The sequence below is a fragment of the Actinoallomurus rhizosphaericola genome (genome assembly GCF_024055675.1).
GTDB classification, from domain to species: Bacteria; Actinomycetota; Actinomycetes; order Streptosporangiales; family Streptosporangiaceae; genus Actinoallomurus; species Actinoallomurus soli.
On record NZ_JAMXMW010000003.1, the window covers coordinates 455,663 to 682,964 of the forward strand.

Consider the following 227,302-nt stretch of genomic DNA (forward strand, 5'->3'; position numbering starts at 1 on the left):
CCCCTGCGCGCCGACGACAGCCGGTTCAACACGATACAGACCAGCGTGAGCATGTCCTATCCCGGCTCCGGGGTCTACGACGCCTCGTACGACATCTGGTTCGACCCGACGGCCCGTACGAACGGCCAGAACACCGGCGCGGAGCTGATGGTCTGGCTCAACCACACCGGCTCGGTGCAACCCGTCGGCTCCAGGGTCGGCACCGTCAGCCTCGCCGGCGGGACCTGGGACGTCTGGTACGGCAACAGCGGCTGGAACGTCGTGTCCTACGTCCGGACCTCCCCGACCTCCTCGGCCTCCTTCCCGGTGCACACCTTCTACGACGACATGGTGCGGCGCGGCTACGCGCAGCGCTCCTGGTACATCACCAGCGTCCAGGCGGGCTTCGAACCGTGGGTCGGCGGCGTGGGGCTCGCCGTGAACAACTTCTCGTACAGCATCGGCTGATCGCTCCGCGCGGTCTTCGGAGGGGCGGCGCCGTCGGGGCGCCACCCCTCTCCCAACTGATTGTAATCACTCGGACACTTTCCGCTAATATTCCGGCGCGTGGAGTGCAACGAGACCGGCGAACTGGTGAGGCGAGCGCGGGCGGGTGACCCGGCGGCCTGGCGGGCCCTCGTCGACCGTTACTCGCGGCTGCTGTACGCGATCGCGCGCTCGTACGGACTGAGCGGCGCGGACATCGACGACGTCGTGCAGACGACGTGGCTGCGGCTGGTCGAGCGGCTGCCCCGGCTGCGCGACCCGGCGCGGGCGGGCGCCTGGCTGGCCGTCACCGCCCGCCGGGAGAGCCAGGCCGTGCTCCGGCGACGCGGTCGCGAACGCCCCCTCACCGGTCACACGCCGACGGTCACCGGGCCACACCACGCCGTGTTCGGGCGGGAGCTCGCCGGGTCGGTGGCCGCCGCGCTCGACACCGTGCCGCCCCGCTGCCGGGCCCTGCTCGAGCTGTCCATCGCCTCCCCCCGGCTGAGCTACGCGGAGATCTCGACGGCGCTGGGCGTCCCGCTGGGCAGCGTCGGCCCCACCCGCACCCGCTGTCTGCTCCACCTGCGGCGCCGGCTCGGTGTGGCATGACCGACGAGGAGCTGATCGAGCGCCTGCGCGGGGCGTTCCCGCCGGTTCCGGACCGGCTGCGCGCCGTGGGACTGGCCGCGTTCGACTGGCTGCTCCCGGACGCCACGCTGGCGACGCTCGCCTACGACGCGGCGGACGCCCCGGCCGGGGTGCGCGGCGGCGAGCCGCGGACGCTGACGTTCGCCGGACGGGACGTTCGCGTGGAGATCGAGGTCTGCGGGCGGGAGATCGTGGGGCAGCTCGCTCCCGCGGCGGACGCGGCGGTGATCCTCCGGTCGCCCGGCGGCGAGCGCGGCACCCGCACCGACGAGTCCGGCGGCTTCGTCCTGTCGGAGGTCCCGGCCGGCCTGGTCAGCCTGCTGTTCCGGCCGGCCGACGGCACGTCGATCGTGACGAGCTGGATCCATGTCTGACCTCCTGGCGCCCGCGGCGCACGATTCGCGCGGTGGATACGCGACCGTGTCCGACGTGCCGGCGCCCGCGGCAGAGGACCCGCGCGACGGATACGCCACCCCGTCGGACGTGCCGGCGCTCGCCGCACAGCACCCAGGCAGCGGATACACGACCGCGCCGGGCCTTCTGGCGCTCGCCGCACAGGACCCAGGCGGCGTGTACGCCGCCGCGTCGGCGCTGCGGGACACCGGCGACCCCGGGCAGCGCGTGCTGGCGCTGCGCGCCCTCGGCCTGGCCGGCAAGGAGCTGGGCCGGCTCGGAGAGGGCCTCGCCCACCTGCGCGAGGCCCTGCGCCTCGCCGAGTCGTCGCGGCTCGACTACGCCGCCGCCCAGGTGCGGATGAACCTCGTCGGCCTGCTGGCCGCCGGCGGGGACATCGAGGGCGCGCTCGCCGCGGCCGACGCGGCGGCGCCGGTGCTGACCGGGGCGGACGCCGACCGGCTGCTGGCCAACCGCGCCTACCTCCTCGCCCGGAGCGGACGCATCCGCGAGGTCGCCCGCATCGCACAGACCTGCGCCGATCCGGAGGTCCTCGTGGGCCTGCGCATCAACACCGGCCTCGCGAAGGCGTACGCCGGACGGCTCGGGCGCGGGGAGGCCGACCTGCGGTCGGCGCTCGCGGTCGCCGAGCGGGCGGGCCTGCGACACCAGGCGGCGATGGTCCGGCACAACCTCGCGTTCGTCGCCATGCGGCGCGGCGACCTGGCCCGCGCGCTGGCCCTGTACGACGCGGTCGAACCGGAGCTCGCCGGCGCGGAGGAGCGCCTCTGCCAGCTGCGCATCGACCGGGCCGAGGCGCTCATCGCCGCCCGGTTGCCCGGAGAGGCCCGTGTCCTGCTGGCGGGCACCATCGACCGGCTGGCGGCCGGCGGCTACCGGTGCGACACCGCCGACGCGCTCCTGCTCCTCGCGCACGCCGAACTGGCCGACGGGGATCCGGGGGCCGCCGCGACGACCGCCCGGCGGGCACGGGCGGAGTTCGCGGACCGCAACGGATCCGCGCTGCCCGCGGAGCTGATCGGGCTGCGCGCCCGCTGGGCCTCCGGCGACCGGTCCGTCTCCCTGCGCGCGGCGGCCGAGCGGGCGGCCGGGCGACTGGCGGAGTACGGCTGGGCGTCCGCCTCGGCCGACGCCCGCACGCTGGCGGCCCTCGTCGCCCTCGCGCACGGGGACCCGGACCACGCCGAACACCTCCTCGGCCGGGTCCGGGGTCAGACCGTGGGCACTCGGGTCGCGGCCCTGCACGCGACCGCGCTGCTCCGGCTCGCCCGCGGCGACCGGCCCGGCGCGTCCGCCGCCGTCCGCGCCGGGCTGCGCGCCGCCGACGAGCACGCCGCCGCGCTCGGCGCGGCCGAGCTGCGCGGGCGCGCCGCCGGCTGGGCGGCGGAGCTGGCCGACCTGGGGCTCCGGCTCGCGTCCGGTCCCCGCGCCCTGCTGGTGGCGGCCGAGCGGGCACGGGCGATCGCCGACCGGCCGCCCGCCGTACGGCCGCCCCGCGACCGGCGGCTCGCCGGCCTGCTGGCCGAACTACGCCGCGTCAGCGCCGAGGTCCCCTCCCGCCCGGACCTGCAGACCGCCCAGGGCCGGCTGGAGGACGCCGTCCGCGCCCGGTGCCGCCGCCTGTCGGCCAGCCGTGACGGGGTCACCGGGTGGGGCTGGCTCGTGCCCGCCCTCGCCGAGACGCTGGGCGATCGGATGCTGGCCGAGTACGTACGCGTGGGCGCGTACCTCGTCGCGGTGACCCTGGCGAACGGCCGCTGCCGCCGCCGGTCGCTCGGCCCGTACGACCGGGTCCGTGACGACGTGCGGCTTCTGCGCTTCGCCGTCTCCCGGCTGGCCCGCGATCCCGGCAACGCGCCGGCGCGCGCCTCGCTCGCGGCCACCGCCGGCCGCCTCCACGCCCGGCTGATCGAGCCGTTGTCCGTCGGAGAGCGGTCGTTGGTCCTCGCCCCGGTAGGGGCCCTGCACGGCCTGCCCTGGGCCGCCCTGCCCTCCCTGACGGACCGCCCGTCGACGGTCGTGCCGTCCGCCGCGGGATGGCTGCGCGCGATGCGGACACCGTCGGACGGCGGGCACGTGGCGCTCATCGCCGGTCCGGATCTCCGGCACGCGGACGAGGAGATCGGCGCCGTACGCGCGCGGCATCCGCGGGCGCAGGTCCTCACCGGCGCGGCGGCGACCGCCGAGGAGACCCGGTCCGCCCTCGACGGAGCCTCCGTCGCCCACGTCGCCGCGCACGGGGTCTTCCGGTCCGGCAACGCCCTGTTCTCGGATCTCCGGCTGGCCGACGGCCCGCTGTTCGCCTACGACCTGGAGCACCTGGATCGGCCGCCGCGCCTGCTGGTGCTGTCCGCCTGTGACGCGGGCCGGGCGGAGATCTACGAGGGCGAGGCGGTCATCGGCATGGTCACCGCCGCTCTGGGATTCGGCACCGCCACCGTCATCGCCGCCGTCACCCCGGTCGGCGACGCCGCCGCCCGCGACCTCATGGCCGGCTTCCACGAACGCCTCGCCGCCGGCGCGTCCCCCGCCGAGGCCCTCGCCGCGACGCCCAGGCCGTCGTCCGTCCTCGGCTTCGTCTGCTTCGGCGCCGGCTACGACGGTGACACGTCGTCCGGGTGTGACGATGGTGCCCGTCCAGCCGAATCCGGCCGTCGACCCGAGTCCCGCCTACCCTCAAGTTGATCGATCCGGATACCTGGGAGGAGAACAGGGTGTGACGGCAGTCCGCTTCGTCTGCCTCGGCGCCGGCCAGGCAAGGTCGTGCGGCGCCTCCGGGGAGAGCCGGCGGCGACCTCCCGTCACGGTTTCACCGCTCCAGCCGTCCTCACCGCGTCGGCCGTTCCCATCAGGGCCGAGGCCGTCGGTGTCAAGGCGGCCAAAGGTCTCGGCCCTGAGCGGTCGGCGGGCGGGGCTCGCCCGCCGACGTGGGGGATCCGGGCGACGGGCGCTTTTCGCCGGTAGCGTACGACCCGTGACCGACCGCGTCTTCACGCTCGGGGAGGCTCGAGCGCTGCTTCCCGAGGTGCGCCTGCACATCGATGCGATCATCGCCGCCCGCGCCGACCTCGCCGAGCTGGCCTTCGACCTACGGGCGGGCCGGTCGTCGCCGCTGGGCGGCACGCCGGAGCTGAAGGCCTACGAGGCGCGCATCGACGAGGCGATCGGGTGGTTCACGATCCAGGGCATCGAGGTGAAGGGCGTCGCACCGGTCCTCGTGGACTTCCCCGCCTACCTGCGCGGGGAGTCGATCCGGCTGTGCCTGCTGGAGACCGAGTCCGCGCTCACCTGGTACCACCGCGCCGACCTCGGCTTCGCCGGGCGCCGCCGCCTGCCTTAGCGGGACAGGCCTCACCATCGCCCCGTCGACACGGCGTCACGGCTGTGCCGTGCATGCCTCCAGCACGCTGTTCAGCACTGACGGGAAGCGCGCCAGAGTCTCCTCACGCAGGGACACGAAACAGCGTGTTCCGTCCATGCGGTGGTACGTCAGCCCCGTTTCCCGGAGCGTCTTCATGTGATGGCTGGGGGCGGAGGGGCCGACGTCGACGTGGAAGTCGCCACGGGGATGCTCTCGGCGATCCGCCAGCACCGCCACGATCCGTAGCCGGACCGGGTCGCCAAGAGCCGAGAGGACCTCGGCGAGCGACACCGTTCGCGGATCGGGGTGGGACAGCCGGCGCGTCCGGCCGTCGCGCCAATATCGGCATCTGGTCCGCCACCGACGCGGGCGAGCTGGAGGCGGCGCTGACCAGCCTGCCGGTCTGGCCGTACGCGGACATCGAGGTCACGCCGCTGGCCCGTCACCCGATGACCGCGAAATCATGAAACGCGATGCCCCCGGCCCCAGGCGTGGCGATGGGTGAGCGCGAGTAGCGCGGTCACCCGTACGCGCGGATGATGCGGCCGGTGTCGTCGCCTTCGACGCAGTGCAGGTAGTGACCGACGAGTTCGTCCATCGGCACCGCACGCATACCGGGGAAGTGCTCGGCGAAGGCATCGACGGAGTCGCCGATCATCGTCGGGCTGACCACGTTGATCCGCATCCCCCGCGGTAGCTCGATCGCGGCCGACAAGCCGAAGCTGTGCAGGGCGCCGCTGATGACACCGCCGCCGGTGACGTGCGGCCATGCTCGGTCGGCGAAGACGCCGGACGTCAGGGTGAAGGAGGCGCCGTCGGCGCAGTGGTGCTGGCCGGTGAGGACCAGATCGGCCTGCCCGAAGAACTTGGCTCGCATGTTCTCCTGCAGCGCCTCCGAGGTCAGCGTCGCGAACTCGTCGAGCGCGCCGTGCGCTGCGACGCTCACGACGCCGTCGACCGCCCCGACCTCGCGGTACATGGCCTCGATGGTCGAGTGCGAGGTCAGGTCGACGTGGACGTCGCCCGAGGCGCGTCCGGCCACGACGACGTCGTGACCACGCGATCGCAGCGCGGGCACCAAGCGTCGTCCGATGGTGCCGGCACCGCCGACGACCACGACCTTCATCGTGCTTTCTCCTTCCGGGACAGGGTTCCTGGCGCGAGGCGTCGTTCGAGGCTCTGGGCCAGCAAGGTGAGCCCGTCGGCGTCGGATGTGCCGGGACGCGCATAGAACAGACCGATCTGCTGGTCATCGTCGGGCAGGGTGACCGTCTCGTTCGCCAGAGTCACTCGCCCGACGACGGGATGGTCGAGTTCCCGTAGGTAGTACGAACAGGTTCGGACGGGGCGCCGCGCCCACATTCGCGCGAACTCCGGGCTGTCGACGACGAGTCGGCCAACGAGTCGTTCGAGCTCCGGGTCGGCCGGGTGCCGCACCACCGCCTGATGCAGGGCGGCGGCTGTGACCTGTGCTTTGGCATGCCAGTCGCAGTACAACGCGCGGTGGTGCGGGTCGAGGAACAGCATTCGGGCGATGTTCGGCCGGAGCCGCAGGTCCGGGGCGTCGAAGTCGACATGGCTTGCCAGCAGAGCGTGTCCGAGGCGGTTCCACGCGAGGACGTCGGCGCGGTGATCGATCACGATCGCCGGTGTTCCCGGGATGGCGGCGAGCAGTTCACGTACTGAGGGCCGCAACTTGCTCCTACGGGCACGAGGGCGAGCTGGCCGTCGCGGAGCGGCGAGGATCCGCAGGTGCTCGTGCTCGGCCGGATCGAGCCGCAGCGCTGCGGCCAGCGCGTCGATGACAGCACCAGAGGCGCTGGCGCTGGCTCCCTGCTCCAGTCGCGTGTAGTAGCCGACACTGACCCCGGCGAGCTCGGCCAACTCCTCCCTGCGCAGCCCCGGGACTCGCCGACGAGTGAGGCCGGGCTCGAGACCCGCGGCATCCGGTGTCAGGCGTTCGCGCCGGCTGCGCAGGAATCCGCCGAGATCGTTCGCTTCTTTGGTGACCACCCGCCCATCGTCGCGCCGATCACCGACCTTCCGCCTGCCCCGAACACGGATACGTTCGCGGGCCTGCCGTGTGTTACGTGCTTCGCAACGAGCGGGTGTCGGGTAAGCCCCTTCAGGGCCGGTGGTGGGCCGGGGCTCCGCGACGGCGGAACCCCGGCCGTAACGGCTATGACCCGGCCTGATCGCCGGTCTCGACGGGACGCGTGCCGTCGGCGACCCAGTTGGACCAGGAACCGACGTACAGGGCGGCGGGCACGCCGGCGACCGTCAACGCGAGGATCTCGTGGGCGGCCGTTACACCGGAGCCGCAGTACGCGCCGACCTCGGCGGCGTCGGTGGCGCCCAGCTCGGCAAACCGCTCGCGGAGCAGGTCGGCGGGCAGGAACCGGCCGTCGACCCCGACATTTCCGGTGGTCGGGGCACTCACCGCACCCGGGATGTGCCCGGCGACCGGGTCGACGGGCTCCACCTCACCGCGGTAGCGCTCCGGCGCCCGGGCGTCGAGCAGAACACCGCCCTTGGCCAGGGCGGCGGCGCCATCCGCGTCGAGCGCCGGCAGACCGCCCGGCCGGGCCGTGAAGTCCCCCGGCCGGACCTTCGGCGTCTCGTTGGTGACGGGCCGGCCGGCCTCGACCCAGGCGTGGTAGCCGCCGTCGAGCACGCGGACGCGCCGGTGCCCGAAGTAGCGGAGGGTCCACCACGCGCGGGCCGCGGAGGTGGAGTCCGCGTCGTCGTACACCACGACGAGGGCGTCATCGCGGACGCCCGCCCGCCGCATCGCGTCCTGGAATGCCTGCCGCTCGGGGAGTGGGTGGCGGCCGGCCGGGCCGGGCGGCCCCGCGAGGTCGCGATCGAGGTCGACGAAGACCGCTCCCGGCAGGTGGCCCCGCCGGTACGCCTCGATGCCGGGTGGGCCGCCGAGTCGCCAGCGGACGTCGAGCAGGACGACGTCACCACGGAGCTCCCGGACGAGTGACTGGACGTCGATGAGTGGTTGCACGCCGCCAGTCTGACCGGTAATCCCGCCGTCGGCGAGAGGCCGCTCGGCGTTCATCCGGGATCTTTCCGGGACAGCAGAGGGACGAGTTGCTCGGCGGCGATCAGCGACCCGTGCATGCCGACGAGGGTCGACTCGAGCGGCTCCGCCTCGGTCGCCACCAGGGCCACATCGGCGTACGGAACGGCCAGGACGTCGCCGATCCGGGGAGCCAGGGACGCCTCGACCGGCCCGAAAAGGCCCTCGGCGATCGCCTCCTCCCGGGACAGCACCCACGCCCGGCCCGCGAGGCGCTCGCGCCAGGCGGCGAGCACGTCCGCGCCGGCCCCGGGCTCGGCGTACACGTGCCGGGCCCGCGCCTCGCCGCCCAGCAGGGCCACGCCCTCCCTCAGCCCGGCCTCGGCGTCGATGTCGATCCGGTCGGTGGGATCGGTCATGCCGTGGTCCGCGGTGACGTAGAGGGCGGCGTCCGGCGGCATCACCTCGGCCAGCCGCCGCGCCAGCAGGTCGACGAAGCCCAGCTGGTAGCGCCAGGCCGCCGACCGGGACCCGTGCACGTGCCCGGTGGCGTCGAGGTCACCGTGGTACACGGTGACGAGGGCGCGCTCGCCCTCGCGGATCGCTCGCTCCGCACGGGCGACGAGCTGGCCGAGCGCGTCCGCCGTGAGATAGCGGGCGCCCCGGTAGACCGCGCGGGTCAGCCCGCTGTTCTCGAACGCCCGGGCCGAGACGTGACCCGCCGACACGCCCGCCGCGACGGCCCGGTCGTAGATCGTGGGCGCGGCCTGCCAGGTCAGCGGGTCGATCGTGTCGCTCCAGCGGAGGCAGTTGTGCAGTCGCCGCTCCCCCGGGACCGCGACCTGGTAGCCGAACATGCCGTGCCCTCCCGGCGGCCGACCCGTGCCGAACGACGCGACGCTGGTCGCGGTCGTCGACGGGAACCCGGCGGTCAGCGGCCGCCCCGGCAGCGAGGAGAGGTACGGCGCGGCGTCCGGGTGCGCACGCAGCAGCTCCCAGCCGAGGCCGTCGACCAGAAGGACGCAGGCGCGCGGCAGGCCGGGCAGGCCCAGGACGTTCGCCTCGCCCGCCACGCCCAGCGCGGCGAGCACGGACGGCCCCAGGTCGGCCAGCGACTCCCGGCCGTACGCCGGAACGGGCAGGATCATCGGCCCTGCGCGGACGTGACCTCCGACAGCGCCTGCGCGAACGCGAGGACCTGCTCGACCGCGTCGGCGCCGTCCGCGGCCTCGCTCACCCGCAGTGACAGGTCGTCGGCGGTGAGCGTGCCGGTGTAGCCGTGGTCGGCCTCACAGGACTCGTCGCCGCAGGAGGCCGGCTCCAGATCGATGTGGGCGATGACGCCCCAGCCGATGGTGAGCATCACCTCGGTCGGCGGCACACCGGGGACGTACGAAGCGGGCTCGGGAACGACGCGCGTCACCGCCACCGACTGGACCCGCCCCAGGCGCACCGCCTCCGTCGTCGTCGAGGCGTGCGGGTGCGGCACCGACTCGGTCGGTGGATGCTCGTCGGTGTGGCACACCAGCAGCCGCGTCGGCGACAGGACCAGGACGGTCACGTGCCGCCGGACCTCCATCGCCGGGTCGAACGTCGCCTCATGGTGGACGACGTAGGAGATGACGGTCTCGTCGCCCAGAAGCGACTCGACCGCGTCCGCGACGAGCGCCGGGTAGTAGCCGCTCCGCTCGATCGCGGTGCGCAGCCCCTCAGCCATCGCTCGGGTTTCCCTCATGGCTCCCATCCTGCACTGCCCGGGCGTCACACGCACACCCACGGGTAGAGATGTGGATGACCGAGCGAATCGAGGGAAGCGTGGAGTACACCGCTCTGGTCATTTCCCCCGTGCGAGGAGGAGCCATGACTCGACCACCTGTTCCCCCGCCTCAGCCGGAACCGCCGACGCCGCAGCCGCCGATACCCGCTCCCGAACCGCCGGTGCCGCCGCCGGAGCCGCTGCCGGGCCGACCCACCCCCCGGCCGATCCCCGAACCCGACCCCAGCCCGATCCCGCCGATGCCCGATCCGGTCCCCCCCACCTCGGCCGGCTGATCCCCGCCCGACCGCATCGCGGCCGCCGCGCAAGGACCACCGGCCCCGCGACGGAACGCCGGCGGCGGGTGCGGCGGGCTCCGCCGAACCCGCCGTACCCGACTCCGGCCGGCAGCGAGGAGTGCGGTCGTCGTCATGCGCACTCGGGTAGACCGCCGCAGATCCGATCAGGGGGCCTGGACCTTCGGGAGGGCATGTTCCACGAAGGCTGTTCCGGTCGAGCGGAGAGAACGCAGCGTGGGAGGCCGCGTCGTGTAGACGTGACTCTGGTTGTCGGCGTCTCGCACGATGAACCCCCAGGTGGGGCCGTTGCTATCGGTGTACGTGAAGGTGGTCGGATCAGTCGCGTACGTCGCAGTGTCCTGCTGAGCGATCTTCCATTCACCGAAGGTCTTCGAGCCCTGCGCCGTCTCCTCGGTGAAGTAGATCTGTCCATTCGGATCGCGCGCGAGCACCGTCACCTTGCCGGTCTGCGGGCTCAGCGGCGCCTCCTGAGACCACCAGTACCGGGCCGGCCGGGTCCGAAGACGGACCCGCAGGCGGCGGATGCACGCTATGCGACATCGGGAACGGGGTGGTCGACGGCATCCTCAAGGCCGCGCTCGCGCCGATCGCTGATCTAGCGCACGTCGTAGAGTCCGTGGAAAGACTTCCCGCATACCTCGGCTGTGTGCTTTCCGCCGGCTACTCGAATGCATGCGCGAGTGTCAACGACGGCCCGGACCTCAGCGGACCCCTCGAAAATCCCCACGTGCCGCTAGGCGGAGACGTCCACTCCCCGACCTACAGATGGTCCAAGCGAGTGGGCGAGCTGCTGCCGGCGCTCGTGAACCCAGAACTGGGAAGCGAGGGAGAGGCGGCGGAAGCAGCCCCCCGGATCCCAAGACTCCTCAAGGGCCTCCGGTCAATGCTCCGGCGGCCCACCGAAGGCTGTGTGGGGAACAGCTTCACGCCTGGAACGAAGGGTGCTCCTCGCCAATGGCACGACCAAGCCGATCAGTGAGGTCAAGGTCGGGGACAAGGTCATCGCCACCGATCCGCGCAGCGGACGAACCGCCGCCGAACCCGTCCTTGCGCTGATCGTCGGCAAGGGACCGCACGACCTGGTCGATATCACGATCAAGGAACACCACCGATCGGGGCATCTGTACGCCACCGCCCACCATCCGTTCTGGAACGCCACGCGAGGAAGATGGACCTATGCGACCGACCTTGAGGTCGGCACTCGACTACGCCTGCCCAGCGGCGCGCCGGCGATTGTCTCGTCCGTTGCCCGCTACCATCGGGATCAGCACGTCAACAACCTGTCCGTCGCCGGCCTGCACACCTACTATGTAGTAGCAGGTACCACGCCCGTCCTCGTCAACAACTGCGGGAACGGGGTGGCGCTGGGACAGCGGGTATCCGGTACACGCGAGTTCGCCGAAGACAGAGGACTCAAGCATTTCTTGGATCTCGGACCGGATGATTGGCGGGCGCCAGTCCAGCGAGCCATCGCGGACGGGAACGTTGATCTGGCACGTGAACATGAGGGGCTTCACCGGAGGCTTCAGCGAGATGGCGCTGAGAGGCCTCGGCCGGGTCAGTGGCATGGCCCCCGAGGCAACCGAGGAAGAAATGGGCTGGATCGCAAGGGCGGTGTACAACGGTCGTCGGACCTGGAGTTCGGTGAAGTTCTACGATGACGACGGAAATCTTGTGAACCTTCCCGAACCGGACTGGACCTCCTTCGGCAGACTGAAGGACTTCCCCTTTGACTGAGACGAATCGGAGCCGAGCCTCCCTCACTTCACGCCACTCAGCAGCATCGATGCACATAGCCGTTAACCAGCAAGGTTCATCGTCATGACCAACCAGAACTCCCAACCCGCTCCTGATCTCTCGAGGATCATCGATCCGAACCTATATCCGGATCTCATGTCCCTCGGCGGTCTCGCGCAGGCGATCCGCAGAACTGCAGAGCATCTTCGGATCGAGCTGGGAACGATCACCACTCAGCCCGGAGCGGGCGAGTTCATCACAGCCGAGATCGGATCAGCCCGTGGCACGATATCGGTATTGCTAGGAGTCGAACGGCGGCTCTTTTCCGTTAAGATCTCAGCCGAGACTCACGTGTGGGCGACCGGTGGAATCGATGACCTCGATTCCGTCTTGGGGGTGGCAGACGCCTGGCGTAAAGGCGCCTCTCTTCAAGAGCTGACCGATCATTTTCCATTCATGCATGAAACCGCATTGGCCCGGGCCTATGAGAACGGCGATCCGATCGTGGCGCAATGGGATCTCCTGCTCAGTCACAGCGAGTATGTCGAGCTTCGGCCCCTGTTGCGAGCCGTTCACGCGCTAGACGAGTTCCGCAGCCTGTTTCCTTACATCAGTCATAACGTCCTTCGACTCGCTCACAGCCCGTCTCGAAGTAGGGTCTCCAGCCCTTAGCGAGCCCGAGCAGGAGCTGGCGTCCTTGAATGAAGCTCTTGAGGTTGCGTTGTCCTATCTAAGATAAGCACTCGCGTGTAGATATCTCTTCAGTCCTGCGGCCGCAGGAAAGGCCCGCCTCCCGTGGCTTCGTCGGTGCGTCGTCACCGCGTGCCGTCAGCGTTGCCGGCAGAGGGGATGCGCCACGTCGATCGGTTGCAGAATCTGTACCTCCGGTGGGGAATGTCGCAGACGCCGCACGGGCCGGCGCTCGGACCCTGCTTGGCCGCAGCGTGGGCTCGGTCAGAAGGGCCTGAGGCGGCGGACGCTGTCGGTGCGCGGGCCCGGGGGTCTGGCCACCCACAGGCGCGCGGACCGTACGACGGCGCCGGAGGTCCGGGCGACCACCTCGATCTCCAGCCGCGCGACCTCCGGCAGGTCGTCGGACAGCCGGGAGGCACGGAGCAGGAGGTGTTCCAGAGCGGCCACGTCGACGGGATCGGCGCCCCGATGTCCCAGGAGCAGCGGCGCGGCCCGGATCGCGCGGACCAGCCCGGCGGCCTCGACGTCCGTGAGCGGCGCGAGCCGGTAGGCGCGGTCCTCGAGCAGTTCGGCGGTCGGGTCCGCCAGCCCGAACGACACGATCGCCCCGAACGACGGGTCCTCCGCCGTCCTGATCCGCGTCACGATCCCCGCGCCGTCGCCCGGCTCCCCGCCGTCGGCGGGCTCGATGCCGTAGCAGGCGAGGAGTTCGGCGGTCCGCTCCGGGTCGGCCTCCCGGCGGTCCACCGGCGCGGCACCCTCGGCGAGCGTGCCCGCCGGGACGGCGCCCGGAGCGGCGCCCGGGGCGGCGAGCATCTCCTCGACCAGCGCGCGGGCGCGCTCCCGGTCGACGCCGGACAGCTCGGGCACCCGGCCCGGCGGGCGGCGGCGCCGCTCGGCGTACCGGACGGCGTAGGCCAGGGCGCGGACGGCGTCCTCCGGCGCGGGATAGGACGGCACGCTGCCGTGCAGCAGGCCCCGCTCGCCGAGATAGGTCGCGATGACGGGCTTGGCGGCGCCCTTCGCCTGCCGGACGATCGCGGCGGCCACCTCCGGGTCCAGGCCGCCTCGTACGGGCGGGGCGAACACCGTGACCACCGCGTCGGCCGTCTCGTCGGCGAGGATCCCGGCCAGCGCCGCCTCGAACTCGGCCGGACCTGCGGCCGGGCCGAGATCCACGGGGGGCAGCGGGTCGAGGTCGGCGGCGGTCGCCGCGTCCTGGGCGAGCAGCCCGATGGAGTCGGAGTTGCCGACGATCGCGACGCGGCGGCCGGTCGGCAGGGGCTGGTAGGCCAGGATCTGCGCGACGTCGAACAGGTCGCCGAGCGTGTCGACCCGTACGACGCCGGCCTGCGCGAACAGCGCGCTGACGGCATGATCGGGCAGGCTCAGCGCCCGCGCCGCGTGGCCGAGCGGCACGCCCTGGGTCGTACGCCCGCTCTTGACCGCGACGATCGGCTTGGCCCGGCTGATGCGCCGCGCCAGGCGGGTGAACTTGCGCGGATTCCCGATCGACTCCAGGTAGAGGAGGATCACCTCGGTGGCGGGGTCCTCCTCCCAGTACTGCATCAGGTCGTTGCCGGACACGTCGGCGCGGTTGCCCGCCGAGACGAACGTCGACAGGCCCAGTCCGCGTTCGGCGGCCCAGCGCAGGATCGTGATGCCCAGCGCGCCCGACTGCGAGAAGAACCCGACCGGCCCGCGTCCGGGCAGGGTCGGGGCCAGCGTGGCGTTGAGCCGCACGCCCGGGTCGCTGTTGGCGATGCCCAGGCAGTTCGGGCCGACGACGCGCATGCCGTTCGCCCGCGCGAGGCGTACGAGGTCGTCCTGGCGGGCGCGGCCCTCGGGCCCGGCCTCGCCGAAGCCGGAGGAGACGACGACCAGCCCGTGCACGCCCTTGGCCGCGCACTGCGCCACGACCTCGTTGACGTGCTCGCCGGGCACCGCGACGACGGCCAGGTCGACCGGGTCGGGGATCGCGGCCACCGCCGGGTAGGCGCGGACGCCCGCCACCGCGGGCGCCGTCGGGTTCACCGGGAAGACCGGCCCGGCGAAGTCGCCGCCGAGCAGGTTGCGCAGCACGGTCTGGCCGACGCTGCGCGCCTCGCGGCTGGCGCCGATCACCGCGACCGAGCCGGGGAACAGGAGCCGCTGGATCGACCGGGACTCCGCGCGATGCTCGCGGGCCGCCATGACCTCACGGGACGTCTCGGTCGGCTCCAGGTCGAGGGTCAGCCGGATCACGCCGTCCTCGAAGCGCTGCTGGGCCTCGTACCCGGCCGCGCGGAAGACGGTGGTCATCCGGCGGTTCTCCGGCAGGACGTCGGCGATGAACCTCCGGATGCCACGTTCGCGGGCCGCCGCCGCGATGTGCTCCAGCAGCACGGTGCCCAGACCACGGCCCTGCTGGGCGTCCTCGACGAGGAAGGCGACCTCGGCGGTGTCCGCGGATTCGGCTGCGGCCGTATATCCCGCGACGGCCGCGCGCCAGATGTCCTCACCGGCCGCGGACGTTCCCCCAGGCGCCGACGCTCCCCCGGACGCGGACGGCGCGCCGGCGGCGGACGGTCCGCCGGTGGCGGACGCTTCACCGGACGCGGAGGCACCACTGGACGCGGATGCCTCACCAGGCGCCGGTGCCTCTCCAGGTGCGGACGGCGCACCGGTGACGGACGCTCCACCCGATGCGGATGCCTCACCGGCCGCGGACGGTCTGCCGGCCGCCGTCCGGCCCTCGGGCCCGTCGGCCCCTGTCGGAGCGCCGCCGGGCGCGTCGGCACCGGTCGCAGCCCCGGCCGCGCCGCCGGGCGCGGCCGGCCGGCGGCCGAGGCGGTCGTAGCGCACCACCGCGACCATCGCGTCGCCGATGGTGGCGATCAGGGCGACCCGGTCGACGTAGTCGACGGTCGTGAAGTGCTCGATCTCACGATCGGTGAGCTGCGGCCTCGGCGAGAAGAAACGGTAGTAGATCGACTCGGGCGAGAGCCGGGCGTAGAACTCGCGCAACAGCTCGGCGTCACCCGCCCTGATCGGGCGCAGGTGCGCCGTCCCTCCGTCGGCGAGGACGACGTCGGCCTCCCAGTGATGGGGGTACGGCACATGTCGAGAGTAGGGGAGATCCCGATTTCGCGCCGGTTCGGGACCCACCCGGGTACCGGGAGCTGTTAGGTTTTTCTCCGGGTCACGCAGGCAGGCCGCCGTACGGGGGGTGGCAGCCGCAGGGAACAGGGTGGTGACGTCATGACGCGCGTGGTCGTGGTCGGCGATCTGATGACCGATGCCGTCGCGCGAGCCGCGTTCCCGCTGGCCAAAGGCGGAGACACGCCGGCCAACGTGACGATGCACGGCGGCGGCTCGGGAGCCAACATCGCGGCCTGGCTGGCCGTCGAGGGCGTCGAGTCCGCGTTCATCGGACGGCGCGGGGCCGACATCGCGGGACGCAACCGCGACATGGAGCTGATGGGCTACGGCGTCGACGCCCGGCTCGTCATGGATCCGGAGCGCCCCACCGGCACGTGTGTGGTCATGGTCACCCACAAGGGCGACCGGACCATGCTGTCCGACCCCGGCGCGAACGCCGCGCTGCTGCCCGAGGACATCCCGCAGGACCTCTTCGGCCCCGGCGCGCACCTGCACCTGTCCGGATACTCCCTGCTCAACGAGGGATCCCGGAAGGCCGCGCTGCACGCGATGCAGCTGGCGCAGAAGGCCCAGATGTCCATCACCGTGGACGGCGGCGCCAACTCCCACCTCAAGCGGGCCGGCGCCGAGCCGTTCCTGGAGTGGACCCAGGGCGCCGGACTGCTGTTCGTCAACGCCTCCCAGGCCGAGGTGCTCACCGGCCGCGACAATCCGGAGCAGGCGGCGAAGGTCCTGACGGCCTGGTACGCCCAGGTCGTCGTCAAGATGGAGGCCGAGGGCGCGCTGTGGTTCAGCAACGGACGCGGCGCCGAGCCGGTCCGGGTGCCCGCCGAGCCGGTCGACGAGATCGCCGACGGCACCGGTGCCGGTGACGCCTTCATCGCCGGGTTCCTGCCGGGCTGGCTCGACGGCAAGCCGCCCGCGGAGAACCTCGCGAACGGCTGCCGCCTCGCCGCCCGCGCGATCAGCCACCTCGGCGCCCGCCCCATCCTCTGAGACTCAGGCCGACAGGCCGCTGGAACTCAGACCGGTAGGCCGCCGAGGCTCAGGCGGTGGGCCGCCTCTTCCGTGAGGCCGTGACGGCAGGCCGCGCCGCCTGTCCCGAGCCTCCGGGATCCGGATGATCAGCGACCGCCGCCCGTGGCGTTCTCCAGAGCCGGGGCGACGGCCGGGAGCCAGGGCATGGCCGGAGCCGAGTCGACGGCCTACCTCGGCGATGAAGATGACGAGGTCGCCGCCGACTTCCGTGCCACGAATCCGGGCGGCGGGCGCGAGCGGGGCTCCGGTCCGGCGCCGGGTCTCACCGCCCTGGCACTGTCCGCCGCCCTCAGCTACCACCGCCACACGCTCGGCCGCCGGCACCACACTCTCACGCTCCCGGCCATGGCCGGAGTCGCGGCGGCGAGCGTCGGTCGCTTCGGTGCCGAGACTTTTGGTCGCTGTCACGACCGAAAGTCTCGGCACCGACCACGAATGCCTCAGGTGACGGTGGCCAGGGTCAGCGGGAGGACCGCCGGGGCGCCCGTCTCGCGGAGGAGCCGCGCCACGACCGTCACGGTCCAGCCCGTGTCGACCTGATCATCGACCAGCAGGACGGGACCGGTCAGGGAGCTCACGGCGTCGGGGACGGCGAAGGCGTTCCAGAGCGCGCGGACGCGCTGGGCGCTGTTGTGGCGGCGCGGGCCGGGTCCACCGTCGACGTAGGCGACCTCGCCGAGGTAGGGCAGCCGGCCGATCCCGGCGATACGCCGGGCGAGATCGGTGATCATCTGTGGCCGGGTGTTCGAGGCCATGGCCAGCACGCCCGCGGGCCGGTCCGCCCAGTCCCAGGCCGACAGGACCTTCACCACCGCGCCGAAGACCTCGTCGGGCACCGGGCCGTCGGGCGCGCCCTCGGCCAGCAGGTCGCGCAGGCGGTTGCCCCAGCCGATGTCCGTCAGCCGCCCGAGCGCCCGGCCGGGCTCGGCCTGCAGCTCGGCGGGGATCCGCCCGGAGATGCCCTCGGCCTTCATGCCCGTCGGCCACATCCGGCGCGGCGTCAGCTCCACGCCGGGGCGGCTCAGCCGCTCCCGTGCGCGTACGGTCTCCTCCTCGGGCACCTCGGCGGGCAGGTGACGCCCGGTGCAGTTGTCGCAGCGCCCGCACGGCGCGGCCTGCGGATCGTCCAGCTGCCGCCGGAGGAACTCCATGCGGCAGGACTCCGTGGTCAGGTAGTCGAGCATGGCCCGCTGCTCGCGTGAGCGCTCGGCCGCGACCCGCTCGTAGCGCTCACGGTCGTACGCCCAGGGGGTGCCGGTCGCGGTCCAGCCGCCCTTGACGCGGCGTACGGCACCGTCGACGTCGAGCACCTTGAGCATCATCTCCAGGCGGCTGCGACCCAGGTCGACGCGGGTCTCCAGGGCGGCGGTGGACAGCGTGCCGCCCGCCTCCTCCAGCACGCTCAGCGCCTGGCGTACGACGGGCTCGGGAGGGAAGGCCAGACCGGCGAAGTACGCCCAGATGTCGCGGTCCTCCCTGCCGGGGAGCAAGATCACCTCGGCCCGCTCGACGCCGCGCCCGGCGCGGCCGATCTGCTGGTAATACGCGACCGGTGACTGCGGGGCGCCCAGGTGCACGATGAACCCGAGGTCGGGCTTGTCGAAGCCCATGCCGAGCGCGCTGGTCGCGACCAGGGCCTTGACCTTGTTGTCGAGCAGGTCCTGCTCGGCCTGCAGGCGCTCGGCCTGCTCGGTCTGCCCGGTGTAGGCGGCGACGGCGTAGCCCCGGTCGCGGAGGAACCCGGCGACCTCGTGCGCCGCCGCGACGGTGAGCGTGTAGATGATCCCGGAGCCGGGCAGCGCGTCGAGCCGCCCGGCGAGCCAGGCCAGCCGTTGCTCGGCTCCCGGCAGGCCGACCACCGACAGGCGCAGGCTCTCGCGCTCCAGCGGGCCCCGCAGGACGAGGGCCTCCTTGTCCGAACCGCCGGTGAGCTGGTCGGCGACGTCCCGCGTGACCCGGGCGTTCGCGGTCGCGGTGGTGGCCAGGACCGGCACGCCGCGCGGCAGGTCGGCCAGCAGGGTGCGCAGCCGCCGGTAGTCGGGCCGGAAGTCGTGACCCCAGTCGGAGATGCAGTGCGCCTCGTCGACGACGACCAGGCCGGCCCCCGCCGCCAGGTCGGGCAGGACCTGGTCCCGGAAGTCGGGGTTGTTCAGCCGCTCCGGGCTGACGAGGAGCACGTCGACGGCGCCGGCGCGGACGTCGGCGTAGACCCGCTCCCAGTCCTCCAGGTTGGCCGAGTTGATCGTGGCGGCGTGGATGCCTGCGCGCTCGGCGGCGGCGATCTGGTTGCGCATCAGGGCGAGGAGCGGACTGACGATCACGGTCGGTCCCCCGCCGCGCCGCCGCAGCAGGGCGGTCGCCACGAAGTAGACCGCCGACTTGCCCCACCCGGTGCGCTGCACGACCAGCGCGCGCCGCCGCTCGACGATCAGGGCGCGGATGGCGGCCCACTGGTCCTCGCGCAGCCGGGCGTGGTCACCGGCGAGTGAGCGCAGGCATGCCTCGGCGTCCTGGCGCAGGGCGTCTTCGGCCGGGTCGGGACGTGCGTCGTCAGCCATGAGGTCCTGCATACCAGGTCCGGCCGACGGCCCGGGCCGGATCGGCCGCCCGAACCCCAGGCGATCAGGTGAGCCCCGGCCGGATCCGCGGCGTCGGCCCCAGGTGATCAGCCGACCTCGCTGCGCCCCGGCCGGACCCCACGCGATCAGCCGACCCCACTGCACCCGGGCCGGACCCGCAGCGCGGGCCCCAGACGATCAGCCGACCCCGCCGCGCCCCGGCGGCACCCGCGGCGCGGGCCCCAGGCGATCAGCCGACCTCGGTGAGTTCCGGCTGGAGGACGGCGTCGAGCAGGCCGGGGAACCGGCGGTCGAGGTCGTGGCGGCGCAGTGTGAGCATGCGCCGGGCGCCCTCGGTCCGCGACCGGGTGATGCCCGCCTCACGGAGGATGCGCAGGTGGTGGGACATGGTGGACTTGCTGACCTCCAGCCCCGCGTCGTGCTGGATCCGGCCGCACGCCGACTCCCCGACGCGGGCGAGCGTCCGTACGGTCGCCAGCCGCGCCGGATCGGCCAGGGCGGCGAGCACCTTCGGCAAGGTCAGTTCCTCGACGGGGGGATGGAAGGCCTGATCGCTCACCCGGCGAGCATAATTCACGACGCAGTGAGTTCGAGTGCCGTCGTCATCATCGAGCGGCCCGCCCGCCGCCCGTGCGTCACCGGAGCTCGTGCAGGTCGTCCGATGAGAGGTCGGCGACGCGGTCGTGGCCGGACAGCCGCAGCGTGAGCTCGAGCTCGGCCAGCAGGCAGCGCAGGACGTGCCGGACGCCGTCCTCGCCGCCGAGCGCCAGCCCGTACACGTACGGACGGCCCAGCAGGACGGCCTTCGCGCCCAGGGCCAGGGCCTTGAACACGTCCGCGCCGGTCCGTACGCCGCTGTCGAAGAGCACCTCGATCTGGTCGCCGACCGCGTGGGCGATGATCGGCAGCGTGTCGAGGGCGGCGACGGCGCCGTCCACCTGGCGCCCGCCGTGGTTGGACACGACGATGCCGTCCATGCCCGCGTCCACCGCGCGTCGGGCGTCGTCGGTCGCCTGGATGCCCTTCAGCGCGATCGGCCCGTCCCAGTGCTCCCGGAGGAACGCCAGATCATCCCAGGTCAGGCCGGGATTCCCGAAGACGCCGGCCCAGTGGAGGACCGGGTCGTTCCCGGCCTTGGCGGTGAAGACCGGGTCGGCGAGGTAGTTCTGGATCCCGATGCGGCGCAGGAACGGCAGGTAGGCGTTGTCGAGGTCGCTCGGCCGCCAGGCCAGGGTGAACGTGTCGAGCGTGACGACGAGGGCGGTGTAACCCGCCGCCCGCGCCCGCTGCAGGAAGCTGACCGCCAGCTCGCGGTCGCCCGGCCAGTACAGCTGGTACCAGCGGGGGCCCGCGACCTCGGCGACCTCCTCCAGGGTGTGCGACGCGGCCGTGCTCAGGACCATCGGCACCCCGAGGGCCCGCGCCGCCCGCGCCGCCGCCAGTTCTCCCTCCGGGTGGACGATGTTCAGCACACCGACCGGGCCGAGCAGCACCGGGGCGGGCAGGTCCGTGCCGAGGACGCGCGTGGCCAGGTCGCCGCCCGTCACGCCGCGGAGCATGCGCGGGACGATCCGCCAGTGCCGGAACGCCTCCCGGTTGGCGACCGCGGTGTCGCCCGTGCCCGCCGACCCGGCCACGTAGTCGTACGCCTCGCGCGGCAGCCCCTCCCGGGCCAGCGCCTCGAGACGGGTCAGGTCGGTCGGCAGTGGGGGCCTGACGTCGTTCAGGCCGTTCAGGTAGATCTCGAACTGGAAGTCGGCGTACATGCGGCGCTCCTCCTCGCGACGGACGTCACGTTATCGGGCTCCGTACGGGGGCGCGCGACGCGTCGCCCCACCACCGGAGGACGCGCAGGTGGCGTTCCCGGTGGCTCTCCTCGGTGAGGTCGTGCAGCCGGGCCTGGAGCATGTCGCGGAGGGCGACGACGCCGAGCACCCGCCCGTCGTCCGGTTCGATGACGGGCGCGCTGGTGATGGAGTGCTCGGCGAACAGGTACGACACCGAGCGCAGAGTGTCGTTCGCGTACACGATCACCGGGTCGGCGACCATGACGTCCGCCACCGTACGCGGGCCGGGCGCCTGGGCGGCGGCCCGCAGCGCCTCGTGGGTGACCACCCCGGTCAGCCGGTCCTCCCCGGTCACCACCGGGTACAGGCGCCGCCGGTCCATCCTGGCGGCCGCCTCGGCGACGGGCTCGTCCGCGCGGAACGTCACCGGGTCGGTACGGATGACGTCACGGGCGAAGAAGCCCTCGAGCGGGTCGATGGAGTACTCGCGGGTCAGGTGCAGACCACGCCGGGCGATCTTCTCGGTGAGGACGGATCGGTCGAGGAGGAGCGTCGACAGGGCGTACGCCGCGGTGGCGGCGATGAGCAGGGACAGGCCGGCCGCCCAGGCGTGGGTGAGCTCGAGAGGGAAGATCAGGCCGGTCAGCGGCGAGCGCATCACGCCGCCGACCACGGCGGCCAGGCCCATCAGCGCCCAGAACCCTGGGAACACGTGCGGGAACAGGTGTCCCTCCAGGGCCCCGAGGGCGCCACCGATCATGAAGACGGGGGCGAGCACGCCGCCGGACGTGCCCGAGCCGAGCGACAGCGACCAGATCAGCGTCTTGACCACCAGGATGCCGAGGACGAGGGTCATGGTCGCCCGGCCGGTCAGCAGTTGGCCGATGACGTCGTAGCCGACACCGAGCGCCCGCGGCTCGATCAGGCCGCCCAGCCCGATGATCGCCCCACCGATGGCCGGCCACCACATCCAGTGCACCGGGAGCCGGTTGAAGGCGTCCTCCGCCCGGTAGACCATCCAGGTCGCGGCGATCGCCAGCAGTCCGCCCGTGGCGCCGGACGCGAGGCACAGGGCCTGTACGCCCGGGGTCAGGTGGAGGCCCGCGGTGGAGACGGGGAAGAGCGGCGCGGTGCCGAGCAGGAAGCCCCGCGCGACGGTCGCGACCGAGACGGCGCCGACCACGGGCACGAAGCTCCGGGGACGCCACTCGAAGAGCAGCAGCTCCACGGCCAGGACGACGGCCGCGAGCGGCGAGTTGAAGGTCGCGGCCATGCCACTGGCCGCCCCCGCGACGAGCAGCGTCTTGCGCTCGTCCGCCGTCAGGTGCAGCGCCTGGGCCAGGATCGAGCCGATCGCCCCGCCCGTCATGATGATCGGGCCCTCCGCGCCGAAGGGCCCGCCGGTGCCGATGCTGACCGCGGCCGACACGGGCTTGAGCACGGCGACGCGCGGGGTCACGCGGCTGCCGCCGGTCAGGATCGCCTCGATCGCCTCCGGCATGCCGTGCCCGCGGATCTTCTCCGAGCCGTACCTCGCCATCAGGCCCACGACGAGACCGCCGGCGATCGGCGCGGACAGGAGCAGCCACCAGGGGTGCGGGTGCAGGCCGGGGGCCAGCAGCCGGGTGCCCGGGTGCCCGTAGAAGACCAGGTCGGTGATGAGCGCGACGAGCCGGAGCAGGCCGAGCGCGGCGAGGGCGGCGACCCCGCCCACCGGCAGCGCCCACAGGGTGACGACCAGCATTCTCGGTCCGACGGTGAAGTCACCGAGGGACGGCGGCCGGCGTACCGCTCCGGTCGGCCGTGCGCTCACGTAATCCTCCTTTTGATCCTGTTCGTTCCTCTGACGTGGACGGATTATTGCATAGGGCAACGGTTCGGTTCGGCCGAGGATCCCGGTCGCGGACATGCCGAAAGAAACGGACAGCGGCCAAAGATGTCGTCGGGACGGGCAAGAATGTCCTCATGGCACGACGCGGTACGCAGACCCCTCCCCCGCCCGACTTCGAGGAGAACATCGTCGACGTCGACGTCTCCGAGGAGATGCGGGGCAGCTATCTCGAGTACGCCTACTCGGTCATCTACCAACGGGCGCTTCCGGACGCGCGCGACGGGCTCAAGCCCGTGCAGCGCCGCATCCTCTACTCGATGAACGAGATGGGCCTGCGGCCCGACCGCGGGCACGTCAAGTGCGCCCGCGTCGTCGGCGAGGTCATGGGCAAGCTGCACCCGCACGGCGACAGCGCGATCTACGACGCGCTCGTCCGGCTCGCCCAGCCGTGGGCGATGCGGATGCGTCTCGTCGACGGGCACGGCAACTTCGGCTCCCTCGGCGGCGACGACTCCCCCGCCGCGATGCGGTACACCGAGGCCCGCATGGCCCGCGAGGCCATGCTCATGGTGGACGGCATCGACGAGGAGACGGTCGAGTTCCGGCCCAACTACGACGGCCAGGAGACCGAGCCGGAGGTCCTTCCCGCCGCCTTCCCGAACCTCCTGGTCAACGGCGCCTCCGGCATCGCGGTCGGCATGGCGACGAACATGGCGCCGCACAACCTCACCGAGGTGATCGCCGCCGCCCGCCACCTGATCGACGCCCCCGACGCGTCGCTCGACGAGCTCATGCGCTTCGTCCCCGGCCCCGACCTTCCCACCGGCGGCAAGATCGTCGGTCTGGAGGGCATCCGCGACGCGTACGAGACCGGCCGCGGCACGTTCCGCACCCGCGCCACGGCGCACATCGAGCAGGTCACGCCGCGCCGCAAGGGCATCATCGTCACCGAGCTGCCGTACGCCGTCGGCCCCGAGCGCGTCGTCGCCAAGATCAAGGACCTCGTCAACGCCAAGAAGCTGGCCGGCATCGCGGACCTGAAGGACCTCACCGACCGGCAGCAGGGCCTGCGCCTCGTCATCGAGATCAAGAACGGCTTCCACCCCGAGGCGGTGCTTGAGGAGCTCTACCGCCTCACCCCGATGGAGGAGACGTTCGGCATCAACAACGTCGCGCTGGTCGACGGCCAGCCGCGCACGCTGGGCCTGAAGGACCTGCTCCAGGTCTACGTCGACCACCGCCTCGAGGTCGTACGCCGCCGCAGCATGTTCCGCCGCACCAAGCGCGAGGACCGGCTGCACCTGGTCGACGGCCTCATGATCGCGCTGCTCGACATCGACCACGTCATCCAGGTGATCCGCGAGAGCGACGACTCCGCCGCCGCCAAGGCGCGCCTGATGGAGGTCTTCGAGCTGTCGGAGATCCAGGCGCAGTACATCCTCGACACGCCGCTGCGCCGCCTCACCAAGTACGACCGGCTGGAGCTGGAGAAGGAGAAGAAGCAGCTCACCAAGGAGATCGCCCAGCTCACCGCGATCCTCGAGTCGGAGCGGAAGCTGCGCAAGGTCGTCTCCGACGAGCTCGCCGAGATCGCCAAGACGTACGGCACGCCGCGCCGCACGGTCCTGCTGGAGTCCTCCGGCGAGGCCAAGACCGCCGCGGTGCCGCTGGAGGTCGCCGACGACCCGTGCTTCGTGCTGCTGTCCTCCACCGGCCTGCTCGCCCGGACGATGTCCGCCGAGCCGCTGCCCGCCGACGGCTCACGGGCGGCCCACGACGTGATCGTCTCCGCCGTCCCCGCGACCGCGCGCGGCCAGATCGGCGCGGTGACCGACGCCGGCCGCCTGATCCGGGTGGACGTCATCGACATCCCGGCCGTGCCGCCCACGGCCGTTGCCCCGACGCTGGCCGGGGGCGCGCCGATCAGCGAGTTCGTCGCCCTGAACCAGGACGAGACGATCGTCGGCCTGGCCTCCCTCGTCGACACCGGCGGCGGTCTGACCCTCGGCACCGAGCAGGGCGTCGTCAAGCGCGTCGCGCCCGACTACCCGAAGAACGCCGACGAGTTCGAGGTGATCGGTCTCAAGGAGGGCGACCGGGTCGTCCGCGCCGTCCACCTGGAGTCCGAGGACAGCGACCTGGTCTTCGTCACCGACGACGCGCAGCTGCTGCGGTTCCCCGCCTCGTCCGTACGCCCGCAGGGCCGCGCCGCCGGCGGCATGGCCGGCATCCGCCTCGGCACCGGCGCCAAGGTGATCTGGTTCGGCGCCCTCGACGGCACCCGCGAGTCGGTCGTCGTCACGGTCGCGGGCAGCTCCACCGCGCTGCCCGGCACCCAGACCGGCGCCATCAAGGTCTCCGACTACGCCGACTTCCCGGCGAAGGGCCGTGCGACCGGCGGCGTCCGGGCGCACCGGTTCCTCAAGGGCGAGGACACGCTGCTGTTCGCCTGGGCCGGCCCGGTCCCGGCGAAGGCCGCGGGGACGACCGGCAAGGCGATCGACCTGCCCACCGAGCTCGGCCGCCGCGACGGCTCCGGCCTCAAGCTGCCCGCCTCGATCGCCGCGATCGGCGGCCCGGTCACCCTCGGCAGCCCGGACGCGACCGCCCGGACCGGGGAGGCGACCGCCGAGACCGGAGACGCGTCCCCGAGCGAGGCGGAACAACCGCCCGCGGAGTGAGGTCCCGCCGTTCCCAAAGGGGGGCGGCCCGCCGTGGGCCGCTCCCCGTTGGGAAGGCGCACCTTCGTAAGACGCCCGCTTCGCAGGGCGTCCGATCCGTTAGAACGCCCGGTTGGTCAGCGCAACCGATCCGCCAAGACGTCCGGTTCGTCAGGGCGTCCTGTTCGTCGAGGGAGCCGAGCCGTCAGGGCATCCGAACCTCTCGTCCGGCGCGGACGCGTACCGGACGGGCTCAAGGTGTCAGCCGCGGAGCGAGCGGGCGCACCATGCAGACCCGAGGCCAGCGGTCGAGGCCGAGCGCGGCCTCCCGTCGGCGGATCGCCCGGAGCGCGGGCGTCAGCTCGGCCTCGGCCAGCCGCCGGAACCCGCAGCGCACGTAATACGGCGCGTTCCACGGGACGTCCTCGAAGGTCGTCAGGGTGAGCGCGGGCTCCCCGGCGGCCTCGGCCCAGGCGGCCACGTGGTCCAGGAGTGATCGGCCGACGCCCTGCCGCGCGCTCCCGGGATGCACCGACACCTGCTCGACATGCACTCCGGCGTCGATCCGCGCCGCGATGAGGTACGCCACCGGACGATCGCCCGGGTCGGCGGCCACCCAGGCCATTCCGGCCTCCTGGAACCGGGTGAGTTCGTCGAGCGGAAGCGGCTCATCCCCCGCGATCTCCGGCATGCCGACGTCGCGGAACCACCGGCCCGCGGCCACCTCGATGTCCTGAAGGATCGCGAGCTCGTCGACACGGGCGGCACGGATGCGCATCCGGCCATCATGACCCCCGCGATGGGGACGGGCATCCGAATATCCGTACGGAACGAACGCCCGACGGCGCGCCTGTCAGCGGCGCAGCGAGCGGCCGCCGTCCCGTTGCGCGGGGATCTTGGGAGGCTGCACGGTCTCGGCGATGGCCGTCAACAGGTCGGCCGGTCCGCCCATCACCTCCTCGTAATGCCAGAAGCGCACGATGCGCTCGGCCACCTCGTTGAGCCGGAACTCGTCGCCCGAGAAACACCCGGCCGCGGCCAGCCGGGTGATGACGGCCGCGTCGTCCGGAAGGTCCGCGGCGTACGCCGCGGCGTCGAGGAGGGCGACCGCGCTGCGCGCGTTCCGCCCGTCATCGCGTGCGTCGGCTCGGTTGAGTCGCCACCAGGCGTGACGACGCAGGCATTCAGCGATCATGCGGGAGTTCCGCATGCGGCCTCCTTGGAAAGCATTCAGTCCGACCAATCGCGCACAGTAGTCGACAAAGGACCCACTGTCATCGCCGATATCGACCGACGGCCGGAAACACACCGACCCCTTGCCCTCCGATGAGCCCCTGTTGCCGCTGAGCCCCTTCGGCCCGCCCGATCACTCCGACCCGGGCATCACTCCGACCTGGGCATCACCCCGACGCAGGCGATCACTCCGATCGGCCGATCGCTCGGACCGGCCGATCATTCCGGCGAGGCGAGGCCGTTCCGGTAGGCGTACGTCACGGCCTGGGCCCGGTCGCGCAGCCCCGCTTTGGAGAACAGGTTGTTGATGTGCGTCTTCACGGTGGCCTCGCTGATGAACAGGTCCCGGGCGATCTCCGCGTTCGACCTGCCCTCGGCGATCAGTGCCAGGACCTCCGCCTCACGCTGGGTCAGGCCGTCCGGCAGGTCGCCCTTGCGGCGCCGCTGCGGTTGCCCTCCGGCGGCGAGCGCGTCGACGAGCCGCCGCTGCACGGACGGGTCCAGCTGCGCCGCCCCGTCCCGTACGGCCTCGACGGCCCGCGCGATCTCCTCCGCGCCGGCGTCCTTCGTCAGGTAGCCGCGCGCGCCCGCCTGCAGCGCGGCGAACACCGACTCGTCGTCGCTGTACGTCGTCAGCACGACGATCTGCACCGCCGGGTGGGCCGCCTTGATCCGCCGGGTGGCCTCCACCCCGTCGACGCGCGGCATTCGCAGGTCCATGAGCACGACCTCGGGTTCGTGCTCGTCGACGAGGCGTACCGCCTCCTCCCCGTCGGCCGCCGAGCCGACCACGTCGATGCCCGGCAACAGCCCCAGCAACAGCACCAGACCGTCGCGGACGACGGTCTGGTCGTCGACCACCAGCACGCGCGTCACGGCCGCGCTCCCCGCGGCGCCCCGAAAATCGGCCCCCGGTCGGCCACCGGCGTCACCGCCGCACCGCCGGTCGCATCGGCGACCGGCACCCGCCTGGTCACCGTCACAACGGCACCCTGAGCAGCACTCTGAACCCCTTCTCCTGCGGCCCCGCCTCCAGCGTGCCGCCGATCAGCTCCGCGCGCTCGCGCATCCCGACCAGACCGTAGCCGCTCCCGGTGGCCGCGAGCGGGCCGGGCCCCGTACCGCCGGTGTCCCGGACCTCCAGCTCGCACCAGCGGTCGAGATAACGCAGGTCGACGGCGACGTCCGCCCCCGGGGCGTGCTTACGGGCGTTGGTCAGCGCCTCCTGGGCCGTACGAATGATCGCCAGGCCCGCCTTCGGTTCCAGCTCGCGCGGCTCCCCCGTGATCGTCACCTCGCAGCGGACCTCGGCGATCGACCGATGCTCGTCGGCGAGCTCCCGCAGCACCTCGCCGGTCGGCGGGATGTCGCCACGCAGGGTCGCCAGCGCCCGGCGCGTCTCCTCAAGGCCACTGCGCGCCAGGCCGCGGGCACGCTCCACCCGGTCGAGGGCCTCCTCGCTCCTGCCGTTCACGATCAGCAACCGGGCCCCTTCGAGGTGGACCAGCTGCGCGGACAGGGAGTGCGCCAGGATGTCGTGGATCTCCCGGGCGATGTGGGCCCGCTCGGCCAGCACGAGGTTCTGCTGCTCGGTCCGCTTGGCGGCCTCCTGTGCCCTGGCCGCGCGCAGCGCCGCGAACATGCCGACCAGGCCGACGATCGTCCACAGGTCGCCGAGCGGCCGGTGCTGCAGCTCGATGCCGAGGCCGATGCCGAACCCCGCCACGACGACCGTCGGCACCGACCGGCGGGCGGGGTACTGCGCCGAGACGAATCCGCAGGCCGTGAAGAGCAACGCGCTGCCCGGCCTGTTCGGAGCGAGCAGATAGAGCACGACGCCCACGATCGCGCTGCCCGTGTAGAAGAGGTGGCCGTACGGCCGGCCGCGCCGGTACGCGACGATGCCCACGGTGAGTGAGAGGACTCCGGCGAACACCCCGATCGTGAGAACGAGGTCCGCGGGCCGCGTTCCCAGACCGGGCCGGCCGGGCCCGTGCAGCATCGCGTAAAAGAACCAGGCCGTTCCCGCCACGGCCGCGACGACCCGGACGAGCGAACGCTCCTCGCTCCCCCTGACGCCGATCCCCGCGAAGACCTGACCTGCCGAGGCGCGCAGGCCGGGCACGAACCGCACTCCGCTCACGGAGTAACGCTAACCCTCGCCGGGATGGCGCGTGCCCGCCACATCAGGACGGCGTTCTGGGTGAGCATCCAGGCGGCGACCGAAAGGAGGACGGCTCCGCTGCCGGTCTTCACTCCGGCCGCGTAGCCGACCGCCGCCATGCCGCCGCGTACGGCGACGGACAGGAGGAAGACACCGAACGTCGCCCAGGTGCCACGACTCCACAGCGCCCCGTCGGGCGCGCGCCAGACGCGCATGGTCGCGCCGAGCCCAAGGCCGAGGAGCAGCGCGGCCAGGATCTCGCCGGCCAGCAGACCGGCGCTGAGCATCTGGTGGTGAGCGTCGAGGGGGCTTCCCCGGGTCAGGCCGATCACGGCGACGATCAGCGGCAGGACGAGGAACCGCGACTCGTCGACGCGTCGCGCCGTGAACCGGCGGACGATCACGAAGACGACGATGGCGACGACGATCAGCCCGTTGAGTAGCTCGTGCATGGCTTCGACCGTAGGGATCCGGCGGCCGGGACGGATCGGAGCCGGGTTGGATCCCGGCCCGCTCCACCCTCGGGTGGAGACTCGCCGTCCGGCCCGGGGAGGCTCTCGAGGCATGCGATGGACATCCCGGCGACTGGAGAGCGTCAAGCGGTCCGAGCCCGGTCCCGTCCGGCGGGCCAGGTCGATGTCGCGACGTGATTCCTTGCGGATACTGCGTTCTATCCGCAGCACCCGCCAGCGATCACGACGACGAACCCCCGCCCCCGGCCACGCGATGACTTTGCCCCCGCTGTGGTCACGTTGCCGTCGAGATTGCCGGGTCGACGACCGATGTGTCGGCTTCGGGGCGTCAACAGCGGCGCCACCATGGCCGATCGCTCCGGGCCTGATGGCCTGGAGCGTCGATTGAAAAGCGGGCACAAGGCTCGGTGACCGTAACCGCGAAACGGCATGCACGACGCTGAGCGACAGCCCCGACTGCTTCACCGAGCATTCGGCTCGCCCGCCGGATCGACGACCGATCCGCCGGGCCTTACCCGGCAACGGCGGCGCCGACGTGACTGCGCGATCGGGTCTGAGGACGCGAAACGACAGCCGGCGACGGCCTCTGCCGAGCATCCGGTCCGCTCATCGAGGCCGACGGCAGGCCACGACGTCGAACGACGGCCGGCAGAGCAGGCCGGTCGCGCAAGCCCCGACTTCTCGCGTTCGATGACCGCCGGGCGGCGGAAAGGCGTGGCGGCCGCCTCCGCGAAACCGCGCAGGCGTCGCAGAACAGGCGGCTCGGCGACGACCTTCGCCGGGCTTTTGGATCGCCCGCCCGGGTGTGAGCAGCCTCCGGCGCCGGACGCCGTGTCCACCGGACGCAAATATCCGGCGGACGCCGGGTCCGGCGGACGCGGTGTCCGGCGGGCGCGGCCAGGGGTCAGATGTCGATGCGGGAGTCGTCGAGTTCGGCGGCGCCGGCGGCGATAAACTGGCGGCGCGGCGCGACCTCCGACCCCATCAGGAGGGCGAAGATCTTCTCCGCCTCCTCGGCGTCCTCGATGCGGACGCGGCGGAGCATCCGGTGGCGCGGATCCATCGTCGTCTCGGCGAGTTGGTCGGCGTCCATCTCACCGAGGCCCTTGTAGCGCTGGATCGGCTCCTTCCAGCGGATGTTACGGCGCTCGAACTCGACGAGCTTCTTGCGCAACTCGGCGTCGGAGTAGGTGTAGACGTGCTTGTCCTGGCCCTTCCTGGGCTTGACCAGCTCGATCCGGTGCAGCGGCGGAACGGCGGCGAAGACCCGGCCTGCCTCGAGCATCGGCCGCATGTAGCGGTGCAGCAGCGTGAGCAGAAGGCACCGAATGTGCGCTCCGTCCACATCCGCGTCGGCCATCAGGATGATTCGCCCATATCGGGCGGAGTCGAGGTCGAAGGTGCGGCCAGAGCCGGCGCCGAGGACCTGGATGATGGAGGCGCACTCGGCGTTCTTGAGCATGTCGGCGACGGACGCCTTCTGCACGTTGAGGATCTTGCCGCGGATCGGCAGCAGCGCCTGGAACTCGGAGTTTCGCGCGAGCTTGGCGGTGCCGAGCGCCGAGTCCCCCTCGACGATGAACAGCTCGCTGCGGTCGTCGCTGGTGCGGCAGTCGACCAGCTTGGCGGGGAGCGCGGAGTTCTCCAGGGCGCTCTTGCGGCGTTGGTTCTCCCGCTGCTGGCGGGCGGCGATGCGCGCCTTGGAGGCCGCGACGATCTTTTCCAGAACGGCGCGCATCTGCTGCTTCTGGCCGCGCTTGGGGCTCTCGAACGCCTCCTTCAGCTCCCGGGAGACCACCTGGGAGACGATGCGGGTGGCGGCCGCGGTGCCGAGGACCTCCTTGGTCTGGCCCTCGAACTGCGGCTCCGGCAGGCGCACGGTGACGACGGCGGTGAGGCCCTCAAGGATGTCGTCCTTGACGACCGGCTCGTCGCCGTTCTTCAGCAGCTTCGTGGCGCGCAGCTCCTCGTTGATGATCTTGACGAGGGCGCGGTCGAAGCCGGTGACGTGCGTGCCGTGCTTGGGCGTGGCGATCACGTTGACGAACGACCGGGTGATCGTGTCGTAGCCGGTGCCCCACCGCATGGCGACGTCGACGTCGATGTCGCGCTCGACGTCGGTCGGGGTGAGGTGGCCCTGCTCGTCGAGGACCGGGACCGTCTCGGTGAAGTGGCCGCGGCCCTGGATGCGCAGCACGTCGCAGACCGGCGCGTCGCTCGCGAGGTGGTCGCAGAACTCGCTGATGCCGCCATCGAACCGGAACTCGTGGTCGACGGGCTCCTCGCCGCGCTCGTCGCGGACCGTGATGGTCAGGCCGGGCACGAGGAAGGCCGTCTGCCGCATGCGGTCGATGACGGTGTCGCCGGCGATCGCGGCGTCCTTGAGGAAGATCTGGCGGTCGGGCCAGAAGCGCACGCGGGTGCCGGTGATGCGCTTGGCGACCCGCTTGGTCTGGTGCAGGCCGCGCTGCCTGGCGGGCTTCTTGGTGAACTTGGCGTCGGGCCCGTCGCCGGCGAAGTCGCCGGGCAGGCCGCGCTTGAAGCTCATCGCGTGGGTCTGGCCGTCCCGGTCGACCTCGACGTCGAGCCGGGCGGACAGGGCGTTGACCACGGACGCGCCGACGCCGTGCAGGCCGCCGGAGGCGGTGTAGGAGATGCCGCCGAACTTGCCGCCCGCGTGCAGCCGGGTCATGACGAGCTCGACACCGGTCAGCCCGGTCTTGGGCTCGACGTCGACCGGGATGCCGCGGCCGTCGTCGCGGACCTCCATCGAGCCGTCGGCGTGCAGGAAGACGTCGATACGCGAACAGTGACCGCCGAGCGCCTCATCGACGGAGTTGTCGATGATCTCCCACAGGCAGTGCATGAGGCCGCGGCTGTCGGTCGACCCGATGTACATCCCGGGTCGCTTGCGGACGGCCTCGAGACCTTCGAGCACCGACAGGTGCCGCGCGGTGTATCCGTGCGGGTCCTCAGCGGTGATGGTGGCGGCGGTCAACGGCTGTGCTCCTCGGGGGTAGGACGTGCGGGCAGCAGGCTACCCGCCGGGACCGACACTACGCGGACCGGCGCGCCGGTCCGGTACGCCCTCCATCTTCGGGAGGAGACGACCGCAGGCCGTTCCAGATCGGCGAATCCACCGGTAGGAGGGTGTTCGGTGATCAAAGCATCCCTAGGGTTCAGCCATGCCCAAAACGATTGTCGCCAACGACCTGCGAAAGCGGTACGGCGACGTGCAAGCGGTCGACGGAGTGACCCTGTCCGTCGAGGAGGGAGAGTTCTTCGGCATCCTCGGGCCGAACGGCGCGGGGAAGACGACGACTCTCGAGATCATCGAGGGACTGCGTCAGGCGGACGGCGGCGAGGTGACGGTGCTCGGCCGGTCGCCGTGGCCGCGCGATCCCGCGCTGCTGCCGAGGATCGGGGTGCAGCTGCAGGCGTCCTCCTTCTTCGAACGGCTGACCGCCCGGGAGCAGCTGCGGACGTTCGGCTCCCTGTACGGGGTGCCGTACCGCAAGGCCGACGCGATGCTGGAGACGGTCGGCCTCACGGAGAAGGCGGACACTCCGGTGGAGAAGCTGTCCGGAGGCCAGGCGCAGCGGCTGTCGATCGCCTGCGCGCTGGTGCACGAGCCGGAGCTGGTGTTCCTCGACGAGCCGACGGCGGCGCTGGACCCCCAGGCGCGCCGCAATCTCTGGGACGTCCTGCGCGCGATCAACACGGAGGGCCGCACGATCGTCCTCACGACGCACTACATGGACGAGGCCGAGACGCTGTGCGACCGGGTCGCGATCATCGATCGGGGCCGGATCCTGCGGAGCGGGCCGCCGGCCGCGCTGGTCCGCGACCTGGACGCCGCGACCCGGATCAGCGTCGCCAGCGGCGTGCTGGGCGAGAGCGAGGCGCGTGCGCTGCCGGGCGTGGATGACGTGACCGATGACGGCGTCTCGCTCGTCATCGCGACGCGTGACCCCTCCTCCGTCGTGGCGGCGCTGGCCGGCCGGGGCGCGCTGGACGGCGTCCAGATCAAGGGCGCCACCCTCGAAGACGTCTTCCTCGAACTGACCGGGCGGGAGTATCGGGCGTGAGCAGTTTCCAGAGCCTGGCGCGGGCCATGTTCCTCGGGTTCCGGCGGGACCGTGGGGCGCTGTTCTTCACGATCGCCCTGCCCCTGCTGTTCCTGCTGATCATCGGCGGGATCTTCGCCCGGCAGTCCACGCCGAAGTCGAAGGTCCTGGAGATCGGCGCGGTGCCGATCGTGGACCAGATGCCGGCGGAGATGCGGGCGGGGATCGACAAGTCCCTGAAGTTCACGAGGCTGTCCGACCGGGACGCCGCCCTGGAGAAGGTGCGCAAGGGCGACTACGCGGCGGCGATCGAGCAGAGCGGGGACCGGGTGGTGCTGCACTACTCGGCCGCCGACCAGGTCAAGACGGGCACCGTCCAGGGGCAGCTCGACGGCCTGGTGCAGGCCGCGAACCAGGCCGCGTCCGGCAGGCCGCCGAAGTACCGGCTGGAGGGACAGCAGGTCGAGGACAGGTCGCTCAAGCCGATCCAGTACATCACCCCCGGCCTGCTCGGATGGGCGCTCGCCTCGGCCGGCATGTTCGGCGCGTCCACCACACTCGTGACATGGCGGACGAAGGGCCTCCTCCGCCGGTTGCGCCTGTCGCCGGTGCCGATCCGCAGCGTGTTCGCGGCGCGGGTCGCCGTCAGCCTCGGGGTGGCCCTGGTGCAGACGGCGCTGTTCATCGGCGTGGCGACCATGCCGTTCTTCGGGCTGAAGCTCGCGCACTACTGGTGGATGGCGATTCCCATGGTGCTGTGCGGGGTGCTGGCCTTCCTCGCCATCGGGATGCTGATCGGGGCCTGGGCGAAGACGCAGGAGGCGGCGCAGGGGGTCACGCAGATCGTCGTGCTGCCGATGGCCTTCCTCGGTGGATCTTTCTTCAACATCGACGACGCGCCCCGGTGGCTACGGATCATCTCGGAGATCTTCCCGCTGCGTCATTTGAACAGCGGGATGCTGAAGGTCCTCGTACGCGGGGAGGGACCGGCGTCGGTCCTACCGCAGATGGGCGTCCTGTTGGGATTCGCGCTCGTCGCCACACTGATCGCCGTTCGGGTGTTCCGCTGGGAACAAATCTGACAATCGCCACCACCGTGACCTTTGTCACCTGAGGGGGTATTCCGCTCTGGGCGTACACAGAACCCGCATGGGAACGTCCGCGTCAGGTTAGATGTTGTCCTAAGCGACCGACCCCGAGACGAGGAAGGCGACGTGACTGGAGCTCTTGCCCCAACCAAGCCGCTGACGGCCGTGGACCGCTGCGACCGCTGCGGTGCTCAGGCCTACGTCCGCGCGGTCCTCGCGGGCGGCGGAGAGTTGCTGTTCTGTGCGCACCACGGCCGTAAGTACGGCGAGACGCTTCGTGCGAAGGGCGCTGAGATTCACGACGAAACCGACCGGCTGCTTGAGACCCCTGCACCCCCACCGGAGGACGAACGGTAGGCCAGGCCAGCCGACCCGATAATCCATGAGACGGCGGCCACCCAGCCAGGGTGGCCGCCGTCTCGTTGCGTTCCACCGCAGGGCAGGATCGGCCGGCGGAGGAGACGATGCCGAGCCGCCATCCCGCCCGCGCACGGAGTCGGCGGAGGAGGACGATGCCGGTCCCGCCACCCCGTCAGCGCACGGAACCGGCCGATGAAGGAGGACGATGCTGATCCTGCTGCCCCCGTCCGAGGGCAAGGCCGGCGACGGCGACGGGCCGCCGCTGGACCCGTCCACGCTGAGCCTTCCCGGACTGGCCGCCACCCGTGAGCGGGTACTCGACGCGCTCGACGCCCTGTGCTCCGGCCCGGCTGAGGACGCGCGGCAGGTCCTCGGGCTGTCCGCCGGGCAGTCCGGGGAGATCGCCCACAACCGCGCGCTGCGTACCGCGGCCACGCTGCCCGCGTCGCGGCTCTACACCGGCGTCCTGTACGACAACCTGGGCCTGCCGAGCCTCGACCCGGAGCGCACCGCACGCTCCGTCCTGATCTTCTCGGCGCTGTGGGGCGCGCTGCGGCCCGCGGACCGCATCCCGCCGTACCGACTGTCCATGGGCGTACGCCTGCCTCCTCTCGGCCCTCTGGCGGCCGTATGGCGCCCGGCGCTGACCGCGGCCCTCCCCGCGGACGGCCTCCTGGTGGACATGCGCTCCGCGCCGTACGCTGCCGCGTGGAAGGCCCCGGCGGTCCGGGTGCGGGTGTTCCGCGAGCGGGAGGGCCGGCGCACGGTGGTCAGCCACATGGCGAAGGCGACCCGCGGGGCGCTCGCCCGTGACCTGCTGGCGAACGGCGCCGACCCGGCGACGCCGGAGGAGCTCCTGAAGACCGTCCTGGACCTCGGCCACGCCGCCGAGCTCAACGGCACGGATCTCGACCTGATCACCCACTGAGGCCGAGGAGCAGGACGGAACATCACCCACTGACGCCGCAGGAGTCGGACGGAACCGGCCGGCACTCCCCCGCCCCGGCTGACCCTTCCAGCGCGAACCGGCCGACCTTCACGCGGACGGGCCGGTGCCCCCATGCGAAGAACCGCCCCATGCGAAGAGGGTCCGGACGGGAACTTCCGTCCGGACCCTCTTCGTTATGCGATCGTTAGGCGAGATCCCTCAGTCGAGGTAGTCGCGCAGCACCTGAGAACGGGACGGATGCCGCAGCTTCGACATCGTCTTCGACTCGATCTGACGGATCCGCTCGCGGGTCACGCCGTAGACCTTGCCGATCTCGTCGAGGGTCTTCGGCTGGCCGTCGGTCAGGCCGAACCGCATCGACACCACGCCGGCCTCCCGCTCGCTCAGGGTGTCGAGCACGGAGTGCAGCTGCTCCTGCAGCAGCGTGAAGCTGACCGCGTCGGCGGGCACGATGGCCTCGGAGTCCTCGATCAGGTCACCGAACTCGCTGTCGCCGTCCTCGCCGAGCGGGGTGTGCAGCGAGATCGGCTCCCGGCCGTACTTCTGGACCTCGACGACCTTTTCCGGCGTCATGTCCAGCTCCTTGGCCAGCTCCTCCGGGGTCGGCTCGCGGCCGAGGTCCTGGAGCATCTGACGCTGGACGCGGGCCAGCTTGTTGATGACCTCGACCATGTGGACCGGGATGCGGATCGTGCGCGCCTGGTCGGCCATGGCGCGGGTGATCGCCTGCCGGATCCACCACGTGGCGTACGTGGAGAACTTGTAACCCTTGGTGTAGTCGAACTTCTCGACCGCGCGGATCAGGCCGAGGTTGCCCTCCTGGATCAGGTCCAGGAACAGCATCCCGCGCCCGGTGTAGCGCTTGGCGAGGGAGACGACGAGCCGCAGGTTGGCCTCGAGCAGGTGGTTCTTGGCCCGGCGGCCGTCCTCGGCGATCCACTCGAGGTCCTCGAGCACCTGGAACTCCAGGGTGTGCCGCTCGAGGGCGAGCTTCTCCTCCGCGAACAGGCCGGCCTCGATGCGCTTGGCGAGCTCGACCTCCTGCTCGGCGTTGAGCAGCGGGACCTTGCCGATCTGCTTGAGGTAGTCCTTCACCGGGTCGGCGGTGGCGCCGGCCGCGGCGATCTGCTGCGCGGGAGCGTCCTCGTCGTCGTCTCCGATGACGAAGGAGTCGTCGTCCGACGTGGGCTTCTTGTCGGCGACCGCCGCAGGGGCCTCTTCGGCCTCCGCATCGGCCTCGACGGCGACGTCGGCGTCGTCCCCGGTCTCCAGGTCGGCGTCGTCGGCGACGTCGTCGAGGTCGGTGAGGTCCGCGTCGTCGAGGTCGGTGACCTCGAGCTCGGCGTCGTCGGTGACCTCGTCGGTGTCCTCCGGGTCCTTGGCCGCCTTCTTGGCGACCGGAGCCTCGGACTTCTTCTTGGGCGCTGCCTTCTTGGGCTTGGCCGCGGGCTTGGCCGCGGCGGTCTTCTTGGCACGTGCGGGCCGCGCGGGCACGTCGACGTCGTCCTCGACGACGGCGGTGACGGTGTCCTGCTCTTTGGCGGCGGCGGTGGTCGTCTTGGGCTTCTTGGTCGCGGGCGTCGCGCGCTTGCTGCTGTTGCGCGCGCGCTTAGGCGCCGCGGAGTCGGCAGCGCTCACCATGACGGTCACACCCTCCTTGCTAAGACTCCGCAAGATGCTCGAGGCCTTCGACACGGGAATGTCGGCCTCCTCGAACGCACGGCGCACGTCATCGGCCTCGAGGTAGCCCTGGGAACGCCCACGCTCGATCAATTGCCTGACAACGTGCTCGTGCAGCTCGGACGGCTTGGAGGTCGAACTCGCAGGCGACACAAACACCTCTCGAACGAAACGTGTGGCTATGTTTACCCAGTGCTCTGTCGGGCGCCGGCCCTGCAGGCCCTTTGCGCTGAGCAGCGTACCCCTGCTTCACTGTCGGTTTAGCAGTCTGGCACGCCCGCGTATTCCGCGCGGTGGAGTCCTGCCCGGTGACACCCACCTTAGAGGGCACTGAGCGGTCCTTCGTACGTGCTACGCCGTCTTCGGCGGAACATGTAGGGCAAGTACTGTCACGTCATCATCATGGTCGTACCCGGCCAGCATCCGGTCGACCAAGAAGTCAACGAGTATCTCAGGATCGGCAAGCACCTCCGGTGGGGCGGCGGCGGCGATCGACACGATCTCGTCGAGACCGGCGTCGAGCCCCCGTCTACGGTTCTCCACCAGTCCATCGGAGTAGAACACCACAGTGTTGCCGGGTGGGACCGAAAAACTTGTCTCTTCTCGTTCGGAGGGCCAGCCGAGCGGGGTCCCCGCCTCGGCGGTGCTGACCCGCGGCGGGCCGTCCGGCAGGATCCGCAACGGCGGCAGGTGGCCCGCGTTGCTGATCGAGCCTTCGCCGGTCGCGGGGTCGATGACGGCGTACGCGAGCGTGGTGATCTGCTCCCATCCCTCGGTGGCGCCGAAGAGCCGGTCCAGGCCGCCGATCACCTTCGACGGGCGCGGGTCGTTGAGCGCGAGGGCGCGCAGCGCGTTGCGCACCCGGCCCATGCCGGCCGCGGCCTTGACGCCCTTGCCCATGACGTCGCCGATCACGATCGCCACCCGGCCGTCGCCCAGCGGGAAGGCGTCGTACCAGTCGCCGCCGACCTGCACGTGGCGCGTCGCGGGGTGGTAGCGGGCCGCCAGGCGGATCGGCGGCAGCTGCGGGAGACGGTCCGGCAGGAGGCTGCGCTGGAGCGCCTCGGCCGTCTTGTGCTCCCGCTCGAACAGCGTCGCCCGCTCGACCGCGAGCGCGCACTGACCGGCCAGGGCCTCGAGGAAGACGCGCTCCTCCTCGGTGATCTCCCGCGGCCGGGTGAAGGAGAACCGCAGCGCGCCGAGGGCACGGCCCGCGGCCAGCAGCGGCAGGCCGACCCACGCGCGCTCGTCGGTGCGCCGTACGAAGTCGGCGATCTCCTCGCCGCGGAGCTGCAGCCGCAGGCTGACGGGGTTCTCGGCGAGGAACGGGCGCCGCTCGCGGACCGCGATCGACATCACGCTGGCGCCGTCGATGCCGATCTCCTCGCGGGCGGGGCCGGGGAGCTCGGGGATGCCGCCGGGCGTGATCATTCGCAGGCGGAGCTTGTCGTCCTCGAGGAGGGCGACGGCGGACCGGTCGGCGCCGATCGCCGAGCGGCCGACCTCGGTGATCACCGAGACGACCTGGTTGACGGTCAGCGCCTCGGCCAGCATGGACGTCGCCTGCTGGAGGCGTGCGGTGCGCAGGGCCGCGGCCGACAGCTGCTCGGTCAGCCGGCCCCGCATCTCCTCGGCCTCGCGCTTGCCGGTGACGTCGGTGTTCGCGCCGACCCACTCGACGATCTCGCCGTCGCGGCGGATCGGCACGGCGCGCACGTCGTAGTTGCGGTAGCCGCCCGCGCGGGTGCGGATGCGGTAGGTGGCCTCGAAGATCCGGTCGTTCGTCACGCAGGAGCGCCAGGTCTCCTCGATGCGCGCCCGGTCCTCGGTGTGGACGGCGCCCAGCCATCCCTCGGTGGCGTACTCCTCGTGCGTCTGGCCGGTGATGGCGCGCCACTCGGGCGCGTCGTCGACGACCTCGCCCGCGGGCGTGGTCACCCAGACGACCTGGGAGCTGGCCTCGACGAGGGAGCGGTAGCGCTCCTCCTTGCGGCGGATCGACCGCTCGGCCAGGACGCGGTCGGTGACGTCGACCGCGACCATGACGACCCCGGACACCTCGCCCTCGGCCGTGTGCGTGGGGAACCAGGAGTGCGCCCAGTGCCGGTCGCCGACGGCCAGGTCGACGTCCGAGACCGCGCGGTCCTCCTCGAGGACCTTGCGGGCGGACGCCTCGATGACGCCGCCGAGCTCCCCGGGGACGACCTCGGCGGGCCTGGCGCCCTCCAGGTCGGTGACGCTCACGCCGTGCATGCGCGCCAGCGCGTCGTTGGCCCGCTTGAAGCGCAGGTCGGTGTCGAACAGCGCGAAGCCGATCGGAGCCTCCCGAAGCAACGTGGTGAGCAGCGCCGAATCCGACGCGTCGAGGCCAGAGATCCGGGGCTGCGGCACAGACGTATCGGTGCTCACCGTCGACACCTCCGTCGCGCGCTCGGCCCTACTGCGAGGCATTTCCGCATCACTATGGGTGAATGGGAGCAGGCTAGCGCTCCCGCCTCCATCACAACACCGCTCGGAGTCAGGTTTTCATCATCTCGATGCTTCGGCGCCGACGGAAGCCCCGCCCGGCAACGTTATTCCGGCGGCCGCGCGAACGCGCCCTCCGGTCACCCGCCGGGCACCCGGCACGAGGCCGCGTATCCGGTGGGAAGCATGATGATAGGGGCCGATCGGCATCGGGCGGGCGACATCCCCGATCTCGGCGAGTCCCGTGTCGTACGGGCGACGCGCTGAACGGTACGCAGGCGCCGTTCCGATGGCGCGTCGCCTTCGCGGAACATTTCCCACTTTGACAAGCTTTGTAAATCAGCGGCGTCCGCGATCCCGCGCCCGAAGAGTGAGCAACGTCTCCCGGATTCGCGCCGCGGGAGCGGCCCTCCGGCCTCAGGCGCGCGCCCTGGCGGCGGCCTTCATCTCCTGCTTGTAGGCGCGGACCCGGCCCAGGGACTCCTCGTCGACGATGTCGGCCACCGAGCGGTGCGCGCCGTCGTCGCCGTAGTGGCCGGCCGCCTCGCGCCAGCCCTCCGGCCGTACGCCGAGCCGCTTGCCGAGGAGCGCGACGAAGATCCGGGCCTTCTGGTCGCCGAAGCCGGGCAGCGCGCCGACCCGCCGCAGGAGCTCCCGCCCGGACGCCGCCTCCGTCCAGACGCGCTGGGCCTCTCCGTCATACCCCTCGAGCACCGCGCGGCTGAGAGCCTGCACACGGCCCGCCATCGCCTTGGGGTACCGGTGGAGGGCGGGCCGCTCGCCGAAGACGGCCACGAGCGCGTCAGGGTCGTAGCTGGCGAGTTCCTCGGCGTCGAGGTCGTGCCCGAGCCGTCGCGCCAGCTCGTACGGCGCCGCGAACGCCCGCTCCAGGGGCACCTGCTGGTCGAGCAGCATGGCGATCAGCAGCGCCAGCGGGCTGCGGTTCAGCAGCGCGTTGGCCTCGGGGTCGATGGGCAGCGAGATCGTCATGGCGTCCTCCCGGAACGTTCGCCCTTCATCCTGCACCCTGCGGACTCCGCCGGTCACCCGGGGTCACGACGCGGTGGCCCGGCGTCGTAGATGTGACGGTTCGCGAACGTGTCGGCCGCCGCGGTTCCGGCGCCGGCGCCGACGGTGCTCGAATAGGGACATGAGCGGCGAAGGAACACCTGTCGGCCGGCGCGTCGTCCTCGGCATGGCCGGCCTCGGAGCCGTGGGCGTGGCGATCGGCGCGCGCGTGCAGAGCGGCGTGAGCCGCGCCTTCGGACCGGTCGGCTCCCGGGTCACCGGGCTGATCCCGGCGGCCGGCGGCTTCCGCTTCTACTCGGTGGTCGACTCCGTACGGCACGTCGCCCCGGCGGACTACCGGCTCACCGTCGGCGGGCTGGTGGAGCACCCGCGGACCTTCCGGTTCGCCGACCTGCAGGCGCTGCCGCAGACGCGGATGACCGACACGTTCCACTGCGTCACCGGCTGGACGGTGCCCGACGTCGCCTGGGCGGGCGTGGCCCTGCCCGACCTCCTGGACGTGGTGGGCGTACGGCCGGGGGCCAGGGGCGTGCGGTTCACCTCGTTCGACGGCGCGTACACCGACACCCTCACGCTGGAGCAGGCGCGCCGCCGCGACGTGATCGTCGCCACGAGCATGCTGGGCGGCCCGGTGAGCCACGAGCACGGCGGGCCGGTGCGGATGTACGTCGCGCCGATGTACGGCTACAAGTCGACCAAGTGGCTCGGCGGGATCGACCTGGTCGACCGGGTCAGACCGGGGTACTGGGAGACGCGCGGCTACGACGTCGACGGCTGGATCGGCCGGTCGAACGGATACACGTCATGACCGAGCGGAGCGAGGGAATCGAGAGCGCGGCTCCCCCGGTCATCTCCTCCGACGAAGGAGGCTTCATGATCCGCTTCAGCCGCGCCGTACGGGGCGTGCACCACGTGACGGCCCTGCTCATGCTCGTCTGCCTGGTCACGGCCGCCATGCTGTACGTGCCGGCGCTGGCCGAGGCGGTCGGCCGCCGCCACCTGATCCGTACGATCCACGTGTTCGCCGGGTACGCGCTGCCGGTGCCCGCGCTGCTCGGATGGGTCTCACGGGCGTTCCGGGACGACGTGCGGCGGCTCGACCGGTTCTCCCCCGACGACTGGCGGTGGCTCCGGGGACGGGACCGGCGGGTGACCGTCGGCGGCCGCGGGATCCACCCGGTCGGCAAGTTCAACGCGGGCCAGAAGCTGAACGCGGCGTTCGTCGCGGGGGCGATCATCGTCATGCTCGGCACCGGGTTGATCCTCGCGTTCCCGCACCCGTGGCCGGACACCGTGCGCACCGGCGCGACGTTCGTGCACGACTGGCTGACCCTGGCGATCTTCGTGGTGATCCTCGGGCATCTCTGGTACGCCCTCCGGGACCCCGGGGCCCTGTCCGGGATGTTCCTCGGGCACGTCACGCCGGAATGGGCGGCCTGGCACCACCCGGCCTGGCTCGACGAGCAGCATCACCATTCGAAGGGAAATTTCGGGCGATCTGGTGAGCTCACCGCCCCCACCGGGAACACCGAGGAGGGCAAGGACGACCTGTCCCCCCGGAGGTCTTGACACTTCTTCGGGGGAGGATCGAGATTGGGCGCGGAGCGGGACGCAGGTGGACTGAGATCGTCTGGTGCGAGAGGTGTCCGCATGACCTCCACGCAGCTGGTCTGGCAGGCCGACGTACGAGATCCGGTGATCGGGCGGCTCCGCCGGGAGTTTCCCTCGATCCCCGGCGACGCCGTTGAGCGGTGCGTTCGCGACGTCCGGCGGCGGGCCCGGCACCTGGGGGTCGACCTGACGCCGAGGCTGGTCGAGGCCGTCGCGCGCGAGCACCTGATGTCGATGATCAAGTCCGAACCGCCCTCCGGACGCCGACCCGAACCCCTGCCGGGCGAGTAGGGTGAGTGGTCGGACACTGGACCACTAATCCCTCGCGCACCCTCCTCGGGCGCGCTACGGGACGTACTCCGAAAAGGTAGACCGTGAGCGACCTGCGCGAGGTGGGCACCGGGGAGGCCGCATGACACGGCGCCCCACGCCGCCGCCGGACGCCGTGTTCGCCGAGATGCTCCGCGCGGCCCGTGAGCTCCTGGCCGTTCGCAGCCCGCTCGACGCCGAGCTGATCGTCAGCGAGATGCTCGGCGCCTGGTGGGGCAAGCGGCTCGTGCACGACGACGTGGAGAAGGTCATCGGCGAGGCGCTGGTCGACCACGCGGCCACGGCGCGCACGCCCGCGGCGCTGGCCCTGCTCACCGGCATCGCCGCGCTCGGCACGCCGCGGCAGGCCGCCAAGGCCGAGCGGGCCGCGCTGCGGCTCATGGACGCCGGGGTCGCGCGGCCCGGCTGGGCCGACCGCGTCGGAAGGGTCGCCTGCGAGGAGTGCCACGTCTCGCGCGACGTCTACGGGGACCAGGACTCGATCGTCTGCATCTACACCTATGGCGGCGAGGAGCGCCACGCGCTGGTGGTGGTGATCGACCACAACGAGCGCGGCATGGTGGTCGACGCGTGGGTGTCGTCGCAGGTGGACAAGCTGCTCGGCTACTGCCGCAAGGAGGCCGAGGAGAGCCCCCTGATGCGGTTCGAGCCGATCGCGCCGGCGGCGGCCCGCGCGCGGCTGGAGCGCGCCCTCGCGGTGACGGACGACACCGAGGACCCACCGGTCAAGGAGACCTTCGGCAACTACCACGCGTTCGTACGGGCCCGGGTGCGGGCGCTGCCGCCCGGCGGCCACGTCCCCGTCACGCCCGTCTACGGCCACGACCGCCGGGCCACGATGGCGGCGCAGTTCCTCGCGTCGGACGAGGCCGAGGAGCTCTCGGACCGTTCCGCGGCGAGCCGCTGCGTCGACCGCATCATCGACTACGGCTGCGACCACGACTTCGGCCGTCCGCTACGGGTCAGCCCGGTCAAGTGCGAGACGTTCCTGCTGCACTGGCTGCCGCGCAAGGTGATGCTGTCGCCGGCGGAGCAGGAGGCGATGCCGCACGTGCTCGCCGCGTGGGTGCGCTGGGCGAGCCGGCGGACCGGGCTGCCCGAGGAGGGCGTCCGCCAGACCCTCGACAAGGTCTGGGACATCACCGGGAAGTTCGCCGAGGCGTACCGCGATCCGACGACGTTCGGGCTCGACCGGGAGCTGGTGGAGCGGCTGCTGCCGGACGGCGACCTGGAGGCCCTCGCCCGGCGGGCGTTCGCGTTCCCCTTCCTGACCGGCGGCAACGCCGACATCGACCTGACCCGTCTGAACCCCTCCGTCGACGCGGACCGGCGCCTGCTGCTGGCGTTCGAGCACCCGGACGCCGACCCGGCGCACATCGAGGCCCACCTCCGGCTCGCCGCCCGCATCTGGGACGGCGACCCGCCGCAGCTGTGGACGGTCGCCGAGCGCCTGCTGGACCGCGGGCACGACCGCCACTCGATCCTGCACCGGTTCATGGCGATCCTCCGGGAGACCGGGGGCGATCCCCGCGCCCTGCGGGCCGCCCTCCTCGCGCTGCGCGACGCCCCCGACCTGTCCTAGCCGTCCTGGCCGTCCCGGCGGCCGGGAACGGACGGCGGGGCCGCGCGGTAAACGGCGTGCAGTGGGCATGAAGCTGCCATGACGACCATGGATCAACCCGCGATCCTCACCCCCTCTCAGGCCCGTGAGGTGTTCCGGACCGGCGAGACGCCGGTGACCACGAGCGGCTGGTGCCGGGGCTACGTCCAGGCGAACCTCCTCGCCGTCCCCCGCGACCTGGCCTTCGAGGCCCTGCTGTTCGCGGTGCGGAACCCGGCGGCCTGCCCGCTCCTGGAGATCACCGACCCCGGCGACCCGTACGCCCGCGAGGTCGCCGCCGCCGACCTGCGGACCGACCTGCCCGCCTACCGGATCTACCAGGACGGCGTGCTCGTCGCCGAGACGCCCGACGTCACCGAGTACTGGCGGGACGACCTCGTCGCGTTCCTCATCGGGTGCAGCTTCACGTTCGAGACGGCGCTCGCGACGGCGGGCGTGCCGCTCCGCCACGTCGAGCAGGGCCGGAACGTCCCGATGTACGTCACGTCGCGGGAGTGCCGGCCCGCCGGCCGGCTGGCGGGGCCGCTGGTCGTGTCGATGCGGCCGGTCCCCGCCCAGCTGGTCGACGTCGCGGTCGAGGTGACCGCACGGTACCCGGCGATGCACGGCGCTCCGGTCCACATCGGCGATCCCGCGGAACTCGGCATCACGGACCTCGCGCGCCCCCAGTTCGGCGATAGCGTTGAGTTCGAGATCGGTGACGTCCCGGTCTTCTGGGCCTGCGGCGTGACGCCCCAGGCCGCGGTGATGGCGAGCGCCCCGCCGTTCGCGATCACCCACGCGCCGGGACGGATGCTGATCACGGACCGCACCGAGGAGACCCTGGTTACATGATCGATCTCAACGCCGACCTCGGAGAGGGGCTCGGCCCCTGGCGCCTCGGCGACGATCTCGCCCTGCTGTCCATCGTGAGCAGCGCGAACGTGGCGTGCGGGTTCCACGCCGGCGACCCGGTGATCATGCGCCGTACGTGCGCGGCCGCGGTGGAGCGGGGCGTGGTCATCGGAGCCCAGGTGTCCTACCGCGACCTGTCCGGATTCGGCCGCCGGGAGATGGACGTCGCCCCGGAGGAGCTCACGGCCGAGGTGCTCTACCAGATCGCCGCGCTCGACGGCATCGCACGGGCCGAAGGCGACCGGGTCCGCTACGTGAAGCCGCACGGCGCCCTGTACAACCGGATCGTCCGCGACCCGGTGCAGGCCGAGGCCGTGGCCGCCGCGGTCGAGGCGTACGACCCGGCGCTGCCCGTGCTGACCCTCCCCGGATCGAAGCTGCACCAGGTGACGGACCTGACGATCGTCAACGAGTGCTTCGCCGACCGCGCCTACACCCCCGCCGGCACGCTCGTCTCCCGCCGTGAGCCCGGTGCCGTGATCGAGGACGTGGCGCAGGTGACCGAGCGGGCGCTGCGGATGGCCGTCGAGGGCGTGGTCGAGGCCACCGACGGCACCCGGATCCGGGTCGACGCCCGGTCGATCTGCGTGCACGGCGACACTCCCGGCGCGGTCGAGCTCGCGAAGGCGGTCCGCCGGGCCGTCGAGGAGGCCGGCGTCCCGCTGAAGGCGTTCGCGTGAAGGTCCGGCGCGTCGGCGACGCGGCGCTGCTGATCGAGACCGAGGCGCCGCACCGCGTGGACGCCGCCGTGCGCCGGCTCGCGCTGCCGGAGGTCGTGGGCGTCGTGCCGGGGGCACGGACGGTGCTGGTCACGGTCAGGCCGGGCACCGAGGTGGGGCGCCTCGGGCCGCTGCTCGACGACCTGCCGCTCCCAGAGCTCGACGAGGTCGCCGCGGATCCGGTGTGCTTCCCGGTCGTCTACGACGGCGCGGACCTGGACGAGGTCGCCGGGCTGACCGGGCTGTCCCGCGACGAGGTGGTCGCGCGGCACGCGAGCGCCGAGTACGTCGTCGCCTACCTCGGGTTCTCGCCGGGTTTCGGGTACCTCACCGGGCTGGACGAGGCCCTGCACGTGCCCCGCCGGGACTCCCCGCGCACGGCGGTGCCCGCCGGCTCGGTCGCGATCGCGGGCCCGTACGGCGCGGTGTATCCGACGCCGTCGCCGGGAGGCTGGCGGCTGCTCGGGCGTACGACGATCACGCTCTGGGACGTCGAGCGGGACCCGCCGTCGCTGCTGCAGCCCGGCACCCGCGTCCGGTTCGCCGCCGAGCGGGCCCGGGTCCGGGCGGTGCCCCCGGCCGGGTCCGGGCGGGCCCAGGAGGCGGAGGTGGCCGATGAGGCTCAAGTGGCCGACGAGGCGGAGGCGACGCGATGACGATCGAGGTGGTCCGCCCCGGCCCGCTCTGCACGGTGCAGGACCTGGGCCGTCCCGGGTACGCCCACCTCGGTGTGCCGCACTCCGGGGCGGCCGACGCCGCGAGCCTGCGGCTGGCCAATCGCCTGGTCGGCAACCCGGAGGACGCCGCCGGCGTGGAGCTGACCTTCGGCGGCGCCGCGCTGCGGTTCCACGCGCCGGCGTGGATCGCGGTGACCGGCGCGCCGGTGCGGGTGAGCCCCGGCGCGATGAACGCCCCCTGCCACGTCCCGGCCGGCACCACGGTTGAGTTCGGCGTCCCGCCCGCGGGGGTCCGCACGTACGTCGCGGTCCGGGGCGGCGTGGACGTCCCGCCCGTTCTGGGCAGCCGCTCGACGGACCTGCTGTCCGGGCTGGGGCCCGACCCGCTGGCGGCCGGGGACCGGCTGGCCGTGGGACGCGCGTCCGAACCGATCACCGTGGACTGCGCACCCGGCTACGAGCCCGAGGACGAACCGGTCCTGCGGGTGCTGCCGGGGCCGCGCGACGACTGGTTCGAGAGCCTCGAACCGCTGATCCGGGGAGACTACGAGGTCAGCTCGCACAGCAACCGGATCGGGGTCCGCCTGGAGGGGCGGCCGCTCGTACGGCGGCGGGAGGGCGAGCTGCCGAGCGAGGGAATGGTCATCGGGGCGCTGCAGGTGCCGCCGAACGGGCTTCCGATCATCTTCCTCGCCGACCACCCGACGACCGGCGGCTATCCGGTCGCGGCGGTGCTGACGACGGCCGACCTCGGCCGCGCCGCCCAGCTCCGTCCGGGCCAGCGGGTCCGGTTCCGCCTCCTCGCCCGTTCCTGAGCCGTGCTCACCACCGCGCTCCGCCTCCTCACTCACTCCGCGGCCGGCTCGTACCTCACCGCCCACTCCGCTCGCTCGTCGGCTCGCGCGGGTCAGTCGCGGGGGGACGCGGCCGGGCGGGCGCCGCGGACGTCCCAGTCGTTCTCTCCGATGACGATTCCGTCCTTACCGTCGACGATCATCTCGCGGTCCGCCAGGGTGCGGAGGCAGTTCCGTACGGTGTCCTCGTCCATGCCGGTGGTCGCGGCGACGTCGCCGACGCTCATCGGCCGCCGTACGGTGGCGAGCGCCTCGTACACGATCATCTGATCCTCGGTCAGCGCCTGGACGTCGCGACCGGCCAGAGCGGGGTCCGGCCCGCTCGCCCGCGGCGCGCCCTCCTGGTTCAGGGCCTCCGGAGCACGGTGCGCCGTCCGTCCGCCTTCGTGTCCGTTCATGAGAGCCCTCCTGATCGCTCGGGTCGCTGACGAGATGTCCGGGTGCCCGCCGGGCGCCGTCTCAAACCTCGCCCAAAGGTGTCCGCCGCAGGTGAGGGAGGCCGATTCGTGGGCATGGGCCTGGATCGGACGCATTCGACGGACGATGGAGACAGCGATGACACACCCGCATCCGGATCCCGATCCGTACTCGGAGTTCGAGGAGGAGGGGATCCCCGACCTGGAGGACTCCTACCCTCAGCGGCAGTGGGCGGAGGATCCGCAGCGCGCGCCGGTCCCGCGGGACGAGCCGGTCGGCCTCGAGGAGTTCGGGACCACCGCCGAGGAGCAGCGGGAGGGCGAGTCCCTGGACCGGCGGTTGCGCAGAGAGCAGCCCGACCCGGCGCTCGGCGCTCGGCGCCGGGGCGAGGATTGGCCGGACTCTGACGAACGCGAGTTCGACCCGGTTCGTGAGAAGGAGGTGCCGCGCCGCGCGGGCCGGCTGGTCGAACCGGACGAGGGCGTCCGCACCGACACCGAGAAGGACGCGATCGCCGCGGACGTCGGCCCCGACCAGGCCGGTTTCTCCCCAGAGGAGCAGGCCATGCGCGTCGAGGACGAGGGCCCCTGACCCTGTCTCCGGCCGTCTCTTCTTCCGCCGCGCCGAAGGAGGTACCAGGCGCGGCGGAGGCGGGACATTGGGCCCGTCGATCACGCTTAGCAGATCGCTGAACGGACATGGCTCCCTGTGACCGGTCGTTCGAATGACCCTCGGAGGGACGTCATGACAACGCCTGACGACAAGGACCGCCAGCTCGACCACGTCCGCGTCAACCCGAACCACGGCTCGCGGCTGACGACCGACCAGGGGATCCCGGTCGACGACACCGACAACTCGCTTCAGGCGGGCGAGCGGGGTCCCACGCTCATGGAGGATTTTCACTTCCGTGAGAAGCTCACCCACTTCGACCACGAGCGGATCCCGGAGCGCGTCGTCCACGCGCGGGGCTCGGGGGCCTACGGGTACTTCGAGGTGACGGATCCGCTCACCGAGTACACGACCGCGGAGTTCCTCCGCGACACCTCGCTGCGCACGCCGGTGTTCGTGCGCTTCTCGACCGTCGGCGGCTCGCGGGGGTCGGCCGACACGGTGCGCGACGTTCGCGGGTTCGCGACGAAGTTCTACACCCGGCAGGGCAACTTCGACCTCGTCGGCAACAACATGCCGGTGTTCTTCATCCAGGACGGGATCAAGTTCCCCGACTTCGTGCACGCGGTGAAGCCGGAGCCGCACAACGAGATCCCGCAGGCCTCCTCGGCCCATGACACCCTGTGGGACTTCGTGCAGCTGCAGCCCGAGACGACGCACATGATGATGTGGCTGATGTCGGACCGGGCGCTGCCGCGCAGTTTCCGGATGATGCAGGGCTTCGGCGTGCACACCTTCCGTCTGGTGAACGAGGAGGGCGTCGGCACGTTCGTGAAGTTCCACTGGAAGCCGAAGCTCGGCACGCACTCGCTGGTGTGGGACGAGACGCAGAAGATCGCCGGCAAGGACCCGGACTTCAACCGCCGTGACCTGTGGGAGGCGATCGAGGCCGGGCACTTCCCCGAGTGGGAGCTCGGCGTGCAGCTCGTGCCCGAGGATCGCGAGCACGACTTCGACTTCGACCTGCTCGACGCCACGAAGATCATCCCGGAGGAGGAGGTGCCCGTACGCCCGGTCGGGCGGCTGGTCCTCGACCGCAATCCGGACAATTTCTTCGCCGAGACCGAGCAGGTGGCCTTCCATCTGGGCAACGTCGTCCCGGGCATCGACTTCACCAACGATCCGCTGCTGCAGGCGCGGCTGTTCTCCTACCTCGACACACAGCTGATCCGCCTCGGGGGCCCGAACTTCACTCAGCTGCCGGTGAACCGGCCGGTCGCCGAGGTGCGCAACCACCAGCGCGACGGCTACCACCAGTCGGTGGTCCACACCGGCCGGGCCGCCTACCACCCGAACTCGCTCAGCGGCGGGTGCCCGGCCGTGGTCCCGGAAGGCGCGTTCACGCACTACCAGGAACGCGTCGACGGCAACAAGATCCGCAAGCGGAGCCAGAGCTTCGCCGACCACTACTCCCAGGCGACCCTGTTCTGGAACAGCATGTCCGACTGGGAGAAGGAGCACATCATCGCGGCGTTCCGCTTCGAGCTGGGAAAGGTGGAGCACCGGAACATCAGGCAGGGCGTCGTCGCCAACCTGAACAACGTCGACCACTACCTGGCCATCGCGGTCGCGGAGGGCGTGGGGGCCGAGCCGCCCGCGCAGCCGGCCACCCCGAACCACGGGCGCAGCTCTCCCGCGCTGAGCCAGGCCAACGCCCCGCGTGACTCGGTCGAGACCCGCAAGATCGCGATCCTGGTCGCCGACGGCGTGGACACCGCCGACGTGCGGGCGCTTCAGGAGGCGCTCTCGGCGGTCGGTGCGATCCCCGAGGTGCTGGCCGGGCGGGACGGCGTCGTCGAGGGCTCCGAAGGGCCGGTCGAGGTGACGCGGGCCCTGCCGACCGTCGGCTCGGTGCTGTACGACGCGGTCGTCGTCCCCGGCGGGAAGGAGTCGGTGACGGCGCTGGAGGCCGACGGCAGCGCCGTGCAGTTCGTCGCGGAGGCGTTCAAGCACGGCAAGGCGATCGGGGCCGTCGGGGACGGGATGCGCCTGCTGTCGAGCGCCCGGCTGAACGGGGTGAACGACCACGGCGAGGCCCTGACCGCCGACCAGGGCGTCGTGATGCAGTCGGCGTCCGGCGTGACCGGGGAGTTCATCGAGCAGTTCGTCGTGGCGGTGGCGGCACACCGGCACACCAACCGCGACCTCGCCCCCGTCCCGGCCTGATCCGGCCGCGGAACGGACCACGAAGGGCCGCGCCCGGCGGGCGCGGCCCGTCGTGGTCGCCGGGGACCGTCGCGTCCGCTACGCGGTCGCGCCGACGGTGTCGTCGGTGGCGCACTCCACGTCGTCGGGACCGCCGAGGCAGTACACCGCGTAGGCGCGCTCGATGACCGGCAGGGCGGCGTTCCGTACGGGAATCCCGCCCGGTGTGATCCCCTTCTCCACGCCGCGGTGGGCGTGGCCGTGCACGGCGAGGTCGATCCCCGCTCCGTCGATCACCTCGGCGAGCAGGTAGCTGCCGAGGAAGGGGTAGATCTCGAGGGGCTCGCCGTTGAGGGTGTCCTTCACCGGCGCGTAGTGGGTGAGGGCCACGCGCGCGTCCGCGTCCAGCGCGCCGAGCGCCTCGCCGAGCCGGGCGGCGGTGGTCTTCGTGTGCCGGATGAACGCCTTCATCTCCGGCTCGCCGAAGTCGGAGCCGCAGCGGCCGGCGAAGCCGCCGCCGAAGCCCTTGGCGCCGGCGACGCCGAGGCGCCGGCCGTGGCAATCGATCACCGTGGACTCGCCCTCGAGGACGGTGATCCCCGCGTCCTGCAGCGCCTTGGTGATCTCGGTCTCCGCGTCGGAGTGGTAGTCGTGGTTGCCGAGCACGGTGATGACGGGGACGCCGATGTCACGGAGCTCGTCCGCGGCCATGCGTCCCTCCTCGGCCGTGCCGTGCTGGGTCAGATCGCCGGCGACGAGCAGAATGTCGGCGTCGTCGGCGATTCCGGTCAGTCGGTTGCGGTACAGGCCGCGCACATCCTCGCCGACGTGGATGTCGCCGACCGCGGCCACGCGAATCATGAGGGCGTTTCCTCCGTTTTCGGGGGGCGGATCTCGACGACGGTCACATCGTTGGAGATCCGTCTTCCGCCGGCCGCCTCCCGGGCGACCGTCTCGATGAGTTCCCGCCTCCGTGGAGTCGCCACCTGGCCGCGCAGGAAGACGACGTCACCGCGGACGTCGACCTGAATGCCGAGCTCGACCGTGCGGGCGTCCTCGGCGAGGCGGCTCTTGATGCGGGCGGCGAGGTAGTGGGGCGGGTCGCTGGGCGTCATCCGTCACTCCTCTCGTACGGCGGCCCGTACTCCATCACGTGCAGGCGGTGCAGCAGCGTCAGATAGGCGTAGGCGTACGGGGAGTCAGCCGTCTCGGCGATCACCCGCGGCCAGTCGATCTGTTCGCGCAGCGCCCGCGATACCGGTAGGTATCCCCCGAAGTCACTCGCCTTCTCGTCGAACGCGAGAAGGCGCAGGATCGTCATGTCGGTGGCGGTCAGCACCGGCATGGCGACCGCCTCGACGTGCATCTCCTCGGCGCGGGAGAGCAGGGCGGCGTCCACGGCCCGCCCCGACGGCCGGAAGATCAGGTCGACCGTCCGGCCGTCGTCGTAGACCTTGGCCAGCCATGCCTCGGGAATCTCGGCGCGTCGCATCCCCGCGGACTCCAGCGCCGCGAGCGCGACGTCGACCTCCTCCTCCGAAAGGACGAAGTCGACGTCGTGGGTCGACGGCGCGGCGCCGCGCGCGTAGGCCGCGTATCCGCCGGCCAGCGCGAACTTGACACCGCTGCCGGTCAGCGCGGCCGCGGCCTTCCTGAGGGTCTCCAGCAGCTCTCCCGGCGCGGCCTCGACCTCAGCCATCGCGCGGGCACCTCCGGGCGTCGCTCGGCATGCTCAGTCGCCGCGTCCGGTGACGGCGTCGCGGACCCGGTCGGCCGCGGCGACCGCGGGACCGGCCGCCTTGAGGATGCCGGGCTTGGGCGGCGTGTGCGGGTGCGGCCGGGTCGGGGCCAGCTTCTTGCCGTCCTCCAGCTTGGTGCCCAGCTCGTCCGCCTCCTCGGCGTTGAGCACGCCGCGCAGCGGCACCCAGACCTGCTCCTCCTCGTAGGCGATGTGCTCGCGCCCGTCGGCGATGAACTTGCTCAGGAGCTCCTCGAACTTGGGGTCGTCCCCCTTGAGGTCCTTCAGCTCGTCCAGGACGTACTTCGCCTTCTGCTCCTGGTCCGTGGCCTCGTCGGCCAGACGGTCGCCGTCCGGCAGCTTGTCGCGGACCGTCGGCCAGAAGTACTCCTCCTCGACCGCCTCGTGCTTGGACTCCTCGATGATCAGCTGTTCGACCAGCTTCTCGCGGACCTTCAGCTGATCGGGGCTCGCTCCGGTCGCGGCCGTCGGTCCCTTCTCGAGCTCGGCGAGCGCCTTCTTGACCTCTTCGTGGTCTTTGCGAAGCACGTCGAATGCGTTCGGCATGGTTCCTCCCCTAGGTAGCCACGCGCCCTCCCTGCCCGCGAGGTGGGGTTCAAAACCGCTGCCCGGAGGCCGCTCGGCGGAGTCGCCGGAGGCCGATGATTCGATGATCCTGCGCCGGGTAGTCGATCGGTTACTTCTTCGAGGGGGAGGTCGATCGGTGAGCCGCGTCACCGTCGTGATCGCCACCAGGAACAGGCGATCGGAGCTGCTGCGCACCCTGGACCGGCTGGAGGCCCTGCCGGACCGGCCGGTCGTCGTGGTGGTCGACAACGGGTCCGGGGACGGTACCGCGACGGCGGTGACGGACCGCCATCCCGCCGTACGGGTCGTGCCCCTGGGCCGCAACCGAGGCGCCGCGGCCCGCAACGTCGGCGTCCACCTGGCCCGCACGCCGTACGTCGCGTTCAGCGACGACGACTCGTGGTGGGAACCGGGGGCGCTGACCCGGGCCGCCGAGCTGTTCGACGCCCACCCGCGCCTCGGCCTCATCGCGGCCCGCGCCCTGGTCGGACCGGACCGCGAGCCCGACCCGATCAACGCGGCGATGGCCGAGTCGCCGCTGCCGCCCGACCCCGGCCTGCCCGGCCCGCCCGTCCTCGGCTTCCTGGCCTGCGCCTCGATCGTCCGGCGACAGGCGTTCCTGGACGTCGGCGGGTTCTCGTCCCTGCTGTTCTTCGTCGGCGAGGAGCGCCTGCTGTCCTACGACCTGGCCGCCGCCGGGTGGGGCCTGTGCCACGTCCCGGAGATCGTCGCGGTGCACGAGCCGTCGACGAACCGTCCGCCGTCCCACCGGCGCCGCCGCAGCGAGTTGCGCAACACCGTCCTCACGGCCTGGATGCGCCGCCCCGGCCTCGTCGCGGTCCGGGAGACGGCGCGGCTCGGGGCGCGTGCGCTGCGCGACGGCGACTCGCGCGCGGCCCTCGCGGGCGCCGCCGTGCGCCTGCCCTCGGCGCTCGCGGCACGGCGGCCCGTCCCGGCGACCGTCGAGGGCGGCATCCGCCGGCTGGCCGGGGAGACGCGGTGAGCCCGGACCCGCGGATCACCGTCGTCATCATCACCCGGGATCGCCGCCCCGAGCTGCTGCGGACCCTGGGCCTGCTGACCCGGCTCCCCGAACGCCCGCCGATCATCGTCGTCGACAACGCCTCCTCCGACGGCACCCCGGACGCCGTCGCCGAGGCGTACCCGCGGGTCCGGCTGATCCGGGCCGCGCGCAACCTGGGCGCCGTCGGGCGCAACCTCGCCGTCGCGGAGGTGACCACCCCGTACGCCGCGTTCTGCGACGACGACACGTGGTGGGAGCCGGGCGCCTTGGCCCGTGCGGCGGACCTGCTGGACCGGTATCCGCGGCTGGCGACGGTCACCGGCCTGATCCTGGTCGAACCGGACCGGGAAGAGGACCCGATCACCCCGGAGCTGCGGCACTCGCCGGTGCCCGCCCCGTCCTGGATGCCGGGCCCCGCCCTGATGAGCATCATGGCCGGGGCGTCGATGATCCGCGTGGAGGCGTTCCGCGAGGTCGGCGGGTTCTCGCCGCGACTCGTGCTGGGCGGCGAGGAGGAGCTGTTCTGCATGGACCTGGCCGCCCGGGGCTGGTGGATGTGCTGGGCCGAGGACGTCGTCGTGCACCACGCCGCGTCCGCCGCCCGCGATCCCCGCGAACGCCGCCGGATCGGCATCCGCAACACCCTCTGGACGACCTGGCTGCGCCGCCCGCTCCCCTCGGCCGCCCGCAGGACGCTCACCGTGCTCCGCTCGGTGCCCCGGGACCGTACGAGCCTGTCCGCGGTGGCCGAGGCGATCGCCGGCCTGCCCTGGGTGCTCCGGGAACGCCGCCCGGTCCCCGGCCACGTCGAACGCAACCTGCGCCTGCTGGCCGAACCCCAGCGCCGCTCCCCCGCCCGCCGCTACGTCGGCTGACCGCGCCGTGACGGCGGGGTACGGATTCCCGTACCCCGCATCCGGATGGAAGCACGATCGTGCGGGCCGCCGTGTTCCGGCCAGGCTTGCGCCATGCCCTTCTCGAATCCGCACGGCCGCCGTGACGGCGGCCGCCCCGGACACGACGGTCCGCGATCCGCCGCCTCGCCGTACCGCCCCGGCGCTGCTCCGGCCCCGGACGGCGGTGCGGACGCCGTTCCTCCCTCGGACGCCGGTCCGGACGACCGCGCGGCGGCTCGGTGCGACGACCTGCACCGCCGCTACGGCAGGGGCGCGAACGCCGTCCACGCGCTGCGCGGCGTGACCATCGCCTTCGCGCCGGGGACGTTCACGGCCGTGATGGGGCCCTCCGGATCGGGCAAGACGACCCTGCTGCACTGCGTCGCGGGCATGGACCGGCCGACCTCCGGCACCGTCTGGTGGGGACGGACCGAGGTGTCCCGGCTGCGGGAACGCCGGCTGGCCGAACTGCGCCGCTCCGAGGTCGGGTTCGTCTTCCAGTCGTTCAACCTGATGCCCGCCATGACCGTCGAGCAGAACGTGACGCTGCCGGGCCGGCTGGCCGGGCGGCCGCCCGAGCGGGCGGCGGTACGCGAGGCGCTGCGGCAGGTGGGGCTCGCCGGCCGCGAACGGCACCGTCCGGGGCAGTTGTCCGGCGGCCAGCAGCAGCGGGTCGCCATCGCGCGGGCCCTGGTGGCCCGCCCACGGGTGCTGTTCGCCGACGAGCCCACGGGCGCGCTCGACCGGCGAACCGGCAGGGAGATCCTGTCGCTGCTGCGCGCCGGCGTCGACGGGCAGGGGCGGACCTGCGTGATGGTGACGCACGATCCGGTCGCCGCCGGCTACGCCGACCGCGTCGTGGTGCTGGCCGACGGCGTCATCGTCGATGACCTGGACCGCCCGTCGGCGGCGGCCGTCTCCGAGCGCCTGAGCCGACTGGGAGGCTGACGTGCTACGGCTCGCGTTCGGGCAGATCCGGACCCGGCCGGCGACGTTCGCCGGACTCGCCACGGCCCTGTTCATGGCGGTGACCGCGATCACCCTGTTCGGCTCGCTGATCGCCGCGAGCGTCGTCTCTCCCGCGGCGCACGGGAGTCAGCCCGGTCTCGTGGTCATCGGCGGCGCGTTCGGGGAGATCGCCATGCTGGTGGCCCTGTTCGTGGTGGTCAACACCCTCGGCTTCGCGATCCGTCAGCAGCACCGGGACCTGGCGCTCCTGCGTACCGTGGCGGCCACTCCCGGGCAGGTCCGCGGGCTGGTGCGCCGGCAGGTACTGATCGTGGTCTCCCTCGTCAGCCCGGCCGGCTGGGCGGCCGGGACGCTGGGCGCGCACCGTTTCCTCGCCGCCCTGGTGGCGCGCGACCTGGTGCCGGCCGGAAGCCGGATCCCGTTCACTCCGGTGCCGGCCGCGGCCGCCTCCGTGGTCTCGCTCGGCCTCGGGACGCTGGCGGCCGTGGTCGCCGCCCGCCCGGTCTGCCGCGTCACCCCGGCCGTCGCGCTCGGGGAGAGTGTCGGCGGCGACCGCCGGGCCGGCCCGATCCGTACGCCGGCCGGGCTCCTCGCGCTCGCCGGCGGCGGCGTTCTCTGCCTCGCGATCGCCCGGCAGCCCCCGGACAAGGCCGGGCAGGGCGCGCTGCTGGCCACGCTGGTCCTCCTGGTGGCGCTCGCGCTCCTCGGGCCGCTGTTCACCGTCGCCGTCGTCACGGTCCTCGGCCTCCCCCTGCGGGCGGCCGCACCCCGCTCGGGCCGGCTCGCCGACGCGAACCTGCGCGGGTACGCCGCCCGGCTGTCGTCGGCCGTGGTCCCCCTGGCGTTGCTGACCTCGCTGGCGTGCGTGTTCCTGTCCCTCGGCGATACGGTCAGGGACGCCTCCCGCCATCTCGCAGGAACGGAACTGGCCTCGGTGACCTCCGCCGCCGACATCTGGCTCCGCCAGGTCGAGCTGATCATCCTCGTCTGCTTCGGCGGCGTGTCGACGGTCAACACCCTGGCGGCGCTGACCGCCGCGCGGCGCCGCGAGTTCGCCCTGCTGACCCTGGTCGGCGCGACCCGCCGGCAGCTCGTCTCGATGCTCTGCGCCGAGTGCCTGCTGATCACGGCGGTGGGCACGCTCACCGGCACGGCCGTCGCGGGGGCCACCGTGACCTCCTTCAGCGTGACCCTTCCGGGCTCGCCGCTTCCGTCGATGGACCCGGGCGGCTACGGAAGGATCGCGGTGGGCGTTGCGGTGCTGGCCGCGCTCGGCATCCTCCTCACCGGCCTGCGCGCGACCTCGGGGCCGGCCACGGAGACGGTCGCTGGTCAGCGTGGCTGAGGACGCCCACCACGCGGAACGGCCGGAGCGCGGCGTGGCCGGCGGCTCGGGCGGCCCGGCCGCCCGGCGGACGAAACGGCTCCGGCCCCGCCCGCCTCGGCCCGTCGTACGTCCCGGCGAGGTCCTCTTCGCCGTCGCGGGGCTTCCGGCGGCCGTCGCCGGCGCCGGCTACGTCCTCGCCACGCTCTACGCGGGCGCGCTGCTGGCGGTGACCCTGGTCGGGCTTCCCCTCGTCGCGGCGGGCCTGCGGGGCGCCCGGGTGCTCGGCGCGCTGCACCGCCGGGCCGTCGCCCGGTTCCTCGGGGAGGAGATCCCCGGCCCCGAGCCGGTGCCGCGCGCGCCCGGCGCGCTCGGCTGGATCCGCGCCGCGCTCACCGACCCCGCGGGCTGGCGGGCACTGCTGTACCTGATCCTCCGTCTCCCGGCCGGTCTGGTGGGCTTTCTGGTCTCGGCGGTGCTGCCGGCCGCCGCGGTCTGGGCGATCGGCTTCCCCGTGCTGGCCCGTGCGCTCCCCCCGGCCGATCGGACCGTCCCCTGGTGGGCGGAGGTGGCAGGCCCGCTGCTCGGACTCGTCCTGCTGGCGACCGTCCCCGCCGCCGTTCGGGGTGGGAGCGGGCTGAACCGCCGGCTGGCCCGGCTCCTGCTCGGCCCGACGGCGGGGCAGCGGCGGATGCGCGCGCTCGAACGGTCGCGGCACGCGCTGGCCACCGAGAGCACCGAGGCACTGCGTTCGATCGAGCGTGATCTGCATGATGGAACGCAGGCCGAGCTGGTCGCCATCGCCATGACCCTCTCGCTGGCCGACGACGCGCTCGGCGAACGCCCGGACCCGGCCCTGGACCGGCTGTCCGCGCTTCTCGGCCGGGCGCGGGCCCAGACCGACGACGCCATCGCGGGCCTGCGGCGGATCACCCGGGGCATCAACCCGGTGCCGCTCGACGCGGGGCTCGCCGCCGCCCTTCCGTCCCTGGCCGCGAGCAGTCCGGTCCCGGCCGACCTGCGCCTGGACCTGCGGGAGCGCCCGGATCCGGCGATCGAGCGCGTGGTGTACTTCTGCACGGCCGAGCTCCTGACCAACGTGGCCAGGCACAGCGGGGCGGATTCCGCCGTCGTGGAGGTCACCGCCGCTCACGGACGGGTCCGGCTGGTGGTGCGCGACGAAGGGCATGGCGGCGCGTTCCCGGGCGGCGGCAGTGGGCTGACCGGTCTGGGCCGTCGGGTGGAGGCCGTGGGCGGCACCCTCCGGATCACCAGCCCCGACGGCGGCCCCACGGCCGTCGTCGCCGACCTGCCGGCCCGGGTGTGAGCCGAACGCGAGCCCCGGCCCGGTCACCAGGGCCCGGGCTCGTCACCGGAGGAACGCCCCGGCCCGCGCGGGTCACGCGCCGCCTCCGGTCTCCGTGAGGTAGGTGAGCACCGCCTTGACCCGGCGGTTGTCGGTCTCGGCGGGGTGCAGGCCGAACTTCATGAAGATCGCGGCCGCGTGCTTCTCCACCGCCCGCTCCGTGACGACCAGGCGCTGGGCGATGGACCGGTTGGAGTGCCCCTGCGCCATCAGGTCGAGCACCTCCCGCTCCCGCGGGGTCAGCGCGTCGATGCGGCTCCTCCGCGTACCGCCTCGCAGCAGCCCGGTCACGATCTCCGGATCGAGCACCGTGCCGCCCGTCGCCACGCGGTGCAGCGCGTCGACCAGCTCGGACGTACGGGCCACCCGCTCCTTGAGCAGGTATCCCACTCCGGCGGCGCCGGCCGACAGCAGCCGCTCCGCCAGGACCGCCTCCACGTGCTGGGAGAAGACGAGGATGCCGACCTCCGGCCGGAGCCTCCGGAGGTCGAGGGCGGCACGGATGCCCTCGTCGGTGTGGGTCGGCGGCATCCGGATGTCCACGACGGCGACGTCGGGGCCGTGCTCGGCGGCCGCCGCGAGCAGGTCCTCGGCGGTACCGACCGCCGCGACGACCTCGCATCCCCGCGCCGACAACAGCTCCACCATGCCCTCGCGCAGCACGACCGAGTCCTCGGCCAGAACCACCCGCAGCGAACGTTCCACCATGACCGTCATCATGCCGCCGTCCGGAGCCCGCCGGTCGGCGTGGCTCCGGACGCCTTGTTCCTGTGGACGATGAGGGGTCAGGCCGTGCAGAACTCGGCGGTGAGAGCCTGGCGGAGACCGGCGTCGACGGCCTGGGGCTCGGCGGCCTCCGTCTCGCCGTACGGACCTGAGACGGAGGCCGCCCTCCCATGAGGCTCCTGTTCCCCGCCGATCAACCCGCCTTCGCGGGCGTCGCCGCGGGTGGGCAGCGTGGCGTTTCGAAGGTCACGCCGTCGATGAAGTTGCCGGCCGTCGGGCTTCCGCTGGCGGCCGACACCGACGCGAAGGCGAATCGGGTGACGGTCTGTCCCGGCGGAACGACGTACACCCCGGTGTAGTGGCGCCAGGCGGTGTTGCCGTCGGAGATGTCCGGGGAGGAGGCCCCGGTCGGGGTCTGCGCCACGGTCGAGCCGGGTGCCCCGATGAGCACCCGCATCACGTCGGTGCCCAGACGGCCTCGGTGGTACAGCGACCAGGTCAGCCGTGTTCCCGGCACGGTGGGCAGGTCCTGGTAGAGCGTGGAGACCTGGTTGGCGTTGAGCTCGGCGAACTGCCCGCCGTCGGCCGATGGGACTCCGCTCGCGCCACCCCGCCAGAACTCCAGCTCGTGATCGGTGGCGGTGGTGTGCCAGCCGACGCCGGGGTTGGTGGAGGCGTCGGGGATGTGGTGGTCGACCATGGCCACGGGCGGCGCCTCGAAGCTGCCGTTGACCAGGTGGACCGGCGTGTCGGTGCACGGGACGGTGACGGTGACCTTGGCGGTGCCGGTCCCGCAGGCCGTGGTGATGGTGTAGGTGAAGGTGTCGGTGCCGACGAAGCCCGGAGCGGGCGTGTAGACGACGTTGCCGCCGGAGATCGTCGCGCTCCCGGCCGTGGGCTGGGTCACGCTGGTGATCGTCGGTGCGCTCGCGGTGTCGTTGGCCAGGACCGGCACGCTGACGGGCTTGCCCTGGCTGGTCGCGGTGTCGTCGGCGGCGTTGGTCGGCGAGATCGACTGCCCGTTCACGATCCGGATCGGTGGAGCGGGCGTGTTGGAGCCGAGCTGGCCCGGAGCGGAATTGTTGCTCCAGATCCCCACCGGCCGGATGGTCATGGCGCCCCCGATGGTGCCCTGCCTGACCCGGAAGGTGATGACCTGCGGCGGCGCGTCGCGTTTTCCGCCCGGCGACGGGATCGTCAGGGTGGTGCCGCTGATGCTGCCGGCTCCCGACTGGCCGACCACATCGGCGTGGGCCAGCAGGGACGACAGGTCCCAGGTGGTGCGGTACTGGGAGACCACCCACGGCCACTGGGCCGTGCGGTGCGTCAGCGTGACCGTGAAGGTGCCGCCCGGTGCGATCTGCCCGCCCCACAGGGACGGAGAGGTGGTGACCGACACCGACCCGCTGCCCAGCCGCATCCCGATGAGGTTCTTCCAGTAATAGTCGACGGGGTAGCTCGCCTGCCCCTGCCGGACACAGGGCGCGTAGACGGCCCGCGTGACCGAGTGCCGCGCCCGGGTGGCGGCGTGCGCGTCGGCAGCGGCCGCCACCTGTGCCCCGCCCGCGGCCACCAGCGCCGACAGGGCACAGGCCGACGTGGTCAGCGCGGATCTGGATCGTTGTGACATCAGATTGAATCCCCGATCTGCCGTGGAGAACATTCAAGATCGAAACGATCTGATATTACTCTCCGTGATCGCGTTATCGCGGTCAGTGCAGGTCGCGGGAATCCCGTGTCGCGCGGCGGAGGTCTCCGTCGGTCCTCACCGGCACCGAGCGCCGGCCCCGTCGGGAGAGGGGGATGCCGGCCAGGCGCAGGAGGAGGGCGGGGACGTCCGTGGCGTGGACGGGGTCGCCGACGGCGGTGGGGTCGGAGCAGAGCAGGACGGGGCCGTCGTCGGGCGTCGCGGGGAGCAGGCCGTGGGAGCCGCGTACGCCGGACGGGTCCAGCGGCACCACGTTCATCGTGGAGCGCAGGCCGAGTCGCCGGCGCACGAGCGCCTTCAGGGCGCGGGCCCGGCCGGCCCGGTCCCACAGCAGTTCGGCCGGGTCGTAGCCGGGCTTGCGGTGGATCTCCACGCAGCGCGCGAAGTCGGGGGCACGGTCGTCGTCCAGCCAGTGGTAATAGGTGAACCACGCGTCCGGCTCCGCCAGGGCGACCAGTTCGCCGGAGCGTTCGTGGTCCAGGCCGTGCGCCGCCCGGCCGGCGCGGTCGAGGACCTCCGCGACGCCGGCCAGGCCCGTGACCAGGTCGTGGACGGCGTGGCGGTCCGCGGGGTCACGGACGTACACGTGGGCGATCTGGTGGTCGGCCACGGCGAACGCGCGCGAGCTCCAGGGGTCGAGATACTCCATCCCGGCCTGCGTGTGCACGCGCAGCAGGCCGGCGCGGCGCAGCGCCCGGTTCAGGTCGACGGGGCGGCGTACGGCCGTGATCCCGTACTCGCTCAGCACCACGACGGTCACGCCCGCGCGTCGGGCGTCGTCCAGCAGCGGGGCGAGCACGTCGTCGGCCGCGCGGGCGGCGGCGATCGCCTCGGGACCGTCCGGCCCGTACCGCTGCAGGTCGTAGTCCAGATGCGGGACGTACACCAGGGTCAGGTCCTGGCCGGGCATGATCAGCCGCGCGGCCTCGACGATCCAGCGTGAGGAGCGGATGGACGCCGCCGGACCCCAGTAGTGGAACAGGGGGAACGGCCCGAGCGACGCGGTGAGCCGGTCGTGCAGCTCCGGCGGCCTCGTGTAGCAGTCGGGCGACTTGCGGCCGTCCGCGTGATAGATCGGCCGTGGCGTGACCGTCACGTCCGTGGTCGCGCCCATGGCGTACCACCAGCACACGTTGGCCGCGCGGTACCCCGGAACGGCCCGCCGGGCGGTCTCCCAGACCTTCTCACCGTGCACCAGGCGGTTGTGCTGGCGCCACAGCAGCACCTCGCCGAGGTCACGGGAGTACCAGCCGTTGCCGACGATCCCGTGCCCGCTCGGCGGCAGGCCGGTGAGGAGACTCGCCTGTACGGAGCAGGTGACGGCGGGCAGCACCGGGGTCAGCGCCGCATGGGAGCCGGTCTCGGCCAGGGCGCGCAGGTTCGGCATGTGCGGCAGCAGCCGTGGCGTCAGGCCGGCGACGTCGAGCACGAGCAGGGGCGTGGTCATCCGGCCGGCACCGTCAGGCCGCGCTCGACGAGGGCGTCCCGTACCCAGGCCAGTTCCCTGGCGATCCCCGCCGCGAGGCCCGCGTCGTCGCCCGGGCGTGCCTCGGCGGGAAGGACCCCCCACGTATAGGTCTCCACCTCGACGTGGTCGGTGAGCGTACGGTCCCCGAACAGCGCGTCGAGACAGGTCAGCAGCTCGGTGCTCGTGGCGCTCAGCGGCGGGCGAGGCCGGGCGTGCAGCGGCAGGTGGAAGTGCACCCGCCACGGCCCACGGCCATCCAGCGGTCGGGGGCCGTCGAGGGCGTCCGCGAGATCGTCCCAGTCGCCGCCCCGGCAGCCGTCCCCGTTCCGGTTCCCGGTCCGGCCATCGGTCCACTCGCGCGTCTGGTGCAGGAAGCGGTCCTCGGCGAACGCGGCGAGGGCGGCGCGCGTGTCCGGGTCACCGGGACGCTCGGCGTGCAGGGCCGCGGACGCCTGGAGTTTGACGATCGGGAGACCGGCGGCCGCGATCCGGTCGGAGGCGGCCGCCGGATCCTCGGCGGCGACGGCCAGGTGGCAGGCGTCGAGGCACACACCGAGCCATCGGGTGTCGACGCCGGACAGGAGTACGGCCGCCTGTTCGGTCGTCTCGACCACGCAGCCCGGTTCGGGTTCCATGCCCACGCGTACCGGGCGGCCCGAGAGCGCGGCGATCTGGGAGAGGCCATCGGTGAGCCGGTCCAGGTTCGCCAGCGCGGCGCTGTGCTGCCGCCGCGACCACGGCGTCCGCCACGCGAACGGCAGCGTGGAGACGCTCCCCCGGGCGGCGTCGTCGGGCATCAGCCGCGTGAGGACGGCTGCCAGGTCCAGCGTGTAGCCGAGCCGCTCCGGCCGTGACCAGTCGGGCCGGTAGACGGCGTGCTTGACGCGGGCCGCGTGGAACCCTCCGTAGGGGAAACCGTTCAGCGTCACGACCTCCAGGCCGTGCCGGTCCAGGGCGGTGCGCAGCCGGTCGACGGCGCGCGGGTCGGCGGCGAGCTTCGCGGCGACGCGGTGCGCCAGCCACAGGCCGAGGCCGAGCCTGGAGACGCCGAGGTGCCGCCGCACGGGCACGGCGAAGCGGCGCAGCTGGCCGAGGACTCCGTCCAGGTCCTCGGCCGGATGGACGTTCGTGCAGTAGGCCAGGTGCACCGTGCGGCCCTGCCGGTCCAGCAGCCGCACCGCTCAGTCCTCCGGTTCGCCGCGCAGGACCGAGTTCCCGCCGTACGTGTCCGGCCCGCCGGCCGGCTCGGGGTCGTCGAGGACGAGCCGGCCGCTCTGCCCGTAGAACCGGGCGGGGTTGCGCCAGAGGACCTGGTCCACGGCGTCGTCGTCGAAACCGGCCGCGAGCATCGCCTCGGCCGTCGACCGCGTCGCGAGCGGGTCGCTGCGCCCCCAGTCGGCGGCGGAGTTCACGAGCACCCGGTCCGTGCCGTACTCGCGGAGGATCGAGACCATGCGGCGCTCGTCCATCTTCGTCTCCGGGTAGATGGAGAAGCCCATCCAGGCGCCGGTGTCGTGGACGAGGCCGACGGTCGGCTCGTTCAGGTGGTCGAGCACCACGCGCTCCAGGGGGATGCCGGAGGACCGCAGGAGGTCCAGCGACCGGCGCGTCCCGGTGACCTTGTCGCGGTGCGGGGTGTGCACCAGGACCGGAAGGTCGTGCGCCAGCGCCAGCTCGACCTGCCGGCCGAAGGCCTTCTCCTCCTCGACGGTCATGGCGTCGAAGCCGACCTCGCCGACCGCCACGACGCCGTCCTTGGCGAGGTAGCGCGGCAGCAGGTCCAGCGCCCCGGCGCAGCGCGGGTCGTTGGCCTCCTTCGGGTTCAGCGCGATCGCGCAGTGATGCCGGACCCCGAACCTTCCGGCGCGGTACGGCTCCCAGCCGACCAGCGCGTCGAAGTAGTCCACGAACGTCCCGACGCTCGTACGGGGCTGCCCCTGCCAGAACGCCGGCTCGACGACCGCCCGCACACCGGCGGCGCGCATCGCCTCGTAGTCCTGCGTGGTCCGCGAGGACATGTGAATGTGCGGGTCGATGATGCGCATCAGGCCTCCGGTCGGACGCGGGAAGGACGGACGGCGGCGCGGCCCGCATCGACCTGCGCGGAGCCCGCGAGGCCGAGCGGCCGGGGATCGGCGGCGGACGGCTCGGCCGACGGCGCGGAGCCGGCGGACTCGGTCGACGGCGCGGAGCCGGCGGACGGCTCGGTCGAGAGCACGGAGCCGGCGGACGTGCCGGGGAACCGGTCGAGGACGAGCCACGTGTCGGCGGGGACGTCCCGGCCCGCGGCGACCCGTTCGCGGGCGAAGTCGGCGAACATGCGGGCGAGTTCGGCGTCCGCCCGTTCGCCGAGCCCGGCGACGGCGGCGAGCGGCACCCCGGTGAACAGGCACTTGAGGACGCCGTCGCGCCAGGCCGCGTCGTCGAGCCGGCGGGCGTACGGGCCGAGCGCCGCCGCGACCAGTCGTACGTCATCGCAACGCAGCGCCTCCCGGACGACGGGAACGAGCCGGTCCTCCACCCCGTCCGGCCGGTCCGGCTCGTCCAGGCGCGGGAGGCTCCGCAGGACGCCGCGTCTCTCGGCCGCGTCACCGCAGCGGTACAGGGCGGTGACCTCGACCGCGAGCGCCGCGCCGGTCATCGGCAGCGCACCGAGCAGGACGCCGCGCGCCGCGTCGTCGATCCGTCCGTGGACCAGCCCCTCCGGGTCGCCGGGGCACAGCGGCGCCCGGCCGCAGTGCCGTCCGGCGGCGGGGAACAGTTCGCGGACGCGCTCCGGCCGGTCGGCGACGGCGGCGCACGCCCCACGCAGCCAGGTACGGCCCGCCGCTCCGATGCGCGACCACACCTCGTCCGCGCCGGTGCCGCCCCGCACACCGCCCGCCCCATCACGCGGCGCGCGGCCCGGCACGCCGGCCATCCCGGCACCCGTCACCGCACCCGGCGCACCGCCCGGCGCGCCCGCCGCCCCAGCGCCCGTCACCGCACCCGTCACCGCACCCGGCGCGCCGTCCACCCCGTGGCCCGGCACGTCTACCGCCCCGCCGGCGCGGTGTCGGCCTGGGCGAGCGCCGCCCGCAGGAACCGCAGCGACCGGGCGGCGACGGCCGGGGCGTCGTGGGAGTGCCGGGGCAGTTCGACCGCGACCAGGCCGGAATAGCGGGCCACCACGAGTTCCCCCAGCACGGGCGGGAAGTCCACCTCTCCGGTGCCGAACTCCAGGTGCTCGTGGACGCTCCGCCGCATGTCGTCGATCTGGACGTGCGCCAGAAGGGGCGCGGCGCGGCGGACGCAGGCGTCGGCCGGTTCGGTCTCGTTGCAGCGGCAATGCCCGACGTCAAGGGTGAGCCGCAGCGCGGGCGGCTCGCCGAGGCGGCGCCACAGGTCGAAGGCGCCGTCGAGGGTGCCCACGAGCATGCCGGGCTCCGGTTCGAACGCCAGCGTCACCCCGTGGCGTTCGGCCATGGCGACGACCTGCGCGCAGCGGGCGACCAGGCGTTCCCAGCCGACCTCGGGCGGCAGGCCGGGCGGAAGCGCCCCGGACCACAGCGACACCGCCTCGGCCCCCAGCTCGGCGGCGACGTCCACCGCCCGCCGCAACAGGTCGAGCCGCGGCCCGGGATGATCGGACAGTAGCGTCGGCTGGTGCTTGTGCCGCGGGTCGAGCAGGTAGCGCGCGCCGGTCTCCACGACGACGCCGAGGCCGAGGAGGTCGAGCCGGCGGGCGAGCGCCGCGGCGCGCCGCCGCAGATCCGGGAGGAACGGGTCGAGGTGGTGGTGGTCGAGAGTGATCGCGACCCCGTCGTACCCGAGGTCGGCGAGGACGGCGATCGCGTCGTCGAGCCGGTGCCCGGCGAACCCGTTGGTGCCGTACGCGAACCGCGGGGAGGCGCCCGTCATGTCGTCGCCACCCTCCGGGCTGCCGGCCGGCCCACCAGATAGAGGGACGCGACGGCGAGGGACGCGCGCCCGGCGCCCGCCCGGGCCAGCAGCGCCGCCTGTAGCGGGATCAGGCCGAGGACACCGCGGCCGACCGCCTGGCGGACGGCCGCCGGGGCGCGAGAGCGGGCGGCCCGCAGGTACCCGGGCGCCACGGCGGCGGCGTGCGCCCCGGCCAGCGCCACGGCCAGCGTCGCCGTCGCCCGCGACCCGCCGCAGTCGATCCCGCGCCGGGCGGATGCGCCCGAGGCGCGCCCGCCCTTCGCGGATCCGCGCGCTGCGGGGCCGGCGGAGAACCCGCCGCCCGAGGCGCGCCCGCCTTTCGCCGATCCGCCCCGCGCGGGGCCGGCGGGGAACCCGCCGCCCGAGGCGAGTGCCGCCGCGAGGGCGGCGCTGACGGCGAGGGCGGCGGCGGGGGCCGCGATGCCGGTGCCGTGCACCTCGCCGCGGCTGAGGGCCGTCAGCGCCAGCGTGTGCGCTCCGACGGCCGCGGCCTGCGAAGACGCCTGCCGCGCGCCTCCGGCGCCCGCACCGACCAGCACGTTGAGCGCCCGCGCCGCCGCCATGCCGAACGGGCCGGCGGCGGTCCGCTTCAGCACCAGGTCGTAGGTCCAGGCGGTCGCGGCCACCGCCGCGGCCGGGATCAGCGTGTCGCGGCCGCCGCCCGCCAGCGCGGCCGCCAGTCCGGCGCAGGTCAGAGCGCCGGCGAGGCCCAGCGCCCGCCCGGGGCCGATCCGGCCGGAGGGGACGGGGCGCTCGGGGCGTTCCACGGCGTCGGTCGCCCGATCGGCCCAGTCGTTCAGCGCCATCCCGCCGCAGTACAGGAACACCGACGCGACCGGCAGCCAGGCGGTCCGGCGGCCGTGGGGGAAACCGGTCGCCGCCGCGCCGGCGAGGACGTCGCCGGGCACCGTGCAGGCCGCCGGCAGCCGTACCAGCTCGGCGGCGTCGCGCAGCGCCGTCAGCACGCCGGGCCCCACGGCCCGCGCGCCCGCGCCGGCAGGGCGTCGCGGAACGGGCCGAGCGTACCGGCCGGCCACACCCCCGTGCGTCCAGGCGTGATCTCCATAGGTCCCCCCGTTCCCGGCCCCGGGCGTACCCGTGGCGCCCGCGCCGGAAACGGCGCGCCGCGCCGGGCGGACGCCGCGCCGTGAGTGCCTGCGCGGCCGCTCCAACAGGCGTGATGACCTGGTCAAATCCGGTTCCGGGCGGGTTCCCGCGCGCGGCGGCCCGGGTACGCCACGCGCCATGTCGGTACACACCGCTCCGGCGGCCGCGGGGACTCTGGAACGGCTCCCGACCCTGGTCCGGCCGAAGGTCGACCCCGGCGACGTCGTCGTCCCCGGCGGATACGCCGTCGACGCCTGCGTCGTCGGGCTGTCCTTTCCGACGGGCATGGGGTTCGCCGACGATGGGAGCCTGTTCATCCTCGAAGGCGGCAGCACCTGGCCGACCCGGCCGTACCTGCCGGCACGCATCCTGCGGTTCCATCCCGGTGAGGGCAGGGTCGAGCAGTTCGCCACGGAGGTCCTCGGCGGCCCGCGCGGCGTCGCGTACCGGGACGGCGCGATCTACGTGAGCGTCAAGGGCGGCTACTTCACCCACATCGACCGGTACGACCTGGAGACCGGGGAGCGCGAGGTCGTCGTCGACGGGCTGCCGAACGGCGGGTGGCACGAGCCCGGCGGCCCGGTGTTCGGCCCGGACGGGCTGATGTACTTCGCGCAGGGCTCGGTCTCCCAGAACGGCGTCGCGCTGCCGCAGGGGTTCACGGTCGACCTGGCCAAGCATCCGAAGGCCCACGATGTTCCGGGGCAGGACGTGACGCTCACCGGCAACGACGTGTGGAGCCGCGACCCGATCGCGCCGTTCCCGTTCCTGACGCGCACCGCCGCGTTCAAGCCGTTCGGGGAGCCGTCGACGCCGGGCGAGGTGGTGCGGGGAGAGCTGAAGTGCAGTTCGGGGCTGTGGCGGTCGCGGCCGGACGGTTCGGGGCTGGAACTGCTGGCCTGGGGGCTGCGCAACCCCTACGGCATGGCGTTCGGCGAGGACGGCGAGCTGTACGTCTCCGACAACGACTACGAGGAGAAGGGCGAACGCGCGGTCGCGATGGACCCGGACCGGATCTGGCGGATCGGCACCGTCTCCCAGCCGCACGGTTCGGTCGACAAGCCCGAGTGGTACGGGTTCCCGGACTTCGCCGGGGACGGACTGCCGGTGTGGCACGAGAAGCACCTGCCCACGAAGGGTCAGAAGGCCCTGCCCCTCATCCAGGACCCGCCGCCCATGGCGGGTCCGGCCGTGTACCTGGCGCCGCCGCACTCCTGCATGACCAAGATGGACTTCTGCCGCTCGGACGAGTTCGGGCACCGCGGCCTGCTGTTCCAGTGCCAGTGGGGGACGCTCGCCCCGCTCAACTCGCCGCGCCCGGAGGACCTCACCCACGGGTTCAACGTCACCTGCGTGGACGTCACGAGCGGCGAGGCGTTCCCGTTCGCGCACAATCCGGAGCCCGGCCCGGCGTCCCACCATCCGGGGCGTGGCGGGATCGAACGGCCGGTCGACTGCAAGTTCGGCCCCGACGGCCGGACCCTGTACGTGCTCGACTTCGGCGCGGTCAAGGTGACCGACGGTTACCTCCTGGCCTATGGGCACACGGGCGTCCTGTGGCGGATCACCCGACGATGAGGAGGTCACGATGAGCACCGCCGGCATGGCCGGCCCCGTCCTCGTCGAGCTGGACGAGGAGTTCTGGTCGGGCCGGCTCGACCGGGTCGCCACGTGGCTCGGCAACGTGGTGATGACCCAGTCGACGTTCCACCGCATGGCCGGGGACACCGCCGAGAAGATCACCGAGCCGCACATCAGGGAGTACCTCCTGGAGATCTCCGAGGCCGCGGGAGAGCACGAGGCCGCGATCGGCGAGCTGTACCGGATCATCGACCGGGAGCCGCCCACCGGCCGGCGGTTCAGTGCGGCCGTGATGGCCCGCGTCCAGCAGGCGATGGGCCAGCTCATCGGGAAGGCCGGCGGGGCGCCGGGAGATGAGTGGAACCACCTGCGCCAGCTGCTGCTGGTCAATCTGGACGCGATCGGCGCGTTCGCCACCGCACAGCAGCTGGGGCTGGCGCTGGGCCTGAACGAGTTCGCCGAGAGCATCTTCCCGATCGTGCGGGAGAAGGAGAAGCACCAGCTGCTGATCCAGGAGTACATGCTGGAGATGGGCCCGCAGGCGATCCTCTACAAGGGCGACATCTGATGACCCGGCCGCGATCGGACGACGACCGGATCGCGGACATCTGGGGACCGCGCACGCCGTACGCCGCCGGGGAACGCTGGCCGGTCCGGGTGGACCGGTTCGTTCCCGGCCTGGCCGACGAGGACGTCGACCGGTGGGTGCCGTCCGCCTGCGTGCTGTGCTCCAACTGCTGCGGCATGGACATCGCGGTCAAGGACGGCCGGATCGCCGGCGTCCGCGGCAGGGCCGGGGACCGGATCAACCACGGCCGCCTCGGCCCGAAGGGCCTCTACGGCTGGCAGGCGAACAACTCCCCCGACCGCCTCACCCGGCCGCTCGTACGCCGCCGGGGCCGCCTGGTCGAGACCGACTGGGACACCGCGATGAACCTCGTCGCCGAGCGGTCGCGGCGGGTCATGGACCGGCACGGGCGGCTGGGCCTGGGCTTCTACAACACCGGCCAGCTGTTCCTGGAGGAGTACTACACCCTCGCCGTGATCGCGCGCGCCGGCCTCGGCACCCCCCACCTGGACGGCAACACCCGGCTGTGCACGGCGACCGCGGAGTGGGCCCTGGTCGAGTCCTTCGGCAGCGACGGGAACCCCGGCTCGTACACCGACATCGACACCTGCGACACCCTGCTGCTCGTCGGTCACAACGTCGCCGAGACCCAGACCGTGCTGTGGATGCGCATGCTGGACCGGCTGCGCGGCCCGGACCGGCCGCGGCTCGTCGTCATCGACCCGCGCCTCACCCCGGTCGCGCGGGAGGCCGACGTCCACCTGGCCATCCGGCCCGGAACCAACGTGATGATCCTGAACGCGATCCTGCACGAGCTGATCGCGCGGGACCGGGTCGACCACGAGTGGGTCGCCCGCCACACCGTCGGCTTCGACGCCCTGGCCGACGTCGTACGCGACCACCCGCCCGAGCGCGCCGCCGAGGTCTGCGGGGTCGAGGCGGCGGACATCCGCGAGGCCGCCCGGATCATCGGGGCCGGGCGGCGGCTCGTGTCGACGGCGCTGCAGGGCGTCTACCAGTCCCACCAGGCCACCGCGGCGGCCGTGCAGATCAACAACATCAACCTCATCCGCGGCATGATCGGCAGGCCGGGCTGCACGGTCTTCCAGATGAACGGGCAGCCGACCGCGCAGAACACCCGTGAGACCGGCGCGAACGGCAGCCTGACCGCGTTCCTCAACTTCCAGAACGACGAGCACGTCGAGCTGCTCGCCCGGCACTGGAACGTCCGCCCCATCGACATCCCGCACTGGTGGGAGCCCACCCACGCCATGGAGATCTTCCGGTTCTGCGAGCAGGGCTCGATCCGCTTCCTGTGGGTGATCTGCACGAACCCGGCGGTGTCGCTCCCCGAACTGCACCGCATCCGGTCGATCCTGGACCAGAAGCGGCTGTTCCTCGTCGTCCAGGACGCGTTCCTCACCGAGACCGCCGAGCTCGCCGACGTCGTGCTCCCCGCGGCGATGTGGGGCGAGAAGACCGGTACGTACACCAACGCCGACCGCACGGTTCACCTGTCCGACAAGGCGGTCGAGCCGCCCGGGGAGGCGCGCGCGGACCTGGACGTCCTCCTCGACTACGCGCGGCGGATGGACCTCCGCGACAAGGACGGCGCCCCGCTGGTGAAGTGGAGCACCCCCGAGGAGGCGTTCGGGCACTTCGCGGCGGTGTCCCGGGACCGGCCCTGCGACTACTCCGGGCTGTCCTATGCGAAGCTGCGCGACCGCGACGGCATCCCCTGGCCGTGCAACGGGCGGTACCCCGACGGCCGGGAGCGCCTGTACACCGACGGCGTCTTCGGCACCGGCGCGGACTACTGCGAGAGCTTCGGCCACGACCTGGAGACCGGGGCGGCGAACGAACCGGACGAGTACCGGGCGCACGACCCGGCCGGCCGGGCGATCATCAAGGCGGCGCACTACAAGCCGCCGCACGAGCCGGTCGACGACGACTATCCGCTGCAGCTGTCCACCGGCCGCACCGTCTACCACTGGCACACGCGGACCAAGACCGGCCGGGCCCGGCAGCTCCAGGACGCGGCCCCACGGGTCTGGGTGGAGCTCAACCCCGACGACGCCCGGTCCCTGGGCGTGGCCGAAGGGGACCTCGTACGGGTCGAGTCCCGGCGCGGCATCGTGCACGGACCCGCCCGGCTGACCGGCATCCGGCCGGGCACGGTGTTCGTGCCGTTCCACTACGGCTACTGGGACCGGCGGGAGGCCGGGCCGCGCACGGCGGCCAACGAGGTCACCCGGACGGAGTGGGACCCGGTGTCCAAGCAGCCGATCTTCAAGGTCACCGCCGTACGGGTCGTGCGGGTCGCCGGGAGACGCGCCCCCGCGGCGGCGCCCGAGGCGGGGGCCGGACGCGTCCCGGCGGCCGGGGCGCACACCGTGGAAGGGCGGACGCCGTGAACAAGGTCGGCCTGCTGCTCGATCAGCTGCACCGGGCCGAGACGAGGCTCGGCGCGGAGTTCCGGCGGGTCGCCGGGCGGGAGGCCGCCGACCAGGAGGTCTACTACGTCTGCCGGGACCTCGCCCGGCAGTGCGACGAGCGCGCCGCCGCGATCCGCCGGCTCGGCGCGCGGTACGGCAGGTCGATCGCGGCGCCGTCCGGCCCCGGCTCCCTGCGAACCGCTCTGACCGAGCTGCGCCGCCGGGCCTCCTACCTGCTCGGCCGGCAGCGCATCTCGGGGCTCCTCCTGCTGCGGGACCTGCGCGCGCTGTTCCTGGCCGCGCAGGCGGCGAACGTCGCCTGGATCGCCGTCGGCCAGCTCGCCCAGGCGCTGAAGGACGGGGAGATGCTGACCCTGGTGAACGGCCTGCACACGGAGAACCTCACCCAGATCAAGTGGATCAAGTCGAAGGTACGCGAGGCCTCTCCCCAGGCCCTGCTGTCCCGTTGACGCCGGAGCCGGAGCCGGAGAGTCTCGTACATGTCGCCGGTTCACCGCATCCGGGCCATGGAGGTCATATGACGTCAGGCACCGACCGAGACCTCGTCGGCCGGTTCCGCACCGAGAAGGCCCGATCCCGGTTCTACGCCGCCTACGACCGCGCATGCGATCGCCTGTGGACCGGGCCGCGTGAGGTCCTCGATGTGGACACCAGGTTCGGAACGACCCGGGTGTACCGGCATGGCTCCGCCGAGGTCGACGCCACCCCGATCGTCTTGCTTTCCGGAGCCCTCGGTAACTCTCTGATGTGGTACCCGCACGTCCCGGCGCTCGCCGAGCGGCACACGGTCTACACGGTGGACACCGTCGGGGAACCGGGCCGCTCGGTCCAGCGGGCGCCGATTCGCGACGGACAAGACGGCGCCGCGTGGCTGCGGGAGACGCTCACCGGCCTGGACGTGCGGCGCGCTCATCTCGTCGGCTGCTCCTACGGTGGCTGGCTGGCCCTCCACCACGCGATCGAAGCGCCCGCCCGGACCGTGACCCTGTGCTTGCTCGACCCGGCCCTCGGGCCGCCGGGCGCCAAGTTCTTCGCGTGGATGTTCGCCTGCGGCGTCGCCGGCCTGGCACCCGCAGACATCCGCCGGCACGCCGCGCGGATCCTGAGCAACGGCGCCCTGAACGAGACGGAGCTCCTGCGCGTGGGCCGATCGGCCATGGCGTTCGTGCGCCGGCTCCCACCGGCTCACGCCCTGTCCGACGACCGGCTCCGTGCGCTGAGGGTCCCGACCTTGCTGCTCCTCGGACAGCGCAGCACCCTGCACGATCCGGCCGCGGTGCGCTCACGAGCCCAGACGCTGATCCCCGACGTGCACTGTGAGATCATCCCCGGCACCGGGCACTCCCTTCCCATGGAGCGCCCCGCGCTGACGGCCGCTCGGATCAGCGAGTTCGCCCTTCGGCATCGGCCCGACGACCCCGGGTGAGGAGCCGGTCAGGCCGCCGGCTGGCGGAGGGCCGTCAGGGCGGCGAGGACCTCCTCGACGGTGATCCGGAGCAGGCGCGGGTCGGTCTCGGTGCCGTGGGCGTTCCCCGGACGGCCGCCGCTGCCGTGCCACAGGGCGACGTGCGGGCCGCCCTCCGGCGGGCCCCACAGCGCCGGGGAGACGGGGCCGAACAACGTCACGGACGGCACGCCGTACGCGGTCGCCAGGTGGGACAGGCCGGTGTCGTTGCTCACGACGACGGCCGCGTCCGCGACCAGCGCCGCCAGGCCCTCCAGGCCGGTCGTCCCGGCCAGCACCGCCGCGGCGGGCAGCCCCGCGCGGTCGGCGACGGCCGCCGCGAGGTCGCGTTCCCCGGCGGTCCCGGTGATCACTACGGGGTGACCCTCGGCGGCCAGCGCGCGGGCGACGGCCGCGAAGCGGTCGGGCGGCCAGCGCCGGGCGGGGTAGGCGGCGCCCGGGTGCACGACGGCCGCCCGACGGACCGGCGGCTCCTCCGCCGGGGCGCGCAGGCGCAGGTCGCCCGGGTCGGCCGGGATCCCCCACCGCCCGACGAGGCGGCACCACCGCGCGACCTCGTGCTCGTCGTCGTCCCACCACGGGCCGTCGACGTCCGGGGCGGTCGCGGAGGCGTACATCATCCGCAGCGGGGCGCGGGTCGCGTCGATCAGCGCGTGGCTGGCGGGCCCGTTGCCGTGCAGGTCCACCGCGACCTCCGGCGGCGGGCCCTGCCACGGGATCGGCCGCAGCTCACCGGCCGGCAGGAGACGGTCGATCGCCCCGGTCAGCGCCGCCAGGGGCCGCAGCGCCGCCGGGGCCGCCAGGACGGTCTCGGCGTCCGGGTACGCCCGGCGCAGCGCGCGGTAGGCGGGCACGCCGGTGAGGAAGTCGCCCAGGCCGAGGGCGCGCAGCATCAGGACGGCCGTCAACGGGTCACCTCGGCCAGGATCTCCTCCCAGTCGGCGAGGAAGCGCCCCAGACCGTAGCGCTCCAGCGCGGCGGCGCGGGCGGCCTTGCCGAGCTGAGCGGCCTCCTCGCGGTCGGCCAGCAGCCGCCGCAGGCCCTCGCGGAGCCGGTCGGGACGGGTGGAGATGATCCCCGCCTCGCGCGGCACCGCCTCGACGACCTCGGTGGTGGCCAGCGCCACGACCGGCATGCCCAGGTGCATGGCCTCCAGCAGCGAGAGCCCCAGCGAGGTCCACCGGATCGGATGCAGGTAGACGCGCCGCCGGGCCAGCTCCTCGTGCATGCGCTCCTGCGGCAGGTCCTCGTACGCGCGGGCGTCGGGCAGGCCGAGCCGGCCGGGCAGGTCCCGGACCTTCATCCCGAAGACGTCCAGGCCGGCGCCGTCGCCGAAGTACGGCAGCAGGTCGGTGCCGACGTACCGGCCGCGCCGCAGCGGCTCGTTGACCACCACGGCGGTCCGCTCGATCTCGCCGGTCCACTGCGGGCCCGGGTCGACGATGCCGTGCTCGACGACGGCGGTCGGGGTGCGCCCGTTGTCCCACATCAGCCGGTTGAAGTGGGTGACGTGGACGAGGAGGATCTCCGGCCGGTCGGCCATCGGGTGCCGGGTCAGCGGCACGTCGCCCCACGGCGCGTCGTGCTCGACGTACACGGCAGGCACGTCCACGCCGGGGCGGCGGCCCAGCCACTCCTCGACGAGTTTCTCCTCGTGGGGCCGCTGGAGGACGACCACGTCGATCTCCTCGTCGCGGAGCCGCTCGGGCGGCACCTCGACGGCGTTCGCCGGCCACTCCCACGTACGGGCCCGGCCGAGACCGTCCGGCCCGCGGTCCGGCGTCACGGGCAGCACGTACGTGTGCGGCCCCTGGACGAAGGCGGTCGCCCACGACCCGTGGACGTGCCAGATCAGCACCTTCATCGGCTCACCTCGATGGCCAGTTTCTCGACGGAGTCGGCGACCTCCTGGGCCGTGACCTCCGCCAGGCAGGGATGTCCGTCAATGGGGCACTCGCGGGCCCGGGTGTCGCGGCAGGCGGCGTCCTGGTCGCCGAGCAGGACGTACGGCACGCCGTAGGGCGCCCACCGCGCGGCCGGGACGACGGGCGCGAACAGCGACACGACCGGCGTCCGCACGGCGGCGGCCAGGTGCGCCGGGCCGGTGTTGCCGACGACGACCACGGCCGCCCCGGCGAGGATCGCCGCGAGCTCGGCCATTCCGGTACGGCCGCCCAGGTCCACGCCGGCCTTCCCCGCGACGCGCGCCGTCAGGTCGCGCTCGCCGGCGGTGCCGGTGACGAGGGTCCGCCACCCGCGCCCGGTCAGCTCCTCTACGGCCTCGGCGCAGCGCCGGTCCGGCCACGCCCGCGCCGGGACCGAGGCGCCCGGGTGGAGGACGACGTACCGGTCCTCGCCGGTCAGGTGCCGAACGTCGGGCAGCGGCATCCGCACGGCGAGGCGCCCATCGTCCCCGGGCGGCAGCACGAACCCGGCCGCGCGGGCCAGCGACAGCCCGCGCTCGGCCTCCGGGACGTCGTCGTCCAACCGGTGCCGTACGTCCAGCAGCGCGCCCGGGTAGTCGACGCTGATCGCGGCCGTCCGCGCGACGCCGGCGAGCCGCAGCAGCAGCGCCGTCGGCAGCGGCGACTGGTGGAAGGACGTCAGGATCAGCGCCTCGTCGAACCGGCCGTCGGCCAGCCGGTCCACGAGCGCGTCGATCTCGCCGCGGTGGACCGGCGGCGGCCGGAGGTCGACCCAGGGGGCGCGCCACACGACGACCTCGTCGACGCCGGGCAGCAGCCGGGCCGCCGCCTCGCCGTGCGGCCCCACCAGCATGGTGACGTGCGCGGAGTGCGCGGCGACGGCGCGGACGGCCGGCCCGGCGAGCAGCACGTCACCGGCGTTGTCCAGGCGCACCACGAGCGAACGCCGCTCCGCCCCGCCGTCACCCATGCCACACCACCGCACCCGTACCGCCCGCGAGCGCGTACCGGACGGCCGCCTCCAGCCCGGCCGCCCGGCGTACGCCGACGGTCTCCTCCGGCCGGGTCTGCGGCGTCGGGATCAGGACGCTGCGCGCCCCGGCAGCACGCGCCGCCGCGACGTCGGCGCCGATGTCCCCGACGACCAGGCACTCCTCGGGGGCGACGCCGAGGTCGGCCGCCGCCCGCAGCACCAGGCCGGGAGCGGGTTTGCGGCAGTCGCACCCGTCGTCCGCGCCGTGCGGGCACTGCCGCCACGTGTCGAACGGGCCGAGCAACTCGGTCACCCGCGCGTTGACCTTCGCGACCTCGGCCTCGGTGGCCAGGCCGCGGGCGATCGCGGACTGGTTCGTGACGACGCCGACGCGCAGCCCGGAGCGCCGGGCGAGGTCCAGGGCCTCCTTCGCGCCGGGCACCGGCTCGACCTTGTCGGGATCTCCGTTGTACGGGACGTCGTGGATCAGCGTGCCGTCCCGGTCGAACAGCACGGCCTTGACCGGCGGCGGCCAGGGCGTGGCGGACCGCGTCGCGGCGAGGCCGCGCAGCCAGTGCCAGGTGGCGACCGGCGGGATCGCCAGGCTCGTCGCCGTCATCACCGCGACCTCGCGCGGCGTACGGGGCCCGGGCTTGACGCGCGCGGCCGCGAACTCCGCGACGCCGGTGAGGGCGCCGACCGCCGCGGCCAGCGCGAGGCGCCTGCGCCCGGTGGCCGCCAGGCCCACCGCGGCGAGCCCGGCGGCGGTGATCGCCAGGTGCCGGGGCCGCCGCCCGCGGACCTCCCCGGCGCGTTCGTACCAGTCCCGGCCGTGCAGGGCGTGCATCAGCGCGTCGTCGGCGTTGCCCGCCTGGGTGCGGACGCTGATCCACGGCGAGGCCGGGCGCACGGGGTGCGTGGTGGTGCGTTCGCCGCGCTCCATCGACCAGCCGGCCTGCAGGACCCGCAGCGCGATGTCGGCGTCCTCGCGGAACGCGCGGGGGAAGCGTTCGTCGAAGCCGCCGCACTCCACGAGGGCCTCGCGGCGGTAGGCGAGGTCCGCGGTGATCCACCGGGCCTCGGCCAGCCCGGCGGTCCCCCGCTCCCAGTCGGTCGGGCGCCGGTCCTCGGGCAGCGGCACCCGGATCCGGCCCTGCACGCCGCCGACGCGCGCCGGCCGTTCGGCGAGGTCGGCCACGAGGCGGGACCGCCAGTCCGGGCCCACCCGTACGTCGTCGTCCAGGAACACCACCCACGGGGCGGACGTGCGCCGCCAGCCGAGGTTGCGCGCCGCCGCCGGTCCGCGCCCGCCGGCGGCGACGACCTGCGTCAGGGGAAGGAGCGGCTCGGGGACCGTGATCGGCGTGCCGCCTTCGGCGGAGCGCCGGTCGTCGACCAGGACGATCTCCGCGGGGAGCGGGCCGGACGCCGTGGCCAGCGCCTCGAGGCAGGCGTCCAGGCAGGGCCGCACGAGCGTCGGGATCACGACGGCGTACGTGACGCCGGTCTCCTCCCCCGTGTTCGCGGCGCGGGCCTCCGCCGGATTCTCCAGGCCGGCGCTCACGCGCGCCTCACCACGAACGGGCCGATGGCGAGCAGGTCGATCGGGGTCGCGCCGAAGCACTCCAGGACGTCCTTGATGTCGTCGACGATCGGCCGCCCGGCGGTGTTGAGGCTCGTGTTGACCAGCACCGGCAAGCCGGTGCGCCGCTCGAAGGCGGTCAGCAGCGCGGCGACGCGCGGCTCCCGTGCCGGGTCGACGGTCTGGACGCGCGCCGTGCCGTCCACGTGGACGACGGCCGGGATGCGGTCCTGCCACTGCGGCGCGACGTCGTGCACGAACAGCATGTACGGGCTGGGGATCGGGCCCCGCGCGAAGATCTCCGGGGCGCGCTCCAGCAGCACCATCGGGGCGACCGGCCGGAACTGCTCGCGGCCCTTGACGTCGTTGAGGCGTTCGAGGTTCGCCTTGCGGCCGGGGTGGGCGAGCAGCGAACGGTGCCCGAGGGCGCGCGGGCCGTACTCGGCCCGGCCCTGGAACCAGGCAACGATGCCGTCGCCCGCGAGGACCTCCGCGACCGTGTCGGCCAGGTCGGCGGGCCGCTCGTAGGGCAGCCGCGCGGTGCGCAGCGCCCGCTCGATCTCCTCGTCCGTGAACCCGCGGCCGAGGTCCGCGCCGGGCATGGGCTCCAGGGGCTCTCCCTCGGTGGCGGCCACGTGCAGGGCGGCGCCGAGCGCGGTGCCCGCGTCCCCGGCGGCGGGCTGCACCCACACCTCCTCGAACGGGCCCTCCCGGTGCAGGACGGTGTTGGCGACGCAGTTCAGCGCGGTTCCGCCGGCCATGGTGAGGATCCGGTCGCCGGTGCGCTCGTGCAGCCAGCGCGCGAGGTCGAGGAGGACCTCTTCGAGGCGGCGCTGCACGCTGGCGGCCAGGTCGGCGTGCGCGCTCGTCCAGTCCTCGTCGGCCCGGCGGCGCGGCGCGAGCTCCTCCCAGTCGATCCGCTCGGTGACGAACCCGCCGTCGTCGGTGGCCCGGACGGCGGCGCGCAACCGGTCGAGGAAGCGCGGCTTGCCGTACGACGCGAGCGCCATGACCTTGTACTCGTCGGAGGAGCGCAGGAAGCCCAGGTGGGAGGTGAGGTCCTCGTACATCAGGCCGAGCGAGTGCGGGAGCCGCTGGCCGGCCAGGACCTCCAGCCGCCCGCCGTCGTACCGGCCCGACAGGTGGGAGGCCCGCTCGCCGCGTCCGTCGCAGACGAGGACGCTGCGCGGCTCGGCCGTGGAGACGGCCAGCCCTCCGGAGGCGGCGTGGGCGACGTGGTGCGGCACGAACCGGACCTTGTCCCGGTCCAGGCCCGGCAGCGCGTCGGCGATGAAGCCCGGCGCCTCCTTCGCGTACATCGTGCGCAGGTGGTCCCAGGTGTCGTCGAGGCCCATCTCCTCGGGCGGGAGCACGAGTGAGGGGTCGTAGGAGTAGCCGACCAGGTCGACCTGGCCGGGCGTCAGCCCCGCCTGCGACAGGCACCAGCGAGCCGCCTCCACCGGCTGCTCCCACGCCGAGAAGGGCACGGGCCGTTTGCCGTGCTTACGGCGGCTGAACCGTTCCTCCTCCGCGGCGGCCACCACGCGCCCGTCGACGACGAGCGCCGCCGCCGGGTCGTGAAAGATGGCGTTGATGCCGAGCACTCGCACAGAGTCCCCCCTCATCCGCATTCGTTCCCGCAGGTCGGTGCCCTGAGGCTCGGGCGGTAAACCGCGCCTGTCAGTTCCATTGCCGGGAGCATCCCGGGTAGGCGTCCGGACGGTAATGGTTTGTTAAGGCTTCTCAGAGCGGGTAACTGGCCCTCAGCGGCGTTCTGGACGCGGCTGCGGGCCACCTCACGGTGCGTTTCCGCAGTTACACAAGGCGTCTCAGGGCTTGACACGAACTGGACGAAGTCCCAGTTCAGTACGTCGAGCACGTCTTTGCTGCGACGAGTCAGTGTTTGAGACAGCTCTCCTCGGCAACGGCGACCGGTAGGCCCGCTGATAAAGGAGTGACTCTTGAACATCGACATGGTCTCGGAGCACGCCAGTCCGCTAGCGACGCTGGGGGGCGCTGATGCCGGGGGCCAGAACGTCCACGTGAGGGCGCTCGCCGTCGCACTGGCGGAGCGTGGTCACGAGGTCGTCGTTCACACCCGTCGCGACGACGCCGACCTGCCGGACTCGGTGCCGTTCGCGCCCGGAGTGACGGTCGAGCACGTGCCGGCGGGCCCGCCGCGTCCGATCCCCAAGGACGACCTGCTGCCGTACATGGCCGCCTTCGCGGCGCACCTGGGACGGCGGTGGCTGAGCAGACCCCCGGACGTCGTTCACGCTCACTTCTGGATGAGCGGGCTCGCCGCCCTCGGCGGCGCCCGTGAGCACGGCGTGCCGGTGGTGCAGACGTTCCACGCTCTCGGCCGGGTGAAGCGCCGCTACCAGCGGGACGCCGACACGAGCCCGCCCGGGCGGGTGCGCCTGGAGGGCCAGGTCGGGCGCGAGGCCACCGCGGTCGTCGCGACCTGCACCGACGAGGTACGGGAGCTGGGCGCGTACGGCGTGCCGCCGGACCGCGTCTTCGTCGTGCCCTGCGGGGTCGACACCGAGCGCTTCCGCCCGGAGGGCCCCGTCGCCGAGCGCGACGGCGCACGGCCGCGCGTCCTGACGGTCGGCCGGCTGGTCCCCCGTAAGGGCGTGGACACCCTCATCGAGGCGATGGGCCGGGTCCCCGACGCGGAACTGCTGATCGCGGGCGGGCCCGAACGCTCCAGGCTGCGCGGCGACCCGGAGGCGCGCCGGCTGATGGGCCTGGCGGAGGAGCACGGCGTGGCCGACCGCGTCGTCTTCCTGGGCCGGGTCGCGCACGACGAGATCCCGGCGCTGGTCCGCTCGGCGGACGTCGTCGTCTCCGTCCCCTGGTACGAACCGTTCGGCATCGTCCCGATCGAGGCGATGGCCTGCGGTGTGCCCGTCGTCGCCTCGGCGGTGGGCGGGCACCTCGACACCGTCCTCGACGGCGTCACCGGGCTGCGCGTGCCGCCCCGGCGGCCGGACGAGCTGGCCGCGAGCCTGCGCCGGCTGCTCGGCGACTCCGGCCTGCGGCGTTCCCTGGGCCGCGCGGCGGCCGAGCACGCACAGAACCGGTACCCGTGGGACCGGGTGGCGGCCGAGACGGAGGCCGTCTACGAGCGGGTGATCGAGACGGCGCGGGAACGGCTGGCCTTCGCGGAAGGAGCACGGTCATGATCGCTTCACATCTCACCGCGCTCGAAGAGGCGCTGCGGCGATTCCAGGCCCAGACCCCCCGCCTCGAGAGCTGGGGACGGCGGCTGGCCACCGTCCTGGAGGACGGCGGACGCCTGCTCGCCTGCGGGAACGGCGGCAGCGCCGAACAGGCCCAGCACCTCACCGCCGAGCTCGTCGGCCGGTACCAGACCGAGCGCCGGCCGTTCGCGGCGATCCCGCTGCACACCGACATCTCGGCGCTGACCGCGATCGGCAACGACTACGGCCACGAGGAGATGTTCGCCCGGCAGGTCCGGGCGCACGGCCGGCCCGGCGACGTGCTGATCTGCCTGTCCACCAGCGGCAGCAGCAAGAACATCATCGCCGCCGCCAAGGCCGCCGCCGAGGTCGGCGTGCGCGCCTGGGCGCTGACCGGGCCCGGCCCGAACCCTCTGGCGGGGGTCTGCGCCGAGGCGATCACGGTCGAGGCGCCGTCGACCGCCACCGTCCAGGAGGTGCATCTGGCCGCGATCCACATGCTCTGCGCCGCGATCGACGCGGTGGTGTGCGGCACCCGCGACGGCGCGGTGATGTGCGGGACCGGCGACGGCGCGATGGCGCGCGGGACCGGCGACGGCGCGGTCGTGCGCGGCACCGCCGACGGCGCGATGGGACGCGGGACCGGCGACGTCACGGTGGCGCGCGGGGCCGGTGACGGCGCCCGCCGCGTGATGGACCTGGACCGCGAAGCCGAGGAGACCGTATGAGGGGCGGCCCGCTGGTCGTCATCGGCGACGTCCTGCTCGACGTCGACCTCGAGGGATCCGCCGAACGACTGACCCCGGACGCCCCCGTTCCCGTCGTCGACTGCCAGCGCGAGCATCACCGCGCGGGCGGCGCCGGCCTGGCCGCGACCCTGGCCGCCCGCCTGACCGGGCGGGACGTCGTCGTGGTCACCGCGCTCGGCGACGACCGGTCCGGGCGGCGGGTCCGCGACCTTCTCGCCCGGCACGTCGAGGTCGTCCCCCTTCCGATGCGGGGCACGACGCCCAGCAAGATCCGCGTCCGCGCCGCCGGGCAGTCGCTCGTCCGGCTCGACACCGGCGACGGGCGCGCGGCCGACGGGCCGGTCGACCCGCGGGTCGCGACCGTGCTGGAGGGAGCCGGCGCCGTCCTGGTCTCCGACTACGGACGAGGCGTGGCCGCCCACCCCGAGATACGGCGGCTGCTGGCGGCCCTGTCCGGTCGCACGCCGATCGTGTGGGACCCGCATCCGCGCGGGGCCGCGCCGCTCCCCCGTACCCGTCTCGTGACGCCGAACCGCGCCGAGGCCCGCGCCTTCGCCGGCGACGAGCCGACCGTCGGCGACGGGGGGTTCGCCCAGGCCGCGCGGGACGCCGCCACGCTGGTGGAACGCTGGGAGGTGGGCGGCGTCGCCGTGACCCTCGGCGACCGCGGGGCGCTGCTGTCGGTCGGCGACGGGGTGCCGTTCGTCGCGCCCGCCCCGGAGACCGGGATCACCGACCGGGCCGACACCTGCGGGGCGGGCGACTCCTTCGCGGCGGCCGCCGCCCACGTGCTGCGCGGGGGCGGTCTCGTCACCGAGGCGGTGACCGAGGCGGTGCGGTACGCGAGCGGGTTCGTCGCCGCCGGTGGCGCCGGCGCCGTCTTCGGCGCCGGCACGGCTCCGGCGGCCCCGGATCCGCCCGCCGCGCCGGCCGACGGCGAGCCCTGGGAGGTCGTCGAGCGGGTCCGCGGGCGCGGCGGCCGGATCGTGGCGACCGGCGGTTGCTTCGACCTGCTGCACGCCGGTCACGTCAACATGCTGCGGGAGGCCCGGCGCCTCGGCGACTGCCTGGTGGTCTGCATCAACTCGGACGCGTCCGTACGGGCGCTGAAGGGCCCCGACCGGCCGGTGGTGACGGCGAGCGACCGCGCCCGTGTCCTGTCGGCGCTGGAGTGCGTCGACGCGGTCGCGGTCTTCGACGAGCTGACGCCCGTCGACGTGCTGGAGCGCCTGCGCCCGGACGTGTGGGTCAAGGGCGCCGACTACTCGGGTGGCGACCTGGTGGAGGCGGACGTCGTCCGCCGCCACGGCGGAGAGGTCGTCCTCCTTCCCTATCTCGATGGTCGTTCGACGAGCCGTCTGGTCGCGCGGGTCCGCGAGACGGCGAGCACTCTCGGAGGTGAGACCCGATGACGGAACGGGCGGTGGTCACCGGCGGGGCGGGGTTCCTCGGCTCGCACATCTGCGAACGCCTCCTCGCGCAGGGCGCGTCGGTCATCTGCATGGACAACTTCCTGACCGGCTCGCCGCAGAACGTCGCCCACCTGATGGGCCGTCCCGGGTTCCGGCTCATCGAGTGCGACGTCACCGGCTTCGTCCACGTTCCCGGCGACGTCGACCTGGTGCTGCACTTCGCGTCGGCGGCCTCGCCCATCGACTACCTGAAGCTCCCGCTGGAGACGCTCAAGGTCGGCGGGCTCGGCACGCTGCACGCGCTCGGCCTGGCGCGGGAGAAGGGCGCGCGGTTCATCCTGGCCTCCACGAGCGAGGTGTACGGCGACCCGCTGCGGCACCCGCAGCGGGAGGACTACTGGGGCAACGTCAACCCGGTCGGGCCGCGCAGCGTGTACGACGAGGCCAAGCGCTACGGCGAGGCGCTGACGACCGCGTACCGCAACAGCCGCGGCGTGAACACCGGCATCGTCCGGATCTTCAACACGTACGGCCCGCGGATGCGCCCGCACGACGGCCGGGCGATCCCGACGTTCATGCGCCAGGCGCTGCTCGGCGAGCCGCTCACGGTCGCGGGCGACGGCAGCCAGACCCGGTCGATCTGCTATGTCGACGACACGGTGAACGGCATCCTCGCCCTGGCCCGCAGCGATCTTCCCGGGCCGGTCAACATCGGCAACCCGGAGGAGATGACGATCCTGGAGCTCGCGGAGGCCATCCGCGAGCTGGCCGGATCCGACTCGCCGATCGCGTTCGTCGACCGACCCGTCGACGATCCCGGCGTGCGCCGCCCGGACACCACCCTGGCCCGCGAACGCCTCGGCTGGCGGCCCGCCGTACCGCGCGACGCCGGTCTACGCCGGACTCTTCAGTGGTTCGCGGCCGAGCTCGGCGTCGAGGCGTCCGCGCGCGCCACCGGGACGTGAGAACCGGTACGGCCACACGCGACGAGGCCGGTGCGGAAGATCCGCACCGGCCTCGTCGCGGTCTGCCGGGTTCGAGTCGCGCCGGGTCTCATTCCTGCCGGGGGGCCTCGTCGCGGCGGTTCAGCTGGGCGGGGCTGCCGGCGACCACGCCGCCCGTGTTGTCGCCGCGCTTGGTGCCCTGGCCACGCGCGCCGCTCTGGGTCGGGTTCCGCGCCGCGCGGATCACCATGAAGATCCACGTCATGATCACGAGTACGGCCGCGATGCAGCCGACGATCCCCAGCACGCCGACGCTCGTCACATGGCCGAGTGGGTTGTGAGTCGCCCCGATAGAGGCGACCTGGTGGTACGGCATGGCGTTCCCTCCTCGTCGGTCCCCTACCCTCGCCGCCGATCTCACACCTTTCGGGCGGGCGGACTTTGCGGTCAGGTGAGTTCGGGCAGGACCTGCTCGGCGTAGAAGGAGAAGAACTCCTCCTGGTCCGGGCCGATCTGGTTGACGTAGACCTCGTCGTAGCCCGCGTCGACGTACTCGCGGACCGCCTGGATGTGCCGCTCCGGGTCCGGGCCGCAGGGCAGGTTCTCTTCGATCATCTCCTCGGTGACGACCTGCGACAGCTCCTCGAAGTGCCGCGGCAGCGGCAGCAGCTGGGCCGCCTCGCCGGGCAGCTGCTCGTTCGGCCACAGCCGGTGCGCGGTCTTGCGCGCGCTCGCGACGTCCCGGCCCCAGCAGACCTTCAGGCCGCCCTGGGCCGGCTTGCCCTCACCCCCGGCCGACCGGAAGGTCTCCAGCAGGTCCCGGTCGGGCATGGTGCACACGAACCCGTCGGCGATCCGCCCCGCCAGCGTCGCGGCCTTGTCCCCGAAACCGGACATGTAGATCGGCGGTGGCTCGTCGGGGAGGGTGTACAGCCGGGCCGTGTCGACGTTGTAGTACCGCCCGTGGTGGCTGACGAGCCTCCCGGTCCACAGCTCCCGCATCACCTCGACGGCCTCTTCGAGCATCTCCTGGCGTTCCTCGGCCGGGGGCCAGCGCGACTCGACGATGTGCTCGTTCAGCGCCTCCCCGGTGCCCACGCCGAGCACGAACCGGCCGTCGGTGAGGACGGCGCTGGTCGCGGCGGCCTGCGCGACGATCGCCGGCGGCGTACGGACCAGCGGGCAGGTCACCGCCGTCGTGATCGGCAGCGAGGTGACCTGGGACAGGGCGCCGATGACCGACCAGACGAACGGGCTCTGCCCCTGCTCGTCGAGCCACGGATGGTAGTGGTCGGAGATCCATAGGGCTTCGAAGCCCGCCTCTTCGGCCAGCCTCGCCTGCCGGACCAGGTCTTTCGGTGAGTGCTCTTCGCACGAAAGGAAGTATCCGAATTTGGCCATGCTTCCCCGATTCCCCGGGCACGCCGTCGAAACCCGCGGGCGGGACGGCGCCCCCGGCGGTCCCCTCCGGGTCACTCGGCGCGCAGGGCCTCGGCGATGGGACGCCGGCCTGACAGCCGGGCGGGCAGGGCGGTGAGCAGGGCGACCGCGACGATCGTCCCGGGGATCACGGCGGGCAGCCAGGCGTACGGGATCGCGTTCCCGCCCGGAACGCCTGCGGCGGCCCGCGCAGCGGCGTAGACGACGAGCCCCAGCGGGATCCCCAGCGCGCCGGCGAGGGCCGCCGGGAAGAGCTGTGCCGCCGACAGTCCCGCCGTCACCTGGCCCGGCGTCGCGCCGAGGGCGCGGACGAGCGCGCCCGGCCGCCGGGCGTCGACCGAACCGGCCCACGCGATCAGCACGGCGTTGACCGCCGCGAGGAGCAGGAGCGCGAGCGTCATGATGAGCACGACGTCGTTCACCTGCCGGGTCACGGGGTTCTCCGCCCCCGGCACGAACATCGGGCCGGTGGCACCGGCGTCCTTACGGGCGATGTCGCCGTGCAGGGCGATCGCCGCGACCACCATCGCGGCGGTGACCGCCAGGCTGGCCAGCGCGAGCGCGGACCGGCGCGGCCGCCGGGCCGCCAGCCGCAGGCCGATCAGCAGCGGCACCGGGAGCCGGGCGGACAGCCGGATCAGCCCCGCCGAACGCCGTGGCGCGCGGGCCGGACCGGCCAGGGCGCGCACGGTGCTCATCCTGGTCCCCCGGACGGCGGGGACCGCGGTCGCCGCCCCGGTCACCAGCACCGCGACGGCCAGGACCAGGACGGCCGTCCCGGCGGTCAGGCCGGGACGGCCCCCTCCGGCGAGTCCCGCGCTCGGGCGTGCCAGGAGCGGCGCGGCCGTCCAGCCGGCGACCAGGCCGGCGGCGGAGGCGGCCACCGCCAGGACGACGTACTCGGCGAGCAGCACGGCCGCGACGATCCGGGGCGTCGCCCCCACGGCCTTGAGCAGGCCGACGCGCCGCGTCTGGTCGGCGAGACGCCCGCCCACGAGGACGGTGACGCAGGCGACCGCGAGCAGGGCGAGCGCCCAGGTCCCGACCATGAGCGCCCGGTCGACGAGGTGCAGTTCGGCGGTCGCGTACGAGCCCATGTCCTGCCAGGTGCGGACGCCATGGTGGGCGGCGGCGAACGCGGGGGCTGCGGCGGGGTCCGCCAGGCGCAGCGGCATCACGTGGGAGGTCACCGGCCGGCCGAGCCGGCGAAGGTCGGCCCTGGTGGCCCAGACCAGCCCGGGCGTGCTGGAGGGATAGGGCACCCGGCCGGCCGTCACGGCGACGCCCGCGACGGTCAGGCGGCGGCCGGCGATGGTCAGCGCGTCCCCGGGCCGTACCTTCAGGGCGGTGGCGAAGGCGCGTTCGACGACGACCCCGCCGCGGCGCGCCCACGTCCCGGAGGTCACCTCCGGCCGGTCGACGGGCCCGCCGGCGCCGTCGCGGCCCTGCACGACGGCGGCGACGCGGACATTCCGGACCCGCAGGTCGTCGACGGAGACCATGGCGTACGGCCCGGCCGAGGCGGTCACGCCGGGCGCGTGCGCGAGCGCGGCGAGGTCCGCGACGCGCTCGGACGTCGCCACGGCGTCGGGCCCGGCCGTCGCCGCGCGTGTGCGCTCCCAGGGCCGGTCGGCCGCGCCGCCGACCGTACGGCCGAGGGCGAGCGTGGTCGTGGTCGCCGTGAGCGCGATCAGCAGGATCAGCGCCTCGGCCCGTCGGCGGCGCAGGTCGCGCAGGGCCAGCCGGGCCACCAGTACGAGAGCGCCCATCAGCCCTCCAGCCCCGCGAACGCGCCGAGCCCGCCGACGGCGCCGGTGAGGTTCGTCCGGCCGACGAGCGCGCCGTCCCGCATGGTGATCACCCGGTCGGCGGTGGCCGCGACCCGCGCGTCGTGCGTGACCAGCAGCAGCGTCTGGCCCTCGGCCCGCAGGGCGGCGAACAGCCGCAGCACCTCGGTGGTCGCGGCGCTGTCGAGGTTGCCGGTGGGCTCGTCGGCCAGCACGATCCGCGGCCGGCCGATCAGGGCGCGGGCGACCGCGACCCGCTGCCGCTGTCCGCCGGACAGCGCGGCGGGCAGATGCGCCGCCCGCTCCGCCAGCCCGACCCGCTCCAGCAGCTCGGTGGCGTGCCGCCGTGCGACGCGGGGACTCGCGCCGGCGAGCAGGGCGGGCAGCTCGACGTTCTCCCGCGCGGTGAGCTCGTCCACGAGCTCGAACGCCTGGAACACGAATCCGATCGCGTGCCGGCGCCAGCGGGCGAGCTCGGTCTCCGACATGCGGTCGATCCGCCGGTCGTCCAGCCACAGTTCCCCGCCCGTCGGCCGTTCGAGGCCGCCGAGCAGGTGGAGCAGCGTCGACTTGCCGCATCCGCTCGGCCCCACGACGGCCGCGGTCTCGCCGGCCTCCACGTCCAGGTCGACGTGGTCGACCGCGCGGACGAGCCCCGTTCCCCTGCCGTACTCCTTGCGCAGCCCGCGAGCCCGCAGTGTCACCATGGTCAGCCCTTCCGCTCCCAGTACCGGGCGCAGGCGTCGAGCCAGCGCAGGTCGGCCTCCAGCCGCAGGGTGACGCCCTCGATGAGCAGCGCCGCCGCCGAGCCGTCCGGCTCGTTCAGGGCGGCGCGCTGGACCTCGGCCAGCCGGCGCAGCAGTTCGCCGCGCTGGGCCTCCACGAGGTCCACCGGGTCGGCGAGCCGGGCCGCCGCGGCGGCGACCAGCTTCAGGTGGAACTCGCTCGGTCTGCTCCAGGTCAGGTCCGCGAGCCAGGCGCCGACGCGCTCGCGGCCCTCGGCCGTCAGCGCGTACACCTTCCGGTCGGGCCGGTGGGCCTGGCCGACGTGCTCGGCCGTGACCAGCCCGGCCTTCTCCAGCCGGGTGAGGGTGACGTAGACCTGCCCGGCGTTGAGCGCGTCCCCCATCGGGCCGAGGGCCTCCTGGAGCCGGGCCCGCAGCTCGTAGCCGTGGGACGGCTCCTTGGCCAGCAGCGCCAGCACGACGTCCTGCACGAGTGATCACCTCTAACGGTTAGCCATATAGATAACGGCTAGCCATCAGAGACGCAACCGGGATGCAGGAACTCGTGAGTCCGCCCCGGCGGTCGCCCGCCCCCGCGATGGCGGCCGCCGAGGCGTGCGGTCAGCTCGCGGCCTGGACCTTCTTCGCGATCTTCGCCGCCATGGTGACCGCGGCGGCGCCCTTGTCCGCGTGAATGGAGCTGTACAGCGTGGTCACGACCGCGTCGCCGACCCGGACGGCCGCCAGGGTCATGCCGCCCTGCCAGGTGGGGGACGTCTCGACGGCCTTGAGGCCCTCGTCGCCCACGCCGTGCAGGATGACGGTCCGCAGCCTGACCTTGACCGGCGTGCCGCCCGACCGGTCGGTGAACGTCGCGCAGTGGGCGAACACCTTGCGCAGCTTCGCCATCACCTGGCGCGCGCCGTCGCCCTTGTAGGTGTCGATCTCCTGGGCGACCTGCTGGGTCTGCGAGGCGTCGGCGTAGTCGTTCTGCGCGAAGGCCGCGCCGTTGAGGTTCGCGACCCGGATCCAGGAGGTCTGGCCGAGCACCTCGCAGGCCTTCGCGGCCGGAACGGGGCTGTTGGCGACCTGCATGTGCCCGTCGCCGGTGTCCCGCGAGCCGTCGGGGCTGAGGTGGAAGCCCTTCGGCATCGCCGAGGCCGGCAGCAGGAGGGTCTTGAGGGTGGAGCCGTTCAGCGCCTTCGTCCCGGCCGCCGCCGTCGGCGCGGAAGAGGCCTTGGAACCGGCCGAGTCGTCCTTACCGCCGCCGCTCTGGCAGCCGCCCACCGCGAGAACGGCGGCCGAGGCGACGGCGAGGACGGCGCCGGTCCGGACGCCACGGGCAGGGGGGATCTTCATCTCCGGTCTCCAGGCTGGAAGTAGTTGATCATGCTCACCCGGAGCCTGACGGTTCCGGCGATCGCCAAGAAAAGCACATGTGAATCCGATTAACAACTGAGACTGGTGTGGTCGACTGTTCGCTCCGAGGGCGGTAACGTGATCACTTGGCGGCCGGACGCCGGGTCGCGTGCTGGACCGTGAAGGGAACGACCCACCGTGCAGGACGAGGCAACCGTCAGCGCCGCGGACATCGCCCGGCTGGCGGGCGTCGGCCGGGCGGCCGTGAGCAACTGGCGCCGTCGGCATCCCGACTTCCCCCAGCCCGTCGGGGGCACCCCGACCAGTCCCGTCTTCGCGCTCGCCGACGTCGAGGCGTGGCTGCGCGACCAGCACAAACTCGACGAGCTCCCGCTGGAGGAGCGGGTCTGGCAACGGCTGCGGGCCGAGGCCCCCGACGATCTGCGCGTCGCCGAGGTCCTGGCCGACGCGGGCGAACTGCTCCTGGACCACCACGCGGCCGGCGCCCCGCGTGCCGGGCGATCCCCGGAGCCGCTGAGCGCCGAGACGGCCCGGGCGGTGACCGAACTCGCCGCCGCCCGTGGCGCGGTCGCGGCCTTCGAGTTCCTCTTCGGCCGCTACCGGGAGACGCAGGCCCGCCGCGTCTCGGCCACTCCCCCGGAGATCCCCGCGCTGATGGCCGCCCTCGCCGGCGACGCCCGTACCGTCCTCGACCCGGCCTGCGGCACCGGTGATCTCCTCCTCGCCATGCTCGGCGACTCCGGCGAGCCGCGCCGCCTCCTGGGCCAGGACGCCGACGGGGACGTCACCCGGCTCGCCGCCGTCCGGCTGACCCTCCGCAGCGCGGACGCCGGCGTCCGGGAGGGCGACTCGCTGCGCCAGGACGCGTTCCCCGGCGTCCTTGCCGACGCCGTGCTGTGCGACCCGCCCTTCCACGAGCGCGCGTGGGGGCACGAGGAGCTCCGGACGGACCCGCGCTGGGAGTACGGCCTGCCGCCGCGCCTGGAGCCGGAGCTGGCCTGGGTGCAGCACGCCCTCGCGCATCTCGGGCCGGGCGGGCGCGCGGTGGTCCTCATGCCCGCCGTCGCGGCCGGGCGCCGTTCGGGCCGCCGCATCCGCGCGGAGCTGCTCCGCAAGGGAGCGCTGCGCGCCGTGGCCGGGCTGTCCGCGACCCACCACCTCTGGATGCTGCGGCCTCCCGAGGACACTCCCCCGGCGACCGTCCTGATGATCGACAGCGCCGACCCGGAGACGGTCGTCGCCACATGGCGGCGGCACGCGGACGACCCCGGCCACGACGAACCGGGCGTCAGCCGGGCCGTTCCCGTCATCGACCTCCTGGACGAGGAGGTCGACCTCACGCCGTCCCGCCACGTCTCGCCCACCCGGACCGACCACACCGCCGAGCGCTTCACCGCCACCCACGACCGCCTGACCGCGACGCTCGGCAAGGCCGGCCGCCTCGTACCGGCGCTGTCTCCCGCGGCGGAGCGCCGCGAGGCCCGGTCGGTCCCCCTGTCGGAGCTCGCCCGCATCGGGTACCTGACGATCCACCAGGCGCCGATGCGCGGGGACACCGAGGACGGCGGCGGCGACGACCCACCCCTGCTCACCGCCGAGGACGTCGCCGAGGGCCGCGCCCCGACGGGCCGGGCCGCGCGCGGCGACACCCGCTGGATCCCCATCCAGGCCGGCGACGTGCTGGTCGCCGCGGTCGCCCGGCGGTTCGTCGTACGGGTCGCCGAGACCGGCGGACCGCTGCTCGGGCCGCAGCTGAGCCTCCTGCGCGTCGACCCGCGGCACCTGGACCCGTACTTCATCGCGGGCGTCCTGCGCAGCTCCGCGAACGCCCGGTCGTCCATCGTCCAGTCCACCGGGACGATCGGCCGCGCCGACATCCGGCGCGCCCAGGTGCCCCGGCTGCCGCTGGAGGACCAGCGCCGGTACGGCGCCGCGTTCCGCCGCATGGCCGAGTTCGAGTCGGCCCTGCGCTCCACCGTCGCCATGGGCACCGAGCTGGCACAACTCCTGGCCGACGGTGTCGCCGAAGGCACCCTCGCTCCCCCGAACGAGACATTCCCCCCCGCGAACCCGTAGGGTTCGGGCGTCGATCACCACGGCGAGGGGACGGGACGTTGGGGCCGCACACGGTGCTGGCCGGGCGCTACGAGCTGCTGAGCCCGCTCGGCCGCGGCGGCATGGGCCAGGTCTGGGAGGGCGAGGACCGGCGGCTGAAACGCACGGTGGCCGTCAAGCTCCTCACCGACGACGCCCTGGCCGGCCACACCGACCCGGACGAACTCGCCCGCCGGTTCGCCCGCGAGGCCGCCGTCACCGCCGGGCTGCGGACCCCCGGCGTCCCCGCCGTCTACGACGCCGGCACCTACGAGGACGGGCTGTTCCTCGTCCTCGAGCTCGTCCAGGGCCGTACGCTCGGCGACCTCATGGCCGAGGAGGGGCCGCTCCCGGTCGCCTGGGCCGCCGGGATCGCGGCGCAGGTCACCGCCGTGCTGGCCGCCGCCCACCAGGGCGGCCTCGTCCACCGGGACGTGAAACCGCAGAACCTCATGCTCACCGGGGACGGCGCCGTCAAGGTGCTCGACTTCGGCGTGGCCGCGCTCGTCGACCAGTCCACGATCTCCCGCATCACCCGGACCGGGCAGCCCGTCGGCACACTCGCCTACATGGCGCCCGAGCAGCTGCACGGCCGGCCGGTGACGGCGCGCACGGACCTGTACGCGCTCGGGTGCGTCCTGTACGAGATGCTCGCCGGCCACCGCGTCTTCACGGCCGGCTCCCCGGCCGAGCTGATGCACCTCCTGCTCGAACAGGCCCCCGCCCCGCTGCACCGTGACGACCTGCCGCCGGACCTGAACGCCCTGCTCCGGCAGTTGCTGGAGAAGGACCCGGCGCGGCGGCCCGCGGACGCCCGGGAGGCGTACGACCGCTTGATGCCCCACGTCGGCCCGCCGGGCCCGCTCGGGGACATCGATCTGACGGGCGGCCGGCAGAGCGGCACGCACCTGTACTCCCGCGCCCTCGTCCGGCTGACCGGCCCCCACGACCGGCCGCCGGCGATCGCCCCCCGGCCCACCTCCGCCGATCAGCCGATCCACAGGTCCTGGCCGGCGGCCCCCTCCCAGCCTTCGCACGCCGCGCCATCATCGCAGTCCGCGCCATCACACGGCACACCGTCATCGCACGCCGCGCCGTCACACGGCACACCGTCATCGCACGCCGCGCCGTCACACGGCACACCGCCGCGGTCGCACGCCGCGCCGTCGGCCGGGGTGCCGGCTGTGGGCGGCGGCTCCTGGCAGCCGGGCGGCGTGTCCGTCATGGGCGCGCCGGACCTCGGCGGTCCGCTGCCCGCCTACGGACCGCAGCCGGTCAGCGGGTGGCCGGATCCCCGCATGGCGGCCGGCCCGCCGACGATGGATCCTCCGCACGGTTACGGCTGGAAGGTGCTGCACAGTCTCTGGATGCTGCCCACCCTTCTCCTGGGTCTGGGCACCTGGCTGTCGTTCGCCTACATCGCCGCCCGGCACCGGCGGCCGGCGTGGCTCGTCGCCGCCGCGGTCTACCTCATCCTGACGGTCGCCGCCTTCGCGCTCATCGGCAGCGCGCCGCAGGACAAGGACACCCCGGCCTCGACGACGGGCATGGTGCTCTGGCTGATCGCCTGGCCCGCCGGGATCATCCACGCCCTCTGGATCAACATCACGACCCGCCTGCGTCTGCGCGCCCAGCGCGGCCGCCCCGCCTGACGCCGATCCCCGGCCCGACCGCGGGACGTGGGGTGACGCGCGCGTCCCGTGGCGGGTCGACGACGTGCGGGACCTCTACCGCCGAGACTTCTCGTCGCTCACACCACCGGAATCCTCGGCCGAAGCGAGGAGATCCACGACCTCGCCGACCTTGGGGCGCCGGATCTCGGCGCCGAGCCGTTCGGCCTCCGCGTCGAGGACGCTCTCCAGCACCATCAGACCCCACTCGTTGATCAGCCCGTCGTGGATCGCGTACGCGCGCCGAGGACGCATCGTCCGCAGGTAGCGGATCAGATCGGGAACGGTCATCCACGGCGCCTGACCCGGGACCAGCAACGTCGGTACGTCGATGACGGTCAGCGCGTCACCGGGATGGAGGATCTCCCCGTCGACGAGGAAGCCGACGTTGTCCACGGGCGGGACGTCCGGATGACTGAAATGGTGTTTCTCGCCGACGGCCACCACCTCGAAGCCGGCCGCCGAGAACACGTCGCCGTCCTTCACCACCTGGACTCGGTCGCCGAGGTCGGCCAGGTGCCGGGCGACGCCAGGGCAGGTGTGCACGGTCAGGTCCGGGTTCTCGCCCACCGCCGCCCGCAGGCGTTCGGCGTCGAGGTGGTCGAAGTGCTCATGGGTCACGAGAACGTCGTCCACACCGGTCAGTACCTCCGGCTCAGGCGTCATTCCCCCGGGATCGATGACGAGTGACCGGCCGTCCTTCTCAATGCGCACGCAGGCATGTCCGTACTTGACGAGCTTCATACGTCGATTCTGTGCTGCCGATCCCTGCCCCGGTTCGATGATCGCTGAGAGCTGACCGAGCTTCGAAATGTTTCGAGTCGTCGACCGTCGAGCTTGAGCTTTCATCGATTTTCACGCGATCATCACCTCGCCCATCTCTCAGACAGCCCAGGTCACCTGGCATGCAGGACAACGCACCGTCCACGCGATTCCTGAAATCTTTCGAAATCTATCGTTGACGCGCTCTTGACACCGGCGCATACTCGCTCATCGATCGGCAGTTCCCGCCATCAGAGCCGCCGCTTCCGCGGTTCCGGCGGCGGGTCAACGGCCGAGCCCTCGCCAGCGTTCATGAGGAGGAAACGCGCACATGAACGACGCCCCCGCACACCGCAAGATCCGCAGACGCGGCCGCACCAGACCGCTCATCCGCACCGCCTGTGCCGTCGTACTCGCGGCGGCCGCCGCGATCATGCCCGGCACCGCGTACGCCGACACGACCATCACCTCGAGCCAGACCGGCAACGACGGCGGCTACTACTACTCGTTCTGGACCGACGGCGGCGGCTCGAGCTCGATGACCCTGAAGGGTGGCGGCAACTACAGCACCCAATGGAGCAACGTCGGCAACTTCGTCGCCGGCAAGGGCTGGAGCAACGGCGGACGCCGCGCCGTGAACTACTCCGGCAGCTTCAACACGTCCGGGAACGCCTACCTCTCCCTGTACGGATGGACGTCGAACCCGCTCGTCGAGTACTACATCGTCGACAACTGGGGCAACTACCGGCCCACGGGGACGTACAAGGGCACCGTCACCAGTGACGGCGGCACGTACGACATCTACGAGACGACCCGCTACAACGCTCCCTCCGTCGAAGGCACCAAGACCTTCAACCAGTACTGGAGCGTCCGGCAGTCGAAGAGGACCGGCGGAACCATCACCACCGGCAACCACTTCGACGCGTGGGCCCGTTACGGGATGAACCTCGGCAGCTTCAACTACTACATGATCCTCGCCACCGAGGGCTACCAGAGCAGCGGCAACTCCAACATCACCGTCGGTGACTCCGGCAGTGGCGGAGGCGGCGGCGGTGGGGGCGGAGGCGGCGGCGGTGGCACCGGCGGGTGCACCGCGACGCTGTCGGCCGGCCAGTCCTGGAGCGACCGCTACAACCTCAACGTCGCGGTCTCCGGCTCCAGCAACTGGACCGTCACCGTCAACGTCCCCTCCCCCGAAAAGGTCATGTCCACCTGGAACATCAACGCCAGCTACCCCAACGCCCAAACCCTCGTCGCCACCCCCAACGGCAGCGGCAACAACTGGGGCATGACCATCCAGAAGAACGGCAGCACCACCTGGCCCACCGTCTCCTGCAGCGCGAGCTGACCCCGGACAGGATGAAGTGGAGTCGTCCGCATGCGCATCAGATCACTCCTGTCGAAACGCTGCCTGGTCACGGGACTGGCCGCAACCGCGATGGCCATGACGAGCACCGTCGCCATCACGGGCGCCACCGTCCCGGCGCACGCCGCCACCTGCAACGGGTACGTCGGACTCACCTTCGATGACGGCCCCTCCAACGACCACACCCCTGCCATCCTCAACGCTCTACGGCAGAACGGTCTGCGGGCCACGATGTTCAACGAGGGCCAGTACGCCGCCGCCTACCCGTCCCAGGTCCAGGCCGAGGTGAACGCCGGCATGTGGGTGGGGAACCACAGCTACACCCACCCGCACCTGATCCAGGAGAGCCAGTCGCAGATCGACTCGGAGGTCTCCCGGACCCAGCAGGCCATCGCCAACGCGGGCGGCGGCACGCCGAAGCTGTTCCGCCCGCCGTACGGTGAGACCAACTCGACCCTGCAGTCGGTCGAGGCGAAGTACGGCCTGACCCAGATCATCTGGGACGTCGACTCCCAGGACTGGAACGGCGCCAGCACCGACGCCATCGTGCAGGCCAACTCCCGGCTCACCAACGGTCAGATCATCCTCATGCACGAGTGGCCCGCCAACACGCTCGCCGCCATCCCCCGCATCGCGCAGATGCTGGCGAGCAAGGGCCTGTGCGCCGGCATGATCTCCCCGCAGACCGGCCGCGCCGTCGCCCCCGATGGCAGTGGAGGCGGCGGCGGTGGGGGCGGTGGCGGCGGCGGTGGCACCGGCGGGTGCACCGCGACCCTGTCGGCCGGCCAGTCCTGGAGCGACCGCTACAACCTCAACGTCGCGGTCTCCGGCTCCAGCAACTGGACCGTCACCGTCAACGTCCCCTCCCCCGAAAAGGTCATGTCCACCTGGAACATCAACGCCAGCTACCCCAACGCCCAAACCCTCGTCGCCACCCCCAACGGCAGCGGCAACAACTGGGGCATGACCATCCAGAAGAACGGCAGCACCACCTGGCCCACCGCCTCCTGCAGCGCGAGCTGAGTCCGGTTCTCTGAAACACCGCTACCTGCCCCACGCCCCACTCACCTGGACAGGGAAACGAAATCGACAATCCCGGCGAATCGCTTCCCAGGGAGGCGTCTTCGTTTCGGGGACGTCCCTCAGGCGGGACAAACCCCGCCTGAGGGGATAGCGCGAACCGCGATGGGGTCACCCGGCGGGCGATTCGCCCGACTCCGAGGAGATCAGCCAGGTGACCTCGACGCACTCATCGCTGATGTTTTCGCCGGAGTAACTGGACTTGCGCCAGGTGCCAGCTAAGAGAGTGATGTTCACGTCTACTCCGTGGTCGCGTGGCTCACCTGAGCGACTTCTACGCAGTTGCTGCTCACTTCCTCGCCAGAGTAGCTCGACTTGCGCCAAATGCCGCCTGAACGTGCAACGTTCACATCTGCTCCATGATCGAGCGAATCAGCGTTTCGGATTCAGAGACCGGAAGCGCTACCCCCTGAATCTGGTCGAAACGTACCGCCAGCGAATGAACCTGTCGAGAATCACCGATCAGCTGACCGTGCCCTCCAGCGCCGTCCACGTACACGAGATCCGCGCTCTCCGTGTAGCCGAGGAGCATGAAACCACCGGACACGTAGACCGGCGCACCGGACGGAGTCACCTGAATACTGATGTTCGGGCGGCGCGCCATGTCGAGCAGATGGGTCAACTGTTCCCTCATGACCTCGCGCCCACCGACGACCTCACGTAGCACGGACTCCTTCATAACGATCATCAGAAACGGTGGATCGTCACGCTCCAGGATGTCCTGGCGGGCCAGTCGGAGGGCCACGCTTCGGACGAGCCGATCATCCGGTTGACCGACCCGCAGCACTTCTGTGGCGTACGCCTCCGTCTGCACCAGACCCGGGACGAGAAGCGGCTCGAACATGCGGACGGAGTCGGCCCGCTGCTCCTCTTCGGCATAGCTCCTGAACGCCGGGGTGAGTGCCGCCTCGCGTACGACGTGGGGGTGGAGTTCTTCGAAGTACCGGTCTAAGCCGAATAGGCGGTCGAGGCCCTTGGAGACCTCCAGGGTGGGGATGCGGCGGCAGTTCTCGAAGTGGCCGATCATCTTGACGCTGATGATGCACTTCCTGGCCACGTCGTCCTGAGTGAGTTCGGCGCGCTCGCGGTGCAGGCGAAGCCGGTAGGCGTACTGCTCGGCGGCCGAGGCCGACGGGTCGATCTCCATGAGGGTCTCCATCGGGGGTTGGAGAGCTGCGGATATGGCAGAGCGTAGTCACAGCGGCACATCCTGGAGCGGCGAAAGGCCGAACTTCAGGAGGTAACGGATGGATACGGAAACGACCGGCGCGGCGATCGCCCGGTATCTGCAGGAGCTGAGGAACCGGCTCGACGAGGCGGGGTTCACCGCCGTGGTGGAGACGCCGCTGGACGCGGTGCCGTACGTGCGGGTCGGGAACCGGCACGCGCCGGTTCTGTCCGAGACGATCCGGATCGACCACTACCGCGTCGACGGGGACACCCTGTGGTTCTTCTACTCCTGGGGCGACCCGATCTGTGCGGCCCGGGAGACGGACCGGGCCGCGCGGGAGATCAGGAATGTGCTCGGCAACCGGTGACCTTCCGCCGGGGCGCGGCCCGGCGACACGGGTCGACCAGGTGGCTCGCGGCCGCGCGCCCGACGCCGTCTGGGAGGCCCGCTGGGTGTGGCTCCACCGGCTTCGCCGCGAGTTCCCCGAGTGGGTGGCGCTCTTCGACCCCTTCGCGTCGGTCTGGGTGGCGGTTCGCGGGCGGCGGGAGTACGTGACGGGCGCGACGGCGCACGAACTCCGTGATCGTCTTTACGCCCGGCGGCGGTCCGCGCTGCCGTAGTCTGCGCGGGTGGATCATGGGACCTCGGCGGGGATCCTGCGCTCACGCCGTGACGGGCCGGCGCGTGTCACGTACTTCGAGCTGTTCTTCGACCTGGTCTTCGTCTTCGCGGTGACGCAGCTGTCCCACCGGCTGCTGAAGGACCTCACCGTGAGCGGCGCCGCCGAGACGCTACTGCTGTTGCTGGCGGTGTGGTGGGCGTGGATGTACACGAGCTGGACCACCAACTGGTTCAACCCCGACCATCCGGCCGTCCGGCTCGTGCTGATCGCGGTGATGCTCAGCGGCCTGCTGATGTCGACGGCGCTGCCGGAGGCGTTCGAGGGCCGTGGCCTGTGGTTCGCCGGAGCGTACGTCGCCATCCAGGTCGGCCGTACCGCGTTCGTCACCGTCGCGACGTGGCGGCATGAACTGGGGCCGAACTTCCAGCGGATCATGGCGTGGGAGACGGCGGCGGGCATGGTGTGGCTGGCCGGTGGTCTCGGCGACCACCGGACCCGGCCGGTCCTGTGGCTGGTGGCGCTGGCGGCCGAGTACGTCGCGCCGTGGTTCGGGTACCGGTGTCCCGGGCTCGGCCGGTCGACCACGGCGCACTGGACGATCGACGGCTCGCACATGGCGGAGCGCTGCCAGCTGTTCGTGATCATCGCGCTGGGCGAGTCGCTCCTGGTCACGGGCAGTACGTTCGGGAACGAGAAGGCTATGGGCGCCGAAGCCGTCACGGCGTTCGCGGTGGCCTTCCTCGGCAGCGTCGCGATGTGGTGGATCTACTTCGACCGCAGCGCGGAGGCCGCGGCGACGCGGATCGCGAACGCCGCCGACCCCGGCCGGCTGGGCCGGTCGGCGTACACGTTCAGTCACGTGCCGCTCGTCGCCGGGATCATCGTGAGCGCCGTGGCGGACGAGCTGGTCGTCGCGCACCCGCACGGGCATATGACGGGAGGCACGGCCGCGGCGCTGCTCGGCGGTCCGGCGCTGTTCGTCGCGGGGCACGCGCTGTTCAAGCGGGCGGTGTTCGGCCACTTCACGGCCGCGCGCGTGCTGGCGCTGCTGACGCTGGCGGTTCTGACGCCCCTGTTCGGGCTCTTCTCCCCGCTGGGCCTGGCCGTCCTGACGCTGGCGATCCTGGGCGCGCTGGCCGGCTGGGAGGTCCGCGGCCGCCGGGTACGGACTCGGCCGGCCGGGGAGGCCGCCTGACGTCGCTCCTCACGTGAAGAGGCTCGGATCCACCGCTTCGGCGGCGGCGCGCGCGCCCGCGTCGCCGGGGTGAACGCCGTCGCCGGAGTCGAAGGCCGGGGCGAGCCGGGCCGGATCGTCCGGAGCCGCCAGCCTGGCCGCGAAGTCGGCGACCGGCCAGTCCCGCTGGGTGATGATCGCCCGGTTGACGGCCTGTCGCACGCCTTCGTTGCCGTCGGCCTGGAACATCTCATAGACGCTGCTCATCAGGGGTGTGAGCGTGCCGAGGATCGGCTGGACGCCGCGCTCCTCGGCTCGCCGGGCCAGCGCGAACAGCGCCTCGGTGATGTCGCTCGCCGACGCCCCCATGGCGATGTCGTTGAGGCCTCCCATGATCACCACGTGCGTGGCCTCGGGGACGCCGAGCACGTCCCGGGCGAACCGTTCCGTCATGGTGGGCCCGAACAGAGGGCCGAGCAACCGGTTGCCGCCGATGCCCGCGTTCAGAACGACGGCGTCCTTGATCCCGGCGGCGAACAGTCGGCGTTGCAGGTGGTCGGGGTATCGCTGGTCGCGGTCGCCGGTGGTGCCGTCGCCGCGGGTGATCGAGTCGCCGAAAGCGATCACGACCGGGCCGGTCGCGGGAGCGTCGGTCAGGACCCGGGTGATCCAGTAGAGGGAGGAGAACTCCTCACGGCCGCCGAGCCCGCCGACAGGAGTGACATCACCGGTTCGCTGGGCCGAGTGCAGGTACGCGGCCGGCTCCGCGTCGCCGGACACGAGGCATGCGATCTCGAGCTCGTCGCCCGCCGCGGTGGAAAGCGCCACCGGGTCGCCGGTCACGGCCTCGCCCGGCGGAATCTTCCACTGGGCCCCTCCCTGGTACGGCACCGGGACTCCGCCGCCGACCGTGACCGCGTCGATCACCAACGGGCCGTTCCCGAACTCGTTGCTCAGCACGAGGCGCAGGGTGCGGCCACCGCGCCGCAGCCGTACGGTCTGGCGCACCCGCTGCGCCGAGAACGACCGGGGCTGTGGCATGAAGGGCGGAGTCTGTCGCGGATCTCCGAGCGCGGCGAGGTAGGCGGTGGTCCAGGCCATGGCATCCCCAACAGATCGATGAGCACCAATGTATTCGACGGTAGACGATCAGATCGATGGTTGTCGATATACTTCCCCGCATGACGACGGATGACCGGCATCCCGCGACCGAGGACCTCCGGCTGACGAAGGTGCTCGCGGCTCTCGCCGAACCCGCGCGCCTGGCCACGGTCCGGACCATCGCGGCGCTCGGCGACTCGCCCTGTGTCGAATTGCGCCAGGCCGCCGGCCTGACCATCAGTCAGCCGACCTTCTCCCACCACCAGCGCGTGCTGCGGGAGGCCGGGATCATCCGGGAACGCGTCCAGGGCGCCCAGCGCATCCTCAGCATCCGGCGCGAGGACCTCGACGCCTGCTTTCCGGGACTGCTCGACAGTGTCCTCAGCACCCCTGAGCACCTCCTGAGCGACCGTTAGGCCATTTATGGCCGGACCGGCGCCTGCGGCATGATCTTCCGGCATGGCCGACGAATCGAGTCCCGGACCGGCGGGTGCGCCGGTGCGGAGAGGGTCCTGGCGGTGGGGCGTGGGCGCGCTGGGAACGGCGGCGGTGGTGGCGTCCGTCGCGGTCGTACCGCAGCTGCTCTCCGGCGCGGGCCGTACGTCGGCGTGGGACCGTTGCCCGGCCCGGTTCAGCTTCTTGGGGAGGACCCACCTGCCGACCCGGCCGGGCGCCGCCGCGCGGCTGGTGCCCGGTGAGCCCGGCTCCGCCGTCATCTGCCGCTACCAACGGCGGATGGGCGGCGGCCTCCGCGAGGCTCCCGCGCGGCTGGTCGGCTCCCATCCGCTGCCCGACGTACGGTCGTACGCGGAGCGGGCCGATCGGCTGCCGAACGTGGGCAGCGGCTCGATCGGATGCCTCTACGTCGGGGACCCGCTCGCCGACCTCGTGCTGTTCTCGTACGGCGACGGCCGGGTGCAGGGCCTGAGCGTCGATGAGAGCTGCAAGCTGGTCATGAACGGCAGAAGGACCGCCAGGGCCGATCAGGGCTTCGTCGGCCTCGTCGACGCGCTCGTACCCAGCCCGGCACCGCCCACCCCCGGCCTCAGGCCGATGACGACGACGCCGGCCCCCGCGCCGAAACGGACGCCGCTGACGCGAGCCCGGCTGAAGGCGATCGGCTGCGTCCCCTCCGCGGATCGCCCGATCCCGGTGCGGCCGGACCCGGCGCGGGCGGCGGCGACGAACCGGGTCTGGCACCGGATCGAGACGTGGCTGCGCGCGCACGCCCCCGCGACCTACGCGACGCTGGGCCCGCCGGCGGACCCGCGACGCATCGCCGCCGTTCAGTCCCGGCTGGGGGTGCGCTTCCCCGACGACGTCGTCGTCTCGCTGCTCCGCCACGACGGCGTGCGGCAGGGAGATCGGGCGGCCTTCGAGGTGCCCCTCATGTACCGGCCGCTGTCCCTCGCCCGGATCGAGTCGACCTGGCGGATGCTGTGCGGCATCGTGCGGGACATGGGAGACCCCTCGGGTACCTGGTGGTCCGGCAGGCTGGTGCCGGTCGGCGAAGACGGAACCGGCGTCACCCTGGTGGCCGATCCCGCGCACGGCGACCGGGTCGGCGTCGCCGACGACGAACAGGGCCTGATCTTCGATTCCCGGGAAGGATGGCCGTCGTACCTGGCTCTGCTCCAGGCGACCGCGACCTCGCTGGAGTCCGGCCGGCCCGTCCGGGACAGCCACCCGCGGGTGGACGGGTCCGGCGCCCTCGACTGGGACTTCCGCCCGCCTCGGTCGTAGGCCGGGCCCGGCGTGAGCGCTCCGGCCGCCTCGGTCGTGAGGCCGTACGCGGCCCGGGCCGGTTCGGAGCGTCGTCCCACCCGGTACCCGCGGAGCCGTCAGGCGCCGCTGGACACGTGCGGGGTCGCGCTCTCCAGCATCGCACGGGCCCCGTCCCGGCCGGCCCGCAGGAGCCGGCGCCACCGGGCGGGGTCGTGCAGCGCCGGCTCGGTGCTCTCCAGGAACCGCTCCACCGCCATGACGAAGCGGCCGGGATCGTCCAGGTGCGGGAAGTGCCCGCAGCGTCCGAAGATCTCCAGCCTGCTCCCGGGCATGGCGGCGTGCGCGATCGTCGCGTGGCCGACGGGGATCACGTGGTCATCCCGGCCCCAGATGATGAGGATCGGCATGCCCTCCGCGAGGTAGCAGCGGTCGAGCATGGTGATGACCTGGCCGCGCGCGTCGACTCCCGCCCGGAGGCCGCGCAGGAAGGCTCTGCGCGCCTTCTTGGTGCGCAGGCCCTGGTAGCGCCGGAGGATGTAGTCGAGGTCGGGCCCCAGGAACAGCCCGCGGGTGAGGCGCAGGGCGGGGGTCGCCAGCCGCACGGCCGTACGCGCGGGCGCCGAGGTCGCCAGCGACAGCCCGACCTCGGCGCCGGGCGCCGCCGCCGCGCGCAGCAGCGGGTGGACCTCCCGGCCGATGCCGCCGGGGGCGACGAGCACGAGCCGCTCACAGCGTTCGGGGAACTGGTAGGCGAACTGCATGGCGATGCCCCCGCCGAGCGAGTGGCCGACGACCGAGACCCGGTCGATGTCGAGAACGCCGAGCAGGTCGCGCATCCCGCAGGCGTAGGCGGCGATGGCGTAGTCGGCCCGCGGCTTGGCCGACTCGCCGTGGCCGAGCAGGTCGGGAGCGATCACCGTGTGGCGTTCGGCGAGGCGGGGGATCACGGCCTCCCACGTGCCGGAGTTGTCGCCGATGCCGTGGATCAGGAGCAGCGGAGGCCCGCTGCCCGTCATCCGGAAGGCACGCCAGTACCCGTGGATGTCACGGAACCGGATGAGATTCCCAGAACTCACGCCGCTCACCACCGATGTCGGCTTCTCGCATCGTCCAGCCGGCACGTTTCGTGACGACTACCGCGCTGTTAGTCCACCGTAACGGCCGCCTCGCGCCCCGCCTCGACCGCCGTCGGCGCTTTGAGCCCGTCGAGGAGCGACAGTGATCAGGACGTCGCCCGCTGATCTTCAGGTTGGTCTAATGGCCGGGACCGGAAGATCCGGTTCACCTTGTGAGGAGGCCGTCATGCGACTGGGAGTGATGTTCGGGGTCGCGGTCGAGAACGCCGCTCTTCCCAAACTGATCGAAGAAGTGCGCGCGGCGGCGGAGGCGGGGCTGGACAGCGCCTACTTCAGCCAGCTCTTCTCCTGGGACGCGGTCACGCTCGCCGCGCTCGTCGCCCGGGAGGTGCCGGGGATCGATGTGGGCACCGCGGTGACCCCGACCCATCCCCGCCATCCCCTGGCGCTGGCCGGTCAGGCGCTCACCGCGCAGGCGGCGAGCGGCAACCGGTTCATCCTCGGCGTCGGGCCCAGCCATCCAGAGATCATCGAGAAGGCGTTCGGCCACTCGTACGACCGGCCCGCCCGGCACGTCCGCGAGTACCTGACGGCCCTGATGCCACTCCTCCGGGGCGAGGAGGTCGACCACCACGGTGAGGTGATCACCGCCGTGGGACGGACGCGCGTGCCGGGGGCCGTCGCGCCGCCCGTCCTCCTGGCGGCACTGGGCCCGGTGATGCTGCGGATCGCCGGAGAGCTCGCCGACGGCGTGGTCACCGTGTGGACCGGACCGCGCGGGATCGGAGAGCACATCGCGCCGGCCGTCGGCCGCGCCGCCGCGCAGGCGGAACGGCCCGACCCTCGCGTCGTCGCCGGTGTCATGGTGAGTGTCACCCACGACCCCGACAGAGTCCGGCAGGGCGTCGCGGCGGCGGTCGGCGCCGCCGGGCGGCTGCCCAGTTACCGCGCCGCCCTGGACCGTCAGGGCATGTCGGGGGTGCACGAGACGGTCGTCGCGGGCGACGAGGACACGGTCGAGCGGGCCATCCGGGCGTACGCCGACGCCGGCGCCACCGAGTTCGTGGCCAGTCCGGTCGGCGACGAGCAGGAGCGGGCCCGCACCGTCGCGTTCCTGTCGGCGGTGCGCAGCCGCCGCTGACTCGCCGGCCGGGCGGGCCGGGAGGCCGTGGCGCATCAGGCGAGCCGGACTGACGACCCACGACGGCCACCTGCCCCCCGGTCGGCCGGAGGCCGTGGTGAGCCGGGTGAGGGGGCGCGCTCGGCGACGAGCGCGCCCCCTCGGGACCTCCTCCCAGAGCGGTCTCGGAGGATCAGGTGGTGATCTTCCCGGTGCCCGCGCCGGCGGTCACGGTGGACTTGACGGTGTTCGGGTCGTCGACCGTGTAGGAGTACGGAATGCTCGCGACCGTTCCGGCGGTCAGGATCGTGCCGGAGTTCACCAGGACGTTGTCGCGGGCCACGAGGGTGCCCGCGGACGAGTCCCCTTCGCCGAGGTGGGTGGGGTCGCTGACGCCCTCGAAGTAGTTGCCTTCGACGAGGATCCCGGCGTTCTCGGTCGAGGCGATCGCGTAGCTGTAGTGGTCGGGGCCGCCGCCCATGACGTAGTAGTTGTTGAACACGTGGACCGGGTTGCCGAACCGGACGCGCGGGTTGCGCTCGTAGCAGTTGCGGAACTCATTGTGGTGGTAGGTCACCCGCAGGTGGCCGGTGTCCTCGGAGGCGTTGCTGTCACTGTGCCCGACGAGGGAGCATTTGTAGTGGTCGTGCAGGATGTTCCAGGACACGGTGATGTAGTCCGCCGCGTGGGTGATGTCGAGCAGACCGTCGTAGTAGTCGATGCCGTGGTCGAGATCGCTGGACAGGTCGTTGTGGTCGATCCACAGGTTGGTCGACTGTTCGATGTGGATCGCGTCGCCGTTCCCGTTGCCGGCCAGGACCTTGGAGATCTTCAGGTTCCGGACGATCACGTTCGAGACCTTGCGCATGTTGAGACCGCACCCGGTGAGCCCGGAGCCGGAGCCGACGCCGAGGACCGTCTTGTTCGAGGCGATGCGCACGTCCGCGGAGCAGGTGAAGTTGCCGTTGACCCGGATGATCTCCGGTCCGCTCGCCGCGACGGCCTGGTTGAGCGCGTCCAGCGTGGTGACGGTGACGGTGGGCCCGCCGGCGCCGCCGGTGGTGCCGCCGTTCTGGGTCGCCCAGCCGATCAGGCCGTCCGGCGGCGTGGTCGGGGGCGGAGACGTCGGGGGCGTCGTGCCGCCGCCACCGCCGGTCGCGGCCAGCGTCCACTGCTTGGTGGCGACGCTGTCGCAGGAGTTGGTCTGCACGAGCGCGCCCGCCGCCGTGGAGTTGTCCGCGATGTTGGCGCATTTGCCGCCGTTGGCGTTGACGAGGTGGTAGCCGCCGCCGGAGGCGGCCAGGGTCCAGATCTGCCCGGCCGCGCCGGTGCAGGTCTCCTGTTCGATGGCCTTGCCCGCGCTGGTCGACGCGCCTTGTACGCCCGCGCACAGACCGCTGCCGACCGACTTGATCGTGTATCCCCCGCTCGCCGAGGTCAGGGTCCACTTCTGGGCGTCGGCACCGTTGCAGGCGCTCTGGTCGAGCTGGACGCCGGACGCGGAGCTCGAGCCGGGGAGGTCCAGGCAGAGGCCGCTGCCGGCGTTGGTCACCGTGTACGTTCCGGCGCCGACGTCCGCACCGGCCGCGGGGGTGACCGCCCAGACGACGGAGGCGGCGCCGAGCGCGCCGGCGGCCGCCAGGACGCTGAGGCCCGCCCGGCCGATGCTCGGGCTGTTCCGCGCCGGCCGCGCGCCCGCGGATCCGTGATGTGCTTGCATGATTAACCTCATGGAATGGTCGCTTTCGGAATGAGGAATTCCACCGTCCAATGGCTCACTGAAGTCATTGCGGCAGCATGAGGAAGACGCCGACCGCCGAAGACGACGGTGACAGCGCGTTCGGTGACGCCGAGACCAGCGCCTCCGTGGAGAAAAAGGATCGATCTTGATGGTCGGCCCGATGGCACCACTCCCCTCGGGAAAGCGTTTTCCTGATGTCTGACATTCAGTGAAACCACGCCGAAGGTCCGAAGTCAACACGTCTTTCATGGAAGAGCGGAAACGCCTCCCGTACCCCGGGTCCGGCGGACATGCGTACGGGGCTCCGGGGGTGGCGACCGGCCTCAGGAGGCCGGTGAGAGGCTCGCGGTGAGCCGGGCCAGGCGCGCCCGCTCGGCGTCGAGATGGTCCAGCGGCACCTCCGCCCAGAGCGTGGTGTCCTCGCCGTCCCAGACCCCGGCGACCCGGCCGCCGCACAGCACGACCGGGGAGATCCAGCCGCCATTGCGGCTGACCGCCGACCGCCGCGCCGCCGGCACGATCCGCGTCTCGGTGGTGCCGGCGCCCAGGACGTACGCGTCGAACGCGCCGAGGAGGCGGACGGCCCGGCTCGGCGGGGTCTCGGCCAGCTCCGCGACGTGCTCGGCCAGCATGACGCGGCGCTCGCCCTCGACGTCGACCTCGGCGAGCTCGTCGCCCAGCGCGGCGAACCAGCCCTTGAGCCGCGCCCTCGGGGTGACGCCCCGGCTCAGCCACACCTTGTCGAACAGCTCGGGCGTCGTCGGCCCGTGAGCGCCGAGATAGGCCCGGAGCACGGTCGCCGCCGGGTCGGGCGCGTCCGGCAGCCAGGCCGCGCCGACGAACGTGACCCGGTTGCCGCGCGGCGGGCCGAAGCACAGCACCTTCCACCAGGCGAGCGGCTTGAGGAGCGTGCCCCAGCCGGAGCCGAGCACCTCGGCGAGGTGGGCCGAGCCCGTACGGTCGACGATCTCCGCGGTGAGCTCCTCGCGGCTGAGGGCCGCGCCGCCGGAGAGGGCGTCGGACGCGGCCGCCGCGATGGCCTCCAGGTCGGCGGGCGTGGCGCCGAACGTCTTCTGCCAGCTCCCGCGCTCCCAGTTGCGGTGCGCCCCGGACAGGGCGAGGTAGGCGGCGGCCTCGTCGGCGGGCAGCAGGTGGAGGGTGCCGCGCATCGCCCAGGTCTTCACCAGCCGGCGGTCGGCGAGGGCGGCCGTCACCGCGCCCGGGGCCGGCTCGGCCTGCCGCACGGCGATCGCCAGCTCGGCCGCCGAGGCGACCTGCGCCTGGACGCCGGCGAGCCGCCGCGCGACCTCGACCGGGTCACCGCCCACCGCCGGATCGAGGAACTGCCGCCGCAGCCGCCAGGCCAGCACCTGCTCCCACGTCGTCTTCTCCACGGCACGGCACGGTAGCGCGCCCCGCCGACGGTTCGCCGGTGGCCGGAGGAGGCGACAGGGCAGGCCGGCCTGCCGACGATCAGCGGTGGCGGGCGGCGAGGTCGGTGTAGGCGGCCCGGACGTCCTCGGTGGTCAGGGTGGTCAGGTCGGCGGTGGTGACGTCCGCGCCGAGCGCGGCGACGCGCAGGTCGCGGAAGCCGCAGGCCTTCTCGTACAGCGAGCGCACGAACCGGCCGTTGCCCAGCTCGTCGATCCTTCCGAGGCCGCAGACCCGCTGGAAGACGCCCGCCAGGTCGTCCAGCGCCCCCTCCTCCCAGGTGTCCCCGGCCCGCGCGGCGACCGCGAGGGCGATCTCCAGCAGTTCGTCGGGGCCGTACGAGGGGAAGGCCACGCGTTCGGCGAAACGGGAGGCCAGGCCCGGGTTGGACCGCAGGAACCGGTCCATGTCCTCGTCGTAGCCGGCGAGGATGATCACCAGGCGCTCGCGGTCGTCCTCGGCGCGCTTGAGCAGGGTCTGCACCGCCTCGGCGCCGAACGCGTCGCCGCCGGAGTAGCCGGCGTTGACCAGGGAGTACGCCTCGTCGACGAACAGGACCCCGCCGAGCGCGGAGTCGATCACCTTGTTGGTCTTGATGGCCGTCGCCCCCAGATGCTCGCCGACGAGGTCGGCGCGCTGGGCCTCGACGACCTCGGGCCGGGCCAGCAGGCCGAGCGCGGCGAACACCCGGCCGAGCACCCGTGCGACGGTCGTCTTGCCGGTGCCGGGCGGCCCGGCGAACACGAAGTGCCGCATCGGCGGGTGGGTGCGCAGGCCCTGCTCCTCGCGCAACTGCGCGACCTGCAGCTGCGCGGCGATCGCCCGGACCTGCCGCTTCACGGGCTCCAGGCCGATCATGCCGTCCAGGTCGGCGAGCGCCTCCTCCAGGGTCGGCGTCTCGGCGTACCCGCGGTAGCGCTCGGTGAGCTCGGCGAACGCGATCTCGACGTCGACCGCGTGGACGGTCACGAGCTCGTCGGGGGTGGGGTCGGCGCCGCCGTGGACGATCCGGACGTCGCGGGCGCGGGCCGCGGACTCGATCAGCGAGCGCACGAACCGCCCGTTGCCCAGCTCGTCGAGGACGCCGCGGCGGGACACCTCCTCGAACTTCGATCGCAGGCAGGGCGCCGCGTCCGCGCCGAGACGGTCGCCGCGCAGTCCCGTGTGGTACTCGGCGATCAACAGCAGCTCCGCCGGATCGTACGCGGGGAACTTCACGCGCGTCCCGAACCGCGAGGCCAGGCCGGGGTTGGAGGCGAGGAAGCCCTCCATCTCGTCCTCGTAGCCGGCCAGGATGATCACGACGTTGTCGCGGTCGTCCTCGGCGCGTTTGAGGAGCGCCTGAACCGCCTCGGCGCCGAACCGGTCGGGCTGCCCGTCACCCGCGTTGACCAGGGAGTACGCCTCGTCGACGAACAGCACACCGCCCAGGGCGCGGTCCACGACCTCGTTGGTCTTGATCGCGGTGGCGCCGAGGTACTCCCCCACCAGGTCGGCGCGCTGCACCTCGACGACCTGCGGGGTCGGCAGCAGCCCGAACGCGTAGAAGATCCGCGCGACGACGCGGGCGACGGTGGTCTTGCCGGTGCCGGCCGGCCCGACGAACACGAAATGCCGCATCGGCTTCTCGGTGGGGAACCCGGCCGCGGCGCGCATCCGCGCGGCCTCGATCGAGGCCGCGATCGACCGCACCTGCCGTTTGACCGGCTCCAGGCCGATCATGGCCTCCAGCTCGGCGAACGCCTCGTCGACGGAGATGTCCGGGACCTCCTCGGCGCGTCCCTGCCCCTGGACCTGCCCCTCGACCTGGCCCGTCGCGGCGTACTCGTCCTCCTCCGGGTAGCCCTCCTGCGCCCAGCCGGTGTCGTACGCCTCGGCGGGGACGATGCGGCGCGCCTGCCACCAGCGGTACGCGAGGACGGCGAACGCCGCGACCCACGCCGGCGCGGCGTTCAGCCTCGGCAGCGGATTGGCGAGCGCGGCGGCCACGATCCCGGCCAGCCCGAGGGAGACGACGGCGGTGCGCCACGGCGCGTACGCGCGGATGCGGTGGGCGAGGAACGCGACCGGGAGCGCCAGCGCCGCCAGGAACACCTCCTCACGGCCGCCGTCCGGGTACAGGCGGCTGAGCGGGATCACGCCCGCGAGCCAGCACGCGACGACGAAGGCCGTCGCCATTCCGCTCGGCGAGCGGAGGGTGAAGTCGATGACGAGCAGGAGCACGGCGACGAATACGACGGTGGTGAGCAGCGGGATACCGGCGACGATCGCCACCGCCGCCGATCCCACGACCAACAGCAGAAACGTCAGTCTCCGCAGACCCGGCTGGATCTGGAAATAGCGCCAACGGGCACGTTCGAACAGATCACGCGCCACCGGAGGGCGCGATCGGGATCTGCCGAACGGTCGCATCGCTCTCCCTCATGCCTGAGCACGTGTATAGCGCAGCTTGGGCGTCGAATGGCAGGACCCATTGTGTCGCGCGTCCCTGTCAGGACCGTTATCGCACAGTGGCGCCGCCCCTGACACCCGCCCTCCGGCCGAGGCCGACCGGCCGGCCGGGCGGCGGGCCCCGGCCGGGGTGGGTGCGTGCGTCACTAGGCCTTCGCCACCTGATCGGCGAGCTTCTTGTCCTTGGCGACGCGGACCAGGGCGGCGGAGAACTGCGCGAGATCGCGGTCCTTGACGAGGTCGGCCAGGCGCTTGGGATCGGTCGGCAGGCCGACGCGCTCGGCGCCCTTCAGCGTCAGATCGTCGAGGTACGGGCGCAGCCACGGCCAGACCGCCTGCGCCTCACGGCAGAAGATGTCGGCCCCCACCGGCCCGATGCCGGGGAACTCCTCCAGCAGCTCCTTGGCGCGGCCGATGTCGCGCTCGGCCTTCAGCGGCAGCTTGCGCAGGTCGCCGGCGTACTCGTCGAGGACCAGCTCGGCCATGTCCCCGAGACGGGTGGAGGTGCTCTCGTCGTAACGGACGTAGTGGGCCCGGCCGAGCGCGTCGACGCGCTGCTGCCAGTCCAGCTTCGCCATGCCGCGCGCCGTTCCGCCGCCCGCCTCGAACAGCTCCCGCGCCGCCGCGACGGCGATGTCGGCATTGATCCGGGTACTGAGCAGATTGGCGAGTACGAGGAGTTTGAACAGCGCGCCCGGCTGATCCTTCAGCGGGATCCCGGCCTCTTCGGCAAAGGTTCGTCCGGCTTCTGACAGCAACGTCTTGACCGTCTTGTCCATGACGCCACCTCCAAGTAGGTCAGGTCCTTACCCCATAACCGACGTTCTTAGTACGGGCACGCGTTCCGAGTACCGGGCCAGGAGTTCGGCATTGCGCTCATCTCCTCCCGGCACGTTCGCGCTCACCCACAGCGGCAATTCGGCGCGTTCCGACATCCTGGCGAGAAGCAGGTTCCACAGGTAAACGCACGACAATGAGGACAGCGCGGCCGTACGTGGGGCGTCGACGGGATAGGAGGCGTCGCCCGGCGGGGTCAGGGTGTCGAGCACCAGATCCGCGACCTCCCCCAGCTTCACGCCCGCCCGGGTCGGAGCCGCCGCCATCGACGGGCCCGACACGACGGCGATCACCGGCAGGCCGTACGACCGCGCCGTGGCCGCCAGCTCCACCGGGTACGGGTTGGTGCCGCTGTTGGAGAAGATCATCACCAGGTCGCCCGGCCGCGGCGCCGCGGCCTCCAGCACCGGAGCGGCCACGCCGGAGCGGCGTTCGGCCTCCGTCGCCGGCCAGGCGCCGTTGAGCGGGGAGATCTCCGGCCGGGACAGCGGGTGCACACAGGCCAGCCCGCCCGCGCGGAAGAAACCCTCCAGCACCATCGCCAGCGAGTGGCCCGATCCGCCGAGGTACACCAGGCCACCGCCCAGGACGGTGTCGAGGAGCATCCGGCAGGCGTGTTCGAGCTCGTCCGCGTTGTGCCGCTCGATTCGCTCCAGGTGTGCGAGCATCCAGTTCACGAACACCGGTCTAGCACCTTTTCGGCGGTCGTGATCATAAGGAGGGCACCTGGCGGGACTTTTGTACCGCCGGATACCGGGATGGAGTGATCTACGCCGCCTGTCGGGTCCCCCCTAGAGTGTCCGGCGTGCAGGAGAAACGGCCGCGGCCCGAGGCGAGCGGCGAGTCCGCCGGGTCGGGTACGGACGTCGCGGCCCACATCGACGACGGTCCCGGCCCCTACGGGACCTATCCGTGGCTCCTGGTCGGGTACTCCGCGCTGTCCGACGTGCTGCACGGCCGGGCCCGGCCGGTGTGGGCGTCCGGTCCCCTCCTGGCGCTCTACGTCGTCCTCGTCGTCCTCGCCATCTGGTACGGCTACCGCCGCGGCCAGGGCGACCGGCGGGCGGTCGTCCTGCTCGTCGCCGCCGGAGCGGACGCCTTCATCCTGGTCGGCTGGTTCGGGCACGGAATGAGCCAGCTGATGTCCACACTCGCCCTGACCTGCGGGGTCGTCCTCCCGTGGGGCCGGCGGCCCTGGCCCGCGCTGGTGATCGCGCCACTGTCCGTGCTCGCGGCGCTGCTGGCCTGGGCTCGGGGCGCGTCGGCCGGGAACGCCCTCGGCGTCTGGTACGGCACCCTGCTGTCCGGCTTCATCATCGCCACGATGCTGCGCCTGTTCGCCGCGATCCGGGAACTGCGGGAGACCCGCGACGAACTCGCCCGGACCGCCGTCTCCGAGGAGCGCCTGCGCTTCGCCCGCGACCTGCACGACCTGCTCGGGCACACGCTGTCGGTGATGGTCGTCAAGGCCCAGGCGGTGCGCAAGATCGCCGCCCGCGACCCCGGGCTCGCCGCCGAACAGGCCGCCGACATCGAGGAGATCGGCCGCGACGCGCTCCGGCAGGTCCGGCTCGCGGTCACCGGTTACCGCGGCCGCGGGCTCGACGCCGAGATCGACGGCGCCCGTACCGCGCTGCGGGACGCCGGGATCACGGCCCGGGTCCGCAAGGAGGGCACCCCGCTACCGGCGGAGGCCGACGCCCTCCTGGGCTGGGCCGTGCGCGAGGGTGTCACGAACGTCATCCGGCACAGCGGCGCGGCCACCTGCGAGATCTCGGTGATCCGGCAGGACGGCGCGGCCGTGCTGTCCGTCCGCGACGACGGCCGCGGCGGACCGGACCCCTCCGGTACGGGCGAGAGACCCTCCGGGGCGGCCGACGGCCCCTCCGGTACGGGCGAGGGCAACGGCCTGCGCGGGCTCGCCGAGCGGATCGGCGGCGCGGCGGGTCGCCTGGAGGCGGGACCGGCCGACGGCGGGGGCTACCTGCTCACCATCACGCTGCCACTGAAGGAGACCGTCGGTTGATCAGGGTGCTGCTCGCGGAGGACCAGGGCATGATGCGCGGCGCGCTGGCCCTCCTCCTCAACCTGGAGGACGACTTCGAGGTCGTCGGCGAGGTCGCCGCCGGGGACCGGATCCTCCCGGCCGCCCTCGAACTCCGGCCCGACGTCGCCGTCCTCGACATCGAGCTGCCGGGGCGCAGCGGCCTCGACGCCGCCGCCGACCTGCACGCCGCGCTGCCGGACTGCAAGATCCTGATCGTCACGACCTTCGGCCGGCCCGGTTACCTGCGCCGCGCCATGGAGGCGGGCGCGAGCGGCTTCCTCGTCAAGGACGGCCCGGTCGAGGACCTGTCGGCGGCCATCCGGCGCGTCCTCGCGGGCGAACGCGTGGTCGACCCCGAACTGGCCACCGCCGCGCTCAGCACCGGCCCGAGCCCGCTGACGCCACGGGAGTGCGACGTGCTGTCCGCGGCCGCCGACGGGTCGACGATCACCGACATCGCCGGGCGCCTCCACCTCTCCGAGAGCACCGTGCGCAACTACCTGTCGGCGGCGATCGGCAAGACCGGCGCCCGCAACCGCATCGAGGCCGTGCGGGCCGCCCGTCACAACGGCTGGCTGTGACGGGTCACAGCAGGGACAGCTGGCCCTCGATGTCCGGGCGGCGCCGCTTCAGGTGCCGCCACTCGGGCAGGTCGTCGAGATAGGACCAGGACATGCGGTGGTGCGGCGTCGGGCCCAGTCGGCGGAGCGCCTCCTGGTGGGACGGCGAGGGGTAGCCGGCGTTCTTCGCGAAGTCGTACTCCTCGTGCCCGAGCCCGGCCATCAGCGAGTCCCGGTGCACCTTGGCCAGGACGGAGGCCGCCGCGACCGTGACCGACCGCAGGTCGCCCTTGATCTCGGTGCGCACCGGCCAGGCTCCGCCGAGGTAGTCGTGCTTCCCGTCGAGGATGATCGCGTCGGGGCGTTCGGGCAGCGCCTCCAGGGCCCGTACGGCCGCGCGGCGCAGCGCCTCGGTCATCCCCGCCTCGTCGATCTCCTCGGCGCTCGCCATGCCGATGGCGTACGCGGGCAGCCAGCCGCGCAGCTCCTCGGCGATCCGCTCGCGACGCCGGGCGGTGAGCATCTTCGAGTCGGTCAGCCCGGCGGGAGGCGCGGTCAGGTCCGTGACCGCCGCGCACACGACCACCGGCCCGGCCCACGCGCCGCGGCCGACCTCGTCGATCCCGGCGACGCGCGCGGCCCCGGCGGCGATCAGCCGCCGCTCCACGGAGTAGTCGGGCCCCGTCTCCCCCGGCCTCGCCTCCGTTCTCCCCGGCTCCGCCTTGTCGGGCTCCGTCTCCGTCTCGCCGGTGAACGCCGCGTCGCCGATGATGCCCTCGTGGTCCATGGGGGCAATGATGGCAGCCGGGACGGGGGATGCGGTCCGTTCCCGGAACCGGTGGACGGCGATTCGGCTTCCGAAGGATCATCGACCGATGGAGACGTCGCCCGAGGACATGAACGCGTTCTGGACCGAGGAGCGCGAGGAGAGAGTCGTCGCGCCCCGCCGGCCGGTGTTCGACGCCGTCGCCCTGCTCGCCCGGTGCGGAGTGGGAGTGGTCTTCCTGGCCCACGGCTGGCAGAAGATCCAGGTCGGCGTGACCGCGACCGGTCATCAGTTCGACGCGATGGGCGTGCCCGCGCCGACGGCCGCGGCCGTGTACGCGACCTTCGTCGAACTGCTGGGCGGCGCGGCGCTGATCCTCGGCGTCGCGCTGCCGGTGGCGGGCACGCTGCTGTTCCTGGACATGGCCGGGGCGTTCGCGTTCGTCCACGCGGCGCACGGGGTGTTCCTCGTCGACAAGGGGACGGCGCGGAACGGCTTCGAGCTGGTCCTCGTCCTCGGCCTGGCCTCGCTCCTGTTCGCGGCGGGCGGCGGCGGACGGCTGACGCTGGACCACCGGCTGTTCCGGCGCGGTGGGCACGGCCGCCCGCCGGGGCACCGCCGCCGCAGGCGACCGGACGAGACGCGCCCCGGCGAAGTGCGGTCCGACGAGACGCGACCGGTCGAGACGCGGCCGGAGGGAACGCCCCCTCCGGCACCGCCCGCCGGCGAGGCGACGCGTTCGCAGACCCCGGCGCCGGCGTCACCGGCTCCGGAGACGGCGGCCGGGGGCACGCCGGAGCCGCCGGCCGAGGAGACGCCGCCGTCGCGGCCGAGGCGCGCCGCGACCCGCACGTCACGGGACGTACGGGTCGCGGGACCGAAGCGGGACCGGGAGCCTCCGGTGGACGGCGCGCCTCCCGCGAAGGCCCCGCCGCGGGCGAGGCAGGCGAGGCCGCGCAAGGGGCCGTCCGCCGAGGGCTCCTGAGCGGTCAGCGGCCCCGCAGGGCGCGGTAGCGCTCGACCAGGGCGGCGGTCGAGCCGTCCAGATCGGAGGTGTCCGCGGTGGCGGCGGTCAGCTGGGGCTCGAGCCGCTTGGCGAGCGCCTTGCCCAGCTCCACGCCCCACTGGTCGAAGGAGTTGATGTTCCAGATCGCGCCCTGCACGAACACCTTGTGCTCGTACAGCGCGATCAGCTGTCCGAGCACGGACGGCGTCAGCTCGTTCGCCAGGATCGTGCTCGTCGGGCGGTTGCCCGGGAAGGTGCGGTGCGGCACCAGCTCGGGAGCCACGCCCTCGGCGGCGACCTCCTCGGCGGTCTTGCCGAACGCCAGCGCCTGCCCCTGCGCGAACAGGTTCGCCATGAGCAGGTCGTGCTGGTCCGCCAGCTCCCCCAGCTCCTCGAGCGGCTTGGCGAAGCCGATCAGGTCGGCCGGGACGAGCTTCGTTCCCTGGTGCAGCAGCTGGTAGTAGGCGTGCTGGCCGTTCGTGCCGGGCGTGCCCCACACGATCGGGCCGGTCTCCCAGTCCACCCGCTCGCCCTGCCGGTCCACCGACTTGCCGTTGGACTCCATGTCCAGCTGCTGCAGGTAGTCGGTGAAGCGGGAGAGATAGTGACTGTAGGGCAGCACCGCGTGGGTCTGCGCGCCGTGGAAGTCGTCGTACCACAGGCCGAGCAGGCCGAGCAGGAGCGGCGCGTTGCGCTCCGCCGGAGCCGTACGGAAGTGCTCGTCGATCCGGTGGAAGCCGTCGAGGAACTCGCGGAACCGCTCCGGCCCGATCGCGATCATCAGGGACAGGCCGATGGCCGAGTCGACGGAGTAGCGGCCGCCCACCCAGTCCCAGAACTCGAACATGTTGGCCGGGTCGATGCCGAACTTGGCCACCTGCTCGGTGTTGGTGGACACCGCGACGAAGTGGCGCGCGACCGCGGCCTCGTCGCCCAGCGCGGACAGCAGCCAGCGGCGCGCGGAGGTGGCGTTCGTGATGGTCTCGACCGTCGTGAACGTCTTGGACGACACGATGAACAGCGTCTCGGCCGGGTCGAGGTCGCGGATGTTCTCGTGCAGGTCGGCGCCGTCGACGTTCGAGACGTACCGGAAGTCGCGGGACCGGTCGCTGAACGGCTTCAGCGCCTCGTACGCCATCTTCGGCCCGAGGTCGGAGCCACCGATGCCGATGTTGACGACCGTGCGGATCGGCTTGCCGGTGTGGCCCTTCCACTCGCCCGACCGGACCCGCTCGGCGAAGGCGGCCATCTTGTCCAGGACCGCGTGCACCTCGGGGACGACGTTCTTCCCGTCGACCTCGACCACCGCGTCCCGGGGCGCGCGGAGGGCGGTGTGCAGGACCGCGCGGTTCTCGGTGACGTTGATCTTCTTCCCGGCGAACATGGCGTCGCGCAGGGCGGCGACGTCACGGGCCTGTGCCAGTTCTCGCAGCAGGCGGAGCGTCTCGTCCGTGATCAGGTGCCGCGAGTAGTCGATGTAGAGGTCGCCGGCCTCCAGCGTGTAACGGCGGCCCCGGTCGGGGTCGGCGCCGAACAACTCGCGCAACGGCAGCTCACCGAGCTCCTGACGGTGCCGTCGCAGCGCCTGCCACTGTTCCGTCTCATCCAGCCGAACACGGTCGGACATCCTTGTCTCCCCTTCATCGGATCTCAGCCGAGCACTCTCTCCGCGTGCCCTCTCCAACACCATCCAACCGAAGCGCGGGGGGCGTCGTCTCGCGGACCCCCGGAGCCGGTCAGGGCACCCGGGCCGTCCACGCGGCGGTGCCGAACTTCGCGGCCACCCTCTTGGCCGCCGCCTCGAGCTCGTCCGCCGTGAGCCGGTCCTCGGTCAGGCCGTACCGGCCGCGGAAGTGCCCGATCATCCGGTCGATGACCTGCGCCCTCGGCAGGCCGGTCTGGCGCCGCAGCGGGTCCACGCGCTTCTTCGCGCTGGCGATGCCCTTGTCCGACAGCTTCTCCCGGCCGATCCGCAGCACCTGCAGCATCTTGTCCGCGTCGATGTCGTAGGACATGGTCACGTGGTGCAGGACCGCGCCGGAGCTCAGCCTCTTCTGCGCCGCGCCGGCGATCTTGCCCTGGTCGGAGGTGATGTCGTTGAGGGGCTGGTACCACGCCCGGATGCCCAGCTCGCCCAGCGCGCCGAGCACCCAGTCGTCGAGGAACGCGTAGCTGTCGGCGAACGTCATGCCCTGGACGAGCGCGTCGGGGACGTACAGCGAGTAGGTGATCGTGTTGCCGGGCTCGATGAACATCGCCCCGCCGCCGCTGATCCTGCGGACCACGGACACGCCGTACCGGCGCGCCGCGTCGGCGTCGACCTCGTTGCGCAGCGACTGGAAGCTGCCGATCACCACCGCCGGCGCCGCCCACTCCCAGACCCGCAGTGTCGGCGGCCGCCGTCCGGCCCCTACTTCCTCGGTGAGGACCTCGTCCAGGGCCATGTGCAGCGCCGGGTCCTGCGGCTCCTCGTGGATCAGCCGCCAGTCGTAGTCGCGCCAGTCGGTCGCGTCGGTCAGCGCCCGGCGCACCGCGATCCCGACGGCCTCGGCGGACAGTCCGAACATCATGGTGCCCGCAGGCAGCCGGGCGTCGATCCGGGCCGCGATGTCCCGTGCCTCCAGGTGGACGGGCAGTCCGTTCAGCGTGTCGTCGATGGCGGTGAGCGCCTCGTCCGGTTCGAGGAAGAAGTCGCCGCTGACCCGGGTGTTCCGCAGCCGCCCGTCCTCGACGTCGAAGTCGACGACCACGAGCTTGCCGCCCGGCACCTTGTACTCACCGTGCATCTTGGTCCACCTGCCCATCCTGACCGGCGCCTCCGGATCGCGACTCGCGCGGTCTCCGGAGATCGTCAACCGCGCCGACCCGCCGCGGATTCCTCCGGCGGCTCCATGCCTCCGGCGCGGAGGCCGTCGAGGACGATCCGGAGGTTCCGCCGCCACTGCTCGTCGCCGGCGGGCAGGCCCAGGGTGCGGTCGGCGGTGGTCACCGAGGCGAGCAGGAATGCGACGTCCTCCCAGGTGACGTCCTCGCGCAGCACCCCGGCCTCCTTGGCGTGCCCGACGAGCAGCCGGATGTGCTCGCGGACCCGCGCGAGCTGCGGGTCGAGGGCGAGCCCGCACTCGCCGCCGAGCGCGGCGTTCAGCCCGCAGCTCGCCGCGCGCAGCCGTACGTACGCGGTGGCGAAGCCGGTGAAGCCGCGCCAGGGGTCGGGGTCGTCGACGGCCCGGCGGGCGATCACGAGCATCTCGTCGAGGAGGTCCGCGAGCACGGCCGCCAGCAGCGCCTCGCGGGACGGCACCCGGCGGTAGAACGTGCCGATGCCGACCCCGGCCCGGCGCGCGATCTCGTGCGCGGTGACGTCGACCCCGACCTCCGCGACCGCGGCGCGGGCGGCCGCCACCAGCCGCTCGACGTTGCGCCGCGCGTCGGCCCGCGGCGCGCGCCCCGTCTCACTCGTCAGCAACCGGTCCACCGCGTCCACCAGGACATCCTAGCGATAAGTGGACGCCGTGGGTCCGCTTATCGTACGCTCACGAGCCCTAAGCGGACGACGGACGTCCGCTTAGCACTGGAGGAGAGTGGCCATGGACCGGATTCGCGTCGGCATCGTCGGAGCGAGCCCCGAGCGCGGCTGGGCCGCGGACGCGCACGTTCCCGCGCTGCGCGCGCTGCCGGAGTACGAGCTGACCGCGGTCGGGACGAGCCGGCCGGAGAGCGCGCGCGAGGCCGCCCGCGCGTTCGGCGCCGCGCACGCGTTCACCGACGCCCGCCGGCTCGCCGAGCATCCCGAGGTCGACCTGGTGGCCGTCACCGTCAAGGTGGCCGCCCACGCCGAGCTGGTCGGCGCGGCGCTGGAGGCCGGCAAGCACGTCTACTGCGAGTGGCCGCTCGGCCTCACCACCGGCGAGGCGGAACGCCTGGCGGCGTCGGCGCGCGCGGCCGGGGTGCACGACGCGATCGGCCTGCAGGCGCGGTACGCGCCGGCGATCACCTACGCCCGTGAGCTCCTCGCGGGCGGGCGGCTCGGCCGCGTCACGGCGGTGAACGTGCACGTCGCGCGGAGCAAGGGCGCGGACGGGCGGATCCCCGCCTGGGCCGCCTACACCCTCGACGAGACCCAGCGCGCGGGTCTCCTGGAGGTCGTCGGCGGGCACACCCTGGACGTCCTGGAGTACCTGGCCGGCGGCCTCACCGGGCTCTCGGCCGCGCTGGCGGTCTCCCGCCCGCGATACACCGTCGCCGAGACCGGCGAGACGGTCACCGCCACCGCCCCGGACCAGGTCGCGCTGCACGGCGGGCTCGCCGGCGGGGCGATCGTCTCGGTCCACCTGCAGGACGCCAAGGTGGGCAAGAGCCGCACCGTCCTGGAGTTCACCGGCACCGAGGGGGACCTGGCCGTCGTCGTGGCGGGCGACTGGAAGACCGCGCAGGTCCAGATGGGCGAGCCCCGGCTGCGCGAGGCCCGGGAGGCCGGCGGTCCCTGGCGGGACCTGCCCGTGCCGGACCGGTACACGGGACCGGACCGGCACGCGGGCGGTCCGGGCGAGATCCCGCTGTTCGCCCGGAACGTCGCCCGGCTGTACGCGCACCTGGCGGAGGACATCCGCGAGGGGACCCGGCGCGTACCGGGGTTCGAGCACGGGGTCCGCGTGCACCGGCTGCTCGACGCGGTCCGCCGGTCCGCCGAGACGGGCGGCTCCCGGCCCGTGGACCGTTGAGGCCCGGCGGCCGGCCGCGCGAGAACGGCTCCAGGACGCCGGGCCCGGCGGCCGGCCGCGCAGGGGTGGTGCGGGACCCGGCCGTCGGCGGCGCAGGGGCCGCCGGGCCCGGCGGTCAGCCGCGCAGGGAGGGCTCGGGGCTCGCCGGGCCGGATGCCGGGGCGGGCCGGTCGGCGGGCTGGGCGATCTCGGTCCGGCGCAGGACGACGACCGTCAGGAGGGCGGCGCCCATCATGATCACGGCGCCGGTCACGGCGGCGGCGTGCATGCCGTCGACGAACGCGTCACGCGCGGCCCGCCGGATCGCCTCGCCGGCCCCGCCCGGCATCCGGCCCGCCACCGCGAGCGCTCCGCCCAGCGTCTCCCGTACGGCGTGCACCGCGCCGTGCGGCAGTCCGGCGGGCAGCGCGTCCGTGACGTCACGGCGGTAGATCGCCGTCCCGACGCTGCCGAGGATCGCCATGCCGAGGGCGCCGCCGAACTCCGAGCCGCACTCCACCAGTGCCGACGCGGTCCCGGCGCGCTCGGGCGGCGCGGCGCCCAGCACCATGTCGGTGACGAGCGTCATCACCACGGCCAGGCCGATGGCGTACACGCCGGCCCCGACCAGGATCACCGCGACCGACGAGCCCGCCCGGACCTGCGTCAGCGCGACGAAGCCCAGCGCGGCGACCAGGAAGCCGGCCCCGATCACGTACGCCCGGTTGACCCGGCGGGCGAGCTGCGTGGCCGTGGGCGCGGCGACACCGACGCCCAGTGAGGGGACCAGGCTCCACAGGGCGGCGGTCAGGGGACTCATGGCGAGCACCGACTGCAGGTACTGCGTCGAGAAGATCGCGAAGCCGACCATGGCGAACATCGCGATGAGGTTCGTGACGATCGAACCGCTGAACCCCCGGTTGCGGAACATCCGCAGGTCGATCATCGGATCGGGACGGCGGCCCTGGCGGCGGATGAAGACCGCGCCGATGACCGGCCCGGCGACGATGCTCAGGCCACGCGGGAGGTCGACGCCGTTCGCGGCGATCTCCTTTACACCGTAGATCACGGGCAGTACCGCGCCCAGCGAGAGGACCGAGCTCACCAGGTCGAACCGGCCCGCCCCCGGGTTCCGGAACTCCGGCACCAGGAACGGCGCGGTGACGAGGAGCAGCACCATCGCCGGGGTGTTGATGAGGAAGACCGAGCCCCACCAGAAGTGGTTCAGCAGCAGCCCGCTCAGGACCGGGCCGAGCGCGATGCCGCTCGTGGTGGCGGCCGACCAGATCGCCACGGCGGTGCCGCGCTGCTTCTCGTCGTGGAACATGTTGCGGATCAGCGCCAGCGTCGACGGCATCAGCGTCGCGCCGCCGACCCCGAGCACGGCGCGGGCGGCGATGAGCATTCCGGCGCTCTGCGCGTACGCCGCGGCCACGGACGCGAGGCCGAAGCCGAGCGCGCCGATCAGCAGCAGCCGGCGCCGGCCGATCCGGTCGCCGAGCGCGCCCATCGTGATGAGCAGGCCGGCCAGCACGAACCCGTAGATGTCGAAGATCCACAGCTGCTCGGTGCTCGTCGGCTGCAGGGTCCGGCTGATGAACGGGACGGCGAAGTACAGCACCGAGACGTCCATGGACACGAGGAGGAGGGGGAGCAGGAGCACGCAGAGCGCGATCCACTCCCTGCGGCCCGCCTTTGCCGCGGTTCCGGCGGAGGTGTCGTTCATGAGAGCAGGCTCGGCGCCGCCGCTGACCGTTCGCGTACCGGACGCTGACCACCCGACTTCGTACGGTCATAGATAATCCGCTACTTGTTAGATTGGGGACATGACCACGAGCGCACCGTCGCGCACCGCGCCGGACCTGTCGTACCTGCTCACCCACACCGGGCATGTGCTCGCGACCCGCATGACCGCCGCCTTCGCCGAGATCGGGATCACCCCACGGGCGTACTGCGTGCTCTTCCACGCCCTCGAGGAGGAGCGCACCCAGATCCAGCTGGCCGAGATCTCCGACCTGGACAAGACGACGATGGTCGTCACCGTCGACGAGCTGGAGAAGGCCGGGCTCGCCGAGCGCCGGCCGTCGAGCCGGGACCGCCGGGCGCGGATCATCTCGGTCACCGAGGCGGGCGAGCGGATCGTCGACGAGGGGACGCGCATCGCCGACCGCGTCCACCGCGAGGCCCTGGAGGCGCTGCCCGAGGACGAGCGTGAGGTGCTCGTCCGCGCGCTGACCCGGCTGGCCGCAGACCACCTGTCGACGCCCGTGGAGTCCGACCGGCCGATCCGGAGGGCGCGCCAGTCACGAGCGTGAACCCGGGTTTGATCCGATAGAGATTGTCTACAACAAAACCATTTGCTAGCGTCCTATCTCGGTTGCCCACCCCCGCACCGGGAGACGCTCATGACCTCACCCCTTGTCCGATCGCGTACGGCGGCGCTCGTCGCGCTGTGCGCCGGAAGCCTGATGATCATCCTGGACGGCAGCATCGTGACGGTCGCGCTGCCGGCCATCCAGCGGGACCTGCGCTTCTCTCCCGCGAACCTCACCTGGACCGTCAACGCCTACATGATCGCTTTCGGCGGCCTGCTCCTGCTGGCCGGCCGGCTCGGTGACCTGATCGGCCGCAAGCGGGTGTTCGTCGCCGGCCTGACCGTGTTCACCGCGGCCTCGCTGCTGTGCGGCCTCGCGACCGGCCAGGAGACACTGATCGCCGCGCGGTTCGCGCAGGGCGTCGGCGGCGCGCTGACCTCGGCCGTGAGCCTCGGGATGATCGTCACGCTCTTCCCCGAACCGCGTGAACGCGGCACGGCGATCGGCGCGTTCAGCTTCGTCGGGGCCGCGGGCGCGTCGATCGGCCAGGTCCTCGGCGGGGTCCTCACCGAGGCGATCAACTGGCACTGGATCTTCTTCATCAACCTGCCGATCGGCGTGGCGACGCTGGTCCTGACGGTGCGGACGCTGCCGGCCGAGCGCGGCCCCGGGCTCGCGGCGGGCGCCGACGCCCTCGGCGCGCTCCTGGTCACCGGCGGGCTGATGCTCACCGTCTACACGATCGTCTGGACGGGCCGCCACGGCTGGACCTCCCCCTCGACGCTCGCTCTCGGCGCGGCGTCCGTCGCCCTGCTCGCCGCGTTCGTCCTGCGCCAGGCCAGGGCGGCCACTCCCCTGCTGCCCCTGCGGATGTTCCGGTCGCGCAACGTCTCGGGCGCCAACCTCATCCAGGTCCTGATGGTCTCGGCCCTGTTCGGGTTCCAGATCCTCATCGCGCTGTACGCCCAGAACGTGCTCGGCTACGGCGCGCTGGGCACCGGCCTGGCGATGCTGCCGGCGGCCGGCGCGATCGCGGCCGTGTCGCTCCTGCTGTCGGCCCGGCTGATCGCGCGGTTCGGCGAGCGGCTCGTGCTGCTGACCGGCCTGGCGTCCCTGGTCGCGGCCCTCCTGCTGCTGACCCGGCTGCCCGCGCGCGCCGACTACGCGGTGGACCTGCTGCCGACGATGCTGCTCGCGGGCGGGTTCGGCCTGGCGATCTCGGCGGTGACCGGCCTCGGCATGTCGGGGGCGCGGCCGGACGACGCGGGCGTGGCCTCCGGGCTGTTCAGCACGGCCCAGCAGGTCGGCGGCGCGCTCGGCGTCGCGGTGCTGTCCACGTTGGCGACCGCGCGGACCACCGCCCTGGCGGCGCACGGGCACGACCGGGCGACCGCGCTCACCGGCGGGTTCCACCTGGCGTTCGGCGTCGGCGCGGGCCTGCTCACCGCCGCCTTCGTGCTCGCCCTGACCGTACTGCGGCGGCCGCGCGACACGACGGCCGCACCCACCGGCGACGAGGCGGCCCACGGCACCGCGCCGGACGACGCGTCCGCCCCCGAGCCGGCGGACGAGGCGTCCACCGCCGCCGCCCCCATCCACTGAGAGCAGGATTCGATGAGCGACACCGAGAACACCCCCGGATCGGGCCCGGCCCCGGTCGGTCTGTCCGACGAGGCCCTCGTACGATTCCTGGCCGACCACCGGTTCGGAGCACTGGCCACGAACAAGAGCAGCGGCCACCCGCATCTGTCGACCGTCCTGTACGCATGGGACGAGCGGGAGCGCGTCGCCCGGATCAGCACGACGGCCGACCGGCTGAAGGTCCGCCACCTGCGCAAGGACCCGCGGAGCGCCCTGTACGTCGCCAGCGAGGATCACTGGTCGTTCGCCGTCGCCGAGGGGACCGCCGAACTCTCCCCGGTCACGACCACGCCCGGCGACCCGGCGGGGCTCGAACTGCTCGCCATGGTCCCGCCGTTCGAGAACGCCGGCGAGCGGGCGGCCTTCCTGGAGCAGATGGTGGCCGACCGGCGGCTGGTGATCCGCCTGCGTGTCGATCGCCTGTACGGCACCGCGCTGGACGTCTCCTCGGCCTGACGGGCGTTCGTGCGGACGGCGGGCGCGTTCGTGACGACGGCGGGACGCCGGGAACCCTTCCGGCGTCCCGCCGCTTACTGACCGGTATTCGTTATTTGACCGTTATTTGTTGCGCACTGGTCAGGAAGTTAACCCGCAGGTAACTTCCTCCATAAGTGCCTGGTTACGTGACGCGGTTCACAACGGCACTCCCCCGCCACCCCCTCCGGAGGGAACCGTGCCCCATCGCCCCCGCCTCCTTCGCACGCTCCGCCTCGCCGCCGCGGCGGCCCTGTCCTCCGTCCTGGTCACCGGCCTGGCCGCCCCCGCGCACGCCGCCGATCCGATCGAGGCCGCCAAGGCGCTCGCCGCCCCGGGCGTCCCCGGCGCGAACGACTGGTCGTGCCGCCCCTCCGCGGCCCACCCGCGGCCGGTGGTCCTCGTCCACGGCACCTTCGCCAACGGCAGCGTCAACTGGCTCACCGTCGCGCCAGCCCTCGCCGCACGCGGCTACTGCGTCTTCGCCCTCACCTATGGCGAGGTGCCGGGCGTCCCGGTCCTGCGCGCCGTCGCCCCGGTGGCGAGCTCGGCGGGCCAGCTCGCGACGTTCGTCACCGGCGTCCTCGCCGCGACGAACGCCGCCCAGGCCGACCTCGTCGGGCACTCCCAGGGCGGCATGATGCCGCGCTACTACCTGAAGTTCCTCGGCGGCACCACCAAGGTCCACACGCTCGTCGGACTGGCCCCCTCGAACCACGGGACGACCCTCGACGGCCTCGCCGCCCTCGCCGCGTCCTTCCCCGGCGCGCTCGACCTGCTGAACGCCGGCTGCCCGGCCTGCGTCGACCAGGTCGTCGGCTCCAGCCTGCTGACGAAGCTGAACGCCGGCGGCGACACGGTCCCCGGCGTCTCCTACACGGTGATCTCCAGCCGGTACGACGAGGTCGTCACGCCGTACGCCACGCAGTTCCTCAGCGGATCCGGCGTCCACAACGTCCTCCTGCAGAACCTCTGCCCGACCGACGTCTCCGAGCACGTGGCGATCGCGTTCGACCCCGTCGCCCTGCACGAGGTCGAGAACGCCCTCGACCCCGCCCACGCCACCCCGAGCACCTGCCTGTCCCACGGCTGAGAACGCTCCGCCGGGGGCGGGCCGCCCGTCCCCGGCGGAGCCGTCTCGGACGCGCGATCGGAACGTACCGATCGGTTCGATCTCTGTTAGGCTCGCGCCGGCCCCTTCGACCTCGCGGAGGCAGCGTGAGCGCTTTCGATCCCCTCGTCACCGACCCCGATCCGGACCTGACGCCGCCCGCGAGCACGCCCGCGGTGTCCTTCGAGAGCGGGAGCGAGACGCTGCTCGGCGTGCTGCACGTTCCCGCCGGGCCGGGGCCGCACCCGGTGGCCGTGCTCCTGCACGGTTTCCCCGGCTACGAGCGCAACTTCGACCTGGCGCAGGCGCTGCGCCGGGCCGGTCACGCCGCCCTGGTCTTCCACTACCGGGGCTCGTGGGGAATGGGCGGTTCGTGGTCCTGGGCGCATGTGCTCGAGGACGCCGCGCGGGTCACCACGGCCGTACGCGAGCCGGGGTTCGCGGCCGCCCACCGGCTGGACCGGGAACGCCTCGCGGTGGTCGGGCACAGCGCCGGCGGCTTCGCCGCGCTGATGACCGCCGCGGCGGACCCGTCGATCGCCGCGGTGGCCTCGGTGGCCGGATTCGACTTCGGACGGGCGGCCGCGGCCTGCCGGGCCGATCCGGCGCGGCGCGCGTCGTACCTGGAGCTGTTCGGCGACCTCGCCCCGCTCCGCGGCACCAGCGCCGAGGCCCTGCTCGCCGAGATGGAGGCGGCGGGCGACTCGTGGAGTCTCGCCGGGCTGGCCCCGCGGCTGGCGGACCGTGCCGTGCTGCTCGTCGGCACCGGCCGCGACGACGTGACACCCGCCCCGATCCACCACGAGCCGGTCGCGCGCGCCTACCGGGACCACCCGGTCGCGCGTCTCGACGAACACGTCCTCCCGACCGACCACGGCCTGTCGGACCACCGCGTACGGCTCACCCGCACTCTGGTGGACTTCCTCGACCGCCACCTGCCCCCGGCGTCCGACAGGTAGAGGTCCCCCGTTCGTGACATCCCCGGACGGGCCGGCGGGACGCGGCCCGTCCGGGGAAGGACGGCGTCTCAAGCCGCGAGCGCCTGGCCGCCCGGGGAAGGACGGCGTCTCAGGCCGCGAGCGCCTGGCCGTCCGCCGCGGCCACGTCCTTGTGGAACCGCTTGTGGACGTACAGCCGCTCGCCGAGGGACTCCGAACGCCACCACAGGCCGCTCGCCGGGCCGATCCGCGTGGCACGCGGCAGCTCCCGGATGATCTCCTTCACCGGGGTCATCCGGAACCGCCCGGACCGGCAGATCAGGATCCGCCGATCCGTGACCACCACCACGCGGTAGGCGTTCGTGAAGATGATGATCCACACCGAGATCAGCGCGAAGTACTGACTCGTCGTCTGGCCGCAGAAGACCGCTTGGACGTTCTCCCCCGGCTGAAGGAGGGGAGCCGCGTTCGCCCGCAATTTGTCGCGGATAGCCACGATCTGACCTTTCTTTCGGGAAGCTGGTAGCGCAACAAGGTACTGATCGCGCACTGCGGCGTCCGTCAGGTCACTGAAACGTTACGACCGCGGGCGTTCCGCCGCCGGTGGACGGCGGAACGGCCGCGGTCAGGCCGTGGCGGCGGCCCGGGAGGACTTCCGGTCCGCGGACACGACGGCGTCGAGCAGGCCGGGGAAGACGTCGTCGAACTCGTCGCGCCTGAGGGCGTTCATCCGCGAGGTGCCGACGTAGTACTGCCGGATGAGCCCGGCCTCGCGCAGGATCCGGAAATGGTGCGTGGCCGTGGAGTTGCTCACGGGAATGTCGAACCCTCCGCACTTGAGATCGCCGGCGGTGTCGCACAACTGCGTGACGATGCTCCGTCGCACCGGATCGACCAGGGCCTCGAGGACCCGCTGCAGCGGTACCGTCCGCACGTCGGGGTGCGGCGGGATGCGGTCGGCGCTCATGACCCCATCGTACGACGCGGATCAAACTACGATTTTCATCAAAGTTTGACAGCAGTCGTACTTTCGCGCTTGAGTTGATCATCACGACTCCGCGAAAGGACGAAGCGATGGCCAGGACGGTGCGGTTTCACGAGCTCGGCGGCCCCGAGGTGCTACGGCTGGAGGACGTGGAGGTCGGCGAGCCGGGCCCGGGCGAGGTACGGATCCGGGTGGACGCGATCGGCCTGAACAGGGCCGAGGCGCTGTTCCGGTCCGGCCGCTACATCGAGGAGGTGAAGCGGTTCCCCGCCAGGCTGGGCACCGAGGCCGCCGGCGTGGTCGAGGCGATCGGCGCGGACGTCACCGGGCTCCGAGTGGGGCAGTCGGTCAGCACCGTGCCCGCGTTCTCACAGAACGACTACGGCGTCTATGCCGAGCGGGCGATCGTGCCGGCACGGGCGGTGGTGCGCCGTCCGGAGGGCCTCGGCGCCGTCGACGGCGCGGCGGTGTGGATGCCGTACGTCACGGCCTACGGCGCGCTGGTGGAGGTCGGCGGGATGCGGCCCGGGGACACGGTCGTGCTGACCGCGGCGTCCAGCAGCGTGGGGCTGGCCACGATCCAGGTCGCCGACCGGGTCGGCGCCACGCCGATCGCCCTGACCCGCACCGCCGCCAAGAAGGAGGCGCTGCTGAAGCAGGGCGCGGCGGACGTGGTCGTCACCGAGTCCGAGGACGTCGTCGAGCGGGTCCTGGCGGCGACCGGCGGCCGGGGCGCCGAGTTCGTGTTCGACGCCGTCGCCGGACCCGGCGTGACGGACCTGGCCAAGGTGGTCGCCGACGACGGCACGCTCCTGGTGTACGGCGCGCTGAGCGGTGAGCCGACGCCCTTCCCGGGGATCGAGCTGGGCATGCCCGCGCTCAGCATGCGCACCTACACCCTGCACGAGACGACGCGCCGGCCCGAGCGGCTGCGCCGGGCGGAGGCGTTCGTGGCGTCGGGGCTCCGCTCGGGCGCCTTCCGGCCCGTCGTGGACCGCACGTTCGACCTGAACGAGATCGTCGAGGCCCATCGTTACCTGGAGTCCAACGCCCAGTTCGGCAAGATCGTCGTCACCGTCGCGCACTGATCCCCGCGTCCGCGCCCCTCTCAGGCGCCGTCGGGCCAGTTCGGGGAGCGACCGAGTGCCGTCAGGATCCGGTCGAGAGGGGACGGATTCCCGGGCTCGGGCAGCTCCGGACCGAAGGAGGCGCCCGGCCGGGTCCGGTACTCCCCGCCGGGCACGGCCGAGGCGACCCGCAGGGCGTCCTCGGCCAGGTCGTCGTCCAGTTCGTACGGCAGCCCGAGGGATCGGGCGACGTCCCAGGCGTGCACCACATAGTCGATGAAGTGGAACCCGATCGCCTGGGCGCCGGAGACCGTCACGCCGGGCCCGATCTCGGGGAGGGCGAACTCCCGGGCCGGCACGTCCCGCCCGGCGAAGGCGGACAGGACCTCCTCGGCCGCCTCGGCGTACGCGGCCGCCGGGTCCGCGCCGAGCGGCCGGGGCCGCCAGATCGCGGGGTCGCCGCCGCACCCCCGCGCGGCGGCGGCGAAGCCGCGGTGCTGGGCGGTCATGTGGGCGAGCAGGTCGCCGAGCGTCCAGGCCGAGCACGGCGTGGGGCGGCCGAGGTCGTCGCGGCCCGCCTTCGCCACCACCTCGACGCTCTGGCGCACCGCCCGCTCGTCCGCCGGGCGAAGATCAATGATCTGCATGGGCAGATGATAAGCAGTCTGCTTATCATCTGTCCATGCTTATGTTTTGAGACGTCGTATTTTCATGGGATGGCACAGAGCAGGGCGCTGGACGACGGGACGGCCGATGACGGACGGCGCGACCTGGCGGCGATGATCGTGCCGCTGGGCCGGGCGCTGATGGCGGCCGAGTCGCCGGTGCTGCGCGCCCACGGCCTGTCCATGTGGGCGTACTCCGTGCTGCTGGCCCTGGGCGAGGAGCCCGTCCGTACGCAGAACGCGCTGGCGCAGGCCATCGGCGCCGACAAGACGCGCATCATCGGCGTGCTCGACGGCCTCCAGGAGCGCGGGCTCATCGAGCGCCGGCCCGACCCCGGCGACCGGCGGGTCCGGCTGCTCTCGCTCACCGCCGAGGGACGGCGGCTGCGGGACTCGGCCCAGGCCGGCATCAGGGAGCGGGAGGCCCGCCTGCTCGCCCGGCTTCCGGCCGCCGACCGCGCCGCCTTCCTCCGGGCCCTGCGGACCCTGTCCAGCCTGCCGGAGGACGAGATCATCGACCCCGAGTGACCTGAGCGCCGGTCACGCCTCGGCTCGGATCCCCTACCGCGTGCCGAGACTGCGGGCGGTGCCGTCGGCGATGGCCTGGAGCTTGTCCGGGTTGGCCACGTTGTGGACGGTGATGATGCGACCATCGGCGTCGAGTTCGACGGTGACGGTCGCGATCACGCGGCCCGGACCGCTGAAGACCATGCCCGGCTCCCCGTTGATCTCGACGAGGTCGACGCGCATGTCGGCGGGTTCGACGCCCTGGTAGGGGACGGTGCCGATGGCCGCGAACCAGGCCGCCACCGTCGCCGCGCCGACGACCGGGCGCAGCGCCTGACGGACCTTGCCGCCCCCGTCGGTCCACAGCGTGACGTCCGGGGAGAGGAGTTCCATCAGGGCGTTGACGTCACCGCCGGTCGCGGCGGCCAGGAACCGCTCGGTGACCTCCCGCTGCCGCGCGCGGTCCGCGGCGAAACGTGGCCGCCGGGCCTGCACGTGCTCGCGGGCGCGGTGCGCGGCCTGCCGTACCGCGGCCTCGGAGCGTTCCACCGCCTCGGCGATCTCGGCGTGACTGAAGCCGAAGACCTCCTTGAGCACGAACACGGCGCGCTCGAGCGGGCTCAGCGTCTCCAGCACGACCAGCATCGCCATGGACACCGAGTCGGCGTCCGCGACGGTGTCGGCGGTGTCGGCGTCGGTGAGGACGGGCTCCGGGAGCCACGGCCCCACATAGGTCTCCCGCTGGTACCGGGTGGAGCGCAGCCGTTCCAGCGCCAGATTCGCCACGATCCGCGCCAGGTACGCCTTGGGGTCGGCCACCAGCGAGCGATCGGCCGCCGACCACTTGATCCAGGCGTCCTGGACCGCGTCCTCGGCGTCGGCCGCGGTGCCGAGGATGCGGTAGGCCACCGAGAACAGCAGGTTGCGGTGCTGGTGGAACACCTGCTGGTCGAGGTCCGGGAAGGACTGGGTCACCGCGCCTCCCGTACGCGGGTGAAACGGCCGCCGCGGGGCCAGAACGCCCCGGAGGCGGGCATCTTCTTCATGCGGGTCCAGGTGGGCCAGGGGGATGCGGTCACCGTCTCCTTATAACGGGCCGCGAGGCGGCCGGTCAGGTAGAACCGCCGCGGGCTGTCGTCGGGACGGGTGAACTGCACGACCGCGTCCTTCCGGCCCAGGCTCACCGGCGTGTGGTAGTAGCCGAAGCGGAACGGCCTGGGCCGCCTGCCCTTCAGCACGCGGAGGATGGACACCGCGGCGTGCACACCGGTCGGCATGCCGCTCTGGCAGGTGCCGTGCATGACGCCGTAGCCCTGGCGGATCGCGGCGGCGTCGCCCACCGCGAACACCTCCGGGTGCGACACCGACCGCAGCGCGGCGTCAGTGACGACACGGCCGCGCTCATCGACGGTCAGCCCGGCCGCGGCCGCCAGCGGCGACACCCGCGTACCGCTCGTCCACAGGACCACGTCGGCCGGCACGGTCTCCCCGCCGGCCAGTTCGACCGCGTCGGGCAGCACCTTCGTCACCTCGACCCCGCCGCGCACCGTCACGCCCAGGCGGTCGAGCGCGGACCGCAGGTAGGCGCGGGCCTTCGGGTTCATGGACGCGCCGGGTTCCCGCCTGCCCAGCAGCACGACGTTCAGCTCCGGGTACCGCTCCGCGATCTCCGCGGCCGACTCGACGCCGGTCAGCCCGCTGCCGGCGACCACCACCGTGCCGCCGCCCAGCCCTTCCAGCCGGCCCGCCAGGACCTCGGCGTTCTGCGCGCCGTCCAGGGTGTACGCGTGACCCTCCACCCCTGGAACCGCCGCCGTGTCGGCCACGCCGCCCAGGCCGTACACGAGCGTGTCGTAGGACAGGACGCGTTCGTCGTCGATCCGTACGGTCCTCGCCTCCAGGTCGACCGCCGTCACCCAGCCTCGTACGAACCGCGCGCCCGTCCCCTCCAGCAGCTCCGGGATGCTCAGCTCCGCCGTCGGCCGCCCGGTCGCCGTCATGTGCAGCCGCAGGCGCTCGGTGAACCGCTCCTGCGCGTTCACCAAGGTCACCTCCACGTCCCCGCGCCGCCTGACGCGGGCCGCGAGCTGGATCGCCGCCGACAGCCCCGCGTACCCCGCCCCCAGGATCAGCACGCGGTGTGCGGTCCCCGCGCCGGCTTCGTGGTGGTCGCTCATCGTTCCGCCTTCCTCCATCTGCGTTGGCGATCAGGAGATGGAGGCTGCCCGCCCATCCGTGACATGGCACCGCTGTGACGCCCGCCACAGCGAGGCCAACCGCGAGCGGAAATCCCGAGACGCGCCGGCGGCGTCCCGTCACACGGGGGTCACGACGATCGTGGAACTCGGCGCGGCGTCCCTCGCTCCGTCAGCGCGGCCGGCTCGCATCGACGTACTCGGCTCCGAGGACGTGAGCGGGGCGAAGTCCTCCATGAGCGCGGCCGCGAGGTCGTTCCAGGCGAGGACCTCGAACGTGGCGGAGATCACGAAGCCGGCCGTCTGCGGCAGCCGCTCGAGGAGCGCGAGGATGCTCGGGCGGACGTCGCGCCGGTGCAGTCCGGTACGGCTCGGCGCGGTGCCGGCGAGAAGGTGCAGGTGGTCGGACTCGGCGTCCGTGAGCCGCAACGCGCTCGCGATCCCGGCGAGGACCTCGCCCGACGGCCGCGGCGCCCTGCGCGGCTGGCTCGCCGTGCTCACCGATGACGGTCTGGCCGCCCTCCACGCCGCCGCGCCGCGTCATGTCGAGAGCGTCCGAGCCCACCTGATCGACCTGCTCTCCCCCGAACAGGTCCAGCAGCTCGGGGCCATCAGCGAGACGCTGCTCAAGCACCTCATCACGGCCGAGCCCGACGGTTCCTGACCGGAGCATCGCGCTTGGATGATGGGATGACGCTCAGCAGGTCACGTCACGACCTGGAGGCCCTGGCGCCAGGTGGGGTGTGCCGGGCGCCAGCCCAGTTCACGCTTGGCCTTGGCGTTGGATGCGCCACGCAGTTCGGTCATGAGCACGACGCCGGCCGGTCCGGCGGCCAGCCGCCCGATGAACCGCGGTACGCGCATCGGTTTCTTGGCGCCCATCATCGCCGCCAGTTCCGGCAGCCACTCGGCGACCGGGGCGGGGTCGTCATCGACGATGTTGTAGACACCGCGGCCGCCGTTCTCCACCGCTGCGACCGTGGCCTCGGCGGCGTCGGCGATGTGGACGAACGACCAGACCCCGCCGCCGTCGCCGACGACCGGGAACTTGCGCTTGCGGATCATCTCGAGCTGCTCGGAGCCCGGCGCCATGGAGGTGCCGGGTCCGTAGAACGCGCCGTAGCGCAGCACGATCCCCTCGGTCCAGGCGGCGCCCAGCACGGCCTTCTCCAAGTGCTCGACCGCGGCGATCATCGAGGCCATCGGGGCGACCGGCGATGAGTCCAAGGGATCCTGTTCGGTCTTGACCGGCCCGCCGGTCCGCGCGTAGGTGAACGCGCCGTTGCTCTGGGCGACGAACCGTCGTACCCCGGTGGCGCGCGCGGCCGCGAGCAGGTTGTCGGTGCCCTCGATCCGCAGCCGGTCGGTGGCGGCGAAGCTGCGTTCGAAATGGCGGGTGTCGATGTGCCCGATGGCGGTCAGCTGATTGACGATCACCTCTGGGGCCGCCTCGCGCACGGCCGCCTCGACCTGGGCGCGATCGAGCGCATCGGCGATGACCGGCACCGCGCCCAGCCGCGCCGCCCTGGCCCTGCCGGAATCGCTGCGGACCATGGCGAACACCTCGTGTCCCGCGTCGACCAGACGGGGCACCAGTTCCGTGCCCATCGCTCCGGTCGCTCCCGCCACCAGCACTCGCATCGTCGGCTCCCTTCCTCCCGGTTCGGTTTCGCCACTTGAACCGGATGGCCCGCCGATTGCTGACAGAAGCCGGACGTGATGCGCGTCACATCACAAGCAGGGGCTCCCCATGGTCGGCCGCCGCCCATTGCTCGGTCGCGCGTTCGAGCTTGTCGGGGTTCGCCTGGGTACGGCAGGCGGTGATGCCCTCCGCTGTGACCTCCAGGCACATGATGGCGACGACCCGGCCTTCCACGACGGCCACAACGGCGGGTTCGCCGTTGGCGGCCCAGGCGTATATCTCGGACGAGCCGCCGACGATGGCGCGCTTGGCCTCGGCCGGCTTGACCAGGGTCCCCACGAACTTCGCGACCGCGACGGCTCCCTCGAACGCCCTGGTGCGTGCCGGGACCTTCCCTCCGCCATCGCCGATGGCGATGGCGTCCTCGGTGAGCAGGCGTACGAGCTCATCGGTGCGGCCGCTGGTGGCGGCCGCGAGGAACTCCTCGACGATCCGATGGGCGGCGGCCTCGTCGACTTCGCTGCGGGCCTTGCCTGACGCGACATGCTTCTTGGCACGGTGAAAGATCTGCTGGCTGGCGGCCTCGGTGATGCCGAGGATCTCGGCGATCTCCCGGTGCGGGTAGTCGAAGGCCTCCCGCAGCACGTAAACGGCCCGTTCGCTGGGGGACAGGCGCTCCATGAGGGTGAGGACCGCGTAGGACACCGACTCGCGCTGCTCGGCGGTGTCGGCCGGGCCGATCATCGGGTCCCCCGCGAGCAGCGGCTCGGGAAGCCATCGGCCCACGTAGGTCTCGCGGCGTGCCCGAGCGGAGGCGAGCTGGTTGAGGCACAGGTTGGTGAGTACCTTCGTCAGCCAGGCCTCAGGGACCTCGACGCGGTCGACGTCGGCGGCCTGCCAGCGCAAGAACGTCTCCTGCACGACGTCCTCTGCCTCGTGTGCGGAGCCGAGGAGACGGTAGGCGATGGCCCCCAGACGGGGCCTCGCCAGCTCGAACCGGTCGACGTCATCCACCGTCAAAGCCATAATTGATCTTAATCTGACATGCCGAAAGGGGAACCGACCATGGTCGGTTCCCCTTTCGCGGTTCAGCCGGAACCGATCAGGCTGAGCCGTTCAGCGGTTGAAGGTTCGCTCGTTCTCAGCTGCAGCCGCTGGTGGAGCCGCAGCCCTCGCAGACGTAGCAGCTGCCGGCCGGGCGCATCTTCGTGCCGCAGGTCAGGCACAGCGGCGCGTCCGCCGTACGGCCCTGGTGGCTCTCGATCAGCTCGGTCGAGGAGTGCGCCGCCTCGAGCGGCTCCGCCTCCTTGGCCTTCGGCTGCTCGACCGGCACCGACTGGGCCAGCGACTCGCGCTCGACGTCCTCCTCGGCGTGCAGCGTGGCCGGGTCCTGGCCCGCCGCCTGCGCCGTGCGCTCCTCGGCGGAGAAGATCCCCAGCTCGGCGCGCGTCTCGTACGGCAGGTGGTCGAGGGCGAGACGACGGAAGATGTAGTCCATCATCGAGGTCGCCATCCGGATGTCCGGGTCGTCGGTCATGCCGGCCGGCTCGAACCGCATGTTGGTGAACTTCTCCACCCAGGTCTCCAGCGGCACGCCGTACTGGAGGCTGATGGAGATCGCCATCGAGAAGGCGTCCATGACCCCGGCGAGCGTGGAGCCCTGCTTGCCGAGCTTGAGGAACACCTCGCCGAGCCCGTTGTCCGGGTAGCAGGAGGCGGTCATGTAGCCCTCGGCGCCGCCGACGGAGAACCGGGTGACGGTCGCGGTCCGCTGCTTGGGCAGGCGGGTCCGCACCGGGCCGCGCTCGACCACCGGTGCCGGGGCCGGCGCCTCCTCGACCTTCTCCTCGGTCTTCTTCTTGGCCACCGACAGCGGCTGGCCGACCTTGCAGTTGTCGCGGTAGATCGCCAGGGCCTTGAGGCCGAGCTTCCAGCCCTCGAAGTAGATCTTCTCGACGTCCTCGACCGTGGCCTGCTCCGGCATGTTCACGGTCTTGGAGATCGCGCCGGACAGGAACGGCTGCACCGCGGCCATCATCCGCACGTGGCCCATCGGGCTGATCGCCCGCTCGCCCATCGCGCAGTCGAAGACCTCGTAGTGCTCCTGGCGCAGGCCGGGCGCGTCGACGACGTGGCCGTGCTCGGCGATGTACTCGACGATCGCCTCGATCTGCTCCTGCTGGTAGCCGAGCTTCTTCAGGGCGCGCGGGACGGTGTTGTTGACGATCTGCATCGAGCCGCCGCCGACCAGCTTCTTGTACTTGACCAGCGCCAGGTCGGGCTCGATGCCCGTCGTGTCGCAGTCCATCATGAGGCCGATCGTGCCGGTGGGCGCCAGCAGCGACGCCTGGGCGTTGCGGTAGCCGTTCTTCTCGCCGACCTTGAGGCACTGCCGCCACTGCCGGGTGGCCTCGCTGTGGATGGCCTTGTCCATCGCGTCGAGCGTGCGGATCTCGTCGTTGGCGACCGCGTGCTTGCGCATGACGCGCTGGTGCGCCTCCGCGTTGCGGGCGTACCCGTCGTACGTGCCGACGGCGCCGGCCAGCTCGGCGGAGCGGCGGTAGGCCACGCCGGTCATCAGCGAGGTGATCGCCGCGGCGATCGAGCGGCCGCCCTCGGAGTCGTACGCGTGGCCGGTCGCCATCAGCAGCGCGCCGAGGTTGGCGTAGCCGATGCCGAGCTGGCGGTACGCGCGCGTCGTCTCGCCGATCTTCTCGGTCGGGAAGTCCGCGAATGTGATGGAGATGTCCATCGCGGTGATGATCAGCTCGCTGAGCCGCACGAACCGCTCGACGTCGAACGCGTTGTCGTCGGTCAGGAACTTCAGCAGGTTGATGCTGGCGAGGTTGCAGGACGAGTTGTCCAGGCTCATGTACTCCGAGCACGGGTTGCTCGCCGTGATGCGCCCGGTCTCGGGGTTGGTGTGCCAGTCGTTGATCGTGTCGTCGTACTGGATGCCCGGGTCCGCGCACTCCCAGGCCGCCTGGGCGAGCTTGCGGAACAGGCCCTTGGCGTCGACCTTGCCGATGACCTCGCCGGTACGGCGGGCGCGCAGGCCGAAGGAGTCGCCGGACTCCACCGCGCGCATGAACTCGTCGGAGACGCGGACGGAGTTGTTGGCGTTCTGGTACTGGACGCTGACGATGTCCCTGCCGCCCAGGTCCATGTCGAAGCCGGCGTCGCGCAGGGCGCGGATCTTGTCCTCTTCGCGCGCCTTGGTCTCGATGAACTCCTCGACGTCCGGGTGGTCTACGTCGAGGACGACCATCTTCGCCGCCCGGCGGGTCGCGCCGCCGGACTTGATCGTCCCCGCGGAGGCGTCGGCGCCGCGCATGAACGACACCGGCCCGCTCGCGGTGCCGCCAGAGGACAGCAGCTCCTTGCTGGAGCGGATGCGGGACAGGTTGACCCCCGAGCCCGAGCCGCCCTTGAAGATCACGCCCTCTTCCTTGTACCAGTCCAGGATCGACTCCATCGTGTCGTCCACGGACAGGATGAAGCAGGCGCTGACCTGCTGCGGAGAGGCGGTGCCGACGTTGAACCAGACCGGCGAGTTGAAGCTGAAGATCTGGTTGACCAGAGCGTGCTTCAGCTCGTGGTCGAAGATCTCGGCGTCCTCCTCGGAGGCGAAGTAGCCGTGCTTGCGGCCGGTCTCGGTGTAGACGCCGACGACCCGGTCGACCAGCTGCTTCAGGCTCGACTCCCGCTGCGGCGTGCCGACGGCGCCGCGGAAGTACTTCGAGGTGACGATGTTGACCGCGTTCACGGACCAGGTGGCGGGGAACTCGACGCCCTTCTGCTCGAAGTTCACCGACCCGTCGCGCCAGTTGGTCATGACGACGTCGCGCCGCTCCCACCGGACGTCGTCGTACGGGTGGACGCCCGGCCGTGTGAAGATGCGCTCCATCTTCAGGCCCTTGCGACCCGCCTTGCCCCGCCGGGCTGAGCCGCTCACCGTCTCCGTCATGACATTCCCCTTCTCGGGCACACCAGGCCCACTTCCAGGATTACCCGTACAGCCCGCGGTCCGGGCGCCGCCCTAGGAACGGGCGTCGCCGCCGGACGCCGCGCGCAGCGATTCGATTTCCTTGGCGAAGTCGTCGAGCGTCTCGAACCCCCGGTAGACGGAGGCGAATCGCAGGTACGCGACCTCGTCGAGTTCACGGAGCGGGCCGAGGATCGCCAGCCCGATCTGGTGCGAGGGGATCTCGGCGTTCCCGGTCGCCCGGATCGCCTCCTCGACCCGCTGGCCGAGCATGGCGAGGGCGTCCTCGTTGACGGGACGGCCCTGACACGCCCGGCGCACTCCGGCAATGATCTTGTCCCGGGAGAACGGCTCGGTCACGCCACTGCGCTTGGCGACCATCATGAGCACCGTCTCCTGGGTGGTGAAGCGGCGGCCGCACTCCGGGCACGAACGTCGCCGCCGGATGGCGGCCCCGTCGTCGGTCGTCCGGCTGTCGATGACCCTGCTGTCGGTGTGTCGGCAGAACGGGCAGTGCACGGCTCCGGACTCCTCCCCCTGACAGCGGGTCACGCGCGAACCGCGCGAACCTCACCTCGTAACCACAACCTATGGTGAACTACATCTATGTAACTACTAGATGTTGGGGTTAACCGTAGAGCCCGGCCGGGTGCATCGCAACCTGCATGGGGCACCCGGCGAGAAGAGGCCGCTCACGTGGCGATCCGCCGTCCCCGTCGGCGTGTCGCCCCCCTCCGATGCAGGCGGCGACCGGTCGCATCGACCCGGGACACCCTAATCACCTGCGGAAACGCCGCCTGCAGCCATCAGGGGTGAGGTCGGTCACATGCGGGAGACGGCCGCGCGGGCCCCGGTCCCGGACCCCTTCAGCCTGCCACGGGCGTGTCGGCGCCGTGTCGGCGGGCACCCCCTTCGCGGCCGCCGCGCGAGGGCGTCGATCACGATGAGGCGACAAGGACGCGCGCACAATGGGGCCCGCCTTCCGCGAACCCGGCGCGGGAATTATCATCGAACGTGTGTGCGAACTAAACGCGACTTACCCCGGACCGCAAAATTCCACATTTTTCGAACACCTGTTTGATCATTTACCGCAGAAGCGATAACGTCCCACTACGGGACCGGAATACCGGCGGCGACGCGTCACCGGGAAGACATCCATCGGAGACACCATGAGCAAGGTTCGGGAAATGCCGGACGGCCCAGGCGACGAGAGCGGCCTGACGGTCCGCCAGCGCAAGGTGCTGGAAGTGATCAGGGACTCGGTGCAGCGGCGCGGATATCCCCCGTCGATGCGGGAGATCGGCGAGGCGGTCGGCCTGACCAGCACCTCGAGCGTGTCCCACCAGCTCCGGACCCTGCAGCGCAAGGGCTTCCTGCTGCGCGACCCGAACCGGCCGCGCGCGGTCGTCGTCCGCATGCCCGGATCTCCGGCGGTCGCCGCCGAGACCGACGGCGAGTCCTACGAGGTCACCAACGGCCACGAGGCTCCCACGCGGCCGGCCCCCGCGTACGTCCCCCTTGTCGGGCGCATCGCCGCGGGTGGTCCGATCCTCGCCGAGGAGGCCGTGGAGGACGTCTTCGCGCTGCCGCGGCAGCTCGTCGGCGAGGGCACCCACTTCCTGCTCAACGTCACCGGTGACTCGATGATCGAGGCGGCCATCGCCGACGGCGACTGGGTCGTGGTGCGCCAGCAGCCCGTCGCGGAGAACGGCGACATCGTCGCGGCGATGATCGACGGTGAGGCCACCGTGAAGACGCTCAAGCGCCGCGACGACAAGGTCTGGCTGATGCCGCACAACCCGGCGTACGACCCGATCCCCGGCGACGACGCGACCATTCTCGGGCGCGTGGTGGCGGTCCTGCGCAAAATGTGATCCCCGCCCGCGATCCCCGGCGACGACGCGATCATTCCGCGGTCCCGCGGTATGGCTGATCCGCTCCGGGCCGGTGCCACGGCACCGGCCCGGAGCGGTCCGCCGTTCAGGCGGGCACCATGCTCATGATCAGGCGGGCACGATGTTGACGATCTTCGGGGCGCGGACGACGACCTTACGGACGCCCCGGTCGCCCAGGGCCGCCCGGACCTTCTCGGAGTCCAGCGCCAGGCGCTCCAGGTCGCTCTCGGCGATGTCCGGGGACACCTCCAGGCGGTCGCGGACCTTGCCCGCCACCTGGACCACGCAGGTCACCGACTCCTGCACCAGCAGTGCGGGCTCGGCGACCGGCCAGCCCGCCTTGACCACCGGAGCCGTACGGCCCAGCCGCTCCCACATCTCCTCGGCGGTGTACGGAGTGACCAGCGACAGCATGACCGCCAGGGTCTCGGCGGCCTCGCGGACCGCCGGGTCGCCGGCGCCCGCACCCGCGTCGATGGCCTTACGCGCCGCGGAGGTCAGCTCCATCATCCGCGCGATCGCCACGTTGTAGCGGTGCGCCTCGACCAGCCGGGTGACCTCGTCGATCGTCCGGTGCGTCACCTTGCGCAGCTCGACGTCGCCGGTCGCCGGGTCCGCGTCGGGCGCGGACGTCACGTCGGCGGCCACGCGGAAGGCCCGCGCCAGGAACTTCACCGACCCCGACGGGGACACGTCGGCCCAGTCGATGTCGTCCTCCGGCGGCCCCGAGAAGATCATCGTCAGCCGTACGGCGTCGACGCCGTACTCGGCGATCTGCTCGCCCAGGTCGACCAGGTTGCCGGTCGACTTGGACATCGCCGAGCCGTTCAGGATGACCTGGCCCTGGTTGACCAGCCGTTTGAAGGGCTCGGTGAAGTCCACCAGGCCCATGTCGTACAGCACCTTGGTGAAGAACCGGGCGTACAGCAGGTGCAGGATGGCGTGCTCGACACCGCCGGTGTACTGGTCGGCCGGCATCCACCGGCGCACCTTCTCGGCGTCGAACGGGCCGTCCTCGTACCCCGGCGAGCAGTACCGCAGGAAGTACCAGGAGGAGTCGACGAAGGTGTCCATCGTGTCGGTGTCGCGCTTGGCCGGACCACCGCACTTGGGGCACTGGACGTTCACCCAGGTCTCGGCGGCGGCCAGCGGCGACACGCCCTTCGGGGCCAGGTCGGCGCCGCGCAGGTCGTCCGGCAGGCGCACGGGCAGCTGGTCGTCGGGGACCGGGACCTCGCCGCACGCCTCGCAGTGGATGATCGGGATCGGCGTGCCCCAGAACCGCTGACGGGAGATCAGCCAGTCGCGCAGCCGGTAGTTGACGGCGGCCTTGCCCAGGCCCTTCTCCTCCAGGATCTCCACGATCCGGGGGATGGCGGCGGACTTGGTCAGGCCGTCCAGCGGGCCGGAGTTGACCAGCTCGCCCTCGCCGGGCGTGGCGACCCCGGTCTCGCCCGGGTCCGCCTCGCCGGTGTGCACGACGACGCGGACCGGCAGGCCGAACTTGCGGGCGAAGTCCAGGTCGCGCTGGTCGTGGGCGGGCACCGCCATGATCGCGCCGTGGCCGTACTCCGCCAGGACGTAGTCGGAGGCCCACACGGGGATGCGCTCGCCGTTCACCGGGTTGATCGCGTAGCGGCCCAGGAAGACGCCGGTCTTCTCCTTGTCGGTGGCCAGCCGCTCGATCTCCGTCTCGCGGCGGACCGCGTCACGGTAGGCCTCGAACTCCGCGCGCTGCTCCGGCGCGCAGATCTCGTCGGCCAGCGGAGCGTCGGCGGCCACGACGAAGAACGTCGCGCCGTGCAGCGTGTCCGGCCGGGTGGTGTAGACGGTGATCGGCTCGGCGCGCCCCTCGATCTGGAAGGTGACGTCGGCGCCCTCGGAACGGCCGATCCAGTTGCGCTGCATCAGCAGCACCCGCTCGGGCCACTCCAGCTCCGCCATGTCGGCCAGCAGCCGGTCGGCGTACTCAGTGATCTTGAAGTACCACTGCGTCAGGACGCGCTTCTCGACCACCGCGCCGCACCGCTCGCACTGTCCGTTGACGACCTGCTCGTTGGCCAGCACGGTCTGGTCGTTCGGGCACCAGTTGACCTGACCGCCCTTGCGGTACGCCAGGCCGCGCTCGTAGAAGCGCAGGAACAGCCACTGGTTCCAGCGGTAGTACTCCGGGTCGGAGGTGTGCAGCCGGCGCGACCAGTCGAAGGAGGTCGCGTAACGCTTGAAGGACTCCGCCTGGGTGTCGATGTTGGTGTACGTCCACTCGGCGGGGTGGGAGTTGCGCTTGATCGCGGCGTTCTCGGCCGGCAGACCGAAGGAGTCCCAGCCGATGGGGTGCAGGACGTTGTAGCCCTTCTGGAACCAGTACCGCGCGACCACGTCACCGATCGCGAACGCCTCGGCGTGACCCATGTGGAGGTCGCCGGAGGGGTACGGGAACATGTCCAGCGCGTACTTGCGGGGCCGCTCGTCGGCGGGGTCCTCGCTCGCCGCGAAGGGCTTCAGCTCCTCCCACCGGGCCTGCCACTTGTCCTGGATCGTCCGTGGGTCGTAGTTCTCGTCGGCGCCTGTCATGGTTCCTCGTCTGATTCGCACGGCTTCGGGTGGCGGTGAACCGTGCCCCTGGCATGAGAACGCCCCTCACGCAGGAGGGGCTGCCGCGCTGACGGCTCGGGTCAGCGCGGCCGGCTGAGGAGCAGCCGAGATCGCATACCTCAAGACTATCGCAGACGCAAGGACGCCGGAGGTACGGCGGACGGAGCCGGGCGTCCCAGCGCGCCGGCGATCGCCTCCTCCCAGGAGCGCAGGAACGCCGGATAGCCGGCGGCGAAGATGCGCAGATCCTCCCGTGCCGCCTCGGTGAGCGCGGTCAGCTCGTAGGTGACGGTCGCCGCCGTCCCTCCTCCGTCCCCGCCGTCCCCGCCGTCGGCGCCCTCCAGGACGACGGACACGGTCCCCGCGCGGTCGCCGGGGGTGACGCGGGCGTACGCGACGGCGCGTCCGGGCTCGCGGCCCGTGACCACCCAGGTGGTCGTACGGCCGTGGTCCGTCGTCTCGAAGACCGTGCCCGGCACGGTGTCATCGCCGGCGGGAACCGGGAAGCGCGGGTCCCAGCCGTCCACCCAGTCGCGCTCGCCGACCGGCGTGAAGAGACGGAACGCCTCCGCGGGCGGAAGCCCGACGCGGACCGTGCCGGTGAGGACGCACCGGCCCGCCGTCCCGCCGGAGGCCGGGTCCGTCCCCGATGCGGCGCGGCCGCCGGCGCCGCCGGCCGTCATCGCTCCTCCAGCCGGTGGGCGTCGGCGGCGGTCAGCGTCAGACCGTACACCGAGCGAAGCTGCTCGATCTTGTGCAGGGTCTCGGAGGAGAACGGCGCCCTGCCCTCGAAGGCGTGCAGCACCACGCCTTCGACGAGTTCGCCGAGGGGCATGTCGAGATACTCGGCGAGTCCCTTGAGGACCTTCAGGGTGGTGCGCTCGATCCGCAACCCGGTCTGCACGCGCTCAACTGTTACCATGTTACCAAGGTAACAGCAGCCGCCGCACGACGCGGCCCCTTCCCGCGAGGCGGATCACGGGAAGGGGCCGCGGGCGCCGTGGCGTCAGACGGTGTAGGGCAGGTGCTTGATGCCGTTGATGAAGTTGGACAGCAGGCGGTCGGGCTGCCCCGTGGCGCGGATGCCCGGGGCCTTGCGGAACAGCTCGCGGAACATCACGGTGATCTCCCGGCGGGCCAGGTGGGCGCCGAGGCAGAAGTGCGGGCCGGGGCCACCGAAGCCGACATGGGGGTTGGGATCGCGGGTGATGTCGAAGACCTCCGGGTCGGTGAACACCGTCTCGTCCCGGTTCGCCGACCAGTAGTAGAGGATCAGCTTGTCGCCGGCCGCGAACGCGCGCCCGTTCAGCTCGGTGTCGCGGGTCGCCGTTCGCCGCATCCAGATGACCGGTGAGGCGTACCGCACGATCTCCTCCACGGCGCCCGGAATGTACCGCTCGAAGTCCGACGCGAGCAGTTCCCGCTGCCCGGGGTTCTCGGTGAGCAGGTGCAGGCCGTGGGCGATGGCGTTGCGGGTGGTCTCGTTGCCGGCGACGACCAGGAGGATGAAGAACGAGCCGAGCTCCTGGTCGGTCAGCGACTCGCCGTCGATGTTGGCGTTCACCAGTGCGGAGGTGAGGTCGCCGGTCGGCTCCTCGCGGCGCTTGCGGCCGAGGTCCTCGACGAGGTCCTTCAGCGTCTGTCCCGCCTGCAGGAGCTGCAGCGCGACCTGGTCGGCCTCCTCGGCGACGAACTCGGTGTCGGCGCCGGCGAGGATGATGTTGGAGTTGTCGAAGACGGTCTTGTAGTGCGCCTCGTCGATCCCCATCAGGTCACAGATGATCTTCAGCGGGAGCCGGGCGGCGACGTCGGTGACGAAGTCGCCGCCGCCCTTGGCCAGGACCTCCTCGACGACCTGCTCGGCGACGGCCTGCACCTGGTCCTCGAACCGCTGGATCATGCGCGGCGAGAAGGCGCGCGAGACGATCCGGCGGATCTTGGCGTGCCGCGGGTCGTCCATGTTGATCATCGAGCCGAAGTACTCGTTGAGGTCGGCCGGCATGTCGTTGATGTTGATCGCGCCCTGCCCGGAGCAGAAGTCGGCGGGCCGGCGCGAGGCCTCGACGACGTCCGCATGGGTGACCAGCGCGTAGTAGCCGGGTCCCGGCGGCACGAAGGACAGCTCCGGCTCCCGGAAGAACGCCGGCCGGGCCAGCCCCCGCAGCGTACGGAACGCCGCGTGACGTTCGTCGAGCGGGCGCGCCCAGAAGTCCCACTCGGTCAGATCGATCCCGTCGGGCCGGGTCTTCTCCACGCCGTTCCTCCTCGACTAGAACGCGATTCGGCCCCATTCTGCCAAAGTGGGCACTTACTTCGCATCGGCCGGTGCGGGCCGGTCCCCGGCGAGCCAGTCCAGGATGAGCCGGTTCACCTCCCCGGGCCGTTCCAGGTGCGCGAAGTGCCCGGCGCCGGCGACGATGCGCGACCTCGAACCGGGCGGCAGGTGCCCCTCGACGTCACGGACGAGCCCGGCGTCCAGGCAGCCGTCGTCCGCGCCGTGCAGATAGAGGACCGGCCGCTCGCCGACGCGCTCGGCCGCCTCCTGCTCGGCGGCGTACGCGGGAAGGTGCAGGGACGGGTCGAACATCGTTCGGTAGTAGCCGATGGCCGCCGTCAGGTTCTCCGGATCGCGCAGGCAGTCCTTGACGTGCGCGACGTCACGGGCGGCGTCGTAGCCCGGCGACCAGTCCGCCCACAGGCCGTCGAGGAACGCCAGGTCCTCCGTCAGCACCGCCGCCTCCGCCAGCGGCGTCTGGAAGAGGAAGATGTAGAAGGACCGCTTGAGCTGCGCGTAGTCGAAGAACCCCGACAGCAGCGCCCCGAACGGCGGGAGCGCCATCGTCACCGCCCGCCGCCACCGCTCCGGAGCGTGCGCGACGGCGGCGTACGTCGCGGCGGCGCCCCAATCGTGCCCGATCAGCACCGCGTCGGCGTCCCCGCCGAACGCCTCGTGCAGGGCGTTCGCGTCGGCCGCCAGCGCGCCGACCTGGTAGGCGCCGTCCTTCGGCACGTCCGTGGGCGCATAGCCGCGCAGGAACGGCGCGACCGCGTGGTAGCCGGCGCCGGCCAGCTCCGGAAGCAGATGCCGCCAGGTGTGCGCCGAGTCGGGGAAGCCGTGCAGGCACAGCGCCAGCGGCCCGCTGCCGGCCTCCAGGTAGCCGAACGTCAGGCCGTTCGCCTCAATGGTCGCGATCTCCGTCATAAGGCCGACGGTAAGCCGCCGCACCGGCCGCGTCACGCCTCCGGGGGTTGGAGCCGGTGACCGTACGGGCCGCTCGCCCTCCAAGGTCTGCCCACCTACACGGTCGCCGCATCGGCCAGGTCACGGCCTCCGGCGGTTCGAGCCGGTGACCGTAGGCGCCGCTCGCCCGCCAGCGTGCGCCCATCGAGGCGGTCGCCGTACCGGCCGGGCACGGCCTCCGGTGTGGCCGGCGGGTGGTCGCGGCGGCCGCGACCACCCGCCGCCGTGGTCAGCCGGCCGCCGGAGGCTCGAACGACGGCCGCAGCGGCATGCCGGAGCCGCCGTCCTCCCGCAGCTTGACGCCGAGCACCTGGTGCAGCTGGATCCAGTTCAGGTCGAAGCCGAGCCGCGAGCCGGCCATGTACAGCCGCCACACGCGCGCGGTGCCCTCGCCGACCTCGGCGACCGCCTCGTCCCAGTGGTCGTCGAGGTTGCGGCACCAGCCGGTCAGGGTCTTGGCGTAGTGCTCGCGGAGGTTCTCCTCGTGCCGGATCTCGAAGCCGGCGTCGTTCATCCGCGAGATCAGCCAGCCCGGCCCCTCCAGCTCACCGTCCGGGAAGACGTACCGGTTGATGAAGCCCTCCTGGCGGATCGACGGCTCGTTGTCGTCCGGGCGGGTGATGCAGTGGTTCAGCATCCGGCCGCCCGGCTTGAGCTTGCCGTACAGGAAGGAGAAGTACCCGGGGACGTTCGCCTTGCCGATGTGCTCGGTCAGGCCGATCGAGCTGACGGCGTCGAAGCCCTCCTCCGTGACGTCGCGGTAGTCGAGGTGACGGACCTCGGCGAGCTCCGACAGCCCCGCCTCGGCGATCGCCTTCTGCGCCCACTCGGCCTGCTGCTTGGACAGCGTCACGCCGAGCGCCTTCACGCCGTACTCCCGTGCGGCGTGCATGACCATGCCGCCCCAGCCGCAGCCGACGTCGAGCAGCCGCATGCCCTTCCGCAGCCCGAGCTTGCGCGCCACGAGGTCGAACTTGTGGTACTGCGCCTGCTCCAGCGTCGCGTCCTCCGAGGGGAAGCACGCGCACGTGTAGGCCATCGACGGTCCGAGCACCCACTCGTAGAAGGTGTTGGACACGTCGTAGTGGTGGGAGATCGCCTTCGCGTCGCGGCGCTTGGAATGCCGCAGGCCCGACAGCAGCGGCATGCGGGCCGGCCGCACCTCCTGCGGCGGCGGGTCGAGCCGCGTCAGCGCGGCCGCGCGCAGCAGCGGGTCGCTCAGGATGCCGCGCAGCAGGGTCCCCTTGTCGGCCCAGGTCAGCTCGCCCATGGCCGACTGCATCCGGAACAGCGCCGTGTACATGTCCCCGATCACGTCGAGGTGCCCGGCGACGTACGCCCGCGCCAGCCCGAGCGCGCCCGGCGCGTGGGCGAGATAGGAGACCGCGTACGGCGACCTCACCTCCACCCGGATGTCCGCGCCGAGAGCCCCGGCACGACTCTCGTCGTACGCCCGGAACTCGACCTGCGCGTCACGCCCGACGACGCGTTCGAATGCCTCCGCCAGCTTCATCTTCACCTGCCTCGTACGGTTTTGTCGTAAAGATCCAGCAGCCGCCGCTCCGGGTCGTACTCCTCCTTCAAGGTCCGATAGGTAGCGCCGTCGTAGTGCCGCCAGAAGTCCTCACGGGTGTAGAAGGCCGTCGAGTACAACGATTTGTGGCCGTCGAGGCGGGCGACCTCGCGCTCGATCAGCCGGTTGTGGTGTTCGGGCAACCGTCCGGGCTTCTGCGGCACCGTCCCCCAGAACCCGACGTTGACGTACGTGCGTCCGGGATTGAGGGGGTACAGCGGCCACTTGTCCTGTGCCCGCAGCGGGCACAGCCACACCGGACTCATCCCGATCTCACGGTGGAAGAACTCGAGGAACTCGGGGAGCCGCTCCACCGGCACCTCGATGTCCTGGATGACGTCCTCACGGGGCGGACGGCCGAGCCAGCGGTCCACCCGCGCCGACGTCTGCAGGCGCTTGTCGAGCGCGACCAGCCGGCGGTAGACGTCGGAACGCTTCTTCGACGCGGGCCAGGCCCGGCGGACCAGCGGGTTCTGCACGCCGAACGCCCGCGAGCACCAGAACCAGTCGGTGTCCCACCGCCAGAGGTAGTCGTGCGTCGTGAGCGCGTCGGTCGGGGGGCCGTCCGGCCGCAGCCACTGCGGCGTGACGAACCGGTCGCGGATCGACCGGTAGTAGATCCCCTGTCCGGTGTAGTCCGAGACACGCCCGGCCGTGTCGGCGAACCGGCCCAGCGTGAGGTACAGCTCGTCCGGGCCGAAGACCGTGCCGTCGATGAAGTCCGCCTCGGCGCCGAGCTCGTCGATGGCCCGGGCACACTCCTGGGCGGAGGAGAACCGCACGTGCCACAGCTCCACGTACGGCTTCACCGGCTGCAGCTTGATCTTGAGCCGCAGCGCGTATCCGAGCGTGCCGTAGGAGTTCGGGAAGCCGTAGAACAGCTCGCGGTGCTCGTTGTCCGGGGTGGCGGTGACGACCTCGCCCGCGCCGGTGAGGATCTCCATCTCCAGGACGGACTCGTGCGGCAGCCCGTTCCGGAACGACGACGACTCGATGCCGAGCCCGGTCACCGCGCCGCCCAGCGTGATCGTCTTGAGCTGCGGTACGACGAACGGCATGAGGCCGTGCGGCAGGGTCGCGTCGACCAGGTCCTCGTACGTCGTCATGCCCTGGACGTCGGCGACACGGGCCTCGGGGTCCACGCTCAGGACCTTGTCGAAGCCGCTGACGTCGAGGCCGGGCGCCTGAATCTCGTCGCGGAACCGGAACAGGTTCGAGGTGCGTTTCGCCAGCCGGACCGGTGAGCCCTCGGGGATGGCCCGATAGGAGGCCAGGAGCCTCTCGACCGCGGTTTGGTGACCTGTCACCTGTCGATCTTCTCATCCCCGGGTCCGGCCTCACAGCACCGGGCACGCCTCACGCGCGCCGAGGACGGGCGCGCCTCGCCCGTGACGCGTCAGCGCACCAGCCGGAGGGTGAACGGGTACCGGAACGACGTGCCGGCGAGCCCCAGCAGCGCGGCCACTCCGCAGACGATCCAGCTCACCGCGTACGCGACCGCACCGATGCCGAACGTCACGACCGTCAGCATCAGCAGGGTGAGCTGGAAGTTGAGGGCCTCCACGATGTGACGCCGGACGTACGGCGACCGGCGCGCGCGGGTGCACAGCATGACGAGCGGCCCCAGGAAGAGCGTGGTGGCGCCGAGGACGTGCGCGAGCGCGGCCAGCACCCGCTGTTCGGCGGTCGGCTCACCGACCGGCGCCGGCACGTCGCGCGCCGCGGGCGCGGGCGCCAGGTCCGCGAGCACCACGTCCAGGTCGGCCCGCGTCCTGGCCGTCATCGCGAGGTGCAGCCGCAGGTCGAGTTCTTCCTTGTCGAGACGGCCCTCGGCGAAGGCCTGCTGCAGCCGGTCGACGATCGGCTCGCGTTCGGCGGCGGAGACGCGCAACGCGCCGGGCGGTGTGGAGATGGTCATGCCCTCGATCGTGCGCCGCGCCCGGTTCCAGAGCCATCCGGGAAACCCCTGATACGTCCCTGGGGTGAGCCCCCGACCCGGACGGGGCAGCGGCGCGAGCCCCCGACCCGGGAGGGCCACCGGGACGAGCGCCCGACCCGGCGGCGTAGCGAGACGAGCGCCCCGAGCCGGGCGGGGCAGCGGGGCCGAGCGCTCGACCCGGCGGCATGGCGGGACGAGCACCCCGAGCCGGGCGGTGCGGTCGGTGTCCGGTCGGCGCGGGCCTGGATGGAGCCGGGCGGTGCGGTCGGTGTCCGGTCGGCGCGGGCCTGGATGGAGCCGGGCGGTGCGGTCAGTGTCCGGTCGGCGCGGGCCTGGAAGGGGGCGGGCCGGTCGGCTGTGGCGCGCCCTTCGGATTCGAGGCGGCCTTCGTCCGGGTGCTCTTCGGCCGGGGCACGGGTCCGTCGAAGTAGGTCTGGCCCGGCTTGAGCGATCGATCCCCGAACAGCTCGGGCACGGTCACGAACGTGAAACCGCGCCGGGACAGACCGGCCAGGATCTTCGGCACGGCCTTCACCGTCGTCGGGTGGATGTCGTGCATCAGGATGATGTCACCGGGGTGGGCCCAGGACACGGCGCGGTGCGCGACGATCGCCGAGTTCCGGTCGAGCCAGTCGTTCGTGTCGACGCTCCAGAGGATCTGCGCCATGTGCATGCCGCGCGCGACCGCCGCCACCCGCCGGTTCGTGGCGCCGTACGGCGGCCGCATCAGGACGGTCCCGTGACCTGAGGCACGGCGGATCTCACCGAGCGTGCGCGTCAGCTGGGACTTGATGGCACCGTCGGACAGCGAATCGAGCGACGGATGCGACCAGGTGTGGTCACCGACCACGTGCCCCTCGGCCAGCTCGCGCCGGACCAGCGCCTCACGGCCGCGGATGTTGCCGCCGATGAGGAAGAACGTCACCTTGACGTGCCGGGCGGCGAGCATGTCGAGCAGCTTCGCGGTGTACGGGCCGGGGCCGTCGTCGAACGTCAGCGCGATGCACTTGACCTTCCTGCAGTCGACCCGCGGTCTGGGCGCGACGGCCTTGGCCCCCGGCGGCGAGGCGAGGTACCACAGACGCGCGGTGAGGTCGTCCGCCGGGCGCGCGGCGGGTCCGGCCGGCCCACCGCCCGCGGGACGCGACCTCGGCGGGCCGGGCGGCACGGCGGATCGCCCGGCCCCGGCCATGAGCCGCGCGGCGGGCCGGCCGGCCGCCGCCCGCGGAGCCGTACCTCCCGCGGTCGCGGACGGACGCGCCGTGGGGGCGGCGGAGTGGGCTCCGAGGCCGCTGAGCCAGCCCAGCCCGAGCGCGGCCGCGACGACCGCCATCGTCCTGCGGAGGGTCCTCGATGGGACGGTGACGCTCATCGGACCCCCGTTCGTGGCCTTCTGCGCGACATCGCGCACCTTAGTTCCCTATTTCTGTTGAGGTTCCATTGTCGACCAAGTGCCGAAAAAGCATGGTGCCATCTTCGGGAACCCTGCACGATGGGTCGGCGTTAGAGACGTGACTAATCGCGCGATCCACCCATAAGGCAGCCGTCTGCGACGGGGCGGGGATCGCGACGGGCTCTGGGGAGGGCGTCCGATGAGGTGGGGCGATCGCTTCGGGATTCGCCGGTGGCGGGGTAACCGGGTGACGATTCTGGATCGGGAGGCGACGAACGCCGACATCGAGTCGCTCAGGGCCTTCGCCCGCAGCCGCAGGGGCGTGGAGTTCTACGTCGAGCCCGAGACCTTCGCGACCGACACCACCGCCGTGGCGATCGCCGCCGACGGCGAGTGGACCCGCCGCCGCGTCGGTTCGCCGCAGGTCATCCGCAAGGTCGCTCGCGACCTGCGCCTCCCGGTGTACGACGTCCAGATCACCGGCTATCCGCAGCGAATGCGCGATTACAACGAGCGCCGCAAACGCCAGGGCGGCGCCGCCTCCCTCTGACCGAGAGGCGGCCACGCCGGTGTTCCGTCACCAGCTTCCGCCGCCGCCTCCGCCGCCGCCGTCGCCCACGGACATCCCGCCGCCGCTGAAGCTCGAGTCGCCACCGTAGTCGCCGCGGAGGAAGCCGCCGCTCCCACGGCTGCGGCCACGGGAGCTACGGGAGGTGACGGGCTGGGGCCACACGGCCGACAGCCCCTGAAGCAGGTCGACGACCACCGGCCGGTGCTTCCGCGGCTGGAGCGGCCTGTCGACCTCGAACCACCTCAGGCCGCCTGCCTGCGCCGGAGACGCCATCGCGTCACTCCAGCGTGCCGCCTCCCCGAACGCGATGGCGTACGAGAACGTGCGCGTCAGTTCGCCGGGGTCCCCGCTCGGCGGCTCGGCCGAGACGGCCTGCCGCCAGGCGCTCGCCAGCGCCTCCGCTCGCGCGCCGGACGCCCGGCGCGGCACCGTGTGTCCCATCAGCACGACCGCCGGCGCGATCACGATCGGCGTCAAGCTCACCCATCCCCCGCCCGCGAAGGCCGGTGAGGTGGCGGCGAGGCAGAGCAGGATCAGGCCGGCGATCCCGGCCGACCAGGCCAGCAGCTTCGACTGAAGCGCCTGCGCCGACGGGGTCCTGCGGTACAGGCCGAGGTCGACGGGCGCCCGCTCGAGCACCTCGTAGAGCGGACGTTGCGGCGCCAGCGTCCAGACCCTGTCGAGGGAGACGGCCTCATCCCTTCTGAAGATTTCGTTGAGGAGCCGGCGTTCGACGCCGACCAGACCCCGTTCTGCGGCGTCTCCCTGGGTCAACCTCACTTCGTTCTCGCCCCAGGTCTGCCGTTCCGCCTTCAGATGGATGTGGCCTCTGACGGCCAGGTCGACCAAGGTGGCGGCGAGGGCGTGCCGATCCGTGCGCCAGCCCTTCGCGAGTACCGCGGCGACGCCGGGACGCATCCGCGGGTCGTCCGGGGGAAATCCCGAGACATCGCCGTACCGACGTCCCAGGCCGAACCGGCGCCTCACACGGTACCGGCGTCCGAAGCCGGACCGGCGGCGCGGCAGGAACCACCAGGCGGCGATGACCAACAGGCCACCCGCGGCGACGAGCCCCCACGTGGTGAAGCGCGTCACGGCGAACGGCGCGCTGACCGCCACGAGCCGGGGAGGGGCGATGGGCATCGCCCCCTGCAGGCCGAGACGGATGGTGACGCCGCTGTGAGCCGGCAGGAAGGCGGTGGAGAAGTCGGCGGTCGCCCCCGTATGCGTGCCCGGGGGACACGGTGTCGTGCTGCCCTCCCGACCGGCGACACAGGCCACGCTCGTTATCAGGACGGGAGAGACGACTTTCACGTTCACCCGTGAGATCGGGACCTTCCAGGAGGAGCCGAGAGCGTTCCACGTCAGCGAGATCCTGCGACCATCGCGGGTCAGCGCCCGATCGACGTCGTAGTCGATCTCGTAGGTCTGCGTGCCGGTGACGGTCCGGTGCGGATCACCGATGCGCAGCTTCACCGTGCCGTGGTCGTCGCGGACCGTGGCCTCACCCGCAGGACCCTTCGGGCTGCCGACGCGGAACCCGCTGATGGGCATGAGCCTGCGGTGCCGGGCGTCGTACCGTGAGCGCTCCGGGATCCAGCGGTCGATGCCGTGGTGCTCCCCTGGGCCGAAGACATAACGGATCTGCTCGGTCACGTGCAGCCCTCCGCCGGGCATCGGCGTCAGGATGACGGAGTAGGAGTCGATGTGCTCGGCCGCTTGGCCGGGCGCCGCGGCGTGAGCCGGCGTGCCCGGCACGGCCAGGAGGAGTGCCCCGGCGGCCGCCGCCACTGTTGCGATCCGTCTGATCATCGATCTCCCTTGCTCCGCACGCGGAAACGCTATCGGCGCCTCGGCACGAAGAATGTGCCAGTTGAGCTATTTCAGCCGCCTCGCCCCAGGTGCGCGGACCGCGCGGTGGCCTCCCCAGGTGCGCTCTTGTCCCTTTTGTTCACCAGAGAGCATCCTTCTTCCTTCCGGGAAATACGTGCGCCCCGCCCGGGGCGGCACCTCCGCTCCCTTCCGGGGAGATACGCCGGCTCCCTGAGCAGCACGTCAGCTCCCTTCCTGCGCAGCACGTCCGCTCTCTTCCTGCGCCGCGCGTCAGCTCCCTCCCTGGGCGAGGCATCCGCTTGCTTGTTGCGCGATACGTCCGCTTGCCTCTTACGGGCAGCTCGGCTTGGCGGGCGCTGCCGGTTTCGGACAGCACCCGCCAGGCGGCGGTCGCCTCGCGACGCGCCCGCGCTCCTCAGCTCGCCTCGTCGAGCTGCTCCGGGGTGATGTCGAGGGGCACGGACCAGGGCGGCAGGCCGCTGACGAACAGCTCGTGCAGCAGCCGGGCCATGGAGTAGTGCGGGTCGGCGGCCAGCGCCCGGTCCAGCGCCAGGTTGGCCAGCGCACCCTCGCCCGCCCGCCAGGCGGCGAACGCCAGCAGGCAGGCCGGCCCCGGCAGGTAGGGCTCGGCCACGCGCCGTACGACGTCACGCCAGAGCCGGATGTGCGCGCCGATCTCGCCGTCGTCGATGCGCACCCACGCCTCGTCGCGGACGCGGAGGTTGACCAGGAGCACGCCGAGCCAGGCGACCTCCTCGTCGGTGGGCGGGTCGCCGCCCGCCCGCGCGCGCTCGATGAGGAGCCGGACCAGCCGCACTCCCTCCTCGGCCACCCGCCGCGACATCCGGCCACGTGTCGCCTGAGCCCGCGCCACTCCGACGTCCGCCCGACCCGGCCCTCGACCGGCCGCGTCGTCCGCATCGGCCCCACCGACGCGGGCCCCGCCCCTGTCGATCCCGCCGACGTCGGCCGCACCCGGCCCTCCGCCACCCGCCTCATCCGTGTCGACCCCGCTGACGCGGACGCCGACCCCACCGACGCGGGCCCCGCCGCGGTCGATGCCGCCGGCTCCGCCGACACCGGTCCCGCCGACACCGGTCCCGCTGATGCCGGTCCCGCCGACACCGGTCCCGCCGGGGTCGGCCGTACCGGTCTCGGGCGCCATGTTCGGACGGGCGCCGTCGGGGATCATGTCGCCCGAGGTGACGGCGGCCTCGCCGGTCATGCCGCCGCCTCCGGCCGCGATCGCGGCGGCCCAGGAGGTCAGGCGGCGCTCGGCCCGGTCGGTGGCCTGCCGCATCGCCTCGCCGCCCACCGGCGCGATCATCCGCGCCAGCTCCTCGCGGTCCGGGAGGGCGACCAGGCCCCCGGCGATGGCGGCCGCGGCCACCGCGCTGCCGCGCACGTCGACGAACGTGCCCTCCGGCGGGCAGCAGGCCGGGTCGGTGCACAGGTAGGACCAGTAGCGGCCGTCCTCGACGCGCAGCACCTCGCGGAGCCGTACGCCATCGCGGGTGAGGCGGTCGCCAACCCGCTCGACGACGGGCGTCACCCGTGCGCCCGGGCCGTAGCCGCTGAGGATGACGTCGGCGGGCCGGCGCCGGGTGATGAGCTCGGTGACGTGGTCGAGGAGAGCGTCGGAGGCGGTTAAGTCGAGCCGGATCGCGTATGCGCCGTCCGAGCCGCCGCAGCACAGCACGACGACACTGTCGGTGGGGTGGAACCCGACGAGATAGGGGATGGCGGCGACGACGTCGGCGGGCGACCGGAGCCGCAATGTGTTCGACCTCATGCCCCGAGCCTCCCGTCCCCGGCATCTCCCCCGACAGCCCCGCCCGAGGATCTGTGGACAACTTCGCCGATCCGCTGGTTCGGCGGCACGATCCACGCGTTCGTCATCCGGCACCGCGTCTTCACGCCGCGGTCACGGCCGCAGGATGCGGTCCAGCTGGGCGCCGATCCTGACCGCGCATTTGCTCCACATCACTAGAAGACTGGGCATTGTGCGGCAGATGATGCGAGGGTTACTGAAAGGTTTCGTCTGCTTACGGTGGTGATCGTCGGCGAATGCGCACTCCCTACGACGACAGGCCATGGCTTCGTTATTACGCGGAAGGGGTCCCCGCCGACGTCGACGTGCCGGACGTGCCGCTCACCCGGCTGCTCGACGCGTCCGCCGACCGGTTCCCGGGCCATCGGGCGCTGGAGTTCCTCGGCCGTTCGATGACGTACGCCCGGCTCCGGGACGCGGTCGACCGCTTCGCGATGGCGCTGGCCCGGCTGGGCGTCCGTAAGGGCGACCGGGTCGCGGTCATCCTGCCCAACTGCCCGCAGGAGGTCATCGCCTTCTACGCGGTGCTGCGGCTCGGTTCGGTCGTGGTCCCCACCAATCCGCTGTACACCGCGTCTGAGCTGCGGTACCAGCTCGCCGACTCGGGGGCGCGCGTGGTCATCGTCTTCGACAAGGCGTACGCGACGGTCCACGAGGCGGCGCCCGGCACGGCGGTCCAGCACGTCATCGTCACCTCGCTGCCCGACTACCTGCCCTTCGTCAAACGGGAGCTGCTCAAGCTCCCGCTGGCCAGGGCGCGCCGGCTGGCCGCCGAACTGAGCACGGAGGTGCCGGCGGAGGCGCCGGTCCTCTGGTTCGACGATCTGCTCAAGGAGACCTCCGAGCCGCACCCGCAGGCGATGGTCGATCCGTTCCGTGACCTGGCCGTCCTGCAGTACACCGGCGGTACGACGGGCCGGCCGAAGGGCGCGATGCTCACCCACCGCAACCTCGTCGCGAACGCGCTGCAGACCACGGCGTGGGATCCGGGGATCCGGCAGGGGCAGGACGTCGCCCTCGCCGTCGTGCCGCTGTTCCACGTCTTCGGCCTGACGTTCTGCCTGACGTGCACGATCTTGATCGGCGGAACGGTCGTGCTCGTCCCCCGCTTCGACCTCGAGCTGGTGCTGGACGCCGTCCGCAAGCACAAGCCGACCCTGTTCCCCGGCGTTCCGCCGATCTTCCAGCAGCTCGCCGCCGCGCCCGAGGCGAAGAAGGCGGGCGTGGGCTCGATCCGCACCTGCGTCTCGGGGGCGATGAGGCTCGCCCGTACGACGGTCGACGCGTTCAAGACGGGAACGGGCGGCCACGTCATCCAGGGATACGGAATGACGGAGACGTCACCGGTGGTCATGGCCAACCCCCTCGACGGGAACGCCCGGCACGTGTCCGTGGGAACCCCCCTGCCCGGCACCGAGGCGCGCATCGTCGACGAGAACGACCCCTCACGCGTCCTCCCGGTCGGCTACCCGGGCGAACTGCTGATCCGCGGTCCCCAGGTCTTCGCCGGCTACTGGAACCAGCCCGCCGAGACCGCGGAGAGCCTCTCCCGCGACGGCTGGTTCCGTACCGGGGACATCGCGGTGATGAGCCCGGACGGCTACTTCACCCTCATCGACCGCAAACGGGACGTCATCATCGTCGACGGCTTCAACGTCTACCCTTCGGAGGTCGAGGCCGTCCTGCAGGCGCATCCGGCCGTCGAGGAGGCGGCCGTCGTCGGAGTCCCGGAGCCGGGCCACGGCGAGGCGGTCGCCGCGTACGTCATCCCCCGGCAGCCCCACCGGCCGAGCCAGGACGAGCTGCGGGCCTACTGCGCGCAGCAGCTCATCGAGTACAAGGTGCCCACCTTCGTCGAGTTCCGCCCAGAGCTGCCGCGCAACATGCTCGGCAAGGTCCTGCGGCGCGTCCTCCGCGAGGAGAACTCCCTGTCGTGAACTCCTCCACCCTTCCAGCCGGATCGAGCACTCATGCTCCCCGGACGCGGCCGGCCGTCGCGTCCGCGCGTCGTGCAGGCAGGCGGCCTGGTGCCGCAGGGCTGTCACCATCGCCTGCGCCGGGGCGGACGGGCGCGGCCGGGTCACGGCGACCGCCGCGCGACCGGCCCGGTACTCGTCGGCGACGGTCACGGCTCGTAACCGTTAGGCGGACGGCCCACCGGGATCCCGGCGGGCCGTCGCCTGAGTCGTACGGAGGTCAGCCGTCGGAGTCCGACCCTGGGATGTAGGCGCCCGGCACCTGGTCCGGCGCGTAGATCTTGGTGTCACCCGGGTACGGCTTGGTGAACCCGTGCGCCTCGTACCACGAGAAGCGGTTCATCTGCTCGGGGGGAGCGGAGTCGACCTTTGCGTTGGGACCGTTGAACGGCTGCTTGGACTTCCATGCCTCCCACTTCGCGGCGACTGCCTGGTCGGCCGCCGGAACCTTCCCCGTCGGAGCGGGTGCGGCGTTCGGGTTCTGCGCCGCCGGGATGTCCGCGCCACAGGTCGGCTGGGTCGACAGACCCTGGGTCAGGGAGGTCCGGTTGGGCAGAGCGGTGAACGGTGTGTTGTCGGGCTTGTTGGTGAACGCCGCACGCATCGGGGTGGCGGCGCTGTCCTTCTGGTTCATCGGGTGGATCCCGAGGATCTGCTCGATGGTGCGGATCACCGCGATCTGGGAGTAGTAGTGGCTGTCGACGGTGCCGTGCTGGGCCCAGGGGCTGATGATCTGGATCGGGGCACGGTGGCCGTCGACGTGGTCGATGCCGGCCTGGGAGTCGTCCTCGACCACGAAGATCGCGGAGTCCTTCCAGTACTTGCTGTGCGAGATCGTGTCGACCACCTTGCCGACGGCGAGGTCGTTGTCCGCGACCTGAGCCGGCCCGGTCGGCCCCCCACCGGTGTGGTCGTTGGGGAACCAGAACATGTTCAGGTTCGCCGGGCCGTTCTTGTCGAAGTCACGCTTCCAGATCTCGTACCGGTAGATGTCGGGGATGCTGAGGTCGCCTCCCGGGTAGCCGTGCACCGAGATGTCATCGAGCGATGGGATGTCCACGTTCGAGTACATGGGGTAGGCGGTGTTCTGCGCGGGGTTCGCCGCCATGTTCTTGGTGTCGCAGTACAGGTTCTGCCAGCTCGCGCCGGACGGCTTGTTGTTGGACTGCATCTGGTACTCACCGAAGTCCCGTGCGGTCTTGCCCGCCGCCTCCGCACCGGTCCAGATGAAGCCGCTCTTCTGGTGGCCGAGAACATCGTTGTAGCTGTCGTAGCTGCGCGTGTACTCACCGGCCGAGGACTCGGTGTACTCCGGGTCGTCGGCCTGCATGAGCCAGCTGTGACCCTCGGCGGAGTTCGTGCCGATGTCGTAGGTGTTGTCGTACAGCCCGAACTGCTTGGCCAGCGCGTGCTGGTTCGGCGTCACGTTCTCGCCGTACTCGGTCAGCGTCGGGTCGCCGTTGCCTTCGGGCATGTCGCCGTAGACCTGGTCGTAGGTCCGGTTCTCCTTGACGAGCAGGAAGACGTGTTTGATGACCGAGGGGTCACCGAGCTTCACCGGGACCGGGACCGGCTTGGCACCCTTGCCCTTGGCGTACCGCACCGAGTCGGGGGTCCAGCCGTTCTGCTTGAAGACCTGCTCCGTGTAGGTCCTGATGGCGCCGTCGCCCGGCAGTTCGAACCGCGTCAGGCTCGACGTCGTGTCGTGGGTGCTGTGCCTGCTGGTGTTGCGCAGGGCGTCGATACCACGGGTGTTGGAGATCACCACATCGTCGCCGGCGGTGGTGACCTCCGACGGGAAGTAGTCCGTCGGGAGCAGGCCGATGTAGCCGACCGGCTCCAGCGGCTTCGTGTAGCGGTAGACGGCGACCGCGTTGGCGCGGCCGAGCGTCACCAACAGGTGGCCGTCGTCGGTGAGCGTCACCGCGGTGGGCTCGTAGCCGACCGACGCCTCCGGCCACGGCTGGGTGGCGATGGTCTGGACGACCTTGTCCTTGGCCGTGTCGATGACCGACACGTTGTCGGACGCGGTGTTGGTGACGAACACCGCACCGTTTCTGGCGTACACGGAGGTCGGGTGCAGACCCACGTCGATGCTCGCGGCGGCGGCCGTCGGGTTCGCCAGGTCGATGACGCTGACCGTGCCGGTGGTGGAGGAACCGGTGAACGGGTCGGCCGGCACCTGGGTGCCGTAGGAGTTCATCGTGGTCTCGGCCCGGGCGGTCGAGTCGCTGATGTCCCAGCCGCTGAGCTGAAGGAGCGAGTCACCGTAGTTCGCGGTGACGTTCAGCCGGTAGTAGCGGTACGCGGTGGTGTTGTGGAAGGTGTAGCTGTTGGTGAGGTACCGCGAGTCGAAACGCTGCCCCGTCCGCTTGTCCAGGTCGGTCCAGGTGCTGCCGTCGTTCGACCCCTGCAGGGTGAAGTCCTTGGGGTCGCGGCCCGGCGAGTCGTTCGCGGAGGTCAACGAGTACTGCACCACCGCCTCGGGCTTGGCCAGCTGATAGGTCACCCAGCCGGTCGGCTGGCGCGCCAGCCACTTGGTCGACGGATCGTGGTCCTTGAGATTCACGGCGACTTCGTTCGGCGGGTTCTCGCCGCTCGCGGTGACCGTGCCGACCTGGTCGAGCAGGCTGCCGGGCATGGGCTTGGCCGGGCGGCCGCCCTCGTTGGCGACGTAGAGCTTGTTCCCGACCTTGACCATGCCACGTGGGGCGTTGCCCACGCCCCAGCTCCGCTGGATGGCCCCGGTGGCCGCGTCGAGGGCGACCACGCGGTTCTGGCCGTTGACGGCGACGTACACGGTCTTGCCGTCGGCGGAGAACACCGGCTCGGCCGACAGCGCGTGCTTCGAGCCCTGTGCGGCGATGCCGATGTTCGTCGGGTCGGCGAGGCTGCCGTCCGAGTTCACGGTGAACTTGGTGTAGCCGTCGATCCGGCCCAGCCACAGCTGCGAGCCGTCGGGCGAGTACGTCGGGCCTTCCTGGCCCACGTCGCCGCCGGAGATGCGCAGGTCCGACTGCGCGTTGTCGCCGACGTACTGCTGCACCTTGTAGTTCTTCAGGTCCACGATGGCGAGCACCTGCCCACCGTCGGTGAGCGAGGCCGCGAGGTGGGTGCCGTCCGGGCTGACCGACGACGACATGATCTTGCCATCAGGGATGACCAGACGCCGGCCGATCGGCTTGATGTACTGGTCGTCGGAAACGACCTGGCCCTGGTCGGTGGTCTGGCCGACCCGTTGGGTGCCGAACTGCGTCGTCGAGGCGTACGAGACACCTGCGCTGGCGATGGCGAGAGCCGCGGCGCCGACCGCCACCAGGCGGATCCGGCCTCCCGTGAGACGCCGGAAGAGCCCTTGAGGGGCTTTTACGACGCGCTGGCGCGTTACCTGCATGAATGATTCCTTTGTAGTACGTGAGCGCCGGTCGACGTTCTTGTCGAGCGGCCGCGAAGAGGTGGGTGCGTCCCCCGGTCGGAGCGCGTACCTGGAGTGCGTCACCGACGCCGGCGGTACGACCCGCGTCGTGCCCGCGCAGTGCGGTCAGGGCCGAGAGGTTCGCCGCGCGGTGGGCGCGGACAGAGTCCGGGTCCGTCCGCGAAGCCCGCGACGCCGCCGGGAACAGCGAGCGTCCTCCCGGCCGGCGTGCCCGGGATCTCGAGGCTGCCGTCGTCCTCGACCGCAAGCCCGGTAGCTGACCGAAGAGCGTCGTCTTGCCCGCGCCGTTCGGGCCGACCAGGCAGTGGACCTAACCGCTCGCCACCTCGAGGTCGACGCCGTCGAGGGCGACCACCTCACCGTAGGACTCGCTGATCCCGCCGCCCCGGACTACAGGGCTCCTGTGCATGCCGGTCTCCCTTGGCTCGATCTTCAGTAAGGAAAGCTAAAGATCGCGGTTTGCCTTAGGAGGGCGCACAGTCAAACATTGGGCATCTGACGCTAAACCGGTCGATACGGTGCGTACCACGTAGACATGCCATGTAACTCGACAACTCTGGATCGGTCTCCCGGCCGCGCCCGCCGCTCCGGCCACATCGCCCGGGGCGCGATCCGTGACGACATCCGGATCGCCGTTCAGGCCCTGCCTTCCTTCACCGTCCCTGAGGGCTCTCCGTTGGGAGTCTCCGCCGGCGACCCACAGGCTCCGGCTCAGTCCACGGAGTCGAGGCGGCGCAGGGCCGCCTTGACCGTGGCGGAGTCGAACGTCGTCCAGAACGGCGGCAGCGACGACCGCAGGAACGTGCCGTAGCGTGCCGTGGCCAGCCGCGGGTCCAGGATCGCGACGACCCCGCGGTCGGTCATCGACCGCAGCAGGCGTCCCGCGCCCTGCGCGAGCAGCAGTGCGGCGTGCGTCGCGGCGACGGCCATGAAGCCGTTCCCGCCGTGCGCGGCGACGGCCCGCTGCCGGGCCGAGGACAGCGGGTCGTCGGGGCGCGGGAAGGGAATACGGTCGATCACGACCAGCCGGAGCGACGGCCCCGGCACGTCGACGCCCTGCCAGAGGGACAGCGTGCCGAACAGGCAGGTCGGCTCGTGGTCGGTGAACTGCTTGATGAGCTGGGAGGTCGAGTCGTCCCCCTGGCACAGCAGCGGATGCGCGAGGCGGCCGCGCAGCGCCTCGGCGGCCTGCTTGGCGGCCCGCATCGAGGAGAACAGGCCGAGGGTACGGCCCCCGGCGGCCTCGATCAGCTCGGTCAGCTCGGTGAGGTACGCCTCGGGCAGCCCGTCGCGGCCCGGCTGCGGCAGGCTCCGCGCGATGTAGAGGATCCCGCTGCGGGCGTGGTCGAACGGCGACCCGACGTCCAGCCCCGACCACCGCAGCGGCCGCTCCCCGCCGTCCTTCTTCGCCGGCTCGTCACCGTCGGGAGGCTCGGCCGCCTCCGCCGCTCCGTCCGCCGCCGTGCCGAGCGGCGGCAGGCCCCACTGCCGGGCGAGCGGCTCGAACGACCCTCCGAGCGCGAGGGTCGCCGACGTCAGCACGGTCGTACGGCGGCCGAACAGCCGCTCGCGCAGCAGGCCGCCGACGCCCAGCGGCGCGACCCGGAGCGCGGTGGGCCGCCGGGAGTCCTCGTTGAAGGGCCGGTCCAGCCAGACGACGTCGTGCCGGGAGGCCAGATCGGTCTCGAACGTCTCCAGGAGCCGACCGGCCGTGTCGTGGATCTCCTCCAGCGCCGTCAGGGCGGCGCGGCCGGCGCCGAGCCGCTCGGCGTCGTCCTCGGCGGTCTTGAGGGTCGTGCGCAGGGCCGTCATGCAGCCGTACGAGGCGTCGCGGATGGACAGGAGGACCCCGCCGAGGGCCTGCGGCAGGACGTCCATGCGGCCCGCCGCGGTGTCGGCGAGGATCGGCTGCAGCGCCTCGCCCGCCTCCTTGAGCCGGTCGGCGAGATCGTCCTCGATGAGCCGGCCGCAGCGGCGCGCGGCGAACTCCACGGCCGACGCGGACAGCTCCGCGGTGGCCACCGAGGTCACCCGGTCGACGAGCTCGTGCGCCTCGTCGATGATCGCGACGTCGTGCTCGGGGAGGACCTGGAACTCCTCCAGCGCGTCGATGGCCAGCAGCGCGTGGTTGGTGACGACGACGTCGGCCTCTCCGGCCTTGTCCCGGGCGCGCTCGGCGTAGCACTCGGTGCCGAACGGGCAGCGCTGCGCCCCCAGGCACTCGCGGGCGCTCACGGAGACCTGGCGCCACGCCTGTTCGGAGACGCCGGGGACGAGCTCGTCCCGGTCCCCGGTCTCGGTCGTCTCGGCCCACTCGTGGATGCGCTGCACCTGCCGCCCCGTCGCGGACACCGACTGCGCGTCGAACAGGATCTCGTCGGGGTCGTCGGGCTCGTCCACCTGCATCCGGTGCAGGCAGAGGTAGTTGCGCCGGCCCTTGAGGATCGCGAACACCGGCTCGCGGCCGAGCAGCGGCGTCAGCGACTCGGCCAGGCGCGGCAGATCGCGCTCGACGAGCTGGCGCTGCAGCGCGATCGTCGCCGTGGAGACCGCGACACAGGCGTTCTCGGCCACCGCATGGCGGACGGCGGGGACGAGGTAGGCCAGGGACTTCCCGGTGCCGGTGCCCGCCTGAACCGCCAGGTGCTCGCCCGACGCGATGGCGTGGGCGACGGCCTCGGCCATCTTGACCTGTCCCGGCCGCTCGGCGCCGCCGACGCCGGCGACCGCGGCGGCGAGAAGGGGGCCGACGTCGGGAACGTCGGTCTTTTCCGGGGAGTCGAGGAGGTCTTCGGCCACCCGGTCAACGCTACCGGGCGCCCATGACCGCTCGCCCCCACAGCCACGCTTTGCCCGGCGGCCTCAGCCGCCTCCGAGCGGCCGCCGGCGATCCGGACAGCCCGGATTCTCCGAGCCCGGCCGACCGGATGCGGTCAGACCCGCTCCGCCAGCACGAGCGCCAGGAGGCCGGGGAACACCTGGTCGAACTCGGCTCGGCGGAGGCGGTTGAACCGGCGTGGCCCCTCGTCGCGCTGCTCGATCAGCCCGGCGGCGCGCAGCACGGCGAAGTGGTGGCTCCGGGTCGCCTTGGACACCGGCAGGTCGAACGTGCCGCAGGCGCGGGTCCAGTCGGGCTGCCCGGCGAGTTCACGGAGGATCGTCCGGCGTACGGGATCGGCGACCGCGTCCAGTGCGTCCTGGAGCGGCACCTCGGACGGATGGCGATGCGTCAGCCCGCGGGCGCGCGCGGACGCCCCGCGCGCCTCAGTGTTCGATTCTCGTCGTACACTCATGTGGTCGACCTCCATCGAACACTTTAGGCGAGGAGTCATGGTGATCAGGCACACCGACCCGGCGTACGGCCCGGACGCGCGCAACCGTCTGCACGAGACCTCGGATCCGTCTCCCACAGGGGCGTACGCGGCGCTGGAGTCCTTCTACTACGCGCTCAACAACCGCGACGCGCAGGCGCTTCGGGAGGACTGGAGCGACCACCCCCTCGCCCAGCTCAACAACCCGCTCGGCGGCGTCCTGCGCGGCGGCGACGCGGTCGCCGGGCTGTACGAGAAGATCTTCACCGGCCCGGTGCGCGTGGAGGTCACCTTCGGCGACGTGGTGGAGTACGTCGGCGCGGACCACGCGGTCTTCGCCGGGCGCGAGGTCGGGACGTACACCGGCCCGGACGGCGTGCCGGTCCCCCTGCGGATCCGGACGACCCGTTACTTCCGCTACGAGGACGGTCGCTGGCGCCAGTTCCACCACCACGGCAGCATCGACGACCCGGAGGCCCTGGCGGCCTACCAGCGCGCCGTGACGGGCTGACCCGGCCGCCAGGGCCGGGTCAGCCGACGCCGCGCGCCGGCCAGGCAGGCAGGCCGCCCGCGCCAAGGTCCGGGCCACGGCCGGCAGCACGCGGTCGCACGGTCGGCCGAGGTACGGCGCCGGCCGCCCCCACCCGCCGCGGCGTCCACCCGCGCCCGTCCGCCCGTCGACGACCGGTACCGCAGGGCCGCCGCGGGCGGGCCCGCCGGTACCGGTCGTCGACGGATCGCGAGGATCAGGCGCGGCGGGTGGCCAGGAACTCGCCGAGCCTGCCGATCGCCTCTTCGAGGTCGTCGGCGTGCTGCAGGGTGACGATCCGGAAGTGGTCGGTGGACGGCCAGTTGAAGCCGGTGCCCTGGACGACGAGGATCTGCTGGCTCTCCAGCAGGTCCAGCACGAAGCGCTGGTCGTCCTCGATGGGGTAGACCTCGGGGTCCAGACGCGGAAAGACGTACAGCGCGCCGGAGGGCTTGGCGCAGCTGACGCCGGGGATCTCATTGAGGAGCCGCCAGGCGCGGTCACGCTGCTCGCGCAGCCGGCCGCCGGGCAGCACGAGGTCCCTGATGCTCTGGTGGCCGCCGAGCGCCGCCTGGATGGCGTGCTGGCCGGGGACGTTCGGGCACAGCCGCATGTTGGCGAGCATGTCCAGGCCCTCGATGTAGGACTCGGCGTGGTCCTTGGGCCCGGAGACGACCATCCAGCCGGAGCGGAACCCGCAGACGCGGTACGCCTTGGACAGGCCGGAGAAGGTGAGGGACAGCACGTCCGGGGCGAGCGGCGCGATCGAGACGTGCTCGGCGCCGTCGTACAGGATCCGGTCGTAGATCTCGTCGGCGAGGATCAGCAGCCCCCGCCGCCGGGCCAGCTCGGCCACACCCTGCAGCAGCTCACGCGAGTACACCGCGCCGGTCGGGTTGTTCGGGTTGATGATCACGATGGCCTTGGTGGCCGGTGTGATCTTCGCCTCGATGTCCGCGAGGTCGGGCATCCAGCCCTGGCCCTCATCGCAGAGGTAGTGGACCGGCGTGCCGCCGCAGAGGGACACCGCCGCCGTCCACAGCGGATAGTCCGGGGCCGGGATCAGCACCTCGTCGCCGTTGTTCAGCAGCGCCTGAAGGGCCAGGACGATCAGCTCGGACACGCCGTTGCCGAGGTAGACGTCGTCGACGCCGACTCCCGGGAATCCCTGCTGCTCGTAGTGCTGCACGACCGCCCGGCGGGCGGACAGGATGCCCTTCGAGTCGCTGTAGCCGTGCGCCATCGGCAGGTTGCGGATGACGTCCTGGAGGATCTCGTCGGGGGCCTCGAATCCGAACGGCGCGGGGTTGCCGATGTGCAGCTTGAGGATCTGGTGGCCCTGGGCCTCCAGCTGCATGGCCCGCTTCAGGACCGGGCCCCGGATGTCGTACAGGACGTTGGCGAGCTTGTCCGACTGGCTGACCTGCATGGGGACACCTTAACGGTGCGTCCCCGGCCCCGTCGTCGGGATTATCGCCGCGCGGGCGCGCGCCGCCCGCCGGGACGGGGTCCGCGGCCGCCGCCCTTGGACGTCACGTCCAATAGTGTGACGGGCGCAACAAACAATCAGGCTTGATTGCATGTTTCTCCGCGCCTACCGTCGGAGATGTGTCAGTGAGCAGCCGCCAACGTGACGGGCAGGTCGCCCGCCGCGCTCCCCGCACCCAGGAGGAGCGACGAGCGGAGACGCAGACCCGCCTGCTGGACGCCACCGTCGAGTGCCTCGCCGAGCTCGGCTGGTCCGGGACCTCGACGACCGAGGTCGCCCGCCGCGCCGGCGTCTCGCGGGGCGCGCAGCAGCATCACTACCCCACCAAGATGCTGCTGGTCGGGGCCGCGCTCGAGCACCTCCTGGAGCGACAGCGGCTCGCGTTCGAGCAGGCGTTCGCCGCCCTGCCGGCGGAGCGCCGCAACGTGGAGGGCGCGCTGGACCTGCTGTGGGAGACCTTCCGTCAGGCTCCCGCGCTGGCCCTCATGGAGCTCGCGATGGCCGCGCGCACCGACGTGACGCTGCGCGAGCTGAGCATCGACATCAACGAGCGGATCATCGCGGTCATCCTCGAGGTGTTCCAGCGGCTCTTCCCCGAGTCGGTGGACGAGGAGACCGCGGACACGCTCATCCGAGCCGTGTTCGCCATGTTCGTCGGGCTCACGTTGCAGAACTCCCTGGACGATGACGCCCACGGCCGCCAGGCGGCGGTGCTCGGCCGAATCAAGGCGCTGGCCCGCCTGCTCATCCCGGATCCCGCGTGAGGGAGAGTTTCATGTCCAATCCCCCGAGCAAGACACTGGACGAGGAGATCCACGCGAAGGTCGAGGACCGCGCGGCCTACACCGGCGTGATCAAGCGCCTGTCGAAGGCGTCGGTCGACAAGCACTGGGACGCCTACGCCGACATCCCCTGGGCCGACCCGGACTTCGCGGTCGACCCGGACGACCCCCGCTGGATCCTGCCGTCCATCGACCCCCTGGGCCGTACGGAGTGGTACCGCTCGCAGCCGCCGGAGGTGCAGTCCCGGATCGGCCTGTGGCGCGTGGCCACGATGATGAAGATCGGCCTGCAGTTCGAGAACCTGCTCAAGCGGGGACTGCTGAACTACGCCTACCGGCTGCCGAACGGCTCCCCCGAGTTCCGCTACGTCCTGCACGAGACGAGCGAGGAATGTCAGCACGCGATGATGTTCCAGGAGTTCGTCAACCGGACGAAGATGCCGATCCGCGGGATGCCCAGGGCCCTGGACGTCCTGTCCCAGATCGCTCCGCACATCCCGCGGATCTCGACGGAGCTGTTCTTCATCTTCGTGCTGGGCGGCGAGGACCCCATCGACTACGTCCAGCGCAAGACGGTCAAGAACGGCGAGGCGAGGCATCCGCTGCAGGAGACGATCATGCGGATCCACATCGCCGAGGAGGCGCGGCACATCTCGTTCGCCCGCCACTACCTACGGCACCGCGTGCCCACGATGCCCGCCCCGCGTCGCCGCGCGCTGTCCGTGGCCACCCCGCTGATCCTGGGCGTGATGGCGCGCATCATGCTCGCCCCTCCCGGCCCGATGGTCCGGTACTTCGACATTCCGAAGGACGTCGTCCGCGAGGCGTACGGCGCGGAGGACTGGACGGAGGAGTTCAAGAACTGCGTCGCGAAGATCCGCGACCTCGCGGCCGAGCTCGGCCTGCTCAACCCTGTCAGCAAGCGGGTGTGGAAGGCCGTGGGCCTCTGGGACACGCCGACCTCGCGCCGGGCCCGAGCCGCCCGCTGAGAACCCTGCAAGGAGTCCCACATGCCCTCCCGGATCGCCATCGTCACCGGCGGAGCCTCCGGCATCGGCCGGGCCATCGCGGCCGCCCTCGCGGCGCGCGGTGACATCGTGACCGTCGCCGACATCGACGTCGCCGGGGCCGAGAAGGTCGCGGCCCGGCTGTCCGAGCGCGCGCCGGCCACGGCCGCCGAACTGGACGTGACCGACGCCGACGCGGTCGCCGCGCTCTACCGGTCGGTCCGGGAGGAGCACGGCCGCCTGGACCTGGTGTTCAACAACGCCGGCATCGCCGTCGGCGGCCTCACCGAGGAAATGACCCTCGACCACTGGAACCGCACGATCGACGTCAACCTGCGCGGCGTCGTCCACGGCGTGCACGCGGCGTACCCGATCATGCTGGAGCAGGGGCACGGCCACATCGTGAACACCGCGTCGCTGGCCGGCCTCGTGCCCGCCCCGCTGATGCTGCCTTACACCACCACCAAGCACGCGGTCGTCGGGATGAGCCTGGCGCTGCGCGCGGAGGCCGCGAGCCGCGGCGTACGGGTCAGTGTGATCTGCCCGGGGTTCGTCGACACGCCCCTGCTCGACAACGCCAACCCGGATCTGCCGGCGACCGAGACCGGCAGAAACGCCCGGCGGGCCGCGCAGCAGGTGCAGCGCAGGCTCTACTCCGCCTCCGCCCTGGCCCGTGACGTGATGCGCGGGATCGACCGGAACGACGCGCTCATCGTCGCGCCGGCGTCCGGCCGGGCGGCCTGGCGGGGCGCGCGGCTGTCGCCCCGGGCGGCCGTCCGCATCGCGGGCCTGAGCGTACGGCGCATGCGCGCGTTCGGCGGCTGAGAATCGCCGGCCGCCGGGCCCGGGCCTACCGCACGGCGCGGACCCGGCGGCTGAGGCCTTTCCGCCTACCGTCCGATGGGTGGGAGCGGTCGCGCCGGCGTACGGCGCGGGGCCGGGCGCACCTTGTCCGGGGCCGTACGCGGGAGTCGCTCACTGTCTGCGCCCGGCGGGGAGCTCCTCGATCGGCGGCGTCGGCACCCGCGGATAGTGCAGGTCGAACGCCGGCCGCTCGGAGCGGATCCGCGGGATCGAGGTGAAGTTGTGCCGCGGCGGCGGGCACGAGGTCGCCCACTCGAGGGAGTTGCCGAAGCCCCAGGGGTCGTCGACTCCCACGTGCGGCGCCTTCCGCCAGGTGACGTAGACGTTGTAGATGAACACGAGCGTCGAGGCCCCCAGCAGGAACGCGCCGAGACTGGAGACCAGGTTCTCCCAGGTGAAGATCCGGGAGTAGTCGGCGTAACGACGCGGCATCCCCTCGGCGCCGAGCCAGTGCTGGATCAGGAACGTCGTGTGGAACCCGATGAACAGCATCCAGAAGTGGATCTTCCCCAGCAGGTCGTTGAGCATCTTCCCCGTCATCTTCGGCCACCAGTAGTAGAACCCGGCGAACATCGCGAACACCACCGTGCCGAACAACACGTAGTGGAAGTGCGCCACGACGAAGTAGGAGTCGTTGAGGTGGAAGTCCAGCGGCGGTGACGCGAGGATCACGCCGGTCAGGCCGCCGAACAGGAAGGTGACGAGGAACCCGATCGACCACAGCATCGGCGACTCGAAGGACAGGTGCCCGCGCCACATCGAGCCGACCCAGTTGAAGAACTTGACCCCCGTCGGGATGGCGATCAGATACGTCATGAAGGAGAAGAACGGCAGCAGCACCTGCCCCGTCGGGAACATGTGATGCGCCCAGACCGTCGCCGACAGGCCGGTGATCGCCATCGTCGCGCTGACCATGCCGACGTAGCCGAACAGCGGCTTCCGGGCGAACACCGGGATGATCTCGGTCACGATGCCGAAGAACGGCAACGCGACGATGTAGACCTCCGGATGGCCGAACCACCAGAACAGGTGCTGCCAGAGCATGGCCCCGTTGACCTGCGGGTCGAACACGTGTGCGCCGAGTTTGCGGTCCGCCAGCAGCACGAGCAGCGCCGCCGCCAGGACGGGGAAGGCCAGCAGGACGAGGATGGCGGTGAACAGGATGTTCCACGTGAAGATCGGCATCCGGAACATCGTCATGCCCGGCGCCCGCATGCAGATGATCGTCGTGATGAAGTTGACCGAGGTCAGGATGGTTCCGAGCCCGGACAGGACGAGGCCCATGATCCACAGGTCGGGCCCGAAGCCGGGTGTGCGGATGACGCTGTTCAACGGCGCGTAGGCGTACCACCCGAAGTCCGCGGGCCCGTTCGGGATGAACCCGGACGCCAGGACCATGAGCCCGCCGAAGAGGAACGCCCAGTAGCTGAACATGTTCAGCCGCGGGAACGCGACGTCCGGCGCCCCGATCTGCAGCGGCATGATCACGTTGGCGAACCCGGCGAACAGCGGGGTGGCGAACAGCAGCAGCATGATCGTGCCGTGCAGGGTGAACAGCGTGTTGTACTGCTGATTGCTGACGAACTGCAGACCGGGATGCATGAGCTCGGCGCGGATGAGCATCGCCATCAACCCGGCGATCAGGAAGAAGACGAACGAGGTCGTCAGATAGAGATAACCGATCACTTTGTGATCGGTTGATGACACCCAGTTAACAAGAGTGTGGCCCTTCGAACGGGGCCGGGACGGTTTAGCCGCGGTCGGTGGCGTACGCCCAAGTAGGACCATTGAGGTCTCCCCTGCCCTCAGGCACCGCCGTCTTCCACTATCAGCCGTCGCTCCGCCATCCGCAAGCCGCCACCGGCCGCCTCCGCCATCCGCGCGAGAGCGAGGTTCCATGTCCGATTGTGGCCCTCAGTTCCCGAATTACGCATCTATTTCATAACGACTCTTGATTCACGCCGGTCCCACCGAAATCCTCGCGTCGCGGCGTTCCCCTACGCCGCTCACGAAAGGACTGGTGGATGTCCCGAGACGGACGACGCCGCGTGCTGACGGCCGCGGCCGTGGCCTTGCCGCTTCTCGCGGCGGGCCTGTCGGCCACGACCACGGCACAGGCGAACGACCGGAAAACGGTCGCCGGCACCCGCCCCACGTGGGCGCACGCCTCCGCCGACCGCGGCAAGACCAATGACGATCAGCGGCTGGACGCGAGGATCTGGCTGGCGGGCAAGGACCCGAAGGGCCTGGACGCGTACGCCGAGGCGGTCTCCACGCCCGGCGGCCCGCTGTACCGCAAGTTCCTCAGTCCCGCCGACTTCGACAGCCGCTTCGGCCCCACGGACGCGCAGAAGAACGCCGTGAAGTCCTGGCTGACCTCCGCGGGCCTGACGGTCGACGCGGTCAACAGCCACTACGTTCACGTCACCGGGCGCGTGTCCCAGGCCAAGAAGGCGTTCGGCACCGACTTCCACAACTACGCCGCCCAGAACACGGTCGTGCGGGCGCCCGCCGGTGAGGCGACCGTCCCCGCCTCGGTCGCCTCGGCCGTGAGCACGATCACCGGCCTGGACGGCGCCAAGCACGTCCGGGTGGCCGGCGACACGCTGCCCCCGCCCGAGCCCAACTACTGGGTGGCGCAGCCGTGCGAGCAGTACTACGGCCAGAAGATCGCCACCAAGCAGCCGAAGGCGTACGGCAAGCACCAGCCGTACGCGATGTGCGGCCTGCTGCCCAAGCAGCTGCGCGGGGCGTACGGCGCCACGTCGAGCGGCCTGACCGGCAAGGGCGCGACCGTCGCGATCGTCGACGCCTACGCGGCGCCGAAGATGCTCGAGGTCTCGAACACCTTCTCCAAGAAGTACGGTGAGCAGCCGTTCGCCAAGGGCCAGTACCGCGAGGCCCTGCCCGCGACGTTCGACCAGGTCGACGAGTGCGGAGCCGCCGGCTGGTACGGCGAGGAGGCCCTCGACGTCACGGCCGTGCACGCAGTGGCGCCCAAGGCCAAGGTCGTCTACGTCGGCGCGCAGAACTGCCTCGACACCGGCCTCGACGACGCGATGCTGAACATCGTCGACCACCACCTGGCCGACATCGTCAGCAACTCCTGGGGCGACCTGTCGCAGAACTACACGCCGGCGATGATCGACGCGGAGGAGTCGATCTACAAGCAGGGTGCCATCGAGGGCATCGGCTTCTACTTCTCCACCGGTGACTGCGGCTACGAGGTGCCCAAGACGCCGTGCCAGGCGCGGTACGGCGACGCCGGCTCGAAGAAGCGCCAGACGGACATGCCGGCCTCCGACCCGTGGGTGACCGCGGTCGGCGGCACGACTCTCGCGGTCGGCAAGCACAACGACTACAAGTTCGAGACCGGCTGGAACTTCACCACCGACAGCCTGTCCGCGGACGGCAAGACGTGGAGCCCGGCGCCTCCCGGCCACTACCCGGACAACTACGCGGGGGGCTCCGGCGGCGGCACGAGCGAGCTGTTCACCCAGCCCGGCTACCAGCGGGCGGTCGTGCCGTCGTCGCTGAGCCGTACGCTGCCGGACGGTTCGAAGGCGGCCAAGCCGATGCGCGTCATCCCGGACATCTCGGCCGTGGCGGACTCCACGACCGGCATCCGGTACCCGGAGTGGGCGCAACTGCCGGACGGGTCGTACGGCTACGCGGAGAGCCGCGTGGGCGGCACCAGCCTCGCCTGCCCGGTCATCGCGGGCCTGCAGGCGCTGGCCCAGCAGCGTCAGGGCGGCGCGCCGATCGGCTTCGCCAACCCGGCGATCTACCTGCGGGCGGGCAAGGGCCTCCTCCACGACGTGACCGACACCCCGCTCGGCAAGAAGAACCCGGTGGCGTTCGTGCGGACGAACTACACCGACCCGTACGCCAAGCAGGCTCCGCTGGTCTACGTCCTGCGCACCACCGGCAACTACGGCATCCCCAAGGGTGACGCGCTGCCCGCGGTCCGCGGCTACGACAGCATCACCGGCGTCGGCACCCCGACGGCGAAGTACCTGCTGTCCTACCGCTTCTGACCGGTCACAGCCGGCCCTAGACGGCCGGCGAAAGGGGCCGGGTGCGCATGCGCACCCGGCCCCTTTCGCGTACAGCGCGAAACCGTGCGTACGAATCCGGCCGTCAGAACGGCCGGAAGGGGACCTGCCGCCCTGTCGCGTCGAGCCAGCGAACGGTCCAGAATCTCGAATCGCTCGTGCCGTAGCCGGAGATCCGGCCCGTCGGGTCGGCGTCCACGAGGAAGTACCTTCCCTGGGGAAGGCCGTGCCCGCGAGGAAGCGGTCTGGTCGGCACCACGTACGTCGGGAGACCGGTGCCGCTCAGCCGGACCTTCGCCACGTCGTCCGGCGTCGGACCCCAGTAGTAGACGGACGGCGCGCCTTCGGCGAGATCCCGTTCCGCCCAGTAGTCGCTCATCGGCAGCCTGGGGTCGAACCCGCAGTGTCCGGACGCGTCGGCTCCGGGAACCGGCGCGACGATGTCCAGGCAGAGCTGGTCATGGCGCTTCGCCACGCGCATCCACTGGTGCTGGGCCATGAGCTGCCAGCCTGCACCGGTGGGTGCGTCGAAGCGCTCGACGACGACCGTCTTCCCCAGACGCACGGCGGTCCGGTCCCGCCACTGCCGCCAGGATCCCCATCCGTACCAGCCGGCGATGACCACGGCCGGCAGCGCCGCCGGCATCACCCAGCGTTTCCATCGCCTGTCGATCACGCGATCCCGACCTCCGATCGGCCGGCGGGGGGCGCCGCCGTGGTGGGCTTTCTCGCCTTTCCCTCAGCCGAGGGTCATCCGGACCGGCGGGGTAACGTACACGGCGTACCGGGGGCCTGGCCGGGTGCGCACGCGCACCCGGCCCCTTTCGAACGCTGAGCCCGCCGTCAGGCGAGGTGCCCCACGGGGGGCACGGGGGCCAGGAAGGCGGAGATCTGGGCGGCGCCGGTGCGCTTCAGCCAGGTGGCGAAATCCATCGCGGCCGGGTGGATCCGCCGGGTGGCCGCGATGTCGGCACGGTAGCCGCGTTCGTTGAGCCATTCGTTGGCGTAGGCGAAGTCCTCGCTCACGGCCCGGATCGTCTCGATCGGAATCTGGAGGTAGGGCAGCGGTATGCCGAGTGCCTCTCCGATGGCCGCGGCGACCTGAACCGGCGTGAGCTCGTCGGCGGCCAGGGACACCGCCCGGCCGATCCATTCGCCGGGGTGTGAGAACGCCAGCTCCGCGATGAAGCCGACGTCGTCGGCGGCCATGAGCTGCTGGGCCGTGTCCGGCGCGAGCCCGGTGGACAGGTTCCCGTTCTGCAGCGCGTACCCGCCGGTGAAGTTCTCCATGAAAGAGACCGGCCGCAGGATCGTCGCGGGCATGCCGAGGTGGGCGATGTGCCGCTCGATCCGCCACTTGCTGACCAGGTTCGCCGGCACCCTCTCGGTGAGGTGGCGATCCGCGCCGGCGACCGAGGTGAAGACCAGGTGCCCGACGCCGGCGGCGTGCGCGGCCTCGGCGACGTTCACGCCCCAGCGCACCTCATCTTCGGTGGTGAAGTCCGGTGCGGTGCCGGGCGAGCCGACCGTGGGCTGGACGCTGAACAGCCCCCACGCGCCCTCGGCCGCGATGGTCAGGGAATCGACGTCCTCCATCTGCGCCCGCACCACCTGCGCCCCGGCCCGCGCCAGCGCTCGAGCCCGTGTCCCGTTCGGGTCACGGGTGAGCGCGCGTACCTGCCAGCCGCCGCGGAGCAGGTGGCGTGTCACGGCCCCGCCCTGCAGACCGGTCGCTCCCACCACCACGACGGTCCGGTTCGTCGGCGTCACTGTCTCTCCCTCGCGTCCATGCGGAAGAGGACCGTTCCGCTAACTGGGGTGGCCCTCCATTTATGGTTCGCTACCATATGGAGGGCCACCCCGGTTATCAAGTCGCCAGGAGCTCCCGTGCCCAAGGACGCCGCCGTGCCGCCCCGGCAACGGATGCGCGCCGACGCCCGCCGTAACGTCGACCGGATCGTGGCCGCCGCCGGGGCCGTCATCGCCGAGCACGGTGCCGACGCCTCCCTGGAGGAGGTCGCCCGCCGCGCAGGGGTCGGCTCGGCCACCCTGCACCGGCACTTCCCCTCCCGGCAGGCACTCCTGGAGACGGTCTTCAGAGGTCGGGTGGAGGCTCTCTGCGCGAAGGCCGACGACCTGCTCTCCGACCCCGATCCGGGAGAGGCCCTGTTCGCCTGGCTCCGGGCAGTCGGCGCACACGCCGTGGCCAACCGGGGGCTGGGGGCGTCATTGATGCGCGGCGATCCGGCGTTGGGCAGCAGTTGTCACGACATGGTCATCAACGCGGGCGACGCCCTGTTGGCCCGCGCCAGAGCGGCGGGCGTCGTGCGCCCCGGGATCGCGATCACCCATCTGCTGAAGCTCGTCAGCGCCATCGCCCTGGCGACCGAGCACGAACCCGACGGCCCGGCCGAAGCGGACCGCATGCTGGCGATCGCCATCGACGGCGTACGCGCGTCGTGAGCCCGGCAGCGGTGGGTTCGTCGCCGTGGTCTCGGACCTCGGTGCCGCCCCGCTGCCACCGGCACCGCGTGCCCCGACCTCTCGGGCAGCTCGCGCGGCGTTAGGCTGCGCGCATGGCCGACGTTGATGATCTCCCCCGGTACCGCGTGCTCACCGGCCCGGACGACGCTTCCTTCTGCCGACGGGTCAGCGAAGCACTCGACCTGGGCTACGAGCTCCACGGCTCTCCCGCAGTGACGTTCAACGGCGACCGGGTGATCGTCGCTCAGGCACTGGTGCGCCCGGCGGACACCGACGCTCGCTGAATCGTGATCATCGGCGTCCGCTGCCGTCCTGCAGGCGGCAGACGCCAATGACCATGGGTCCGCTCAGACTCGGATGACGGAGCGGAGGTGTTCGCGGGCGTCGTGCATCTCCGGAAGGCCGGCCCAGCGGCCGGAGAGGCGGTAGACGTCGGCGATGTGGGCGCCCACCCGGGCCGAGGAGATGAGCGGCGCGATGCGGGCGAGCGCGGTCATGCGGTCCGCGGCCATGGGCGCGTCGCCGGCCCGCAGCGCCGCCTCGACCTCCCACGCCTGGTAGGCGACGAACAGGAGGGTGGAGCACTGCGCGCCGAGGCGGACGGCCTCGGTGATGGCGGCGCGGGCGCCGTCGTGCTCGCGCATGCCGAGCATGGCGACCCCGACGTTGCCCAGCATGTCGGCGGTCTCGTAGGTGGGCAGCCCGTCGGCGACGAGCGCCTCCTCCAGCACGTCCCGTGCCGTGCGCTCCTGGCCGGGCAGCAGCGCCAGGGAGCGCCCCAGCCGCAGCCGCAGCCACGCCCGGCGGGCCGGCGGCAGGTCGCCGAGCCGCAGGCCGAGCCGCGCGTACATGGCGCCGCGGTCGCCGCGCCGCTGGTCGATGTTGATGCGGCTGAGCGTGCTGTACGCGTCGGCCTGGGCACGGATGCTGCCGGAACGCCGGGCCAGGTCGAGGGCGAACACCCCGGTCTGCTCGGCCGCGGTGTAGCGCCGGGAGTCGTACAGCACGCGCGCGGCCTCGCAGGCGAGGTCGGAGGACGCCTCCTGGAGGGGCCGGTCCGACCCGTGGACGGCGGGCCCGACCTTCCGGAGATGGCGCAGCGCCGCGGAGACGACCGGAATTCCGCCCTGCTGATAACGGTCGTTCGCGAGGCGTTCGGCGAGTTGCCGTACGTAGCCCGGATCCTGATAGGGACCGACCTTCGGGGAGGGAACGAACGTGATGGATGCGGCCGCCGCGACGAACTCTCTGCGCCTCACGGGATCGTCCTCCGAAATGGGCGATATGCGTACTTCCCAACCTATGCGACTCAGCAGCCGTTCCGTACGGCCGATTCCGGGATCTCGCATCCCACGTGAGGCCTGGGACACCCAGCTCTGAGACACGCCCAGCTCACGGGCCAGATCGAGCTGTGACCAGCCGCGCAGCCCCATGATCGAACGAAGCGCCTCCGGAAGACCGTGACCGTCCATATTCGCAGAGTAGTGCGCATCGCACTCACCCGGCTACCGTCGCCACCCGGAAGGCGTGCATCATTTCCAGCAAAACGAAGGACCGTTCGAAACAGCCTCATTGACCGGGTGAAACACAGAGGGTCGATGACCTGTTCGAACACGGTGGTTCCGGAAGGGAACTCCATGGGCGCATGTCCCACTCCCCACCGCGAAGCCCTCGAACACGCGCTCCAGGCCCTCGCCGACGCGGTGACCGGGCTCGGGCTCCACGTCACGTTGACCGGTCCCCTGACCCTGGCGGTGAGCGGTGAGCGGCCCGCACCCGATGAGCACGGCGGCGACCGGATCGCCCTGCTCATCGAACCCGCGGAGCCGCTCACTCAGGCCGTCACGATCGAGTCCCACGACGGCCGGCTCTGGTGGTGCTGGGTGTGGACCGACCCCGGCCGCGACGGGCACGAATCCGAGCCGATCCGGCCGGTCGAGGAGGTCCAGGAGGTGGCACGGCGCATCCACACCGTGGTCGCCCTGCCCTCCGCCACCTGAGCGCCGCCCGCGGCCGCCCGAGCCGCTGCCCTCCGCCACCTGAGCGCCGCCCGCGGCCACCTGAGCCGCTGTCCTCCGCCACCTCAGGCGGTCAGCGGACCCGGTAGCGCTCGGCGTCGGCGTGCTTGAAGCGCAGCCCGAGACCCGGCTCGTCCTCGCGCGGGCTGATGCAGCCGCCCTTCGGCGACAGGGCGCCGTCGAAGAGCATCGACTCGATCCGCACGTGGTCGTGGAACCACTCGATGTGCCGGGCGTTCGGGATCGCCGCCATCGCCGCCGCGTGCAGGTGCGGCGCGCAGTGCGCCGACAGGTCCTTGCCGTGCGCGCGGGCGAGACCGGCCACCCGGAGGAACTCGGTGATGCCCCCGACGCGGGTGACGTCGGCCTGCGGGCAGTCCACGGCGTCGATGATCCGGGTGAAGTACGGCAGGTCGTAGCCGTACTCCCCCGCGGCCACCTCGCACTCGACCGCCCGGCGGACCTCCCGCAGACCGGGCAGGTCGTCGGAGGTGACGGGCTCCTCGAACCACCGCAGGTCCACGTCGGCGGCCCGGTGGGCGACGCGGATCGCCTGCTTGGCGGAGTAGGCGCCGTTGGCGTCGGCGTACAGTTCGACGCCGCCGCCGATGATCTCGCGGGCGAGTTCGAGGCGCCGCAGGTCGCGGCTCTCGTCGCTCCCCCACGACTCACCGATCTTGATCTTCACCCGCGGGATGCCGAGGTCCCCGGCCCAGTGCCCGAGCTGCTCCCGCGTCCGCGCCGCGTCGTACGTGGTGAAGCCGCCGGAGCCGTACACCGGCACCTCGGTGCGGACGGCGCCGAGGAGCCGGTGCAGCGGGAGGCCGAGGGTCCGGGCGCGCAGGTCCCACAGCGCGCAGTCGACGGCGGAGATCGCCATGGAGCAGATCCCCGGCCGCCCGGCGTTGCGGACCGCCCGGCACATCGCCTCGTGCGACCCCTGGACGTCCTCGCTCACCACCGAGCCCAGCTCGGAGGTCACGATGCCGGCGATGGCGGCCGGGCCGTACGTCCAGCCGATGCCGGTGCGGCCGTCCGCGCGGGCCTCGACGAGCACCATCGTCGTGGACGTCCACTCGAGGGTGCCGTCGGCCTCGGGCCCGTCGGTCGGGATCGTGTACGCGGTGGCGGTGAGCTCGATCATGTGAGCACCTCGGCCAGGAGTTCGGCGAGGTGGACGGGCCGGGCCGGGGTCCGCTGCTCGATCTGGGTCCGGCAGGAGAAGCCGTCGGCGAGGATCCGGGTGCCGTCCGACGCCTTGCGTACGGCGGGCAGCACGCCCAGCTCGCCCACGCCGACCGACACCTCGTAGTGCCCGCGCTCGAAGCCGAAGTTGCCGGCGAGCCCGCAGCAGCCCTCGTCGAGGACCTCGGCCTCGATCCCGACGCGTTTCAGCAGCTCGCGGTCGGCGTCGAAGCCCCAGATGGCGTGCTGGTGGCAGTGCGGCTGGGCGACGGCGTGGATCCCGGTGCCGGGCGGCGGCGCGGTGACGAACGCCGACGCGCGGTCGAGGAGGAACTCCGACAGCGAATGCGTCTGCTTCGCCAGCCGCTTCACGTCCTCGTCCCCCGACAGCAGCTCCGGCGCGTCGGAACGGAAGACGGCCGAGCAGCTGGGCTCCAGCCCGATGACGGGCACGCCCCGGCGCACCCGCGGCGCGAGGGCGCGGACCGTACGGCGCAGCACCCGTGCGGCCGTGCCGAGCTGCCCGGTGGAGATCCACGTCAGCCCGCAGCAGAGCGGGACGGGCGGCACCTCGACGCGGAACCCGGCGGCCTCCAGCACGCGCACGGCGGCCTTGCCGGCGTCGGGATGGAAGTTGTTCGTGAAGGTGTCCGGCCACAGCACGACCGCGTCGCCGTCACCGTGGGATCCGCGCCGGGCGAACCAGTCGGTGAAGCGCTCCTTGGCGAATCGCGGCAGGTCGCGCCGCTGGTCGATGCCGCCGGCCCACTTGACGACCCGGTTCAGGCCGGGCGCGTGCGTCACCGCGTTGACCAGGCCGGGCGCCGCCGAGGCCAGCCGCGCCGACAGGGGCAGCCAGCCCATCGAGTAGTGCTCGCGCGGCCGGAGCCGTTTCTCGTAGTGGTGCGACAGGAACTCGGCCTTGTAGGTCGCCATGTCGACGTGGACGGGGCACTCCCCGCGACAGCCCTTGCAGGCCAGGCACAGGTCCAGGGCGTCGTTGACGTCCTCGGACCGCCAGCCGTCGGTGATCGTCTCACCGCGCATCATCTCCATGAGGACGCGCGCGCGGCCCCGCGTGGAGTGCTCCTCCTCGCGGGTCACCCGGTAGCTCGGGCACATCACGCCGCCGGAAGAGGACCGGCACTTGCCGATGCCGACGCACCGGGCGGCGGCGTGGGTGAACCGGTGGTGGTCCTCCGGGTACGAGAAGTGGGTCCGGGGCTCGGACGGGTTGTAGTCGAGGTGGTCGAGGTTCTCGTCGAGCCGGTACACGCGCCGGCCGGGCGGGGCGGCGACCTTGCCCGGGTTCATCCGGTCATCGCGGTCGAAGATCTGCTTGTACCGGCCGAACAGCGCCACGACCTCGTCGCCGAACATGATCGGCAGGAGCTCGGCGCGGGACTGGCCGTCGCCGTGCTCGCCGGACAGCGACCCGCCGTACGAGGCCACCAGCCGGGCCGCCCGCTCGACGAACCGGCGGTACTTCCCGACCCCGTCCGGGTCCTCCAGGTCGAAGGCGATGCGGGTGTGCACGCACCCCTGCCCGAAGTGCCCGTACAGCGATGCCTGCCCGTAGTCGAACTCGTTCAGCAGCTTCCGGAAGTCGCGCAGATAGTCGCCGAGCCGGTCGGGCGGGACGGCGGCGTCCTCCCAGCCCTCATGGGTGTCGGGATGGCCCGGCGGGTACGCGGTCGCGCCGAGGCCCGCCTCGCGGATCTTCCACAGGCGCTCCTCCTCGCCGGGGTCGTCCAGGAAGGCCACGTGCGGGTCGTGCTCGGTCCCCTTCAGGTCCTTGATCATGCGCTCCGCGCGCTCGTCGGCCTCCTCACGGGTGTCGCCGCCGAAGCGGACCATGAGCCAGCCCGACCCCTCGGGCAGTCCCTCCAGGGCCTGCTTGCCCGCGACGTTCTCGGCGCGGGCGATGTCGATCAGCGTCTCGTCGAGGCCCTCCAGCGCGAGCGGCTTGTAGCTCGCGACCTTGGGGATCGCGTCGCCGGCCCGGAAGATGTCGGGATACCCGAGGACGGCGAGCGTCTGGTAGTTCGGCACCGGGAACAGCTCGATCTCCGCGTGCAGCACGGTGACCAGGGTCGACTCGCTGCCGACCAGCGCCCGTGCCACGTTGAAGTGGTTCTCCGGGAGCAGGGAGTCGAGGTTGTAGCCGGAGACGCGGCGCGGGATGTCCGGGTACCGCGTGCGGATCAGCGCGAGGTTGTCGTCGACGAGCTCGCGCATCGCCCGGTAGATCTCGGCGCGGCGGCCGCCCTCGGCGAGGATCTTCTCGTACTCCTCGTCGGAGGTCTCCCCGACCCACATCCGTACGCCGTCGTAGGTCAGCACCTCCAGGCGGACGACCGAGTCGGCCATCTTGCCGTACGCCTGCGCGGTGGCGCCGCAGGAGTTGTTGCCGATCATCCCGCCGATCGTGCACGTGTCGTGGGTGGACGGCTTCGGCCCGACCTGCAGCCGGTGCGGGGCCAGCAGGTCGTTCAGGTCGTCCAGGCAGATCCCCGGCTGCACGAGCGCCCGGCGCCTGTCCTCGTCGAGCCGGATGAGGTTGTTGCAGTACTTGGACCAGTCGATGACCACGCCCTCGTTGCAGCACTCGCCGGCCAGGCTGGTCCCTCCGCCCCGCGAGAACACCGGCGCCCCGTGCTCCCGGCAGACCTGGACCGCCTCGACGGCGGCGTCCACATTGTGGGGCACCACCACCCCGATCGGCGTCTGCCGGTAGTTGGAGGAGTCGTGTGAGTACGCCGCGCGCGAGCCCGCGTCGAACCTGACCTCCCCGTCGACCCGCGCTTCGAGATCTCGCTGAAGGCTCATAGCAGTCCGGTTACCCGCTCGGCAGGTTTCAACCGCGTGCGCCGGGAACGGCCTTTCTAGTAACCGCACGAGGAGGAGAGATGACGCGCACTGTCGCCGACCACCTGCTGGAGCGCCTCCGCGAGTGGGGCGTGGAATACCTCTTCGGGTATCCGGGAGATGGCATCAACGGCATCGTCGCGGCCCTCGAGCGGGCGGACGACAACCCGAAGTTCATTCAGGCCCGTCACGAGGAGATGTCCGCCTTCGAGGCCGTCGGGTACGCCAAGATGAGCGGGAGACCCGCCGTCTGCATGGCGACCAGCGGGCCGGGTGCGATCCACCTGCTGAACGGCCTGTACGACGCCAAGCTCGACCACGTCCCGGTGGTGGCGATCGTCGGGCAGACCGCCCGGTCGGCGATGGGCGGCAACTACCAGCAGGAGGTCGACCTGCTGTCGCTGTTCAAGGACGTCGCGAGCGAATACGTGCAGATGGCGACCGTCCCGGCGCAGTTCCCGAACCTGCTGGACCGCGCGATGCGCATCGCGATGGACGAGCGCGCCCCGACGGCGATCATCATCCCGTCCGACCTGCAGGAGGTGGAGTACGAGCCGCCCGCGCACGCGTTCAAGAACGTCCCGTCCAGCGCTCCCGGCTACACGCCGCCCGTCACCGTCGCGCCGTCCGAGGAGATCGAGCGGGCCGCGGAGGTCCTCAACGCCGGGGAGCGGGTCGCCATCCTCATCGGGCAGGGCGCCCGCAGCGCCGCCGCGGAGGTGCACGAGGTCGCCGAGCTGACCGGCGCCGGCGTGGCCAAGGCACTGCTCGGCAAGGACGTCCTGCCGGACACTCTGCCGTACGTCACCGGCTCCATCGGCCTGCTCGGCACCCGGCCGTCGTGGGAGCTGATGCGCGACTGCGACACGCTGCTCATCGTCGGGTCGAACTTCCCGTACACGCAGTTCCTCCCCGACTTCGGTCAGGCGCGCGCCGTCCAGATCGACGTCGACGGCAAGCTGATCGGGATGCGCTACCCGACCGAGGTGAACCTGGTCGGTGACGCGGCCGAGACGCTGCGGCAGCTCATCCCTCACCTGAAGAAGAAGAAGAACCGGTCCTGGCGCAAGAAGGTCGAGAAGAACATCGAGCGGTGGTGGGAGACCGTCGAGCGCGAGGCCATGGTCGACGCCGATCCGATCAACCCGATGCGGCTCTTCTACGAGCTCAACGACCGGATGCCGAAGAACGCCATCCTGACCGCCGACTCCGGCTCGGCGGCGAACTGGTACGCCCGCGACCTGAAGCTGCCGTCGGGCGTCCGCGGCACGCTGTCCGGCACGCTCGCCACGATGGGCCCCGGCGTGCCGTACGCCATCGGCGCGAAGTTCGCCCACCCCGACCGGCCCGCGATCGCGTTCGTCGGCGACGGGGCCATGCAGATGAACGGCATGGCCGAGCTGATCACGATCAAGCGCTACGCCGAGCTGTGGGAGGATCCGCGACTGATCGTCGCGGTGCTGCACAACAACGACCTGAACCAGGTGACCTGGGAGCTGCGAGCGATGGGCGGCGCCCCGAAGTTCGTGGAGTCGCAGGCCCTGCCCGAGGTCTCCTACGCGGGGTTCGCCAAGATGATCGGCCTGGAGGGGATCCACGTCGACAAGCCCGACGAGATCGGGCCTGCCTGGGACCGCGCGCTGAGCGCGGACGGACCGGTCCTCCTCGACGTCCGGTGCGACCCCGACATCCCGCCGATCCCGCCGCACGCGGAGTTCTCCCAGATCAAGGACATGGCCGAGGCCGTCATGAAGGGCGATCCGGATCGGGTGGGCATCGTGAAGAAGGGCATCAAGACCAAGATGCAGGAGTTCATCCACCGCTGACCGCGGGTCGGCGCACCGATCCGAGACCCCGCACCACCGACCCGTGGAGGTACCCATGGATTCCGAGCAGAGCGAGACGCCCGACCACGAGGGCGGCCGGCAGGAGAACAGCGCGGCGCGCCTGTCGGAGCAGGCCGCCGAGCACGTCGGACGCGACTACGACTCCACCCAGGAGGCCTTCGTGCGCGAACAGCGCAAACAGGGCAAATCCGAGGACGAGGAGGACGTGTCTCCGCGCTGAGCCGAACCGATCGAAGCGCCGGCCCGGGCCCTGCGAGGGACCCGCGCCGGCGTTCGGCGTTCCGGTCGCGTTCTACCCGTGGTCCGCGCGCTCGGATCGGCGCGGTCCGGTCTCCACCTCGCGTCTGACCTCTCGCTCGGCCCGCCGCCGGGCCTCGGCGAAGTAACGCTTGGGATCACGGATCATGCGCTCCGACCGATCGTCGGAGTCCTGCACGACGATGTCGTCCGCCATATCCACTCCCTCCCTATCCGCAAGTGTCGGTGCCCTCGGGGCGAAGGTCAATCCAGATCACCGACCGGTTCACCGCACGACCCTGAGCAGCCCCTCGTCGGGCGCGCCGTAGGCCAGCGCGTCCGCGAGCAGGCCGGCCAGCAGCCGCACGAACGGCACCTCCGCCTCGGTCACCCCGGCGACATCGATGGCGTCGACGGTCAGGATCCCGAACGCCCGCTGCCCGGCGACGACCGGCACCGCGACGAACGAGCGGTACCCGTGCTGGGCCGAGCCGTGCCACCCCGGCGGCGGGTCGGCCTCCACGTCCAGCGACACGACGTGCTGGTTGTGCCGGATCATCGCGAACACCGAGTCGCCCTCGACCGTGCCCTCCTCGAACACCGTGACCGGCTCGTCCGCGCGCCCGGCGTACTGCGCCGGTTCCAGCTTGCGCGGCTTTCCCGGGGCGAACCGGAACCAGCAGGCCCGCACGCGCTCGGCGTCGATGAGGTGCGCCGCCGAGTCGAGGATCATCGGGACGGTGGCCTCCCGCAGGTTGCCGCGCTCCTGGCGGGTCGTGGCGGTCGCGATCCGCCCGATCTGCCGGACGATCGGGTCGAGCGCGTCGTTCATCGTCACCCGCATCTCGACCGCGGCCTCGATGGCGGCCTGCTCGGCCTCCTTGCGTAGGCGTTCCTTGCGGATCTGCTCGTATCCGGGGACCGCGGCGCCCACCACGCTCATGACGATGCTGAGCGCGATCCACCAGGGTTTGAGCGCGCCGCCGTCACCGGCCTCGGCGCCCGACAGGGCGACCAGGCCGACGGATGCGACGCTGACGCCGGTGGTGAGGTAGATGCGCCTGGTGGGACGCCGGTTGCTCCTGGGAGGTAGCCGCACCCACCGCAGATTAGGCGATCTTCGGCGGATTCGCTTGACCTACGGTCACGAGGCCGGTCATCGGGCCCCGGACCGGTCCGCGCGAGCGGCACGGCCTCACGAACAGCACGGCCTCACGAACAGCACGGTCCCGCGAACGGCACGGTCCCGCGAACAGCACGGTCCCGCGAACGGCACGGTCCCGCGTACGGCGCGGTCCCGCGTACGGCGCGGTCTCGGGCTCAGCCGGGAGGCGCGCGGACGACGGCGACCGGGCAGTGCGCGCGGTGGACGACGGCCTGGCTCACCGAGCCGAGCAGCATGCCGCTCAGCCCGGCGCGCCCCCGTGACCCGATCACGAGCAGCTCCGCGCCCGCGGACTCGTCGATCAGGATCCGGCTCGCCAGGCCGGCGCGGACGACCGTCCGCACGTCCGGGCGCTCGCCGGCGAGCCGGGTGAGCGCGGCCTCCCCCGGCTCCCGGTCCTCCTCACGGTCGACGGCGTGAACGAGGGTGAGCCCGCACTCGCGGTCGTCCGCCTCGGTGAAGGCGAACCGGATCGCCGCCTCGGACAGCGCGGACCCGTCCACGCCGGCCACGACCCGGCCGGCCGACGGTCCCGGCGCGGCGTCGGGCAGTCCCGGGCGGATGACGACGACCGGTACGTCGGCGCGGACCGCGACCTCCATGGCGGTCGACCCGGTGGACAGGCGGGACATCGCCAGGAACCCCGTGGAGCCGACGACGATCATCGCGGCGTCGGCGGCCTCGGCGAGCAGCCGGTCCGGTTCCCGCCTCGGCAGCACCCGTACGACGACGCCGCGGCGACCCGCCTCTTCGATGGCCCAGACGACGGCCTCGTCGCCGGAAGGCGTCCCGTCGACATAGGCGATCACGGGCCCTGTCTCGTCGGGGGTACGGGAGCCGCTCACCGCCTGTGAATTCCACCCCTCCGACGCACTAAGCGGGACAAAGGTCCCTTTTCGGGCACCCGGCCGCCCCTGTCCCCGGGCCACCTCGCCTTCGGACCATGAGGGAGCGCCTCGCGCCGGTCGCCGACCGGGCGGCCCGCCCGGCCCGGCACCCGCGGGCCGCCGGGAGCCCTCCTCGACCTCCCGGCAGGGGATGAGACGGCCAATTAAGGGAAGACCAAAAGAAAGGCATCAGATGGCCGAAATCGCGATCATCGGAGAAGGGGCCAAGGTCACGGGCTTCGGCCTCGCCGGAGCGATCGTCCTGCCCGCGGAAGAACCGGAGGCCGTCCGCGCCGCCTGGCGATCCCTCGGCACCGACGTCGCCATCGTCATCCTGACCTCGCGGGCGGCACGCGTCCTGGACGGTGAGCCGTCCTCGTGGCCGCTCACCGTCGTGATGCCGCCATGACCGGCCGCCACTCGCCGCGGGCGGGCGGTCGTGGATCGCCGGAAGGACCGCGCGAGAGGGGGAGAACGGCATGCGGACCATAGCCCACGAGCGCGTACGGGGTGACATCGCGGCGGTCATATTCGGCGTGGACGGCGTCCTCGTCGAGACCGCACGTGCGTCGGGCACGGCCTGGAAGGCCGTGCTCGATCCGTTCCTGCGCTCACACGCCGCCGTGTGCGAGGTGGAGTGCAGGTACTTCGACGCGGTCACCGACTACCGCCGGTACATGCAGGGGCGGACCACGATCGACGGCCTGCGGGAGTACCTCACGGCGTGCGAGATCCCCCTGTGCTTCGACGCCCTGCGGGGCCTGAGCGCGCGCCATGAGGAGGTGTTCCTCACGATCGTCCGCCGGCTCGGCGTACGGGCGTTCGCCTCCTCGGTCGGCGTCGTCCACGCGGTCCGTCTGCACGGGGTGCGAACGGCGGCCGTCTCCGCCACCCGGTACGCCGCCGAGCTGCTGCGCAGAGCCGGCCTGGCGGGACTGTTCGACGTCCGTCTGGACGCGCTCGATCCGATCGAGATCCATCCCGCGACGGCGGACCTCTGCCTCATGCTGGAGGCGGCGCGGCGGATGGGGACCCCTCCGGCGCGGACCGCCGTCATCGAGGAGAACCTCGCCGCCGTCCGCGCCGCGCGGCGCGGCGGATTCGGCCTCGTCATCGGGGTCGACCGGGGCGGCCGGTCCCTCCTGCTGCCCGAGTACGGAGCGCAGCGGGTGATCACCGACCTGTCCGAGCTCATGCTCGGGGCGCCCGTCGCCTGATCACCCACGCACCGGCCTGGCTCGCATGGCGGCCGAGCCGGTCAGGTCGGTCGCGTACGACGTGACTGACCTGCGGCCGCTCGCCTGCGCCGGGACCGGCGGGCGCAGGAACGGAATGGAAGGACGTGCCCGTTCATCTGCGAGGGCGTACGACCGCGACCGAGCACGGAGCGTGGACCAGAACGGCGTGGCTCACCGAGCCCAGCCGGAGCCCCGGGAGACCGCCGAGCCCGCGATCCCCCACGACGAGGAGCCCGGCGTCGGTGGCGGCCTCCAGCAGCGCGTGACGGGGCGTCCGCATGACCAGCCTGGTCTCCGTCTCGACCGACGGGTACTTCTCCCGCCACGGGCACACCGTGCGCTCCAGCCGGGCGGCGCTGAGCATCCGGAGCTGCTCCGGATCCCGCAGCATCCCCATCTCGGCCGAGGCGATGGCCTCGGGCTCCCAGCAGGCGAACACCGCCCGTATGGACCGCCGCCGCAGGACCGCCTCCTCGTACGCGAACGCCAGCGCGGCCTCGGCGGCGGGCGAGCCGTCCACGCCGACGACGATGGGACCGTCCGGCTCCGGGTCCTCACGCATCACCAGGACCGGGCAGTGGCCGTACGCGGCCAGGTGCAGCGCCGTCGATCCGGCTCCGAGGCCGACGAACCCACCCCGCCCGTGCGAGCCGACGACCGCCAGCGCGGCGTTCTCCGACTCGTCGATGAGGACCGCCGAGGCCGGGCCCGTCGCGAAGCGCGGCCGCACCATCAGCGCCGGGCACAGCCGCTCGGCGACGAACACTCCGTGGTCGAGGGTGTGCCGCCCCATCCTCCGCGCCGTCTCCAGCGCCTCCGGCCCCGATGGCGAGACCGGGTACGGCCAGTGCCAGGCGTGGCAGACGGTGAGCGGCAGCCGGCGGGCCCGCGCCTCCTCGGCCGCCCGGCGCAGCGCGCGCTCCGCCCCCGGCGAGCCGTCGAAGCCCACCAGGACGTGACTGCCATCGAAGCTCGTCATGGGACCTTCCCCCTACTCTCGGGACCGGCTCGGACGGCTACTGAAAGCCAACCGCGCCGGGCCTTCGGCGGGCAGAGGCAAAAGCCCGCGGAGGGGAAGGACTCTCGGTCTTTCAGGCCAGGACCAGAGACCCTCCCCATTTTCGTGCGAGGACGCCTAACCTGCGGGTAGAGGTGGCCGTGATGGAGGTGTCCCATGCGTGCACTCACGATCCAGGTGCTGGGCTGCATCCGTTACCTGCGCCCGGACCGCAACCCTCTGCGGCGTCCGCTCGACCGGCTCCATTCCCGCCTCGTGGCGGTCCTCGGGGCCCTGTTCCTGATCACCGGCGTGATCGCCTCCGCGCTCATGATCCACTTCGTTGCCGGCGCCGGGCTTCGGGCGGAGCACCGCCAGGCGCAGACCCGGTACCAGGTCGACGCGGTGGTGACGGCCACCGGCGCGGCGGCGTCGAGGAACGGCGTGGAGCAGGAGACACGGCTGCGCTGGCGCGACCGGACGGGCCACTGGCACAGCGGCGGCGTCGTTCCCGCCGGCGACGACCACGTCGGCACCCACCGCCGCGTCTGGATCAACCAGGCGGGCGAGCTCACGGCCCGGCCCCGCACACACGCCCAGACACTGACCGACACCACTCTGGCCGTGTTCGCCGCGCTGACCTCGCTCGCGATCCTGCACGCCGGCGCGTACGCCGCGGTCAACCGACGGCTGGAGCGCCGGCGCATGGCCCTGTGGGAGGCGGCGTGGACCGCCACGGCCCCCCGCTGGACCGGACGCGCCTGACCAGACCTGCCCCTCCCGCCGACGCGCCCTCCCGCCGACGCGCCCGCCCGCCGACGCACCCGGCGCGGTGACCGACCAACCGTCCCGCCGGCGGGTTGCGCCCGGCAAGTCAACCTCCCACGTCCGCCGGCCGAAGCGTTGCGCCCGCGCGGTCCGGCCCGGTGCCTCAGAGCTCGCCCACCACCACGTCGGCGGCCGGCCGGCGGACGCTGCCGAACTCCTCGTCGGCCACGCCGAAGCGCATCATCATCTGCGGGTACGTGCCGTCGCAGAACCGCGTCCGTACGAACTCCCGTAGCTCCGGGACCTCCAGCGCCTGGGTGTGGAACGCGGCCGACACGTCGTCCTCCGTGGCCCGCAGCAGGGCCCGTTGCAGGGCCTGGCCCGCCCGCAGCCAGTCGTCCCGGCCGTCCCCCGTGGTCGTCAGGACGGCGACGACTCCGGTGGCCTCCCGCCGTTCGCCGCCGACCAGGCCCCAGCCCTGACCGCGGGCGAAGTCCCGGTCGGCGAAATACGGATCGGTGTGGTCGGGATCGCGCGGGTAGGCCGTCTCGTGCACGCCGTCCAGCCGTTCGCTGCAGGGCGTGGGCGCCCAGCGGGCCACCTCCGCGACGAACGCCGGGTCCATGCACTGCACCTGCTCGGCCACCTCGGAGAGCGCGGCGAGCGCGACCCGCACGCGCGGGTCCGCCACGATCCGCAGGAAGGCGTTCTCGGCGCACGCGTGAGCGCGGAGGGACTGCAGGAGGCCGACCGGCAGCGCACCGGCCCGGAAGCCGCCGCGATGGGTGCGCCGCCGCTTGATCTGGTCGTACATCCGGCGTTCCTCTTCGGTGACGGGCTGCGGCTCACCCATGGTCACGTCGGCGATCAGCTCCGGCCGGTCCGGGTCGGAGGCCATCCGCACCTCCGGCATCCGCCCGAGACGGCGTACGGCGAGCCGCAGCGTGAAGAGCGCGGCACCGCAGCTGATCAGCATCTCCCGGCCCTGCGGGTCCGCCACGTCCAGGCGGCGTTCGGCGTCGGCGTGCAACGTGACCGTCCGGCCATGGGTCTCGAACCACCAGGGCTGGGTGTTGTGCGCCGACGGCGCCCACACGGCGGCATCGACGAGCAGGTGCGCGACCGTCTCGCGCTCCGGAGCGTTCGCGGAATCCATCCTTCTCTCCTCCTGTACTCCACGGCCTGTGCGCCACCGCCGAACCGCCCCGAGCCGGGAAACACGGCCGCCGGCCGGCCTCCCGGCGGGACGAAGCATGCGCCGGAGGTGCGGCGGCCGACTCCGGGCGGGTTCCCCGGGGGGGCGGGCTCCCGGAGGTGGGTGCAGGCGCCGGGGCCGACGCCGTCGCCCGTCCTCTTGCAGTGCGGGGCGAGGGCGCGGAGACCGTCACCGGGCGGCCGGTACCACCGCCAGCGGGCATTTCGCCCGGTGCAGCAGCGCGTGCGAGACCGAACCGAGCAGCAACCCCGTGAACCCGCCCCGGCCGCGTGTCCCCACCACCAGCAGCTCCGCCCGCTCGGCGGCCTCGGTGAGTACGCGCCCGGCGCGTCCGTGCACCGCCTCCGGGATCACCTCGACGTCGGGGCACTTCTCCCGCCAGGGCGTCAGCGCCTCCTCGATCCGCCGCAGCTCGTCCTCCGCCATCGCCTGCGGGTCGTACACGAGCGGCCGGATGTCGCCCGGAGCGGTCGAGGCGGGGTGCCACCACGCGTGCACCACCCGCAGCGGCGCGGTCCGCAACGCCGCCTCCTCGAACGCCAGGGCGATCGCCGACTCTCCGCTCGCGGCCGTGTCCACCCCGACCACGACCCCCCGCCGCTCCCCCGGCTCCAGGCTCCGGACCACGACGACGGGCACCGGCGCGTGCGCCACCACCTGCAAGGTCGTCGAACCCAGCACGAGGCCGGCCGCGCCCATCCCGCTTCTGCCCAGCACCAGCATCGTCGCCCCGCCCGCCCGCTCCAGGAGCATCCGGGTCGCCGGGCCCGGCACCAGCTCGCCCTCGACCGCGACACCGGGCTCACGCTCACACGCGGCCGCGACCGCCTCGTCGACGACCGTGCCGCCCTGGGACAGCAGCCACGTCCGTATCGAGGCGAAGCGCGGATCGACCGGCGTCTCGTACAGCCACGGCGCGACGGCGTGGAGGATCCGCAGGGGCAGGGCCCGGCGGACCGCCTCCTCGGCCGCCCAGCGCACGGCGGCCGTGCCGCTGTCGGACCCGTCCGTTCCCACGAGGACCTGGTTCACGAGGGTCGCCTCCTCTCCGTGCCCGCGGCGCTCACCGGCGGGCGCCATGAGGCTTCACGTTCAGGACACCCGGCGGAGGTCGCGCCCCCCAAGGGCGGAAGGTCCCTGACAGGCTCCCGTTGGTCCCGACGGGGGGAACCGGTGTCCGGGCCCGCGGTACGGACGGCCCGGCAGTACGGCGGGCGGCGTAGGTGTCGGCACGCAGGCCGCCCGATCCGGCTCCGGGCTCGCTCGCGGGCCCCGGCGGACCGGGGCGGGCCGGGCGGATGCCGACCGGCGGCGGAGCCCCCGTTTGCCGTCCATGGTGGGCCGGAACCCCGTGCATGAGGATTTCATTGTGCCGACCGCCCTGAGCGATTCCCTCACACGGTCATCCGATTATCGGGCCCTGCCGGACCATGCGCCCGATGACGGTGATGGCAACGGCCATTTACGGGAACGGGTCGCGAACTCCCGGCCCCGTACGGCATCGGCGTCGAATCATCCCGCCCCGGCCCGGAACGACGACGGGATCCGCCTCGCCACAGCGCCAACCACCTGGCCCTGCGCGCAGACCGAGGGTCCGCGACCCGCGCACTTCACCTCTTCCTCCCCGAAGCCAAAAGCAGCCATATTTGCCAATTAAAGGGCAGATATATGACGTGGAGGACGAGAGTCAATTATCGCCATAAATGCGCTTTTCAGGTTGGTTCCGACGATCCGGGGATATGGTGTTGTTTGTGGCGAACGGACCGAAATAGTCCAATTGCCGGGCGTGATCGAGAATCGACACGCCACGCGCCGACCCAAGGAGGTTCTTCAGATGAGGATTCCGAAGCGGATGGCACTCGGCATCTCCGGCCTGGCCTTTGCGGGAGCGACCGCCCTCACGCTGGGCGCCGCCGCGCCGGCCGGCGCCCAGACGATGAGCGTCGCGCCTCAGCAGGCACAGCTCCTTCCCAGCTGCGGCGGCGGCTGGGGCGGTGGCTGGGGTGGCGGCTGGGGCTGCTGGGACTTCTGCTGGTGCGGCTGCGACGACGGCTGGTTCTGAGCACCGCAGGCGCTAGCAGGTCGCTGATCGCGCACGCCTAGGCGCGCTCGACCGGCAAGGGGTCTCGCACCCGAGAGGTGCGGGACCCCTTTCGCGTGCGCGGACTACGGAGAACATGAAACTTACTCACTAGTAAGTTGACGGACATTACGGGCTTGTTACAGATAAGTAAGAGGCCCGGGTCAAGTTCCCCCCGCTAGGTTCCCGGGCCGGAAGGAGCCCGCCATGAACATCTCCCTGGGCCGGCGCGCGGCCACCGCCGCCACGGTCATCGCCCTCGGCGGCCTCGGCGTCGTCGCGGCGCAGGCACCGGCCGGCGCGTCGACGTTCTCGACCTCCTACACCTGCAACTCGATCCTCGGCACCCAGAGCATCAGCGTGAACGGGACCGCCACGGCCACGCCGAACCCGGCCAAGGTCAACACCTCCGTCCACGCCACCGTGCACGTGGTGACCACTCTGTCGTCCCCGCTGACGATCAACTCCTGGAGCGCCACCCTGACCGCCGACGTGAGCGGCGCGCAGACCGCGTCCTTCAACCTCACCGGGTCCGGCGGGTCGATCCCCGCCAACCAGCCCGTCACCGCCGACGTCGCCGGCAACTGGACCCCGACCGCGGTCGGGACCGACCAGTTCCGGGGCGGCAACCTCAGCATCAAGGCGAACGTCGCGATCTTCGGGAACATCACGGCCACGTGCACCCCGAACAGCCCGCGCCCCGTCGCCGAGACGCTCACCGTCACCTCCTGACCCGACCCGACCGGCAACGGCCCCGCACCCGTTGGGTGCGGGGCCGTCCCGGTCTCGGTCCCGCTGTGCGGGACCGTCTCGGTCGGTCCGCGGCGAGGCGGTCTCCGCCTGGTCGGCCGTATGGCGCGGGGCGGTCCCGGCCGCGTCCGTCAGGCCTCGGTCGCGCCGTCCCGGCACACGAGGGCCGGGTCCGCGTCGAGGACCTCGCCGACGGCGGGCTCGGGCAGCGCCCGGAAGATCAGAAGGCAGGTGTCGTCCTCTCGGACACTGTCGCTCAGCATCGCGTTGAGCACGCTGTCGGCGATGTGGTCGAGGTCCCCCTCGGCCGACCGGAACGCCGCGGCGAGGCGTTCGATGCCGTGGTCCAGGCTGGCGTCGCGGCGCTCGATCAGGCCGTCGGTGTAGAAGATGACGGCGCACCCCGGCGTCAACCGGGTGCCGTGCTCGGTGATCGTGGCCTTCTCGAACGGCATGCCGAGCAGGAAGTCATGGCCGTCCAGCACGGTGACCGAACCGTCCGGTGCGCGCAGCAGCGGCGGCGGGTGGCCGGCGTTCGACCAGCGCAGGCGGCCGTCGGGCGACAGGTGGGCGAGCACGGCGGTGGCCAGGTCCTCGGGCTGCAGGTGGGAGAGCATCCGGTGCATGCGGGTCAGCACCTCCCCGGGGCCTTCGGCGTCCATCGCGTAGGCGCGCAGGGCTGTGCGCAACTGGCCCATGAGCGCCGCCGCCTGCAGCCCGTGTCCCGTGACGTCGCCGACGGCGACGATCACGTCGCCGTCCGGGCGCTCGAACGCGTCGTACCAGTCGCCGCCGACGTTCAGCCCCGCCTCGGCGGGGAGGTAGCGCGCGGTGAACTCCAGCCGCGCGGCCGGCGGCAGCTTGGTGAGCATGGCGCGCTGCAGGCGTTCGGCGACGTCGCGTTCGTGCTCGTAGCGCAGCGCGTTGTCGATCGCCGCCGCGGTGAGCCGCGCCAGCTCCCGGAACATGGCGATGTCCTCGGTGCCGAACGACGGCGCGGCGGCCCGGGCCTCCAGGACGCCCAGCGTGACCCCGTGAGAGATCAGTGGAAGGGCCAGGAGCGGCTCCCGACCCGGCCGGCCGTCGAGGTCTCCACCGGCGTCCGTGTCGCCGCGGGCCACGGTGGCCCGCTGGACCCGGCCGCTGACATAGGCCTTCTCGACGTACGGCGAGGGCGTTCCGGCCGACGCGGGCGCTGCCGCGGCCACCGCGGCAGCCGACGAGGGCGTTCCGGCGGCCACCGCGGGCGCTGCCGCGGACGACGAGGGCGCTGCCGCGGACGTCGCGGGCGCTCCGGCTGCCGACGGGGGCGTTGCGGTGGACGGCGCGGGCGGTGCCGGGTACGGCTCCAGCGGCCCGGACCCGCGTACGAGCCACACCGTCACCGCCGAGGCGTAGCGGGGGACGGTGAGGGAGTGCAGCCGGGCCAGGACCGTTTCGTGGTCCAGGGACTCCGACAGGGTCGACCCGGCGTGGGCGAGGAACGCCAGCCGGGACCGGGCCGCGTCGGCGGCCGCACGGGCCGTGCGCTCGGCGCGGAGGGAACGCTGCTGCAGGTCGCTCGCCTCGCGCAGCCGCTCGGTGTTCTCGGCGAGCTCCGCGTGCAACGCGACGACGCCCTTGTTGGTCTGCTCCAGCTCCTTCTGCGACCACTCGACCAGGGTCTGCAGCTCGATGAGGTGATCGAGCAACGCGGTCCCGGCGTGGGCGGGCGTGCCGTCGATCGGCCGGGGGCCCGTGCCCACGGCGGCCAGGGTGATCGTACGCTCCGGCGGCGTCCCGCCCCTGATCACCGCCATCAGCCGGTGGTCCTCGGCGGTCAGCTCGAACGTGCCGGCGGGGTGGTGATCCCGCAGCGCACGGGCGACGTCCGCGAGGAACCGCGCGCGTTCGTCGGCCGCCACTCCGAGCCGGACCGCGGCGTCCGCGACGCAGGCCAGCGCCGCGCCGGCCTCCGTGACGGGTCCGTCGTAGATCCGCTGCCTCATCGAGTGCCCCTGTCCGTCGGGGTTCTGACCACCACCACGGTGGCGTCGTCGTTGCCGCGATTGGCGTCCCGCCAGATCAGCGCGGCGAGGACGGCGGGGTGGTGACGGTCGGCCTGCGGATAGTCCTCCAGCCGCCAGCGACCGTTGATCCCGTCGCTGTGCAGCACGAGCAGCGCGGGACCGGTCCAGTCGGCCGAGTCGAGGCGGTGGGAGCGGGCGGGGACTCCGGCACCGAGAATGCCGGGCACGCTCAGGAGCGTACGCCCCTCGCGGGGCGGGTGGAGACGGCCGGCGACGTTCCCCACGCCTCCGTAGGTCAGCCTGCGCGCCCAGCCGTCGACCTGTGCCACCCCCGCCGCCGCTCCCCTGGTCGTCCGCAGACCGGCGTCGATCTCGCGCAGCAGCCGGGCGACGTCGGTGACGGTGTGCCGCCCGGCGACGTCGAGGGCCGCCTGCCGGGCCTCCGCCGCGGCGGGGCCGTGCCCGAGTCCGTCGACGACCACGACGGTCAACCGGTCGCCCTCCCAGGCGACCCCGTATCCGTCGCCCGCCGCCGACTCCGCGGGGTGCGGGGTGAGCACGCCGCCGACCTCGATCCCGTCCGCGCCGTCCGCGGCGGCGGCGCCGACCCGGGCCAGCACCACCGTCCCCTGCCCCGGCCGGCTGTAGAGGTCGAACTGGGTGGCCGCCCGGCGGCACGTGCCCAGTCCGCCGCCGAGAGACGACGTCGTCGTGTACCCGTCGGTCATCGACGCGAGAACGTCGGGGATACCCGGGCCACGGTCAACGGCGATCAGCTGGACGACGCCGTGCTCCGACGCGGACACCAGCAGCCGGCCGCCGTACGCGTGCTTGACGAGGTTGGTGGCGAGCTCGGCGGCGAGCAGCTCGCAGCGGGCCGTGGACCTCGCGTCGAGCCGGGCGACCCGGGCCGCGGAGGTGCCCGCGGCGACCGCACCGTGGACTTGGCTCTCGTCGGACACGGGGATGTTCCACCCCGCGCCCACCTGCACGCGGAGGCTCACCGTCAGGCCCTCCGTGCTCCGCGCGGCCACGCCGTGACGGTGACCGTCGTCCCGCGGCCGGGGCCCGTGTCGATGGCGAACTCCTGTACGAGCCGGCGCGCGCCGCCGAGCCCGAGACCCAGCCCGTGGCCCGTGGTGTACCCGTCGGACAGCGCCGTCTCCACGTCGGCGATGCCCGGCCCCTCATCGCGGAACCGCAGTCGGATGCCCTTTCCCTGGGGCCGCTCCAGCATCGTGATCTCCAACCGGCCGCCTCCCCCGTGCACGAGGGTGTTCCGGGCGAGTTCGCTGGCGGCGGTGACGACCTTGGTCTGCTCGACGAGGCTGAAGCCGGCCGCCACGGCGGCCTCGCGGACCGCCTGGCGGACACCGGCGATCTCCAGGTCGCTGGTGATCGGCAGGGACGTCACGGCCGCGGTGGTCATAGGCTTACCTCGCCGGCCTCGAGGAGCGTGAGGGCGTCCTCCAGCGACCGGGTGGTGTGCAGGCCCGGCAGGCCGAGCCCCATCTCCACCATGGTGATCGCCACGGACGGCCGCATCCCGCACACGACGGTACGCCCCGCCAGGATGCGCGTCGCCGCGGCGATCTCCGCCAGAACGCGGGCGAGGAAGGAGTCGACGATCTCCACCTGCGAGATGTCGATGATCACACCGCGGGTCCCCGCCGCGGCCATCCCCGTCAGGTCCTGCCGCAGCGCGACCGCGAGGGAATCGGTGAGCTCCTGCTGGATGCTCGCCAGCAGGACCTCACCGAGCCGGTGCACGGATACGCGTTGCATGCCGGTCCCCGTGTTCACGCCCGGCCGACGCTGGTGCCGACCTGGCCGAGGGCCCATTCCAGCGCGTCTGCCAGCGTGGCCCGGGTGATGATGTCGCCCAGGTCGATGCCGAGCTGGACGATGGTCTGGGCGATCTGGGGACGGATTCCGCTGACCACGCACCGGGCGCCCATGAGGCGTACGGCCAGCGCGGTCTTCATCAGATGCTGGGCGACCACCGTGTCGACGAGCGGCACTCCGGTGATGTCCAGGATCGCCACGGTGGCGCGCTCGTCGACGATCGCCTCCAGCAGCGTCTCCATGACCACCTGCGTACGGGCGCTGTCGAGCGTACCGATCAGCGGGACCGCGACCACCCGGTCCCAGAGTTTCAGGACCGGCGTGGCGATCTCGCTCAGCTGCTGGCGCTGCCGGGCCACGATCGCGCCCTCGTCGCTCAGGGAGATCTCCATGCCGACGAGCCGGACCGTTCCCATGAGGTCCGTCGCGGCGATCAGCGCCGCACCCCGGTCGACGTCCGCGAGCTCACGGCCGACCATCGCGATCACCGGCCGTTTGAGCTCGGCGACCTCCCCCGCGACCTGCAACGGGCCCGCCCCGGCCTGGGAGCGCGCGGCGATCACCTGGGCCAGGAGCGCACGCACCTGGTCGAGCGCGGGAACGGTGACGTCGTCCATCCGTCCGTCCCGCGCCACCTCGGTAAGGGCGTCGACCAGGCCGTGGGCGGCGTTCACGGCAACGTCGCGGCCGGAGGTGTACACGGCGCGGAAGAGCGCGAGGTCCGCCCACTGCTGCGCCAGTTGTTCTCTCCGCGCCCGCAGGAACTCCGCGACCGCGGCGGCGCCGCTGCTCTCGGCTACCGTCACTTGATTCTCCTCCGGTTCCTCAGTGATGGACTCGTGATCGGCGGCCCGCCATGCCGAGCGGTCGCGACCCTGGTCAGGATCTCGCCGCCGAAGAATTACGGGACCGGACCGAGAACCTCCGGAAGAGCCGACACGGATCGGCCGCCCCGGGGCTCACGTCTCGGGTGACGGCCTTGGTTGTCACCCGACAATCTTAGAAGGAGTCACAGGCGGGTAACGAAACCCCACCGTGCTCCGCCGGGTCAACCCGGATGCGCCCAGCGCCCGAACCTGCGGCCGACCAGGAGGTACGCGATGACCGCGCCCGCCGTGTTGAGGATCACGTCGTCGACGTCGAAGCTGCGTCCGGTGATCAGCAGTCCCTGGACCGCCTCGATCGCCAGGGAGATCAGGCCCACCGTCAGGGTCAGGCGCACGATGCCGCGAAGACCGCCGAAGAGGACGGGCAGCAGCACGCCGAGCGGCATCAGGAGCGCCAGGTTGCCGCCGATCTCGAGGACCGCCTCCTTGATGCTCGGCCGGTCGAGATAGAAGCGCAGCGTGGCTCCCGGATGCGGGTTGTCGTGCACCTGCCCGCTCGCGCCGGGCACCGGGCGCAGGGTCAGCCGGGCGAGCGCGACGGCGAAGACCACGGCCACCGCCAGTGCGACGAGGACCCACAACCACCGTATGAGTCGCGCGGTGAAAGGTCGGGAGGCCTTGGCCTCCTCCGTACCGCGCCGCTTCGCGACGACCTGCATCTGCGCCTTCCTCGGGGCCACTGACGGGGACGTGCGCACCGATACCCGTCAGATCCCCGTATATGCGCCCGGCCGGTGAAGCGGATCCCGAGCACCGTACGATGGTTCGTTCACCGGATCCACGGCCGGTCCGCCCGGCCCACGGCGAGCGGAGGACGGGGATGATCCTCGACGAACTGCCCGTGCCGATCGTGCTGGCTCCGCTGGCCGGAGGCCCGTCCACGCCACGGCTCACCGCGGCGGTCAGCGAGGCCGGGGGGCTGGGGTTCCTCGCCGCCGGCTACCTCACCCCCGAGGCCCTGCGCACGCGGCTCGACGAGACACGCGCCCTCACCCGCCGTCCGATCGGGGTGAACCTCTTCGTGCCCGGCCGCCCGACGGCCCCCGAGACCGTCGCGCGGTACACCGCCGGGCTCGCCGAGGAGGCCGCGCGCGCGGGCGCCGACCTCGGGGAGCCCCGGTTCGAGGACGACGGGTGGCCGGCCAAGCTCGCCCTGCTGACCGCGTCGCCCGTCCCGGTGGTGTCGTTCACCTTCGGCCGCCCGTCCGCCGAGGTCGTCGAGCGACTCCACCACGTCGGCAGCGAGGTCTGGGTGACGGTGACCCGTGAGGAGGAGGCCGTCCAGGCGGTGGCCGCCGGCGCCGACGCGCTCGTCGCCCAGGGCGCGGAGGCGGGCGGGCACCGGGGCTCCTTCGTCGACGACCCCGCCGACCGCGGCGAGGGGATCGGGCTGCTGTCCCTGCTGCAGCTCCTGCGGGGCGCCGTCGACGTACCGCTGGTGGCCTCCGGCGGCATCGTCACCGGCGCCGGGATCGCGGCCGCGCTGGCCGCGGGAGCCGTGGCCGCGCAGCTCGGCACGGCGTTCCTGCGCTGCCCGGAGGCCGGCACGTCCGCGGTGCACCGGCGGGCTCTGGCCTCCACGACCCCGACCGCGATGACGCGGGCGTTCACCGGACGCCTCGCGCGGGGGATCCGCAACCGCTTCCTCGAACGGCACAGCGACGACGCCCCGGTCGCCTACCCCGAGATCCACCACGTCACCGCGCCGCTGCGGCAGGCCGCGCGCGCCGCGGGCGACCCCGACCTGGTGAACCTGTGGGCCGGCCAAGCGCACGCCCTCACCCGGGAGCTTCCCGCGGGTGAGCTCGTCGGCCTCCTCGCCGCGGAGACCGACGCGTCGCTGACGGCCGCGGCCGCCCGTCTCCGGCGCTCTTGACGCGGCCGGGCGGGCACGACGTCCGCCGCCACGTCTCGCCCGAGCTGGCGCGGCGTCCGCCGCCACGTCTCGCCCGGGCGGGCACGACGTCCCCCGCCGGTCCGGGAACGTCATCCGGAGGTCACTTCGCCCCGGTCGTCCACAGGGGGCGGATTCGGGGCACGGCGAGACGGTGGTTGCCCGTAGGGTGACGGGGTGGCTTTCTCCGAACCGATGAGCGAGGCGTCCGAGGTCCTGCGGCGGGTCTTCGGCTACGAGGAGTTCCGAGAGGGCCAGCAGGAGATCATCGAGCACGTCGTCGCCGGTGGGGACGCGCTGGTGCTCATGCCGACCGGCGGGGGCAAGTCGCTCTGCTACCAGATCCCCGCGCTCGTGCGGAAGGGCGTCGGCGTCGTCGTCTCGCCGCTCATCGCCCTGATGCAGGACCAGGTCGACGCGCTGCGGGCCCTCGGCGTGCGCGCGTGGTTCCTCAACTCCACCCAGGACCCGGACGAGCGGCGCACGGTCGAGGCGGCGTTCACGGCGGGCGAGCTGGACCTGCTATACCTCGCGCCGGAGCGCCTCCGCCTGGAGTCGACGCTGCGGCTGCTGGACCGCGCCGACATCTCGCTGTTCGCGATCGACGAGGCGCACTGCGTGGCGCAGTGGGGGCACGACTTCCGGCCGGACTACCTGGCGCTGTCGCTGCTGCACGAGCGCCGGCCCGACGTGCCCCGGATCGCGCTGACCGCCACCGCGACCCCGGCCACCCACCAGGAGATCACGGCGCGGCTGAGCCTGGAGGACGCCCGTCACTTCGTGGCGAGCTTCGACCGGCCGAACATCCAGTACCGCATCGTGCCGAAGCGGGAGCCGAAACGGCAGCTGCTGGAGTTCCTGCGCACCGAGCACCCGGGCGACGCGGGCATCGTCTACTGCCTGTCCCGCGCGTCGGTGGAGAAGATCGCCGCCTTCCTCGTGGAGAACGGCGTGACCGCCCTGCCGTACCACGCGGGGCTCGACCCGGCCGTCCGCGCGGCGAACCAGGCGCGCTTCCTGCGCGAGGACGGCGTCGTCATGGTCGCCACCATCGCGTTCGGCATGGGCATCGACAAGCCCGACGTGCGCTTCGTCGCCCACCTCGACCTGCCCAAGTCCGTCGAGGGCTACTACCAGGAGACCGGTCGTGCCGGGCGGGACGGCCTGCCGTCCACGGCCTGGATGGCGTACGGCCTGCAGGACGTCGTCCAGCAACGCAAGCTCATCGATTCTTCAGAAGGCGACGCCGCGCACCGGCGCCGGCTCGCCGCCCACCTCGACGCGATGCTGGCCCTGTGCGAGACCGTCGAGTGCCGCCGCGCCCAGATCCTCGCCTACTTCGGGCAGGAGGCCACGACGTGCGGCAACTGCGACACCTGCCTGTCGCCGCCGGAGTCGTGGGACGGCACGGTCGCCGCGCAGAAGGTCCTGTCGACCGTGGTGTGGCTCGACCGCAAACACCGTCAGAAGTTCGGGGCGGGTCACATCGTCGACATCCTGCTCGGCAAGAAGACTCCCAAGATCATTCAGAACGACCACGACACCCTGAGCGTGTTCGGCGTCGGCGCGGACCTGAGCGACGCCGAGTGGCGCGGCGTCGTCCGGCAGCTCCTGGCCCGTGGGCTGGTGGCCGTGGAGGGCGACTACGGCACGCTCGTGCTCACCCACGCCAGCGCGGCGGTGCTGCGCGGAGAGCGGCAGGTGCCCATGCGACGCGAGCCGGCGCGTACGGCGCCGAAGACGGCGAATACGGCGAAGGCCGGCCGCGCGGCGGCCGCCGACCTGCCCGAGGAGGCCCTTCCGGTCTTCGAGCGGCTGCGCGCCTGGCGCGCCGCCACCGCGAAGGAGCAGGGGGTCCCCGCGTACGTCATCTTCCACGACGCGACGCTGCGCGAGATCGCCACCCGCGCTCCGGGCTCCCTCGACGAGCTGTCCTCTGTGAACGGCGTCGGTGAGAGCAAGCTGGCCAAGTACGGACAGCAGATCCTCGACGTCCTCGCCGCCCCCCAGGACTGAGCGGCGATCCCTTCACCGGGGAACGCGAGTCAGGCGGCCCCGGGCGGGACCGCCGCCGCACGCACACCGGCCGTCCCGCGCAGTCGTACGAGCCCGACCCGACCGGCCTGACCGCCGGGCCGGGCCGCCGGCGCACTCGCCGACCGTCCCGCAGAGCCGGTACGAGCCCGAACCCGACACCGCCTGACCGGCGCGGGCCGGGCGGCAGCAGGACCGGGCCGCTTCAGCCGGCTCCGCCGCACACTCGCCCACGCCCCGCGCAGCCCGTGTGGCACGACTCGGATCCGTTCCCCGGCGCGGACGCCCGAGGCCGGGGGTTTGCGGCGGGGGCCTTGGGGCAGGTCAGCCGCACGAATGCCCACGGGTGAGTCATCTCACCACCGATCCCGGTTGGCAGGCCGATCCTTCAGGCTATTTTTGAACTGACCAGTCAGTTCAAAAACGAGCGAGACGACGTGACAGCGAACGCTCAGCCTGAAGGCACGACGACCCCGAAGCCGGTGCCGCACGCGCGCCCCGAACCCGGAGCGCCGGCGGCCGGGAAGCCGGACGTGACCAGACCGCCGGCCGCCGAGTCACCCGACGTGGCCGGAGCACCGCCCGCGCCGTCGTCCCACGCGCCAGGGGAACCCACCGCGCCCACGACACCGTCGCCGCAGGTGCCCGACGCGCCCGGCGAGCCGCCCGTGCAGTCGCCCGGCGCGTCCGGGGAGCCCACCGTGCCGGAAGGACCCGGCGGGTCCGGAGCGCCGTCGCCGCAGGCGCCCGACGTGGCCGGGGAGCCGGAGGAGCTTCGGGGATCCGCTCCCCTCGTCGTCGCCAGGGGGCTGTCACTTCGCGGCGCCCGCGGCTGGGTGTACCGCGACGTCGACCTCTCGCTGGCCGAGGGCGGCCTCGCCGTGGTCTCCGGAGAGGCCGGGAGCGGGCGGACGTCGTTGCTCCTCACCCTGGCCGGGCGGATGCGTCCCACCTCCGGCGGCGTGACGGTCGCCGGGCGGTCGGCCCCGTCGGCGATCCAGCGCGTCGCCGCGATCGGCGAGACCGAGGGAGTCAACGAACTCGACGACGCGCTGACCGTCGCCGAGCACGTCTTCGAACGCCGGCACCTGCGCGCCGGGATCCTCCCCCGCCGCAGGACGAGACGGCGGGACGAGGTCGCCGCCGCGCTCTCCCCGGCCGGCCTGGACGTGGATCCCGACACGCCGGTCGGCGACCTCGGCCCCCGCGACCGGCACCTGCTCGGCGCCGCCCTCGCCCTGATGGACCGGCCACTGCTCCTCGTCCTCGACGACGTCGACCGCGGAATGCGCGGCGACCACCAGCGGGAGATGTGGACCCTTCTGCGCGCGCTCACGGAACAGGCCGGCGTGACGATCGTCGCGGGCTGCGTCGACGGCGCCCCCGCGGCCGGCCTCGCCGACGTGGAGGTCGCGCTGTGAGGCTCCCCTCCGTGTCACTGTCCGGGCTGGAACTGCGCCGCTTCGCCCGGGCCAGGCTCACCCGCCTCGCGATCGCCGCGCTGGTGATGCTGCCCCTGCTGTACGCCGGGTTGTACCTGTGGTCGTTCTGGGATCCGTACGGCAAGATCTCGCGGCTGCCGGTGGCCCTGGTGGTGGACGACCGGCCGGCGACCGCCGGCGGGAAGACGGTGCACGCCGGGCAGGACCTGGCCGACGAACTGAAGCGGCGCAAGGTCTTCGACTGGCACGAGGTCGACGACCGTACGGCCGCCGACGGCGTGGCGAACGGCCGGTACTACATGTCGCTGACGATCCCCGCCGACTTCAGTGCGGGCCTCGCCTCGCCGCAGGACCTGCAGGACGCTCCGCGGCCGGCCGCCCTCCAGGTCCACCTGAACGACGCGAACAGCTACATCGCGAGCACCATCGCCAACGCGGCGTTCAACGAGATCAAGGCCGCGGCCGCGACCGGCGCCGTCCACGACTACTTCGACCAGATCTTCGTCTCCTTCGGGCAGTTGCACGACAAGCTGCAGCAGGCCGCGGAGGGCGCGGACAAGCTGGCCAAGGGCATCGACCAGGCCGAGAACGGCGCGGCCCGGCTGCGGCAGGGCGTCGGCACGGCGAAAGACGGCGCCGATCGGCTCGTCGGCGGGCTGGCGACCGCGAAGAGCGGGGCGGATCAATTGGTCGCCGGGCTGGCGAAGCTGAACTCGGGCGCCGCGGAACTGCAGTCGGGCAGTGCCCAGGTGGCGGCCGGGACTCAGCGGCTCACCACGATGTTCGACCAGGTCACGGACAAGCTCCTGCCCTTCCTCAATGGGCACCCGAACGACATCGGGAACACCGCGCTGCTCGTCGCCCATGGCGCCGACGCCGCCGCGACCGCACTCGACGCGCTGCCGAACCAGACCGCGCAGGCCGTGCGCCAGGCCACGACGGCCCGCAAGACGATCTGCGCGCTGGCCGCCACGCATCCGGAGGCGGCGCCCGCCTGCTCGGCGGCCACGACGGTGCTGAGCACCGCCCGGCAGGTCAACGCCCAGGTGCGGGCGCACACCGGTGACCTGCGGCGGGTCGCCGCCCAGGCCCGGCAGCTCGCGCGCGACGCCCGGCAGCTCGCCGCGGACGCGCCGCACCTGGCCGGCGACGTCCAGCAGGCCCGCCGCGACGTCCACCGGCTGAACAGCGGCGCCCACCAGGTCGCCGCCGGTCTGGTCACCCTCCATCAGGGCATCGGCACCGCCTACAGCGGCGAGGTGAGACTGTCGAAGGGACTCGCCGCGCTGCAGTCCGGAGCGGCGCAGCTGGACTCCGGCCTCGGCAGGCTCTACACCGGCGCCCGGCAGCTGGAGTCCGGGCTGAACCAGGCGTCGACGGGCGCGCACCGGCTCGCCAAGGGACTGCACGAGGGCACCGGGCAGGTCCCCGACTACACCAAGGACCAGCGGAACCAGCGCTCCGGGGTGATGAGCGACCCCGTACGGCTCGCGACGGCCACGTCGAACCCGGCCCCCGACTACGGCACCGGCTTCGCCCCGTTCTTCGTCCCCCTCGCCCTGTGGGTCGGCGCGATGTTCGTCTACATGGTGCTGCGCCCCCTGAACCCCCGAGCGCTCGCGGCGGCCGCCCCCGCCCGGCGGGTGGCGTTCGCGGGGTGGTTCCCGGCGGTGCTCGTCGGCATCCTGCAGGTCGCCGTCCTGCTGCTCGTCCTGAAGTTCGCCCTCGGGCTGACGGCGGTGCGCTGGGCCGCGCTGATCGCCCTTCTCGTCCTCACCGCCGGCTCGTTCATGGCCGTGATCCAGCTCGTGTACGGCAGGTTCGGGCCGGTCGGACGGGTGATCGCACTGGTGCTGCTGATGCTGCAGCTGACCTCGTCGGCGGGAACGTACCCGATCCAGACCAGCCCGAGGTTCTTCCAGGTCCTGCACCCGATCCTGCCGATGGGCTGGGTGGTCACCGCGCTCCGGCACCTGATCAGTGGTGGACCGCTCACCTCCGTGTGGGAGTGTTGTGCGGTGCTGCTGGCCTACCTGGCCGGCGGCCTCGGACTGACCATGCTGACCGTGCGGTGCGAACGCGTGTGGACGCTGAAGCGCCTGCACCCGGTGCTCAAGCTGTAGGGAGACCATGCCCACCCGACGGGAACGCACGCGGCAGCGCCTGTACGAGGCGGCCGTCGAGTTGATCGCCGAGCACGGCTACTCCGCGACCACCGTTGACCAGATCGCCGAGCGGGCCGGGGTCGCCAAGGGCACCGTCTACTACAACTTCGCCGGGAAGGCCGCGCTGTTCGGTGAGTTGCTGGAGTACGGCATCGACCGACTCGCGGAGGAGCTGCGCGCCGCCGCCGACGGCCGCGCACCACTCGACGCGCTCGATGCCGTGGTCGGTGCGGAGCTCGCCTTCATCGGGCAGTACGAGGCGTTCGCCCGGCTGCTGCTGGCCGAGACCTGGCGGGCCGGCGGCGACTGGCAGAACGCCGCCCGCCTCATCCGCGAGCGCGCCGTGGGAGTGATCGCCGGCGTGCTGCGCGCCGCCGTCGCGAACGGAGACCTCCGCGCGGACCTGGACGTCGGCATGGCGGCCTCGGCCGTGTTCGGGATGGTGCTGACGGTGGCGCTCGACTGGCGCACCCTGCAGCCGGCGCGTCCGCTCACCGACGTGCACGCGACGCTGGTCGACCTCCTCCGCGGCCGCATCGCGGGCCCGGCGGCCTGAGACCGAGCGCCCCCGCGCGCTCAGAGGTCGGTGGTCAGCGCACCCCTCGGCGTCCGTACATGCCGGAGACCAGTGCCACGCCGACGGCGGCCAGAGCGACCTGGAGGATGAGTTCGATCCAGTCGACGCCCTTGGTGTCGGCGACACCGATGCCGCCTGCGATCGCAGTGCCGATCAGCGCCGCGACCACGCCGATCACGACGGTGAGCCACATCGGGATGTGCTGGCGGCCGGGGACGACCAACCGGCCGAGCGCGCCGATGATCAGGCCGATGATGATGGCGGTGATGATGCCGGTGACGTGCATATCAAGGCTTCCTTAATCACTCGGGGCTCCGGGCGGATCGGATGGTTCCCACGATCGAGCGCGGTATGCACGACCATGCGGCGATTTGGCATTTCAGCTGGTCAAGGTCCGGATTCGCCGTCGCCACGACCGGTACGGCGGTTGACAGAGCCGCACGATCGGATAATATCTCTTATATCGAGAAGCTCTCTTGAAGAGAGCAGACCGTGGTCGTTGCCCGATTTCCAGGAAGGAAAGACCGCGATGAACGCCACCAGCACCGACACCGTTCGCGTCCAGGCCCACTACGACACCGTCAAGCGACTCGGCCGCTGGACGACCACCCGTGACTTCGAGGTCCGCGCCCGCCGTGGCGGCGTGGTCCTGGACCTGCGCTCGCCCCGGATTCCGGAGGGCGACATCGAGATTCGCGTCGACCTCGACCACTCGATGCTCAAGCTGCTGGTTCCCGACGACGCGGTCATCGACCACTGGGACCTGGAGTGGCTCGGCCGGGGCCGGGTCAAGGACGCGGAGGGTGCCGCCGTCGAGGCTCCCGGCCGCCGGATCCGTCTGACCGGCCGGGTGCGGCACGGGGAGGTCCGGGTGAACCGCGCGGGCGTCGCGGTCCTGTCCGCGATGTTGTCGCGGGAGTTCCTGGCCGACGCGCGCCGCGCGCACAAGGAGGGCGGCACGCCGTCCGTGGCCGACCCGGCTCGCGACGCCTGACGGCCGCGCCGGCGTACGACGGCGGACGCCGGGCGCCCGGGCCGGGAGGCGACGCCGAACGGGCGCCGGGCGGGTGTCCGGGGCGGCGGTCCCCGCCAGAGCGCCGCCCCGGACGCCCGGGTCTACTGGTCGTTCTGTTCGGCGAGGAAGCGCTCGAACTCCGCGGCGATCTCCTCGCCGTCCGGCATCCGGGCGGGCGAGCCGGCCAGCGGCAGGCTGTTCCGTCCGGCCTCCACCACCGCGTCGTACTGGACCTCGAGGTTCCGGACCGCCTCGGCGACGTCCTCCGACGCGGCGACCTCACCGTCGATCTGCTCACGTGCCTCTGCCGCCGCCTCGTCGAGGTCGGCGGTCGGGAGCATCAGGCCGGTGGCGGAGGTGACGCCGTTCAGCAGCGCGATCGCGGCCGTCGGGTACGCGGACTGGGCGAGGTAGTGCGGCACGTGGGCGGCGAACCCGATGGCGTCGTGTCCCGCCTCCGCCATGCGGTACTCGATCAGCGCGGCGGCGCTCCCCGGCACCTCCGCCCGGTTGATCCACGCCGGGTGCTCCCCGAGCAGGTCCGGCCGGTTGCCGTGCGGCGTCAGACCGGTCTCCCGCGTGTGGGGCACCGCCATGGGAATGCCGTGCAGGCCGACGGCCAACCCGACGTCGAGCCGCTCGCTGAGCGAGATCACCGCGGCGGCGAACCGCTCCCACGCCCGGTCCGGCTCCGGTCCGGTCATCACGAGGAACGGCACGCCGACGGCGTCCTCACACGCGTACACGGCGAGTTCGGGCTCCTCGTAGGCGACCCAGCGATCCGTGTCGAAGGTCATCGGTGGCCGCCGCGACCGGTAGTCGATGAGCGCGTCCACGTCGAACGTCGCGACGGTCCGGGCGTTCAGCGTCCGCAGGTGCCGGGTCGCCAACTGCCCGGCACGTCCGGCGTCCATGAAACCGTCAAGGTGGTACACCAGCACCGGCCGGCTCAACTCCGGAATGTCCTCGGCCAGCGTGTAAAGCTCACTCGGATCGGCCACAGAGCCCTCCTCAACGCGTCAATGTCGGTACGAACGTGCGAGACGGCGGGTGAATTCCACCATCGGTCCGGCGACCCGCCATGGCGATCCGCAAATCTACGGTGCGCCGATGGGGGACGAGGAGAGGCACCCCTCACATACGGGCTTTCCAAGGTCGGGAAGGTGAAGCACCCGCTGCCGGCCGCACGGGCGGACTCGCTGCGCCGGCGGGCCGCCGACCGCCGGAGTCCCGGCTCCGTGAATGAGGGCCCTTCGCGCGGCCGTCCCCGGCACGGTCACGTACCGCACCGGGGACCGTCGCGTCCTCAGGAGTCTCGTTCCCCGGTGGTGATCGCTCGGCGCCAGGCCCGCTCGCCGGCGTGCGCGCAGGCGACGTCCTCGGGCACCGTGCCGCCGCTGACCCCCACCGCGCCGACGACGCGGTCGCCGATCCGGAAGGGGATTCCGCCGCCGAAGATCACGAACCGTCCGGACGCGTGGGCGTGCAGGCCGAACAGCGGTCCTCCGGGGGCGGCCTGTTCGGCGAGTTCGTGCGTCGCGATCCGGTTCGCGACCGCCGTGTAGGCCTTGTCGGGCGCGAGGACCGGGCCGGCGATCTCGGCGCCGTTCATCCTCGTGAAGGCCACCAGGTGACCGCCCGCGTCCACGACGGCCACCGAGACCAGGGCGCCGATGCTCTCCGCCTCCGCCACCGCCGCCTCGCAGACCCGCAGCGCCGTCGTCAGGGTGAGAGATGCCGCATCGCTCACGACGCGACGACCTCCGGCGCGTCCGTGTCACCGGTCGCGAGAACCGCCCCGGCCCTGGTGAGACGGTCCGGCCGGGCGCGGCCCAGCCACACCGCGATCAGCGCGGTGGCCCCGATGAAGGCGATGATGAGGTACGGGAACAGGTTGTACGGCGCCTTGGGGATCGGCCAGACCGAGCCGTAGATCGGGATGAGCATGAGCAGGATGCCGAGCACCGGCAGCACCGCGTGCCGTACGACATTGAAGTGCTCCCGGCGTTCCCGTAGGAAGAACCGCACGCACGCGATGTTGGTCAGCATGTACACCGGCACGATGGCCAGCGTGAGCAGCGCGCCGAGGTAGGCGTAGGCGTTGAACGGCCCGGTCGCGAAACCGACGACGAACGTGACCAGCGTCGCGAACACGGCCACCGTCCAGATCGCCCTGTTCGGCGAGCGGTGTTTGGGATCGACGTGCGCGAGCCGCCGGGGCAGCATGCCCTCCCGGCCCATGGCGAAGATGATCCGGACGATGCCGTTGTTGGAGTTCATGACCACGGCGAAGATGCTCGAGATCCCGGCCAGCCCGATGAGGAGCTTCATCCACGGCGCGTACGTCGCGGCGAGGGTGTTGAACGGCGCCTGGTCGGCCGCCAGCCTGCTCGCGCTGCCGGTCCCGAAGCCGATCATCTCGCTGTAGGTGCAGAAGAGGTAGATCACGCCGACGAACAGCGTCGACAGCGCGATGCCCCAGGGGACGTTGTGCCGGGGCTCGCGGACCTCCTCGCCCAGCGTGGTGGCCGCCTCGAAGCCCACGAAGGACAGCACGCCGTAGACCATGCCCAGCGCCAGCCCGGACGGGCCCCTCGGCGACGACGCCGGGTTGAGCGGCGCGAGCGAGAGCCCGTGCGCGCCGCCCTTCGCCAGCACGATGACGCTCAGCACCGTGATCACCAGCACCTCGGCGCTGAACAGGGTCAGCGCCGTCCGCAGCGAGCCGCGGATGCCGCGCAGCGAGAGCACCAGCATCAGCACCGTGAAGGCCAGGGAGATCAGCGCCCAGTGCACGTGGACGCCGTACGACGCCAGCAGGTCGTGGGTGTAGACGCCGATCAGCGCCAGCTCCGCCGGGACCAGCAGGGCGTACGCCACGAACATCAGCCCGCCGGTGACGAACCCGCTGCGCGCGCCGATCCCTCGGGAGACGTAGGTGTAGAAGGCGCCCGCGCTCGGCAGTTCGCGTGCCATCTGCATGATGCCGCTCGCCGTGATCAGCACGCCGACCATGGAGATCACCATGACCAGCGGGGTGGCCGCTCCGGCGAAGCCGGCGACGAGCTGGGGATTGAAGTAGACGGACACCGCGGGCCCCATCAGGGCGGCGGACATGATGACCGCGCCGAGAAGGCCGACCGCGTTGCGCTGCAGGGTCGTCCGGTCTTCCGGTGCCGGAGACGTCTCACTCACTGGCGACCACCTTAGAAAGGCAACGGGCGGTACCCCCGACACCGCCGAGATGATGTCGCCCATCCTCCGGTGGCCACGAAAGCGGCGGAACTGTCATGTTGTTACCAGGATGATCCCGTTTCTTACGTAATGCCAGGTGACTACGGGCAGCACGCCCGCCGCCGGTCTATCCCTGCTCCACGCTGAGGGCGAGCAGCCGCATCCTCTCGTGGTCGGGACCGCCCGGCGCGGCCTGGTAGACGGCCAGCCGCTGGCCGTCCGGGCCGATCCCGAGGCTCTCGTAGCCGAAGGTGACGTCCCCGACGACGGGATGATGGAACGTCTTGCGATCGGTATGGCGGTGACGGACGTCGTGACGCCGCCAGAGCCCGGCGAAGTCGGCGCTCGCCCGGGTCAGCTCCTCGACCAGCGCCGACAGCGCGGGGTCCTCCGGGTCGGCCGCCACCGCCGTTCGGAGCTGCGCGACGGCGGCCGTCGCGGCCGCGGGCCAGCCGTCGAACAGTGCCCGGGCCGCCGGGTGCAGGAACGTGTAGCGGGTGGTGTTACGCCGCTCCGGCGGCCAGTCCTCGATGCCGGCCAGCAGTGCCAGCCCCTCCGGGTTGGCGGCCAGGATGTCGTTGGTCCGGTTGCGGACGTAGGCCGGGCACGGCCGCAACGTCTCCAGCAGCTGCCGGATGCCGGGCCGTACGTCCTGACCGGTCCGCACCGCGGGGCCGCGTCCGGCCACGCGGTCGGCCAACGCGAACAGGTGACCGGTCTCCTCGTGGTCCAACCGCAGCGCCTGCGCCAGTTGCCGCAGCACGGCGGCGCCCGGGTTGGTCTCCTTGCCCTGCTCCAGGCGGATGTAGTAGTCGACGCTGATCCCGGCCAGCGTCGCGAGCTCCTCGCGGCGCAGCCCCGGGTTACGCCGGCGCCCGGTCCCGGCGGGCAGTCCGAAGTCGGTGGGCTCCACCCGCGCGCGGCGAGCCCGCAGGAACTCGCCCAACGCCGAGCCGGGCCGGGAACTGGTCACGCCTCCGGAGTCTGTCATGACGGACACCCGTTCCGGCAGTGTGCCGGCTGACCCTGTCACTACCAGGAGTCCGATGCCCCGCACGGGGACTCACCGGCCCAGCGCGATCTTCTCCGGACCGAGCCCGCCCACGACGCTGGGAGCGAGCAAAGGCCGACAAGGATACGGAGACCACGTGACCACCTCCGCCGACCAGGCGGCTCCCGTCCGCGCCATGGCACCGCCCAGGCGCTGGAAGATGTGGATGCTGACCTGTCTCGCCATCTACCCGATCATCACCGCTCTCGGCTACGCGCTCGCCGCCACGGCCGCCGGCCTGCCGGTGTGGGCGCACTTCCTCATCTTGGTGCCGATCGCGGTCGCACTGCTGATCTTCCTGGTGATGCCCGCCCTCACCAGGCTCTTCCGGCCCTGGCTGATCCGATGAGCGCCCCGGGGTTCGGCCGCGAATCGACCGCGCTCGAAGTGATCGCGGGCCACGACCTGACCGGCAGGGAGACCATCGTCACAGGCGGCGCGTCCGGCCTCGGGTACGAGACCGCCCGCGCGCTGGCGTCCGCCGGCGCCCGCGTGGTGATCGCGGGCCGGGACGAGACCAAGGGAAGGCGCGCGGTCGAGGAACTGCGCGAGCGGACCGGCAACGACAGGATCGTCCACCGGCACCTGGACCTGGCCTCACTGACGTCGGTGACGAGGTGGGCGAACGGACACGCGGCCACGGGCAAGCCGTTGCACGTCCTGGTCCTCAACGCCGGGGTGATGGCCACCCCGCCGCTGCGTACGGCCGACGGCTTCGAGCTCCAGTGGGGCGTCAACCACCTCGGCCATTTCGCCTTCACGCTCGGGCTGCTGCCGTCGCTGCGCGCTGCAGGGACCGCCCGCGTCGTGGTGCTGTCGTCACGGGCCCACCGGCGCAGCGACGTTCACTTCGACGATCCGAATTACGACGACCGGCCGTACGATCCCTGGGAGTCCTACGGCCAGTCCAAGACCGCGAACGCGCTGTTCGGAGTCGCGCTGACCCATCGCCACGGCGAGTGCGGCATCACCGCCAACGCGGTGATGCCCGGCGCCATCCGGACCGGCCTGCAGCGGCACATGTCGCAGGAGGAGCTGGCCGCCCGGGGATGGGACACCGCGACACCGCCCGGGTGGAAGACACCCGAGCAGGGCGCGGCCACCATCATCTGGGCCGCCGTCGCGCCCGAACTGGACGGCGTCGGCGGGAGGCTCCTGGACGACTGCGCCATCGCGGAACCCTGGACGGCCGACGACGACCCGCCCCTCGGGACCTACCTACCCTACGCCCTGGACCCCGTGAACGCCGATCGCCTCTGGAACCTGTCCGAACGCCTCCTCACCGCCGCCGGAGTCCCGGCCCCGCGATGAGGCGACCGTCCCCGGCGACGTCACGGACCACGCCGGGGACGGTGCACCACTGCTCCTTCACCAGGGGATCGGCCCGTTCTCGTCGACGAAGGCTCCTGTCGGACCGTCCGGGCCGAGCGTCGCCATCCGCACCGCGATCGCGGCACCCTGCTCGACGGTGCGGTCGCCGCTGAACCCGTTGCCCTCGGTCGCGGTGTGGCCCGGGCAGATGGCGTTGACCAGGATTCCGTTTGCGCGCAGGTGCTTGGCGTACTGCGTCGTGACCGCGTTGAGCGCGGCCTTGCTCGCCGGATACCCCAGCAAGGCGGGCAGGTCGGCGAACTCCCCGTCCGTTGTGGCCATCGCGGTCAGCGAACCGCCACGCCCGGACACGTTCACCACTCGCCCGGCCGGCGAACGCAGGAGGAGCGGCAGCATCGCCTCGGTCACCGCGATCGCGCCGAAGACGTTGGTCTCGAACACCCGGCGGACCTCGGCCGGCACCTCGGGACCGGCACCGGGGATCTGCCGCTCGTCACCGGTGATTCCGGCGTTGTTGACCAGGACGTCCAGCCGGCCGTAGCGTGCCGCGATCTCCTCGGCGGCCATGGCGATGGTGTCGGCCGCGGTCACGTCCAGCGTGAGGCCGTGAACGTCGCCGCCGGCGGCGCGCAGCCGTTCGACCGCCGCGTCCCGTCGCTCGACGTCACGGGCCCCGACGAGCACGGTCATCCCCCGGTCGGCGAGCCCGGCCGCGATGGCATGGCCGATGCCCTTGTTCGCCCCGGTGATCAGGGCGATCGTCATCTTGTCCGTCATGTCCTCAGCTCACCAGCCACCGGCGGACGACGCCAAGATCAACTGGACTGCGCACCTATACCCTGAGGGTATGGACTCCCGGGAGCTGGCCTACTTCGTCGCGGTCGCGGAGGAGCGGAACTTCAGCCGGGCGGCCGACCGGCTGGGCATCGCCCAGCCGCCGCTGTCCCGTGCGATCCAGCGCCTGGAGCGGCGGCTCGGCGTGCGGCTGCTGGAGCGCACCACCCGGCAGGTGTCGCTGACGCACGCCGGCAGGGTTCTGCTGACCGAGGGCCGCAAGGCGCTCACCACTCTGGCGGCGGCCGAGCGGCTGACCCGGCGGGCCGGACACGAGCCGCGCCTGGTCGTGGCGACGAAACCGGGCGGCGATGCCGGTCTTCTCGAACCGATCCTGGCCCGTTTCGCCGCGCACCAGGACGCGGTCGACGTCGACGTACTGATCTGCGGCATCGGAGATCAGAAGAACCTGCTGCGCGACGGGATCGCAGACGTCGCGCTACTGCGCACGCCGCAGGACGATCTGTCCGGGCTGGCGGCGGAGGAACTGCTGACCGAGCGCGAACTGGCGGTGCTGCCTCGCTCCCATCGGCTGGCCGGCCGCGCGTCCGTGCGAACGGCCGACCTGGCCGGCGAGACCTTCCCGCGCTGGGCGGACGAGACACCGGGCAGCGGACCGGTCATCACCGACACCGGCCAGGTGGCCGAGTTGATCGCGCTCGGACGTATCACCGCCGTACTGCCCGAATCGGTCGCCCGCCGGCTCGGCCGGGACCTGGTCGCCATCCCCGTCGACGACCGCCGGACGACCCTCTTGGCCGTCTGGCCCGAGGAGCGCCGCGACCGCGGGCTAGCCGCGTTCATCCACACCGCCCTCGAGGTCGCCGCAGAGCGCGCCCCTCGCCCAACCCCAGAAGCGAGTGACGCACCCACCCCAGAAGAGGCCGTAGACCCCCCACAGAGCGCTTAGGAGCCAAGCCCCCGGCGTAGCGAGCGCAGAGGAGGCCCCAGCGGGGCGAAGCCCCGCAGAAGGGAGGCAAGGAGGCGAGGCTCCAAACCAGAAGCGGGGCAAAGCCCCGCAGGAGGGGGGCAAGGGGGCGAAGCCCCCAGAAAGGGGGCGTGGGGGGCGAAGCCCCCCACCTCGGGGGGCCCGGGGGGTCGTCCCCCCGGAGGAAATGACGAGGGCCGGTGGGGAGGAAACAAAGTTTCCGACCACACCGGCCCTCGGCCCGAGTGGAGCTATGGGGATTCGAACCCCAGACCTCCTCCATGCCATGGAGGCGCGCTACCAACTGCGCCATAGCCCCGCGCTTTCCGATCGGGGTTTCCCCCGTTCGGTGCTGCGCCAGTCTATAGGAATCCGCGACCAGACCTGTAATCGAATGCCCGTCACGGCCCTGACCTGGTGGAACGGCTCACTTGAACGTCACGCGTCGCCTTCTGCGGCGCGGTCGTCGCTGAGTACCGGTTCCGGCAGAGTGCCGGCGTTGTGCTCGGCGAGGCGCCAGCCGCTGCGGCCCTCTTCGAGGACGGACCAGCAGCAGTTGGACAGGCCGCCGAACCGGCCCCAGAGCTCTTCGGGGAAGCCGAGCCAGCGGAGCATGCCGAGCCGCAGCGCGGCGCCGTGGGAGGCGACGACGAGCAGGCCGCCCGCCGGGATTCGGGTGAGCCCCCGCTCGAAGGCGGCGGTGACCCGCTTGGCCACCTGCTCGGTGGTCTCACCGCCGGGCGGCTGCCAGAGGGCGTGCTCGGTGGGGTACTTCGCCCGGATCTCGGCGTTGGTCAGGCCCTCCCATTCCCCGCCGCCGCGTTCGATGAGGTCGCGGTCGGCGGTGACGGGCAGGCCGGTGACCGTGCTGAGCGCCTGGGCCGTGTGGGCCGCGCGCTGCAGCGGGGACGCGATGATGGCGCTCGGGCGGAGCGCGGCGAGGAGCCGTGCGGCCCGTGCGGCCTGTTCGCGTCCCGTGTCGTCCAGCGGGATGTCGGTGGAGCCCTGGAAGCGGCGTTCGACGTTCCAGGACGTCTGACCGTGCCGCCATAGCACGATCTTGCGCGCCTCGGTCACTGACCGTCACCGGCCCGTACGCGCTGCTCCGAATGGGCGTTGATGTCCTCGGGCAGTGGCACCGGCGGGCAGTCCTTCCACAGGCGTTCGAGCGCGTAGTAGACGCGGTCCTCCTCGTGCTGGACGTGCACGATGATGTCGGAGTAGTCCAGGAGCACCCAGCGGCCCTCGCGCTCGCCCTCGCGGCGGATGGGCTTGGCGCCGGCGTCCTCGCGCAGCCTCTTCTCGATCTCGTCGACGATGGAGCGGACCTGGCGGTCGTTGGCCGCCGAGCACAGGACGAACGCGTCGGTGATGACGAGCTGGTCGCTCACGTCGTACGCGATGATGTTGTCGGCCAGCTTCTCGGCCGCAGCCTCGGCGGCGATCTGGACCAGCTGGTTGGCCCTCTCGGATGCGGTCACGGTGTGGTCGTTATCCTCCTCGTGGGGCGTTACCGTCAACCGTCACGATAAAGCCCCCGTTTGTTTATGTACTGCACGATTCCGTCTGGGACGAGGTACCAGACCGGTTCCCCGGCTCGTACCCGCTCGCGACACTCGGTCGAGGAGATCGCGAGCGCGGGCACCTCGACCAGGCTGACACCGCCCTCGGGAAGGCCGGGATCGGCGAGGTTGTGGCCGGGCCGGGTACACCCTATGAAATGCGCGAGCCGGAACAGCTCATCCGTGTCACGCCACGTCAACATCTGAGCCAGCGCGTCGGCACCCGTGATGAAGTACAACTCGACGTCGGGGCCGTATATTTCGCGCATCTCGCGGAGGGTGTCGATCGTGTACGTGAGCCCGGGCCGCTCGATGTCGACCCGGCTGACCGAGAATTGCGGGTTCGAGGCGGTCGCGATGACCGTCATCAGGTAACGGTCCTCCGCGGCCGAGGTCTTGCGGCCCTCCTTCATCCACGGCTGGCCGGTCGGCACGAAGACGACCTCGTCCAGCCGGAACAGGTGGGCGACCTCGCTCGCCGCCACCAGGTGACCGTGGTGGATGGGGTCGAACGTGCCGCCCATGATTCCGATACGACGACGCCGCGGGGCGGTCACGCGCCCTCCTTCGCCGGACGGGTGACCTGAGGCGCCGCGTTCGTCGTCCCGCTCGCTGCGCTCGCTCATGCGGCGACCTTAGTAAGCATGCGCCTCCGGCGTCTCACCGCGCCCCTCCTTATCGGAGCCGGGCGTCGTCCTCTCCCCGTCTTCGACATCGTCCCCCGGCCGAGACCGGAAATTCCCGAACATCCGGCGGAATGGGCTCACGCGGCGATCTCCTCGGCGGCCGATCAGTCGAGCCCGGGGAGCGGTGGCTCACCCGAGTCCCAGGTGACCACCCGGACCGCCTTGCCGGCGTCCACGCGCGGGATCGTCCCGGACGGCAGGTCCCGTACGTCGCACGACAGGCCCAGCTCCGCCGCGAGTGCCGGCGCCAGCCCCTGCCCGGCGCCCTCACAGGCGACGACGAGCCGCGGCATCGGGGTCCGGCGGTCGACGACGACCTGATAGTGCGGCGAGGCGTGCCGTACGACGACGGACTCGATCTGGCGCGGGAAGACGTTCACGCCGCGGATGACGAGCATGTCGTCGCGACGGCCCAGCACCTTGCTCATCCGGACGAGCGTGCGGCCGCACGGGCAGGGCTCGTGGGACAGCGACGCGACGTCGCCGGTGCGGTACCGCAGCAGCGGCATGGCCTCCTTCGGCGTGCTGAACACCAGCTCCCCCGGCGTGCCGTCCGGGACCGGCGCGCCGGAGGCGTCGACCGCCTCGACGAGGAAGTGGTCCTCGTTCACGTGCAGCCCGGAACGCTCCAGGCACTCGGTCGCCACGCCCGGCCCGATGATCTCCGACAGGCCGTAGATGTCCAGGGCGGCGAGGCCGAGCAGCTCCTCGATCGTCGAGCGCAGCCCCTCCGACCACGGCTCGGCCCCGAACAGCCCCGCCGTGAGGCGCAGCTCGATCCCGGCCGCGCGCGCCGCCTCGCCCAGCCGCACGGCGTACGACGGCGTGCAGGTCAGGATGTCAGGGCGCAGGTCGGCGAGCAGCCGGACCTGGCGTTCGGTCATGCCGCCCGACATCGGCACGACGGTGACGCCGAGGGCGAGCGCGCCCTGATGGATGCCGAGGCCTCCGGTGAACAGGCCGTACCCGTACGCGTTGTGCACCACGCTGCCGGGCGCCGCGCCCGCGCAGGCCAGCGACCGCGCGCACATCCGCGCCCAGAGCGCCAGGTCCCGCCGGGTGTAGGCGACGAGGGTGGGCCGCCCGCCGGTGCCGCTGGACCCGTGTACGGCCGCGACCTCCTCCATCGGGACGGTGAGCATGCCGTACGGGTAGGAGTCCCACAGGTCCTGCTTGGTGGTGAAGGGCAGCCGGTGCAGGTCGTCGAGCGTGACGTCGTGGCCACCGTCGACGCCGGCCGCGCGCAGCCGGCCGCCCTGCAGCCCGTCCGCCGCGATCAGCCGGTCGATCAGGTCGCGCAGCCGGCGCTGCCGCACCGCGGCGAGCTCGTCGCGCGACATCGTCTCCGCGGGCTCCGGCCCGTACGCCTCCGTCATGGAGGGAGTAGACCCCCGCCGCGCGGGGCCGCGCAAGGGGTCGTCCGGGGAACGGCCTGCGCGCGGCCCGGAGCGGACCTGGCCGGATCGCGCCTGGGGAACTCCGCGCTCTGACCGGCCGTCAGACATAGCATGCCGAATATGACGAGCAACACACCCGACCGTTCTCGCACCCGCTTTCCGGGGATCAGTTCCCGCGCCTACGAGCATCCCGCGGACCGGTCGGCGCTCGTCGCCCTCCGGTCGCTCAGCGGCTTCGACACGGTGCTGCGGCGCCTCGCCGGGTTGTTCAGCGAGCGCGCGATCCGCCTGATGTTCCTGGGGGGCACCGTACGCGCGGGCGAGAGGCAGTACCGCCACATCCACGACATCGTGCGGGACGGCGCCTACATCCTCGACCTGCCCAAGGTCCCGGAGGTGTACGTCACGCAGGACCCGGCGCCGAACGCCATGACGATCGGCGTGGACAACCCGTTCATCGTCCTCAACACGGGCCTGATCGACCTCCTCGACGACGAGGAGCTGCGGTTCGTGATCGGGCACGAGGTCGGGCACGTCCTGTCCGGGCACGCGGTGTACCGGACGATGGCCATGATCCTCACCAACCTCGGGGCCCGGATCGCGTGGCTCCCGTTCGGGAACATCGCGATCGCGGCGATCCTGATGGGGCTGAACGAATGGCAGCGCAAGTCCGAGCTGTCGGCGGACCGGGCCGGCCTGCTGGCGGGCCAGGACGTCGAGGCCGGCAAGCGTGCGCTGATGAAGCTGGCGGGCGGCGCGCGCCTTTCGGAGATGGACGGCGAGGCGTTCCTGGAGCAGGCGCGGGAGTACGACGCGGCCGGTGACGTACGGGACGGGCTGCTGAAGTTCCTCAACCTGCTGAACCGCTCGCACCCGTACGCCGTGATCCGGTTCTCCGAGCTGGACCACTGGGCCCGTGACGGCGAGTACGCCCGGATCCTCGGCGGGGACTACGAGCGCCGGGCGGACGACGGCAGCGCCTCGATCTCCGAGGAGATCAAGAACGCGGCGAACGCCTACCGGGAGTCCTGGAGCCGCAGCGCGGACCCGTTCATCGGCACCGTCAAGGGCGTCGCCGAGGGCGCCGTCAACGCCGGGGAGCGACTGTTCGGCCGGTTCACCCGCGGCGGCGAGGGCGGGGAGAACTGAGCGCCGGCGGCCGGAGCCGGAAAGGGGTATCCGGGCGGGCCGCACTCGGCCTTCGGCCCTGCGGGACGGGGTTCTTGCGTAACCTTGAGTTCACTTTGTGAACGCGAGGGGACTCCATGCCGACGCCAGGCTCATCCGCGATGCCGGGATCGCAGTCGTCGCTCCGGGAGGCGAACCAGCGCCGGGTGATCCAGGCCGTGCGCGAGGCCGGGGCGCCCACCCAGGCCGAGATCGCCCGGAGCACGGGCCTGTCGCGGGCGACCGTCTCCAACATCGTGCGGGAGCTGGCGGCGGGCGGCGTGCTGGTCACGACGCCCACGTCGGCGGGCGGCCGCCGGGCCCGCGCCGTGTCGCTGGCACCTGCCGCCGGGCTGGCCGTCGGCGTCGACTTCGGCCACTCGCACCTGCGCGTGGCGGTCGGCAACCTGGCCCGTGAGGTCGTCGCGGAGCAGGCGATGCCCCTCGACGTGGGCGCGTCCGCCGCCGACGGGCTGGCGGCGGCCGAGCGCCTGATGGACGGGCTGCTGGCCACCGTCGGCGCGACGCGGCAGGACGTGCTGGGCGTCGGGCTCGGCGTCCCCGGCCCGATCGACGCGGCGAGCGGCACTCTCGGATCGAGCACGATCCTGCCGGGCTGGGCCGGCATCGAGGCGGCCGGGGAGGCGCGGCGGCGGTTCGGCCGCCCCGTGCACGTGGACAACGACGCGAACCTCGGCGCGCTGGCCGAGGTCACCTGGGGCGCGGCGCGCGGCCACACCGACGCCGCCTACATCAAGATCGCCTCTGGCGTGGGGGCGGGCATCGTCATCGGCGGCCGGGTCTTCCACGGGCCGGGCGGCACGGCCGGCGAGATCGGCCACATCACGCTCAACGAGGACGGCCCGATGTGCCGGTGCGGCAACCGGGGCTGCCTGGAGACGTACGCCGGGGGCCGCTACCTCGCCGACCTGCTGCGGCCGACCCACGGCGACGGCCTGACGACGGCGCGGATCGTGGAGCTGGCGCTGGCCGGGGACGCCCCGTGCCGGCGCGCGGTCGGCGACGCCGGGCGGTACGCCGGGGCGGGCGTGGCCAGCCTCTGCAACCTGCTGAACCCCCGCCTGGTCGTGGTCGGCGGCGACCTGGCGCGGGCGGGCGACCTGCTGATCGAGCCGATGGTCGAGGCCGTACGGCGCTCGGCCGTCGCCAGCGCCGCGGCGCTCGTGTCGATCGTGCCCGGCGTGCTCGGCGACCGCTCGGAGGTCCTCGGCGCGTTGGCGCTGGTCATGAACGCCTGGGAGGCGGTCTAGGACTCGCACGCGGCTGATTTCAAGACCTGAACGCGGATGGCAGGCTTCGGCCAAATTTGCGTTCAGGTCTTGATTTAAGTTCTGGGTTGGGTCTTTGATCGCAGGGCTTCGTCCCTCCTGACCCCCTCGCCTGGAGCACCGCTTAATGAGACTCCGGATCAAGGCCGCCCGTATCGGGACGGCCGTAGCGATCACCGCGTCGGGCTTGGCCCTGACCGCGACGGGCGCCAGCGCCCAGGTCCGCTACCTCGACCCGCACGCTTCGATCTCCGCCCGCGTCGCCGACCTCCTCAAGCGCATGACCACCGAGGAGAAGGTCGGCCAGCTCGCCCAGCCCGCCGTCGTGAACATGCAGGGTGACTGCCAGTGGTCGGGCGGCGCCCTCGTCGACTCGTGCATGCAGCACGTCCTCGGCGACCTGAAGGTCGGCTCGGTGCTGTCCGGGGGCGGGGAGACCCCGGTCAACAACACCCCCAAGGACTGGGCCGACATGGTGAACGCGGTCCAGAAGTACGCGATCGACCACTCCCGGCTGCACATCCCGATCGTGTACGCCGTGGACGCCGTCCACGGCCACAACAACGTGCTCGGCGCGACCAAGTTCCCGCAGCAGATCGGCGTCGGCGCGACCTGGGATCCGCAGGTCTCCGAGGCGATGGGCGAGTCGACGGCCCGCGCCGTGAAGGCGACCGGCCCGCAGTGGGACTTCGCGCCGGTCCAGGACATCTCGCGCGACACCCGCTGGGGCCGCTACTACGAGACCTACTCCGAGGACCCGTACCTCGCCGGTGAGCTCGGCGCCGCCAACGTCCGCGGCCTGCAGAAGACCGGGCAGGTCAGCGCGACGGTGAAGCACTTCGCCGGATACTCCGCGCCGTTCAACGGCCACGACCGCACCGAGTCCCACATCGACCCGCGCTACCTGCAGGACACGTTCCTGCCGTCGTACAAGGCGGCCGTGGACGCGGGCGCGGACACCGTCATGGTGAACTCCGGATCGATCAACGGCATCCCGGCGCACGCCTCGCACTACCTGCTCACCGACCTGCTGCGCCGGCAGTGGGGCTTCAAGGGCGTGGTGGTCAGCGACTGGAACGACGTCGACGCGCTGCGCACGTCGTACCACCTGACCGACACGTACGCGGGCGCGGTGGCCATCGCGGTCAACGCCGGCGTCGACATGGGCATGCTGCCGCCCGGCGAGGTCGACGGCTTCGTCCAGGGTCTGCGGGACGACGTGAAGAGCGGCGCGGTCAGCAAGCGCCGCCTCGACGAGGCGGTGTCCCGGATCCTGACGCTGAAGTTCAAGCTCGGCCTGTTCGAGCACCCGTACGTGGACGCGTCGAAGGCCAACGGCATCGCGCTCGGCGCGGACAAGGACCTCGCCGTCAAGGCCGCGACCGAGTCGCAGACGCTGCTGAAGAACGACGGCAACGTGCTGCCGCTCTCCACGGGCATCGGCAAGGTCGTCGTGACCGGCCCCAGCGCCGACTCGATCCCGAACCAGGACGGCGGCTGGACGATCGCCTGGCAGGGCATCCCCGACGGCGTCAACGACCCCGGCGTCACCGTCTACCAGGGCATCAAGAACGTCGTCGGTGACCACGCCAAGCTCGTTCCGAACGCCGACGACGCGGTCGACCAGACCAAGAGCGCCGACGCGGCGATCGTCGTCGTGGGCGACAAGGCCGGCGCCGAGGGCGTCAACGACCAGGAGCTTCCCGAGCTGTCCGCCGATCAGCAGGACCTCGTCGACCGGCTGCAGGCCACCGGCAAGCCGGTGATCGTGGACGTCGTCGCCGACCGGCCGCTCGTGCTCGGCAAGGCGGCCGACGCCAAGCAGCTGCTCATGTCCTGGCTGCCCGGCAGCGAGGGCGGCACGGCCGTGGCGAACGTCCTGTTCGGCAAGGCGAACCCGAGCGGCCGCCTGCCGGTCTCCTGGCCGAAGACCACCGGCGACGAGCCGATGTTCTACCAGCAGCTGGGCGGCACCAACAGCGGCACCAGCTCCGGCTACGACCCGCTGTTCGCCTTCGGCGCGGGCCTGTCGTACACGACGTACGCGGTGCAGGGCGTGTCGGTCTCCGGCGGCAGCACCGTGAAGGTGTCGGTGAAGGTCGCCAACACCGGCTCCCGTGACGGCGACTTCGTCGTGCCGGTCTTCGCCCAGCTGCCGGTCGGCCGGATCCTGACCCCGCCGAACCGCCTCGTCGCCTTCACCCGGGTACCGCTCAAGGCGGGCCAGTCGACCACCGTGTCGCTGTCCTTCCCGCGCTCCCGGCTCGCGGTGACGCAGGGCGACATCAACGGCTCCGGCACCCGCGCGGTGCTCCCGGGCCAGTACAAGATCGTCGCCGGCGACAAGTCCGCCGACCTGACCATCAACTGACCGGACCGGCCGCAGGCCGGACCTGAGACCGCGAAGGCCGCGGGGCGATCGCCGATCTCCCGCGGCCTCCGCGTTGCACGGCGGCGTTCAGCCGGCCGTACGGCTCGCTCGGTCGTTCCGTCGGACGCCGTCGGTGACGGTGGAGGTCGAGGTGCTGAGAACGCCGTCGAACGCGTCGAGAACGGGAGTGTGCACGTAGGCGCTCTGGATCCGGATGCGGTCGGGACCGGAGGCGCCGGCGGTCTCCCGGCGTGCCCGGCGAAGATCGGCGAGGCTGAGCCCGAGGCCGGCATCGGCGAACGCGGCTTCGACGCTTCCCGGCTCGGGCGGCTGCAGCGCGGTGTCGTCGATGGCGAACCCGAAGCGCGCGTTCTCGTCCGGGCGCATGTCGGCCGTGTGCCCGCTGATGCTCGTCAGGCCGAGGGCGAAGTACTCGTCGCCGAGAACACGGTGCAGGTGCTGCCCCATCGGCAGCCCCGTGAGGTGACCGTCGAACGCGACCGACGTCTTCTGGATGTGGGCGTTGTGAGCCGCCAGCACGATGCGGGTTCCGGGTTCGGAGCGCTCCAGGTGCCACAGGACCGACCCGGCCATGTACACGTCCCGGGCCGAGGTGTCGGCGGTCAGACCGCTTCCGGCGAAGAGGTCGGCCATGGCGCGGAAGCCGTAGTCCCCATGGCAGGCGGCTTCGAGGCGGCGCAGGGCGATGTCATAGCCGCGCCGGTCACCGCGGGAGACGTACAGCGGTTCGACGGCGCGGAACCGGATGAGCAGGCGCATCAGGATCGCGCTGAGGGAGTCCTGTTCGGCGGTCGCCAGGCGTGTCCAGGCCGGTGCGGCCGAGGCCGCGGAGGCCCCGGCGAACGATTCGGCGATCCGCATCGCCGACTGGACCGCCGGCAGGGCTTCGGGATCGATCTCGCGCAGGTAGTCGGCGACCGGGGCGAGGGCGGGAAGCAACGACCCGCCGGCCGCCGGGATGTCGATCCCGGCGAAGCGCACCGGGCGTGAGGCCGTGCGGTTGTGCCGGCGGATCCAGCGCAGCGGCTCCTCGACTCCCACGGGAATCGTGCCGGCCAGGTGGGCCGACAGGTCATCATCCGTGCCCTCACCCTGAGCCCAGGCGTCGAGGGGGACGCCTTCGCTGAAGCCGTATTCGAAGGCCAGGACGCTGAAACCACAGCGTTCGACCAGGAACCGCAGGATGCGCCGGCGCAGGAGGGAGAACTCGTCGATGAAGTGCGAGTTCTCCCCGATCGCGACCACGCGCGCGTCGCCGATGACCTCGCGCAGCGGCTCCAGGTCATCGAGCGGCGCCTCGGGGTCGAGGTGGGTGAGCGGGACGGCATGGCCGCGAAGCCAGCCGGCGAAAGGGCCGTGGTCGGATGGGACAGGCATGCTGACGGCTCGATTCTCAGTGCTGGAACGCGGGTGGATCACTGGTGCGGGAGCGCGGCCGCGGCGTTCTCCAGGTCGCTCACGCTGCCGGACATGATCGTGCGGAGATGCTCGGTGATGTGCTGGAGCGGCCAGTCCCACCAGGCCACGGCCAGGAGGCGGTCGATGTCCGCGTCGCTGTAGCGGCGGCGGATCAGCCGGGCCGGGTTGCCGCCGACGATGCCGTAGTCCGGGACGTCGTCGACCACGACGGAACCGGAGGCGACGACCGCCCCGTGCCCGATGCGGACGCCCGGCATCACCATGGCCCGGTAACCGAGCCAGACGTCGTTGCCGACCACGGTGTCACCACGTCCGGGCAGGCCGGTGATGAGATCGAAGTGTTCGGCCCAGGAACCGCCCATGATCGGGAAAGGGAACGTCGAGGGGCCGTCCATGCGGTGGTTGGCGCCGTTCATGATGAACCGCACGCCTTCGGCCAGGGCGCAGAACCTCCCGATGACCAGCTTCTCCGGCCCGTAGTGGTACAGCACGTTACGGGTCTCGAAGGCGGTCGGATCATCCGGATCGTCGTAGTAGGAGAACTCCCCGACCTCGATCAACGGCGAGGTGATCAGCGGCTTCAACAGCACCACACGGGGCTGTTCGGGCATCGGATGCACCACGGTCGGGTCGGCGGGAGAAGCCGGCATGAATCACTCCACTAGTGCGACAACTGCTGCATTAAGATGCTGTCACGACGCCGCCCCCTTGAGCAACCGGATTGCCAGCCATGACTCCCTCAGCACCACGACCGGACGACACCCGGCCGGCGCCACCGGTCCGACGCCGCCCCGGCGGCCGCACCGCCCGCATACGCAAGCAGGTCCTCGACGCGGTCCTCGCGGAGCTCGGAGAGCACGGTTACGACGGGCTCACCATGGACGCCGTCGCCGTCCGCGCGGACGTGCACCGCGCGACGGTGTACCGGCGCTGGGGCGACGTCGGCGGCCTGCTCGCCGACGTCCTCGACGCGGCGAGCGACGACGACTGGCAACCGCCGGACACCGCCTCACTGGAAGGCGACCTGGCGGCGCTGAACCATGAGATCCAGGCGGCCCTGACCGCCGAGCCGCCGATCGTCGCAGCCCTGATCGCCGCCTCATTCCGCTCCGAGAAGGCCGACCGCGCCCAACGGCGGCTCTGGGAGGACCGGTACGCCCGCTGCGAGATCATCGTCACCCGGGCCATCCGCCGCGGCGAACTCCCGCCGCACACCGACGCTCGGCGACTGCTCATCGCCGCCACCGCGCCGCTGTATCACCACTTGGTGCTTCTCCGTACGCCGCCCGACCCGCGCCTGCCCGACGACGCGGCCAGAACCGCGGCCCTCGCCGCATCCGCCGGCGCCTTCACCGAACCCCCGCCGGCCACCGGCACCTGACCGGGCCATCACCCCTCCCCCGGCGCCGGAGGGCCGTGGCACCGGTGTCCGGGCCTGAGACCGCGGAGGCCACGGGGTGATCATCGATCCCCGCGGCCTCGGGCGTTCGCGACGGGCCGCACCACGGCCTACCGCAACTCCTGACCGTAACTCCCGCAATCTCGAACATGGGGGCGGCGACGACCCGTCTCTAGGGTTTCGGGCATGACCGACCTTCTCGCGGGCGAGGCGACGGCGGAGCCCGAGATCGAGCCGTTCGCCGTTCACATTCCCGATCACGACCTGGCTGATCTGCGTGTTCGCCTGGACCGGGTCCGGCTTCCCGAACCCGAGACGGTGCCGGACGCCACGCAAGGTATCGAGCTACAGCGGCTCACGGCATTGCTGGATGCCTGGCGAGAGCACGACTGGCGCGCACGGGAAGCCCAGTGGAATGCGATTCCGCATTACCGCGCACGTCTCAACGGGCTGGGTATCGCGTTCTGGCATGTTCGCTCACCCGAGCCGACGGCGCTGCCGCTGCTGATGACACACGGCTGGCCCGGCTCGGTGCTCGAGTTCGAGAACGTGATCGGGCCGCTCAGTGATCCGGTCGCCCACGGCGGCTCGGCGCGTGACGCCTTCCATGTGGTCGTACCGTCGCTGCCGGGATTCGGGTTCAGTGGCCGTCCACGTGAGCGGGGCTGGCACCCGGGCCGCGTCGCGCGGGCGTGGGCCGAGTTGATGACCGTGCTCGGCTACCCGCGTTTCGGGGCGCACGGTGGGGATTGGGGTGCCGCTGTGAGCACCGAACTGGCGCGTCTTGTCCCTGAGCGTGTCGAAGGCCTGCACCTGACGATGCCGTTGGCCTCTCCCCTGCCGGAGGACCGGATCTCACCCGACCCGGCGGAGAAGCGCCTGCTGGACCGGCGTGACCTGCATCTGGCGGACGGCTACGGCTTCGGAATGCTGATGAGCACACGCCCGCAGACGCTCGGCTACTCCCTGCTCGACTCACCTGCCGGCCTGGCCGCGTGGCTGGGCGAGAAGTTCGCCGCCTACTCGGACACCCGACCCGAGGTCGGAGGCGGCGTGAGCCTGTCGCAGCAGGTCGACAACATCGCGCTGTACTGGCTGACCGGCACCGGCGCCTCCACTGCCCGGTGGTACTGGGAGGCGATGCGATGGATGCCACACAGCGCGGAGGAGGAGAACGCACAACCGGTGACCGTCCCCACCGCCTGCTCGCTGTTCCCGGCCGATCCCTGGCCGGCCGCACGCCGCTGGGCGCAGCGCCGCTACCTCGATCTGCGCTCGTGGCACGAACTCGACCGCGGCGGCCACTTTCCGGGGCTGGAACAGCCGGCTCTTCTGGTATCCGAGATCAGAGACGCGTTCCGTCATACGCGAGAAGAGCCGGCCGCTCCCTGAAAGCCGTGGCGGCGAGGATCAGGTGGTGGCCAGCAGCAGGTCCTCTCCGCTCGACGGGCGGAGGCCGTCGGCGCGATCGGCGAAGTAGCGATCGGCGTGCGACTCCCCTGACACGTGCCGGACGTCCTTGAAGCCGGCCTCGCGGGCCAGCGCGAGCATCTCGGACGGGGTGTAGAAGCTGATGAACGGCGTTCCGGACGCCTGCGCGCCCTCCTTACTCGCCCGGAGACCGGGCCGGTCGGCCTCGTCGAGGAGCTCGAACGGCAGCAGGAAGCTCATCGCGAGCGTCGAGCCGGACGTGAGCCCGGCGACCTGGCGCAGGGTGGCCACGGTGGCGTCCTTGGTGAGGTACATGCTGACGCCGGTGGAGACGATGACCGCCGGCCGGCCGGCATCGAAGCCGGCGGCGACCACCTGCTCCAGCCAGTCTTCGCTCGCCTCGAAGTCGACCGGCACCAGGCGCAGCCCGTCGGGGATCCCGTAGCCGAGTTCGACGAGGCGATGGCGCTTCCATGCCTGCGGATCGGGCCGGTCGACCTCGAAGATCCGCAGGCGGGCGGCGAGCTCCGGCCTGCGCTGGGCGAAGGTGTCCAGGCCGGCGCCCAGGATGACGTACTGGGCGACGCCGCGATCGGCCTGCTCGGCGACCAGGTCCTCGATGAACCGGGCCCGGGCCACGATGGCCGCCCGAAACCCCCGGGTGGCCTGCGGGTCCATGTCCGGGCGGTCACGCCACCCGTCGCCGGGCGCCGCGAGCCGCAGGCCGATCTCGTCCTCGACCACATGAGGCGGCGGGTCGACCTGAAGGTGCAACGCCCGCCAGAGGGCGGTCCGCACCGCGGTGTCGTCCGGCGCCGCGGTCTGCTCGTCCGTCATGATGTCCCCCTTCCCGCCGCGGTCAGTGCCCGGCGGGAGCCTGGAGGGTCCACAGACGTCCGTCGGGATCGCGGACGGTCATCTCCCTGGTCCCGTAATGGGTCTCTTCGAACGGCGTGACCACCTCGACGGCCGGGTCGGGACGGAACGCGTCCGCGTCCGGCGTCTTGAAGACGATCCGCGTCTGCGGCTCTCGGTCCTCGGGGACCTCGGCGATGAACACGTACGGGCCGTCCCCGTTGCGGAACTGGCCGGAGCTGTGGTCCGTCTCGAACTCCAACTCGTAACCCAGCGCCTGGAAGAACTTCGCCGCCCTGCCCCAGTTGTGGGTCTCCAGGAACACGGCCTCGATTCCTTCGGTCGACATGTCAGCTCTCCTGCTCCTTCGATCGCTCTTCGTGCTCATGGGCGTCATCGAGGTAGACCCGCAACGCG

The 227,302-nt window shown here is 72.2% G+C and carries 210 protein-coding genes, 1 tRNA gene and 1 pseudogene (2 of these 212 cut by a window edge); 92 read left to right on the plus strand and 120 right to left on the minus strand.

Annotation, left to right across the window (positions count from 1 at the left end; all coding sequences use genetic code 11):
• The 5 genes from NE234_RS09775 to NE234_RS09795 form a co-directional block, all read left to right on the plus strand.
• Nucleotides 1–447: the 3' portion of a GH12 family glycosyl hydrolase domain-containing protein gene (locus NE234_RS09775; RefSeq protein WP_252778567.1), read on the plus strand. The gene continues 312 nt to the left of window position 1, outside the view; only the last 447 of its 759 coding nucleotides appear in the window; the start codon falls outside the window, past its left edge; its stop codon occupies nt 445–447.
• A 99-nt stretch (nt 448–546) separates the two neighbouring features.
• On the plus strand, nt 547–1,077 hold the full coding sequence (locus NE234_RS09780; RefSeq protein WP_252778568.1) for an RNA polymerase sigma factor: 531 nt from the start codon (nt 547–549) through the stop codon (nt 1,075–1,077).
• Nucleotides 1,074–1,490, plus strand: coding sequence for a carboxypeptidase-like regulatory domain-containing protein (locus tag NE234_RS09785; protein WP_252778569.1), 417 nt, complete (start codon nt 1,074–1,076; stop codon nt 1,488–1,490). Before NE234_RS09780 ends, NE234_RS09785 begins: the two co-directional genes overlap by 4 nt.
• Nucleotides 1,483–4,215: a CHAT domain-containing protein gene (locus NE234_RS09790; RefSeq protein ID WP_252778570.1), complete on the plus strand. Its 2,733-nt coding sequence runs from the start codon at nt 1,483–1,485 to the stop codon at nt 4,213–4,215. The genes NE234_RS09785 and NE234_RS09790 overlap by 8 nt, the downstream gene beginning before the upstream one ends.
• A 289-nt stretch (nt 4,216–4,504) precedes the next feature.
• Nucleotides 4,505–4,870 carry a DUF2203 domain-containing protein gene (locus tag NE234_RS09795; RefSeq protein WP_252778571.1) on the plus strand — a complete coding sequence of 122 codons (366 nt, stop codon included), beginning with the start codon at nt 4,505–4,507 and terminating at the stop codon, nt 4,868–4,870.
• Nucleotides 4,871–4,906: 36 nt separating this feature from the next.
• Here the strand turns inward: NE234_RS09795 and NE234_RS09800 are convergent, their stop codons facing one another.
• Nucleotides 4,907–5,182: an ArsR/SmtB family transcription factor gene (locus NE234_RS09800; protein ID WP_252778572.1), complete on the minus strand. Its 276-nt coding sequence runs from the start codon at nt 5,180–5,182 to the stop codon at nt 4,907–4,909.
• 44 nt (nt 5,183–5,226) lie between these two features.
• Between NE234_RS09800 and NE234_RS45865 the strand changes: the two are divergent.
• A pseudogene (locus NE234_RS45865) lies at nt 5,227–5,358 on the plus strand (muconolactone Delta-isomerase family protein); the annotation flags it as partial.
• Between the two features lie 53 nt (nt 5,359–5,411).
• On the opposite strand, the gene NE234_RS09805 reads toward NE234_RS45865, so the two are convergent.
• The 6 genes from NE234_RS09805 to NE234_RS09830 all read right to left on the minus strand — a co-directional run bounded on the left by NE234_RS09805 (nt 5,412) and on the right by NE234_RS09830 (nt 10,432).
• A complete protein-coding gene (locus NE234_RS09805) occupies nt 5,412–6,017 on the minus strand; it encodes a short chain dehydrogenase (RefSeq protein ID WP_252778573.1) in 606 nt (201 codons plus the stop codon).
• Nucleotides 6,014–6,904: a helix-turn-helix transcriptional regulator gene (locus NE234_RS45240; protein ID WP_252778574.1), complete on the minus strand. Its 891-nt coding sequence runs from the start codon at nt 6,902–6,904 to the stop codon at nt 6,014–6,016. The genes NE234_RS09805 and NE234_RS45240 overlap by 4 nt, the downstream gene beginning before the upstream one ends.
• A gap of 166 nt (nt 6,905–7,070) precedes the next feature.
• Nucleotides 7,071–7,904: a sulfurtransferase gene (locus tag NE234_RS09815; RefSeq protein ID WP_252778575.1), complete on the minus strand. Its 834-nt coding sequence runs from the start codon at nt 7,902–7,904 to the stop codon at nt 7,071–7,073.
• A 50-nt stretch (nt 7,905–7,954) separates the two neighbouring features.
• Nucleotides 7,955–9,067 carry an alkaline phosphatase family protein gene (locus NE234_RS09820; RefSeq protein ID WP_252778576.1) on the minus strand — a complete coding sequence of 371 codons (1,113 nt, stop codon included), beginning with the start codon at nt 9,065–9,067 and terminating at the stop codon, nt 7,955–7,957.
• On the minus strand, nt 9,064–9,654 hold the full coding sequence (locus NE234_RS09825; RefSeq protein ID WP_252778577.1) for a DUF5998 family protein: 591 nt from the start codon (nt 9,652–9,654) through the stop codon (nt 9,064–9,066). The genes NE234_RS09820 and NE234_RS09825 overlap by 4 nt, the downstream gene beginning before the upstream one ends.
• A 484-nt stretch (nt 9,655–10,138) precedes the next feature.
• Complete coding sequence (locus NE234_RS09830) at nt 10,139–10,432, minus strand: hypothetical protein (RefSeq protein WP_252778578.1); 294 nt, start codon at nt 10,430–10,432, stop codon at nt 10,139–10,141.
• Nucleotides 10,433–10,936: 504 nt separating this feature from the next.
• On the opposite strand from NE234_RS09830, the gene NE234_RS09835 reads away from it, so the two are divergent.
• Together NE234_RS09835 and NE234_RS09840 are read left to right on the plus strand one after the other, a co-directional pair.
• Nucleotides 10,937–11,656, plus strand: coding sequence for a polymorphic toxin-type HINT domain-containing protein (locus NE234_RS09835; protein ID WP_252778579.1), 720 nt, complete (start codon nt 10,937–10,939; stop codon nt 11,654–11,656).
• Between the two features lie 160 nt (nt 11,657–11,816).
• Nucleotides 11,817–12,404, plus strand: a complete 588-nt coding sequence (locus NE234_RS09840) for a hypothetical protein (protein WP_252778580.1) — start codon at nt 11,817–11,819, stop codon at nt 12,402–12,404.
• A gap of 282 nt (nt 12,405–12,686) precedes the next feature.
• Here NE234_RS09840 and NE234_RS09845 read toward each other — a convergent pair whose 3' ends face one another.
• A complete protein-coding gene (locus tag NE234_RS09845) occupies nt 12,687–15,524 on the minus strand; it encodes a bifunctional acetate--CoA ligase family protein/GNAT family N-acetyltransferase (RefSeq protein ID WP_252778581.1) in 2,838 nt (945 codons plus the stop codon).
• A gap of 141 nt (nt 15,525–15,665) precedes the next feature.
• Here NE234_RS09845 and NE234_RS09850 point away from each other — a divergent pair, with 141 nt between their 5' ends.
• Complete coding sequence (locus NE234_RS09850) at nt 15,666–16,562, plus strand: carbohydrate kinase family protein (protein WP_252778582.1); 897 nt, start codon at nt 15,666–15,668, stop codon at nt 16,560–16,562.
• A 482-nt stretch (nt 16,563–17,044) separates the two neighbouring features.
• Here NE234_RS09850 and NE234_RS09855 read toward each other — a convergent pair whose 3' ends face one another.
• The 4 genes from NE234_RS09855 to NE234_RS09870 form a co-directional block, all read right to left on the minus strand.
• A complete protein-coding gene (locus NE234_RS09855; RefSeq protein WP_252778583.1) occupies nt 17,045–19,162 on the minus strand; it encodes a RecQ family ATP-dependent DNA helicase in 2,118 nt (705 codons plus the stop codon).
• Nucleotides 19,163–19,412: 250 nt separating this feature from the next.
• Nucleotides 19,413–19,742, minus strand: coding sequence for an ArsR/SmtB family transcription factor (locus NE234_RS09860; RefSeq protein WP_252778584.1), 330 nt, complete (start codon nt 19,740–19,742; stop codon nt 19,413–19,415).
• A gap of 76 nt (nt 19,743–19,818) precedes the next feature.
• Nucleotides 19,819–20,949, minus strand: a complete 1,131-nt coding sequence (locus NE234_RS09865) for an alpha-hydroxy-acid oxidizing protein (RefSeq protein ID WP_252778585.1) — start codon at nt 20,947–20,949, stop codon at nt 19,819–19,821.
• Between the two features lie 25 nt (nt 20,950–20,974).
• On the minus strand, nt 20,975–22,783 hold the full coding sequence (locus tag NE234_RS09870; RefSeq protein WP_252778586.1) for a chloride channel protein: 1,809 nt from the start codon (nt 22,781–22,783) through the stop codon (nt 20,975–20,977).
• 152 nt (nt 22,784–22,935) lie between these two features.
• On the opposite strand from NE234_RS09870, the gene NE234_RS09875 reads away from it, so the two are divergent.
• Nucleotides 22,936–25,482 carry a DNA gyrase/topoisomerase IV subunit A gene (locus NE234_RS09875; RefSeq protein WP_252778587.1) on the plus strand — a complete coding sequence of 849 codons (2,547 nt, stop codon included), beginning with the start codon at nt 22,936–22,938 and terminating at the stop codon, nt 25,480–25,482.
• A 232-nt stretch (nt 25,483–25,714) separates the two neighbouring features.
• Here the strand turns inward: NE234_RS09875 and NE234_RS09880 are convergent, their stop codons facing one another.
• The 6 genes from NE234_RS09880 to NE234_RS09905 form a co-directional block, all read right to left on the minus strand.
• Nucleotides 25,715–26,239 carry a GNAT family N-acetyltransferase gene (locus NE234_RS09880; RefSeq protein WP_252778588.1) on the minus strand — a complete coding sequence of 175 codons (525 nt, stop codon included), beginning with the start codon at nt 26,237–26,239 and terminating at the stop codon, nt 25,715–25,717.
• A gap of 75 nt (nt 26,240–26,314) precedes the next feature.
• Entirely contained in the window at nt 26,315–26,671 is a 357-nt protein-coding gene (locus NE234_RS09885; RefSeq protein WP_252778589.1) for a hypothetical protein, read from the minus strand.
• Nucleotides 26,672–26,913: 242 nt separating this feature from the next.
• A complete protein-coding gene (locus NE234_RS09890; RefSeq protein WP_252778590.1) occupies nt 26,914–27,570 on the minus strand; it encodes a response regulator in 657 nt (218 codons plus the stop codon).
• A 103-nt stretch (nt 27,571–27,673) separates the two neighbouring features.
• Nucleotides 27,674–28,837, minus strand: coding sequence for a sensor histidine kinase (locus NE234_RS45245; RefSeq protein ID WP_252778591.1), 1,164 nt, complete (start codon nt 28,835–28,837; stop codon nt 27,674–27,676).
• The gene (locus NE234_RS09900; protein ID WP_252778592.1) at nt 28,834–29,310 is read right to left on the minus strand and encodes a hypothetical protein; all 477 of its coding nucleotides are present in this window, start codon (nt 29,308–29,310) and stop codon (nt 28,834–28,836) included. Before NE234_RS09900 ends, NE234_RS45245 begins: the two co-directional genes overlap by 4 nt.
• A 925-nt stretch (nt 29,311–30,235) precedes the next feature.
• Entirely contained in the window at nt 30,236–32,329 is a 2,094-nt protein-coding gene (locus NE234_RS09905; protein WP_252778593.1) for a DNA gyrase/topoisomerase IV subunit B, read from the minus strand.
• 187 nt (nt 32,330–32,516) lie between these two features.
• Here NE234_RS09905 and NE234_RS09910 point away from each other — a divergent pair, with 187 nt between their 5' ends.
• The 4 genes from NE234_RS09910 to NE234_RS09925 all read left to right on the plus strand — a co-directional run bounded on the left by NE234_RS09910 (nt 32,517) and on the right by NE234_RS09925 (nt 35,774).
• Entirely contained in the window at nt 32,517–33,419 is a 903-nt protein-coding gene (locus NE234_RS09910; RefSeq protein WP_252778594.1) for an ABC transporter ATP-binding protein, read from the plus strand.
• On the plus strand, nt 33,416–34,480 hold the full coding sequence (locus NE234_RS09915) for an ABC transporter permease (RefSeq protein WP_252778595.1): 1,065 nt from the start codon (nt 33,416–33,418) through the stop codon (nt 34,478–34,480). Before NE234_RS09910 ends, NE234_RS09915 begins: the two co-directional genes overlap by 4 nt.
• A gap of 132 nt (nt 34,481–34,612) precedes the next feature.
• Nucleotides 34,613–34,843, plus strand: coding sequence for a DUF7455 domain-containing protein (locus NE234_RS09920; RefSeq protein ID WP_252778596.1), 231 nt, complete (start codon nt 34,613–34,615; stop codon nt 34,841–34,843).
• A 208-nt stretch (nt 34,844–35,051) separates the two neighbouring features.
• Entirely contained in the window at nt 35,052–35,774 is a 723-nt protein-coding gene (locus NE234_RS09925; protein ID WP_252778597.1) for a YaaA family protein, read from the plus strand.
• A gap of 219 nt (nt 35,775–35,993) precedes the next feature.
• Here the strand turns inward: NE234_RS09925 and NE234_RS09930 are convergent, their stop codons facing one another.
• The 3 genes from NE234_RS09930 to NE234_RS09940 form a co-directional block, all read right to left on the minus strand.
• Nucleotides 35,994–37,628 carry an RNA polymerase sigma factor gene (locus tag NE234_RS09930; RefSeq protein WP_252778598.1) on the minus strand — a complete coding sequence of 545 codons (1,635 nt, stop codon included), beginning with the start codon at nt 37,626–37,628 and terminating at the stop codon, nt 35,994–35,996.
• Between the two features lie 198 nt (nt 37,629–37,826).
• On the minus strand, nt 37,827–39,884 hold the full coding sequence (locus tag NE234_RS09935; protein WP_252778599.1) for a SpoIIE family protein phosphatase: 2,058 nt from the start codon (nt 39,882–39,884) through the stop codon (nt 37,827–37,829).
• A gap of 474 nt (nt 39,885–40,358) precedes the next feature.
• Complete coding sequence (locus tag NE234_RS09940) at nt 40,359–40,931, minus strand: HhH-GPD-type base excision DNA repair protein (RefSeq protein ID WP_252778600.1); 573 nt, start codon at nt 40,929–40,931, stop codon at nt 40,359–40,361.
• Between the two features lie 160 nt (nt 40,932–41,091).
• On the opposite strand from NE234_RS09940, the gene NE234_RS09945 reads away from it, so the two are divergent.
• The 8 genes from NE234_RS09945 (at nt 41,092) to NE234_RS09980 (ending at nt 47,637) form a co-directional block, all read left to right on the plus strand.
• On the plus strand, nt 41,092–41,778 hold the full coding sequence (locus NE234_RS09945) for a molybdopterin-dependent oxidoreductase (protein ID WP_252778601.1): 687 nt from the start codon (nt 41,092–41,094) through the stop codon (nt 41,776–41,778).
• Nucleotides 41,775–42,539 (plus strand): cytochrome b/b6 domain-containing protein, encoded by a 765-nt coding sequence (locus NE234_RS09950; RefSeq protein WP_252778602.1) that lies wholly within the window; start codon nt 41,775–41,777, stop codon nt 42,537–42,539. Before NE234_RS09945 ends, NE234_RS09950 begins: the two co-directional genes overlap by 4 nt.
• Before the next feature lie 81 nt (nt 42,540–42,620).
• On the plus strand, nt 42,621–42,872 hold the full coding sequence (locus NE234_RS09955) for a hypothetical protein (protein WP_252778603.1): 252 nt from the start codon (nt 42,621–42,623) through the stop codon (nt 42,870–42,872).
• Between the two features lie 121 nt (nt 42,873–42,993).
• Nucleotides 42,994–44,493, plus strand: a complete 1,500-nt coding sequence (locus tag NE234_RS09960; protein ID WP_252778604.1) for a hypothetical protein — start codon at nt 42,994–42,996, stop codon at nt 44,491–44,493.
• Between the two features lie 87 nt (nt 44,494–44,580).
• On the plus strand, nt 44,581–45,366 hold the full coding sequence (locus NE234_RS09965) for a putative hydro-lyase (protein WP_252778840.1): 786 nt from the start codon (nt 44,581–44,583) through the stop codon (nt 45,364–45,366).
• On the plus strand, nt 45,363–46,106 hold the full coding sequence (locus NE234_RS09970) for a LamB/YcsF family protein (RefSeq protein ID WP_252778605.1): 744 nt from the start codon (nt 45,363–45,365) through the stop codon (nt 46,104–46,106). Before NE234_RS09965 ends, NE234_RS09970 begins: the two co-directional genes overlap by 4 nt.
• On the plus strand, nt 46,103–46,801 hold the full coding sequence (locus NE234_RS09975; protein ID WP_308206869.1) for a 5-oxoprolinase subunit B family protein: 699 nt from the start codon (nt 46,103–46,105) through the stop codon (nt 46,799–46,801). Before NE234_RS09970 ends, NE234_RS09975 begins: the two co-directional genes overlap by 4 nt.
• Entirely contained in the window at nt 46,798–47,637 is an 840-nt protein-coding gene (locus tag NE234_RS09980; RefSeq protein ID WP_252778606.1) for a 5-oxoprolinase subunit C family protein, read from the plus strand. Before NE234_RS09975 ends, NE234_RS09980 begins: the two co-directional genes overlap by 4 nt.
• Before the next feature lie 92 nt (nt 47,638–47,729).
• On the opposite strand, the gene NE234_RS09985 is transcribed toward NE234_RS09980, so the two are convergent.
• Entirely contained in the window at nt 47,730–48,074 is a 345-nt protein-coding gene (locus NE234_RS09985) for a helix-turn-helix domain-containing protein (protein ID WP_252778607.1), read from the minus strand.
• A 157-nt stretch (nt 48,075–48,231) separates the two neighbouring features.
• Between NE234_RS09985 and NE234_RS09990 the strand changes: the two genes are divergently transcribed.
• Together NE234_RS09990 and NE234_RS09995 are read left to right on the plus strand one after the other, a co-directional pair.
• Entirely contained in the window at nt 48,232–48,684 is a 453-nt protein-coding gene (locus tag NE234_RS09990) for a DUF5709 domain-containing protein (protein WP_252778608.1), read from the plus strand.
• 153 nt (nt 48,685–48,837) lie between these two features.
• On the plus strand, nt 48,838–50,928 hold the full coding sequence (locus NE234_RS09995; protein ID WP_252778609.1) for a catalase: 2,091 nt from the start codon (nt 48,838–48,840) through the stop codon (nt 50,926–50,928).
• Nucleotides 50,929–51,006: 78 nt separating this feature from the next.
• Here NE234_RS09995 and NE234_RS10000 read toward each other — a convergent pair whose 3' ends face one another.
• From NE234_RS10000 to NE234_RS10015, 4 genes are read right to left on the minus strand one after another with little or no spacing between them, the layout of a single operon-like run.
• The gene (locus NE234_RS10000) at nt 51,007–51,768 is read right to left on the minus strand and encodes a metallophosphoesterase family protein (RefSeq protein WP_252778610.1); all 762 of its coding nucleotides are present in this window, start codon (nt 51,766–51,768) and stop codon (nt 51,007–51,009) included.
• Complete coding sequence (locus NE234_RS10005) at nt 51,765–52,022, minus strand: BON domain-containing protein (RefSeq protein ID WP_252778611.1); 258 nt, start codon at nt 52,020–52,022, stop codon at nt 51,765–51,767. The genes NE234_RS10000 and NE234_RS10005 overlap by 4 nt, the downstream gene beginning before the upstream one ends.
• Nucleotides 52,019–52,606, minus strand: coding sequence for a nucleotidyltransferase (locus NE234_RS10010; protein WP_252778612.1), 588 nt, complete (start codon nt 52,604–52,606; stop codon nt 52,019–52,021). Before NE234_RS10010 ends, NE234_RS10005 begins: the two co-directional genes overlap by 4 nt.
• Nucleotides 52,607–52,639: 33 nt before the next feature.
• Nucleotides 52,640–53,212, minus strand: a complete 573-nt coding sequence (locus NE234_RS10015; protein ID WP_252778613.1) for a hemerythrin domain-containing protein — start codon at nt 53,210–53,212, stop codon at nt 52,640–52,642.
• Between the two features lie 103 nt (nt 53,213–53,315).
• On the opposite strand from NE234_RS10015, the gene NE234_RS10020 reads away from it, so the two are divergent.
• From NE234_RS10020 to NE234_RS10040, 5 genes are all read left to right on the plus strand, one after another.
• A complete protein-coding gene (locus NE234_RS10020; RefSeq protein ID WP_406566968.1) occupies nt 53,316–54,236 on the plus strand; it encodes a glycosyltransferase family 2 protein in 921 nt (306 codons plus the stop codon).
• Nucleotides 54,233–55,132, plus strand: a complete 900-nt coding sequence (locus NE234_RS10025; protein WP_252778615.1) for a glycosyltransferase family 2 protein — start codon at nt 54,233–54,235, stop codon at nt 55,130–55,132. Before NE234_RS10020 ends, NE234_RS10025 begins: the two co-directional genes overlap by 4 nt.
• Nucleotides 55,133–55,225: 93 nt before the next feature.
• Nucleotides 55,226–56,101, plus strand: a complete 876-nt coding sequence (locus NE234_RS10030; protein ID WP_252778616.1) for an ABC transporter ATP-binding protein — start codon at nt 55,226–55,228, stop codon at nt 56,099–56,101.
• Nucleotide 56,102: 1 nt separating this feature from the next.
• Nucleotides 56,103–57,467 (plus strand): ABC transporter permease, encoded by a 1,365-nt coding sequence (locus NE234_RS10035; RefSeq protein ID WP_252778617.1) that lies wholly within the window; start codon nt 56,103–56,105, stop codon nt 57,465–57,467.
• On the plus strand, nt 57,460–58,773 hold the full coding sequence (locus NE234_RS10040; RefSeq protein ID WP_252778618.1) for a sensor histidine kinase: 1,314 nt from the start codon (nt 57,460–57,462) through the stop codon (nt 58,771–58,773). Before NE234_RS10035 ends, NE234_RS10040 begins: the two co-directional genes overlap by 8 nt.
• 72 nt (nt 58,774–58,845) lie before the next feature.
• Here NE234_RS10040 and NE234_RS10045 read toward each other — a convergent pair whose 3' ends face one another.
• The 8 genes from NE234_RS10045 to NE234_RS10080 form a co-directional block, all read right to left on the minus strand.
• On the minus strand, nt 58,846–59,520 hold the full coding sequence (locus NE234_RS10045) for a response regulator transcription factor (RefSeq protein WP_252778619.1): 675 nt from the start codon (nt 59,518–59,520) through the stop codon (nt 58,846–58,848).
• 211 nt (nt 59,521–59,731) lie between these two features.
• Nucleotides 59,732–61,168: an Ig-like domain-containing protein gene (locus tag NE234_RS10050; RefSeq protein WP_252778620.1), complete on the minus strand. Its 1,437-nt coding sequence runs from the start codon at nt 61,166–61,168 to the stop codon at nt 59,732–59,734.
• 82 nt (nt 61,169–61,250) lie between these two features.
• Nucleotides 61,251–62,693: a nucleotide pyrophosphatase/phosphodiesterase family protein gene (locus tag NE234_RS10055; protein WP_252778621.1), complete on the minus strand. Its 1,443-nt coding sequence runs from the start codon at nt 62,691–62,693 to the stop codon at nt 61,251–61,253.
• Nucleotides 62,690–63,892 carry a metabolite traffic protein EboE gene (gene eboE, locus NE234_RS10060; RefSeq protein ID WP_252778622.1) on the minus strand — a complete coding sequence of 401 codons (1,203 nt, stop codon included), beginning with the start codon at nt 63,890–63,892 and terminating at the stop codon, nt 62,690–62,692. The genes NE234_RS10055 and eboE overlap by 4 nt, the downstream gene beginning before the upstream one ends.
• 3 nt (nt 63,893–63,895) lie before the next feature.
• Nucleotides 63,896–64,759, minus strand: coding sequence for a TatD family hydrolase (locus NE234_RS10065; protein WP_252778623.1), 864 nt, complete (start codon nt 64,757–64,759; stop codon nt 63,896–63,898).
• Complete coding sequence (locus NE234_RS10070) at nt 64,759–65,697, minus strand: EboA domain-containing protein (protein WP_252778624.1); 939 nt, start codon at nt 65,695–65,697, stop codon at nt 64,759–64,761. The genes NE234_RS10065 and NE234_RS10070 overlap by 1 nt, the downstream gene beginning before the upstream one ends.
• Before the next feature lie 50 nt (nt 65,698–65,747).
• Entirely contained in the window at nt 65,748–66,614 is an 867-nt protein-coding gene (locus NE234_RS10075; RefSeq protein WP_252778625.1) for a sugar phosphate isomerase/epimerase family protein, read from the minus strand.
• The gene (locus tag NE234_RS10080; RefSeq protein WP_252778626.1) at nt 66,611–67,621 is read right to left on the minus strand and encodes an SCO3242 family prenyltransferase; all 1,011 of its coding nucleotides are present in this window, start codon (nt 67,619–67,621) and stop codon (nt 66,611–66,613) included. The genes NE234_RS10075 and NE234_RS10080 overlap by 4 nt, the downstream gene beginning before the upstream one ends.
• Nucleotides 67,622–67,901: 280 nt before the next feature.
• On the opposite strand from NE234_RS10080, the gene NE234_RS10085 reads away from it, so the two are divergent.
• The 5 genes from NE234_RS10085 to NE234_RS10105 all read left to right on the plus strand — a co-directional run bounded on the left by NE234_RS10085 (nt 67,902) and on the right by NE234_RS10105 (nt 73,794).
• Nucleotides 67,902–69,341: a PQQ-dependent sugar dehydrogenase gene (locus tag NE234_RS10085; RefSeq protein WP_252778627.1), complete on the plus strand. Its 1,440-nt coding sequence runs from the start codon at nt 67,902–67,904 to the stop codon at nt 69,339–69,341.
• A 10-nt stretch (nt 69,342–69,351) separates the two neighbouring features.
• Nucleotides 69,352–69,912, plus strand: a complete 561-nt coding sequence (locus tag NE234_RS10090) for a hypothetical protein (protein ID WP_252778628.1) — start codon at nt 69,352–69,354, stop codon at nt 69,910–69,912.
• Nucleotides 69,912–72,326, plus strand: a complete 2,415-nt coding sequence (locus tag NE234_RS10095; RefSeq protein WP_252778629.1) for a molybdopterin oxidoreductase family protein — start codon at nt 69,912–69,914, stop codon at nt 72,324–72,326. Before NE234_RS10090 ends, NE234_RS10095 begins: the two co-directional genes overlap by 1 nt.
• Nucleotides 72,323–72,817 carry a hypothetical protein gene (locus NE234_RS10100; protein ID WP_252778630.1) on the plus strand — a complete coding sequence of 165 codons (495 nt, stop codon included), beginning with the start codon at nt 72,323–72,325 and terminating at the stop codon, nt 72,815–72,817. Before NE234_RS10095 ends, NE234_RS10100 begins: the two co-directional genes overlap by 4 nt.
• A 68-nt stretch (nt 72,818–72,885) precedes the next feature.
• Nucleotides 72,886–73,794 carry an alpha/beta fold hydrolase gene (locus NE234_RS10105; RefSeq protein ID WP_252778631.1) on the plus strand — a complete coding sequence of 303 codons (909 nt, stop codon included), beginning with the start codon at nt 72,886–72,888 and terminating at the stop codon, nt 73,792–73,794.
• Between the two features lie 8 nt (nt 73,795–73,802).
• Here the strand turns inward: NE234_RS10105 and NE234_RS10110 are convergent, their stop codons facing one another.
• The 5 genes from NE234_RS10110 to NE234_RS10130 are packed head-to-tail and all read right to left on the minus strand — an operon-like array spanning nt 73,803 to nt 79,923.
• Nucleotides 73,803–74,741, minus strand: coding sequence for a glycosyltransferase family 9 protein (locus tag NE234_RS10110; protein WP_252778632.1), 939 nt, complete (start codon nt 74,739–74,741; stop codon nt 73,803–73,805).
• A complete protein-coding gene (locus NE234_RS10115) occupies nt 74,738–75,697 on the minus strand; it encodes a glycosyltransferase (protein WP_252778633.1) in 960 nt (319 codons plus the stop codon). Before NE234_RS10115 ends, NE234_RS10110 begins: the two co-directional genes overlap by 4 nt.
• Nucleotides 75,694–76,728 carry a glycosyltransferase family 9 protein gene (locus tag NE234_RS10120; RefSeq protein ID WP_252778634.1) on the minus strand — a complete coding sequence of 345 codons (1,035 nt, stop codon included), beginning with the start codon at nt 76,726–76,728 and terminating at the stop codon, nt 75,694–75,696. Before NE234_RS10120 ends, NE234_RS10115 begins: the two co-directional genes overlap by 4 nt.
• Nucleotides 76,721–78,295: an HAD-IIIA family hydrolase gene (locus tag NE234_RS10125; protein WP_252778635.1), complete on the minus strand. Its 1,575-nt coding sequence runs from the start codon at nt 78,293–78,295 to the stop codon at nt 76,721–76,723. The genes NE234_RS10120 and NE234_RS10125 overlap by 8 nt, the downstream gene beginning before the upstream one ends.
• Nucleotides 78,292–79,923: a carbamoyltransferase family protein gene (locus NE234_RS10130; RefSeq protein ID WP_252778841.1), complete on the minus strand. Its 1,632-nt coding sequence runs from the start codon at nt 79,921–79,923 to the stop codon at nt 78,292–78,294. The genes NE234_RS10125 and NE234_RS10130 overlap by 4 nt, the downstream gene beginning before the upstream one ends.
• Nucleotides 79,924–80,274: 351 nt before the next feature.
• Between NE234_RS10130 and NE234_RS10135 the strand changes: the two genes are divergently transcribed.
• From NE234_RS10135 to NE234_RS10150, 4 genes are read left to right on the plus strand one after another with little or no spacing between them, the layout of a single operon-like run.
• The gene (locus NE234_RS10135) at nt 80,275–81,501 is read left to right on the plus strand and encodes a glycosyltransferase (protein WP_252778636.1); all 1,227 of its coding nucleotides are present in this window, start codon (nt 80,275–80,277) and stop codon (nt 81,499–81,501) included.
• Complete coding sequence (locus NE234_RS10140) at nt 81,498–82,247, plus strand: D-sedoheptulose-7-phosphate isomerase (RefSeq protein ID WP_252778637.1); 750 nt, start codon at nt 81,498–81,500, stop codon at nt 82,245–82,247. The genes NE234_RS10135 and NE234_RS10140 overlap by 4 nt, the downstream gene beginning before the upstream one ends.
• Nucleotides 82,244–83,680 (plus strand): D-glycero-beta-D-manno-heptose 1-phosphate adenylyltransferase, encoded by a 1,437-nt coding sequence (gene rfaE2, locus NE234_RS10145; RefSeq protein ID WP_252778638.1) that lies wholly within the window; start codon nt 82,244–82,246, stop codon nt 83,678–83,680. The genes NE234_RS10140 and rfaE2 overlap by 4 nt, the downstream gene beginning before the upstream one ends.
• Entirely contained in the window at nt 83,677–84,645 is a 969-nt protein-coding gene (locus NE234_RS10150; protein WP_252778639.1) for a UDP-glucuronic acid decarboxylase family protein, read from the plus strand. The genes rfaE2 and NE234_RS10150 overlap by 4 nt, the downstream gene beginning before the upstream one ends.
• Before the next feature lie 88 nt (nt 84,646–84,733).
• Here the strand turns inward: NE234_RS10150 and NE234_RS10155 are convergent, their stop codons facing one another.
• The 6 genes from NE234_RS10155 to NE234_RS10180 form a co-directional block, all read right to left on the minus strand.
• Entirely contained in the window at nt 84,734–85,000 is a 267-nt protein-coding gene (locus NE234_RS10155) for a hypothetical protein (RefSeq protein WP_252778640.1), read from the minus strand.
• Nucleotides 85,001–85,071: 71 nt separating this feature from the next.
• Complete coding sequence (locus NE234_RS10160) at nt 85,072–86,025, minus strand: LLM class F420-dependent oxidoreductase (protein ID WP_252778641.1); 954 nt, start codon at nt 86,023–86,025, stop codon at nt 85,072–85,074.
• A gap of 71 nt (nt 86,026–86,096) precedes the next feature.
• Nucleotides 86,097–87,833, minus strand: a complete 1,737-nt coding sequence (locus tag NE234_RS10165; protein ID WP_252778642.1) for an FtsX-like permease family protein — start codon at nt 87,831–87,833, stop codon at nt 86,097–86,099.
• Nucleotides 87,833–88,558: an ABC transporter ATP-binding protein gene (locus NE234_RS10170; protein ID WP_252778643.1), complete on the minus strand. Its 726-nt coding sequence runs from the start codon at nt 88,556–88,558 to the stop codon at nt 87,833–87,835. The genes NE234_RS10165 and NE234_RS10170 overlap by 1 nt, the downstream gene beginning before the upstream one ends.
• A gap of 2 nt (nt 88,559–88,560) precedes the next feature.
• Nucleotides 88,561–89,067, minus strand: a complete 507-nt coding sequence (locus tag NE234_RS10175; RefSeq protein WP_252778644.1) for a PadR family transcriptional regulator — start codon at nt 89,065–89,067, stop codon at nt 88,561–88,563.
• Between the two features lie 130 nt (nt 89,068–89,197).
• Complete coding sequence (locus NE234_RS10180; protein WP_252778645.1) at nt 89,198–89,935, minus strand: hypothetical protein; 738 nt, start codon at nt 89,933–89,935, stop codon at nt 89,198–89,200.
• 198 nt (nt 89,936–90,133) lie between these two features.
• On the opposite strand from NE234_RS10180, the gene NE234_RS10185 reads away from it, so the two are divergent.
• Together NE234_RS10185 and NE234_RS10190 are read left to right on the plus strand one after the other, a co-directional pair.
• Nucleotides 90,134–92,032 carry an N-6 DNA methylase gene (locus NE234_RS10185; RefSeq protein ID WP_252778646.1) on the plus strand — a complete coding sequence of 633 codons (1,899 nt, stop codon included), beginning with the start codon at nt 90,134–90,136 and terminating at the stop codon, nt 92,030–92,032.
• A gap of 38 nt (nt 92,033–92,070) precedes the next feature.
• Nucleotides 92,071–93,702 (plus strand): serine/threonine-protein kinase, encoded by a 1,632-nt coding sequence (locus NE234_RS10190; protein WP_252778647.1) that lies wholly within the window; start codon nt 92,071–92,073, stop codon nt 93,700–93,702.
• Between the two features lie 75 nt (nt 93,703–93,777).
• On the opposite strand, the gene NE234_RS10195 is transcribed toward NE234_RS10190, so the two are convergent.
• On the minus strand, nt 93,778–94,464 hold the full coding sequence (locus NE234_RS10195) for an MBL fold metallo-hydrolase (RefSeq protein ID WP_252778648.1): 687 nt from the start codon (nt 94,462–94,464) through the stop codon (nt 93,778–93,780).
• Between the two features lie 349 nt (nt 94,465–94,813).
• Between NE234_RS10195 and NE234_RS10200 the strand changes: the two genes are divergently transcribed.
• Entirely contained in the window at nt 94,814–95,830 is a 1,017-nt protein-coding gene (locus NE234_RS10200) for a glycoside hydrolase family 11 protein (RefSeq protein ID WP_252778649.1), read from the plus strand.
• Between the two features lie 30 nt (nt 95,831–95,860).
• Complete coding sequence (locus tag NE234_RS10205) at nt 95,861–96,871, plus strand: polysaccharide deacetylase family protein (RefSeq protein WP_252778650.1); 1,011 nt, start codon at nt 95,861–95,863, stop codon at nt 96,869–96,871.
• Nucleotides 96,872–97,039: 168 nt separating this feature from the next.
• Here NE234_RS10205 and NE234_RS45250 read toward each other — a convergent pair whose 3' ends face one another.
• From NE234_RS45250 to NE234_RS10215, 3 genes are read right to left on the minus strand one after another with little or no spacing between them, the layout of a single operon-like run.
• Nucleotides 97,040–97,165, minus strand: coding sequence for a DUF397 domain-containing protein (locus tag NE234_RS45250; RefSeq protein ID WP_252778651.1), 126 nt, complete (start codon nt 97,163–97,165; stop codon nt 97,040–97,042).
• Between the two features lie 2 nt (nt 97,166–97,167).
• On the minus strand, nt 97,168–97,278 hold the full coding sequence (locus tag NE234_RS45870; RefSeq protein WP_406566970.1) for a DUF397 domain-containing protein: 111 nt from the start codon (nt 97,276–97,278) through the stop codon (nt 97,168–97,170).
• The gene (locus NE234_RS10215) at nt 97,275–98,075 is read right to left on the minus strand and encodes a helix-turn-helix domain-containing protein (RefSeq protein ID WP_252778652.1); all 801 of its coding nucleotides are present in this window, start codon (nt 98,073–98,075) and stop codon (nt 97,275–97,277) included. Before NE234_RS10215 ends, NE234_RS45870 begins: the two co-directional genes overlap by 4 nt.
• Nucleotides 98,076–98,175: 100 nt before the next feature.
• Here NE234_RS10215 and NE234_RS10220 point away from each other — a divergent pair, with 100 nt between their 5' ends.
• The 3 genes from NE234_RS10220 to NE234_RS10230 are packed head-to-tail and all read left to right on the plus strand — an operon-like array spanning nt 98,176 to nt 99,916.
• Nucleotides 98,176–98,466, plus strand: a complete 291-nt coding sequence (locus tag NE234_RS10220) for a hypothetical protein (RefSeq protein ID WP_252778653.1) — start codon at nt 98,176–98,178, stop codon at nt 98,464–98,466.
• A 40-nt stretch (nt 98,467–98,506) separates the two neighbouring features.
• On the plus strand, nt 98,507–98,719 hold the full coding sequence (locus NE234_RS10225) for a hypothetical protein (RefSeq protein WP_252778654.1): 213 nt from the start codon (nt 98,507–98,509) through the stop codon (nt 98,717–98,719).
• Nucleotides 98,720–98,728: 9 nt separating this feature from the next.
• Nucleotides 98,729–99,916 carry a low temperature requirement protein A gene (locus tag NE234_RS10230; protein ID WP_252778655.1) on the plus strand — a complete coding sequence of 396 codons (1,188 nt, stop codon included), beginning with the start codon at nt 98,729–98,731 and terminating at the stop codon, nt 99,914–99,916.
• Between the two features lie 9 nt (nt 99,917–99,925).
• Here NE234_RS10230 and NE234_RS10235 read toward each other — a convergent pair whose 3' ends face one another.
• The gene (locus tag NE234_RS10235) at nt 99,926–100,996 is read right to left on the minus strand and encodes a GDSL-type esterase/lipase family protein (RefSeq protein ID WP_252778656.1); all 1,071 of its coding nucleotides are present in this window, start codon (nt 100,994–100,996) and stop codon (nt 99,926–99,928) included.
• 80 nt (nt 100,997–101,076) lie between these two features.
• On the opposite strand from NE234_RS10235, the gene NE234_RS10240 reads away from it, so the two are divergent.
• A complete protein-coding gene (locus NE234_RS10240; protein WP_252778657.1) occupies nt 101,077–101,412 on the plus strand; it encodes an ArsR/SmtB family transcription factor in 336 nt (111 codons plus the stop codon).
• A 43-nt stretch (nt 101,413–101,455) separates the two neighbouring features.
• Complete coding sequence (locus NE234_RS10245; protein ID WP_252778658.1) at nt 101,456–102,739, plus strand: SMI1/KNR4 family protein; 1,284 nt, start codon at nt 101,456–101,458, stop codon at nt 102,737–102,739.
• Nucleotides 102,740–102,837: 98 nt separating this feature from the next.
• Here NE234_RS10245 and NE234_RS10250 read toward each other — a convergent pair whose 3' ends face one another.
• Complete coding sequence (locus tag NE234_RS10250) at nt 102,838–103,797, minus strand: alpha/beta fold hydrolase (RefSeq protein ID WP_252778659.1); 960 nt, start codon at nt 103,795–103,797, stop codon at nt 102,838–102,840.
• 226 nt (nt 103,798–104,023) lie between these two features.
• Here NE234_RS10250 and NE234_RS10255 point away from each other — a divergent pair, with 226 nt between their 5' ends.
• Nucleotides 104,024–104,938, plus strand: a complete 915-nt coding sequence (locus NE234_RS10255) for a TIGR03564 family F420-dependent LLM class oxidoreductase (RefSeq protein ID WP_252778660.1) — start codon at nt 104,024–104,026, stop codon at nt 104,936–104,938.
• A 172-nt stretch (nt 104,939–105,110) separates the two neighbouring features.
• Here the strand turns inward: NE234_RS10255 and NE234_RS10260 are convergent, their stop codons facing one another.
• The 5 genes from NE234_RS10260 to NE234_RS10280 form a co-directional block, all read right to left on the minus strand.
• Nucleotides 105,111–106,637, minus strand: a complete 1,527-nt coding sequence (locus tag NE234_RS10260; RefSeq protein WP_252778661.1) for an RICIN domain-containing protein — start codon at nt 106,635–106,637, stop codon at nt 105,111–105,113.
• A gap of 344 nt (nt 106,638–106,981) precedes the next feature.
• Complete coding sequence (locus NE234_RS10265; protein ID WP_252778662.1) at nt 106,982–108,052, minus strand: winged helix DNA-binding domain-containing protein; 1,071 nt, start codon at nt 108,050–108,052, stop codon at nt 106,982–106,984.
• 79 nt (nt 108,053–108,131) lie between these two features.
• Entirely contained in the window at nt 108,132–110,501 is a 2,370-nt protein-coding gene (locus NE234_RS10270; RefSeq protein WP_252778663.1) for an AAA family ATPase, read from the minus strand.
• A gap of 185 nt (nt 110,502–110,686) precedes the next feature.
• Complete coding sequence (locus tag NE234_RS10275) at nt 110,687–111,319, minus strand: HhH-GDP family DNA glycosylase (protein ID WP_252778664.1); 633 nt, start codon at nt 111,317–111,319, stop codon at nt 110,687–110,689.
• A gap of 27 nt (nt 111,320–111,346) precedes the next feature.
• On the minus strand, nt 111,347–112,060 hold the full coding sequence (locus tag NE234_RS10280; protein WP_252778665.1) for a sugar isomerase domain-containing protein: 714 nt from the start codon (nt 112,058–112,060) through the stop codon (nt 111,347–111,349).
• A gap of 122 nt (nt 112,061–112,182) precedes the next feature.
• Between NE234_RS10280 and NE234_RS45255 the strand changes: the two genes are divergently transcribed.
• A complete protein-coding gene (locus NE234_RS45255; protein WP_252778666.1) occupies nt 112,183–113,403 on the plus strand; it encodes a sensor histidine kinase in 1,221 nt (406 codons plus the stop codon).
• A complete protein-coding gene (locus NE234_RS10290; protein WP_252778667.1) occupies nt 113,400–114,005 on the plus strand; it encodes a response regulator transcription factor in 606 nt (201 codons plus the stop codon). Before NE234_RS45255 ends, NE234_RS10290 begins: the two co-directional genes overlap by 4 nt.
• Nucleotides 114,006–114,009: 4 nt before the next feature.
• Here the strand turns inward: NE234_RS10290 and NE234_RS10295 are convergent, their stop codons facing one another.
• Entirely contained in the window at nt 114,010–114,771 is a 762-nt protein-coding gene (locus tag NE234_RS10295; RefSeq protein ID WP_252778668.1) for a ribonuclease HII, read from the minus strand.
• Nucleotides 114,772–114,859: 88 nt separating this feature from the next.
• Between NE234_RS10295 and NE234_RS45260 the strand changes: the two genes are divergently transcribed.
• A complete protein-coding gene (locus NE234_RS45260) occupies nt 114,860–115,735 on the plus strand; it encodes a DoxX family protein (RefSeq protein WP_308206871.1) in 876 nt (291 codons plus the stop codon).
• 4 nt (nt 115,736–115,739) lie between these two features.
• Here the strand turns inward: NE234_RS45260 and pgi are convergent, their stop codons facing one another.
• The 3 genes from pgi to NE234_RS10315 all read right to left on the minus strand — a co-directional run bounded on the left by pgi (nt 115,740) and on the right by NE234_RS10315 (nt 119,240).
• Entirely contained in the window at nt 115,740–117,383 is a 1,644-nt protein-coding gene (gene pgi, locus NE234_RS10305; protein WP_252778669.1) for a glucose-6-phosphate isomerase, read from the minus strand.
• A gap of 109 nt (nt 117,384–117,492) precedes the next feature.
• A complete protein-coding gene (locus tag NE234_RS10310) occupies nt 117,493–118,560 on the minus strand; it encodes a lipoate--protein ligase family protein (protein WP_252778670.1) in 1,068 nt (355 codons plus the stop codon).
• Nucleotides 118,561–118,607: 47 nt separating this feature from the next.
• Nucleotides 118,608–119,240 (minus strand): TetR/AcrR family transcriptional regulator, encoded by a 633-nt coding sequence (locus NE234_RS10315; protein ID WP_252778671.1) that lies wholly within the window; start codon nt 119,238–119,240, stop codon nt 118,608–118,610.
• 103 nt (nt 119,241–119,343) lie between these two features.
• On the opposite strand from NE234_RS10315, the gene NE234_RS10320 reads away from it, so the two are divergent.
• The gene (locus tag NE234_RS10320; RefSeq protein WP_252778672.1) at nt 119,344–120,477 is read left to right on the plus strand and encodes a Gfo/Idh/MocA family protein; all 1,134 of its coding nucleotides are present in this window, start codon (nt 119,344–119,346) and stop codon (nt 120,475–120,477) included.
• A 115-nt stretch (nt 120,478–120,592) separates the two neighbouring features.
• Here NE234_RS10320 and NE234_RS10325 read toward each other — a convergent pair whose 3' ends face one another.
• On the minus strand, nt 120,593–122,182 hold the full coding sequence (locus NE234_RS10325) for an MFS transporter (RefSeq protein ID WP_252778673.1): 1,590 nt from the start codon (nt 122,180–122,182) through the stop codon (nt 120,593–120,595).
• A 100-nt stretch (nt 122,183–122,282) separates the two neighbouring features.
• Between NE234_RS10325 and NE234_RS10330 the strand changes: the two genes are divergently transcribed.
• From NE234_RS10330 to NE234_RS10350, 5 genes are all read left to right on the plus strand, one after another.
• Nucleotides 122,283–122,771, plus strand: coding sequence for a MarR family winged helix-turn-helix transcriptional regulator (locus NE234_RS10330; RefSeq protein WP_252778674.1), 489 nt, complete (start codon nt 122,283–122,285; stop codon nt 122,769–122,771).
• Between the two features lie 90 nt (nt 122,772–122,861).
• On the plus strand, nt 122,862–124,373 hold the full coding sequence (locus NE234_RS10335; RefSeq protein WP_252778675.1) for an MFS transporter: 1,512 nt from the start codon (nt 122,862–122,864) through the stop codon (nt 124,371–124,373).
• 12 nt (nt 124,374–124,385) lie between these two features.
• The gene (locus NE234_RS10340) at nt 124,386–124,868 is read left to right on the plus strand and encodes a TIGR03618 family F420-dependent PPOX class oxidoreductase (RefSeq protein ID WP_252778676.1); all 483 of its coding nucleotides are present in this window, start codon (nt 124,386–124,388) and stop codon (nt 124,866–124,868) included.
• 217 nt (nt 124,869–125,085) lie between these two features.
• Nucleotides 125,086–125,979, plus strand: coding sequence for an esterase/lipase family protein (locus NE234_RS10345; protein ID WP_252778677.1), 894 nt, complete (start codon nt 125,086–125,088; stop codon nt 125,977–125,979).
• Nucleotides 125,980–126,104: 125 nt separating this feature from the next.
• Nucleotides 126,105–126,956 carry an alpha/beta hydrolase family protein gene (locus NE234_RS10350; RefSeq protein WP_252778678.1) on the plus strand — a complete coding sequence of 284 codons (852 nt, stop codon included), beginning with the start codon at nt 126,105–126,107 and terminating at the stop codon, nt 126,954–126,956.
• Between the two features lie 109 nt (nt 126,957–127,065).
• Here the strand turns inward: NE234_RS10350 and NE234_RS10355 are convergent, their stop codons facing one another.
• Together NE234_RS10355 and NE234_RS10360 are read right to left on the minus strand one after the other, a co-directional pair.
• Entirely contained in the window at nt 127,066–127,431 is a 366-nt protein-coding gene (locus NE234_RS10355; protein WP_252778679.1) for a PH domain-containing protein, read from the minus strand.
• 129 nt (nt 127,432–127,560) lie between these two features.
• Nucleotides 127,561–127,902: an ArsR/SmtB family transcription factor gene (locus NE234_RS10360; RefSeq protein ID WP_252778680.1), complete on the minus strand. Its 342-nt coding sequence runs from the start codon at nt 127,900–127,902 to the stop codon at nt 127,561–127,563.
• 107 nt (nt 127,903–128,009) lie between these two features.
• Between NE234_RS10360 and NE234_RS10365 the strand changes: the two genes are divergently transcribed.
• The gene (locus NE234_RS10365) at nt 128,010–129,008 is read left to right on the plus strand and encodes a zinc-dependent alcohol dehydrogenase family protein (protein WP_252778681.1); all 999 of its coding nucleotides are present in this window, start codon (nt 128,010–128,012) and stop codon (nt 129,006–129,008) included.
• Between the two features lie 20 nt (nt 129,009–129,028).
• Here NE234_RS10365 and NE234_RS10370 read toward each other — a convergent pair whose 3' ends face one another.
• Nucleotides 129,029–129,634, minus strand: a complete 606-nt coding sequence (locus NE234_RS10370) for a TIGR03086 family metal-binding protein (RefSeq protein WP_252778682.1) — start codon at nt 129,632–129,634, stop codon at nt 129,029–129,031.
• Between the two features lie 69 nt (nt 129,635–129,703).
• Between NE234_RS10370 and NE234_RS10375 the strand changes: the two genes are divergently transcribed.
• On the plus strand, nt 129,704–130,180 hold the full coding sequence (locus tag NE234_RS10375) for a MarR family winged helix-turn-helix transcriptional regulator (protein WP_252778683.1): 477 nt from the start codon (nt 129,704–129,706) through the stop codon (nt 130,178–130,180).
• Nucleotides 130,181–130,213: 33 nt separating this feature from the next.
• On the opposite strand, the gene NE234_RS10380 is transcribed toward NE234_RS10375, so the two are convergent.
• The 3 genes from NE234_RS10380 to NE234_RS10390 form a co-directional block, all read right to left on the minus strand.
• On the minus strand, nt 130,214–131,134 hold the full coding sequence (locus tag NE234_RS10380; RefSeq protein WP_252778684.1) for an RNA polymerase sigma-70 factor: 921 nt from the start codon (nt 131,132–131,134) through the stop codon (nt 130,214–130,216).
• A complete protein-coding gene (locus tag NE234_RS10385) occupies nt 131,131–132,336 on the minus strand; it encodes an NAD(P)/FAD-dependent oxidoreductase (RefSeq protein ID WP_252778685.1) in 1,206 nt (401 codons plus the stop codon). The genes NE234_RS10380 and NE234_RS10385 overlap by 4 nt, the downstream gene beginning before the upstream one ends.
• Nucleotides 132,337–132,474: 138 nt before the next feature.
• The gene (locus NE234_RS10390) at nt 132,475–132,783 is read right to left on the minus strand and encodes an MmyB family transcriptional regulator (protein WP_252778686.1); all 309 of its coding nucleotides are present in this window, start codon (nt 132,781–132,783) and stop codon (nt 132,475–132,477) included.
• Here NE234_RS10390 and NE234_RS10395 point away from each other — a divergent pair.
• Nucleotides 132,773–133,018 carry a hypothetical protein gene (locus NE234_RS10395; protein WP_252778687.1) on the plus strand — a complete coding sequence of 82 codons (246 nt, stop codon included), beginning with the start codon at nt 132,773–132,775 and terminating at the stop codon, nt 133,016–133,018. The two genes, NE234_RS10390 and NE234_RS10395, sit on opposite strands and share 11 nt — an antisense overlap.
• A gap of 41 nt (nt 133,019–133,059) precedes the next feature.
• Here the strand turns inward: NE234_RS10395 and NE234_RS10400 are convergent, their stop codons facing one another.
• From NE234_RS10400 to nrdR, 4 genes are all read right to left on the minus strand, one after another.
• Nucleotides 133,060–133,995, minus strand: coding sequence for an NAD-dependent epimerase/dehydratase family protein (locus NE234_RS10400; protein WP_252778688.1), 936 nt, complete (start codon nt 133,993–133,995; stop codon nt 133,060–133,062).
• A gap of 85 nt (nt 133,996–134,080) precedes the next feature.
• Nucleotides 134,081–135,010: an RNA polymerase sigma factor SigJ gene (gene sigJ / locus NE234_RS10405; protein WP_308206873.1), complete on the minus strand. Its 930-nt coding sequence runs from the start codon at nt 135,008–135,010 to the stop codon at nt 134,081–134,083.
• A 127-nt stretch (nt 135,011–135,137) separates the two neighbouring features.
• Entirely contained in the window at nt 135,138–137,963 is a 2,826-nt protein-coding gene (locus NE234_RS10410) for a vitamin B12-dependent ribonucleotide reductase (protein ID WP_252778690.1), read from the minus strand.
• Nucleotides 137,964–138,035: 72 nt separating this feature from the next.
• Nucleotides 138,036–138,500, minus strand: coding sequence for a transcriptional regulator NrdR (nrdR, locus tag NE234_RS10415; protein ID WP_252778842.1), 465 nt, complete (start codon nt 138,498–138,500; stop codon nt 138,036–138,038).
• A gap of 650 nt (nt 138,501–139,150) precedes the next feature.
• On the opposite strand from nrdR, the gene lexA reads away from it, so the two are divergent.
• A complete protein-coding gene (gene lexA / locus NE234_RS10420; protein WP_252778691.1) occupies nt 139,151–139,855 on the plus strand; it encodes a transcriptional repressor LexA in 705 nt (234 codons plus the stop codon).
• A gap of 129 nt (nt 139,856–139,984) precedes the next feature.
• On the opposite strand, the gene leuS is transcribed toward lexA, so the two are convergent.
• From leuS to NE234_RS10465, 9 genes are all read right to left on the minus strand, one after another.
• On the minus strand, nt 139,985–142,450 hold the full coding sequence (gene leuS, locus NE234_RS10425; protein WP_252778692.1) for a leucine--tRNA ligase: 2,466 nt from the start codon (nt 142,448–142,450) through the stop codon (nt 139,985–139,987).
• Nucleotides 142,451–142,596: 146 nt separating this feature from the next.
• Nucleotides 142,597–143,154 carry a hypothetical protein gene (locus tag NE234_RS10430; protein ID WP_252778693.1) on the minus strand — a complete coding sequence of 186 codons (558 nt, stop codon included), beginning with the start codon at nt 143,152–143,154 and terminating at the stop codon, nt 142,597–142,599.
• Nucleotides 143,151–143,393 carry a hypothetical protein gene (locus NE234_RS10435; RefSeq protein ID WP_252778694.1) on the minus strand — a complete coding sequence of 81 codons (243 nt, stop codon included), beginning with the start codon at nt 143,391–143,393 and terminating at the stop codon, nt 143,151–143,153. Before NE234_RS10435 ends, NE234_RS10430 begins: the two co-directional genes overlap by 4 nt.
• Before the next feature lie 84 nt (nt 143,394–143,477).
• Nucleotides 143,478–144,725 (minus strand): cytochrome P450, encoded by a 1,248-nt coding sequence (locus tag NE234_RS10440; RefSeq protein ID WP_252778695.1) that lies wholly within the window; start codon nt 144,723–144,725, stop codon nt 143,478–143,480.
• 54 nt (nt 144,726–144,779) lie between these two features.
• A complete protein-coding gene (locus tag NE234_RS10445; RefSeq protein WP_252778696.1) occupies nt 144,780–145,673 on the minus strand; it encodes an alpha/beta fold hydrolase in 894 nt (297 codons plus the stop codon).
• A 268-nt stretch (nt 145,674–145,941) separates the two neighbouring features.
• Nucleotides 145,942–147,225 (minus strand): class I SAM-dependent methyltransferase, encoded by a 1,284-nt coding sequence (locus NE234_RS10450; protein WP_252778843.1) that lies wholly within the window; start codon nt 147,223–147,225, stop codon nt 145,942–145,944.
• A gap of 2 nt (nt 147,226–147,227) precedes the next feature.
• Nucleotides 147,228–148,592 (minus strand): FAD-binding oxidoreductase, encoded by a 1,365-nt coding sequence (locus NE234_RS10455; protein WP_252778697.1) that lies wholly within the window; start codon nt 148,590–148,592, stop codon nt 147,228–147,230.
• An 89-nt stretch (nt 148,593–148,681) separates the two neighbouring features.
• Nucleotides 148,682–149,203: a DUF1707 and DUF4870 domain-containing protein gene (locus NE234_RS10460; protein WP_252778698.1), complete on the minus strand. Its 522-nt coding sequence runs from the start codon at nt 149,201–149,203 to the stop codon at nt 148,682–148,684.
• A 331-nt stretch (nt 149,204–149,534) separates the two neighbouring features.
• The gene (locus NE234_RS10465) at nt 149,535–150,635 is read right to left on the minus strand and encodes a polysaccharide deacetylase family protein (RefSeq protein WP_252778699.1); all 1,101 of its coding nucleotides are present in this window, start codon (nt 150,633–150,635) and stop codon (nt 149,535–149,537) included.
• A gap of 181 nt (nt 150,636–150,816) precedes the next feature.
• Here NE234_RS10465 and NE234_RS10470 point away from each other — a divergent pair, with 181 nt between their 5' ends.
• On the plus strand, nt 150,817–151,167 hold the full coding sequence (locus NE234_RS10470) for a hypothetical protein (protein WP_252778700.1): 351 nt from the start codon (nt 150,817–150,819) through the stop codon (nt 151,165–151,167).
• Between the two features lie 27 nt (nt 151,168–151,194).
• On the opposite strand, the gene NE234_RS10475 is transcribed toward NE234_RS10470, so the two are convergent.
• Both NE234_RS10475 and NE234_RS10480 read right to left on the minus strand, forming a co-directional pair.
• Nucleotides 151,195–153,000: a DUF2207 domain-containing protein gene (locus tag NE234_RS10475; protein WP_252778701.1), complete on the minus strand. Its 1,806-nt coding sequence runs from the start codon at nt 152,998–153,000 to the stop codon at nt 151,195–151,197.
• A 436-nt stretch (nt 153,001–153,436) separates the two neighbouring features.
• A complete protein-coding gene (locus NE234_RS10480; protein ID WP_252778702.1) occupies nt 153,437–154,813 on the minus strand; it encodes a DUF4192 domain-containing protein in 1,377 nt (458 codons plus the stop codon).
• A 275-nt stretch (nt 154,814–155,088) separates the two neighbouring features.
• On the opposite strand from NE234_RS10480, the gene NE234_RS10485 reads away from it, so the two are divergent.
• A complete protein-coding gene (locus NE234_RS10485) occupies nt 155,089–156,789 on the plus strand; it encodes an AMP-binding protein (protein WP_252778703.1) in 1,701 nt (566 codons plus the stop codon).
• Nucleotides 156,790–157,048: 259 nt separating this feature from the next.
• Here the strand turns inward: NE234_RS10485 and NE234_RS10490 are convergent, their stop codons facing one another.
• The 3 genes from NE234_RS10490 to NE234_RS10500 all read right to left on the minus strand — a co-directional run bounded on the left by NE234_RS10490 (nt 157,049) and on the right by NE234_RS10500 (nt 163,557).
• On the minus strand, nt 157,049–160,222 hold the full coding sequence (locus NE234_RS10490) for an alkaline phosphatase family protein (protein ID WP_252778704.1): 3,174 nt from the start codon (nt 160,220–160,222) through the stop codon (nt 157,049–157,051).
• A gap of 753 nt (nt 160,223–160,975) precedes the next feature.
• Nucleotides 160,976–163,063 (minus strand): ATP-dependent DNA helicase, encoded by a 2,088-nt coding sequence (locus NE234_RS10495; RefSeq protein WP_252778705.1) that lies wholly within the window; start codon nt 163,061–163,063, stop codon nt 160,976–160,978.
• A 134-nt stretch (nt 163,064–163,197) separates the two neighbouring features.
• A complete protein-coding gene (locus NE234_RS10500; RefSeq protein ID WP_252778706.1) occupies nt 163,198–163,557 on the minus strand; it encodes an ArsR/SmtB family transcription factor in 360 nt (119 codons plus the stop codon).
• 37 nt (nt 163,558–163,594) lie between these two features.
• Between NE234_RS10500 and NE234_RS10505 the strand changes: the two genes are divergently transcribed.
• On the plus strand, nt 163,595–164,086 hold the full coding sequence (locus NE234_RS10505) for a YybH family protein (protein ID WP_252778707.1): 492 nt from the start codon (nt 163,595–163,597) through the stop codon (nt 164,084–164,086).
• 235 nt (nt 164,087–164,321) lie between these two features.
• On the opposite strand, the gene NE234_RS10510 is transcribed toward NE234_RS10505, so the two are convergent.
• Nucleotides 164,322–165,533 carry a pyridoxal phosphate-dependent aminotransferase gene (locus NE234_RS10510; protein WP_252778708.1) on the minus strand — a complete coding sequence of 404 codons (1,212 nt, stop codon included), beginning with the start codon at nt 165,531–165,533 and terminating at the stop codon, nt 164,322–164,324.
• Between the two features lie 185 nt (nt 165,534–165,718).
• Between NE234_RS10510 and NE234_RS10515 the strand changes: the two genes are divergently transcribed.
• The 3 genes from NE234_RS10515 to NE234_RS10525 are packed head-to-tail and all read left to right on the plus strand — an operon-like array spanning nt 165,719 to nt 168,207.
• Nucleotides 165,719–166,357 (plus strand): TetR/AcrR family transcriptional regulator, encoded by a 639-nt coding sequence (locus tag NE234_RS10515; RefSeq protein WP_252778709.1) that lies wholly within the window; start codon nt 165,719–165,721, stop codon nt 166,355–166,357.
• A gap of 11 nt (nt 166,358–166,368) precedes the next feature.
• Entirely contained in the window at nt 166,369–167,364 is a 996-nt protein-coding gene (locus NE234_RS10520) for an AurF N-oxygenase family protein (protein WP_252778710.1), read from the plus strand.
• A 21-nt stretch (nt 167,365–167,385) separates the two neighbouring features.
• Complete coding sequence (locus tag NE234_RS10525) at nt 167,386–168,207, plus strand: SDR family NAD(P)-dependent oxidoreductase (protein WP_252778711.1); 822 nt, start codon at nt 167,386–167,388, stop codon at nt 168,205–168,207.
• 150 nt (nt 168,208–168,357) lie between these two features.
• Here the strand turns inward: NE234_RS10525 and ctaD are convergent, their stop codons facing one another.
• A complete protein-coding gene (ctaD, locus tag NE234_RS10530; RefSeq protein WP_252778712.1) occupies nt 168,358–170,034 on the minus strand; it encodes an aa3-type cytochrome oxidase subunit I in 1,677 nt (558 codons plus the stop codon).
• Nucleotides 170,035–170,270: 236 nt separating this feature from the next.
• Here ctaD and NE234_RS10535 point away from each other — a divergent pair, with 236 nt between their 5' ends.
• A complete protein-coding gene (locus tag NE234_RS10535; RefSeq protein ID WP_252778713.1) occupies nt 170,271–172,283 on the plus strand; it encodes a S53 family peptidase in 2,013 nt (670 codons plus the stop codon).
• Between the two features lie 103 nt (nt 172,284–172,386).
• Here NE234_RS10535 and NE234_RS10540 read toward each other — a convergent pair whose 3' ends face one another.
• Together NE234_RS10540 and NE234_RS10545 are read right to left on the minus strand one after the other, a co-directional pair.
• A complete protein-coding gene (locus NE234_RS10540) occupies nt 172,387–172,977 on the minus strand; it encodes a hypothetical protein (RefSeq protein WP_252778714.1) in 591 nt (196 codons plus the stop codon).
• Between the two features lie 167 nt (nt 172,978–173,144).
• Nucleotides 173,145–174,071 carry an NmrA/HSCARG family protein gene (locus NE234_RS10545; protein WP_252778715.1) on the minus strand — a complete coding sequence of 309 codons (927 nt, stop codon included), beginning with the start codon at nt 174,069–174,071 and terminating at the stop codon, nt 173,145–173,147.
• Between the two features lie 117 nt (nt 174,072–174,188).
• Here NE234_RS10545 and NE234_RS10550 point away from each other — a divergent pair, with 117 nt between their 5' ends.
• Both NE234_RS10550 and NE234_RS10555 read left to right on the plus strand, forming a co-directional pair.
• Nucleotides 174,189–174,764, plus strand: coding sequence for a TetR/AcrR family transcriptional regulator (locus NE234_RS10550; protein WP_252778716.1), 576 nt, complete (start codon nt 174,189–174,191; stop codon nt 174,762–174,764).
• A gap of 113 nt (nt 174,765–174,877) precedes the next feature.
• Nucleotides 174,878–175,069: a DUF1737 domain-containing protein gene (locus NE234_RS10555; protein ID WP_252778717.1), complete on the plus strand. Its 192-nt coding sequence runs from the start codon at nt 174,878–174,880 to the stop codon at nt 175,067–175,069.
• A gap of 63 nt (nt 175,070–175,132) precedes the next feature.
• Here NE234_RS10555 and NE234_RS10560 read toward each other — a convergent pair whose 3' ends face one another.
• Entirely contained in the window at nt 175,133–176,044 is a 912-nt protein-coding gene (locus tag NE234_RS10560) for a hypothetical protein (protein ID WP_252778718.1), read from the minus strand.
• Nucleotides 176,045–176,422: 378 nt separating this feature from the next.
• On the opposite strand from NE234_RS10560, the gene NE234_RS10565 reads away from it, so the two are divergent.
• Nucleotides 176,423–176,785 carry a hypothetical protein gene (locus NE234_RS10565; RefSeq protein ID WP_252778719.1) on the plus strand — a complete coding sequence of 121 codons (363 nt, stop codon included), beginning with the start codon at nt 176,423–176,425 and terminating at the stop codon, nt 176,783–176,785.
• Nucleotides 176,786–176,876: 91 nt separating this feature from the next.
• Here the strand turns inward: NE234_RS10565 and NE234_RS10570 are convergent, their stop codons facing one another.
• Entirely contained in the window at nt 176,877–177,947 is a 1,071-nt protein-coding gene (locus tag NE234_RS10570) for an enolase C-terminal domain-like protein (RefSeq protein WP_252778720.1), read from the minus strand.
• A complete protein-coding gene (locus NE234_RS10575) occupies nt 177,944–180,817 on the minus strand; it encodes an FAD-binding and (Fe-S)-binding domain-containing protein (protein WP_252778721.1) in 2,874 nt (957 codons plus the stop codon). The genes NE234_RS10570 and NE234_RS10575 overlap by 4 nt, the downstream gene beginning before the upstream one ends.
• Before the next feature lie 80 nt (nt 180,818–180,897).
• On the opposite strand from NE234_RS10575, the gene NE234_RS10580 reads away from it, so the two are divergent.
• The gene (locus tag NE234_RS10580) at nt 180,898–182,682 is read left to right on the plus strand and encodes a thiamine pyrophosphate-requiring protein (protein ID WP_252778722.1); all 1,785 of its coding nucleotides are present in this window, start codon (nt 180,898–180,900) and stop codon (nt 182,680–182,682) included.
• Between the two features lie 55 nt (nt 182,683–182,737).
• Nucleotides 182,738–182,923, plus strand: coding sequence for a hypothetical protein (locus NE234_RS10585; protein WP_252778723.1), 186 nt, complete (start codon nt 182,738–182,740; stop codon nt 182,921–182,923).
• 72 nt (nt 182,924–182,995) lie between these two features.
• Here NE234_RS10585 and NE234_RS10590 read toward each other — a convergent pair whose 3' ends face one another.
• From NE234_RS10590 to NE234_RS10600, 3 genes are all read right to left on the minus strand, one after another.
• The gene (locus NE234_RS10590; RefSeq protein WP_252778724.1) at nt 182,996–183,157 is read right to left on the minus strand and encodes a hypothetical protein; all 162 of its coding nucleotides are present in this window, start codon (nt 183,155–183,157) and stop codon (nt 182,996–182,998) included.
• 69 nt (nt 183,158–183,226) lie between these two features.
• Nucleotides 183,227–184,039 (minus strand): GAF domain-containing protein, encoded by an 813-nt coding sequence (locus tag NE234_RS45265; protein ID WP_252778725.1) that lies wholly within the window; start codon nt 184,037–184,039, stop codon nt 183,227–183,229.
• A 221-nt stretch (nt 184,040–184,260) separates the two neighbouring features.
• A complete protein-coding gene (locus tag NE234_RS10600) occupies nt 184,261–184,914 on the minus strand; it encodes a universal stress protein (RefSeq protein ID WP_252778726.1) in 654 nt (217 codons plus the stop codon).
• A gap of 271 nt (nt 184,915–185,185) precedes the next feature.
• On the opposite strand from NE234_RS10600, the gene NE234_RS10605 reads away from it, so the two are divergent.
• Both NE234_RS10605 and NE234_RS10610 read left to right on the plus strand, forming a co-directional pair.
• A complete protein-coding gene (locus tag NE234_RS10605; RefSeq protein WP_252778727.1) occupies nt 185,186–185,401 on the plus strand; it encodes a V-type ATP synthase subunit F in 216 nt (71 codons plus the stop codon).
• Between the two features lie 70 nt (nt 185,402–185,471).
• Complete coding sequence (locus NE234_RS10610) at nt 185,472–186,209, plus strand: HAD family hydrolase (RefSeq protein WP_252778728.1); 738 nt, start codon at nt 185,472–185,474, stop codon at nt 186,207–186,209.
• Nucleotides 186,210–186,342: 133 nt separating this feature from the next.
• On the opposite strand, the gene NE234_RS10615 is transcribed toward NE234_RS10610, so the two are convergent.
• Nucleotides 186,343–187,209, minus strand: a complete 867-nt coding sequence (locus tag NE234_RS10615; RefSeq protein WP_252778729.1) for a universal stress protein — start codon at nt 187,207–187,209, stop codon at nt 186,343–186,345.
• A 195-nt stretch (nt 187,210–187,404) separates the two neighbouring features.
• On the opposite strand from NE234_RS10615, the gene NE234_RS10620 reads away from it, so the two are divergent.
• The gene (locus NE234_RS10620) at nt 187,405–187,992 is read left to right on the plus strand and encodes an Rv1733c family protein (RefSeq protein ID WP_252778730.1); all 588 of its coding nucleotides are present in this window, start codon (nt 187,405–187,407) and stop codon (nt 187,990–187,992) included.
• Between the two features lie 166 nt (nt 187,993–188,158).
• On the opposite strand, the gene NE234_RS10625 is transcribed toward NE234_RS10620, so the two are convergent.
• Both NE234_RS10625 and NE234_RS10630 read right to left on the minus strand, forming a co-directional pair.
• Nucleotides 188,159–189,151: an Acg family FMN-binding oxidoreductase gene (locus tag NE234_RS10625; RefSeq protein WP_252778731.1), complete on the minus strand. Its 993-nt coding sequence runs from the start codon at nt 189,149–189,151 to the stop codon at nt 188,159–188,161.
• A 228-nt stretch (nt 189,152–189,379) separates the two neighbouring features.
• Complete coding sequence (locus NE234_RS10630) at nt 189,380–190,291, minus strand: universal stress protein (RefSeq protein WP_252778732.1); 912 nt, start codon at nt 190,289–190,291, stop codon at nt 189,380–189,382.
• Between the two features lie 754 nt (nt 190,292–191,045).
• Here NE234_RS10630 and NE234_RS10635 point away from each other — a divergent pair.
• Together NE234_RS10635 and NE234_RS10640 are read left to right on the plus strand one after the other, a co-directional pair.
• Entirely contained in the window at nt 191,046–191,273 is a 228-nt protein-coding gene (locus NE234_RS10635) for a hypothetical protein (protein WP_252778733.1), read from the plus strand.
• Between the two features lie 225 nt (nt 191,274–191,498).
• A complete protein-coding gene (locus tag NE234_RS10640; protein ID WP_252778734.1) occupies nt 191,499–192,023 on the plus strand; it encodes a RodZ family helix-turn-helix domain-containing protein in 525 nt (174 codons plus the stop codon).
• Nucleotides 192,024–192,172: 149 nt separating this feature from the next.
• Here NE234_RS10640 and NE234_RS10645 read toward each other — a convergent pair whose 3' ends face one another.
• From NE234_RS10645 to NE234_RS10670, 6 genes are all read right to left on the minus strand, one after another.
• Nucleotides 192,173–194,029, minus strand: coding sequence for a PP2C family protein-serine/threonine phosphatase (locus tag NE234_RS10645; protein WP_252778735.1), 1,857 nt, complete (start codon nt 194,027–194,029; stop codon nt 192,173–192,175).
• Nucleotides 194,026–195,084 carry an ATP-binding protein gene (locus tag NE234_RS10650; protein ID WP_252778736.1) on the minus strand — a complete coding sequence of 353 codons (1,059 nt, stop codon included), beginning with the start codon at nt 195,082–195,084 and terminating at the stop codon, nt 194,026–194,028. The genes NE234_RS10645 and NE234_RS10650 overlap by 4 nt, the downstream gene beginning before the upstream one ends.
• Nucleotides 195,057–195,479: an ATP-binding protein gene (locus tag NE234_RS10655; RefSeq protein ID WP_252778737.1), complete on the minus strand. Its 423-nt coding sequence runs from the start codon at nt 195,477–195,479 to the stop codon at nt 195,057–195,059. The genes NE234_RS10650 and NE234_RS10655 overlap by 28 nt, the downstream gene beginning before the upstream one ends.
• Nucleotides 195,476–195,835 carry an STAS domain-containing protein gene (locus NE234_RS10660; protein ID WP_252778738.1) on the minus strand — a complete coding sequence of 120 codons (360 nt, stop codon included), beginning with the start codon at nt 195,833–195,835 and terminating at the stop codon, nt 195,476–195,478. Before NE234_RS10660 ends, NE234_RS10655 begins: the two co-directional genes overlap by 4 nt.
• Nucleotides 195,836–195,849: 14 nt before the next feature.
• Nucleotides 195,850–196,701 carry an STAS domain-containing protein gene (locus NE234_RS10665; RefSeq protein WP_252778739.1) on the minus strand — a complete coding sequence of 284 codons (852 nt, stop codon included), beginning with the start codon at nt 196,699–196,701 and terminating at the stop codon, nt 195,850–195,852.
• A gap of 242 nt (nt 196,702–196,943) precedes the next feature.
• The gene (locus tag NE234_RS10670) at nt 196,944–197,441 is read right to left on the minus strand and encodes a VanZ family protein (protein WP_252778740.1); all 498 of its coding nucleotides are present in this window, start codon (nt 197,439–197,441) and stop codon (nt 196,944–196,946) included.
• 161 nt (nt 197,442–197,602) lie between these two features.
• Between NE234_RS10670 and NE234_RS10675 the strand changes: the two genes are divergently transcribed.
• The 5 genes from NE234_RS10675 (at nt 197,603) to NE234_RS10695 (ending at nt 204,873) form a co-directional block, all read left to right on the plus strand.
• The gene (locus NE234_RS10675; protein WP_252778741.1) at nt 197,603–198,658 is read left to right on the plus strand and encodes a nitronate monooxygenase; all 1,056 of its coding nucleotides are present in this window, start codon (nt 197,603–197,605) and stop codon (nt 198,656–198,658) included.
• A 195-nt stretch (nt 198,659–198,853) separates the two neighbouring features.
• Nucleotides 198,854–200,692: a DNA helicase RecQ gene (gene recQ, locus NE234_RS10680; protein ID WP_308206874.1), complete on the plus strand. Its 1,839-nt coding sequence runs from the start codon at nt 198,854–198,856 to the stop codon at nt 200,690–200,692.
• 551 nt (nt 200,693–201,243) lie between these two features.
• The gene (locus tag NE234_RS10685) at nt 201,244–202,131 is read left to right on the plus strand and encodes an ATP-binding cassette domain-containing protein (RefSeq protein WP_252778742.1); all 888 of its coding nucleotides are present in this window, start codon (nt 201,244–201,246) and stop codon (nt 202,129–202,131) included.
• The gene (locus tag NE234_RS10690) at nt 202,128–204,275 is read left to right on the plus strand and encodes a YhgE/Pip domain-containing protein (RefSeq protein WP_252778743.1); all 2,148 of its coding nucleotides are present in this window, start codon (nt 202,128–202,130) and stop codon (nt 204,273–204,275) included. Before NE234_RS10685 ends, NE234_RS10690 begins: the two co-directional genes overlap by 4 nt.
• Nucleotides 204,276–204,282: 7 nt before the next feature.
• On the plus strand, nt 204,283–204,873 hold the full coding sequence (locus NE234_RS10695) for a TetR/AcrR family transcriptional regulator (protein ID WP_252778744.1): 591 nt from the start codon (nt 204,283–204,285) through the stop codon (nt 204,871–204,873).
• A gap of 34 nt (nt 204,874–204,907) precedes the next feature.
• On the opposite strand, the gene NE234_RS10700 is transcribed toward NE234_RS10695, so the two are convergent.
• A complete protein-coding gene (locus tag NE234_RS10700) occupies nt 204,908–205,180 on the minus strand; it encodes a GlsB/YeaQ/YmgE family stress response membrane protein (RefSeq protein ID WP_252778745.1) in 273 nt (90 codons plus the stop codon).
• A gap of 243 nt (nt 205,181–205,423) precedes the next feature.
• On the opposite strand from NE234_RS10700, the gene NE234_RS10705 reads away from it, so the two are divergent.
• Nucleotides 205,424–205,888, plus strand: coding sequence for a hypothetical protein (locus tag NE234_RS10705; RefSeq protein WP_252778746.1), 465 nt, complete (start codon nt 205,424–205,426; stop codon nt 205,886–205,888).
• A gap of 122 nt (nt 205,889–206,010) precedes the next feature.
• Here NE234_RS10705 and NE234_RS10710 read toward each other — a convergent pair whose 3' ends face one another.
• From NE234_RS10710 to NE234_RS10725, 4 genes are all read right to left on the minus strand, one after another.
• A complete protein-coding gene (locus NE234_RS10710) occupies nt 206,011–206,910 on the minus strand; it encodes a proteasome assembly chaperone family protein (protein ID WP_252778747.1) in 900 nt (299 codons plus the stop codon).
• Between the two features lie 305 nt (nt 206,911–207,215).
• The gene (locus tag NE234_RS10715; RefSeq protein WP_252778748.1) at nt 207,216–207,659 is read right to left on the minus strand and encodes a GlcG/HbpS family heme-binding protein; all 444 of its coding nucleotides are present in this window, start codon (nt 207,657–207,659) and stop codon (nt 207,216–207,218) included.
• The gene (locus tag NE234_RS10720; protein WP_252778749.1) at nt 207,656–209,104 is read right to left on the minus strand and encodes an APC family permease; all 1,449 of its coding nucleotides are present in this window, start codon (nt 209,102–209,104) and stop codon (nt 207,656–207,658) included. The genes NE234_RS10715 and NE234_RS10720 overlap by 4 nt, the downstream gene beginning before the upstream one ends.
• A gap of 166 nt (nt 209,105–209,270) precedes the next feature.
• Nucleotides 209,271–210,116 carry a helix-turn-helix domain-containing protein gene (locus NE234_RS10725; protein WP_252778750.1) on the minus strand — a complete coding sequence of 282 codons (846 nt, stop codon included), beginning with the start codon at nt 210,114–210,116 and terminating at the stop codon, nt 209,271–209,273.
• Nucleotides 210,117–210,291: 175 nt separating this feature from the next.
• On the opposite strand from NE234_RS10725, the gene NE234_RS10730 reads away from it, so the two are divergent.
• Both NE234_RS10730 and NE234_RS10735 read left to right on the plus strand, forming a co-directional pair.
• On the plus strand, nt 210,292–210,543 hold the full coding sequence (locus NE234_RS10730) for a hypothetical protein (RefSeq protein WP_252778751.1): 252 nt from the start codon (nt 210,292–210,294) through the stop codon (nt 210,541–210,543).
• A complete protein-coding gene (locus NE234_RS10735; RefSeq protein WP_252778752.1) occupies nt 210,540–211,505 on the plus strand; it encodes an SDR family NAD(P)-dependent oxidoreductase in 966 nt (321 codons plus the stop codon). Before NE234_RS10730 ends, NE234_RS10735 begins: the two co-directional genes overlap by 4 nt.
• A gap of 57 nt (nt 211,506–211,562) precedes the next feature.
• On the opposite strand, the gene NE234_RS10740 is transcribed toward NE234_RS10735, so the two are convergent.
• Nucleotides 211,563–212,303 (minus strand): SDR family NAD(P)-dependent oxidoreductase, encoded by a 741-nt coding sequence (locus NE234_RS10740; RefSeq protein WP_252778753.1) that lies wholly within the window; start codon nt 212,301–212,303, stop codon nt 211,563–211,565.
• Nucleotides 212,304–212,373: 70 nt separating this feature from the next.
• Between NE234_RS10740 and NE234_RS10750 the strand changes: the two genes are divergently transcribed.
• A complete protein-coding gene (locus NE234_RS10750) occupies nt 212,374–213,270 on the plus strand; it encodes a LysR family transcriptional regulator (protein ID WP_305886673.1) in 897 nt (298 codons plus the stop codon).
• A gap of 264 nt (nt 213,271–213,534) precedes the next feature.
• Here NE234_RS10750 and NE234_RS10755 read toward each other — a convergent pair.
• The 5 genes from NE234_RS10755 to NE234_RS10775 all read right to left on the minus strand — a co-directional run bounded on the left by NE234_RS10755 (nt 213,535) and on the right by NE234_RS10775 (nt 216,912).
• Nucleotides 213,535–213,607 (minus strand) — tRNA-Ala (locus tag NE234_RS10755).
• Between the two features lie 119 nt (nt 213,608–213,726).
• Nucleotides 213,727–214,365, minus strand: a complete 639-nt coding sequence (locus NE234_RS10760) for a histidine phosphatase family protein (RefSeq protein ID WP_252778754.1) — start codon at nt 214,363–214,365, stop codon at nt 213,727–213,729.
• A complete protein-coding gene (rsfS, locus tag NE234_RS10765; RefSeq protein ID WP_252778755.1) occupies nt 214,362–214,769 on the minus strand; it encodes a ribosome silencing factor in 408 nt (135 codons plus the stop codon). The genes NE234_RS10760 and rsfS overlap by 4 nt, the downstream gene beginning before the upstream one ends.
• 35 nt (nt 214,770–214,804) lie before the next feature.
• Nucleotides 214,805–215,476, minus strand: a complete 672-nt coding sequence (gene nadD / locus NE234_RS10770; protein ID WP_256528519.1) for a nicotinate-nucleotide adenylyltransferase — start codon at nt 215,474–215,476, stop codon at nt 214,805–214,807.
• Nucleotides 215,477–215,640: 164 nt separating this feature from the next.
• Nucleotides 215,641–216,912, minus strand: a complete 1,272-nt coding sequence (locus NE234_RS10775; RefSeq protein WP_252778756.1) for a phenylacetate--CoA ligase family protein — start codon at nt 216,910–216,912, stop codon at nt 215,641–215,643.
• Nucleotides 216,913–217,053: 141 nt separating this feature from the next.
• On the opposite strand from NE234_RS10775, the gene NE234_RS10780 reads away from it, so the two are divergent.
• The 3 genes from NE234_RS10780 (at nt 217,054) to NE234_RS10790 (ending at nt 221,760) form a co-directional block, all read left to right on the plus strand.
• Nucleotides 217,054–218,082 (plus strand): M48 family metallopeptidase, encoded by a 1,029-nt coding sequence (locus NE234_RS10780; protein WP_252778757.1) that lies wholly within the window; start codon nt 217,054–217,056, stop codon nt 218,080–218,082.
• 140 nt (nt 218,083–218,222) lie between these two features.
• Entirely contained in the window at nt 218,223–219,371 is a 1,149-nt protein-coding gene (locus NE234_RS10785; RefSeq protein ID WP_252778758.1) for an ROK family transcriptional regulator, read from the plus strand.
• Between the two features lie 145 nt (nt 219,372–219,516).
• Complete coding sequence (locus tag NE234_RS10790) at nt 219,517–221,760, plus strand: glycoside hydrolase family 3 N-terminal domain-containing protein (RefSeq protein WP_252778759.1); 2,244 nt, start codon at nt 219,517–219,519, stop codon at nt 221,758–221,760.
• An 87-nt stretch (nt 221,761–221,847) separates the two neighbouring features.
• On the opposite strand, the gene NE234_RS10795 is transcribed toward NE234_RS10790, so the two are convergent.
• Nucleotides 221,848–223,158 (minus strand): erythromycin esterase family protein, encoded by a 1,311-nt coding sequence (locus NE234_RS10795; RefSeq protein WP_252778760.1) that lies wholly within the window; start codon nt 223,156–223,158, stop codon nt 221,848–221,850.
• Nucleotides 223,159–223,196: 38 nt separating this feature from the next.
• Entirely contained in the window at nt 223,197–223,850 is a 654-nt protein-coding gene (locus tag NE234_RS10800) for a CatB-related O-acetyltransferase (protein ID WP_252778761.1), read from the minus strand.
• An 80-nt stretch (nt 223,851–223,930) separates the two neighbouring features.
• Here NE234_RS10800 and NE234_RS10805 point away from each other — a divergent pair, with 80 nt between their 5' ends.
• A complete protein-coding gene (locus tag NE234_RS10805; protein ID WP_252778762.1) occupies nt 223,931–224,581 on the plus strand; it encodes a TetR/AcrR family transcriptional regulator in 651 nt (216 codons plus the stop codon).
• Nucleotides 224,582–224,785: 204 nt separating this feature from the next.
• A complete protein-coding gene (locus NE234_RS10810) occupies nt 224,786–225,991 on the plus strand; it encodes an epoxide hydrolase family protein (protein ID WP_252778763.1) in 1,206 nt (401 codons plus the stop codon).
• Between the two features lie 18 nt (nt 225,992–226,009).
• On the opposite strand, the gene NE234_RS10815 is transcribed toward NE234_RS10810, so the two are convergent.
• The 3 genes in view from NE234_RS10815 to NE234_RS10825 are tightly spaced (at most 22 nt apart) and all read right to left on the minus strand, a layout consistent with a single transcriptional unit that may run on beyond the window.
• On the minus strand, nt 226,010–226,867 hold the full coding sequence (locus NE234_RS10815; RefSeq protein WP_252778764.1) for a class I SAM-dependent methyltransferase: 858 nt from the start codon (nt 226,865–226,867) through the stop codon (nt 226,010–226,012).
• Nucleotides 226,868–226,889: 22 nt separating this feature from the next.
• Nucleotides 226,890–227,234, minus strand: coding sequence for a VOC family protein (locus tag NE234_RS10820; RefSeq protein ID WP_252778765.1), 345 nt, complete (start codon nt 227,232–227,234; stop codon nt 226,890–226,892).
• A gap of 1 nt (nt 227,235) precedes the next feature.
• Nucleotides 227,236–227,302, minus strand: the end of a protein-coding gene (locus tag NE234_RS10825) for a hypothetical protein (protein WP_252778766.1). It continues 113 nt past the right edge of the window; the window shows 67 of its 180 coding nt (coding positions 114–180); the start codon falls outside the window, past its right edge — the gene reads right to left on this strand; its stop codon occupies nt 227,236–227,238.

What these genes read in the sequence shown, in the direction of transcription:
- NE234_RS09785 (WP_252778569.1), top strand. Translation starts at nt 1,074, where the DNA reads ATGACCGACGAGGAGCTGATCGAGCGCCTGCGCGGGGCGTTCCCGCCG.
- NE234_RS09790 (WP_252778570.1), top strand. Translation starts at nt 1,483, where the DNA reads ATGTCTGACCTCCTGGCGCCCGCGGCGCACGATTCGCGCGGTGGATAC.
- NE234_RS09805 (WP_252778573.1), bottom strand. Translation starts at nt 6,017, where the DNA reads ATGAAGGTCGTGGTCGTCGGCGGTGCCGGCACCATCGGACGACGCTTG.
- NE234_RS09820 (WP_252778576.1), bottom strand. Translation starts at nt 9,067, where the DNA reads ATGATCCTGCCCGTTCCGGCGTACGGCCGGGAGTCGCTGGCCGACCTG.
- NE234_RS09825 (WP_252778577.1), bottom strand. Translation starts at nt 9,654, where the DNA reads ATGAGGGAAACCCGAGCGATGGCTGAGGGGCTGCGCACCGCGATCGAG.
- NE234_RS09840 (WP_252778580.1), top strand. Translation starts at nt 11,817, where the DNA reads ATGACCAACCAGAACTCCCAACCCGCTCCTGATCTCTCGAGGATCATC.
- NE234_RS09850 (WP_252778582.1), top strand. Translation starts at nt 15,666, where the DNA reads ATGACGCGCGTGGTCGTGGTCGGCGATCTGATGACCGATGCCGTCGCG.
- NE234_RS09855 (WP_252778583.1), bottom strand. Translation starts at nt 19,162, where the DNA reads ATGGCTGACGACGCACGTCCCGACCCGGCCGAAGACGCCCTGCGCCAG.
- NE234_RS09865 (WP_252778585.1), bottom strand. Translation starts at nt 20,949, where the DNA reads ATGTACGCCGACTTCCAGTTCGAGATCTACCTGAACGGCCTGAACGAC.
- NE234_RS09875 (WP_252778587.1), top strand. Translation starts at nt 22,936, where the DNA reads ATGGCACGACGCGGTACGCAGACCCCTCCCCCGCCCGACTTCGAGGAG.
- NE234_RS09880 (WP_252778588.1), bottom strand. Translation starts at nt 26,239, where the DNA reads ATGCGCATCCGTGCCGCCCGTGTCGACGAGCTCGCGATCCTTCAGGAC.
- NE234_RS09885 (WP_252778589.1), bottom strand. Translation starts at nt 26,671, where the DNA reads ATGCGGAACTCCCGCATGATCGCTGAATGCCTGCGTCGTCACGCCTGG.
- NE234_RS09900 (WP_252778592.1), bottom strand. Translation starts at nt 29,310, where the DNA reads ATGCACGAGCTACTCAACGGGCTGATCGTCGTCGCCATCGTCGTCTTC.
- NE234_RS09910 (WP_252778594.1), top strand. Translation starts at nt 32,517, where the DNA reads ATGCCCAAAACGATTGTCGCCAACGACCTGCGAAAGCGGTACGGCGAC.
- NE234_RS09925 (WP_252778597.1), top strand. Translation starts at nt 35,052, where the DNA reads ATGCTGATCCTGCTGCCCCCGTCCGAGGGCAAGGCCGGCGACGGCGAC.
- NE234_RS09940 (WP_252778600.1), bottom strand. Translation starts at nt 40,931, where the DNA reads ATGACGATCTCGCTGCCCATCGACCCCGAGGCCAACGCGCTGCTGAAC.
- NE234_RS09945 (WP_252778601.1), top strand. Translation starts at nt 41,092, where the DNA reads ATGAGCGGCGAAGGAACACCTGTCGGCCGGCGCGTCGTCCTCGGCATG.
- NE234_RS09950 (WP_252778602.1), top strand. Translation starts at nt 41,775, where the DNA reads ATGACCGAGCGGAGCGAGGGAATCGAGAGCGCGGCTCCCCCGGTCATC.
- NE234_RS09955 (WP_252778603.1), top strand. Translation starts at nt 42,621, where the DNA reads ATGACCTCCACGCAGCTGGTCTGGCAGGCCGACGTACGAGATCCGGTG.
- NE234_RS09960 (WP_252778604.1), top strand. Translation starts at nt 42,994, where the DNA reads ATGACACGGCGCCCCACGCCGCCGCCGGACGCCGTGTTCGCCGAGATG.
- NE234_RS09965 (WP_252778840.1), top strand. Translation starts at nt 44,581, where the DNA reads ATGGATCAACCCGCGATCCTCACCCCCTCTCAGGCCCGTGAGGTGTTC.
- NE234_RS09970 (WP_252778605.1), top strand. Translation starts at nt 45,363, where the DNA reads ATGATCGATCTCAACGCCGACCTCGGAGAGGGGCTCGGCCCCTGGCGC.
- NE234_RS09980 (WP_252778606.1), top strand. Translation starts at nt 46,798, where the DNA reads ATGACGATCGAGGTGGTCCGCCCCGGCCCGCTCTGCACGGTGCAGGAC.
- NE234_RS09985 (WP_252778607.1), bottom strand. Translation starts at nt 48,074, where the DNA reads ATGAACGGACACGAAGGCGGACGGACGGCGCACCGTGCTCCGGAGGCC.
- NE234_RS09990 (WP_252778608.1), top strand. Translation starts at nt 48,232, where the DNA reads ATGACACACCCGCATCCGGATCCCGATCCGTACTCGGAGTTCGAGGAG.
- NE234_RS09995 (WP_252778609.1), top strand. Translation starts at nt 48,838, where the DNA reads ATGACAACGCCTGACGACAAGGACCGCCAGCTCGACCACGTCCGCGTC.
- NE234_RS10000 (WP_252778610.1), bottom strand. Translation starts at nt 51,768, where the DNA reads ATGATTCGCGTGGCCGCGGTCGGCGACATCCACGTCGGCGAGGATGTG.
- NE234_RS10005 (WP_252778611.1), bottom strand. Translation starts at nt 52,022, where the DNA reads ATGACGCCCAGCGACCCGCCCCACTACCTCGCCGCCCGCATCAAGAGC.
- NE234_RS10010 (WP_252778612.1), bottom strand. Translation starts at nt 52,606, where the DNA reads ATGGCTGAGGTCGAGGCCGCGCCGGGAGAGCTGCTGGAGACCCTCAGG.
- NE234_RS10015 (WP_252778613.1), bottom strand. Translation starts at nt 53,212, where the DNA reads ATGCCGAACGCATTCGACGTGCTTCGCAAAGACCACGAAGAGGTCAAG.
- NE234_RS10020 (WP_406566968.1), top strand. Translation starts at nt 53,316, where the DNA reads ATGATCCTGCGCCGGGTAGTCGATCGGTTACTTCTTCGAGGGGGAGGT.
- NE234_RS10030 (WP_252778616.1), top strand. Translation starts at nt 55,226, where the DNA reads ATGCCCTTCTCGAATCCGCACGGCCGCCGTGACGGCGGCCGCCCCGGA.
- NE234_RS10045 (WP_252778619.1), bottom strand. Translation starts at nt 59,520, where the DNA reads ATGGTGGAACGTTCGCTGCGGGTGGTTCTGGCCGAGGACTCGGTCGTG.
- NE234_RS10050 (WP_252778620.1), bottom strand. Translation starts at nt 61,168, where the DNA reads ATGTCACAACGATCCAGATCCGCGCTGACCACGTCGGCCTGTGCCCTG.
- NE234_RS10055 (WP_252778621.1), bottom strand. Translation starts at nt 62,693, where the DNA reads ATGACCACGCCCCTGCTCGTGCTCGACGTCGCCGGCCTGACGCCACGG.
- NE234_RS10065 (WP_252778623.1), bottom strand. Translation starts at nt 64,759, where the DNA reads ATGCGCATCATCGACCCGCACATTCACATGTCCTCGCGGACCACGCAG.
- NE234_RS10075 (WP_252778625.1), bottom strand. Translation starts at nt 66,614, where the DNA reads ATGACGGGCGCCTCCCCGCGGTTCGCGTACGGCACCAACGGGTTCGCC.
- NE234_RS10085 (WP_252778627.1), top strand. Translation starts at nt 67,902, where the DNA reads ATGTCGGTACACACCGCTCCGGCGGCCGCGGGGACTCTGGAACGGCTC.
- NE234_RS10090 (WP_252778628.1), top strand. Translation starts at nt 69,352, where the DNA reads ATGAGCACCGCCGGCATGGCCGGCCCCGTCCTCGTCGAGCTGGACGAG.
- NE234_RS10095 (WP_252778629.1), top strand. Translation starts at nt 69,912, where the DNA reads ATGACCCGGCCGCGATCGGACGACGACCGGATCGCGGACATCTGGGGA.
- NE234_RS10105 (WP_252778631.1), top strand. Translation starts at nt 72,886, where the DNA reads ATGACGTCAGGCACCGACCGAGACCTCGTCGGCCGGTTCCGCACCGAG.
- NE234_RS10115 (WP_252778633.1), bottom strand. Translation starts at nt 75,697, where the DNA reads ATGAAGGTGCTGATCTGGCACGTCCACGGGTCGTGGGCGACCGCCTTC.
- NE234_RS10120 (WP_252778634.1), bottom strand. Translation starts at nt 76,728, where the DNA reads ATGGGTGACGGCGGGGCGGAGCGGCGTTCGCTCGTGGTGCGCCTGGAC.
- NE234_RS10140 (WP_252778637.1), top strand. Translation starts at nt 81,498, where the DNA reads ATGATCGCTTCACATCTCACCGCGCTCGAAGAGGCGCTGCGGCGATTC.
- rfaE2 (WP_252778638.1), top strand. Translation starts at nt 82,244, where the DNA reads ATGAGGGGCGGCCCGCTGGTCGTCATCGGCGACGTCCTGCTCGACGTC.
- NE234_RS10150 (WP_252778639.1), top strand. Translation starts at nt 83,677, where the DNA reads ATGACGGAACGGGCGGTGGTCACCGGCGGGGCGGGGTTCCTCGGCTCG.
- NE234_RS10155 (WP_252778640.1), bottom strand. Translation starts at nt 85,000, where the DNA reads ATGCCGTACCACCAGGTCGCCTCTATCGGGGCGACTCACAACCCACTC.
- NE234_RS10160 (WP_252778641.1), bottom strand. Translation starts at nt 86,025, where the DNA reads ATGGCCAAATTCGGATACTTCCTTTCGTGCGAAGAGCACTCACCGAAA.
- NE234_RS10165 (WP_252778642.1), bottom strand. Translation starts at nt 87,833, where the DNA reads ATGGGCGCTCTCGTACTGGTGGCCCGGCTGGCCCTGCGCGACCTGCGC.
- NE234_RS10170 (WP_252778643.1), bottom strand. Translation starts at nt 88,558, where the DNA reads ATGGTGACACTGCGGGCTCGCGGGCTGCGCAAGGAGTACGGCAGGGGA.
- NE234_RS10180 (WP_252778645.1), bottom strand. Translation starts at nt 89,935, where the DNA reads ATGAAGATCCCCCCTGCCCGTGGCGTCCGGACCGGCGCCGTCCTCGCC.
- NE234_RS10195 (WP_252778648.1), bottom strand. Translation starts at nt 94,464, where the DNA reads ATGAAGCTCGTCAAGTACGGACATGCCTGCGTGCGCATTGAGAAGGAC.
- NE234_RS10200 (WP_252778649.1), top strand. Translation starts at nt 94,814, where the DNA reads ATGAACGACGCCCCCGCACACCGCAAGATCCGCAGACGCGGCCGCACC.
- NE234_RS10205 (WP_252778650.1), top strand. Translation starts at nt 95,861, where the DNA reads ATGCGCATCAGATCACTCCTGTCGAAACGCTGCCTGGTCACGGGACTG.
- NE234_RS10215 (WP_252778652.1), bottom strand. Translation starts at nt 98,075, where the DNA reads ATGGAGATCGACCCGTCGGCCTCGGCCGCCGAGCAGTACGCCTACCGG.
- NE234_RS10220 (WP_252778653.1), top strand. Translation starts at nt 98,176, where the DNA reads ATGGATACGGAAACGACCGGCGCGGCGATCGCCCGGTATCTGCAGGAG.
- NE234_RS10235 (WP_252778656.1), bottom strand. Translation starts at nt 100,996, where the DNA reads ATGGCCTGGACCACCGCCTACCTCGCCGCGCTCGGAGATCCGCGACAG.
- NE234_RS10240 (WP_252778657.1), top strand. Translation starts at nt 101,077, where the DNA reads ATGACGACGGATGACCGGCATCCCGCGACCGAGGACCTCCGGCTGACG.
- NE234_RS10245 (WP_252778658.1), top strand. Translation starts at nt 101,456, where the DNA reads ATGGCCGACGAATCGAGTCCCGGACCGGCGGGTGCGCCGGTGCGGAGA.
- NE234_RS10255 (WP_252778660.1), top strand. Translation starts at nt 104,024, where the DNA reads ATGCGACTGGGAGTGATGTTCGGGGTCGCGGTCGAGAACGCCGCTCTT.
- NE234_RS10260 (WP_252778661.1), bottom strand. Translation starts at nt 106,637, where the DNA reads ATGCAAGCACATCACGGATCCGCGGGCGCGCGGCCGGCGCGGAACAGC.
- NE234_RS10270 (WP_252778663.1), bottom strand. Translation starts at nt 110,501, where the DNA reads ATGCGACCGTTCGGCAGATCCCGATCGCGCCCTCCGGTGGCGCGTGAT.
- NE234_RS10275 (WP_252778664.1), bottom strand. Translation starts at nt 111,319, where the DNA reads ATGGACAAGACGGTCAAGACGTTGCTGTCAGAAGCCGGACGAACCTTT.
- NE234_RS10295 (WP_252778668.1), bottom strand. Translation starts at nt 114,771, where the DNA reads ATGGACCACGAGGGCATCATCGGCGACGCGGCGTTCACCGGCGAGACG.
- NE234_RS45260 (WP_308206871.1), top strand. Translation starts at nt 114,860, where the DNA reads ATGGAGACGTCGCCCGAGGACATGAACGCGTTCTGGACCGAGGAGCGC.
- pgi (WP_252778669.1), bottom strand. Translation starts at nt 117,383, where the DNA reads ATGTCCGACCGTGTTCGGCTGGATGAGACGGAACAGTGGCAGGCGCTG.
- NE234_RS10310 (WP_252778670.1), bottom strand. Translation starts at nt 118,560, where the DNA reads ATGGGCAGGTGGACCAAGATGCACGGTGAGTACAAGGTGCCGGGCGGC.
- NE234_RS10320 (WP_252778672.1), top strand. Translation starts at nt 119,344, where the DNA reads ATGGACCGGATTCGCGTCGGCATCGTCGGAGCGAGCCCCGAGCGCGGC.
- NE234_RS10325 (WP_252778673.1), bottom strand. Translation starts at nt 122,182, where the DNA reads ATGAACGACACCTCCGCCGGAACCGCGGCAAAGGCGGGCCGCAGGGAG.
- NE234_RS10330 (WP_252778674.1), top strand. Translation starts at nt 122,283, where the DNA reads ATGACCACGAGCGCACCGTCGCGCACCGCGCCGGACCTGTCGTACCTG.
- NE234_RS10335 (WP_252778675.1), top strand. Translation starts at nt 122,862, where the DNA reads ATGACCTCACCCCTTGTCCGATCGCGTACGGCGGCGCTCGTCGCGCTG.
- NE234_RS10340 (WP_252778676.1), top strand. Translation starts at nt 124,386, where the DNA reads ATGAGCGACACCGAGAACACCCCCGGATCGGGCCCGGCCCCGGTCGGT.
- NE234_RS10360 (WP_252778680.1), bottom strand. Translation starts at nt 127,902, where the DNA reads ATGAGCGCCGACCGCATCCCGCCGCACCCCGACGTGCGGACGGTACCG.
- NE234_RS10365 (WP_252778681.1), top strand. Translation starts at nt 128,010, where the DNA reads ATGGCCAGGACGGTGCGGTTTCACGAGCTCGGCGGCCCCGAGGTGCTA.
- NE234_RS10370 (WP_252778682.1), bottom strand. Translation starts at nt 129,634, where the DNA reads ATGCAGATCATTGATCTTCGCCCGGCGGACGAGCGGGCGGTGCGCCAG.
- NE234_RS10375 (WP_252778683.1), top strand. Translation starts at nt 129,704, where the DNA reads ATGGCACAGAGCAGGGCGCTGGACGACGGGACGGCCGATGACGGACGG.
- NE234_RS10385 (WP_252778685.1), bottom strand. Translation starts at nt 132,336, where the DNA reads ATGAGCGACCACCACGAAGCCGGCGCGGGGACCGCACACCGCGTGCTG.
- NE234_RS10400 (WP_252778688.1), bottom strand. Translation starts at nt 133,995, where the DNA reads ATGCGAGTGCTGGTGGCGGGAGCGACCGGAGCGATGGGCACGGAACTG.
- NE234_RS10410 (WP_252778690.1), bottom strand. Translation starts at nt 137,963, where the DNA reads ATGACGGAGACGGTGAGCGGCTCAGCCCGGCGGGGCAAGGCGGGTCGC.
- lexA (WP_252778691.1), top strand. Translation starts at nt 139,151, where the DNA reads ATGAGCAAGGTTCGGGAAATGCCGGACGGCCCAGGCGACGAGAGCGGC.
- leuS (WP_252778692.1), bottom strand. Translation starts at nt 142,450, where the DNA reads ATGACAGGCGCCGACGAGAACTACGACCCACGGACGATCCAGGACAAG.
- NE234_RS10430 (WP_252778693.1), bottom strand. Translation starts at nt 143,154, where the DNA reads ATGACGGCCGGCGGCGCCGGCGGCCGCGCCGCATCGGGGACGGACCCG.
- NE234_RS10435 (WP_252778694.1), bottom strand. Translation starts at nt 143,393, where the DNA reads ATGGTAACAGTTGAGCGCGTGCAGACCGGGTTGCGGATCGAGCGCACC.
- NE234_RS10445 (WP_252778696.1), bottom strand. Translation starts at nt 145,673, where the DNA reads ATGACGGAGATCGCGACCATTGAGGCGAACGGCCTGACGTTCGGCTAC.
- NE234_RS10450 (WP_252778843.1), bottom strand. Translation starts at nt 147,225, where the DNA reads ATGAAGCTGGCGGAGGCATTCGAACGCGTCGTCGGGCGTGACGCGCAG.
- NE234_RS10460 (WP_252778698.1), bottom strand. Translation starts at nt 149,203, where the DNA reads ATGACCATCTCCACACCGCCCGGCGCGTTGCGCGTCTCCGCCGCCGAA.
- NE234_RS10470 (WP_252778700.1), top strand. Translation starts at nt 150,817, where the DNA reads ATGAGGTGGGGCGATCGCTTCGGGATTCGCCGGTGGCGGGGTAACCGG.
- NE234_RS10475 (WP_252778701.1), bottom strand. Translation starts at nt 153,000, where the DNA reads ATGATCAGACGGATCGCAACAGTGGCGGCGGCCGCCGGGGCACTCCTC.
- NE234_RS10480 (WP_252778702.1), bottom strand. Translation starts at nt 154,813, where the DNA reads ATGAGGTCGAACACATTGCGGCTCCGGTCGCCCGCCGACGTCGTCGCC.
- NE234_RS10485 (WP_252778703.1), top strand. Translation starts at nt 155,089, where the DNA reads ATGCGCACTCCCTACGACGACAGGCCATGGCTTCGTTATTACGCGGAA.
- NE234_RS10490 (WP_252778704.1), bottom strand. Translation starts at nt 160,222, where the DNA reads ATGCAGGTAACGCGCCAGCGCGTCGTAAAAGCCCCTCAAGGGCTCTTC.
- NE234_RS10500 (WP_252778706.1), bottom strand. Translation starts at nt 163,557, where the DNA reads ATGAGTGTACGACGAGAATCGAACACTGAGGCGCGCGGGGCGTCCGCG.
- NE234_RS10505 (WP_252778707.1), top strand. Translation starts at nt 163,595, where the DNA reads ATGGTGATCAGGCACACCGACCCGGCGTACGGCCCGGACGCGCGCAAC.
- NE234_RS10510 (WP_252778708.1), bottom strand. Translation starts at nt 165,533, where the DNA reads ATGCAGGTCAGCCAGTCGGACAAGCTCGCCAACGTCCTGTACGACATC.
- NE234_RS10520 (WP_252778710.1), top strand. Translation starts at nt 166,369, where the DNA reads ATGTCCAATCCCCCGAGCAAGACACTGGACGAGGAGATCCACGCGAAG.
- NE234_RS10525 (WP_252778711.1), top strand. Translation starts at nt 167,386, where the DNA reads ATGCCCTCCCGGATCGCCATCGTCACCGGCGGAGCCTCCGGCATCGGC.
- ctaD (WP_252778712.1), bottom strand. Translation starts at nt 170,034, where the DNA reads ATGGTCCTACTTGGGCGTACGCCACCGACCGCGGCTAAACCGTCCCGG.
- NE234_RS10535 (WP_252778713.1), top strand. Translation starts at nt 170,271, where the DNA reads ATGTCCCGAGACGGACGACGCCGCGTGCTGACGGCCGCGGCCGTGGCC.
- NE234_RS10555 (WP_252778717.1), top strand. Translation starts at nt 174,878, where the DNA reads ATGGCCGACGTTGATGATCTCCCCCGGTACCGCGTGCTCACCGGCCCG.
- NE234_RS10565 (WP_252778719.1), top strand. Translation starts at nt 176,423, where the DNA reads ATGGGCGCATGTCCCACTCCCCACCGCGAAGCCCTCGAACACGCGCTC.
- NE234_RS10570 (WP_252778720.1), bottom strand. Translation starts at nt 177,947, where the DNA reads ATGATCGAGCTCACCGCCACCGCGTACACGATCCCGACCGACGGGCCC.
- NE234_RS10575 (WP_252778721.1), bottom strand. Translation starts at nt 180,817, where the DNA reads ATGAGCCTTCAGCGAGATCTCGAAGCGCGGGTCGACGGGGAGGTCAGG.
- NE234_RS10580 (WP_252778722.1), top strand. Translation starts at nt 180,898, where the DNA reads ATGACGCGCACTGTCGCCGACCACCTGCTGGAGCGCCTCCGCGAGTGG.
- NE234_RS10585 (WP_252778723.1), top strand. Translation starts at nt 182,738, where the DNA reads ATGGATTCCGAGCAGAGCGAGACGCCCGACCACGAGGGCGGCCGGCAG.
- NE234_RS10590 (WP_252778724.1), bottom strand. Translation starts at nt 183,157, where the DNA reads ATGGCGGACGACATCGTCGTGCAGGACTCCGACGATCGGTCGGAGCGC.
- NE234_RS10605 (WP_252778727.1), top strand. Translation starts at nt 185,186, where the DNA reads ATGGCCGAAATCGCGATCATCGGAGAAGGGGCCAAGGTCACGGGCTTC.
- NE234_RS10610 (WP_252778728.1), top strand. Translation starts at nt 185,472, where the DNA reads ATGCGGACCATAGCCCACGAGCGCGTACGGGGTGACATCGCGGCGGTC.
- NE234_RS10615 (WP_252778729.1), bottom strand. Translation starts at nt 187,209, where the DNA reads ATGACGAGCTTCGATGGCAGTCACGTCCTGGTGGGCTTCGACGGCTCG.
- NE234_RS10620 (WP_252778730.1), top strand. Translation starts at nt 187,405, where the DNA reads ATGCGTGCACTCACGATCCAGGTGCTGGGCTGCATCCGTTACCTGCGC.
- NE234_RS10625 (WP_252778731.1), bottom strand. Translation starts at nt 189,151, where the DNA reads ATGGATTCCGCGAACGCTCCGGAGCGCGAGACGGTCGCGCACCTGCTC.
- NE234_RS10630 (WP_252778732.1), bottom strand. Translation starts at nt 190,291, where the DNA reads ATGGCGCCCGCCGGTGAGCGCCGCGGGCACGGAGAGGAGGCGACCCTC.
- NE234_RS10635 (WP_252778733.1), top strand. Translation starts at nt 191,046, where the DNA reads ATGAGGATTCCGAAGCGGATGGCACTCGGCATCTCCGGCCTGGCCTTT.
- NE234_RS10640 (WP_252778734.1), top strand. Translation starts at nt 191,499, where the DNA reads ATGAACATCTCCCTGGGCCGGCGCGCGGCCACCGCCGCCACGGTCATC.
- NE234_RS10645 (WP_252778735.1), bottom strand. Translation starts at nt 194,029, where the DNA reads ATGAGGCAGCGGATCTACGACGGACCCGTCACGGAGGCCGGCGCGGCG.
- NE234_RS10655 (WP_252778737.1), bottom strand. Translation starts at nt 195,479, where the DNA reads ATGACCACCGCGGCCGTGACGTCCCTGCCGATCACCAGCGACCTGGAG.
- NE234_RS10660 (WP_252778738.1), bottom strand. Translation starts at nt 195,835, where the DNA reads ATGCAACGCGTATCCGTGCACCGGCTCGGTGAGGTCCTGCTGGCGAGC.
- NE234_RS10670 (WP_252778740.1), bottom strand. Translation starts at nt 197,441, where the DNA reads ATGCAGGTCGTCGCGAAGCGGCGCGGTACGGAGGAGGCCAAGGCCTCC.
- NE234_RS10675 (WP_252778741.1), top strand. Translation starts at nt 197,603, where the DNA reads ATGATCCTCGACGAACTGCCCGTGCCGATCGTGCTGGCTCCGCTGGCC.
- NE234_RS10695 (WP_252778744.1), top strand. Translation starts at nt 204,283, where the DNA reads ATGCCCACCCGACGGGAACGCACGCGGCAGCGCCTGTACGAGGCGGCC.
- NE234_RS10700 (WP_252778745.1), bottom strand. Translation starts at nt 205,180, where the DNA reads ATGCACGTCACCGGCATCATCACCGCCATCATCATCGGCCTGATCATC.
- NE234_RS10705 (WP_252778746.1), top strand. Translation starts at nt 205,424, where the DNA reads ATGAACGCCACCAGCACCGACACCGTTCGCGTCCAGGCCCACTACGAC.
- NE234_RS10735 (WP_252778752.1), top strand. Translation starts at nt 210,540, where the DNA reads ATGAGCGCCCCGGGGTTCGGCCGCGAATCGACCGCGCTCGAAGTGATC.
- NE234_RS10740 (WP_252778753.1), bottom strand. Translation starts at nt 212,303, where the DNA reads ATGACGGACAAGATGACGATCGCCCTGATCACCGGGGCGAACAAGGGC.
- NE234_RS10750 (WP_305886673.1), top strand. Translation starts at nt 212,374, where the DNA reads ATGGACTCCCGGGAGCTGGCCTACTTCGTCGCGGTCGCGGAGGAGCGG.
- nadD (WP_256528519.1), bottom strand. Translation starts at nt 215,476, where the DNA reads ATGAGCGAGCGCAGCGAGCGGGACGACGAACGCGGCGCCTCAGGTCAC.
- NE234_RS10775 (WP_252778756.1), bottom strand. Translation starts at nt 216,912, where the DNA reads ATGACGGAGGCGTACGGGCCGGAGCCCGCGGAGACGATGTCGCGCGAC.
- NE234_RS10780 (WP_252778757.1), top strand. Translation starts at nt 217,054, where the DNA reads ATGACGAGCAACACACCCGACCGTTCTCGCACCCGCTTTCCGGGGATC.
- NE234_RS10785 (WP_252778758.1), top strand. Translation starts at nt 218,223, where the DNA reads ATGCCGGGATCGCAGTCGTCGCTCCGGGAGGCGAACCAGCGCCGGGTG.
- NE234_RS10790 (WP_252778759.1), top strand. Translation starts at nt 219,517, where the DNA reads ATGAGACTCCGGATCAAGGCCGCCCGTATCGGGACGGCCGTAGCGATC.
- NE234_RS10795 (WP_252778760.1), bottom strand. Translation starts at nt 223,158, where the DNA reads ATGCCTGTCCCATCCGACCACGGCCCTTTCGCCGGCTGGCTTCGCGGC.
- NE234_RS10800 (WP_252778761.1), bottom strand. Translation starts at nt 223,850, where the DNA reads ATGCCGGCTTCTCCCGCCGACCCGACCGTGGTGCATCCGATGCCCGAA.
- NE234_RS10805 (WP_252778762.1), top strand. Translation starts at nt 223,931, where the DNA reads ATGACTCCCTCAGCACCACGACCGGACGACACCCGGCCGGCGCCACCG.
- NE234_RS10810 (WP_252778763.1), top strand. Translation starts at nt 224,786, where the DNA reads ATGACCGACCTTCTCGCGGGCGAGGCGACGGCGGAGCCCGAGATCGAG.
- NE234_RS10815 (WP_252778764.1), bottom strand. Translation starts at nt 226,867, where the DNA reads ATGACGGACGAGCAGACCGCGGCGCCGGACGACACCGCGGTGCGGACC.
- NE234_RS10820 (WP_252778765.1), bottom strand. Translation starts at nt 227,234, where the DNA reads ATGTCGACCGAAGGAATCGAGGCCGTGTTCCTGGAGACCCACAACTGG.